The following is a 225960-nucleotide window of genomic DNA, read 5'->3' as shown; positions in this document are numbered from 1 at the left end:
CGTTAAAGATTTCCAGAAAGCCGAACGCAAGCCTAACGCCTGTAAAGACCAGGAAGGTCGTCTGCGCGTCGGCGCAGCGGTAGGCGCGGGCGCGGGCAACGAAGAGCGCGTGGACGCGCTGGTCGCGGCTGGCGTTGACGTGCTGCTGATTGACTCTTCTCACGGCCACTCTGAAGGCGTATTGCAGCGTATCCGTGAAACCCGTGCTAAATATCCTGACCTGCAGATCCTCGGCGGCAACGTCGCGACCGGCGCTGGCGCGCTGGCGCTGGTTGAGGCTGGCGTAAGTGCGGTGAAAGTGGGTATCGGCCCTGGCTCCATCTGTACCACCCGTATCGTCACCGGCGTGGGCGTGCCGCAGATCACTGCAGTTTCTGACGCGGTCGCCGCGCTGGAAGGTACCGGTATTCCTGTTATCGCCGACGGCGGCATTCGCTTCTCCGGCGACATCGCCAAGGCGATTGCGGCTGGCGCCAGCGCGGTGATGGTCGGCTCTATGCTGGCGGGCACCGAAGAATCGCCGGGCGAAATCGAACTGTATCAGGGCCGCTCGTTCAAATCCTATCGCGGCATGGGCTCGCTGGGCGCGATGTCCAAAGGCTCTTCCGACCGTTACTTCCAGACCGATAACGCGGCGGACAAGCTGGTGCCGGAAGGTATCGAAGGTCGCGTGGCCTATAAAGGCCGTCTGAAAGAGATCGTACATCAGCAGATGGGCGGCCTGCGCTCCTGTATGGGTCTGACCGGCTGCGGCACCATCGAAGCTCTGCGCACCAAAGCGGAATTCGTTCGCATCAGCGGCGCGGGCATCACCGAAAGCCACGTGCACGACGTCACCATTACCAAAGAGTCGCCAAACTACCGCATGGGTTCCTGATAACCCGGCCCGATGCCCGGCGCTGACCGGGCATTTTACTTAATCCCTGTATTTGTTTATCGCTCTGGAATAGCCCAATGACCACGGAAAATATCCATAAACACCGCATCCTGATCCTTGATTTCGGCTCGCAGTATACGCAGCTGGTGGCACGCCGCGTGCGCGAGCTGGGCGTCTACTGTGAACTTTGGGCGTGGGACGTCACTGAAGAGCAGATCCGCCAGTTTAATCCAAACGGCATCATTCTTTCCGGCGGCCCGGAAAGCACCACCGAACACAACAGCCCGCGCGCGCCGGAATACGTTTTCAACGCGGGCGTGCCGGTATTCGGCGTTTGCTACGGGATGCAGACCATGGCGCTGCAGCTTGGCGGCAAGGTGGAAGGCTCCAGCGAGCGCGAGTTTGGCTATGCGCAGGTAGAAGTTGGCGTGGACAGCGCGCTGACTCGCGGCATTGAAGATTCCCTGAGCGCGGACGGCAAACCGCTGCTGGACGTCTGGATGAGCCACGGCGACAAAGTTACCGCTATCCCGTCCGATTTTGTGACCGTTGCCAGCACCGAAAGCTGTCCGTTCGCCATTATGGCTAACGAAGAGAAGCGCCTGTACGGCGTGCAGTTCCACCCGGAAGTGACGCACACGCGTCAGGGCCAGCGGATGCTGGAGCGTTTTGTGCTGGATATCTGCCAGTGTGAAGCGCTGTGGACGCCGGCAAAAATCATCGAAGACGCGGTTGAGCGTCTGCGCGTGCAGGTGGGCAACGACAGGGTGATCCTGGGCCTGTCTGGCGGCGTGGACTCTTCCGTGACCGCGATGCTGCTGCACCGCGCCATCGGCGATCGTCTGACCTGCGTATTCGTCGACAACGGCCTGCTGCGCCTGAACGAAGCGGAGCAGGTGCTGGAGATGTTCGGCGATCACTTTGGCCTGAACATTGTCCACGTGGAAGGCGAAAAACGTTTCCTGGACGCGCTGGCGGGCGTCGACGAGCCGGAAGCCAAGCGAAAAATCATTGGCCGCGTCTTCGTGGAAGTGTTCGATGAAGAGGCGCTGAAGCTGGAAGACGTGAAGTGGCTGGCGCAGGGCACCATCTATCCGGACGTGATCGAATCCGCCGCTTCTGCTACCGGCAAAGCGCACGTTATCAAGTCGCACCACAACGTGGGCGGCCTGCCGAAAGAGATGAAGATGGGCCTGGTTGAACCGCTGCGTGAGCTGTTCAAAGACGAAGTGCGTAAAATCGGCCTGGAGCTTGGTCTGCCGTACAACATGCTTTACCGTCATCCGTTCCCTGGACCGGGTCTGGGCGTGCGCGTGCTGGGCGAAGTAAAGAAAGAGTATTGCGATCTGCTGCGTCGCGCCGATGCGATCTTTATCGAAGAGCTGCACAAGGCCGATCTGTATAACAAGGTCAGCCAGGCGTTCACCGTGTTCCTGCCTGTACGTTCAGTAGGCGTGATGGGCGACGGGCGTAAGTATGACTGGGTGGTTTCGCTGCGTGCGGTAGAAACCATCGACTTTATGACCGCGCACTGGGCGCACCTGCCTTATGAGTTCCTGGGCCGCGTCTCTAACCGCATCATCAATGAAATCAACGGTATTTCCCGCGTGGTTTACGATATCTCCGGCAAGCCGCCGGCGACGATCGAGTGGGAATAGTACTGTAGTTAACCGCCTGTTTTTATACCTGGAATAAAAACAGGCGGTGGTTTTTCTGCGTCATCAATCGTTTTGGTGCGCAGTGCAGGCCTCATCAGAAAAGCCCCTCGAAACCCTGTTCAGTTAGTTAATGCTGACAGGGTATCAGGCACGCTTGTCCGCTCAACGCAGCAAGCGAAAAGTCTCACGCACATGGTCGGTAAGCACTGCCGGGTTTTCCATCGCGGCAAAGTGGCCGCCGTGCTCAGCTTCCGCAAAGAACCTCAAATCCTCGAAACGCGCCTGCGCCCAGCGCCGTGAGAGACGAAGCAGCTCGCCCGGAAACATGCTCACGCCCGCAGGGGTGGGGATGGCAGAAGCGGGACCTTGCTGTTGCATTTCACGTATTCCTTCCCAGTAGAAGCGGACCGAGCTTGGGCCGGCGTTAGGCAGCCAGTACAGCATGATGTCATCGATCAGGGCGTTGATGTCGATTGCCCGCTCAGGCTCGCCGCCGCTGTCGGAGGCGTCCTGAAATAGCGCGTATATCCATGCGGCCAGGCCCACGGGGGAGTCTGCCAGGGCAAAACCTACCGACTGCGGCCGGGTGCTTTGCACCTTCATATAGCCCGAAAGCTCCTGGTCGTAGCGTTGCGCATCAGCCAGCATGCGCTGCTCTTCAGGGGTGGCCTGCGCGATTTCATCCTGGGTCGGCTGATACATCACCATGTTCAGGTGAATGCCGACCAGGCCTGGCGGGCGCATATGCCCCAGAGCGGTGGTCACGGCCGATCCCCAGTCTCCACCCTGGGCAGCCCAGCGCTGGCCATAGCCCAAACGCGCCATTAGCTGCACCCAGGCGCTGGCGGTTTTACCCACGCCCCATCCCGGGGAAGTTGGCTTATCACTGAAACCAAAACCCGGTAGCGCAGGGATAACCAAATGGAACGCATCGCTGGCTTGCCCCCCATAGGCCGTAGGGTCGGTAAGCGGGCCGATCATTGCCCTGAATTCAAGAACAGAGCCTGGCCACCCGTGGGTCATCAGCAAGGGAAGGGCGTCAGAATGGGGCGAGCGAATATGCAGAAAGTGAATGCCGAGGCCGTCGATCTCAGTGCGGCTGCTGTTCCACTGGTTGAGCTGGGTTTCAGTGGCGCGCCAGTCATAGTCTTTTTGCCAGTGCGCTACCAGAGCGCGAAGACGTTCAAGCTTCGGCCCCTGGCTGTTGTCGCTTACGGTTTCCGGATCTGGCCACCGGGTTTGCGCCAGGCGCTGGGCCAGATCGTCAAGCTGCGTCTGGGGAATGTGAATGGGGAAGGACTCTACAGGACTGGTCATCGTTTGATTCCTTGCATAGAGGTGTGGGCCAGTGTGTCGCGGATGGAAGCCCATTCCCGCAGGCTATGGCGTGAGCCGCTATCTTGCAAACCCTGCCGGGCGGGAAAGGGGGTTTACGCGCAGGCGTTAGCGCGCGCTACGCTGATAAGGGTGGACAGCGTCCCGATATTGCCGGGTGGTGTGATCCATAAAGCACCTGTTGGTTAGTGGATGCGGATGAGTAAAGCAACGGTTATACGTGTTGATTCCTGACGTTACCGTTTAATTAACGAACAAACAAGGCATGGATAAGTTGCAGGCCATATCGTTGACCCAATTTGGACTTTATTATCTTGTCCTGCCGGGCGGGAGTAGCGCCATACTGCTAACGCCATCGGCTACCCGCTGGCGTAGCGGAAAGTCGCCGTTATCGCTGCCATAACCAGAGCTTTGCAGGCGCGCGCAACAGCTTCTCATCAGCGGCATCCTGCTCTCTACAGCAGCGCGTCCGGCCCTCTGAAGGCCCGACGCCATTCGCTGGGGCTGACGGCAAACCGGTGTTTAAAATTCTGTCGGAACGATACCGGCGACTGAAATCCCGACATGGCTGCCACCACCTCAATACTGTGATCCGTCGACTCCAGCAGCACCTGGCTGCGCTGAAGCCGCTCGCTGATCAGCCAGTCGCTCAGCGTCAGGCCGGTAGCGGCAAAAAAGTGGCGGGTCAGGGTGCGGCGGCTCATATTGCAAAAGGCCGCCAGCGAATCGATAGTGTGCGGTCTTTCGAGGTTTCTGCGCAGATAGCCGATCAGTTCGTTAATCGCATTATCGCGAGTGGTTTCCGGGACGGGACGCTCGATATACTGCGCCTGTCCGCCTTCCCGATAGGGCGGCATCACCATGCGCCTGGCGACCTTGTTGGCTAACACGCTGCCATAATGATCGCGCACGATACTCAGGCAGCAGTCGATGCCGGCAGCCGTCCCGGCGGAAGTGGTCAGGCGTTCATCAGTGATATAAAGCGCGTTGGTATCAAGATGCACCTGCGGGAAGCGTTCCGTGAAGTCTTTTTCATATTCCCAGTGCGTAGCCGCGCGTCGGTTTTCCAGCAGTCCTGCATAGGCCAGCACGTAGGTGCCCAGACATAATCCCACCACCTCTGCGCCGCGCCGCCAGGCTGCTTTTAGCGCGCTGAGCAGCGCCGGAGAGGGTTTCTCTTCCGGACGATCCCAGAAAGGCACCACGATAATATCGGCCTTTTCCAGCAGCGCCAGCCCGTGTTTTACGTTAATAAACAGGCCAATATCGGACAGAACGTTGCCGGGCGTTTCCGCACAGATTTGCAGATCGAAGCGATCCGGCTCGGGCAGCGCCTTGCCGAAAACGATACAGGGGACGGAAAAGTGAAAGGTGCTGACTCCGGCAGTGGCAATCACGGCAACAACAGGAACGGTCACGTTTTTTCTCCTGACTGGGCTGGGAACCCGCCGAACTGAGCAGGTTCCCCAAAAGCATCAGAATACCAGCGTTTCGCCATCTTCAGGCGCGCACACGCTCTGTTGCATACCTTTTTGCTGAGCAAACTCACGGATTTCCGCGCGGGTCAGCACGCAGTGATTAACGGCTTCCAGATGCGAAGCCACGATCGTCGCCTCCGGCAGCATTTGGTGAGTACGCAGGATATCTTTGGTGCCCATAATAATGGCGCCATAACCGTCGACCTGAGCAAAACCGGCATTAAGCACCACGACGTCCGGCCGGTGGCTTTGCAGGCTTTCCTCATAGGGTTTCACCCAGATAGTATCGCCGGCGATATACAGCACTTTTTCATCGGCGTGGCGGAACACCAGGCCGCAGGCATCACCCAGCATGGCAGCCATTTCCGGGTTTGCATAGGCTTCATCGCTGCCGTGCTGCCCGCCCGTTTTAATGATAGTAATGCCTTCATAGCTGTTTTCCGTCGTCAACACGCGAACGTTGGTAAAGCCCTGGCTGCGGATCAGCGTGGCATCAGCATCGTGCTGGGTAAAAATAAGCTTGTCGTCAGGAATAAGCTGCTGCGCCGCATCGTCCCAGTGGTCGGGATGGGTATGGGTCACGATCACCGCATCGACGTTCAGCAGGGTATCCACGGCAACCGGCAGCGCCACCAGCGGGTTACGCAGATGCGGACGTGCCGTTCCGGGAAAGCCCGGCCAGGCTTCTTTGTCCGCCAGCATAGGATCGATAAGAAATTTTTTCCCCGCATATTCAAGAATAAGCGTGGCGTTACGGATTTGCGTCAGTTTCATCGTTTCTTCCTTCTGTAGTCTTTTTCCGCGTAGCGAAAGGCTTTTAAGCAGGTACGGAAGCAGTATAGGGAGGATAAACAGCGAGGCGTGAGTAGCCCGATGGTCAATAAGCGATGAGATTGGGCCAACCTGAAAGTGAGGGTGTGCCGGGGCGTTTCGATCAGGATCGCAGCTGAATCAGCCTGCCTTTCCAGCGCACTATGCCTTTACTATCAAGCAAATACCGCGACAACTATGGCCGTTCTGAAGCAACAGCGCACAAATTACCTGGCGATCCTTTTGCAAGCGACAGGAAAATCTGCCAGGATTATCTAGTGCACTAGATAATCAACCAACAGATATTACGAGATGACCATTAACAAACAACGCCGGGAAATAGGCACCGAGCTTTCCTTTGCCCTTTACGGGGCGGCAAACAGGATGAACCGGATGCATAAACCTTTCCTCGATCCGCTGGGGCTGACCTTCCCGCAGTATCTGGTGATGCTGGAATTGTTTAACGGAACGCCCCGATCGGTAGGGGATTTGGGCGGCAGGCTGGGGATGGATACGGGCACCATTACGCCGCTCCTGAAGCGGTTGGAAGCGGCGGGGAAAGTATCCCGCCGACGCGATCCAAAAGACGAACGTCGGGTGCTGGTCACGCTGACAGAGAGCGGAGAGGCGCTGCGTGACACCCTGTGGGCCGTGACCGATCAAATCAGGTCGGCCTGCAAACTGACGGAAGCAGGGCTGGTTCAGCTACGCGACACGCTCAATGACTTTGCCCATCCGGCAGCCGAATAACCCCTCAGCAATCAGGAGACATTTATGAATATCGGCATTATTGGCGCGGGAAATATCGGCGCCACACTGGCAGCCAAACTCTCTGCCTGCGGCCATAGCGTCAGGCTGGCAAATTCACGGGGGCCGGAAACCATCGCCGAGGTCGCCCGCAAGGCTGGCGCAACGGCGGTGACGCGGGAAGAGGCCGTCAAAGGCGCCGACGCCGTTATCCTGTCAACGCCCTTTACCGCTCACCAGGGTCTGGCTGAACTGTTGAAAATCGTGCCGGCCAGCGTACCGGTTATCGATACCTCTAACTACTATCCGTTTCGGGATGATGCTATTCCCGCTCTCGCGCAAGGTAAGCCGGAAAGCGTTTGGGCCAGCGAGCATGCAGGCAGACCGCTTATCAAAGCCTGGAATGCCGTGCTGGCGGCTACCCTGGCTGACAAGGGGATGCCTGTGGGCGTAACCGAACGGATTGCCATTCCGGTCGCTGGCGATGATGAAACAGCCAAACGCATCGCGATGGCGCTGGTCAGCGATACCGGGTTTGATGCCGTGGATGCCGGTAGCCTCGCGGAGTCCTGGCGTCAGCAGCCCGGTACGCCAGCCTACTGTACAGAACTTAGCGCAGCGGCGCTGAAGAAGGCGCTGCTGGCGGCAGATAAAGAACGTGCCCCCGTAAACCGCGAGGCGCTGCTGAAAGAGTTTATGTCTGCCAGCGAACCGCTGACCCACGAGCATATCGTTGCCCGCAACCGGGCAGTGACGGCATAACGCCGTTTGCACAATGACAATAATCACGGCGTTCGGGCTGTAGATATCGCCAAAGACACGCCGTATTGGAGAACGCTGCCCCGAGCGGCAGCCAATAAGACAGGAGAGAACCATGAACCCTTCATCCCCTTTGAAAATCGGTATTCTCGGTACAGGTCATATAGGCAAAACCCTGGTCCGTAAGCTGGCCGCCGCCGGGCACCAGGTGAAGGTCGCCAACTCGCGCGGGCCGGAAACCATCGAGGCAGAAACGCTTGCCACGGGCGCCCAGGCGGTAAGAACAGAAGAGGCCGTTAACGATATTGACGTCCTGATCCTTTCTATTCCGCTCGTCCGCATTCCGGACGTGGCGCCGCTTATTCGCGCGCTGCCTTCCGGCGTTGTGGTGGCGGATACCTCCAATTATTATCCGCACCGGGATCTGAAAATCGACGCTATCGAAAATGGCCAGCCAGAAAGCCTGTGGGTGTCAGAGCAGATCGGTCGACCCGTGATCAAAGCCTGGAACGCCATCGGCTCGGGATCTTTTGCCGAAAAGGGCATGCCGCAAGGCGCGGCGGATCGCATTGCGATACCGGTTGCCGGCGATGATGAGGCGAGTCGGCAGCTGATTATGCGTCTGGTGAATGATACCGGCTTCGATGCTTTTGACGCCGGCAGCCTGGCGGATTCCTGGCGTCAGCAGCCTGGCTCGCCGGTTTACTGCACGGATTTGCACTATGATGAGATCCCGGCGGCGTTGGCCGAGGCCGATATCTCTCGTATGCCGAAAAGAAGAGATCTTGCCGTTGCTGTTTTCCAGGAGCGGGCTGGCGACTCGGTTACCAATCCGAACGCGGATTTTGGCGTCCAGGTATCGCGGATAATCTTCAGGTAAGCGAACTACAAATCTTAAAGTCCTGGCAGCGTGGCGTCTGTTCAGAGGATGTCGGGCGAGGATAAAAGAGTGGCCGTGGGGCGCGGGTACAAAGTGAACAGGCTTTGCGCGCGCGCCCCGGACGATACCGTTATTTATGCAGTAAAAAAATCGTCGCCAGACCCAGGAAAATGAAAAAGCCGCCGGTATCGGTCAGCGCGGTGATCAGTACGCTGGAGCCGACTGCCGGATCGCGTTTTAGTTTGGTCATAATCAGCGGAATAAGGACGCCCATCAGCGCCGCCAGCAGCAGATTCAGCACCATCGCCAGCATCATGACGCCGCCCAGCGCCGGATTGCCGTACATCGCCCAGGTGACGCCGCCCATAATACCGCCCCAGCAAAGGCCGTTAATCAACGCCACGCCCAGTTCGCGCGCGATCAAAAACGAAAAGTTGCCCGGTTCGACCTGATGCAGCGCCAGCGCGCGCACGATCATGGTAATGGTCTGATTGCCGGTATTGCCGCCGATCCCGGCTACAATCGGCATCAGCGTCGCCAGCGCCACCAGCTGGGAAATCGTATCCTCAAACAGGCCGATCACGCGTGAGGCGACAAAGGCTGTACAGAGGTTAACCGCCAGCCATGTCCAGCGAGTGCGTACCGCTTTCCTGACCGGGGCAAAAACGTCCTCGTCAGGGTTTACGCCGCCCATCTTACGAATATTGCTGTCGTTCGCCTCGTTAACCAGGTCGATAACGTCTTCGATGGTGACGCGCCCCATCAGCTTGCCTTTGGCATCGATAACGGCGGCAGAGATCAGATCGTAACGCTCAAACGCGCCCGCCGCGTCTTCAGCCTTGTCATCCAGCCGAAAGGTCACCGGCCTGTCGTTCATCACCTCGAAAACCCGCTTGCCGGGCTTGTTCAGCAGAATATCCATCAGCGTCAGCTCGCCCAGCAGCATATTGTTTTCGTCGGTAATAAAAAGCTTATCGGTGCCTTCCGGCATCACTTTCTTCCGTCGCAGATAGCGCTGTACGGTTGCAAGCTTGATGTCGGCCGGTACGGTAACCAGCTTAAAATCCATGATGCGCCCGACGCGGTCGCGGTCGAAATCCATCACTTCCAGCACGCGTGAACGCTGCGCCGGATCGAGCGAGGTCAGCAGCCGGCCCGTTAAATCACGCGATAAATACTTGGCGAGATAAACCTGTTCATCAATATCCAGCGGTTCGATCGCCTGGAGCAGATCGCGATCGCTCATCTCCTCGATCAGGCTTTCCCAGACGTTTTCAGACGCTTCGACCAGCACTTCGCCGCGTCGGTTGGTACCGACCAGCTGCCAGAGCGCCTGGCGTTCCTCTTCCGGCAGCGCTTCCAGCAGGTCGGCGATATCCGCCGCGTGCAGCAGCGGCAGATAGTCTCTCAGCTCCTGCACCTGCTCCTGATGCGCTGCAGCTTCGGCTTCGCTTTGTTTCAGCGGTTTGCGGAGCAGCGTATCCACGAGGTCGTTGTCGTTGAGCAGAAGATTAAGTATACGGTTACGGATTTCAGCAAGCTGCTGAGCATGTGACTGAGCTACAGACATAAAAATTCCCTTGTGTCTGGCAAAAGCGGACAAAGAAGTAAGTATTGCTTAATTTGGGCGGATGAACGGAATAAGTTGCACTTTTTCAGGCTGCCAGGCTGCTATTTAGCGCCGGGGGCAGAGACCGTCGTTTCCTGCTGTTTTTGTTTGTGGTGTTCGATAGCCCCGGGCAGCACATAAAGCAGGCGTGCTGCCAGGATAATAAAGCTGACCAGCAAAACGATCCGGGTCATACGGCTTGTTTTACGCTGTTTTCTGAATGGCATGGCGCGGTTCACGCAAGTTTCCTGAAGTTAGCCCGTAGGCAATTGCACAATTTAGACACAGCGCGGCTGCCAGGTCAATGCCGATCGCCCGAAGGAGAGGGCTTTGTTCAGACGCGCGGCGCGGCGGGTTTACCTCTCAGCTTCCCTGACGGCAGCGAGATTCTGGCAGAGAAAAGCACTGAAAATGATGAAGATCAATTTTAGCCGGAGGAATATGCATAGTATTGCGGATACGCCAGCGCCGGTCTGCTCCGGCCTATCCTGTTCGGGCGTGATCGCCCTGTTATCCAGCGAGTATCATGATCATCACGGCCCGCCTTAACCGCTTCCGTCAAAGCCCCTGGGGGCTAGCCCTTATTCTGCCGGCTATTCTGATGCCGCTCACCACGCAGCTTTCGGTGCGCCTTTGGATGCTGGATGGCTACGTTTATCTGATCTATCTGCCGCTGGCTATGATCATAGCGATGCTGCTGGTGTATGACTGGAAGGCTTTTCCGGGGATAGCAACAGGGCTGAGCCTCTACTATTTTAACCGCTACGCGCCCGGGCCTGCGGCGGCGATCGCCGCTACCTGGCTGTTGGTGCTGTTAAGCGGCTGGAGCGGCTACCGGCTTCAGGTGAAACGGCGCTGGGGCGTCAGCTATGGCGAGCTGCGCCTGATGCCCAACAGGCTGTTCTGGCTGGCTTTTTTTATCCCCTCGCTGTTTGTTTTTATGATGCAGGGGCTGGCGACGGCAGGCCTTGTGCCGCTAAAAGGCTCGATTTTCCCCTGGGAACCGTTTTCGCTGCATACGTTGCTGAATTTTCAGTCCGTGCTGCTGGCTTGCGTCACTATGGTGCCGGTCTGCTATCTGGTTGTCCGCAGCCTGCGCAGCCCGGGCTATCTGCGGCTGACGATCTTTCGCCTTCGCCAGCAGTTTTCACCCGAGGTCAGCAAAACGGAAGGCGTGGTATGGACGCTGCTGTTGGCGTTTCTGTTGACCATGCTGCTACAGGTCGCGCCTGGCCGGCAGAATCTGTTGGCCACCGAATACGGTTTGCCCCTGATGCTGCCTTTAATGCTCTGGGCAGCGATGCGTTTCGGCTATCTTTTTACCGGCCTGCTCTGGGCGCTGCTGCTGATGGTGCTTTATCAGCTGCGCGATCGTTTTCTTCATCCGGATACCGGGCCTTATCAGCTGGCGGTTATTTCAGCCAACCTGCTGGTGTTCAGCCTTAGCCTGCTGCTGATGGCGGCTATCACCACGCGCCAGCGCCGCACGCTGGCCAGAACCAAAGCGGCGGCGTTAAACGATCCCGTCATGAATCTGCCTAATCTGCGCGCGCTAAGCCTGGCGCTGGCAAACAGCCCCGGCTCCACGCTCTGCTTTCTGACTATCCCCGATCTGGATCGCCTGAGCCGTATCTATGGACTGCGCCTGCGTATTCATTATAAAAGCAGCCTGGCCGCCCATTTGAAGCCTGAACTTCAGCCGGAGGAAGACGTTTATCAGCTCCCCGGCTTCGATTTAGTGATGCGGCTGGAAGGGAGCGGGCAGCTGGCGCGGATTGAAAAGATCACGGCCCGGCTGAAAGATTACTGCCTGAGCTGGGACGGCCTGCCGGTGCATCCCGGTATCGGCGTCAGCTATTGCAGCGTCCTGCCGCCGGTCAATCATCTTTATGAGCTGCTCGGCGAGCTGAGCGGCATGGCGGAGCTCTCGCTGACCAGCGGCATAACGGAGAACCTGCAGCAGAAAATGACGCAGCCGGTGCAGTACCGCATCAGCAAAAAAATCGCGCTGCTGAATACCATCCAGCAGGCGCTAAAATCCAACGGTTTCCAGCTGATTGCGCAGAGAATTTGCGGCGTGCGCGGCGACGACTATCACGCGGTCTGGCTTGCTTTGGAAAACGACCATCGCGAACCGGTACCGGCAACAGAGTTTTATGCGGTCATCAACGAGTTCGGCTTAACCTGGGAGCTGGACTGCTGGCGGTTGCGCCAGATCCTCTCTTTTATCAACCAGCATCGGACAAGGCTGCCCGGGATCCGCATTGCGACGGAGCTTTTCACCCTTAGCCTGTGCAGGCCGGGGCTGGCGAAAGAGATACAGGCGATGTTACAGGATTACTGCGTTGAGCCGTGGCAGCTGATCTTTTACGTGGAAGAGTCGCCGATGCTGACGCCGCACGGCGGTGGCTATCGGGCCATCGACCAGCTGCGCTATCTGGGTTGCCGCGTCGCTATCAGCAACTTTGGCCACGGCTACGGCAGCTACGCGCTGTTAAAGCAGATCGAAGCGGATATGCTGCGGCTTAACGGCGAGTTTGTCCGCAATATGTTTAATAACAGCCTGGATTATCAAATCATTGAATCAACCTGCATTATGGCCCGGCTGAAAAAGATGCAGATTGTGGCGGCGGATGTGGAAACGCAGGAGGCAGACACTCTGCTGCGCAAGCTGGGCGTGGATTACCTTCAGGGCGCGCTGTACGGCGAAGCAAAGCCGCTGTATTCGCTGGTGGAGAAGGACGAGGCGCCTCCGCAGAGGCTGCCCGACTAGCCGCTACTCTTTCACCCGTTCTTTTTGCGCCAGCAGCGTGGCGAAACGCAGCGAGATGCGGTTGCCGTGCTCGTCCGTGCGGTGCAGCTGGCCGACATGCTCGTTATATTTCACGATCCGCCATTTGCGATAGTACTCGCTCAGCTCGCCGGATTTAAACGTGAAGGGGAACAGCGAACACGGATAGTCCTCCGTGTCCATTGCCGAGACAATCAGGTTATAGCCGCCCCGTACCGTGCTGGCCTGCATATCGGCAATCAGCTGCGGGATGGCTTCCGGCTGTAAAAACATCATCACCACGGTAGAGAGCACCAGCTCGTAAGCGCCGTTAAACCTCACGTCATTAAGATCTTTAACCGCCGTGTGAATGCCGCTCAGCTGCTCTTCCGCAATAATTTGCTCAAGCCGCGCCGGATTGCGATCCCAGGCGGTTACCTCAAATCCCTTCAGATGGAGATAAAGCGAATTCCGCCCGCTGCCGCAGCCCAGATCGAGCGCCCGACCGCCGGGCGCTATCTGACTAACGGCCGCCACCACTTCAGAGTGCGGGGCGGTAAGCTGATACTTTTCGGTGTAGTAATGGTCGGGCTTCTGGTTCATTCATCGGACTCTTTGATCGTCAGCTGCCAGCCGGTCACCTCTTTCCAGTAGCTCTGTTCGCGTTCCAGATCGAGCTGAACCAGATTGTTCTGGCTAAAGTAATCGCGGGGGAAGGTCAGCGTCCAGTGGCCGTCGTCCGTCTCCAGCAGCAGCGAATCGGGCGTCGAAGTCGCCTGGCGCTGATTGTTCAGCAGCGTGCCCAGCCGCAGCAGAAACACCAGCGGCAGAAACTGCTTTTTCTTGTACAGCGTCAGGCGCGGCAGCTCGTCCACCTTCACCGCTTTGCGATGCCAGCGTACCAGCGTCGCCAGCAGCGTTTGCTGATCCTGATTAAAGCCCGGCATATTGGTGTTTTGCAGGATATAGGACGAATGGCGATGCAGGCCGCTATGGTTGATGGTCAGCCCCACCTCATGCAGCATCGCCGCCCATTTCAGCAGCGCGGCCAGCTGCGGATTCGCCTGCTTAGGATTTTGATCCCGCCACTGGACGTAGAGCTGTTCGGTGGTGTCCAGCACGCGCCGCGCCTGGTCGCTGTCGATAGCGTAATGGTTCGCCATGCTCTGCGCGGTACGGCTGCGAATATCCTGATGGCGGAAGCGGCCCTCCATCTCATAAAGCACGCCTTCGCGCAGCGCGCCGTCGGAAAGCCGAAGCTCGCGGATAGCCAGCGCGTCAAAGACGCCGCAGAGAATCGCCAGGCCCGGCACAAACACCACCTTACGCTCGTCGGAAAGGCCCGGCAGGCTCAGGCTGTCGAAAGACTTATGCTTAATCACCTCGTCATAAAGACTCTCCAGCCGCTCTGGCGTAATCAGCTTGTCTTTCTCGCCCATCGCCTGGAGCACTTCCACCGTGGCTTTGATGGTGCCGGACGCGCCCAGCGCGTACTGCCAGCCGTGCAGGCGATACTGCCAGGAGAGCGTTTCCAGCTTTTGCGTGGCGGCCAGCCGCGCGCGGCGGAAATTCTCTTTGCTGATGGCGCCGCCGGGGAAATAGAGATTGGCGAAGCTGACGCAGCCCATGCGGCGGCTTTCCACCAGTTTGGGTTCGAAATCTTCACCGATCACCAGTTCGGTCGAGCCGCCGCCGATATCGATCACCAGCTTGCGGCCTTTTTCAGGCTGGGTGTGCTCCACGCCCATAAAAATCAGGCGCGCCTCTTCCTGCCCGGAAATAACTTCAATCGGGTAGGGGATGACGTCCGCCGCGCGCCGTAAAAAGTCTTCCGCATTCACCGCCTGGCGCAGCGTGTGGGTGCCGACGATGGTAACGTTGGCCGCGCTGAAGCCCTGCAAACGCTCGGCGAACAGCGCCAGACAGCTCAGGCCGCGTTCAATCGCCTCTTCGGCCAGCACGTTGTTGTGATCCAGACCGTCGGCCAGATGCACCCGCTGTTTCAACCTGCCGAGCACCTGCATGGCGCCGTCCACCACGCGGGCAATCACCATATGAAAACTGTTTGAGCCCAAGTCGATGGCGGCGAATTCCTGGGGTTTGGGCGTACTTTTCTGGGATATTGGCATAGTGGTTAGTCAGGTTGTTCCAGAGATTTAATGTAATCGTAAATAGCCAGCTGCGCGCGCACCTTACGGCGGTTGCCGCGCGGAACGTAACGGTTGCTAAGCTCTTTGTCTACGAAGCGCGCCTTAAGCGTATCACTGAAGAGGATGCCAATAATATCCAGCACCCGCTGTTTCAGAATAGGGTCAAGGATGCAGCAGGCCACTTCAATACGGTAATCGATATTGCGTGTCATCCAGTCGGCGGAGGAGAGGAACACTTTTTTGTCGCCGCCGTTATCGAAAATATAGACGCGATCGTGCTCCAGATAGCGATCGACAATGCTGATCACGCGGATATTATCGCTGATGCCTTCCAGATTGGGGATCAGCGAGCACATGCCGCGCACCAGCAGGTTAACCTTCACGCCGACGCTGGAGGCGGTGTAAAGCCGATCCACCAGGCCTTTATCGACCAGATTGTTGATCTTCAGCGTGATGCCGGCCTGAATGCCTTTCTGCGCGTTGGCTATTTCGTTATCAATCAGCTGATAGAGCATCTGACGCGAGTTCTGCGGCGACACCATCAGGTGCTCGAAACTCACCGGGCGATAGGGGTTTTCGATAAAGTTAAAGACGCGTCTGACCTCGTTGGTGATGCGGGCATCTGCGGTCAGTAAGGAGTAGTCGGTGTAAATCCGCGCCGTTTTTTCGTTGAAATTGCCGGTGCCGATATGGGCGTAGCGGACGATCTCGCCGTTTTCACGACGGGAAATTAAAAACAGCTTGGCGTGAATTTTCAGGCCCGGCGCGGAGAAAATCACGTGCACGCCCGCTTCCGTCAGGCGTTTCGCCCAGTGAATATTCGCCTCTTCGTCGAAACGCGCCTGTAGCTCCACCACCACGGTGACTTTTTTACCGTTATAGGCCGCGTGGATCATCGCATCGATAATGCGTGAATTCTTCGCCACGCGGTAAATGTTGATCTTTATCGCCAGCACGGCAGGGTCGAAAGAAGCCTGGCGCAGCAGCTCCAGCACGTGCTCAAAGGTGTGATAAGGATAGTAAAGCAGCACGTCGCGATTGCGGATGGCGTCAAAGCCGTTGCGGAAGCGGTCAAACCAGATGTGGCGCAGCTGCGGCAGCGGTTTGTTGACCAGATTGGCCTTGCCGACGTTCGGGAAGCCGATAAAGTCTTTAAAGTTATGGTAGCGGCCGCCGGGCACGATGGAGTCATAGTTGCTGATGTTCAGCTTCTTGCTGAGCATCTCCACCATCGCGTCGGGCATATCGCGCTGATAGACAAAGCGCACCGGCTCGGCGGTCAGGCGCTGCTTCAGGCTGGAAGACATCAGCTCCAGCAGGCTGGACTCCATTTCGGTGACCAGGTCATATTCCGCATCGCGGGTCATCTTCATCGAATAGGCGTTCAGCGCATCGTAATCAAAAAAGCCGCGGAAGATATCGCCCAGACAGTAGCGCAGAATGTTATCCAGCAGGATCATCGGTTTGCGGCGGCGCGGTGTTTCCGGCGGCAGGTTGACAAAGCGCGGCACCTTATCAGACGGGATCTCCAGCAGCGCATAGTCAATCTTTTCGCCGCGAATAATCTCTACCGCCAGATAGGTGTAGTCGTCTTTCAGAAACTCAATCAGATCGGTGTCGGGATAAACCAGGATCGGCGTAATGTGCTGCCGCAGCTCGTGTTTAAAATAGTGCCGCAGCCAGCTTTGCTGATTGGGAGAGAGCTGACGTTCGTTGATCAGAAAAATTTGGTTGCGCGCCATTTCCAGCAGCAGATCGTTATACAACCCGTCAAATTCCTGATCGGCTTTCAGCACGCGCGCCTGGATTTTTTTCAGCAGATGGCGCGGCGTGTCGGGCGAACCCTGTTCTTCCCCAATCAAAATGCGGCGTTTCAGATCGGCGAAGCGGACTTTATAAAACTCTTCCAGATTATTGGAGTAGATGCCCAAAAACCGCATCCGTTCAATCAGGGGATTGGATTTGTCCGCCGCTTCCTGTAAAACGCGCTCATTAAAGGATAACCAGCTTAGTTCTTTCTCTATATAAAGCTTTTCCTGACCCATTTTTACTCCGTTCCACAGATCCTGTAAAAAACCAGGCATTGTCTCGGGGCATTATGACGAGAGTATGACAGCCCTGTCTATGGCGAATCCCGATTGTCTTATTAGCCACATACGGGCAACATAAGGCGCTTAAGCGCATTTTATAGCGAAGACTGGCATGAACCCAATTCCCATTCCTGCACATTATAACGATCGGCGGCGGCAGTTTATCGATCGGCTGACCCGACGCGTGGTGATGGCCTGCGGACTGGCGATTTTGCTGGTGATGCTGCTGCTGTTCGTCTGGCTGATCTGGGTGGTGGTGCCGCTTTTTTCGTCGCCGACGCTCAGCAGCGTTAGCCGCATTGCGCTGGATCAGGACCAGCCGGCCGTAGCAATGGGCATGGACGCGCAGCAGCAGTGGGGATGGCGTATTGACGCGCAGGGCAGGGCGGAATTCCTTTCGCTGATGAATCAGTCGAAAGTGCCTGCGCTATGGCTGGCGCAGGGCCGCGTCGCCGTTGCGACGGATAACGACAGCGTCCTGCTGAAAAGCGCCGCCGGCCTGACGCTGGTGCAGCCCGACTTCAGCGAAGCGGAGCCGCGCTGGAAGTTTCCGCTGGGCGACCAGCCGCTGGGCGGCAATCCCGACGCGAAGGTTATTGCGCTGGCGCAGACGGCGGAAAACCGCTGGCTGGTGGCCGAGGCCAGCGCCACGCAGATCACGCTTTACCGCTTTCAGCCGCTACAGGCGCCGGCAAGCTTCAGCGTCAGCGTGCCGGACGTCAGCCAGCTGATGATTTCGCCCGATGGACGGCTGCTGTACGGCCTTGCCAAAAACAGCCTGCGCGTCTGGCGCATCACCGACGGCGGTCTGACGCTGCGCGAATCCCACACCTTACTGCAACAGCCGGAACGGCTGGCCCAGCTCAGCGGGGGCAGCACGCTGCTGATGGCTGACCACGACAGCATCACACAGTGGTTTGATATCGCCAGCGCGACCGGCCCGCATCTGAACGCTATCCGTGCTTTCTATCACGCCAGCAACCAGCCTCTGCTGTTAAGCGAGGCGCATCGCCGCGTGTTCGCTACCTTAAACCCGGCGGGCGAATTTAAGCTGTTCGCCAGCAAGCAGGAAGGCGTGGTGCTGCGCAGCCAGCTCGATCCCGGTGTGCTGAACGCGGCCTTTGCTCCGCGCGGCGACGGGCTGCTGGTGGAGCGACAAGGCAGCTGGCAGCATTATCACCTTAGCAACCCCTGGCCGGATATCAGCTGGCGCAATCTGTGGCAAAAAGTCTGGTATGAGCACTATCCGCAGGCGGACTACGTCTGGCAGTCCACGTCGGCCAACGACGATTACCAGGGCAAGTTCAGCCTGGTGCCAATGGTGGTCGGCACGCTGAAGGCGGCGGGACTGGCGATGCTGTTCGCCACGCCGCTGGCGCTGGCCGCCGCTATGTATACGGCCTGGTTTATGGCGCCCGCGCTGCGTCGCTGGGTAAAACCGGCGATAGAAATGATGGGCGCGCTGCCCAGCGTGGTGATCGGGCTGATTGCCGGGCTGTGGCTGGCGCCGCAGCTGGCGGATCGCCTGGCGGGCGTGCTGCTGTGGCCGCTGGCGCTGGCCGCCGTGCTGCTGCTGTGCAGCCACGTTTCACAACGGCTGCCGGAAAAATGGCGCAGGCGGCTGTGCGACGAAGGGCGTGAAATCTGGATTTTACTGCCGGTGCTGCTGCTGGTGACGCTGGGCTGCCTCTGGCTGCTGCCGATGCTGGAACATCGCGTGCTGGGCGTCAGCCTGGCCGACAGCCTGTGCGGCGGCTATCAGCAGCGTAACCTGCTGATCGCCAGCGTGGCGATGGGCTTTGCGCTGGTGCCGCTGATCTTCACCCTGGCCGAGGACGCCATTTTCAGCGTGCCGCCGTCGCTGGGGCAGGGATCGCTGGCGCTGGGCGCGACGCAGTGGCAAACCTTAACGCGCGTCGTGCTGCCGGGCGCGTCCGCCGGTATTTTTGCGGCGCTGATGATCGGCTTTGGCCGGGCGATAGGAGAAACCATGATCGTGCTGATGGCAACGGGCAACACGCCGGTGACGGAAGGCGGATTGTTACAGGGCGTACGCACGCTCTCCGCTAACGTGGCGATAGAAATGCCGGAAGCCGCTGCAGGCAGCGGCCATTATCGGGTGCTGTTTCTGAGCGCGCTGGTGCTGCTGGTCTTTACGCTGGTGGTCAACACCCTGGCGGAGCTGGTGCGTCAGCGGTTGCGTCAGCGCTTCAGCCAGCAGGAAATGCAGGGATGAGCGCCGTTAGCCGCAATCATCGCTGGCGATGGCTGACCGGCGGCGCGGTGGCGCTGAGCCTGTTGGCGTTTCTGTTGCTGATCGCGCTGCTCGGCTGGTCGGCCATGCGCTACTTCTGGCCGCAGCCGGTGACGCTGTTTACGGTGGATCATGCGCCGCAGACGCTGGGTGAAATCGCCAGCTCTCAGGGCGTCCCGCGCGAGCGTCTCGAGGCCAGCGGCGCGCCGCTGCCGGATAGTCTGCCGGAACACGTGACGCGTTACCTGATTAAAACCGGCAACCGCGACTTCAGCGACAGTGATTTTCACAGCCTGCTCAGCAGCGATATTATCGCGACGGAGCGGCCAGGCAACGTTATCGCCCTGCAACGTCGCGTCGGCGGTATGGCCTACGGCTGGTTTGACGGCCTGCGCGAAAACGGAAGGCCGCTGGTGGCTGCCGATATGATGCGCGTGCTACAGCAGCGGATTAAAGAGACGCGGCAGCGCCAGCGGCAGGCAGAAAAAATTCGCCATGTGGCGCTGGCGCGGCTGAACAGCGAAATGGAGCAGCTGGATCGTAAACGGCAGCGCCTGGAGCAGGAGCAGCGCTATACGCCGCAGGCGCAGAGCATCTGGCAGGCGGACAGCGCCGAGCTTCAGCGGCAGTTTCGCCAGCAGGCGCAGGCGCTGACCGGACTGAGCCAGGAGAACGAAGGCACCGTGCTGGTGCTGCGCGACGTCACGGGATCGCAGCATCTTATTCCGCTGACGCAGATCCTGGCGGCCTGGTATCCCAACGCCATGAGCTACGGCGAAAAGTGGCGCCATTTTGGCTCGCAGCTGTGGCATTTTGTCAGCGGCGCTTCCGGCGGCAGCCTGGGCGAAGATGGCGTATTTCCCGGCTATTTTCGGCACGATTTTAATGGTGCTGCTGATGTCCGTGGTGGTGATGCCGCTTGGCGTGGTGGCGGCGATCTGGCTGCATGAGTATGCCGGCAACGGTTTTCTTACGCGTCTTGTACGCATCGCGGTAGTCAATCTGGCTGGCGTGCCCTCCATCGTTTACGGCGTGTTCGGCCTGGGCTTTTTTGTCTGGCTGGTCGGCGGCAGCCTGGATCGGCTTTTCTTCGCGCACGCGTTGCCCGATCCCACTTTCGGCACGCCGGGCCTGCTCTGGGCGTCGCTGACGCTGGCGCTGCTGACGCTGCCGGTGGTGATTGTCGCCACGGAAGAGGGGCTGTCGCGCATTCCGCAGACGCTGCGGCAGGGATCGCTGGCGCTGGGCGCAACCCAGGCGGAAACGCTGTGGCATGTGGTTTTGCCGCTGTCGATCCCGGCGATGCTGACCGGGCTGATCCTGGCGGTGGCGCGAGCGGCAGGCGAAACCGCGCCGCTGATGCTGGTTGGCGTGGTGAAAATGGTGCCGGAGCTGCCGGTGAATGCGGTTTTCCCCTATCTGCATCTTGACCGCAAATTTATGCATCTTGGCTTCCAAATCTACGATCTGGCGTTTCAGAATCCCCACGCGCAGGCGGACAGGCCGCTGGTTTTCGCCACGGCGCTGCTGCTGGTGCTGATTATTCTGGCGCTGAACCTGCTGGCGATGGCGCTGCGCCACCGGCTGCGCGAACGCTACCGCGCGCTGATTAATTAATGGAGAAGAGCGTAATGCCAAACGAGCAGGACACCGCGCTGAAGGTGGAGAACCTTTCGCTGTGGTATGGCGAGAAACAGGCGCTGAAGGCAATCGATCTACGCGTGCCCAAAAACCGCATTACCGCGCTGATTGGCCCGTCGGGCTGCGGTAAATCGACGCTGCTGCGCTGCTTTAACCGCATGAACGATCTGATTGACGGCTGTCGGGTTACGGGCGATATCCGCCTGCAGCAGCAGTCGATTCTGGGCGGTAATGAGGATCTCGCGGCGCTGCGCAGAAGAGTCGGCATGGTTTTTCAGCGGCCAAACCCGTTCCCCAAAACCATCTATGAAAACGTGGTGTACGGGCTGCGTCTTCAGGGCGTACGCGACAGGCGCGTGCTGGACGAGGCGGTGGAAAGCGCGCTGCGCGCGGCGGCGCTCTGGTCAGAGGTAAAAAACAACCTCTGGCAGAATGCCTTAACGCTCTCCAGCGGCCAGCAGCAGCGGCTGGTGATCGCCAGAGCCATCGCCATCGAACCGGAAATTTTGCTGCTGGACGAGCCGACCTCGGCGCTCGATCCGATCTCCACGCTGGTGATTGAAGAACTGATGAGCACGCTGAAACAGCATTTCACGCTGGTGCTGGTCACGCATAATATGCAGCAGGCCGCGCGCGTATCCGACTATACCGCGTTTATGCATCATGGCAGCGTGGTGGAGTTTGACGAAACGGACAGGATTTTTACCGCGCCGCGCCAGCGACGCACAGAGGATTATATTACGGGACGCTATGGCTGAATAAAAAAGGGAAACGCCGGTTTCCCTTTTAGCCCCAGGCGTAGCCTTCCGGCGGCAGTTGCTCGCCGTCCAGCCAGGCCGCGCCGTCCTGCATTTTCAGGCGGCCATCCGCAAACCAGCCGACCACCAGCGGATAAATAGCGTGCTCCTGATGCTGCACGCGCGCCGCGACCTCATCGATCGTATCTCCGGAAAAAACCGGTACTTTGGCCTGAAGGATCACCGGGCCACCGTCCAGCTCTTCGGTAACGAAATGCACCGAGGTGCCGTGCTCTTCGTCGCCGTTTTCAATCGCCTGGCGATGCGTGTGCAGGCCAGGATATTTCGGCAGCAGGGAAGGGTGGATATTCAGCATCCTGCCCGCGTAGCGCGCCACGAAATCCGCACTCAGAATGCGCATATAGCCTGCCAGGATCACCAGGTCGGGCGCGTAGGCGTCAATTTCCAGCATCAGCTGGCGATCGAAGGCGTCGCGATCGGCAAACTGCGCGGCCGCCAGCGCATGGGCGGGCACGCCCGCCTCGCGCGCGCGCGTCAGGCCGTAAGCGTCGGCTTTGTTGCTGAACACGGCAGCAACGCTGCCGTGGATCCGTCCCTGCCGGCAGGCGTCCAGAATGGCCTGGAGATTGCTCCCCTGGCCGGAAACCAGCACGACGAGCCGCTTCATGCGTTAATCACCACGCGCTCTTCGGCATCGGAGGCTTTAATCACGCCAATCTTCCAGGCTTTTTCGCCGGCGGCGGTCATCAGCTCTACCGCTTTATCCGCTTCGCTGGCATCCAGCGCAATCACCATGCCGACGCCGCAGTTAAAGGTGCGATACATTTCAAAGCGGCTGACGTTGCCCGCTTCCTGCATCCAGCCGAACACGGCAGGCCACTGCCAGCTTGACTCCGACAGCACCGCCTGGGTGTTGTCCGGCAGCACGCGCGGGATGTTTTCCCAGAAGCCGCCGCCGGTCAGGTGGGCGATAGCGTGGACGTCAACCTGCTCAATCAGGCTGAGAATATTTTTAACGTAAATGCGGGTTGGTTCCAGCAGATGATCCGCCAGCGGCTTGCCTTCAAGCAGGGTGGTTTCCGGGTCGGTATTGCTGAACGCCAGAATTTTGCGCACCAGCGAATAGCCGTTGGAGTGCGGGCCGCTTGAACCCAGCGCAATCAGCACGTCGCCGTCTTTGACTTTGCTGCCGTCGATAATTTCCGACTTTTCCACCACGCCAACGCAGAAGCCCGCCACGTCGTAATCTTCGCCGTGATACATGCCGGGCATTTCAGCCGTTTCGCCGCCGACCAGCGCGCAGCCGGACTGCAGGCAGCCTTCTGCGATACCGGTGATCACGCTGGCGGCCGTCTCCACATCCAGCTTGCCGGTGGCGTAGTAATCAAGGAAGAACAGCGGCTCGGCGCCCTGAACCACCAAATCGTTTACGCACATCGCAACCAGGTCGATACCGATGGCATCGTGGCGCTTCAGGTCCATGGCCAGACGCAGCTTGGTGCCGACGCCGTCAGTGCCGGAAACCAGAACCGGTTCACGGTATTTTTGCGGCAGCGCACAAAGCGCACCGAAACCGCCCAGTCCGCCCATCACTTCCGGGCGACGAGTCTTTTTCACTACGCCTTTGATACGGTCGACTAAAGCATTGCCAGCATCGATATCTACACCGGCGTCTTTATAGCTGAGAGAGGTTTTGTCGGTCACTGCGAAATCCCCACGCGGTTTGCGGTTGGTGGTTGGTAATAAAGCGCGGCAATTCTAACAGCGCAGGCAAACGTTTGCGAGCCTCATCTTCGCCACCATTGCGCCGCGCTCACTTTGCGCTAATCCTTAAGGGGATGGCAGGGATCCGGCAGAAGTCGGATTAAGTAATAGGTACTGGCTGCTAAATGGCGCTATAATCTCGCGATTTTTTTTTGCAGCCATACACTCCGGGAGTAAAACAATGAAGATCGTGGAAGTCAAACACCCGCTGGTCAAACATAAACTGGGTCTGATGCGTGAACAGGACGTCAGCACCAAACGTTTTCGTGAACTCGCCTCGGAGGTGGGAAGTCTGCTGACTTATGAAGCCACATCGGATTTAGAAACGGAAAAGGTCACTATCGAAGGCTGGAACGGCCCGGTGGAAATCGACCAGATCAAAGGCAAAAAAATTACCGTTGTGCCTATCCTGCGTGCCGGCCTGGGCATGATGGAAGGCGTGCTGGAGCACGTGCCCAGCGCGCGCATCAGCGTCGTGGGCGTGTATCGCGACGAAGAGACGCTGGAGCCGGTGCCTTATTTTCAAAAGCTGGTTTCCAATATCGAAGAGCGCATGGCGCTGGTGGTTGACCCTATGCTGGCGACCGGCGGCTCGATGATCGCCACTATCGACCTGCTGAAGAAAGCGGGCTGCAGCAGTATTAAAGTGCTGGTGCTGGTTGCCGCGCCGGAAGGCATCGCGGCGCTGGAAAAAGCGCATCCGGACGTGGAGCTGTATACCGCCTCCGTCGATCAGGGACTGAACGAAAAAGGATATATCATTCCGGGCCTTGGCGACGCGGGCGACAAGATCTTCGGTACGAAATGATAAAGCCGCAGGCCTTTTTATCCGCCCGTCCGGGGCCGGACAGCGTCCGGCATCGCCGCGCGTTGCCCAACGGCCGTGCCGGGCATCGGCCTGCAACCCGCGTTTTATCATGACTGCCAGCGATCAAGCCGACCAGAGAGTCGGTTTTTTATTGTGAAAAATAAGGGGTAACTCACCATGACGCGTCGCGCTATCGGCGTAAGCGAGCGGCCACCGCTGCTGCAAACCATCCCACTCAGCTTCCAACATCTGTTCGCCATGTTTGGCGCGACGGTGCTGGTGCCTATCCTGTTTCATATCAATCCGGCCACCGTGCTGCTGTTTAACGGCATCGGCACGCTGCTGTACCTTTTTATCTGTAAAGGGAAAATCCCGGCCTATCTGGGCTCCAGCTTTGCCTTTATTTCGCCGGTGCTGCTGCTGCTGCCGCTGGGCTACGAGGTGGCGCTGGGCGGCTTTATCCTTTGCGGCGTGCTGTTCTGCCTGGTGGCGCTGATTGTGAAAAAAGCCGGAACGGGCTGGCTGGATGTGATGTTTCCACCGGCTGCGATGGGCGCTATCGTGGCGGTCATCGGGCTGGAGCTGGCCGGCGTGGCGGCGAATATGGCCGGCCTGCTGCCGGCTAACGGGGCGGCGGTCGACGGCAAAACCATTCTGATTTCCATGGTGACGCTGGCGGTGACCGTTTTCGGCTCGGTGCTGTTCCGCGGCTTTCTGGCGATTATCCCTATCCTGATCGGCGTGCTGGTCGGCTATGCGCTTTCCTGGTTTATGGGCATCGTAAACTGGTCATCGGTTGAAGCGGCACCGTGGTTTGCGCTGCCGACCTTCTACACGCCGCGCTTCGAGTGGGCGGCAATGCTGACCATTCTGCCTGCGGCGCTGGTGGTGATCGCCGAGCATGTCGGGCATCTGGTGGTTACGGCGAACATCGTTAAAAAAGACCTGCTGAAAGATCCCGGCCTGCATCGCTCGATGTTTGCCAACGGCGTCTCGACGATTTTTTCCGGCCTGTTCGGCTCTACGCCTAACACCACCTATGGCGAAAATATTGGCGTGATGGCAATTACCCGCGTTTACAGCACCTGGGTGATTGGCGGCGCGGCTATTCTTGCCATTCTGCTTTCCTGCGTTGGCAAGCTGGCCGCCGCGATCCAGGCGGTGCCGGTGCCGGTGATGGGCGGCGTGTCGCTGCTGCTGTACGGCGTGATTGGCGCTTCCGGTATCCGCGTGCTGATTGAATCCAAAGTGGATTACAACAAGGCGCAGAACCTGATCCTGACCTCGGTGATCCTGATCATCGGCGTCAGCGGCGCCACGGTGCATATTGGCGCGGCAGAGCTGAAAGGCATGGCGCTGGCGACTATCGTCGGCATCGGGCTGAGCCTGATCTTCCGGCTGATTACGCTGATCCGCCCGGAAGAGGTCATTCTGGATCCGCAGGATCGCGAGTAAAGATCTGACGGGCAGCGGCGCTGCCCGTTTCATAATCCTTAAAGAACTGTGATAAACTGCCGCCGGATTTCGACCCATTACTGAGGTGCTTCTGAACACTCCGGCACAGCTCTCACTGCCGCTCTATTTGCCCGATGATGAAACCTTCGCCAGCTTCTGGCCGGGGGATAACCCGTCGCTGATCGCCGCGCTGCAAGGGGCGTTACAGCAGGAGCACGGCAGCTATCTCTATTTCTGGTCGCGTGAAGGCGGCGGGCGCAGCCATCTGCTCCACGCGGCCTGTGCGGAACTCTCCGCGCGTGGCGAAGCCGTGGGCTACGTGCCGCTCGACAAGCGTACCTGGTTCGTGCCTGAAGTACTGGACGGTATGGAACAGCTGGCGCTGATCTGCATCGACAACATCGAGTGCATCGCCGGCGACGAACCCTGGGAAATGGCGATTTTCGATCTCTATAACCGTATTCTGGAAACGGGCCGCACCCGTCTGCTGATCACCGGCGATCGCCCGCCGCGCCAGCTGAACCTGAAGCTGCCCGATCTCGCTTCCCGTCTGGACTGGGGACAAATCTATCGTTTGCAGCCGCTGTCGGATGACGACAAGCTTCAGGCGCTCCAGCTGCGGGCGCGGCTGCGCGGTTTTGAACTGCCAGAAGATGTCGGCCGCTTTCTGCTAAAAAGGCTGGATCGGGAAATGCGCACGCTGTTTATGACGCTGGACAAGCTGGATCGCGCCTCGATCAGCGCCCAGCGCAAGCTGACCATTCCCTTCGTGAAAGAGGCGCTGGATCTTTAAAGGATAGCCAGCACCTGCTCCGGCGGCCTGCCCAGCCGCGCCTTGCCGTTAGCCACCACGATCGGGCGCTCAATCAGCTCCGGATAAGCGACCATTGCCGCCAGCAAATCCGCTTCGCTAAGCGTGGGATCGTCCAGGTTCAGCGCCTGATAGCGCGCCTCTTTGCTGCGCATCAGCTTGCGCGCAGAGCTGAAGCCCGCCTGAAGGAGCAGTCTTTCCAGCGTGGCGACAGTCGGCGGATTTTTCAGATAGAGCACGACTTCCGGTTCAATCCCTTTACTTTGCAACAGCGCCAGCGTTTCGCGGCTTTTGGAGCAGCGTGGGTTATGGTAAATCTCAACGTTCGACATCATTCGCTTACCTTTTCTGATACTGACGGAAACGCTGCTGTAAATAGCGCAGCTGATCGATACGGGCATCGTAGCGGGCCTGCTTGAGGCTGCCCAGCGGCACGGCGGCGCTGGCGTCGCTCAGGCTGCGGATCGCCTGATCCAGCTGGCCGTTCAGCGCCAGGCTTTCCGCCCGCGCCGCCTCTTCTTCATCCGTCAGCCCCTGAGCGGACGACGCCTGCGCCAGCAGATCCCAGCCGTTGGGATCGTCTTTATGCGTCCAGGTATAGCGATAAAGGATTTTGCTGGCGCTGGCGGGCTGCTTCGCCTCGACGTAAGCGTTAGCCAGGTTGAGCTGTACCACCGGGCTGGATGCTTTGGCTTTTTCCAGCAGGGCGATAGCGCGCTGCGGCTGCTTCAGGCCGATATCAATATCGGTCATCAGATCCAGATACCAGACGTTATTCGGCTGAGCGGCCAGCAGCGGCGCGATAATGCGTCGGGCGTTGTCATAGCTTTTCGCCTGCAGGAACTGAACGGCCTTGCCGTACTGCGCGGCGGTCTGCTCGCGCGTGTTGCCTTTACTCAATGTTTCCAGCAGATCGTCACCAAGCTGGTTTTTTCCCGTCGCGTACATGCCCAGCACGCGCACTTTCGCCATATAGAAATCCTGTGACGACTGCACCACGACGGGCTTCATCTGGTTGGCGCGGTTGCGGGCATCGGCCAGGCGGCTGTCGGGCAGGGGATGGGTCAGCAAAATTTCCGGCGGCTTAGAGGCGAAGCGGGACTGGTCGGACAGCTTTTGCAGAAAGTTGGGCATCGCCTGGGGATCGAACCCCGCGCGCTGCAAGACCTGAATGCCGATACGGTCAGCCTCCTGCTCGTTCTGCTGGGTAAAGCTGATCACGCCCTGCTGCGCGCCCGCCAGCGTGCCGCTTAACGCCGCCATCCCGGCCTGCGGGTTTGCCATCGCCAGCAGAATGGAGCCAAGCGCGCCCACCCAGGTCAGCGGCGCGTTACGCTGCTGCTCTTCCATCGCGCGCGCCAGGTGACGCTGGGTAACGTGAGAAATTTCGTGTGCCAGCACCGAGGCCAGCTGGCTTTCGTTTTCGGTATAGCGGAACAGGGCGGAATGCAGCACCACGTTGCCGCCGAAAAAGGCAAAGGCGTTCAGCTCGTCATTGCTGACCAGGAAAAAGTGGAACGGCGTCTTGACCGACCAGGCGTGCGCCACCAGCCGCTGGCCCAGCTGGTTGATATAGTCATTGAGCAGGGGATCGTTGATCAGCGGCGCGCTGGCCCGCAGCTGGCGAACATAGAAATCCCCCATCGCCAGTTCCTGATTAACGGAAAGCGTATTGCCTGCGGTGGTGCCGATATCCGGCAAAGTATCGCTGATGTCGGCCCTGGCAGGCTGCGCGGCTATCGTGGGCAGCAGGATCAGCGACGCCAGCGCGCACCTTTTCAGTCGGTTAATCATGCAAAATCCTATTCTGATAACGTCCTCAATTGCCCGGCAGAAGGATTAACGGTTCTGCAGGACGGCGCTCTTCAGCGGCTATCTTAACCAGAGGTGATAAGGAAGGAAACGCCGCTAAGCATGAATAAATACCGGGCCGGACGAGCATACCTTAAAGTCAGCGAAAAAAACTGAACGTAGGCCCTGCTGGCACACAGGGGCAGGAAAGCGGATTATTAAGTAAATTCAGGTAAATTTATTCAGTAAAATTGAATATGGCACGAAAATTGTTTAGGTTTACTCCTAAAAATGGCTGTAAACCGATCCTTCTCGCCGTCTCTTGCACAGGCCTTCCTTGCGTTTATCTTTATAATCCCGCTCCAGGCTTTATCAGAATTTTTTGCTTAGCCAAAGAACCATGGCTGACTCAGCAGGAATAATAAAAAGCGTTGAGGAGGAAATGCTTTTATACGCTGGCACTTTTTTCTGATTAAAAATATATCTCGCTTTTAAATAAAACAGATAAATAAAACCGACGAGCAGTGCCGCACTTATAAAAGCAGAGTAGCGCTTATTTACAGCAAGAAATAATTTACTCAATCTTTGCGTCAGATTTACACGATAACTTCACTTCCCTCTGTTCCGTTTCCGATTCGTTACGCTTTCTGGAGAGCATACTATGCGTCCTGTTGTGTCTTACGTTTTAATCGCTGCCGTGGCCGGTTTTATTGGCGCCAGCTTCTCTTCCGCCCCGGCTATTGCAGAGAAAATCAGCCAGCACTTCGGCGTTCAGGATAACGATCCTGACGGCTTCTGGAGCACGCCGGCTATCGATGGCTACGGCAAAATTCATTATGAGGCGGATGCGGCTTATAAGCCGGCCGTGGGCGACAGCAATAAAGTCGTGTTCCAGATAACCAAAGCGGAAAATGGCCCTAAAGTCCCTAACCTTGGCCTGGAGCGCGTTGCCCGCGTGGTGAATTTATATATTGCTTCCGGGGTGCCGCAGGAGCAGCTTAAATTTGTGGTCTCGGTGACCGGCGACGGTACGCCAGCAATGTTAAATAACGCGGAATATAAAAAAGTCTTCGGCGTGGATAACCCTAATCTGAAGCTGATTAGCGAACTGCGCGCTAAAGGCGTGGACGTCTCCGTCTGCGATCAGTCAGTGGCTTTCCATCACTTTAAGCATGAGTGGATTGATACCTCCGTTACCCATGCACTTTCCAGCCCGACCACGGTCGCCACGCTGGAAAACCAGGGTTACGCTTTCCTCGCTATGTAGCCATCTTTGTCCCGCCCGTTATCGGTGCGGGACGCTACCCCCGCTGTCGCCTGAATTCGCCTTCTTATCAGTTACCTCTGCCCATCTGCAAAAAATTGAGTTAAAATCTCTAAGATTATTCCTAATGCTGACGATACTCCTTGTATGACTCCATGCTTCACCAGGGCATGACGCGTTACCAAACCAAATTAAAAAAAAGAAGCGACATCTATGAAATGTTTCCTCGGGGCTAATCTATGAGGCTTCCTCGTCTGAAGCTGGATTTGCGCACGCTGATTATGCTGCTGGCCTTCGCCAGCATTGCCATCACGTTGGCCAACTCTTTGTACGCCACCCGGCAAGTGCAGCGGGAAGTGCTGATCGAAAATACGCTGGAATCCAACCGGGTTTATGCGACCAAGCTCGCCTCTACCACGGAAATGTTTTTTCAGCTGGCGGAATCGCAGCTGGCTTTCAGTGCCAAAACGCTGGGACAGGGCGGCAATGATGACGCGCTGATGCAGCGTGAAGTCATGCGCCTGCGCGAGCAGACCAACAGTTTTAACTCGGCGGTGATTGTCGATGCCAACGGCTGGGTAAAAGCCATCTCTCCCGACTCGCTGATGCTCAAAGGCGTGCATCTGACCACGCCGGTTACCCGACAGGCGCTGAAAGAGCGTAAACCGCTGGTCAGCCAGCCTTCGCTGTCGGTCGCCAATAATTTAATGGTGTTCGTCTCCTATCCTATCTGGTCGCCCAACGGCGTCTATCTGGGTTTTGTTGGCGGCACCATCTACCTGAAGAAAAAGAGTATTCTCAACGAGCTACTGGGCGAGCAGTTCTACCGTGACGGCTCTTCTCTTTACGTGGTCGACAGCGGCAACCGCGTGCTGTATCACCAAAACGGCACGTTAATCGGGCAGAAAATCGCGCCGCTGATTAGCGACGAGATGAAACAGGATAACGGCTCTCAGCAGGTGTCGAAGCAAAACGGCGAGCCGATGCTGGCGGGCTACGCAATGGTTGCCACGCCCGGCTGGATGATTGTGGCGATGAAGCCGACGCCCACCACGCTGACGCCGCTTACCAGCATGATGCTGCAGGTGGTGCAGCGCGCCGTTCCGCTGGCGCTGTTGACGCTGGCGTTAGCCTGGCTGTTTGCCTGGCTGATCGCGCGGCCGCTGGGGCAGCTGGCGGACAACGCCAGCCAGATGGATGCGCCCGGCGCGTCTACGGAGATTGGCGCCATCCGCTCCTGGTATTACGAAGCGGCGCAGATCAAGCGGGCAATGCTCACCGGCCTCGGCCTGCTGCAGGATAAAATTGGTCGCCTGAAGTTTGAGGTGCAGACCGATCCCATGACCTCCTTGCTGAACCGTCGCGGCCTGCACGCCGTGCTGGAGTATTTTTACGCCACGCGCCAGCCTTTTGCCGTGCTGGCGCTGGATATCGATCACTTTAAACGCGTCAACGACGGCTGGGGCCACGACGTGGGCGACAGCGTGATTAAAAGCGTGGCGCAGGAGCTGAGCAAAAGCTCGCGCCAGACCGATGTGGTATGCCGCAACGGCGGCGAAGAGTTTTTGATGATCCTGCCGGGCGCGGACCGGGAAATGGCGGCGGTAATTGCCGAGCGCGTGCGTAAAAAAATTGAACAGCTGGCGCTGGCCCCGGTGGGATGCGTGACGCTGTCGATTGGCGTAGCGCTGTGGAACGCGGACGAGATGCCGCTGGAGCAGGTATTTAAACAGGCGGACGACGCCCTCTACAGCGCCAAACATGCCGGACGCAACCGCGTGGTGGTGAGCGGGCAATGGCAGGAAACGGCGCAGGAGATTTACCGTCAGTATGGCTGAGGCCGGCGCTGGAAGCCGCGCGGCCAGCCATTTTTTCAGGTAGACTCTGCGGCTTCCTTCAGTAAGCCAGGACTTTTCCATGCTGGATCTTCTACTACAGTGGTATCGCCGGCGCTTTAGCGATCCCCAGGCTATCGCGCTGCTGGCGATACTGCTTGCCGCTTTCGGCATCCTTTTCTTCTTTAACGGCCTGCTGGCGCCGCTGCTGGTGGCGCTGGTTGTTGCTTATCTGCTGGAGTGGCCGACGGTACGTCTGGAACGGCTTGGCTGCTCGCGCGCCTGGGCCACTACTATCGTACTGATTTTCTTCGCCACTATTGTGCTGGTGCTGATCCTGGTCGTGGCGCCCGTCGCCTGGCAACAGGGCATCAATTTAGCGCACGAGCTGCCTACGATGCTAACCAGCCTGTATCACTTTGCCACGCGTCTGCCGGAGCGTTTCCCGGCGCTGATAGATGTCGGGCTGGTCGATATCGTGGTGGAAAACCTGCGCGCCAGGCTGAGCGGTATCGGCGATCAGCTGCTGCGCTATTCTCTGGCTTCGCTGGTGGGCCTGATGACGCTGGCGATTTACCTGGTGCTGGTGCCTCTGATGGTGTTCTTCCTGCTTAAGGATAAAGAGCAGATGCTGGCGGCGATCGGCCGCATTTTACCGCGTAATCGCGGCCTGGCCGGACAGGTCTGGCTGGAGATGAATCAGCAGGTTTCCAACTATATTCGCGGCAAAGTGCTGGAAATGGTGGTGGTCGGCGTGGCGAGCTGGATCGGTTTTCTGGCTATCGGCATGAACTACGCGCTGCTGCTGGCGGTGCTGGTTGGCGTGTCGGTACTGATCCCTTACATAGGCGCGCTGGCCGTGACCGTGCCGGTTATTGGCGTAGGCCTGGCGCAGTGGGGGCTGGGCGGCGATTTCTGGACGATGATTATCGTTTATCTGATTATTCAGGGGCTGGACGGCAATATTCTGGTGCCGGTGCTGTTTTCCGAAGCGGTGAATCTGCATCCGCTGGTAATTATTCTGTCGGTGGTTATCTTTGGCGGCCTGTGGGGCTTCTGGGGCGTATTTTTCGCTATTCCGCTGGCCTCGCTGGTGAAAGCGGTGCTTCATGCCTGGCCTGATGAACTGAATTCTGAACGTTTAGGGCTTAAATAGGTAATAAAGAGAGGAGAGAATATCTCCTCTCTTTATCTATTAATTCTTGTTGCGCTATTCATGAAATTATTTTCTGTATAATCGAGTCGCTATTTCGCAAAGGGATAATGAATTAAAGTTTTTTTCCGTGGAAGGAAGCGTAATGTTTTAGGTTTTTTTAAAGCCCTTCCTTTAACTCTTCTTCAAAAGGATTTTTATGGAAAGATTAAGCGGAAAACATTGGGTAAAAGAGTTTTTTGGCAGAGAGCCTGGCCGCAGCAGCGGAAATGATGGCAGCATTTGGCATGGCAAACCTGAACGTTGCGCCATCGTTAAGAAGCTGGCATACGGAAGGGAAAGCTATTGATATGGCCATTTCCTGGTCTGGGGTGTTAATAATAGAAGACAATAATAAAAAAACACTAACTATCAGATCATTTCCGAAAGACGGCATGAATAAAGAACTTCATGAGGTGGGGAAAATATTTGGCGTCATTAAATACCGTGGTGGTATAAGCGATAAACCTCATTGGTCCTCGGATGGGCGGTAATATGAAAGCTCACTTAGCTGTTCTTGTTTTTAATTTTACTGTTTGCGGTTGTTCGTATGCCAATAAGCCTCCATCTGTACGCAAAGATTTGAAGGCATTTTTGGATAACGCCGAAGATTGCCAGCACTTTTCAGGCGAATGGGACAGTACGCTTTCAGCGGCACGCCAAAATGAGATAGAAAAGAAGGTAGAAACCGTCTGTGACCAGGCCAGAAGACAAAAGGAAAAATTAAAGAAAAGGTATTATGGAAATAAAATGATTGAAGCACAGCTGGATGACTACGATTTTTAACATCAGAAAACGTTATCGCAATGGGCGGTAATCACACCGCCCGTTTCACCATCAGGCCGATTGCAAATAGTCCATCACTATATCGTGGTGGTTGCTGGTTTTGAAATCATCAAACACTTTTTCGATTTTGCCGTCGGTACCAATCAGGAAGCTGATGCGGTGGATGCCGTCATAGGTTTTGCCCATAAAGGTTTTCTCGCCCCAGATGCCGAACTGCTCGCAAACCCGATGATTTTCATCCGACAGCAGCGTGAAGTTCAGCAGCTCCTTCTCGACAAAACGCGAGAGTTTTTCCGGTTTATCGGTGCTGATGCCCAGCACTTCCACGCCCGCTTTTTTCAGCTCGTCCATGCTGTCGCGCAGACCGCACGCCTGTACGGTGCAGCCCGGCGTCATGGCTTTTGGGTAAAAATAGACCAGAACGCGCTGTCCCTGGAAGTCGGTCAGGTTTACCTGCTCGCCATCCTGGTCGGGCAAGCTAAAGACGGGTGCGGGATCGCCGGCTTTCAGTGGATTCATCACTATTCTCCGTTTTTTCATCATGCTGTGGATACTGGACGACGCTAATAGTGCCTTGTGCACTTAACTCTGTACAGAGGCTGTTAAACGCCTGCTCAATAATGGCAGCATCCTGGCTGGCAGGACTGTGCGCGGTAATTTGAATATAGAGCAAAGGCGGCTGATTTTCTGCCGCAGGTTGCGTGCGTGAGACCAGTTCAGCAATATGCATCTGATGGGAATCAAAGAGATCGGTAAAGCGTTCGATAATATGCGCGGAGTCGGTGACTTCAATCTGCACCCAGACGGTAGCGGGCATAGGCGGCCTTTCGCGAAAGGTGGTGCGCTTCATCACGATCAGCAGCTCCAGCTCGGCGCCTTTCAGCGGCAGCGTCGATTCAATCAGCGCGATAGCGTTCCAGCTTCCTGAAAGCAGCATAATAAAAGTGAATTCATCACCCAATATGGCCAGGCGGCTGTCTTCGATATTGCAATCGCAGCTGCTGACGTGGCGGGTAATGGTATTAACAATCCCCGGTCGGTCGACGCCCACGGCGGTAATAACCAGGTGATGTTGCTCTGACTGCGGCAAAATAATGCTTCCTGTACGTCTCAGTGATTAGCAATTGTGATAACTCTTAGGTAAACATAAAAAATACCCTGTGCCAAGGGGCCTGGCAGGCTTGCCCGCTTGCTTTTCGTGGGCCGTCAAACGTACCATGAAGCACTTGTTTGTGGAGGGGATGGCTAATGTTTACGGGAAGTATTGTTGCGCTCGTTACGCCGATGGACGACAAAGGGTCCGTCTGTCGCGCAAGTCTGAAAAAACTGATTGATTATCATGTTGCCAGCGGAACAGCGGCAATTGTCTCCGTAGGAACAACGGGCGAATCGGCAACATTAAGCCACGACGAGCATGGTGACGTGGTCATGCTGACGCTGGAGCTGGCCGACGGGCGCATTCCCATCATTGCCGGTACCGGCGCCAACGCCACGGCAGAAGGCATCGCGCTGACGCATCGTTTTGAAAACAGCGGCGTGGTAGGCTGCCTTACCGTCACCCCATACTACAATCGTCCAACCCAGGAAGGGTTGTACCAGCACTTTAAAGCCATCGCCGAAAGCACCGATCTTCCGCAAATGCTCTACAATGTGCCGTCGCGTACCGGTTGCGATATGCTGCCGGAAACCGTAGGCCGTCTGGCGAAGATCAAAAATATTATCGGAATCAAAGAGGCGACCGGGAACTTATCGCGGGTTAGCCAGATCCAAGAGCTGGTCGATGACGATTTCGTGCTGGTCAGCGGCGACGACCTTTCTGCCCTCGACTTTATGCAGCTGGGCGGCAGGGGCGTTATCTCCGTAACGGCCAACATCGCCGCGCGCGAAATGGCGGAGCTCTGCGCGCTTGCGCAGCAGGGCAACTTCCGGGAAGCGCGCCGCCTTAACCAGCGTCTGATGCCTCTGCATCAGAAGCTATTTATTGAGCCTAATCCTGTCCCGGTAAAATGGGCGGCTAAAAAATTAGGATTAATTGCAACCGATACGCTGCGTCTACCAATGACGCCGATGACTGATGCCGGTCGTCCGGTTGTTGAGCAGGCACTGAAAGACGCAGGCCTGCTGTAAATTTAGGGAGAAGTAATGGCTTACTCAGTACAAAAGTCGGCAATCGCAAAAGTGGTTGGCCTGTCGCTGGTGATGTTGTTGGCGGCATGTTCGAGCGATCAGCGCTACAAGCGCCAGGTCAGCGGCGACGAATCTTACCTCAAAGCTGCGGATATCAACGAGCTGCACGCGCCAGCAGGAATGATCCTGCCGCTGCAAAACGGTGATTTTGATATCCCTTCCGCCAGCGCGAAAGGCGCCGTCGGCAAGCAGCTGGATATCCGTCCACCGGCCCAGCCGCTGGCGCTGATCAACGGCGCCCGCACTCAGTTTGCCGGCAACTCCGGCGTGCTGCTAATCGATAACGCCAGCGGCGCGCTGTGGCCGCAGGTTGTGACGGTAGTGCAGACGCGCAACTATCCGATTGCCAGCCGCACCGACGGCAGCCAGACGCTGACCACCGACTGGGTGCAGTGGAACCGCGCTGATGAAGATCATCAGTATCGCGGCCGCTACCAGATAGCCGTGCAGCAGCAGGGCTATCAGCAGGCGCTGAGCGTGAAGCTGCTGGAGCTGGAGCAGGAAGGTAAAGCCGTTACTTCACCCGTCCAGCTGCAGCGCTACACCGCGCAGATGCTGAACGAGCTGAGCGCTGGCCTGGATAAAATCGCCACGACTCGCGACGACGCGGCGGTTAAAGGCAGCACTGCGCAAATCAACGTGCAGAGCGGCGCGGACGATACCGGCCTGCCTACGCTGGTGGTGCGCGCGCCGTTTAACCTGGTCTGGGAGCGTCTGCCGACCGCGCTGGAGCGCGTGGGCATGAAGATCACCGACCGCAACCGTCCGCAGGGCAGCCTGAACGTGACCTACAGCGCCCCGTCCAGCGAGACCTGGGACAGCATTGGCGCGAAAGATCCTGAGCTGACCGACGGCAACTATAAGCTACAGGTCGGCGATCTGGATAACCGCAGCAGCCTGCAGTTCCTGGATCCAAAAGGCCATGCGCTGACCCAGTCGCAAAACGATGCGCTGGTCGCCGTGTTCCAGGCGGCATTTAACAAATAATCGAAAGGCCGACGCGCGTCGGCCTTTTTTATTTGCTGCCGCGTAATCGATTGCTTCGGTTTTTTCGCGTCCGATCATACAATGGACGCAACAGTTCATACCCGACCGGTTTCGGCCTGTTCGCAGGCGCAAAGCACCGGGCATTTCACGTTTGGAGTAAAGAGATGAAAAAGCAAGCTGAGTTGTATCGCGGCAAAGCGAAAACCGTTTACAGCACCGAAAATCCGGATCTGCTGATACTCGAATTCCGCAACGATACATCAGCCCTGGACGGTGAGCGCATCGAACAGTTTGACCGCAAAGGAATGATTAACAATAAATTTAATCACTTTATCATGAGCAAGCTGGCGGAAGCGGGCATCCCTACCCAGATGGAAGCGCTGCTGTCGGACAACGAAGCGCTGGTCAAAAAGCTGGAAATGGTGCCGGTGGAGTGTGTAGTGCGCAACCGCGCGGCAGGGTCGCTGGTGAAGCGCCTGGGCGTGGAAGAGGGCACCATCCTGAACCCGCCGCTGTTCGATCTGTTTTTAAAAGACGATGCGCGTCACGATCCCATGATCAACGAATCCTACTGTGAAACCTTTGGCTGGGTGAGCAAAGAGAACCTGGCGCGTATGCGCGAGCTGACCTACAAAGCCAACGACGTGCTGAGCCAGCTTTTCTCCGATGCCGGTCTGATCCTGGTGGACTTCAAGCTCGAGTTCGGCCTGTTCCACGGCGAAGTCACGCTGGGCGATGAGTTTTCCCCGGACGGCGCGCGCCTGTGGGACAAAGAGACGCTGAATAAAATGGATAAAGATCGCTATCGCCAGAGTCTGGGCGGTCTGATTGAAGCCTATGAAGAAGTGGCGAATCGTCTGGGCGTGAAGCTGGACTGATTTCCCCCGGCCGTGGGTGTCGCCACGGCCGCTTTTCTCTTACCTGCTCCGCTAATCTACCTCTATTCTGAAATACCTTTCCGTTCCGGCCCGGCAGCCGCCGCAAGGCTGGTGTTAGCGGCTATGCGCGACTAAAATCACTCCAACAGTTCATAATCCGAGGTAGTGTATGCGTTGGCAAGGGCGCCGTGAGAGCGATAACGTGGAAGATCGCCGTAATGAATCCGGTGGTAACTCAATGGGCGCGGGACGGATGCGTATTCCGCGCGGCAAAGGCGGCATTATTCTGCTGATCGTCGTGATGATTGCGGGCTACTACGGCTACGATTTAACGCCTTTATTGACCGGCGAGTCGACCTCGCTCTCTTCACAACAGCAGCAGCAGCGAAGCACGCCGCAGCAGGATGAGGCGGCGAAATTCACCTCGGTGATGCTGGCCACCACGGAAGACACCTGGCAAAAAATCTTCGAGAAAATGGGCAAAACCTATACGCCACCCAAGCTGGTGATGTATCGCGGTGCAACCCGTACCGGCTGCGGCACGGGACAGTCCGTGATGGGGCCGTTCTACTGCCCGACCGACAGCACCGTCTACATCGATCTGTCGTTCTATGATGAAATGAAAAACAAGCTTGGCGCCGATGGCGACTTTGCGCAGGGCTACGTGGTCGCGCACGAGGTCGGACACCACGTGCAGCATCTTCTTGGTATTGAACCTAAGGTGCGTCAGCTGCAGCAGCAGGGCGGCCAAAAGCAGGCGAACCAGCTTTCAGTGAAGCTGGAGCTACAGGCCGACTGCTTTGCCGGCGTTTGGGGCCACTACATGCAGCAGGAAAACGTGCTGGAGCCGGGCGATTTGCAGGAGGCGCTGAACGCCGCCGAAGCGATCGGGGACGATCGTCTGCAACAGAAAAGCCAGGGACGCGTAGTGCCGGACAGTTTCACCCACGGCACCTCGGAGCAGCGCTACAGCTGGTTTAAAAAAGGGTTCGACAGCGGCAATCCTGGCCAGTGTGACACTTTCAGTGGCTGATCTGCGCGACGTCATTACGCAAACGGAACAGCTACAGCGGCAGGGAATGCGCAGGCTGATGGTTATCAGCGGCGAGGGGGAGTGGTGCCAGCAGCAGGCGCAGCAGTGGCTATCGCTGCTGCCCGGCGACTGGCTGTGGCTTGGCGATGCGCCGCAAAGCCCGCTGCATTGCGCGCCCGAAGCGGTGCGGACGCTGCTGGGGCAGGAGTTTCTGCACGCCGTGTTTGACGCGCGTCACGGCTTCAACGCCGAGGCGCTGGCGGTGCTGGCGGGCACGCTGAAAGCGGGAAGCTGGCTGCTGATGCTGGTGCCGGAATGGGCCGGCTGGCCAACGCAACCCGATAAAGATTCGCTGCGCTGGGGAGATACCGCTACGCCGCTCGCCACGCCTAATTTTGTCTCCCGTCTGCAAAAGCTGCTGCTGGCCGATCCACAGGCCGCGCGGTTTTGCCAGCATCAGGCGCCCGTTTTGCCTGCGCCGCCGTTCGCGCCAGACTGGCAGCCCGATGACGACGGTCAGCAGCAGGCTCTGTTGGAGCAATTGCTGATGGCGAAACCGGGTATCTACGTGGTCACCGCGCCGCGAGGACGAGGCAAATCCGCGCTTGCCGGGTTGCTTGCCGCCCGCTGGCCCGGCCGTGCGCTTATCTCCGCCCCCGCGAAAGCCGCCACCGACGTGCTGGCAACCTACGCGGGCGACGCTTTTGATTTTATCGCGCCGGACAGGCTGCTGGCGCTCGACCCGGCGGCGCGTCCCCGGGATGTTGACTGGCTGCTGATTGACGAAGCGGCAGCGATCCCCGCGCCGATGCTTGAGCAGCTGGTCAGGCTTTTTCCGCGCACGCTGTTAACCACCACCTTGCAGGGTTATGAAGGGACGGGGCGCGGCTTTATGCTGAAGTTCTGCGACAGCCTGCCCAACGCTACGCTGTGCCGACTTGACCAGCCTTTGCGCTGGTCGGCGCACGATCCGCTTGAGCAGTTTATCGATCGCGCCCTGCTGTTCAGCGAAGCGGAGCCTGAAATTGTCAGCGCGCCGGTGCGCTTTTGTTTTCCGCAGCAGGCGGAATGGCAGGAAAACCCGGCGGTGCTGGAGGCGATTTATCAGCTGCTCGCCAGCGCGCACTACCGCACTTCGCCGATCGATCTTCGGCGCATGATGGACGCGCCGGGCATGCGCTTCAGCGCCGCGCTGCAGGCGGACAAAGTTCAGGGCGCGCTCTGGCTGGTGGAGGAAGGCGGATTAACGGCGGAGCTGGCGCAGGCCGTGTGGGCGGGACTGCGTCGTCCGCCAGGCAACCTGGTGGCGCAGTCGCTGGCGGCCCACGGCGGCTGGCCGGAAGCGGCGCAGATGCGCTCACGCCGTATCAGCCGCATCGCCATCATGCCCGCGCTGCGGCGGCAGGGTGTCGGCAGGGAGATGGTGCGGCACAGCGTCAGTCAGGCGGAAGGGCTGGACTTTTTCTCGGTGAGTTTTGGCTATACGCCTTCGCTATGGCGTTTCTGGCAGGCCTGCGGGTTCCGGCTGGCGCGGGTGGGCACGCGAACGGAAGCGAGCAGCGGCTGCCACACCGCGATGGCGATTCTGCCGCTGAGCGAACGGGGAAGGGCGCTGGCCGACAGGGCGGAGCGTCGGCTGGCGCGCGACTGGCGCTGGCTGCGTCCTTTTCTTCATGACGTCGATCTGACTTTCCCGAACGTTGAGGCCACTGGCCTGGATGAGGACGACTGGCGCGAGCTGGCGGGCTTTGCGTGGGCGCAGCGCTCGTTCGAGGCCGCTATCGGTGAGCTGGGCCGACTGCTGGAAAACGCCCCGCAGCCGCTGCCGTTATTACAGGGCGCGCTGACGGAAGGGCTGGCTCAGGCAGAGCTGGTCAAACTGTCGGGGCTGTCGGGGCGTAAGGCGTTGCTGAACGGCTGGCGGCAGGAGGCGGAACGGGCGCTGACAGCGCTGGATAATGAGCGGGCAGAAACATGGCGGCTAAAGATAATGAAGACAGGGCAGTCGGACATAAATTAAAACAGGGGCCGTCGCCCCTGTCGTTTACTTCTTCTTCGGCCAGTCGTCTTCATCGTCCCATTTATCGTTAAAATCGCGATGCGGCGGCAAATCCGGGCGGTTATCCATATATTTTTTATGGTCGATACGCTTCAGGTCTTTATACACATTCATCAGAATGCCCACCATCAGCACAATCCCCAGCAACCACCAGTACTCTTTCAGCCATTCCATATTTGATCCTTACGCTATCAATTGTTCCATAATGCGCTGATACATCCGACTCAGCAGCTGGAGGTCGGCAGCCTTAACGCACTCATTTATTTTGTGAATGGTGGCGTTGACCGGCCCTAACTCCACAACCTGCGCGCCCATACGGGCAATAAAGCGGCCGTCGGACGTGCCGCCGGTCGTCAGCAGCTGCGGCTTGATCTCATTATAGTGCTCAACGGCGTTTACCACCGCCTCGACCAGTTTGCCGGTAGAGGTTAAAAAAGGCTGGCCGGAAACCACCCAGTCAAGCGTATAGCGCAGCTGATGCCGATCCAGCAGCGCCTGTACGCGCTCTTTGATCAGCGCGTCGGTCAGCTCGGTGCTGAAACGGAAATTAAACTGCACGAAAAACTCGCCGGGGATCACGTTGTTGCTGCCGGTTCCGGCCTGGACATTGGCAATCTGCATGCTGGTCGGCGGGAAAAACTCGTTGCCCCGATCCCATTCTGTCGCCGTCAGCTCGTTCAGCGCAGGCAGCGCGCGATGTACCGGATTATCAGCGAGGTGCGGATAAGCGACGTGGCCCTGTACGCCATGAATGGTCAGGTTGGCGGTCATCGAACCGCGACGGCCGTTTTTCACCACGTCGCCCACGATTTCCGTGCTGGAAGGCTCGCCGACCAGGCAGTAGTCCAGGCGCTCGTTGCGCGCCATCAGCGTCTCGACAACTTTGACCGTGCCGTTTACGGCGCTGGCTTCTTCATCGGAGGTAATCAGAAAGGCCAGGCGGCCCTTGTGGTGCGGATGGGCGGCGACAAAACGCTCGGCGGCGACAACCATGGCGGCCAGCGAGCCTTTCATATCCGCCGCGCCGCGTCCAAACAGCATGCCGTCGCGGATGGCGGGTTCAAACGGCGGGTTGATCCAGCGGTTGGCATCACCTGCGGGCACCACGTCGGTATGCCCGGCAAAGGCCAGCGTTTCGCCTTCGCCGCGCCATGCCCAGAAATTTTGCGTATCGCCAATATTCATTAATTCAACGGTAAAGCCCAGCGCCTTAAGGCGCTCGATCATCACAGCCTGGCAACCGGCATCATCCGGGCTGAGGGAAGGGCGACGAATAAGCTGCTGCGTCAGCTCAATGACCGGACAATACATAATCAGGACTTCTCCACGATAAAAGATGCGTAAGCGGTTTCGTTAAAACCCAGCAGCATAGAGCCGTCGGCCCGGCAGAGCAATGGGCGTTTAATCATCGCCGGCTGTGCCAGCATAAGCTGCTGCGCGGCCGCCGCGTTGTCTACCGCGCTGCGCGTCGCTTCATCCAGTTTGCGCCAGGTGGTTCCACGCGTGTTCAGCAACGCCTCCCAGCCCAGCGTATCGCTGAAGCGCTGGAGCAAATCCGCCTCCAGCCCGTCGGCGCGATAGTCGTGAAACTGGTAAGCTACACCGTTAGCATCCAGGTACTTTCGTGCCTTTTTGATGGTGTCGCAGTTTTTAATGCCGTACATCGTCAGCATGGCGGGTTCCCTTCTATTTTCTGTGGGCTTCATCTATATTCGATACTGCTCAGGCGCTGAGTTTACAATGGATACGCCTGCGAGGCACGGAAGACGGCATAAACCCAGGAACAGAGGAGAGGGAGGGATAATATGAACTATATGGAAGCGTCTTCCGCCCATACGGTTGAAGAGACGAAATCGACAATTGTGATCGCCAGAAAAAAAGAGACCCGCTGCGATGAGTTTAATCACATCGTTGAAGCGGTACTGGCCGAGCATCCCGATGCCAAAACCCATATAGACAGCGAGAGCGGCGGCTACGACAAAATTATTGTGCTGAAGTAGTAAATGCGCGAGGGGGCTTCAGGCCCCCTCAAAAATTTCCCGTGCTTCATACCTCGTGCTTCGCCTGATGTCTCTTACCGCGTACCTCGTACTTTGTGCCTGATGTCTCTTACTACGTACTTCAAAACTTGTACTTCGTGCCTGATGTCTCATACCGCGCGCTTCATATCTGAAGCCCGGTTGTGTCTTGCCAAATGCCTTTTGCTGACATATCAGCCTAATCAAGCGGTTAGCCGATCGTCCGATCCCTGATGATAAGCAGGCTATTAATTCCCTTAAAAATCAACCGATAAGAAATGTGCGCGGCCGCACGTTTTAAGATAATTCTTAATTTTATACCCCTGTTCATGGCCGAAAGTTGTTCACTTCGCCTTAGGAATAATCCTATAATGACCGCAACACAACGAGAGAGGTGATGTATGATTGATTTAGAACTGGGGAACTGGAAAGACTTTATCGAAACGATGTTGACTCGTAAGTAACACATTCATAAAGAAAAATCCGGCAGCACGCCGGCAAGCTTTACCTTCAGTAACCGAATTTAAAAAAGGCAGCCTTCAGGCTGCCTTTGCTCTTTTATGCGATCGGCCTCTCTTTTAACGGAAAGCGTCGGCGCACCAGCACAAAGAAAATCGGCACAAAGAACAGCGCCAGCACGGTGGCGGCGATCATCCCGCCCATCACGCCCGTGCCTACCGCGTGCTGGCTGCTGGAGCCTGCGCCGTTGCCGACAGTCATCGGCAGCACGCCAAAAATAAAGGCCAGCGACGTCATCAGAATAGGGCGCAGGCGTTGACGCGAGGCTTCCAGCGTCGCCTCCAGCAAATCGCATCCGTTACTGTTCATCTCGTTAGCAAACTCCACGATAAGAATGGCGTTTTTCGCCGACAGCCCGATCACCGTCAGCAGCCCTACCTGGAAATAGACGTCGTTTTCCAGCCCGCGCAGCCAGGTCGCCGCCAGCGCGCCCACCACGCCCAGCGGGACGACCAGCATCACGGAGAAAGGCACCGACCAGCTTTCATAAAGCGCCGCCAGGCAGAGAAAAACCACCAGCAGAGAAATGGCATAGAGCGCGGGCGCCTGCGAGCCGCTCATCCGCTCCTGAAACGACGCGCCGGTCCACTGCACGCCAAAACCGGTCGGCAGCTTGCTGACCAGCTGCTCCATGCTGTCCATCGCGGTGCCGGTGCTGACGCCCTGAGCGGATTCGCCAACGATCTCTACCGATGAATAGCCGTTATAGCGCTCCAGACGCGGCGAGCCGGTTTCCCAGCGGGTGCTGGCGAAAGCGGAAAAGGGCACCATGCCGCCGCTGCTGTTGCGCACGTACCATTTATTGATATCGTCCGGCAGCATGCGGAAAGGCGCGGCCGCCTGCACGTAGACTTTTTTTACGCGTCCGCGATCGAGAAAGTCATTTACATAGGTCGAGCCCCAGCCGGTGGTGAGCGTGTCGTTGATATCGTCCACCGACACGCCCAGCGCCTGCGCCTTGTGCTGATCGATATCGATCCGCAGCTGCGGCGTATCGTCCAGGCCGTTATGACGCACGCGAGCCAGTGACGGATCGCTCTCCGCCATCGCCAGCAGCCGATCGCGCGCCTGCATCAGCGCGTCGTGGCCCAGACCGGCATGATCCTGCAATTCCATATCGAAGCCGGCCGAGTTGCCCATGCCGGTGATTGCGGGCGGGCTGCTGGCGATCACGCGGCCCTCGCGGATTGATTTAAAAGCCACGGTTGCGCGTTCAATAATGGCAAACGAGCTGTTGTCCTTGCCCGGCCGATCCCGCCAGTCTTTCAGCCGGACAAACATGCGCGCCACGTTCTGTCCGTTGCCGCCTGGCCCGGCGCCGATAGTTGAAAACACCGACAGCACGTTATCCTTTTCCCGGGTCAGGTAATATTGCTCAACTCTATTCACCACTTTATTCGTCTGTTGCAGCGTGGAGCCTGGCGGTAGCTGCACCTGAGTGGTAAAGACGCCGCGATCTTCCAGCGGCAGAAAAGAGGTCGGCAGATGCAGGAACAGCAGCGCCATGCCGGCGATAAGCAGCACATAAAGCAGCAGCCAGCGTCCCGCTTTCGCTACGATGCGCCCTACGCCGCGCTTATAGCGGTCTGCGTTACGGTTAAAGGTGCGGTTAAACCAGCCGAAGAATCCTCGCCGTTCATGATGCGCGCCCGGCGTCAGTGGTTTTAACAGCGTGGCGCAGAGGGCGGGCGTCAGCACCATCGCCACCAGCACGGAAAGCACCATAGCGGAAACGATAGTGATGGAAAACTGCCGGTAAATGGCGCCGGTGGTGCCGCCAAAAAAGGCCATCGGCACGAAAACGGCGGAGAGCACCAGCGCTATCCCCACCAGCGCGCCCTGAATTTGCCCCATTGACTTTCGCGTGGCCTCGCGCGGCGAGAGGCCTTCCTCACTCATTATTCGCTCGACGTTTTCCACCACCACAATCGCGTCGTCCACCAGCAGGCCGATCGCCAACACCATCGCAAACATCGTCAGCGTGTTAATACTGAATCCGCAGGCAGAGAGAATGGCAAAAGTGCCAAGCAGTACCACCGGCACGGCAATGGTGGGAATAAGCGTGGCGCGAAAATTCTGCAAAAACAGGTACATCACCACGAACACCAGTACGATGGCCTCCAGCAGCGTTTTCACCACGTCTTCAATAGAGGCGACCACGAAAGGCGTGGTTTCATAAGCGATTTCCGCCTTAAGGCCGGGCGGGAAATAGTGGGAAAGTTCTTCAATGCGCGCTCTGACCAGCTTGTCCGTTTGCAGCTCGTTCGCGCCCGAAGCCAGCTTTACGCCCAGACCCGAAGCGGCCTGGCCGTTGTACTGGCTCAGATAGTCATATTTTTCCGCGCCCAATGCCACCTGCGCCACGTCGCCCAGCCGCACCTCCGAACCATCCTGGTTAACGCGCAGCGTAATCTGACGAAACTGCTCGGGCGTGGTCAGTAACGACTGAGAGTTAATAGTAGCGTTGAGCGCCTGGCGTTCTACGGAAGGCAGGCCGCCCAGCTGGCCCACGGCAACCTGGCTGTTTTGCGATTCGATGGCGCTGACGATATCGGAGGTGGTCAGCGCATAGTTGATCAATTTGTCAGGATCGAGCCAGATGCGCATGGCGTATTGCGAGCCGTAGGCGTCTACCTGGCCCACGCCGTCGATGCGGCTCAGCGGATCCTGCACGTTGCTGGCGACGTAATCCGCAATGTCCTGTTTGTCCATGCTGCCGTCGGTAGAGACGAAGGCCACCATCAGAATATTGGTGTCACCGGTTTTGGTTACCGTCACCCCCTGAGACTGCACGGCCTGAGGCAGCTTGCGCAGCGCGGTTTGCAGCTGGTTTTGCACCTGCTGGCGCGCCTCGTCGGGATTGGTGCCCGCAACAAAAGTCAGCGTAATCGTCGCCTGGCCGGTATTGCTGCTTTGCGAAGACATGTACATCAGGTTATCGATGCCGGTCATATTCTGCTCGATCACCTGAGTAACCGTATTTTCCAGCGTCTGCGCGGAAGCGCCGGGATAGTTAGCGGTAATACGGACGTTAGGCGGCGCCAGCGCCGGATATTGCTCTACGGGCAGCGAAAAAATAGCCAGAGTACCGGTCAGACACAGCAAAATTGCTATCACCCACGCAAATATGGGGCGATCGATAAAAAAATTCGCCATCAGCGGCTCCAGGCTAGCGTCGGGAAAGGTTACGACCGGGCGACGCCGTGCAGAATGCATCGCTGCCCGTAACAAAGCGTTTAAGCAGAGCGTTTCACTTTACCCGGCGTCCCTGGCGGAATCGTGGAGAAAATGAGGATAAAATGTAAATTATCATGCAAAATTTCAGCGCCGTGCGCCTTAGCTTTTGTCCGGTATAAAACGGAGGAGCACCCGCGTGCCGCCTTGCGCTTGCGGGGTAATTTCCAGCTGCGCGTTCAGACTTTTTGCGCGCTCCTGCATTATAGCCAAACCGTAGTGGCCGGGTTTGGCATCGGCCAGACAAAATCCCTGGCCGTTATCGCTGACCTCAATATGCAGCAAATCGGCGGCCGACTGCGTAACGCGTACCGCAATGTCGCTGGCGCGCGCGTGGCGGAGAGCGTTGAGCAGCGCTTCCCGGACGATTTGTAAAACGTGTACCTGCTGTTGCGCATTCAAACGCTGCTGCCGCGCCTCGCTGATAAGCTTAATATCCGCTTCCGTTTGCCGGTTAAGCTGCGCGACGACCTGTTCCAGCGCGGTAGTGAGATCGGCTGGCTCCACCGACAGGCGAAAAGTGGTCAGCAGTTCGCGCAGCTGGCGATTGGCTTCGGCCAGCGCCACGTCGATTTCGCCGACGATAGCTGCCGGCGGCGTCTCTTTGTCGACCACGCGCTTCAGCCGTGCCAGCTGAATGCGCAGGTAAACCAGCGACTGCGCCAGGGAATCGTGTAGCTCTCTGGCGATAGTGGCGCGCTCTTCCATCAGCAGCAAATGGCGGCCTTTTTCTTCAGCGTCGTCCAGCTGTAACGAGCGGCCCAGCATCGTCGCCAGCCCCTGCATCAGCGAGGGTTCGCTGTCACTTGCCTGCCAGCGCAGCACCCCGCCTTGCGTCTGCTCCAGCGGCAGGCTGTGCCAGGCGAGACGTTTATCCTCTTCGCCAGCGGTCAGCTGCCAGCGAGGCGCCACGTCCAGAGCGATAATCGGCAGATTTTCATGCTCTTTCGCCAGCTCAAGCACCTGCGCATAGGCCTTATCGTGTCCGCGCAGCATCTCGGAGCAGCGATAAAGCAGTTTCAGGCGGCGATTCGCCTGGCGCAGATCGCCGGTTCGCTCTTTGACCGCCTGTTCAAGCCACAGATACTGTTTTTCTAAATCGCCCGACATGCGGGCAAAGGCTTTCGCCAGCAGGGCAATGGCAATAAAGCCCAGCAGGCAGGCGCCTGCCACCAGTTTCATTTTCAGCTCCGCCCAGCGCTGCAGGGCAAGCACAAATCGATCTATCTGCGCGACATAGTGCGAGACATGCTGCCGGAAGCGCTGACCATCGTCCCTGGTCAGCTCGGGCTGTAGCTTTTGCCAGGCCGTCAGCATTTCGTGATAGCGCGCTTTAACATTGTTTGGCACCCAGGCATGCTGTAGCGAAAGCAGCACCGGCGCCTGAAGCGACTGCTGATAGCTGAGGATATCGCTGTCCAGCGAGGGCGAGCGGGTTGCGGCATCCAGCGCCAGGCGGTAGCTCTGCATGCGCAGCGAACCGGCCATATTGAGCGCCTCGGCATCGCGCAGGCTGGCTGAAAGCGTCAGCAGCGCCAGAAAAGAACAGCACACGGCCAGCAGCACGATAGCGAACAGCGCGCGAGCCAGGCTGCGGGTAACGGAACGTTTTAACATGCAATGCTCCCGTAAAGGGCGTTAACGCCGCGGATAGCGTCATCGGCCAGCGTCAGCCAGATAAGGCCTGTCGCAGTATAAGCTTTTCCTCGCGCGGTGCAGCGCATGAACGCCAGCGCTTTGCGAAAGATCAAAAGTGTGCGGTTGCGCACTTGAAGCCAGACGCGGCGGCGGGTAGAGTTAAAAAGTCGTCATAAAATTACGCTGCGCATTAATATAAAGTTACATCATGCAGAAAAAGTAACTTTTATTGACGCTTCTTGGGATAAATGTTTGTCACGCCCACATTCCTTTAACGCTTTTACCGCGCGCTTACCCTGCTTTGCACCTCATCCGTCATAGTTAACGCCGTATCCCGAATCATGCTATCCGCTAATCCGGATAAGGAGCTAACTATGAATAAACTGCCTGCAACGATTGCCGCTGCCATTCTGGCCGCCACCTCATTTTCAACGCTGGCCGCCACCCAGGTCAGCACTGAACAGAGTCAAAACCTGCAACAAATGGGCACGGTTTCCGTGACCGGCGTGACCGGCTCGCTGGATGACGCCACCGCGCAGCTGGCGCAAAAAGCCGAAGAAATGGGTGCCAGCCACTATCGCGTGATCCGTGCCGACACCCCCGGCGACTCCAGCCTGTGGAGCGGCAACGCCGAGATTTACCGCTAGAACCTGTCCTGTCCCATGTAGCCTTTCCCTGTTGGAGAACCGACCGTCTTAAGCGGTCGGTTTTTTTTTGCCTCCTCTGATGGAAGTCACAAAACCTCACGATTTCGCCTACAGATTTTTTGCGTCGGCTTTACAGAACGGTTAGGATGCATCGCCGTGATTTTCCCGCTTCCGTCAACACAATAACTACAGGAAGAGGGGAAAACGCCCGAACGCCTGCGGGCAACGCAATCGTTTGGTTAGCGCAACAGAAATCAGGTCGCCCGGGAATGGTAGCCGTATCACTGTGGACAGGATAATTAGGAAAGAAAATGAAAGCTGATAAAAAAGCGGTAGCAGACAAGCGCGCCGCAAGAAGACGTTGGTTAAATTCTCATGATTCCGGCTATCACAAAGCGATGGACAATCGCCATGTGCAGATGATTGCTATCGGCGGGGCTATTGGTACCGGCCTGTTCCTGGGTGCGGGCGCGCGATTGCAAATTGCCGGTCCGGCGCTGGCTATCGTCTACCTGGTATGCGGCATCTTCTCTTTCTTTATACTCCGCGCGTTGGGCGAGCTGGTTTTACATCGTCCTTCCAGCGGCAGCTTCGTTTCTTACGCACGTGAATTCCTGGGCGAAAAAGCCTCGTACGTTGCAGGCTGGATGTACTTTGTTAACTGGGCGATGACCGGGATCGTGGATATCACCGCCGTAGCGCTTTATATGCACTACTGGGGCGCGTTTGGTGATGTGCCGCAGTGGGTATTCGCGCTGGGCGCGCTGGCTATCGTCGGTACCATGAACATGATCGGCGTAAAATGGTTTGCCGAAATGGAGTTCTGGTTTGCGCTGGTGAAGGTGCTGGCTATCGCGCTTTTCCTGATTGTGGGCGTGGTGTTTCTTGGCAGCGGCAAGCCGCTGGACGGCAACGCCACCGGCTTCCACTTGATTACCGATAACGGCGGCTTCTTCCCGCACGGTTTGCTGCCTGCGCTGGTGCTGGTGCAGGGCGTCGTTTTCGCCTTCGCCTCTATCGAGCTGGTTGGCACGGCGGCGGGAGAGTGTAAAGATCCGAAGACCATGCTGCCGAAAGCGATCAACAGCGTGATCTGGCGTATCGGCCTGTTCTATGTCGGCTCCGTGGTGTTGCTGGTGCTGCTGCTGCCGTGGAACGCCTATCAGGCGGGTCAAAGCCCGTTTGTTACCTTCTTCTCGAAGCTGGGCGTGCCCTATATCGGCAGCATCATGAATATCGTGGTGCTCAGCGCGGCGCTCTCCAGCCTGAACTCTGGCCTCTATTCTACCGGCCGTATTCTGCGCTCGATGTCTATGGGCGGATCGGCACCAAAGTTCCTCTCTAAAATGAGCGGTCAACAGGTGCCTTATATGGGCATCCTGGTCACCATAGCCGTCTATATCGTGGGCGTCTGGCTGAACTATATCGTGCCTTCGCGCGTGTTCGAAATCGTACTGAATATCGCTTCCTTAGGGATTATCTCTTCCTGGGCCTTTATCGTGGTTTGCCAGATGCGTCTGCGTAAGGCGATTAAAGAAGGCCGCGCGGAAGACGTCAGCTTTAAGCTGCCGTGGGCGCCGTTTACGTCCTGGCTGACGCTGCTGTTCCTGGCCAGCGTGCTGGTGCTGATGGCGTTTGACTACCCGAACGGCACCTACACTATCGCCGCCGTGCCGCTGATCGCCGTCGTGCTGGTGCTGGGCTGGTTCGGCGTGCGTAAACGCGCTAACCAAATCGCGCAGACCGAGCACGATCACGTGGCGGAAGAGACGTCGCGCTGAAGCTGAAGCAGCAGTAAAAGGCGGCCCCGGTGGCCGCCTTTTTTATGTCCGCTGATAGTTTTCCCCCAGGGCAGGCCTTATGATGGCTCACTTCCGCTAAAGGCAACGGAGCCTGTATGTCAGTCAAAGTCGAAGTGATCAAAGATAAAATCCTGTCGGAAAATTGGTTCCTGCTGCGCAACTTCACCTATGACCTTACGACGAAAAATGGGGAAACCCTGCGTCATAAGCGCGAAGTTTACGATCGCGGCGACGGCGCCACCATCCTGCTTTACAACCGTGAAAAAAACAGCGTGGTCCTGACCCGTCAGTTTCGTATCGCCACCTGGCTGAACGGCAACGACAGCGGCCTGCTGATCGAAACCTGCGCCGGCTTGCTGGACGATGATTCGCCGGAAGTCTGTATCCGTAAGGAAGCGGTTGAGGAAACCGGCTATGAAGTGGGAGAAGTGGTCAAGCTTTACGATCTGTATATGTCGCCAGGAGGCGTAACCGAACGGCTGCATTTTTTTGCCGCAGAGTATAACGACTCGCTGCGGGCCACGGCAGGCGGCGGCGTTGACGATGAAGATATTGACGTGATGGAGCTGAGCTTTCCCGATGCCTGGAGCAGGGTGAAAACAGGGCAGATTAAAGATGCTAAAACGGTGATGCTGCTCCAGTATGCGCTGATTGAAGGTTGGTTAACGCTGGGTTAAAAATGACGGACTGATGATTAACAGCTGGTCTTAATAAGATAAGAGCGTCCGGGTCAATAAATAAAATAATCCGCAAATATTAACCTTAGTTTTTGCGGGTTAACTTCAGTTAATTATTTATTTAATATCTTCGCAGACGATGGCATAAATATAAGCTAAACAGGGAGGAGAATAAACTTTTTGCATGTGCCTCTGAGCAGGCTATTCAGGCTGGCATCAGAACTATCTGCTTATATGATGAAATTTCAGGCTTAACAATCTTATTCGGACAGCTTGCAGCCGCCGCACAGGCTTTGCCGCGCCGGGTGCAAAAGGTGATGAAGCTCACACTATTACCGCAGTTTTAATCCTTTCTAAACAAAAAAACTTTATTTTCATCTGATAATAAGCGATTTTTTGACGGTCCTGCGGCGCTTTTTTCCTTGTCCGATTTATCTGATTGAGCCGCCTGCACATAAAGTTCAATATAATTAAAGCGGGTAATTATTCTTTTAATGCGCTGCGGCTGATTTAATTGTGCCGAGCGGTAACCGCTACGCTATGCTTACTGCTTAACTGTCATTCGGGGATACGGGTATCGATGCATTATTGGATAAAGTTACCTTTGGCGCTGCTGTTTTTTGCCGCCGGACTGCATGCCGAACCCCTGCAAAAAACCTTTTCTGACTGGCAGATAACCTGTAATAACCAGAACTACTGCGTGGCCCGGAGCGTGCCGGGCGTCAACGGGCTGGTGATGACCATCAGCCGTCATGCCGGCGTTAACGATCGGCCCTTTCTGCGTATTGATTACGGCAGTCGCTATACCGGCAAGCTGAGCGGCGCGCCTTTGCAGGACAATCTGCTGCTGGACGGCCAGCGGCTGAAGCCCGATTTAAAACATTGGGAGGTTCAGCCGCATCACCTTTCTACCGGCCATGCTATCTCCATCAATGAGTTTCTGTCGCTGGTGATGGACGCTGATAATCTACAACTGCTTTATCGGCCGCGCGCCACTATCTCGCTGCACGGCCTGAAAGCGGCGCTGCTGCTGATGGATGATATCCAGGGGCGGGTCAACGGCATGAGCGCCTGGATTAAAAAGGGTGAACGTCCGGCAATGGACGTGCCGCCACCGCCCGATTTCCCCGAAGCTCCCCGTCTGCAACCGGTGCCGCCCGCCCTGACGCGTGAAGAAACTACCGGCCTGCTGGATTACGGCACCTGGCGCGTCAATACCGATCGCTGCTCGTTGGATCCTCAGCGTCGCCAGGTCAGCGTCGCGCCGCTGAACGATAAAAAAGCCCTGTTGCTGGTCAGCTGTGAAATGGGTGCCTATAACGTTATCGATCTTGCTTTCGAGGTCACCCGCAGCCAGCCCTATATGGCCAGAGGATTGACCCTGACGCTGCCTTTTACGCCGCCGCGTCATGGAGAAAAAAAGCTGGAGCTGATCAATGCCGATTATGATGCCAGCCGCGGCGAGCTGCTGACGTTTGGCAAAGGAAGAGGCCTTGGCGACTGCGGTACGGCTACCCGCTGGCAGTATGACGGGCGCGAGTTTGTGCTGACAGAATATGCGGAAGAGGGAACCTGCGATGCCTGGCACGGCAGCGACGACTGGCCGACGCTCTGGACCAGCAAAAGGGATATGCCGCCTGCGCCAGAGCAGGCGTCTACGGAGTGAAAAGGCTTCATTGAGTATGCTTTCCTGAACGGCGTAGAAAAGCGCAAAGCTTTTACCTGATTCACGGCGCCCCAGCCCGGTGAGGCGCCCGTTTACGCGATCAGCTGCCGCGATAGGTTGAGTAGCCGTACTGGCTAAGCAGCAGCGGCACATGATAATGCTCGGCCGTGTTGCTGATATGAAACTCTACCGGGATCTCCGGGAAGAAGCTCTCCTGCTTTTGCTCGCTAAAATAGCGTCCGGTTTTAAATACGACGCGGTAATCGCCGGTGGCTGCAGGCTGCGCAGGCCAGAACTGTTTAATACGTCCATCCTTATCGGTGCTGGCCTTGTTAAGGAATTTCCAGCCCGCGTCCTGTTTCTGCTCCAGCGTAACTTCCACATTCGATGCCGGTTTGCCAGTTTGCTGGTTCAGCACGTGTACGCTTAAAAGATTCTGCTCTGCGGCCATCGCGGAGGCAGAAGCGGTAAGGGCCAGCGCCAGCGCTGCCGCGTTGAAATACTGTTTCATCATCACTTCTCCTGTTTGAATATGCCTCTTTATAACGTAGAACAAAGGGAAACAACCTGACGCGAGCATGACAAAAATGTCAGATTGGCTGAAGTTCGGGGACAAAATTTCCGCCTCGTGGCAGACTTGTGCTTATGAAACTATTGCTGATTGAAGATAACCAGAAAGCCAGCGACTGGCTTTGTCAGGGCCTGCGCGAAGCCGGATTTGTGGTGGACAGCGTCACCGACGGCCGCGACGGACTGCACCTGGCCCTGAGCCAGAACTATGCGCTTATCGTGCTGGATATCATGCTGCCCGGCATGGACGGATGGCAGGTATTACGCTCGCTACGTACCGCCCGCGCCACGCCGGTAATTTGCCTGACGGCAAGAGATTCGGTAAACGATCGCGTTAAAGGGCTGGAGCTGGGCGCCAATGATTACCTGGTCAAACCTTTCTCTTTTGCCGAGCTGCTGGCCCGCATCAGAGCGCAGCTGCGCCAGAATCACCCTACACAAGCGGTGCTGACGGTTGGCGATCTGGTCATGGATTCGGTGCGGCAGACGGCCAGCCGGCAGGGCGAATCGGTCGCACTGACCCGTAGAGAATTCGCGCTGCTGTGGCTGCTTGCCAGCCGACGCGGAGAAATAGTGCCGAGAACGCTGATCGCCAGCGAGGTCTGGGGCATTAATTTTGACAGCGAAACGAACACGGTTGACGTAGCCATCCGCCGTTTGCGTCGCAAGATAGACGACCCCTACGAGCCGAAACTGATCGACACCGTGCGCGGGATGGGATACCGGCTGGCTGAGCCGGGAGAACCGCATGCGTAAGATCTCGCTGACGGCCCGACTCACGATCATTTTTGTGCTGATTATGGCGGCGGCCTGCGGCGGCATCACGCTGACGCTTTACGGCGCGTTACGCCACGAGCTGATCTGGCGTGACGATCGCACGCTGATTAATCGGGCGCTTCAGCTGCGCCAGCTGTTGCAGGATGGCGCGAAGCCGGAAATGCTGCCGCTTTATTTCAGCCGCATGGTGGACACGCAGCAGGATATCCTGCTGATCCGTCAGGCTGCGGGGCCGGACGTGACGATTAACCAGACGGGCATTGGGCTGGCGGCGCTGACCGCAGAAAACCAGCCGGGCGTGCTTCGCCGACAGCGCACCAAAGAAGGTGAAGAGCTAACCATTCTCAGTCTGCAAGGCGAATCGAACGGCGGCGCGGTGACGCTGACGGTAGCGCGGCTGGCGCGCGAAAGAGCCAAAATGCTGGAGCAGTATCGCCAGGAAAGCCTGCTGGTGTGCCTGGCTGCGCTGATGCTTGGGGCTATCCTGAGTCCTCTGCTGATCCGGCGGGGACTAAGAGCCATAGGCGCGCTCAGCAAAATCACCGCGGCCACACACGCCGACAGGCTTTCTGACAGCGTTCCGCTGAATACTTTGCCCCGCGAGCTGCTGCCGCTGGGCGAGGCGCTTAACGTGATGCGCAGCCGCCTGGCGCACGATTTTACCCGGCTGACCCGATTTGCCGACGATCTGGCGCATGAGCTCCGCACGCCGGTCAACGTGATGCTCAGCCAGAATCAGGTCGCGCTGGGGCAGGAGCGCACGCCGGAAGCGTACCAGCAGCTGCTGGAAGGAAATATCGAAGAGCTGGAGAATCTCTCTCGCCTGACCGACAACATTCTGTTCCTGGCCAGAGCCGATCACCACAACGTGGCGCTCAGAAAAGAGGTTTTTTCGCTGCCCGACACGCTGGAAAATATCACCGATTTTCTGGAGCCGCTGGCGGAAGAAAAAGGGCTACGTTTTGCGCTGGAGGCGGAAGGCGATATTCAGGCCGATAAAATGCTGTTTCAGCGGGCGCTGGTTAATCTGATTACCAATGCCGTTCGCCACGCGCCGGAAAACACGCTGGTTCGCATAAAAACCGAGGCGACAGGAGAAGCTGTCGATATAGCCGTGGGTAATAAGGGTGAGCCTTTGGCGGAGACGGAAAAATTATTTGAGCGCTTCTGGCGCGGAGACGAGGCGCGCAACAGCGTGGGATCGGGACTGGGTCTGGCGCTGGTTAAAGCTATTGCGGAACTGCACGGCGGCTACGCCTGGTATCAGCATCGCGAAGGGGAAAATCTGTTTGGTATCAGGCTGGGCGGTGAGACTCCTGCCCGCCAGGGGCGGGCAGGAGAACAGGCTTAGTGAGGCTTCAGCAGTTTTTCTGCATGGCTGACGATGTTTTCCACCGTGAAGCCAAACTCGTTAAACAGCTTCTCTGCCGGTGCGGACTCACCAAAGGTGGTCATCCCGACAATCGCGCCGTTCAGGCCGACATACTTATACCAGTAGTCTGCGATGCCCGCTTCCACCGCCACGCGAGCGGTAACGCCGGAAGGCAGCACCGATTCGCGATAGGCCAGATCCTGCTTATCAAACAGGTCGGTTGAAGGCATAGACACCACGCGAACTTTATGGCCGTTGGCGGTCAGTTTTGCTGCCGCGCCCAGCGTGATTTCCACTTCAGAACCGGTTGCGATCAGGATCACTTCCGGCGTGCCTTCGCTATCTTTCAGCACGTAGGCACCGCGAGAGATGTTTTCCAGCTGCTCTTTGGTACGCTCCGGCTGCGCCAGGTTCTGACGGGAAAGGATCAGCGCGGTCGGGCCGTGGTGGCGCTCAATCGCGTGTTTCCAGGCCACGGCGGTTTCTACCTGATCGCAAGGACGCCAGACGCTCATGTTTGGCGTAACGCGCAGGCTGGCGATCTGCTCAACCGGCTGGTGCGTCGGGCCATCTTCGCCCAGACCGATGGAGTCGTGTGTGTAGACCAGGATCTGACGCGCCTTCATCAGCGCCGCCATACGCACGGCGTTACGCGCATACTCGACGAACATCAGGAAGGTAGCGGTGTAAGGCACAAAGCCGCCGTGATGCGCGATGCCGTTAGCGATAGCGGTCATACCGAATTCGCGCACGCCGTAGTGGATATAGTTACCCGCCAGGTCGTCTTTAATCGATTTGGAACCGGACCAGATAGTCAGGTTGCTTGGCGCCAGGTCAGCGGAACCGCCCAGGAATTCCGGCAGCAGCTTGCCATAGGCTTCCAGCGAGTTCTGGGAAGCTTTACGGCTGGCGATTTTCGCCGGATTAGCCTGCAGCTCTTCGATAAACTTCTGCGTTTCCTGCTGCCAGTTTTCCGGCATGCCGCCATCCATACGACGAGCGTACTCTTTCGCCAGTTCCGGATAAGCCGCTTTATAAGCTGCGAACTTGTCGTTCCATGCTTTCTCATACTGCTGGCCCGCTTCTTTGGCATCCCACTGTGCGTAAATTTCCTGCGGGATTTCGAACGGCGGATAGTTCCAGCCCAGCTGTTTGCGGGTCAGTGCGATCTCTTCATCGCCCAGCGCCGCGCCCGTGCGCTTCTTCTTTACCGGCTTTGTTTGGCGAACCGTAGCCGATAATGGTACGGCAGATGATCAGAGAAGGCTTATCGGTCACGCTCTGCGCTTCTTTGATCGCTTTCGCTACCGCTTCGGCGTCGTGACCGTCTACTTCGCTGATCACATGCCAGTTGTAGGCTTCAAAACGCTTGGCGGTATCATCGCTGAACCAGCCTTCCACTTCGCCGTCGATCGAAATGCCGTTGTGATCGTAGAAACCGATCAGCTTGCCAAGGCCCAGCGTGCCGGCCAGCGAGCAAACTTCATGCGAGATACCTTCCATCAGGCAGCCGTCGCCCATAAACACATAGGTATGGTGATCGACGATCTCATGATCGGGACGGTTAAACTGCGCGGCCAGCGTGCGTTCGGCAATCGCCAGACCCACGGCGTTGGCCAGACCCTGACCCAGCGGGCCGGTAGTGGTTTCCACGCCTGGCGTGTAGCCGATTTCCGGGTGGCCCGGCGTTTTGGAATGCAGCTGGCGGAAGTTTTTCAGTTCTTCAATCGGCAGGTCATAGCCGCTCAGGTGCAGCAGGCTGTACAGCAGCATGGAGCCGTGACCGTTGGAAAGGATAAAACGGTCGCGATCGGCCCAGGCAGGGTTAGTCGGGTTGTGATGCAAAAAGTCGCGCCACAGCACTTCTGCAATATCTGCCATGCCCATTGGGGCGCCTGGGTGACCCGATTTGGCTTTTTGCACCGCATCCATACTCAGCGCACGGATTGCATTAGCCAACTCTCTACGTGAAGACATATTTTTCTCCCTGATATTTTTGGGGGGACGAACTGGGCAAATAAACGTCGGGCGACTTTCCCCGACGCGCGTCGGGGAGGCCCGTGAACGAAATTACAGCTTAGCGGCCAGCACGTCTTCCAGGTGCTGTTGGTCAACGGCAAACTGGCGGATACCTTCGGCCAGTTTTTCTACCGCCATAGGATCCTGATTGTGCTCCCAGCGGAACTCCGATTCAGAAAGCGGAGCAGGCTGGTGGAAAGCTTCAGTTGACGGCGTCAGCTTGCGCTCAACCGGCGCGTCGCTGGCCTGCAGCTCTTCCAGCAGGTTTGGTGAAATAGTCAGGCGATCGCAGCCCGCCAGCGCGATGATTTGTTCCGTTTTACGGAAGCTGGCTCCCATGATGATAGTGTTATAGCGGTGCTGCTTGTAGTACTCGTAGATTTTACGAACGGAAACCACGCCTGGATCTTCATCCACCACATAAGGGTCAAGCGGCTTGCGGGTGTTGTACCAGTCGTAGATACGGCCGACAAACGGCGAAATCAGGAACACGCCCGCTTCCGCACAGGCGCGCGCCTGGGCAAAGGAGAACAGCAGCGTCAGGTTACAGTTGATGCCGTTTTTCTCTAGCTCTTCCGCCGCGCGGATGCCTTCCCAGGTGGAAGCGAGCTTGATCAGAATACGTGAACGGTCGATACCGTTGTCTTCGTACATTCTCACCAGCTTCTCGGCTTTGGTCACGCACATGCCGCGGTCAAACGACAGGCGAGCGTCCACCTCGGTAGAAACGCGGCCAGGCACGCTTTTCAGGATTTCCATACCGAGGTTGACGTTGACTTTGTCGCTGGCGTTGATGATTTGCGTCTCTTTGCTGCCGCCCTGTTTTTTGGCGTAGTCGATAGCGTCGGTGATCAGGTGCTTGTAAGAGTCGAGGCTGGAGGCTTTCAGGATCAGAGATGGGTTGGTGGTGGCATCTTCAGGGTGATAATTACGAATAGATTCGATATCGCCACTGTCCGCCACCACGGTGGTGTATTGTTTCAGTGCGTCTAGCTGGTTCATCTCATGGCTCCTTGATGGGCAATCTGCAAAACTAATGATGACCGTGCCGGAACATCGGCTGTCGCCGGGCTACAAAGCCCAATAGCGAACGAACCGGGCCGCAATCCTGTGCATTTACGCAGGGCCGGCTTCCGACGCGGTGGATTATTCTCAGGCCAAACATTGCATCAGACGTCCTGTAATGGGAATGCGTTTTCTCTGATTGTTGCAATGGGTTAGCCCAATGGCTGGTAAAACGCGGTACCTGAAAGTGTAGCACTTCTTCAGGATTACGGCAGGCGGCAGCACTGGCTGCTACATTTTTGGGGAAGGCGAGGGGAAAAATAGCGAGCGGCGGCTTCCGGCTCGCTATATCAATGTTAAATCCAGGCTTTAACCGGCAGGAAATCGGTGTACAGCGCGGCTTCCGGCGTGCCCGGCTGCGGCTGGTAGTCGTATTCCCAGCGTACCAGCGGCGGCATCGACATCAGAATGGATTCGGTACGGCCGCCGGTCTGCAGACCAAACAGCGTGCCGCGATCCCACACCAGGTTGAACTCCACATAGCGGCCACGGCGGTAAAGCTGGAACTGGCGCTCGCGCTCGCCCCACGGCAGCGTTTTGCGCCGCGCCACTATCGGCAAATAAGCGTTGAGGAAGCCTTCGCCGACCGCCTGCATAAAGCGAAAACAGTGGTCAAAATCCGGCGTGTTCAAATCGTCAAAAAACAGGCCGCCGATGCCGCGCTGCTCGTTACGGTGTTTAATAAAGAAATAGTCGTCACACCACTTTTTGTAGCGTGGATAGACCTCTTCGCCAAAGGGCTGACAGAGATCGGCCGCGGTTTGATGCCAGTGCACCGCGTCTTCCGTAAAGCCATAGTAAGGCGTCATATCGAAACCGCCGCCGAACCACCATACCGGGTCGGCGCCCGGCTTTTCGGCAATAAAAAAGCGCACGTTGGCGTGGCTGGTGGGCACGTAAGGATTGGACGGATGGATCACCAGCGATACGCCCATCGCTTCAAAACTGCGGCCGGCCAGCTCCGGCCGGTGCGCGGTGGCGGAGGCGGGCATCTGGTCGCCGTGCACATGAGAAAAGTTAACGCCAGCCTGTTCAAACACCGCGCCGTTGCGCAGCACGCGGCTTCTGCCGCCGCCGCCGCCTTCGCGCGTCCAGCTGTCTTCCGCAAACTGCGCCTTGCCGTCAGCCTGCGCCAGCTGCTGACAGATTGTGTCCTGTAACCTGAGCAGAAACTGCTTTACCAGGGCGATATCGGGTGTATTCATGGTTTTGCCTGACTGTAAAATGACGCGCGAAGTATACGTCAAAATGCCCTAGCCGGGGCGGCGGTTGTTGGCATCGAACTCATTAAAATAGCTGATAACGCCATCCACTATAGCGCCGGCGATTTTCCGACGGAAAGCGGTGGTGCCCAGCAAGCGCTCTTCGGCGGGGTTGGTAATAAAAGAGGTTTCCACCAGCACCGAAGGGATAGAAGGCGATTTCAGCACGGCAAAAGCGGCCTGCTCGGGATGCTGACTGTGCAAATGGTGAATCGGCCGGATCTGGCTCAGCACGTGCTTGCCCAGCGTCAGGCTATTTTTAATCGTATCGGTCTGCACCAAATCAAACAGCACCTGCTGTAGATAGTGATCCTTTTGCGCTACCTTGACGCCGCCCACGGCATCGGCAGCGTTTTCGCGCTCGGACAGATAGCGGGCCATTCGGCTGCTGGCACCACGGTTAGAAAGGGCGAAAACCGAAGCGCCGTTGGCATCGGGGCTGGTAAAACCGTCGGCGTGTATCGACATAAAAAGATCGGCGCCGTGCTGGTGTGCAATTTCCACGCGCTCGCCCAGCGGGATAAAGCGATCGTTATCCCGCGTCAGTCGCGCCTCGATATGAGGATGATCGCTCAGCATCTGACGGATATGTCCGGCTATCTCCAGCACCACGTGTTTTTCTTCCGAACCTTCTTCACCTACCGCGCCAGAATCGATGCCGCCGTGGCCGGGATCGATCATCACAATCCTTTTACCCTTTGCTTTAGGCGGCGTGGCCCCGTGCGCGGATGCTGTTTTAAGCGGTGCTTCTTTTGCCCTGGCGGCACTGCCGCCCAGCAGCGCCAGCGCCAGGCCGGAAAGCAGCAGCTGACGGCGGGAAGTAAGCGGGGTCATCGGGCCAAACTTTTTCATTACAACATCCTCAGGGCGCAAAGTGCTTACTGTTATATCGTAACAATAAGACGACAGCGAGGCTGGAACTATTTCAACGTTTTACTTTTTATTTCAGGCCGCTAACGGCAGCGTAAATTCACTGCTCGTGCAGCCAGCTGGAAAAGCGATCGCGCGCTATCTGGGGATTATGTAGCCGCTTTCTGCCACTTTCAGGCAATTATCTCTTCGGAGGGTTGCGCCCGCGAAAGAAACCGCGATAATCAGCGAATTGTGGTTAACATCTGGGACAACGCTATGGAAATTCGCGTATTTAGCCAGGACGATTTTGAAGAAGTGATCACCCTGTGGGAACGCTGCGATCTGCTGCGCCCGTGGAACGATCCGGAAATGGATATTGAGCGCAAACTTAATCACGATCCCGACCTGTTTCTGGTGGCGGTGGTCGGTGGCGCCGTGGTCGGTACGCTGATGGGCGGTTATGATGGCCATCGCGGTTCAGCCTACTATCTGGGCGTGCATCCCGACTATCAGGGCCGTGGCTTCGCCAATGCGCTGATCAACCGGCTTGAAAAAAAGCTGATTGCGCGCGGCTGTCCGAAAATCAACGTGATGGTGCGGGAAGAGAACGACGCGGTGTTGGGTTTCTATGAAAAGCTGGACTACGAGACGCAGGACAGCATGTTACTTGGTAAGCGCCTGATTGAAGACCGCGAATATTAAGCCAGCCGACCGTTCCGCCATGTGCCTCTACACGCCCGACGACTACGATGCCAAAGGCCAGCTGAAGCTGCCGCTGGCCTTCTGGGGCGTGCTGCTGCTGCAGGCGCGCACCTGGCTACTGTTTATTATGGCCGGTGCCTCTCGCGATCAGGGCACGGCGCTGTTGGCGCTGTTCTATCCGGATACGCGCGCGTTCTGGACGGGCATTGCGCTGGGCGTGCCTGCGGCGGTAGGGCTGCTGCTGACCGGCTATCGCCAGCGTCTGCCGCGGCTCTGGCAGGCGTGGCGCTGGGTACTCTGCCTGTCGCTGGCCGTGATGCTCTGCGTGCAGTTCGCCAGCCTCTGGCTGGGCGAGGACACGCTGTCGCCGTGGATGATCCTGTTTACCGGTTTCGATCTGCTGGCGCTGGGCTGGTTTGCCTTCAGCGCGCGGCTGCGCGACTGTTTTGCGCCAGAGCAGCACCTCGAATAAACTTTTCTGCCGATCCGTACTCCAACCTTTCTTTGGGGCTGCCGTAAAAGGCGTTGTGCTATGGCAGCCGCCTCTCTTTTTGTCAGGAGTTTTCATGAAAACCGTTCGTCCTTTAGCCCTGGCCGCGGCCGTTATGCTGGCTGGCTGCGCCAGTTCCGGCGACGCCGCACCGGCCACTCACGGGGCCACCTGGTGGAACCCGCTGACCTATTCCTGGTCCAGCCTCTCGCCCTGGCACTGGTTCGGTTCTGCTACTGAGGTCAGCGAGCAGGGCGTTGGCGGCCTGAACGGCGCGACCGCGATGAACGAGCAGGCGGTTGGCGAAGCGCTGAACGACGACTATCAGATACGTAAAGGGATGCGCGGCGAAAACGGCAAGGTTATCACCTTCTTCCAGGCGCTCGACGGCAAAGAGGTGAAGCTGGAAATCACGGGCGAAACCAGCGTCAGCGAGGTGCGGGTGATGGATGACAGCATCCAGACTACCTCTGGTGTGAAGATCGGCACGCCTTTTAGCGACCTCTATAGCCGCGCTTTCGGTGCCTGTCAGAAGGCGGCTGGCGGCAAGGGAGTAGAGTGCCGCGCGCCGGACAGCCAGCATATCAGCTACGTCTTTACCGGCGAATGGCACGGGCCGGAAGGGCTGTTGCCGTCTGATGATACGCTGAAGAAATGGCAGGTAAGCCAGATCGTCTGGCGCCGCTGATTGGCCTGCGGCTGTGTGTCACAGGACAGATAGCCGCCGCTACCGTTATCCGAAACAGATCGGGATAGTCATTGCGCTTGCTGTCCCTTTCCCGATCGTTCCACGCGCGCAGCCAGCACACGCCGCCCGGCGTATCCGCGACAGTTCCCTGGACATGGTGTTCCCCTTGCGCGATCGTTGCTTCAAACAGGCTTTCTATTTCTGCCCGCTGCATAACCTGTCCCGCCCGCTTATAGCTTTTTAAACTTCCAAATCACCAAACGGTATATAAAACAGTTACTCCTTTTCGTGTGGTTATAAATAAACTGAACCCTCTCAGGCCGTGAGACGGGCCATCATTCCGGGATGAACAGCATGACCACACTGAAAAAAATCTGTAGCGGCGCCGTTCTGCTGCTGCTGGCCGGGTCAGCCCAGGCGACAGAGCTGCTGAACAGCTCTTATGATGTCTCACGCGAACTGTTTGCGGCCCTGAACACGCCTTTTGAACAGCGTTGGGCGCAGCAAAACGGCGGCGACAAGCTGACGATCAGGCAGTCACACGCCGGGTCGTCCAAACAGGCGCTGGCCATTTTGCAGGGCCTGAAAGCCGATGTCGTAACCTATAACCAGTTGACCGACGTGCAGATCCTGCACGATCGCGGCAACCTCATTCCGGCGGACTGGCAGCAGCGTTTGCCCAACAACAGCTCGCCTTTCTATTCCACCATGGCTTTTCTGGTGCGCAAGGGCAATCCAAAGCAGATCCATGACTGGCGCGACCTGGTCAAAAGCGACGTAAAGCTGATATTTCCTAATCCAAAAACCTCCGGCAATGGTCGTTATACCTGGCTGGCGGCGTGGGGCGCGGCGGATAAAGCGGACGGACACGACAAAGCAAAAACCGAACGGTTTATGGCGCAGTTCCTTAAAAACGTCGAGGTTTTTGATACCGGCGGGCGCGGCGCGACCACCACTTTCGTCGAGCGCGGGCTTGGCGACGTGCTGATCAGTTTTGAGTCGGAAGTGAATACCATCCGTAATCAGTACCCGCAGCAGGATTTTGAGGTGATTGTCCCGCACAGCAACGTGCTGGCGGAATTCCCGGTCACATGGATCGATAAAAACGTGGCGGCCAACCATACGGAAAAAGCGGCCAAAGCGTACCTGAACTATCTCTACACGCCTGCGGCGCAGAAAATCATCACTCAATATTATTACCGCGTAAATAATCCTGAGCTGATGGCGCAGCAGCGGCAGCGCTTTCCGGCCGTCGATTTGTTCCGCGTGGAACAGGTATTCGGCAGCTGGGAGCAGGTCATGAAAACGCAGTTCGCCAGCGGTGGCGAACTGGATAAGTTGTTAGCAGCGGGACGTGAGTAATGTTTGCCACTAAAAGTAAGCGCGTGCTGCCCGGCTTTGGACTGAGCCTGGGCAGTAGTCTGTTTTTTACCTGTCTGATCCTGCTGTTGCCGATCAGCGCGCTGCTGATGCAGCTGTCTGAGATGACGCTGGCACAGTACTGGGATGTGGTAACCAATCCCCAGATGATTGCCGCCTATAAGGTGACGCTGCTGTCGGCGGGCGTCGCCTCGGTGTTTAACGCCTTTTTCGGCATGCTGATGGCCTGGATCCTGACGCGCTACCGTTTTCCGGGGCGCGCGCTGCTGGATGGCTTAATGGATCTGCCTTTTGCGCTGCCGACGGCGGTAGCAGGCCTGACGCTGGCCGGGCTTTTTTCCGTGAACGGCTGGTACGGGCAGTGGCTGGCGCAGTTCGATATTAAAGTTTCCTACACCTGGCTGGGGATCGCCGTGGCGATGGCCTTTACCAGCATTCCTTTCGTGGTGCGCACGGTGCAGCCGGTGCTGGAAGAGCTTGGCCCGGAATATGAAGAGGCGGCGGAAACCCTCGGCGCCACGCCGTTTCAGAGCTTCCGCCGCGTGGTGCTGCCGGAAGTTGGCCCGGCGCTGCTGGCCGGCACGGCGCTCTCTTTTACCCGCAGCCTGGGCGAGTTCGGCGCGGTGATCTTTATTGCCGGTAATATCGCCTGGAAAACCGAGGTGACCTCGCTGATGATTTTCGTGCGTCTGCAGGAGTTCGACTATCCGGCCGCCAGCGCCATCGCTTCGGTGATCCTGGCCGCCTCGCTGCTGCTGCTGTTTGCGATTAACACTCTACAAAGCCGCTTTGGCCGTCGTCTTGGAGGTCAATAATGGCTGACGTTACCGAACTGAATCACGTTGGACGCGAGCGTCCGCGCTGGGGCAAATGGCTGCTGATCGCCACGGGCATGATCGTCTCGCTCGGCCTGCTGGTGGTGCCGCTTATCGCTATTTTCGCCAGCGCCTTTTCCGACGGCGTGACGGCGATGTTCAGCAACCTGAAAGATGGCGACATGCTGCACGCCATCTGGCTGACCGTGCTGATGGCGCTGATCACCGTGCCGGTTAACCTGGTGTTCGGCACGCTGCTGGCCTGGCTGGTGACGCGCTTCACCTTTCCCGGCCGCCAGCTGCTGCTGACGCTGTTTGATATTCCTTTTGCCGTGTCGCCGGTGGTGGCGGGGCTGATGTATCTGCTGTTCTGGGGCGTAAACGGCCCGGCGGGCGGCTGGCTGGACGAGCACAGCATTCAGCTGATGTTCTCCTGGCCGGGTATGGCGATGGTCACTATCTTCGTGACCTGTCCGTTTGTGGTGCGCGAACTGGTGCCGGTGATGCTGAGCCAGGGCAGCAGCGAAGATGAAGCCGCGGTGCTGCTTGGCGCCTCCGGCTGGAAGATGTTCTGGCGCGTTACGCTGCCAAATATCCGCTGGGCGCTGCTGTACGGCCTGGTATTAACTAACGCGCGCGCGATTGGCGAGTTTGGCGCGGTTTCGGTGGTTTCGGGATCGATTCGCGGCGAAACCTACACGCTGCCGCTACAGGTAGAATTGCTGCATCAGGACTACAACAGCGTGGGCGCTTTTACCGCCGCCGCGCTGCTGACCCTGATGGCGATAGTCACGCTGTTTCTGAAAAGCGCGCTGCAATGGCGTTTAGAACGCCGCGCGCAACGGGAGGGGGAACAATGAGCATTGAAATCAGTAACATCAACAAATCCTTTGGCCGGACTAAAGTGCTGAACGATATTTCGCTGGATATCCCTTCTGGTCAGATGGTGGCGCTGCTGGGCCCGTCCGGCTCCGGGAAAACCACGCTGCTGCGTATTATCGCCGGTCTGGAGAGCCAGAACAGCGGCCGTCTGAGCTTTCACGGCAACGATGTGACGCGGCTGCACGCCCGCGACCGTCGCGTCGGCTTTGTATTCCAGCACTATGCGCTGTTTCGCCATATGACGGTATTCGACAATATCGCGTTTGGACTGACGGTGCTGCCGCGCCGCGAGCGTCCTTCTGCGGCGGCCATTAAAGAAAAAGTCACGCGCCTGCTGGAGATGGTGCAGCTGGGACATCTGGCCGGGCGTTTCCCGGCACAGCTTTCCGGCGGTCAGAAACAGCGGGTGGCGCTGGCGCGTGCGCTGGCGGTCGATCCGCAAATTCTGCTGCTTGATGAACCCTTTGGCGCGCTGGATGCGCAGGTGCGTAAAGAGCTGCGCCGCTGGCTGCGACAGCTGCACGAAGAGCTGAAGTTCACCAGCGTCTTTGTTACCCACGATCAGGAAGAGGCGATGGAAGTCGCCGATCGCGTGGTGGTGATGAGCCAGGGCAATATCGAGCAGGCTGGCGCGCCGGATGAAGTATGGCGCGATCCGGCCACCCGTTTCGTGCTGGAATTCCTGGGCGAAGTGAACCGCTTTGATGCTGAAGTGCACGGTTCGCAGTTCCATGTCGGCGCGCATCGCTGGCCACTGGGCTATGCGCCAGCGCACCAGGGTGCGGTCGAACTGTTCCTGCGCCCGTGGGAAATCGACGTCAGCCGCCAGAGCAGCCTGGAAACGCCGCTGCCGGTGCAGGTGCTGGAAGTCAGCCCGCGCGGCCACTACTGGCAGCTGGTGGCGCAGCCCACGGGCTGGGGTGAGCAGCATGAACCGATCACCGTAGTGATGGAAGGCGAGCAAACCGCGCCGATCCGCGGCGAGCGTCTTTTTGTTGGCCTGCAACAGGCGCGCCTTTATAAAGGCGATACGCCGCTGCGGCAGGTTGCCTTTGCGCAGAGCGCCTGATATTTTCTACCGCCATCCGGGTCAGGTTATGCCTGACCTTTTTTGCCGGTAAGGCCTTCTTCAGGAACCATCACTTGACCACGCTCGAACACACCATCGGCAACACGCCATTGATCAAGCTTCAGCGGCTGACGCCAGACAACGGCAGCGAAATCTGGCTGAAGCTTGAGGGCAATAACCCCGGCGGCTCGGTCAAAGATCGCGCCGCGCTGTCGATGATCCAGCAGGCGGAGCGGCGTGGCGAAATCCGGCCCGGCGATATGCTGATCGAAGCGACCAGCGGCAATACGGGCATCGCGCTGGCGATGATCGCCGCGATGAAAGGCTACCGTATCAAGCTGCTGATGCCCGATAACATGAGCATGGAGCGTCAGGCGGCGATGCGGGCCTACGGCGCGGAGCTGCTGCTGGTAAGCCGCGAGCTGGGCATGGAGGGCGCGCGCGATTTGGCCCGCGATATGGAAGCGCGCGGAGAGGGTAAAGTGCTCGATCAGTTTAACAATCCTGATAACCCGCTGGGCCACTACGTTACCACCGGCCCGGAAATCTGGCAGCAAAGCGCAGGAAGGCTGACGCACTTTGTTTCCAGTATGGGCACTACCGGCACCATCACCGGCGTGGGACGCTATCTGAAAGAGCAGAGCGGAACGATAGCTATCGTGGGATTACAGCCCGCCGAAGGCAACAGCATTCCCGGCATCCGCCGCTGGCCGCAGGCCTATCTTCCCGCCATCTATCGACCGGAGCTGATCGACCGTATCCTGGATATGACCCAGCAGGAGGCGGAGGAAACCATGCGCCTGCTGGCGCGCCGTGAAGGCATTTTCTGCGGCGTCAGTTCCGGCGGGGCGGTGGCCGGCGCGCTGCGTATTGCGCAAGAGCAGCCCGGCAGCGTTATTGTCGCTATCGTCTGCGATCGTGGCGACAGGTACCTCTCTACCGGCGTGCATTCGTCACCAGACTGATCCCTCTATCGGCGTGCATTCCCAGACCGATCTCTCTACCTACCGGCGTGCATACGCCAGCCCGCTCTCTCTCCTGACAGGCCCACGCTTTCGGGCCGCTCAATTTGTGCTCATGCCGTTACACTGTAAGGATTGGGTAAAACCTGCTGCTATTGTTTGAGCAACAGGTAAAAATAGCGCCTGGCCTGGAGAGAGATAACGCATGAAAATTTTACTGGTTGATGACGATCTGGAGCTGGGCACCATGCTCAGCCAGTATCTGATTGCCGAAGGATTTGACGCCACACTGGTACTGAGCGGCAAAGCGGGGATTGAAGGGGCGATGTCGGGCGGCTATAGCGCAATGATCCTGGACATCATGCTGCCGGATATGAGCGGCATTGATGTGCTGCGTCAGGTGCGGCAGAGTAGCCGCCTGCCGGTCATCATGCTGACGGCGAAGGGCGACAATATCGATCGCGTCATCGGCCTGGAAATGGGTGCCGATGACTATATGCCTAAACCTTGCTATCCGCGCGAGCTGGTCGCCAGGCTGCGCGCCGTGCTGCGCCGCGTTGAAGAACAGCCGGTGGTGGTGGAAAGCCGTGAAGTGGTCAGCTGGGGCGAGCTGACGCTAAACCCGGCCACACGCATCAGCGAATGGCAGAAGCAGCCGTTCGATCTCACCGCTTCGGAATTTAATCTGCTGGATCTGCTGCTGCGCTCGCCCGATCGCGTGGTTTCTAAAGATGAGCTGTCGGAAAAGGGGCTGGGTCGTCCTCGTGAAGCCTACGATCGCAGCGTGGACGTGCATATCAGCAATATCCGCCAGAAGCTTTCCGCTTTAACCTGTGACGCCATCACCATCGAAACCGTTCGCAGCATCGGCTATCGCATCCGATGACGGCGGGCTTTCGTGGGCTGCTCTTCTGGAAGATCCTGCTGGGTTTCTGGCTGACGTTTCTGATTATGAGCCAGCTGCTGTGGCTGAGCTTTTCCCTGTATGGCCGGCACCACGAACCGCCGGAAAACCTGGCGGCCCGGCGCATCGTTAATTTGCAGATGACCTCGGCCGTCTCGGTATTGCAGCGCGGCGGCATGGATGCGCTCAACGATATGATGGCGGACTGGTCCGCCAACGATCGCCGCTTCTTCTCGGTACAGGTGATGAAAAAGCCGCCGCAGGAGCTACCGCACGGCGACCTTAACCGCGATTTACGGCCCGGCGAGTTCCCGAAAGAAGTGATCGAATGGGTGACCGGTGCCGATGGTCAGCAGTATCAGCTGCGCTACGACGTGCAGGGGCTGCGCGAAGACAGCCATATGGCCGGTGGCCACCGCAGCTTTCTGAATATTCCTGAACCCATGCTGTTTATGGCGGGCGGCGGCGGGCTGCTGTTCAGCCTGTTTCTGGCGTGGAACCTGACCCGACCTATGCGTCAGCTGCGAGAAGGTTTCGATCGCGTCTCCAAAGGCGATCTCTCCGTGCGGCTGTTTCCCAAAATGCGTCGGCGGCATGACGAGCTGTCGGTGGTGGCGCAGGATTTTGACGCCATGGTTGAACGCCTTTCCGTGCTGGTTAAGGCGCGCGAGGAGCTGCTGCACGATGTTTCTCACGAGCTGCGCTCTCCGCTGGCGCGTCTTCAGCTGGCGACCGGGCTGGCGCGGCAAACGCCGGAGTCGGTAGGGCAATCGCTCGACAGGATCGACGAAGAGGCGCGGCGGCTGGATAAGATGATCGGCGAGCTGCTGACGCTGTCGCGCGCCGATCATCAAAGCCTGCCGGACGAGCAGTATTTCGATCTGCTTGGGCTGCTGGAGGCGGTCGCCAACGATGCGCGCTACGAGGCTCAGGGTTCCGGCGTGGAAATCATGCTGAATGCGGACCAGAACGGCGACTACACGGTTAAAGGCGACGCCAAGCTGATCCGTTCCGCAGTGGAAAACGTGGTGCGTAACGCGCTGCGTTTTTCCGGGCAGGGGCAGCAGGTCAGGATCTCGCTACAGCAGGACAGCGGCTGGCTCACCATCGGCGTCAGCGACCAGGGCCCCGGCGTGGATGCGGACAAGCTTTCCAGCATTTTCGATCCCTTTGTGCGCGTGAATTCGCCGCTATCCGGCAAAGGCTACGGCCTGGGGCTATCAATTGTGCGTAAGGTGATCCTGGCGCATCAGGGCGAGGTCAGCGCGGTGAACGGTAAAAACGGCGGGCTGGAACTGACGCTGAAGCTACCGCACTGGGTGGCTTAGCTTAACGAGGGTGCTATCATTGTCCGACACCTTTTATTCGCATTTATGAGGTAAAGGATGAATAAAGCGTCGTCCAGTAAGCAACAGGAAGTGCAGCGGATTGTGGATGCCATCTCCAACGCCATTGCGCAGCATCGGCTTAAGCCGGGCACACGGTTAATCGAAGCCCAGATTGTCGAGGTGCTGGTGGCCAACCGCAATCACGTGCAGAGCGCGCTACAGCGTCTGGCGATGCAGCATATCGTCACCATTGAACCGCATCGCGGCGCGATGGTCGCCAAACCGGAAGCGCGCGAAGCCCGGGAAGTCTTTACCGCCCGGCGAGCGGTAGAGAACGCCATTATAGCCGGTATCACCACGCAGCAGATGCAGCGCTATCAGACTGAGCTGATCGCGCAGCGACAGGCGGAGAAAGAGGCAATTGCCAGCAATAACCGCCTGGAAATTGTACGGCAGCTGTCGCAGTTCCATCTTTTGCTGGCGGAAATCAGCGATAACCGCGTGCTCAGCGAAATTCTTACCAATCTTACCGTACGCAGCTCGCTGATTGTCGCGCTCTACCAGCGCAATGAGGATCCGGCCAGCCACTGCGAACAGCACAGCTCGATAGTCGCTGCGCTGCAGGCGGGTGACAACCACCGCGCACAGCAGTTGATGCATCATCATATGCATGAACTTGAGCTACAGCTGTCGCTGGATGAGATAGAAGAAGTGCCCAGCCTGCGCGATGCGTTAGCCTGAAAAAAAAAGGCCGCCTGATTGCTCAGGCGACCTTTCAGACAGGCACGGCTTACTTTTTGATGCGGATCACCGGTGTTTCGCCCACGGTAACGCTACCCGTCAGCTTAACCAGCTCTTTGATCTCGTCCATATTAGAGATCACCACCGGCGTCAGCGTAGATTTCGCTTTTTCTTCCAGCAAAGGCAGATCGAATTCGATGATCACGTCACCTTTCTTCACTTTCTGGCCTTCTTCAGCGATACGCTTAAACCCTTCACCCTTCAGTTCAACGGTATCAATCCCGAAGTGAACGAACAGCTCAATGCCGCTGTCCGATTCAATGGAAAATGCATGATTGGTTTCGAAGATTTTACCGATGGTGCCGTCAACAGGCGCCACCATTTTGTTGCCGGCAGGTTTGATTGCGATACCGTCGCCAACAATTTTCTCCGCAAATACCACGTCCGGCACGTCTTCAATGTTTACGATTTCGCCGGACAGCGGTGCCACGATCTCAATGGCACCAGATGCGGTATCTGACTTATCGCCAAAAAGTTTTGAAAACAAACCCATGATCTTCTCCTAAGCAGTAATATTTGGCCAGCGCTTCTGGATCTCAGCAGAGTGTTTTTTCTTCAATGAACTTGTTGACCAGGTTCATCAACTCTTCCGCTGTCGGTTGAGCCAGAGCCTGTTCTGCTAACGCCTTAGCATCTTCAAAATTCGTATTACGAATAATTTTTTTGATGCGCGGGATAGAAATGGCACTCATGCTGAATTCGTCCAGCCCCATTCCCAGTAACAGTAGTGTAGCACGTTCATCGCCTGCCAGCTCACCACACATCCCTGTCCATTTCCCTTCAGCATGAGATGCGTCAATAACTTGCTTGATCAGCGTCAGCACGGAAGGGGTCATTGGGTTGTACAAATGCGAAATCAGATCGTTACCGCGATCGACCGCCAGCGTGTACTGCGTCAGGTCGTTGGTGCCGATACTGAAGAAATCGACTTCTTTAGCCAGATGATGCGCGATTGCGGCTGAAGCTGGCGTTTCCACCATAATGCCGACCTCAATCTGCTCGTCAAAGGCTTTGCCTTCTTCACGCAGCTGCGCCTTCAGCGTTTCCAGCTCGGCCTTCAGCGTGCGCACTTCCTCAACGGAAATGATCATCGGGAACATAATGCGCAGCTTGCCGAAAGCGGAAGCGCGCAGGATGGCGCGCAGCTGGGCGTGCAGGATTTCCGGGCGATCCATCGCAATACGGATGGCGCGCCAGCCGAGGAACGGGTTGTCTTCTTTTGGCAGGTTCATATAGGGCAGATCTTTATCGCCGCCGATGTCCATCGTGCGTACGATAACGGCCTGCGAACCCATCGCTTCCGCCACGGCTTTGTAGGCCTGGAACTGCTCTTCTTCGCTCGGCAGCGAGTCGCGATCCATAAACAGGAATTCGGTACGGTAGAGGCCCACGCCTTCCGCGCCGTTACGCTCCGCGCCAGCTACATCGCGCACGGTGCCGATGTTGGCGCAGACTTCAACCTGATGACCGTCAAGCGTTACCGCAGGCAGATCTTTCAGCTTGGCCAGATCGTTCTTTTCCGTCACGTACTGAGTGTGGATAGCTTTCAGTTCGTCGATCTGCTCCGGCGTTGGATTAACGTAAACCTGGTTGTTCACGCCGTCCAGAATCAGATAATCGCCATTCTTCACCTGGCTGGTTACGTCGCCCGTGCCGACGATGGCCGGCAGCTCCAGCGAGCGCGCCATGATGGAGGTGTGGGAAGTACGGCCGCCCAGGTCGGTAATAAACCCAAGCACTTTGTTCAGGTTCAGCTGCGCGGTTTCAGACGGCGTCAGATCTTTGGCAACCAGCAGCACTTCTTCGGCAATGGCGCTGAGATCGACGATATGCAGGCCGAGAATGTTTTGCAGCAGACGTTTACCGATGTCGCGCACGTCGGCGGCGCGCTCTTTCAGGTACTCGTCGTCCAGTTCTTCCAGCGCTTTCGCCTGGCCTTCAATCACGGAGTGGGCGGCCGAGTCGGCTGAGGCCAGCTCGTCTTTAATCAGGGCTATGATTTCCTGCTCAAGCTCTTCATCTTCCAGCAGCATGATGTGGCCTTCAAAGATGGCCTCTTTCTCTTCGCCGAAGGTCTCCCCGGCTTTGGTTTTGATCGCCTCAAGCTGCGCGGCAGCCTTGCTGCGACCATCGAGAAAACGCTGAACTTCCTGCTCAACCTGGTCGGTAGTAATTTTTTTCCGGTTGATGACTATTTCATCTTCTTTCAGCAGAAGCGCTTTGCCAAAAGCGATACCCGGTGATGCTAAAATGCCTGAAATCATAACCCTACCTTTTTAATTACTGATAATCGCGAGCGAGAAACTGCGGCGAACCCGGCACCGGCGAGAAACCCGGCGGCCACCCGCATCTGACAGGCGCTCCACTGTATTAAAACAACAACGCGGACATGCTGTCCGCGATCAATTATGTTGCAATAAAGTGCCTGTCGCGTAGAAAAAGCTGACGCTTATTCGAGTTCGGCCATCAGTTTGACCAGGTGCTCAACGGCTTTCTGCTCGTCTTCGCCTTCGGCGGAAAGCGTCACGACGGTGCCCTGAGTCAGGCCCAGCGTCTGCAGTTTAAACAGGCTTTTGGCGCTGGCGGATTTGCCGTTAGAGGTCACGGTGATTTCAGAAACGAAAGCCTTGGCTTCTTTAACAAACTGAGCGGCAGGGCGAGTGTGTAGACCGTTAGGCGCGGTAATGGTGACTTCTTGCTGGAACATGTTGTTTCCCCAACTTAATTTATTTGGCGTTATTCCAAAGCTTAGCCTGGCGGCGCCGCTTTGGCCTGAATGTCTCGCGCAATCCGTGTTTAACAACGTGCCAGAAATGCGCCGAAATATGACAGATAGCGCGCGGATAACATGGCACACCGGCTGCGCTTTCTTCCTCTTCATTATGCCGTGCTTTCTGCTTTCGCGCCAAACCGGTAAATCGATTCAGCTACAGGCAATTCACGCAGCGATTAATTTTGAGGTTCGAAATAATTGGTTGCTTAGATACCAGACACCCGCAGGTAAAAGCAATGTGGAAAGTGGCAAAAGTTTGACGTGCTCCACAAAAAAGCACCCTGGCGGGTGCTTTTTCAGACAGTTTCAGGCAACCGCAATCGCTACTGTAATTCTTTCTCGGTAAAGAGATCGGCAAACAGCGCCGTACTTAAGTAGCGCTCGCCGGAAGAGGGCAGGATCACCACGATAGTTTTATTGGCAAAAGCTTCATCTTCCTGCAGCTTGAGGGCAGCGGCAACCGCAGCGCCAGAGGAGATCCCGGCCAGAATGCCTTCTTCTTCCATCAGACGGCGCGCCGTAGAGATAGACTCTTCGTTGGTGATAGCCACCACACGATCGACCAGATCCAAATCCAGGTTGCCAGGGATAAAGCCGGCACCGATACCCTGAATTTTATGCGGGCCAGGCTTGATCTCTTCACCAGCCAGCGCCTGGGCGATGACCGGCGAATCCGACGGCTCTACCGCGACGGCGATCAGATCCTTTTTGCCTTTGGTATTTTTGATATAGCGGCTGACGCCGGTCAGCGTGCCGCCCGTGCCCACGCCGGCGATAAAGACGTCGACTTCGCCGTCAGTATCTTCCCAGATTTCCGGGCCGGTGGTTTTTTCATGAATTTCCGGGTTAGCCGGGTTGCTGAACTGCTGTAGCAGCACAAATTTGTCCGGATCGCTGGCGACGATTTCTTCCGCTTTGGCAATCGCGCCCTTCATGCCCTTAGCGCCTTCCGTCAGGATCAGATTCGCACCCAGCGCCTTCAGCAGCTTGCGGCGCTCCACGCTCATGGTTTCCGGCATGGTCAGCGTCAGCTTGTAGCCGCGCGCGGCGGCCACGTAGGCCAGCGCGATGCCGGTGTTGCCGCTGGTTGGCTCAACCAGTTCGACGCCAGGTTTCAGAATGCCTCTTTTCTCGGCGTCCCAGATCATGTTGGCGCCGATGCGGCATTTCACGCTGAAGCTCGGGTTACGGGATTCGACTTTAGCCAGAATGCGTCCGTTACCAATCCGGTTCAGGCGAACCAGAGGCGTATGGCCGATTGTTAACGAATTGTCTTCATAGATCTTACTCATAACCCGTCCTTAACTGTATGAAAAATGGGAACTGCATCAAGCATACCCGGTTCAATTTTTCAAGGAAGTAAAGAAATAGTATATATATATGTTCTGCGGCAATAAGGGTGAAGCAAAAAGCATAAGCCTTATTTTACCTGCCCCAGCGCGCCGCGATAGCGATCGACCCACATGGCGGTCGCGCCGCAAACGGCTACCGGCATAATCGCCAGATTCAGTATCGGCACCATGGTAAATAAACTCACCAGCGCGCCGAACTGCATCACATCCGTTTTATGCCGTTTTAGCGATGTACGCATCTGCCGAAAACTGACCTTATGGTTATCAAACGGATAATCGCAGTACTGAATCGAGAGCATCCAGGCGCTGAATAAAAACCAGAGAACAGGCGCGACCGTTTGCCCAAATCCGGGGATAAAATAGAGCAGTAGCAGAACGAGCGCGCGCGGCAGATACCATGCTAGCTTTTGCCATTCGCGCTTCATAATGCGCGGAATATCCTTCACCATGCCCGCCCAGCCGCTGTCCGGCATCGGTTTTCCGGTGAGTTTAGCCTCCAGCTGTTCGGCTAACAGCCCGCAAAAGGGCGCGGCTATCCAGTTGGCCACGGTCGAAAAGAAATAGCTGAATACCAGCAGCACAAAAATAACCGTCAGCGGCCACAGCAGATAGTTGAGCCAGTGCAGCCAGTCGGGCACATGAGACATTAAAGCGGGAAGCCACTGCTCCAGCCTGAAGAACAGCCAGATAAACGCGCCACCCATCAATAAAAAATTAAGCGCCAAAGGCACAATAACAAAGCGGCGAATGCCGGGCAGTCGGATCAGCTGCCAGCCTTGGGCAAAATAGTGGATCCCATTGCCGGAAGCGCCGGTACGGTGAAGAGCCATGTCTGCTTTCCTTAAGTTAACAAGCCGTGCGCGGCTATCATAACTCAGCCGTTTGCGCTGAGCAGAAGAGATTTGCGCGAAAAAACAGCAAATAACCGTGTCGTTTCACGCTTATTTGTCAGAAAATACTGCACGGACTTGCACTTGTGCAGCGGGGCAAATACAGTTAGGGGATAAAGTTTGCCGCGGTGGCAAGGTATTGGAACAACAGAGAATACAATGATGCAGGATTTGCGTCTGATATTAATCGTTGTTGGCGCGATCGCTATAATAGCGCTTCTGCTTCACGGCTTCTGGACCAGCCGTAAAGAGCGCTCATCCGTTTTTCGCGATCGTCCTCACAAACGTTTAAAACAGGATAGAGAAGAGGCTTTTGACGACGTCGATGATGACGCGGGCAGTGCTCGCGGCAAAAGCCCGCGTCCGCGTAAAGCAGAAGAAGATGAGCCGGTAGTCGGCAGCTTTGACGAGCAGGCGCCGCCGCGCCCGGTAAAACCGCGCGCTCAGCCAGAACCTGTTCGCCATCAGCATCCGGTTGATGAGTCTCCCGAGCTGGATCCGCTCTTCGGCGGCGATTTGCCGCAGGAAGCCGATGACGAACCTTCCGTTCCGGTAAGCCGCAGGCAGCCGGAAGCGCCGCAGCCGGTTCAGTCTGCTCCGGCACGGCCTCAGCCGGTTGAGTCTGCTCCGGTACAGCCGCAGCCGTCCCCGTCTGTTCAGCCTGCTCCGGCACGGCCGCAGCCGGTACAGTCTGAACCGACCTTCGTCGAGCCGGAACCGGAACCCGCGCCGCAGCCTGAGCGCCCGGTCGCACCGCAGGAAAAACCTAAAGAAACGGTACTGGTGCTGCACGTTAGCGCCCATGCCGGCGGCGTACTGAACGGCGAGGCGCTCCTGCAGGGCGTGCTGCAGGCCGGTTTCCAGTTTGGCGAAATGAACATTTTCCATCGTCATCTCAGCCCGGCGGGCAGCGGCCCGGTGCTGTTTAGCCTGGCGAATATGGTCAAGCCCGGCTCGTTTAATCCTGATGAAATGTCAGATTTTTCTACGCCCGGCGTCTCTATCTTTATGATGGTGCCTTCCTATGGCGATGCGAATCAGAACTTTAAGCTGATGTTGCAGTCCGCCCAGCGCATCGCTGACGACGTTGGCGGCGTGGTGCTGGATGACGAGCGCCGGATGATGACGCCGCAAAAGCTGGAAACCTATAAAAACCGCATTCGTGACGTTATTGAGGCGAACGCCTGAGTTACCGGCACGCCTTCCTCTCTGTACACAAGACCCCCGCCAGCCGGGGGTTTTTTATCGCTATGGTGCCGCTATGGAATCCGTACAAGACAAAATCATCGCTCTGCAAACCACGCTTCGCCATTACGAATACCAGTATCACGTCCTTGATGAACCGGTAGTGCCGGACGCCGAATACGATCGCTTGATGGGCGAACTGCGCAAGCTGGAAGCGGCGCATCCCGATCTGGTGACGCCCGATTCGCCGACCCAGCGCGTAGGCGCCGCGCCGCTGAGCGCGTTTGAGCAGGTGCGTCATGAAATCCCGATGCTGTCGCTGGACAATGCTTTTGATGATGAAAGTTACCTTGCCTTTAACAAACGCGTGCAGGACAGGCTAAAAAGCGTTGATGAAATCACTTTCTGCTGTGAGCTAAAGCTGGACGGCCTGGCCGTCAGCCTGCTGTATGAGAACGGGCTGCTGGTGCGGGCGGCAACGCGCGGCGACGGCACCACCGGCGAGAACATCACCTCTAACGTGCGCACCATCCGCGCTATACCGCTGCGGCTGCACGGTGACAATATCCCGGCACGCGTTGAAGTACGCGGTGAGGTTTTTATGCCGCAGGCAGGTTTCGAGGCGCTGAACGAAGAAGCGCGGCGTACCGGCAGCAAAGTTTTCGCCAACCCGCGTAATGCTGCGGCCGGGTCGCTGCGCCAGCTCGACCCGCGTATTACCGCTAAGCGTCCGCTAACGTTTTTCTGCTACGGGCTGGGGCTGTTGGAAGGCGGTGAAATGCCGCGCAGCCACCTGGGCCGCCTGCAACAGTTTAAGGCCTGGGGGCTGCCGGTCAGCGACCGTGTGCGCCTCTGCCACACGCCGGAAGAGGTGCTGGCTTTCTATCGCAAGGTGGAAGAGGATCGCGCCACGCTGGGCTTCGATATTGACGGCGTGGTGATAAAAGTGGACTCGCTGGATCTCCAGGAGCAGCTGGGCTTCGTGGCGCGCGCGCCGCGCTGGGCGATAGCGTTTAAATTCCCGGCCCAGGAGCAGATGACGCACGTGCGCGACGTTGAATTCCAGGTTGGCCGGACGGGCGCGATTACCCCGGTCGCCAGGCTGGAGCCCGTACAGGTCGCGGGCGTGATGGTCAGCAACGCCACGCTGCACAATGCTGATGAGATAGACCGTCTGGGCTTGCGTATCGGCGATCGGGTGGTGATCCGCCGCGCGGGTGACGTTATCCCGCAGGTAGTCGGCGTGATCGAGGCCGATCGTCCGGCAGATGCCAGAGCGGTAGAGTTTCCTACGCACTGCCCGGTTTGCGGCTCGGACGTGGAGCGTGTAGAAGGCGAAGTGGTGGCGCGCTGTACCGGCGGCCTGATTTGCGGCGCGCAGCGCAAAGGCGCGTTAAAACATTTCGTTTCTCGCCGTGCGATGGACGTGGACGGCATGGGCGATAAAATCATCGACCAGCTGGTGGAAAAAGAGTACGTCAAAACGCCTGCCGACCTGTATAAGCTGACCGCGGGCAAGCTCACCGGCCTGGATCGCATGGGGCCGAAGTCTGCACAGAACGTGGTGGACGCGCTGGAAAAATCGAAGCAAACCACGCTGGCCCGTTTCCTTTATGCGCTGGGCATTACGGAGGTGGGCGAGGCGACGGCAGCCAACCTCGCCGCGCATTTTGGCTCGCTGGAAAGCATCATCAGCGCCGATCTGGACGCGTTGATCGGCGTGCAGGATGTCGGTAAGGTAGTGGCTGCCCATGTGCGAAATTTCATGGACGAGGAGAGCAACCGCGAGGTTATCCGCCAGCTGGTGGAAGAGGCCGGTATTCACTGGCCAGCGGTTGCGGTAGTCAAAGCGGAGGAGATCGACAGTCCTTTCGCCGGCAAAACCGTGGTGCTGACCGGGTCGCTGACGCAGCTTTCGCGCGATGAGGCCAAAGATCGCCTGGCCGCACTGGGCGCTAAAGTCAGCGGCAGCGTCTCGAAAAAAACCGATCTGGTGATTGCCGGGGAAGCAGCAGGCTCCAAGCTGACCAGGGCGCAGGAGCTGGGAATTACGGTGATCGACGAAGCGGAGATGATTCGACTGCTGGGTGAATAAATGGAAAAAGAGCACCTGATTGAGATTGCCAACACCGAAATGCCCTTTGGAAAATATAAAGGGCGTTTCCTGATCGATTTGCCGGAGCCTTATCTGCTGTGGTTTGCGCGTAAGGACGAGTTTCCGGCAGGTCATCTGGGCGAGTTAATGCGTCTTACGCTGGCAATAAAGATTGAAGGCCTGGAAGGCCTGCTTAAACCACTTAAAAAAAGCTGAAATAACGGGGGAAGTCGCTTCCCCCGCTGCGGCTATTTCTGCGATTCCACCACCGTTTTAGCTTTCGATACCTGCTTTTCCACCTGTTTTTCTCCCGCCTTTTTATAGCGTTGCGCCAGCATAGAGCAGACCATCAGCTGCACCTGATGAAAAATCATCAGCGGCAGCACGATGATGCCGACCGCAGCAGAAGGAAACAGGATATTTGCCATCGGCACACCGTTCGCCAGGCTCTTTTTTGATCCGCAAAACAGAATGGTAATTTCATCCGCCCGGTTAAAGCCAAACAGACGCGCGGCCAGCAGATTAATGGCCAGCGCCACAAACAGAATGCCGAGGCTGCCGATCAGGATATAGAGCAGGGTCATCGCGCCGACGCGGTGCCAGATGCCGTTTACCACCGCTTCGCTAAAGGCGGAATAGACTACCAGCAGAATAGAAGCCTGATCCGTTTTACCAATCAGCCCGCGATGTTTTTCGACCCACTCTGCAATCCAGCGACGCGAGATATGCCCCAGAATAAAAGGCACCAGCAGCTGCAGCATAATGCTGCCTATCTGCGTCAGGCTACCGTTGGCGGCATCGTTATGCACGTTCATCACCAGCCCGACCAGCAGCGGAGAGATAAACACGCCCAGCAGGCTGGAAGCCGACGCGCTGCACACCGCAGCCGCCACGTTGCCGCCAGCCAGCGAAGTAAGCGCAATTGCCGACTGCACGGTCGCGGGCAAAATACAAAGGTAGAGGAAGCCGGTATAGATTTCTGCGCTGACCGGCAGCGGATGCCACCAGACAAACAGCAGGCCGAGCAAAGGAAACAGCACGAAGGTGCTGATCATTACCCATAAATGCAACCGCCAGTGGCCGCCGCCGGCAATGATTTTTTCGCGCGACAGCTTGGCGCCGTGCATAAAAAACAGCAGGGCGATAGCGGCCGTGGTCAGCCACTCAAAGAAAGTCACAAAGTGGCCGCGCGCGGGCAGGAACGTTGCCAGCAGTACGGTAATAATCAGTTTAACCATCATGGGATCGAGCCGGAGAAACCGCATTGTTAATGCCTCGTTAATAAATCAATGTCGCTATTGTGCGTCAGCAGGGTTTAGAAATAAAATTGATTTATTGAATTCATATATGAGTTAAATCGATGAATTATACGCTCAGGCAGCTGCGGGTGTTTGTCGCCGTCGCGCAGCAGAGGAGCTTCAGCCAGGCGGGCCAGATGATAGGGCTGAGCCAGTCGGCCGTCAGCCACAGCGTCAAAGAGCTGGAAAGCGAGATGGGTATCCGTCTGCTGGACCGTACAACGCGTGAAGTGATGCTGACCGAAGCTGGCGTCCAGCTGGCCAGCCGCCTGGAGCGCCTGTTGGAAGAGCTGAATACCACGCTGCTGGACGTGCGCAGCTACGGTCAGCAGCGCAGCGGCACGGTCAGGATCGCCGCCAGCCAGACCATCTCCGCGCATCTGATGCCGCAGTGCCTGGCCGCCAGCCAGCTGCATTTTCCTGAAATTAAAATCATGCTTCGCGACAGGCCACAGCAGTGGGTACTGCAAAGCATCCGCAACGCGGAAGTGGATTTCGGGATCGTGATAGGGCCGCTCCAGGTAGACGATCTGGAGGGCGAAGCGATTCTGGAAGAACCCTTTCTGCTGCTCTGTCGTCAGGACGATCCGCTCGCTGCAGAGAAAGAAATTAGCTGGCAAATGCTGAACCGACGGCTGTTGGTGCTACAGGACTATTCATCAGGTAGTCGGATATTAATCGACGAGGCGCTGCGCCAGCAACAGGTAAAAGTGGAAATCGTGCAGGAGATAGGGCATCCGGCGACGCTTTACCCGATGGTGGAAGCGGGAATAGGCATCAGCATTTTGCCGGCGCTTGCGCTGCCGCTGCCGCAGGGGAGGCCGCTGCTGGTAAGAAGAATAACGCCGGAAATCAATCGCTCGATTATGCTGGTCAGACGCAAGAACCGCTCGCTGTCGCCCGCGGCGGAAGCTATCTGGCAGGAAGTGCGCCAGCAGGCTGCCCTGCTGACGCAGCAACGCGCGCTTGCGCCAGCGTTTTAGATATAAACGTTGAGCGAATTAGCTGCGGTTGGCCGGTTTACGCCGTCGGCTACTTTGCTGTAGGCCGAGGCCGGATCCTGCTGTGCTTCCTTTTTATCCTGCGCTTTCTGCGCCTGCTGCTGCTCCAGCTGAGTAATTTGTGCCTGTAGCAGCTGGATCTGACTATTGATAACCTGTTCCTGCTCCGTTTTCTGCTCATTGGTGAGGGTGGTATCCGTCGCCAGCGATTTTAGCTGGTTTTGCAGGTTGACTACCTGCTTGTTCAACGCAGCAATTTTGGACGTCGAGCCGGCCGATGAACTGCCGGAACCGATCGAAGTGTTGGTACTGGTTGTAATTGTTGTCATCGCTATCTCCTTTGTATTTAACCACTACGGTTATCGGTAAGCACCACGGGAGACTTGACTACAAAAAGCGTAAAAGAAGTGATAAGAATTCGAAAGGGGGGCTAAGACCCGAATTACGCACGGCAAAAAGGCGCCTTTAGGGCGCCTTTCTACATTGGTGGGTCGTGCAGGATGACTCGGCTGAAGCCTCGCCCTTCGGGTCGTTGCCTTTGGCAACGCTGTCTCCCTCTGGTCGACTCGACCTGCGGCAGGTTCGAACCCCGCCCGAATTACAAACGGCAAAAAGGCGCCTTTAGGGCGCCTTTCTACATTGGTGGGTCGTGCAGGATTCGAACCTGCGACCAATTGATTAAAAGTCAACTGCTCTACCAACTGAGCTAACGACCCGAAGTGGTGGGTGATGACGGGCTCGAACCGCCGACCCCCTCCGTGTAAAGGAGATGCTCTACCAACTGAGCTAATCACCCACTTCGGTACTTCAAACCAGGCCTGCAAGAGATGGTGGGTGATGACGGGCTCGAACCGCCGACCCCCTCCGTGTAAAGGAGATGCTCTACCAACTGAGCTAATCACCCATTTCTTACACTCTGGGAACTGCTACACTGCGAAGCCACCGTTTAGAGTGGTGGGTGATGACGGGCTCGAACCGCCGACCCCCTCCGTGTAAAGGAGATGCTCTACCAACTGAGCTAATCACCCCCGCTGTGTGGAGTCGCATTATAGGGATCGCGCAAAATGAGTCAACGATTTTTAGAAGGAAAAATTGCGTTCGTCTTAAAATTAAACAAGATGTTGCGATTTCAGGCAAAAGCGTCACGGCGCCGTCGGCTTTTGCAGCAAAGGCGGCGCGAAAGCAGGGGATTGCCGTTGAGGATTCATCTTGTGATGATAGAATGTTGCCCACTTTATTCTGGATTTATCAGAGCTCCCCGCTTCTGATAGCGTAAAAAGGCAGCTGTTAATGAAAATCAAAACCCGTTTCGCACCCAGCCCGACGGGCTACCTGCACGTTGGCGGCGCTCGTACCGCGCTTTATTCCTGGCTGTTTGCCCGTAACCAGGGCGGCGAATTCGTGCTGCGTATAGAAGATACCGATCTGGAGCGCTCCACCCAGCAGGCTATCGACGCGATCATGGACGGCATGAACTGGCTGAACCTGGACTGGGATGAAGGCCCGTACTATCAGACCAAACGTTTCGATCGCTACAATGCAGTGATCGATCAGATGCTGGAAGCGGGCACGGCCTACAAATGCTACTGCTCCAAAGAGCGTCTGGAAGCGCTGCGCGAAACGCAGATGGCGAACAATGAAAAGCCACGCTATGACGGTCGCTGCCGCGACAGCCACGAACACCATGCCGATGATGAGCCTTGCGTAGTGCGTTTCCGCAATCCGCAGGAAGGTTCGGTCATTTTTGACGACCAGATCCGTGGCCCCATCGAATTCAGCAACCAGGAGCTGGACGATCTGATCATCCGCCGTACCGATGGTTCGCCGACCTACAACTTCTGTGTCGTGATCGACGACTGGGATATGGAAATTACCCACGTTATCCGCGGTGAAGATCATATCAATAACACGCCTCGCCAGATCAACATCCTGAAAGCGATCGGCGCACAGGTGCCGGTTTACGCGCACGTCTCCATGATCCTGGGCGACGACGGCAAAAAGCTTTCCAAACGTCACGGCGCCGTAGGCGTGATGCAGTATCGCGACGACGGTTATCTGCCGGAAGCGCTGCTGAACTATCTGGTGCGTCTGGGCTGGTCGCATGGCGACCAGGAGATCTTCAGCATTGAAGAGATGAAGCAGCTGTTCGATCTGGATGCGGTCAGCAAATCCGCCAGCGCCTTCAACACCGAAAAACTGCAGTGGCTGAACCATCACTACATCACCACGCTGGCGCCGGAGTACGTGGCGACGCATCTGCAATGGCATATCGAGCAGGAAAATATCGATACCCGCACCGGCCCTGAGCTGGCTCAGCTGGTTCGTCTGCTTGGCGAGCGCTGCAAGACGCTGAAAGAAATGGCCGCTTCCTGCCGTTACTTCTACGAAGACTTTGCAGAGTTTGATGCGGATGCGGCGAAAAAACATCTGCGTCCCGTAGCCCGTCAGCCGCTGGAAGTGGTTCGTGACAAGCTGGCCGCCATCAGCGTCTGGAACGCGGAAAACGTGCATCAGGCTATTCAGTCCGCTGCGGACGAGCTGGAAGTGGGCATGGGCAAAGTCGGCATGCCGCTGCGCGTTGCCGTTACCGGTGCAGGCCAGTCACCTGCGCTGGACGTGACGGTAGAAGCAATTGGTCAGTCGCGCAGCGTTGCGCGTATCGAAAAAGCGCTGAGCTGGATTGCGGCTCGCGAAGCGCAGGCTTAATCCTCTAAATAAAAGAACCGGCATCAGCCGGTTCTTTTTTCAACGTGCAACCTGCTCGGCAGGCGTGGAAACCTACTTCTCAACCTGAGAAATATCCAGCCGTTGCAGCATACCCTGAATGCCTTCACGTAACAGTAATGCATAAAGCTTCTCTTGTTCATCGCTGTTCATTTGCTGAATAGAGGTCATTAGCAGAGCGGGAAGAGAGTTTTGCGTGACGCGATAGGTGGCGGTCGGCTCGGCGACGTGGCGGGTGGATTTCAGGAAATTTCTTACATTCTCATCAATATGGATCATACGGGCCTTGCCGCCCTGTACGCCGGGCTTGGGTACGGTCGTCCATTGCTCTTTTTTAACCCATTTATTGATAGTCTGACGGCTGAAACCTGTTTCCTGTGCCAGTTCTTCCGGCGTTAACCATTCCTTTTTCATTATGCAATATCCTTTTTGCGTTGATATGTAACGGACATATATTACAGGAATTTATTGTTCGAACAACTAACAGGCAAGACTAATCTGAGCAGATAATTAGCAGCGGGGAGAAATGATATTTCCCCCTGCCGGGCGGCAGAGGGAAGAAAGCCTTACTGTGGGGTAGCAGCAGACTGATTTTGCGGACGATAGGCGATGTAGTAAGCCAGACCGACAAATACCGCGCCACCGACCGTATTGCCCAGGAAAACGGCAGCAAAATTAGGCAGGTAGTCGGCCCAGCTCAGCTGGCCGGCAAAAATAGCGGCCGGGATAATAAACATGTTCGCCACCACGTGCTGGAAGCCGATAGCCACGAACGCCATCACCGGGAACCACATGCCAAAAATCTTGCCGACCATGTCTTTACTGGCGAACGCCATCCAGGTCGCCAGACACACCAGCCAGTTACAGCCGATACCGGAAATGAAAGAGTGCATAAAGTCGGCGTGGACTTTGGCCGAGGCGATAGCCACGGTCTTTTTAAGGTAGTCGCCTTCGGTCATGCCAAGCACATGGCCAAAGAACCATGCTACGGCTATGCTGCCGATAAAGTTGGCAATGGTTACCCAGAACCAGTTACGCACTACGCTAAAGCCGCTGACCTGACGGGCGAACCAGGCGATCGGCATGGTCATCATATTGCCGGTCAGCAGCTCACCGCCAGCCAGCACGGTCAGAATAATCCCCACCGGAAACACCGCTGCGCCAAGCAGGCCGCCAAAGGAGCCCCAGTTAGCGGGCAGCTGATTAATAACGTGCAGATCCAGCAGGAAGCCGGTGGCGATAAAAGCCCCTGCAATAAAGCCGAGGATCAACAGGGTAGGGACAGACGAACGGCTTTTGGCGATACCAGCCTGAATAGCGACCGCCGCAATTTCTTTAGGTGAGTACAAGGACATAGTGGCTCTGATTCTGGTGTAGTGAAAGAAAGAATGGCCGAATCCGTCGCGTTATACGCGCGCATCCAGCGCTGAGAAGGGTTCGGCATTCGAAAACGCGGGAAGTTTTGCACGAGATTTTAACAAAAACAAGCGCAATTAAGCGCACAATTAACGCTCTGTTTACAGGATTAAACCCGACGCGCTGTGATTGCAGCGGGAACGTTGCCGGATTGCATTCACGACACCATTTGATCGCTGACATAACGGCGATTAAGGCGGATTATGCTGTGTGGCAAAAGGTGCGGATGCGGCCTTTTGCATCGCTTTGGCCGCTTTTTCAGCGATCGCACACAGATTGGCATTTTGCCGTTGACACGTTCGGCCCCGTTTCATATTATGCCCGCCGTCAAGACGACAAAGGTTTTTCGGCTCGGGGGTATAGCTCAGCTGGGAGAGCGCTTGCATGGCATGCAAGAGGTCAGCGGTTCGATCCCGCTTATCTCCACCAAATCTTCACCAGACGATTTGGCGCGAAAAACCGGTATTTTGTTGTGGGGGTATAGCTCAGCTGGGAGAGCGCTTGCATGGCATGCAAGAGGTCAGCGGTTCGATCCCGCTTATCTCCACCAATCACTTCTTTCGTCCTTCTCTGTTTCTGGCAGCGCTTGCGCAGCCGCATCCCTGTTGTTTTCTTCTGTTTATCCGTTCTGCTTATCAGCTCCCGCTCCTGTTTTGCCTGTTACCTGATAAATCGGGCCTTAATCCTGTAAATGCGTTAAACCCTCCAGCTGAATAGCTGAATAGCTGAATAGCTGAATAGCTGAATAGCTGAATAGCTGAATAAGGGGCCGCAGCTAAAATCTGGGTTAGATCTTCCGTAAGGCCAGGGCCGCGTATTTCTCCTGAGAACGCCGCAACAATGGCATTAATGTGAACAATTACGCTAATCCCGTTTACAAAACGCGCGCCAGTGATTGAGAAAAAGCGGAGACGTTAGTCTCCGCTGAGGCAGGTTAAAGCGCGGCGGCGAAGGTCAGCATCCTTTCAGCCAGCTTCTGCGGCGTTTGTAGCGGCATCAGGTGGCCCGCGCCCGCAATCACTTCCAGCCGCCCGGCGGGAAGGTGCGAGAGCGTCATTTTTTGCTGATCTTCAGCAGAAGGCACCTGATCGTCGGCCGAGCCGGCGATCAACAGGGCCGGACAGTCGACGGTACCGATACGCGCCGACCAGTCTTCCCGACTGCCAGCTTCAGGCCAGGCACGCCAGGCGTTGAGATTAGCGCGGCGGGCGTCGCGGATAGCTATCTCGCGCACCACATCGGGCAAACGCTCGCTGGCTGCCGTATCCACAAACTGTTCCGCTTCTTCCCGGCTGCCGCCATAGTTAATCTGGCTGCGGCGATCTTCCTCGCTCATCGGCTGCGGGCCGGGCGGCGAAGGCGCGACCAGAATCAGTCCTTTCAGGTAGTCTGGCCGACGCGCCGCCAGCGCCAGGGCGACTTTTCCGGTCATCGAATGACCGACCAGGATACAGTTGTTGAGCTGCAGTGCACGAATGCTTTCGTCGAACTGCGCTACCATCGACGCTACGTCATAGCCGGGAATATTGGTCGCTGCGCCAAAGCCTGGCGTATCCAGCGTTACGCAGCGGTGGTGCTCGTCCAGCCAGCTGATGGTCGGATACCAGGTATGTCCAGAGCCGCCTAAATAGTGCAGCAGGACGAAAACCGGCGCATCGTTCGCCTTGCCGTGCAGAGAACAGGGCAGCATAAAACACTCCTAACGTAATTGATCTTTGACGTCACCGAGCATGGCGATAGCCTGCTCATCATAACCGCGCGCCCGCAAAGGCTGGTTCACTTCGGCTTCCAGATCCGGCACATAGCCCACCAGGAACTCGCCGGGTGTGCTGAAAGTGACTTTGCCCAGCGCGGCGGGCAGCAGCAGCGTTTCCGCGCGTTCCAACGTCCAGCTTTCGCCCGCCGCCTCAATTTGCAGCGGCTCGCCCAGGTTGGAAATAATGCGCGCGCGCGTGAAGCCGTAGTCACAGGCGGCGGAAACCCGCCAGCGTTCCAGCGCGAAATAAGGCCCGGCACAGCAAAACAGCCGCGTGACCCGATCGTTTTCTTCCACGGTCAGGCCCTGATGCGGCCGCGTGGTCAGCTCCGGACGCAGCTCCGCCAGCAGCGCGTCGATGTTCTTCTCCCGCTCCTGCGGCGATATTTTGCTGCCGTCCTCCATCTGCCACGGCATGGCGTGCTGCTGGATATTGGACGTTTGCTCAATTTCATAAATCAGCGTATCCGGGCCGAAAGAGTGCAGCATGCCGCCCGGCACATAAAAAGTGTCGCCGGTTTTAACCGGATAGCGTTCCATTACCTCGTCGTATTCTTCAGCCAGCAGAGCAGCGCGCAGGCGTGGCTGGCTGACGCCGGGCTTGATGCCTGCCAGGCAGCTGGCACCGGGCGCGGCCCATAAAATATGCCAGGCCTCGCTTTTGCCGTTGGGCTGCTGCTCAAGGCGCTGCGCTGCCTCATCGTTGGCGTGCAGATGCACCGGCAGCATCCCGGTGCCGTCAATAAATTTGCTCAGCAGCGGGAAATGCGGGCCGCGCCAGCCGGGCGCAACCAGCTCGTCGGGATAGCGTTCGGTCAGCTCGTGCAGGCTCATACCGGCATAGTCGCCGTTTTTAACGGTGGCGCGCATGCCTTCCACATCGCTAACTTCCCAGGTTTCCGCTATGCGTCCGTCAGGCAGGCCCGTTTTGGCGAGGCGGGTTTTAATCAGTTCGCCACCGAAGATATGGGTGGCAATCGGCAGCGTCAGCCGTAAGGGATAGGCTTTCATCTTCGCTCCTTAAAAGACGTCCGTTCTCTGTCCTTAGGGCGTGACAAGGCCGTCCGGGCAGGAAAGCGGGAAGAGAACGGGCGAGAAGGCTATGGAGCCGCAGCCCCATAGCCAGACGATCAGATGACGGCAACGCCGCCGGTGACGGCGATGGTCGCGCCGGAGATATAGCTGGCTTCGTCGCTGGCCAGCATCACATAGGCAGGTGCCAGCTCGGCAGGCTGCCCGGCGCGCTGCATTGGCACTTCGCTGCCGAAGTTTTTAACCTGTTCGGTCGGCATCGTGGCAGGGATCAGCGGCGTCCAGATCGGGCCAGGGGCCACGGCGTTGGAGCGAATACCTTTATCCGCCAGCAGAGCAGCCAGGCTGCCGGAAAAGTTGATAATCGCCGCTTTGGTGGCGGAATAGGCAATCAGTTTCGGCTTGGGCTGATCGGCATTAACCGAGGCGGTATTGATAATAGAGCCGCCCGCAGGCATATGCGGCACCGCCGCTTTACAGATGCGGAACATGGCATAGATATTGGTTTTCATCGTGCGGTCAAACTCGTCATCGCTGATCTCATCCAGCGACTCACGGGTCATCTGGAAGGCGGCGTTATTGACCACGATATTGATTTCGCCGAAGGCTTCCACGGCCTTGCTGACGATAGCCTTGCAGTGTTCCGCTTCGGTCACGTCGCCAGCCACCAGTACTGCTTTCTGTCCCGCTTCTTCAATCAGGCGCGCGGTTTCTTTCGCATCTTCGTGCTCGTCCAGATAGGAAATCAGCACGTCCGCGCCTTCACGAGCATAGGCGATAGCCACGGCGCGGCCGATACCGGAGTCGCCACCGGTAATAATGGCTTTTTTACCTTTCAGACGGCCGGAGCCTTGATAGCTGGCTTCGCCGTGATCGGGAACGGGCTGCATTTCGTTAGTCGCTCCCGGCCATGTTTGCTGTTGTTCTGGGAGTGGAGGTTGGGGGCGATTTGTCGTCGACATAGGCTCTCCTCTTGAACCAGCAAGAATGCCGGTGATAAATGAATTATGCTGCCGCAGGAACCTGAGTTCGCTCGGCAACAGAATGAATAACAATGATTTTTACAACGGATTCGGTGATTTCTGACCGTTAAGGACTAAGCATAGTCAAAAAAAACGAAAGTGCTAAACCGATTCGACCAACGGGGCAGAAAAGCGGCGGGCGGGAAACCAGGCCGCTTTAACACGGCCTGGCAAAGTCAGGCGGAGGGCGTAAGGACGTTAAAACCGTGCGTGCCGTCGCGATCCAGCTGCGAAATCAGGCCATATTCCCAGTCCAGGTAGGCCTGCATCGCAGAGGCGGCATTGTCGGTGCCTTCATAAGGGCGACGGTAGCGATCGTCCCGCGGTTGCAGAAGTCTTGTTTCACCCTGCTGTATGGGTAAACCGGCAGCTCGCCAGGCTGCGTTGCCGCCTTTAAGAACCGTTACCGGTTTTTGCGTCAGCGCGGACAGCTCTTCTACGGCGTAGCGAGCCAGCAGGCTGCTGCCGCAGGTCACCACGTAACGCTCTGCCGTCGGCAGCGCAGCGCTGCCCGTCCGCGTCAGCAGCGAGCGTTGCAGCCAGGACGCGCCGGGGATATGGCCCGCCACATAGTTCGCGCTGGTGGTGAAATCCAGCACCTGCGTGTCGCCCGCTTCCAGCCATGCGGCCAGCCCGGCTGGCTCCACTTCCGGCAGGGCGGGCAGGGGCGGCACCGTGGGTTTCCAGTCGCCGTGCTCAATAAAATCTTGTCGGCTGACATTATCCACAACCGCAACGTCCCAGCCCATCTGCGTCAGCCAGGAGGCACTCATATCGGCGCGCGCTTTTTTGTCGTCAACCAGCACGATTTTTGCACCGCGCACGCTGGCATAGTGATCCGTTTCCTGCACCAGCTGGCCGCCCGGCACGTGGCGAGCGCCGGGTAAATGACCCGCTGCGTATTCTTCGGCGTCGCGCACGTCAAACAGATAAACCGTGCGCTGGGTTTGCTGCCGCAAAGCGGTCAAATCAGCGAGCGTAATCTGCCTGACGCCAGCGCGATCGGCAACCTTCCGGGCGCTGCGTGCGGCCTGAAGCTGCGCGGTCTCGCTCACCTCGCCGTAACGGCGGTTCTGCTGATGATCCAGCGCCAGCCCGGCCAGCGTCCAGCCAATGGTGCCATTGCGCAGCGCATAAATCGGATTACGCACGCCCGCATTGACCAGCGACTGCGTACCGATAATGCTGCGAGTGCGTCCGGCGCAGTTGACGATAATTTTTGTTTCCGGCGACGGGGCCAGATCCCTGACCCGCAGCACCAGCTCGGCGCCCGGCACGCTGATGCCGCCCGGAATGCTCATGGTCTGATATTCGTCAAAGCGGCGGCTGTCCAGCACCACTACCGGCTCACCGCTTTGCAGCAGGGCATGGACCTCCTGCGCGGGCAGCGAAGGCGTGTGGGCACGGCTTTCGACCAGTTCGCCAAACGCCTTGCTCGGCGAATTGACGTCGATAAAGATTTCGCCGCCCGCTTCGATCCAGCCCTGCAGGCCGCCCGCCAGCAGCGCCACGTTGCTGTAGCCCAGCGCGATTAACCTTTCGGCGGCGGCCTGCGCCAGGCCTTCGCCGTTGTCATACAGCGTGACGGGCGTCGCCAGGCGTGGGACGCGGTTAATTATCTCCAGTTCCAGCTTCGACAAGGGAATATTAGCGGCAAACAGCGGGTGGCCTTCGGCGTAATAAGCCTCTTCCCGCACGTCCAGCAGCGCAGTTTCCTGGCGCTGGAGCAGGGCGTAGCGAATATCGCTGTAGTGACGTAAAGGCAGTGATTGCTTAGCCATGTGAGAGATCCCAAATATTTGGTAAAAAAGCGTTGTTATAGCCGGAGATGAACGGTTTTTCGCTGCCGTCCTCGTTATAAACGGCCCGTTTCACCGCGCCGATATTGCCGCCGTAAACGTGAATGCTGATGGAGGGGCGATCGGCAAAAGCGTTGCTGACGCGGTGGATATCACCCACCTCAGGCGAAACGGCCTCTACGTCGCCAGCATTCAGGCGAACGGGCTCGCCTTCGGGCCAGAGTGCGCCTTGCTCATCACGACGAAAGTGCTGCGCAACTTCCGCGCCGCGCAGCATGCCAATTAACCCCCAGACCCGGTGGTCGTGCACCGGCGTTGACTGGCCCGCTCCCCAGACGAAACTGACAACAGAAAAGCGCTGCTGCGCGTCGGCATACAGCAGATATTGTTGATAGCGCTGCGGATCGGTCTGCGTAAAAGGCTCAGCCAGCCAGTCATCGTGGCGGATAAGCTGTTTTAGCAGCTCGCTGCCTTCTTGCAGCACGCGCTGTTCTGGAGGCTTTGTGTCCAGCAGCGTAGCCAGATCGCCGACAAAGGCGCGCAAACGATGGTGCTGAAGGTTACTCATGGCTGTTCTCCCCGGCAGGCTGTGTTAATCCGGCGGCCGCCTGATTAGCCTGGCCCGCCAGCTGATAATCGAAAGCCTGGCGGACATTCACCGCTTTCGGCAGCACGCGGTAACGTAAGAAAAAGTCGGCGGAATGCTGGAGCGAATCCGCCAGCGTGGGCGTGAAATTGACCGGACGGATCTGCGCGCTGGCGATCCAGCGCTGCGTAATGGCGGGCGGCATCCCCAGCGATTTGCTCAGCGCGTCGGCAAAGGCTGCCGGATGCTGTATCGCCCAGATCTGCGCTTTGGCCAGTCGGCCCTGAAGATCGGCGATCGCCTGACGTTTAGCCGGATCCTTTAACGCTTCCTCGCGGGCGAGCGCATACGAATAGCCGGAAAGAATGCCTTTGCCGCCGCCCTGCGGCACCAGTACCGCGTTATCCACCACGATGGCCGAAGAGACATAGGGTTCCCAGGTCGCCCAGGCATCTACGGCATGGCTGGCCAGCGCGGCGCGGCCATCAACCGGGCCAAGAAAACGCAGCTTAACGTCGGCGGGCTTCAGTCCGGCGCGCTCAAGCAGCCCCAGCACCAGATAGTGTCCCCAGCCGCCGCGATTGACGGCGATCTGTTTGCCTTTCAGATCGCTCAGCTTGTGAATACCGCTGTCTGGCCGCGTCAGCAGGGCGATGCTGTCGGGATTGTTTTGCCATGCGCCTACCGCCTTCACCGGCGCGCCGGCGGCATAGACAAACAGGAAAGGCAGATCGCCGGTAAAACCTACGTCCAGCGCGCCGGCGTTCAGCGCTTCCTGCACCGGCGCGCCGGAGTCAAATGAGGTCAGTTTCAGCTCATAAGGTAAATTATTCAGCTCGCCGGACTCTCGTAGCGAAATAAAGCGATCGCCCTTAACGTCACCCAGGCGCAGCGTCACTTTTTCTGCCGCCGTAGCGGCGCCAGCCATAACCGAAAGCAGGATGGCGACGACCAGACGCATCAGGCGCTCCTTGCGACACGGCGCGCCGCAACTTTTTCGCGCGTCAGCGGGATCAGCTCTTTGCCATACTCCAGCGCGTCGTTGAGCGGATCGAAACCCCGGATCAGCACGCTTTCGATGCCCAGGTTGTAGTAATCCAGTAGCGCGTCGGAAACCTGATCCGGCGTGCCGACCAGCGAAGTGGAGTTATAGCCGCCGCCGACCAGTTTGGCGATGCCGGTCCACAGATTTTTATCCAGGCGATCGCCTTCGTTAGCAGCGGCGAACAGCCGTTCCGCACCGACGCTCTGCGGTTTTGGCAGGCCGAAGTCGTGGCCGGTAGCGAGCAGCTTCTGCCGGGCCGTTTCGCGGATATACTCCGCTTTTTCCCAGGCTTCTTTTTCGGTCGCGGCGATAATCGGACGGAAAGAGATATTAAAACCGATCTGTCGACCATGGCGAGCGGCGGCGGCACGTACCGTACGCACGGTTTCGGCCGCGCCCGCCAGCGGTTCGCCCCACAGCGCGAAAACGTCGGCATGTTTCGCCGCCACGCTAATCGCTTCCGGCGAGGAACCGCCAAAATAGACCGGCAGCTGCGGCTGTAGCGGCTTGACGGCGGAAAAAGCCTGTTCAGCCTGATAAAGCTCGCCCTGATGGTCGAAAGGCGCTTCGGCCGTGAGGCTGTTTTTCAGCACCTGCAAAAACTCATCGGTGCGCGCATAGCGTTCGGCTTTGTTAAGGTAATCACCGTCGCGACGCTGTTCGGCATCGTTGCCGCCGCTGATGATATGCACCGCCAGGCGGCCATCGGTCAGCTGATCCAGCGTCGCCAGCTTGCGGGCGGCAAGGGTAGGGGAGACAAAGCCGGGACGGTGCGCCAGCAGGAACTTCACTTTTGAGGTATGTGCCGCCGCGTGGGCGGTGACCAGAAAGCCGTCGGGCTGATCTGACCAATAACCGACCAGAACGCGATCGAAGCCGGCCTGTTCATGGGCACGGGCGAAGTCGGCGATATACTGTTTGTTAAAAATGGGGCCGCTGGGCGGAATGATTTCCGAGGCCAGGCGATGGCCGATCATGCCAAGAAACTGAATGCTCATCCTGAATTCTCCGAAGTGGGCGGGCAGAAAAGGGCGTAGAAGGAACCCTACTTTCAGAGACGTAAGCTGTGAAATTCTTATATGTGCTGAGGAAAGTTAAAAAACAGCTATGGCGAAGGCGGCTTTTGGCGCATAACGAACGAGCCGCTGGCTAAACGCTGCGGTGTGTTGACTAAACGGGCGAGACGCTGGCTAAACGCCGAGGTGCACTGATTTAACGCTGAGGTATGTTGGCTGAATGCTGCGGCGTGCTGATTAAAAGGTAAGGCGTGCTGACTAAGAAAATAACGCGAAGCAAGCAGCGCGCCGGAAGCCTGGGAGGCTTATCGAACCGACCCGCGAAAGGCGGGTCAGGAAAGGCAAAAGCTTTCAGTCACCCATCTTAAAAGGCTTGCTGACTATCTCGCCTGCCTGTTCCGCTTTTTTCTTCGCCTGCAGGAGCTGCCTAATCATTGCCTTTTTTTGCATGCGGATAGCGTCGAAATCAATATGTTGGGTTGGGGTTTCAATTGTCCGTTTGTAGCACATAGTTCGCTCCTTCTTTAAATACCCTGAGGTTGCGCGGGCCAGCCTGCTGCCTGACCAGCCGATCGTAAACTTTAATCAGTTGAGGAGTATACGCCTGGAAGGTCAGGAGTTGTATGTTTTCTCGCCTGGCAACCTGCAGAATGATGTCGATCAGAGACGCGTAAAAAAACAGCGTTTCATGTAGCGTAAGCGCGGCGGCGGCTGGCGGCCTGTCGAACATATCGCAGTCGGGATTATCCTGTGCTTCAAGGTTGTAAAAGCTGACGACGGCCTGGTTGGCGTCAGCTACTTCATCACCGAACAGCTTTATGAGTAGCGGTATTTCGGCTGCCGCTTTCGCAAAAAAGGCCAATCGGAAAGTCATCTGCCGATTTACCTGGGCAGCAAACATAAATCTGATATCCATCGTCCTGTAGACATCAAATCCCTGCAGCTCGCTATGTAAGATTTCATAGTGGCAGCCCGCCATAACAAATCCTCATCCTGAGTCTCATGGGCTGCTTTATAGCATTACTTTTATTATGGGTTAAAGGCGATCTTCCCGGATGCGCGACATAAAATGTTTTACTGCGAGACGATACGCAAAAAAAAGGCGAACCCGGAGATTCGCCTTTCTTGTCGAGCCAGACCGCTATCAGCCCAGCACCAGGCCTGCAATGGAAGCGGAGAGCACGCTAACCAGCGTCGAACCGTACAGCAGCTTCATGCCGAAGCGCGACACTACGTTGCCCTGTTCTTCGTTCAGGCCTTTGATAGCGCCCGCCACGATGCCGATAGAGGAGAAGTTGGCAAAAGAAACCAGGAACACGGAAAGGATGCCTTCGCCGCGCGGCGACAGAGTACCGGCAATTTTTTGCAGGTCGATCATCGCCACGAATTCGTTGGAAACCAGCTTGGTCGCCATGATACTGCCGACCTGCAACGCTTCGCTGGCGGGCACGCCCATTACCCAGGCAAAAGGATAGAACACATAGCCCAGCACGCCCTGGAAGCTGATACCAAAAATCGTATCAAACAGCGTATTGACGGCGGAGATCAGCGCGATAAAGCCAATCAGCATCGCGGCGACGATGACCGCCACTTTGAAACCGGCAAGGATATATTCGCCCAGCATTTCAAAGAAGCTCTGTCCCTGATGCAGATCGTTCAGCTTCAGGTCTTCTTCGTTTTCGATGCGGTACGGGTTGATCAACGACAGCACGATAAAGGTGCTGAACATATTCAGGATCAGCGCGGCCACCACATATTTCGGCTGGAGCATGGTCATATAGGCGCCGACGATGGACATCGATACGGTCGACATCGCCGTAGCGGCCATGGTGTACATGCGGCGCTGCGACATTTTGCCCAGAATATCTTTATAGGCGATAAAGTTTTCTGACTGTCCCAAAATCAGCGAGCTTACCGCGTTAAAAGATTCCAGCTTACCCATGCCGTTGACTTTTGACAGCACGGTGCCGATTGCCCGGATAACCACGGGCAGAATACGGAAGTGTTGCAGAATACCAATAAGGGCGGAGATAAAGACGATAGGGCAGAGTACGTTAAGCCAGAAGAACGCCAGGCCTTTATCGTTCATGCCACCAAAGACAAAGCTGGTGCCCTGAGCGGCAAAGCCCAGCAGCTTGTCGAAGAAGCCGGCAAAGCCTTTGACAAACCCTAAGCCGATTTCGGAGTTCAGGAAGAACCAGGCCAGCAGCACCTCGATCACCAGAAGCTGAATAATAAAACGGACGCGGATATTTTTCCGATCGCTGCTGACCAGTAAGGCCAGTAACGTCACCACCACCAGCGCCAAAGCAAAATGCAGAATGCGGGACATGAGTGCTCCAAATTTGAAGGCTGTTATATTTCGCTGCACATTCTATGTAACAAGTTGCAGAAAAACGAGACTAAAGCCTCAATATAATAAATTCCTATCGGCTTAAATCGACATTCTGCTTTCCTGTCACATCCTGATACTGTTTAAAAAACCACCCGTCAACTTGTGGGGGAATACTTTTTAACCTAAAGTAAGTTTATCGCTTACAAATCGGCCACACGAAACGCTACCTTTGGGTATAGCAAAGGCTATACTTTTTAGCGTAGGCTATTACAGCGATAAGTTTAACCAGTGCAAATGATGTTGATAATCATTATCATTTGAATGACAATACCTTCCTCGGGTGTATTAAGGGGTAAGACGATGTTTGAAGGCCGCACCGCGGAGCAGACGGTCCGTAGTTCCCGTAAAATCAAATTCGCGCTGATGGGGCCCGCTTTTATTGCGGCGATTGGCTATATCGATCCCGGCAACTTCGCGACCAATATCCAGGCTGGCGCTTCCTATGGCTATAAGCTGCTGTGGGTGGTGGTCTGGGCCAATATCATGGCGATGGTGATCCAGTTAATGTCCGCTAAGCTGGGCATCGCCACCGGCAAAAACCTGGCGGAGCATATCCGCGATCGCTTTCCGCGTCCTGCCGTATGGTTCTACTGGATCCAGGCGGAAATTATCGCCATGGCCACCGACCTGGCCGAGTTTATCGGCGCGGCTATCGGCTTTAAGCTGCTCTTTGGCGTCAGTTTACTGCAGGGTGCGGTGCTGACGGGCGTGGTGACGTTCCTGATTTTGATGCTGCAAAGCCGGGGCCAGAAGCCGCTGGAACTGGTCATCGGCGGCCTGCTGCTGTTTGTGGCGGCGGCCTATGTGATCGAGCTGTTTTTCTCTCAGCCAAAAGTGATGGATCTGATGCAGGGCCTTGCCGTGCCGACGCTGCCGACCGCCGATGCGGTGCTGCTGGCGGCGGGCGTGCTGGGCGCAACGATTATGCCGCACGTGATTTATCTGCACTCTTCCTTAACGCAAAGCCCTGACGGCGGCAGCCGCGCAGAGCGCTACTCCTCGACAAAACTGGATGTGGCGGTCGCCATGACCATCGCGGGATTTGTGAATCTGGCGATGATGGCGACGGCGGCGGCGGCTTTTCACTTCAGCGGCCATACCGGCATCGCGGATCTGGATCAGGCCTATCTGACGCTCGATCCGCTGCTGGGCCGTGCGGCGGCCATAGTCTTCGGTCTGAGCCTGCTGGCGGCCGGACTCTCTTCCACCGTAGTGGGAACGATGGCGGGGCAGGTGGTAATGCAGGGCTTTATCCATATACGTATTCCGCTCCTGGTGCGGCGTGTTGTGACGATGCTGCCCTCGTTTATCGTGATCCTGGCTGGCTGGGAGCCGACGCGCATTCTGGTGATGAGCCAGGTGCTGCTCAGCTTCGGTATCGCGCTGGCGCTTATCCCGCTGCTCTCTTTTACCGGCAATCGCGAACTGATGGGCGAACTGGTGAACTCGCGCCTGATGCAGGCGGCAGGCAAGGTTATCGTGGTGGTGGTGGTGGCGCTGAACTTCTATCTGCTGATATCTATAGCGATGGAGCTTTAGGCGAGACGCTAAGCAACAAGTGAAAAAGGGTGCTCCTGTGAGCACCCTTTTTTTTACCAGCGTCCGTCGTGGTGACGATCCCGCTCGTGACGCCATTCGCGCTGCCTTTCGTGGTCGCGCCAGCGCTGGTCGCGTCGCCATTCATGCCGTTGACGCATCTCCTGTTGACGGCGCCACTGTTCATGGCGCCACCAGCGGCCTTCGCCATAGCGATAGTTGTTGCGCCACCAGTGGCCTTCGCGCCACCGGCCGCCGTCCCAGTAACGCCCGTGACGATCGCGATCGCCCAGATGAAGCGAAACGCCCGGCGCTAACATAATCCGGGCGCTATCAGCCTGTGCTGTGTGTAAGGCTGAACCTGCCAGCAAAGCGGCAATAAGCAATAGATGTTTCATTTTCTCTCCTTATCAGCGGCACAACTGCTCCGCCCTGATGCCAGTATTATAAGGAGAGCGCAGGGGTTTCGCCTGGCTAATTCCTAAAAGTGTCGAAAAAGTGTTAAAGGAAATGTCAGTAAGACAGGCCGCCGCAGGACGCGGCGGCAAAGGGATCAGGCGAGGATCGCGTCGATGCGATCCAGCTCGCTTTGACTGAATTCGCGCTGGTTCAGCATCGTTATGGCATCGTCTATCTGACTGGTTTTGCTGGCGCCGATCAGCACTGACGTGACGCGACCGCCGCGCAGTACCCAGGCCAGCGCCATTTGCGACAGTTTCTGGCCGCGCTGCTGCGCCAGCTCGTTCAGCTGCCGCACTTTCTCCATTTTCTCCGGCGTCAGCTGCTCGCTGCTGAGGAAACGGCTGCCGCTGGCGGCGCGTGAATCTTCCGGAATGCCCTGCAAATAACGATCGGTCAGCACGCCGCCCGCCAGCGGTGAGAAAGCAATACAGCCGACGCCCTGCTGTTGCAGCACGTCCAGCAGGCCGTTTTCCGGCGCGCGTTCAAACATGGAGTATTTCGGCTGGTGGATCAAACAGGGCGTACCCAGCTGCTTAAGGATGGCAATGGCCTCCGCCGCCAGCTGCGCCGGATAGTTAGAAAGCGCGATGTAAAGCGCTTTCCCCTGGCGCACCAGGTGATCCAGCGCGGTCATGGTTTCTTCCAGCGGCGTTTCCGGATCGGGACGGTGGTGATAAAAAATATCGACATAGTCCAGGCCCATACGCTTCAGGCTCTGATCGAGGCTGGCGATCAGATATTTACGTGAGCCCCAGTCGCCGTAAGGCCCGTCCCACATTGTATAGCCCGCTTTGGAAGAGATAATCAGCTCGTCGCGCAGCGAAGCGAAATCCTGACGCAGAATGCGACCGAAGTTTTCTTCTGCCGAGCCGGGCGGCGGGCCGTAATTATTGGCAAGGTCAAAATGGGTAATGCCCTGGTCGAAAGCGTGGCGCAGCAGCGCGCGGCTGTTCTCTACCAGCGTGCTGTCGCCAAAGTTATGCCACAGGCCGAGCGAGACGGCGGGCAGCTTCAGGCCGGTGCGGCCGCAGCGGTGATAACTCATTGTCTGATAACGATTTTCGTCAGGCTGATAAACCATGAAAAGTTCCTGTGCTCAGAAGGAAAGGCAAAATGAGCATAGCAGTGTATACGGTTACACCGAACCGGTTCGCGCGGCGGATCGCAACTTGCGGAAAAGTCTCAGGCGTCATCTTTGCTTGCCATCGCGGGCGACGACGGATTTCACATGGCGCGCAAAGGATGCGCAATACTCATTACAACCTATCAGAGGAGAAAGCCATGCAAAGCGTTGGAGACTATCTGTTGCTGCGTCTGCAGGAAATCGGCATCGGGCATCTGTTCGGCGTGCCGGGCGATTACAATTTGCAGTTTCTGGATCACGTTATCGCCAGCAAAAAGATTGCCTGGGCGGGCAGCAGCAACGAGCTGAACGCGGCCTATGCCGCCGACGGCTATGCGCGCTGTCGCGGCGCGGCGGCGCTGCTCACCACTTTCGGCGTGGGTGAACTGAGTGCCTTAAACGGCGTGGCGGGCAGCTATGCCGAATATCTGCCGGTTATCCATATTGTCGGCGCGCCAGCCAGCGCGGCGCAGGAAGAGAAGCTGTTGCTGCACCATACGCTGGGCGACGGCGACTACGCGCATTTTCTACGCATTGCCCGTGAGGTCACCATAGCGCAGGCCGTATTGACCAGAGAAAACGCGGCGGCGGAAATCGACCGGCTGCTGATTACCGCGCTGCGCGAACATCGTCCCGTTTACCTCTTTATGCCTACGGACGTGGCGGAAGCGCCCATCCAGCCGCCCATCGGCACGCTGACTTACCGGGCCGAATCGCTGCAAAGCAGTCTGGATTCCTTCAGCGCGGCGGCGGAAGCCCTGCTGGCGGAAGCTGAAAGCGTCTCGCTGCTGGCCGATTTTCTTGCCGATCGCGCCGCAATGCGTGAGCCGCTGCATAAACTGGTAACGGCAACGGCTTTGCCTTTTTCAACCTTGCTGATGGGCAAAAGCGTGCTGCCGGAACAGCAGCCGGGCTTTGTCGGCACCTACTCAGGCGCCGCCAGCGCGGGCGATACGCAGCGGCATATCGAACAGCGCGACGTGGTGATCACCGTCGGCACGCTCTGGACGGATACCATCACTGCCGGGTTCACCCAGCATATCGATCCGCTACGTAATATTGATATTGGCCTGTATCGCTGCCGGGTTGGTACACAGACGTTCAGTCAGATCGCCATGAAGGATGCCGTTGCCGTGTTGCATCAGCTGGCAACACGCTATGGCGAAGGCTGGCGCGATGTGCAGGCGCTGCCGCCGGCGCTGCCCGAGCTGACCGCTGGCGCACTGAGTCAGAATGCGTTCTGGCGCATCATGCAGGACTTTTTGCGTCCCGGCGATATCGTGCTGGCCGATCAGGGCACGGCCGCGTTTGGCGCGGCGGCGCTGCGGCTGCCTGAAGACGTTACCTTTATCTGTCAGCCGCTGTGGGGATCGATCGGCTTTACGCTGCCCGCCGCCTGGGGCGCACAGCTCGCCTGTCCGGCGCGGCGCGTGATTTTGCTCTGCGGCGACGGAGCGGCCCAGCTGACCATCCAGGAGCTGGGATCGATGCTGCGCGACGGCCTGAAACCGATCGTCTTTATTCTTAATAATGACGGCTATACTGTTGAGCGGGCTATTCACGGCGAGCATCAGCGCTACAATGACATTGCTCAGTGGAACTGGACACAGCTGCCGCAGGCGCTGAGCACGCGCGGCGAGGCGCAAAGCTGGCGGGTAGAAGAGAGCGCTCAATTGCAGGAAGTGGTAAAAGTGATTGAACAGACCTCGCGTCTCTCGCTGGTGGAGGTTATGCTGCCGCAGCTGGATGTGCCGCCCCTTTTGCAGGCGGTAACGGCGGCGCTGGACAAGCGCAACGCGTCCTGAAAAATCTGATAACGGATTCAGACGCCAGATTCAGATTGATGCCCGTGGGAAATTGCGGCCAGTGCAGGTAAGGTAGTCGGTCGCAGCGCGATTTTACGTTCGCCCGTGAGGGTTGGGCGTTGTTGTTTGAGTGGGGGAAATTTATAGTGTGTACAAATGACGTAAGCGGAGCAAAACAATAATGACTAAGTATGCTTTGGTAGGTGATGTAGGCGGCACCAATGCGCGCCTGGCACTGTGCGAAGTCGAGAACGGTGCCATCTCACAAGCCAAAACGTTCTCCACAGCAGACTACGATAGCCTTGAGGCAGTCATCCGTTTTTATCTTGCCGAGCAGCAGCAGGATGTCACGGATGGCTGCATCGCCATCGCCTGCCCGATCACCGATGACTGGGTGGATATGACCAACCACGACTGGGCTTTCTCCACCAGCAAGATGAAGGCGAATCTGGGCTTTGATCATCTTGAGATCATCAACGACTTCACTGCCGTGTCGATGGCGATCCCGATGCTGACCGAGCAGGACGTGATGCAGTTTGGCGGCACGACGCCGGTTAAAGACAAACCGGTCGCCGTCTACGGCGCCGGAACCGGTCTGGGCGTGGCGCATCTGGTTCATGTGGATAAACGCTGGGTGAGCCTGCCGGGCGAGGGCGGCCACGTGGATTTCGCCGCCAACAGCGAAGAGGAAGATCTGATCCTGGAAGTGCTGCGCGAAGAGCTGGGCCACGTGTCCGCCGAGCGCGTGCTGTCCGGCGCGGGCCTGGTCAACCTTTACCGCGCGATTGTCAAAGCCGACAACCGCGTGCCGGAGAACCTGAAGCCGAAGGACGTTTCTCAGCGCGCGCTGGACGACAGCTGCACCGACTGCCGTCGCGCTCTGGCGATGTTCTGCGTGATCATGGGCCGTTTCGGCGGTAACCTGGCGCTGACCATGGGCACCTTCGGCGGCGTCTATATCGCTGGCGGCATCGTGCCTCGCTTCCTGGAATTCTTTAAAGCCTCCGGTTTCCGTGCCGCTTTTGAAGACAAGGGCCGTTTTAAAGATTACGTGCAGAATATTCCTGTCTACCTGATTACGCATGAAAAGCCTGGCCTGCTGGGCGCGGGTGCGCATCTGCGTCAGACGTTAGGCACCATTCTGTAAGCAAAAAAGGCCGGTTTTCCGGCCTTTTTTACAGCCGCATCAGCTGGCGAAACTCCCGCACTTTACTGCGGCTGACCGGCACCTGAAACTCCAGGTCGCGCAGCTTCAGAATATAGGTATTGTTAAACCAGGGTTCAATTTCGCGGATTTTGCTCAGATTCACGCAGTAAGAACGATGGCAGCGGAAAAAAGCCTCTTCGGGCAACCGACTGCAAAATTCGGTGATATTCATCGACATCACGTACTCCTCCCGCCGCGTATAAACAAATGTCATTTTTTCATGGGCTTCGGCGTAATAAATATCGTTGATATCCGTCACGATAATGCGCTCGTCCCGCGTCAGGTTAATGGTATGCACCTGGCTACGCGGGCTGTCTGTGCCGCCGGAAGCGGCCTGCTGTAGCGTATTTTCCAGCTTGCGCAACATGGTGATAATACGCATTTCATGGTAGGGCTTAAGGATATAGTCAAACGCCTCCAGCTCGAAGGCCTCTACCGCGTGCTCTTTATAGGCGGTGATAAAAACGATATGCGGACGATGGGCGAATTTACTGATATTTTGCGCCAGCAGCACGCCATCCAGCGACGGAATATTAATATCCAGAAAGATGACGTCCGGCTGGTGGTTTTGCAGATATTTCAACACGTCCAGCCCGTCGTCGAACGTGGCCTCGATTTGCAGCTGGCTGTGCTGGCGGATCAGCCAGCTCAGCTCCTGCTGCGCCAGAAATTCGTCTTCGACAATAATGGCTTTCACATCGCTTTCCCGGTGAATGCGGCCCTAAGCCGTCAGTGAAACACGTTCGGGCAGAGTCGCCCCTTTTTTGGTGATATAAAAAGCAATTTCGGTGCCCGGATGGCGACGGTGAATATGCAGCCCCTCGCCGTAAAGCAGCCTGACGCGGTGATGCACGTTGAGCAGGCCTATCTTGTTGCCGGGCATCTCGTTGCGCTCCACGCGCTGGATCACCTCTTCGCTGATGCCGTTGCCCGTATCGCGCACCGCAATACGTATCCGCTCGCCCGCATCCTGCACGCTGATGGTGACCACACCTTTGCCGCGACAGGGATGTACGCCGTGCACGATGGCGTTTTCCACCAGCGGCTGGATCAGCAGGCTGGGCAGCGAGCAGCTGATGTCTTCGTCAATTTCATAAATGACCGTCAGCTTATCGCCAAAACGCGCCTGTTCGATGGCGATATAATCTTTGATTTGATAAAGCTCTTTTTTAATATCAATGATTTCGTCGTCGTTCAGCTCCAGGTTGTAACGTAGATAGCGCGAAAGGTTGCTGATCAGCTGCCTGGCGGTATCGGGATTCAGGCGGATCGACGACGAGATGGCGTTCAGCGCGTTAAACAGAAAGTGCGGGTTTATTTTGCTTTGCAGCGCGCGTAGCTCGGCCTTATTCGCCATTTCACGCAGCTGTTCGGCGCGGGAAACTTCCAGCTGCGTGGAGATAATTTGCGACAGACCGATGGCCATTTCCCGCAGCGACCAGGTAATGCGGTGCGCGTGGCGATAGTAAATTTTCAGCGTGCCGGTGACTTCGCCCAGCTCCCGCAGCGGGATCACAATCATTGAATGGATTTCCGGCGTGCGGTGCGCCTCATCGTTGTTGCGGATAATGATTTCGCCATTGGCGATAGCTCTGGCCGTGGTCGGGCTGATGCCGTCGTCGCCTTCGCGGTAATTCTGCTCGCCAACGCCAACATAGGCCAGGATCTGATTTTTGTTGGTGATGGCAACCGCATCCGCGCTGATATCGTCGCGAATAATTTCGCAGACTTTACGCAGCGAACGGCTGTTGACCTGGCGAAACAGCGGCAGCGTTTTATTGGCGATATCCAGCGCCAGCTTGGCCTGACGGGCGGCTATCGCCTCTTTTTCGCCCTCGACGCTCTGGATCAGCAGCACGATCAGGCCGATGCTGACCGCGCCCAGGATCATCGGCACGGCGATCTCTTCGACGATCGCCAGGCCCAGCGCGTAAGGTCTGGCCCAGACCAGGATCAGGATCATCGTTAACGACTCACACAGCATGCCGCCGATAATGCCGACGCTCCAGCGCCGCGCTTTGGCGACCTTCAGGTTAATCCAGCCTGCGGCAACGCCCGCGATAATGCTGGTGATCAGGCAGGGCACCGAGGTGACGCCGTGGACATCGATTAAAAAACGGTGCAGCCCGGCCACCACGCCGGTCACAATACCGACCCACGGGCCAAACAGGATACCGCCAGCCATAATCGCGATGGTGCGCACGTTCACCAGCGAGCCGTCAACGTTGATGCCGCTCCAGGTGCCAAACAGCGCGAACAGCGAGAAGATAGCCGTTACCGCCACCAGCTCCTGACGTGAGTGCTCATCTTTCTGTAACAGTTGACGAAAATGACGGGTGCGTGTCATAAAAAACAGGCAGATAAGCATAAGAGCGGCGCGATCTAATACCGCAAGCAACATCTCAAACATCGAATGCACGGGCGCCTCGGCTGGCGGAGAAACAGTAGCGACATAATAAGGAAAGCGAGCGGGATGCGCCAGGCAAGCGCGCGCCGATTTCAGTCAATCCCTGTCTGGATCAATTTTGTTACGATTAGCCGTGCGTAAGGTATCAAGGTAGCCTCGCTGCAAAGCCTGGGTGAAAAGGGGAAACCCTGGTAACAAAAAGGGGATGTATCATGCAATTAACGACCGAAAGATTGCTGTTGGAAAAGCTCCAGCCGGAAGACTGGTCGCTGTTCCACGAGGTGCACAGCGATCCCGTCAGTATGCAGTTTATCAGCGCCGTCCCGCAGCTGGCGGATATCCGGCAGCGCTTTCAGACCCGACTACAGCCCTGGCAGGTAACCAGCCTGCATATGCTTTGTTTAACTGTGCGGCTGCGGGCAAGCGGCGAAGCGATAGGGCTGATAGGCGCGAATGCGGAATGGACGCCCTGGCGGCAGGCCGAAGTCGGCTACTCGCTGCTGAACCGCTATACCGGCAAGGGCTACGGCAGCGAGGCGCTTGGCGCGATGGCCGCTTACCTGCTCAGCCAGTGTCGCTTCCACAAGCTGACCGCGCAGGTGGTGGAGGGCAACTGGCCTTCGCGACGCGTTCTGGAAAAAAACGGCTTCCGGCTTGAGGGCACGCTGCGGGAAAATTATCTGCTGCGCGGCGAGTGGGTTGACGACTGGCTGTTCGGCAAACTGGAATCAGATTAATTCGGCTCGACAGCCTGGCGAACTCTGCGCTATGTTGGCTCTTCGACCATTTTCTGGTCAGCGTCGCTCGGACGGTTCCGGGCGCTAACGTACTCAGAGGTCTTTATGGCTGACAACAGCTCCGCACGCCGATTTTCCCGTATTGAACGCCTTCCGCCCTATGTTTTTAATATCACTGCCGAACTGAAGATGGCGGCGCGCCGTCGCGGCGAAGATATTATCGATTTCAGCATGGGCAACCCGGACGGCCCTACGCCGCCCCATATCGTTGAAAAACTCTGCTCGGTGGCGCAACGAGAGGACACGCACGGCTATTCGACCTCGCGCGGCATCCCGCGTTTGCGCCGGGCAATTTCACGCTGGTATGCCGATCGCTATCAGGTGGATATCGACCCGGAGTCAGAAGCGATTGTGACCATCGGCTCGAAAGAGGGGCTGGCGCACCTGATGCTGGCTACGCTCGATCATGGCGATACCGTGCTGGTGCCGAATCCCAGCTACCCCATCCACATTTACGGCGCGGTTATCGCGGGCGCTCAGGTGCGCTCCGTGCCGCTGGTGGAAGGCGTGGACTTCTTTAACGAGCTGGAGCGTGCCATTCGCGAAAGCTATCCCAAACCCAAAATGATGATCCTTGGCTTTCCGTCCAATCCTACTGCGCAGTGCGTCGAGCTGGACTTTTTCGAGCGCGTGATCGCGCTGGCCAAACAATATAACGTGCTGGTGATCCACGATCTGGCCTATGCCGATATCGTCTATGATGGCTGGAAAGCGCCTTCGATTATGGAAGTGCCGGGCGCTCGCGACGTGGCAGTAGAGTTTTTCACGCTCTCCAAAAGCTACAATATGGCGGGCTGGCGTATCGGCTTTATGGTCGGCAACAAAGAGCTGGTCGCCGCGCTGGCGCGGATCAAAAGCTATCACGACTACGGCACCTTTACGCCGCTGCAGGTTGCCGCCATCGCCGCGCTGGAGGGCGATCAGCAGTGCGTGCGGGATATCGCGCAGCAGTACAAGCGCCGCCGCGACGTGCTGGTGAAAGGGCTGCACGAGGCGGGCTGGATGGTGGAAACGCCCAAGGCCTCGATGTATGTCTGGGCGAAAATCCCGGACCACTATGCGCATATGGGTTCGCTGGAGTTTGCTAAGCATATGTTGCAGGAGGCGAAGGTCTGCGTCTCGCCGGGTATCGGTTTTGGCGACTACGGCGATACGCACGTGCGCTTTGCGCTGATTGAAAACAGCGACCGTATTCGCCAGGCGGTAAGAGGGATTAAAGCGATGTTCCGCGCCGATGGTATTCTGCCGGGAACGGTAAAAAGTGAGGCGGACCAGGGTAGTTAAGAACAACTGTTAAGGGCAGGCCAGGCGCCTGCCTTTTTCGTTAGCCGGCGGGCTACAGCATCAGATAGAAGGTGCCTGCCCAGGCCAGCAACAGAAACGAAATGCCCATTAATGCATATTTCACGAAAAAACTCCTTTGAGCGATGATAGCCGGAACCTGCGTCGCCGCGTTTTCCGGCTCGGGCCGTCAGCTTCCGTCACAGGATCGCCCGCTAATTTACCCGCACCGCGCGGCAAAATAAAGCCGGCATTTCCAGGAATTATCTTTTTTTTCAGGACCCTGCTTTACGCGCGGGCGTTGAATAAACCGCCCGCGTCCGGTCAGTGGGCCAGCTCCGGCACCACCGACATACCTACCTTCAGGCGCGCCAGATCGGGCTGGCCCGGTTCAAGCAGGATTTTGACCGGCAAACGCTGCGCCACTTTGGTGAAGTTGCCCGTGGCGTTATCGGCGGCGATAGCGGCAAACGTCGAGCCGGTGGCAGGCGCTATGCTATCCACATGGCCACGCAGCGTGACGCCAGGCAGCGCGTCCACGCTCAGCGTAACGCCAGCACCGGCCTCTACGCCAGCCAGCTGCGTTTCCAGGAAGTTTGCCACCACGTAAGTTTGCTGTAGCGGCACCACGGCCATCAGACGCGTCCCGGCGGCAACCCAGGCGCCCTGGCGTGCCGCTCGCTGACCGACGGCGCCGTCGATTGGTGCGGTGATAACGGTATAAGAAAGATTCAGCCGAGCCTGATCGACGCTGGCGGTTGACGCGGCGATATCCGCTTTAGCCTGGCGCAGGCTGGCTTCCAGCACGCCCACTTCTTTCCGGGCGGCCAGCGCGGCGGCCTGGCTTTGACGCAGCTGCGCCGCCGCTTCCTGCATGGATGCGCTGGTTTTCTGCTGCTCGTCTGCCGTGGCGGTGCCGCTTTTCAGCAGGCGGCGATAGCGTTCGGCATTTTGCCCGGCATAGTTCAGGGTCGCCTGGCTGGCCGCGACGGCGGCGTCGTTTTGCGCAATGGTCGCCTGCTGCTGCTCAAGCTGGGCCTGAACGCTGGCCAGCTTCGCCTGGCTGACCGCCAGGTTCGCTTCGGCAGTTTCCAGCGCGACGCGGTAGTCACGATCGTCAATCGTCGCCAGCACGTCGCCCGCTTTTACCTGCTGGTTATCGCCGACGTTAACGGTGCGAATATAGCCGGAAACTTTCGGCGCGATGGCCGTGTAGTCGGCGGTCACTACGGCATCATCGGTACGGGCCTGATGGCGGCTCATGGCCGACCAGACGAAAAAGGCGATCCCCAGCAGTACCAGCAGCAGCGCGGCCAGCGTTAAGGTTCTTTTTGCAGGTGTGAACATTGTTATTATCTCACGGCTTTAGTTTGAGTTTGAATAAGGGTTTGCGGCGGCCAGACACGTTTAGGCAGCCAGGCGGTCAGCAGCACCAGCAGCAGCGCGAAGCCGATCAGCAGCAGGTAGGCGTCGCTGATGCTGAGGATCACCGCCTGGTGCTTAAGCAGCGTGGCGAAATGACCTAAATTTTCGGCCGAGCTGGCTGAACCGTCCGGCAGCAGCGGCTTCATCGCCGAGGCATCGGCGCTGTTCGCCGCCGTCATCAGCCACGGACGATTGCCCAGCTGATCGACCAGGGTGTGTGAATGAAACTTTTCCCGGTGGGTCAGAAAATTCTCTACCAGGCTGCCGGCCGCCACGCTGGAAAAGCCGCGCACGGTATTAAACATCGCCGAGGCGTACGGCCCTTCAGGCGGCAGGATCACGCTGGTGGCGCTCATCAACACCGGCAGAATCAACATTGGCTGCCCAAAAGCCTGTAGCAACTGGATCAGCCAGAAATTTTGCCTGGCCCAGTCGTCGGTCAGCTGCGCGCCCATCAGGCACGATACGCTGAGCAGCGCCGCGCCGCAGGTCAGCATCCAGCGGCAGTCGATCCAGCGCAGGTTCAGCAGGAAAGCCATAAAAGGCGCAATCAGCAGCTGCGGCAGGCCGATAGCCAGCGCCAGCGGCGCAAACTGCACGGGGCGGAACCCTTCCACCTGAGCGAAATAAGCCGAAGGCAGGGCGGAGCCGGAAAGCGCCACCAGCAGCACGCCAGCCAGCACCAGCAGCCCGTGCGTTAAATTTTTACGCTGTAGCAGCTGCAATTTAAACAGCGGCAGCGGATGCGACCACTCGTTGATTAAAAACGCTACCAGCAGCGCGACGGACGCGCACAGCATGCCGGTAATCAACGGCGATTGCAGCCAGTCGAGCCGCTCGCCCTGCGACAGCGTCAGCACCATCAGCGCAACGCCGCTACAGCCGGTCAGCATGCCGAACAAATCTATCTGCTTAAAACGCTCCAGGCGCAGCGGATCCTGCGGCAATCCCCAGCCAATCAGCACGCCGGCAAGCAGCAGCGGCGGCACAATCTGCCAGAACACAAACTGCCAGCCGACGGCATCGGTCCAGAAAGCTGCCAGCGAGGCGGCCACGTTGGGGCCGAAAGTGGCGGTTAAGGCATAGGCGGACAGCCCGTAAAGCTTGATGCCCGGCGGCAAAAAACGCAGCGCTACCGTCATCAGCAGCGGCGGCAGCGCGCCGCCGAACAGGCCCTGGATAACACGCAGGCCGATAAACAGCCCTGGCGTCGCGGTAAAGGGCTGCAGTATGCCGGCCAGCGCAAAACCAAACGCGACGGCCAGCGCAAAGCGGCGCAGCGAAAAGGTCACCGCAAACCAGGGCGCGACCATCATCGCCGCCACTTCAGCAGCCTGATAGGCCGAGGTAATCCAGGTCGCCCGATCGTAGCTAAAACCGATAGCTGCGCGAACGTCGGCCAGCGCTAAGTCGGTTACGCGATCGTTAAGTCCTGAGGTCAGCGCAGCAATCAGCACGCCCACCAGCCCCAGCGCCAGACGCAGGGTAAAAGGGTGGGTGGCCGGGGCTGCGGGTTGAGCGTTCATAGCCGGTGCTCCGCAAGAAAAGATGAAGTGATGCACTGTATTGCATTGTGATACATTGGCGGCAGATATTACATGGTGATTGACTGTATTGCAATGCGATACAGCCTGCCGGAGAGGGGAAAAGAGTGCTACAGTATCGCCATCAACAAGGAAGGAGATCTCATGTCTGAACCTGCAGCTTTACGCGACGAGGAGCGTACCGGCGGTATCCAGGTTATCTCACGCGCGGCAAAAATTCTGGACGCGTTGGGCGACAGCCCCAACGGCATGAGCCTGGGCGAAATCGCTCAGGCCGTCGATTTGCCCCGCTCAACCGTGCAGCGAATCGTTGGCGCGCTGGATTCGGTGCAGCTGGTGCGCAGTCACGGCGCGGGCGGCGTACGTCTTGGCCCGGCGCTGCTGCGGCTGATCGCCAGCGTGCACACCGATGTAGTGGCGATTGTGCAGCCGTGGCTACAGGCGTTGAGCGACGCCACGGGCGAAACAGTGTCGCTGGCCCGAGCCAGCGGATTACAGCTGGCTATCGTGCATTACGTGGTCGCCGATCGCGAGCTGCGCGTGGTGCCGCGCATCGGGCTGAACCTGCCGCTTTACAGCACCTCCGGCGGCCGCGCGCTGCTGGCGCTGGACAGCGACGAAGAGGCCAGGGCGTGGGTAGGTGATGCCTACGAAGCGATTACCGAACTGACCGTCAAAGCGTATCCCGATTTGATGGAAAGACTGCAGGAAATCCGCCGCACCGGTCTCTCTTACGATCGTGGCGAGACGCTGGAAGGGATCTCCACCATGGCGGTAGCGATAGATACCATACTGGGACGCTTTTCCATCAGCCTGCTGGTGCCTTCTGCCCGTTTTCAAAAGCACGAAGCGCTCTTCCGCGAAGAGATCCTGAAGTGCAAAGAGGCTCTGGTGGATGAAATTGGCAAAGCGACTTTACGTGACTGACAGGAGCGGCAAATGAAAAAGCTTTTAGTGGCGGTGGATAATTCGGCGCTGGCGCGCAAGGTGGTTTCCCTGGCGGACGGAGCAGGCACGCGCGCTTGATGCGGACGTGGTGGTGTTGTGCTGTGTCGACGCCAGCTATGCCAGCACGACGGCGGATTACGTTATTGAGGCGGGGGAAGATCCCGGCGACTTCGGCAGCGCGCTGGACGAGCAAAACACGGCGGAAGCCGCCGTTCGCCAGGCGCTGGCGGAGCTACAGGGCAGCGGCGTTCGCGCCACGGGGCGGGTGCTGGCGGGCGAGTCCGCCGAAACCATCGTGGCCCACGCCAATCAGATTGGCGCCGCGATGATTATTATGGGCCGCCGCCATCTCTCTTCCTTTAATCGCCTGCTGAAAGGATCGGTCAGCGCTGCCGTTATTGAGCGAGCCAGCTGCCCGGTGCTGGTCGACGTGCGCGCCGACTGAGCGCACGCCTTTTAATAACGGCACTTCAGGTTAATTTCTCAGCGGACGCACCCAATATAATAGCGTCCGCATCCCGAATTCAGCGCAAAAAAAAAGCCCGCTCGCCGCGGGCATAAATCTTTGTAATTATAAATAAAATTCCTGGTGTTGCGCAGACATGTCGCTGTGTCTGGATGTATATTGGCATTCATTTTCGCCTCACGCTACACGGCAGCCTGAATCGATTCAATCGGTAAAATATTGCATCAAGGTTAAAGAAGTGCAAAAGCGGTTTTTTCCGATGGTATCGCCGTGCCGCTTAAGTAAGATGCGTCGGCAAAGAAAGGAGTTAAGATGAAAAAAATAATTGGCGCGCTGGCGCTTGCTGTTTTGCTGTCCGCTGGCTGTACTTCCCACAAGCCCGGCGCTTTTGAAAAGGTAGCAGAAGACCCTGCGGTAAATAGCGTGCTTTATCGTTTCGATCCCGATACGGTAAACAAAACGGCCATGGAGCAGGACGTTGAGCATTATTGCGCGGAGCGCGGCTTTGATAAAGTCGAGCCGATAAAGCCGCAGGAAAGTCGACTGCCAGGGTTAATGAAAGCCTGGTATCAGTGTAATTACAGCATTAAAAGCTAATAAAAGAAGGCGGGTAATTACCCGCCTTGAAGACTGCATTTTATTTTTATATTGCCGTGTGCAGGCTTTGCCCGCTTTCAGGATGAAAGAACTTCACCCATTTATAATTCTTTACCAGCCCCTGTGCTGGCCATGGTGTCCGCCGTGATGATAGCCCGGCCCGCCGTGGTGGTGGCCGCGATAGCCGTCATGAATAATACAGCCGCTCAGCATACTTATTACGCCCAGAAGCGCAATCGATCTAATTAGTTTCATTATTCTTACTCTCTCGCTTTCCAATAGCTAACACTCTACAAAACAAAAGTGGAGGAATAATGCCGCTTTTGTAGAGTTATTAGAGTAAATATTTCCAAATAATTCAGTATGGAAATTTTGCGATCTATTCCACCAGAAAGAAATAAGAGAAGGCTTAAAAGACCCACTTTTAACACAGAATGTTCTTAAATAGACTTCTTTATCCGGTCGAATGAAAAATTTGCGTTAATAACGGCAGAAAAGGATTTATGCGATAGACTTAAGGCAATTTTTCAAGACAAGGACATGCTATGCGTTATCAGGTTAAAAATGTGCTGGCGGCCCAGGCAGAGCTGGGCGAGTGCCCGGTCTGGTCAGTGCGCGAACAGGCGCTTTACTTTGTCGATATTCTGGCGCCTGCGCTGCATCGCTTCGATCCGCAAAGCGGCGAGCATAAAATCATGCCGGTGCCGGAACATATCGGCTGTTTTGGCCTGAACGAGCAGGGCGGCTTCGTGGCGGCGCTGCGCAGCGGCGTTTGCCTGCTGGATGAAGAAGGCATCATCACCCGGCGCGTGGCGGCCAATCCTGGTGAAGCGGCCTTCAGCCGTTTTAACGACGGCCGCGTTGACCGACACGGGCGCTTCTGGTGCGGCAGCCTGTGGGAGCCGCAGGATCGCAACGGCGGCAAGCTCTGTCGCCTGGACGAGCATCTGCGCCTGACCGTCGAGGCGGAAGACATCAAAATTTCCAACGGGCTGGCCTTTTCGCCTGATGATAAATGGATGTACCACACCGACACGCCCAACGGTGTGCTTTATCGCTATCCGGTCGATGACAAGGGCGATATCGGCCCGCGTGAAGTCATCCGGCATTTTGTGCAGGAACAAGGCGGCCTGCCCGATGGCGCAGCGGTAGACAGCGAAGGATTCTACTGGTCGGCAATGTTTGACGGCTCGCGGGTCATTCGTCTTAATCCGGTCACCGGCGAAATCGTGGACGAGATCCCGCTGCCGGTGCGCTGGCCGACGATGGTCGCTTTTGGCGGGCCGGATCTGAAAACGCTTTATATTACGAGTTCACGCGAAGATCGAAGCGCAGAGGAGCTGGCGGCTTATCCGCAGTCTGGCGATGTGTTTGCCGTGGAGGTCGCCGTTGCGGGCCTGCCGGAACCGCTTTTCCGGCAGGCATAAGGTAAGTAAGAAGAGTCAACTACAGCGGCTGCGCCTGGCGCAGCCCTTCTGCGGCTTTAGCCGGACAGTGCGGCAGACGGATAGTCAGCGACATAATCAGCGACAGCACCAGCAGCGCCATAATCAGGCTAAAGGTCACAATAAAGCCGCCAAACAGCGAAGCAATTAGCGAACCCAGCACGCTGCCAATGCCGAAGCCCAGATAGATCAGGCCGTAGTTTTTGGTCAGGTTGTTCAGACCGAAAAAGTCGCTGACCAGCGAAGGATAAACGGTGATGGTGCCGCCGAAGCTGAAGGCCACGCAGGCTACGGAAATAAAGAAGGTGGTTTCGGTCATATGGCTGAACAGTAAAATGCCCATGCCCGCCAGCGAAACGATTTGCGCCAGCGTAATCACGCGAATGCGCGCCATCCTGTCGGAAAGGATCCCCAGCACCAGACGACCGCTCAGGTTGGCAATAGCAATAACCGTAACGGCACTGGCTGCGGTTTGCATGGAAAGATTAACCATGCCTTCGCCAATATCCTTCGCCACGCCAATGACGTACAGCCCGCTCATACAGGCGGTCAGAAACATTACCGCTAACATCCAGTACTGCGGCAGACGCGCCGCCTGGGTCAGCGAAAAGTCGCGAACGCTGGCGGCGTCGCCTGCTACCGCCTGCTGTTTCGGCGCGTCTTTCATCAGCAGCGCGCCGGCGATAATCATCGCCATCGCTATACCGCCCCAGATCAGGAAAGTGTGCTCCAGGCTGTTTACGCTCAGCAAATAGCTGCAAATAAATTTAAAGCCCAGGCTGCCCAGCCCGTAAGCGCCAATCGCACAGGCCGAAATCACGCCTTTGCGTTCGGGAAACCACTTCACGCAGTTGGAAAGCGTCATCAGGTAGCCCGCGCCGTCGGCCAGACCAACCAGTACGCCCGCGCTCAGATAGAGCATAAACAGGCTGTCGGCCTGCGAAGTCAGCCAGAAGCCGAAAGCCATCAGCACGCCCGCGCCGATCGTTACGTTGCGCACGCCAAAGCGTTCCTGAAGCTTTCCGGCCAGCGAAGAGGAGATGGCCAGCCCCAGGCTCAGCAGGCCGAAAGAGAAGGCGACCTGGCTAACCGACGCCTCCAGCTTGTGGGAGAGCTGGCCGTTGAACAGGCTCCAGGTATAAACCGAGCCCAGCGCAAACTGCGTAATAATGGTGCCGGCCAGGGTTAGCCAGCGAACGCGAGAACTGACGGTTGGTGTGCTCATGGGGATGCTCCCGGAAAGAGTAATAAATTAAGCACAGAATACGGCGGGTTTTAGCAACGCGGGGCGAAGAGGGCATGAACTGCCGTCATTCAGGAATGAAATGCCGCTGAGGCGGAATGAATGGCGGCGTAAAATGCAGCGAAAGCAGGGAAACGACGGGCGCAAGCAGACAGGAGCAGCAGGGAAACGACGGGCGCAAGCAGACAGGAGCAGCGGCGAAACGACGGAGGCAGGCAGACAAGAGCAGCGGCGAAACGACGGGTGCAGGCGAACAAAAACAGGCTAAGCGACGGGCGCAAGGCTGCGCCCGTCCGAGGCGTTACTCCGCCGACTGGATGCGCAGGTTACGCAGATCGTTGCCGGTCGGCGTCTGGTGCACGCGCAAACCGAACTCCGGCAGAACGGCAAAAATATGGTCAAAGATATCGGACTGGATCCTTTCATATTCCAGCCAGACGGTGGTGTTGGTAAAAACGTAGATCTCCAGCGGCAGGCCGTCCGCGCCCGGCGCCAGCTGACGTACCATCAGCGTCATGCCTTTATGCGTGTGCGGATGCGCCCTGAGCCAGGCTTCCAGCCAGGCGCGAAACGTGCCGATATTGGTCATGCGGCGACCGTTCAGCGGCGTGCTGGTATCCAGACCGGCGTTATAGGCCGAAACCTCCTGCATTTTGCTTTCCAGGTAGGGCGTTAGCAGCTGAGCGCGCTTCAGTCTGGCTACCTCATCTTCGCTCAGAAAGTGAATGCTGGTGGTATCAATATTAATGCTGCGTTTGATGCGGCGGCCGCCCGACTCCGACATTGCTCGCCAGTTTTTAAAGGAGTCGGAAATCAACGCGTAGGTAGGAATAGTGGTAATAGTGTTATCCCAGTTGCGCACTTTTACCGTGGTCAGCGCGATATCCACCACCGAGCCGTCCGCGCCATATTTCGGCATATCCAGCCAGTCGCCCAGCTTCAGCATATTGTTGGCGGAGAGCTGGATCCCGGCCACCAGCCCCAGAATGGGATCCTTAAAGACCAGCATCAGCACGGCGGTCATCGCGCCCAGACCGGTCAGCAGCACCAGCGGCGATTTACCGATAAGCACCGAGATAATCATCAGCGCCACCAGCAGCGCGGCAATCAGCTTCAGGCTCTGGAAAATCCCGCGCAGCGGCATCTGGCTGGCCATTGCGCTTTTCTCCGACAGCTCCAGAAAGATATCCAGCAGCGAGAAGAACATCAGCAGGCCGAATACCATGATCCAGACCTCGCTAAGGATCATCAGCGCGCTGTAAGCCGGTTCCAGGCCGGAGAGAAACAGCTCCAGCTGGATTTGCAGAAAAACGCCCTGCATCAGCAGCGCAAAGCGGCTGAAAAGCTTGTTATCTATCAGTGATTTTGGCCACTGACGGCTCGATTTTTCCGCCATACGCCGCAGCAGAGGCAGCAGCACGCGGTGTAACAGGCCGTGCGCTATCAGGGAAATCAGCAGAATGACGGCCAGAACGGCCACGAGCGCAATCAGCGGCGCCCAGGGCACAGCGAACGCGTTGAGCTGCGCAAGAATAAAATGGTGCATATGGTTAGTTCCCTCTAATCAGGTCAGTCCAGAACGCGCGAAAACAGCGCGTTATGACGCAGAAGCAGACGTTCTGCGCGGCGTCAGGGTAGCCTGGCCGCTGTGGCAAAATCAAATCGGATTTTCCTCAGGGTTTTATGCTGCGCTACGGGCGTTATCACCCGGCAGGCGCGTTCAGGTTTTAGCCAGCTTTGCCGATAATCCGCGTAAGCGCTGACGAAATATCGCGCAATTCAACTATTCAGGCGCCGTTTTGCCACTGTTCTGTTTTGAGGAATACATTATGCCGGGGATACCAGTTCGTCTGTCAGGGAAATTGATCTTTGGCGGCATTTCGATGCTGCTGTTAACCATGCTGCTGGTTTGGTTCGCTATTACCCTGCGCGGACAGCCGCGCGTGGTCGAGGCCAGCAACAGCCTGATCCAGCAAACCGGTGAAAACATCGTGGGCCAGCTGAATCAGCAACTGCTGCGCATTGAAGGTGAAGTGGTGAGCATGGCGCGCCTGGCGGAAGTGCTGCCGCACCAGGAGACATTGGTGAAAAGCGTGCTGCCGCAGATTATCGACAGCAAGGGCGATAAAAGCATTGCGGGGGGCGGTATCTGGCCGGAACCCAACGCCTTTACCGAAGGCGTTGCTCGCCGTAGCTTCTTCTGGTCTCGTGGCGCAGGCGGCGCGCTGGTCTGGTCAGACGGCTACAACGAGCCGGGCAGCGCGGGCTACCATAACGAGAGCTGGTATACCTCTGCCCGGGAAGCGTCGCGCAGCAAATGCAGCTGGTCGGAAGTTTATCAGGATCCGATTTCCCAGGTGAATATGGTCACCTGTAGCGTGCCTTACGTGCAGGGCGAAAAGTTTGCCGGCGTGGCGACTTTTGACGTGCTGCTGGATAACCTTTCCGGTTTTATGCAGAGCCACGGCAATCTGACCGGCGGCTACGCCTTTGCGCTGGATGGCGCGGGCAACGTGCTCTATTTCCCCGGCGGCAAAGATAAGGCGCTGAAGAAGTTCAGCGCGCTGGCGGCGGAAAAACCCTGGCTGGCGCCGGTGCTGAAGGGCATCGCGGAAAATAAAACCATGACTACCCTGAATCACATTCAGGATGGCGTACTGAATAAGCAGGCGCAGGTTACGCTGTTCAGGATGCCCGACACAGGCTGGATTATCGGCCTGGTAACGCCGCAGGCGAAAGTCACCGCGCTGGCGGATAATATCCTGCAGGATATCTTTATCGTGCTGATCCCGGCGCTGGTGGTTCTGCTTGTGCTGGTCTGGCTGTTTGCCCGTCGTCTGGCGGCAAGGCTGGAGTCAACCCGCGCGGCGCTGGATGAAATCGCCAACGGCGACGGCGACCTGACCCGTCGTCTGGCCACGGTCGGTAAAGATGAGATCGCCGAAATCGCGGTGTCGTTTAACCAGTTCGTCGATAAAATCGCAGGCGTGATCACCAGCGTACAGGCCAGCGGCGTCAACGTGGCCGCCAGCGCCAGTTCGCTGGCGGAAGGCAACCAGGCGTTCTCGGCAAAAATCAGCGATCAGGCGGCGGCGCTGGAGCAGAGCGCGGCGGCAATGGAGCAGCTCAACGCCACGGTACAGCTGAATGCGGAAAATACCCGTCTGGCGGACTCCTTTACGGAGCAGACGGCGCAGATCGCCCGCAGCAGCAGCGAGGTAATGAATCAGGTGATTGCTACTATGGCTTCGATCAAAACGTCCTCCAGCCGCGTGGGCGAAATCCTCAGCGTGATTGATGGGATCGCCTTCCAGACCAATATACTGGCGCTGAACGCGGCGGTGGAAGCGGCCAGGGCGGGCGAACAGGGGCGTGGCTTTGCCGTGGTCGCGGCGGAAGTGCGTGCTCTGGCGCAGCGCAGCGCCGCTGCGGCGCAGGAGATCAAAGCATTGATTAGCGAGTCCGACACCACGGTGCTGGCCGGCAGTCGGCTGGTGGAAGGCGCGGGCGAAAAGCTGGCGGGCCTGGTGAACGACGTGCTGAAAGTCAAAGAGGTAGTGGGTGAAATCCGCGTAGCGGGCGACGAACAGAGCAAAGGCATCAGCGAGGTCACCCTGGCGGTGTCGCAGATGGAGCGCGGCATTCAGCAGAACCTGCTGCTGGTGACGCAGACGGCGGAAAACACCGAAGCGCTGCGCACGGAAGCCGCCCAGCTGGCGCAGGATATCTCCGCGTTCAGAGTGGCCTGACGCTAACTAATAAAAACCCGGCATCGTGCCGGGTTTTTATTTTCGTTCCTGCATCGCTTTATGGAGAAGGGCGATGGCTTCAGGATAAAGGGTTACGCGATCTTTATCAGGCGTAATCCGGCCTGTAGATCAGCGTTTGCAGCCAGTTGTCAATCTCCTGCGGCTCTTCCACACCGGCCAAACCGTGCTTAAACAGGTAGCGTATCAGGCCGCTGGCTATGGCGATTTCCGTTTTAACGATATCGGCCTGGGAAGGATAGAGCTTGCCTTTTTCCCGCTCCGCCTTGCTGACCTGACGTGCGCACAGGCGGGCCGCTTCGATAAACAGCTTGTCGTCCACGCGCGCCGGTCTGGCGGCGTAAATCGCCAGGCTGACCGCCGGGAAAATATAAAAATTATTCGCCTGGCCGGGATAGCGCGTTTCACCGTTAATTTTTTCTTCTCCGAACTGCACGCCCGCCGCAAACAGCGCCTTGCCGTCGCTCCATTCATAGGCCTGTTTTGCGGTACATTCCGCATTTTCGGTGGGATTGGAGAGTGCAAAAATGATTGGCCGGTCGTTCAGCTTACTCATCGCTTTTACCACGCCTTCGCTGAACAGCCCGCCCTGAGTGCTGACGCCAATCAGCATGGTGGGCTTAACGCGCTCAACCACTTTTTGCAGATCGCTTTCTGCGGGCATGTCGTGTGCATAGGCTTTTTGCGATGTATTCAGGTCGTCGCGCTCAGCGGTAATCAGTCCTTGTTTATCAAACAGCGTAATTGCCTGTTGCGCTTGTTTCCGATCGGCACCTTCCTGCACCATAGCGTCAACCAGCATATTGGCGATACCGGTGCCTGCCGAACCTGCACCGGCAAACAGCACGCGCTGTTCCGCCAGCCTGCCGCCGGTTGTCTCCAGCGCGGTCAGCAGGCCCGCAAGCACCACGCTGGCAGTGCCCTGAATATCATCGTTATACACCAGCGCCTGCTGCTGGTAGCGCTGGAGATAGCGGATGGCGTCGTCGCCCTGCCAGTCCTCAAAATGGATGCAGCAGCCGGGAAATACGTCGTTGACGGCGGCGACAAATTCATCCAGCAGCTCGTCCAGCGCCTGCTGGTCAAGCTTTGCTTCCCGCAGGCCGGTATAAAGCGGATCGTCCCGAAGCTGTTCGTTGCCGGTGCCGATATCCAGATGCACCGGCAGCAGCCCCTGAGGCGGCACGGCGGCGCAGGCGGTATAAAGCTGCAGCTTGCCCACCGGAATGGGCGCGCCGTTGGCGCCAATATCGCCCAGCCCTAAGATGCGGCCACCAGAGGTCACGCAGATAAAGCGCACCTCTTTTTGCGGCCAGTTACGCAAAACTTCTTTCAGTCGGCCTTTCATTTGCCGGGTCAGATACATGCCTTTGGGACGTCGATAGATATGGCCATATTTTCGGCAGGCGTCGGCGATAGTCGGATCGTAAACCAGCGGGATAAAAGTAACCGGATCGGACATCAGCGTGGCGTAAAACAGCGTTTCGTTGCGGTCAGCCAGCTCCTGCAAATAGATATACTTCTCAATATCGTCGGGTTTGTTGTCCAGATGTTCCAGCACACGCTGCATTTGCGTTGCCAGCGAATCCACCGCAGGCGGCAGCAGCCCTTCAAGATGCGCGTCCGCTCTTTCCTGCTGGCTGAAAGCGGTATCTTTATTCTGCGTGGCGGAAGCCAACAGGCGGTAGTCTGGTCTGGTCATCACATTCCCTTACTGGTCGCAATACATCAATTCGGTAAGCCTGGCTGAAAGCGCTTAAGGTTGCTGGAGGGAAAATGTAACAAAATCAAAGAGGATAAGCGGTAAGGGCAAAAAAAAACCTCGCCTTGGCGAGGTCAGGAACCTACTTAATATAGCTGCGGATAGCCTCAGCAATGGCTTTGTTCGGCCCGCGGTGATCCTCGCGCTGTTCCGTATCATCGGCCACTTTTTGCAGGTATTTATTCAGCTTGCCGCCGGTCGGCACGTTGCCATAGGCAATCAGCATCTGCACGATCTGCCTGAGCGCAAGTAGCTCGACGGTAAGACGTTCAACAACAGGATCTTTATCTGGCATCAGGGGGGACTCCGGTACGGTTTTCCAGTGACTTTATGGTGATTTTACGGCGGGCGCGTAAAAACCAATCAGTGGAATACCGCAGAATAACGGCGTCAAATCCTGGCGGTGCAGACGTCAGGAAAGATAAAGCACCGCGCCCGGTACCTGTAGCAGGGTGTAAAGCTCCGCAGAGGAAGGGTCAGCAAGCTCCTGCTGTAGCTGCGGTGAACGGTAGCGCATCACATGGATTTTCTTCAGCTGATGCCAGACCAGGATAGCGGAAACCGTCAGCGAGCAGGTATGGTCGCTTTGCAGACAGAGCAGCGTGTAATGCCACTCCTCATCCAGCTCGTTGGAAAAAAACTGTACGCTTTCCGGCGGCAGCAGCGCGCGCAGATCCGGCAGCAGAAACTGGCTGACGTCCCGGGTAAGACGCAGGGTAAAAGTGGCGGTTCGCATAGAGCATTCCTTGTCGTTAGTCGGCCGTTGCAGGCGCTGAGGCGAGTATCAATCCCAATCCTTTGGCGTTAATCGTTAACTCAGTGAGCGGTGATTGACGTACCGCACCTTAAACTATAGCGCTTACTATTGTTATCTGACTGATAATGAGACGCAATGGGATCCATCTGAACAGAGGTGATAATGAGAAAGAATTTATTGTTTATCTGTGCCTTATTGGCAACCGGCTGTGCGCAGAATGCCAGTAAACCAACCTCGTTGAACATGAAAAACCCGGCGGCGGCCTGGTGCGTTGAGCAGGGCGGTACATCAGAGATCGTGAAAACGGCGCAGGGCCAGAGAGGCTACTGCACGCTGCCTGGCGGCGAGCGCATCGACGAGTGGCAGCTTTATCGGCGGGATCATAAATAAAGGCGTGCTCAACAAAGAAATGCCGGTAGTAAAGGGAATAACTTTATGTGCCGGCATTGCTGTACAACGCGGTTTATCTGTCTTGTAAACTTATAAAGGTACGTTTTTTGCTATGCCGTAGCTGATTGAGTATTTTAAGGCAAAGCTGCAATGTATTTTTGAAGTCTGGTTGCGTATGAGTGAGTATTCGCATCAACGCCTGCAGGCTCGTCATCCTTCGCCACCGACAATCTTACGCTGGCCGTGGGTCTACACAGTTGGATTTGTACCGGCTGGCTGACGTTATTGTTTTGATAAAAATAAATAAGCCTCGTTCAAGTGAATAATAAAAAGGTATGAAATTCTGTATATTTCATCAGTTTTGTACATGCTCAGTCACGTCCTGGCTCTCATTTTTGATAAAAATACAAAATCAAAAATTCACGTGATTGAAGGAGGTTTTATACGGTTTTATCCCTAAGTTAAATTGATCTTTTGTTGCACACCCTTATTCCATAAGGTCTGAAAGGGCTATGCAATAAATTTCATACAAATCATAAAGATGATCTAATTTTGTTAAACCTTTTCGATGTAATGTTTAGTTACATTATTTTGTTTTTAGTCATGCGCAAACATTCTTACACTCCGGCTATAAGGTCTTGTCCGAAAATCTTCGATTTCAGATAAAAGCCCAAAAAATATAGTGTCGATATGCTGGTGAATGGAATGCGCTCGCTTTTAATTCCTGGGTGTTGATTCTTGTCGGATGATGAGAACCGGGATGTTGTTCTGGCAGGGTTTGCCTTTTTTGTTAATTTCTCACTGGTATTGACCGTTTCTATAATTTCATAGAACAGGGACAGCCATGTCTGACTCTTCCTTTCAGTGCGAAATACCCAAGGCACGTATTAATTTAAAAATTGATTTGCATACGGGTGGAGCGAGCAAGAAAACCGAGCTTCCCCTGAAATTACTGGTTGCGGGCGATTTCAGCAACGGCCGGGCGTCTGCACCACTATCTGAGCGCAAAAAAGTTAATCTGAACAAAAATAACTTTGACTCAGTTCTTTCTGAATATTCCCCAAAAATAAATCTGACCGTTAAAAATACGCTTGCCGGTGACGGTTGCGAAGACAACGTCAGTCTGACATTCCGGAGCATAAATGAATTCTCCCCGGAGCAGGTTTCCCGCCAAATCCCGCAGCGGTACGCGACTGGATGCGTGACACCGGCGATGTGCCGGAAAGCTGTTTTGCGGTGCAGGGCTATAGCGCAAGCCGTCCGATCGCAACCAATGACGCCCCGAAGGGCCGTGCACTCAACCGCCGTGTCGAAATCAGTCTGGTACCGCAGGCCAACGCCTGTCAGATATCGGGCAAAACCCTGGCGTCATCGCAGGATGATGACGCATCACAACACAATGGAGAGTAATTTCATGGCAATTCCTGTTTATCTTTGGCTGAAAGACGACGGTGGTGCGGCCATTAAAGGGTCTGTGGACGTTCAGGATCGTGACGGTAGCATCGAAGTGGTGGCGCAGGAGCATAACCTGTACATCCCGACCAACAATAACACCGGCAAGCTGACCGGTACCCGTATCCACACTCCGTTCCTGTTCACCAGGGAAATCGACTCGTCCAGCCCGTATCTGTACAAGGCGGTGACCACCGGTCAGACCCTGAAATCTGCGGAATTCAAGTGGTACAAAATCAACAACTCGGGCCAGGAAGTGGAGTACTTCAACACCAAACTGGAAAACGTGAAAGTGGTGAAAGTAAACCCGGTGATGCACGACATCAAGGATCCTGCTTACGAGAAGCATAACCACCTTGAGCAGATCGAGCTGCGTTACGAAAAAATCACCTGGACCTACAAAGACGGCAACATCGTTCATTCCGACTCCTGGAACGAACGCGCCACCGCCTGATTACGCGTCATATTTCGCGCCGCAGGTGCGTTGGCTCGCTCCGGTCATACAGTTATCTATGTTCCCGGAGACTTACGAACTTGCCGCCTTCCTGCGACACGAACTCTTTAGCGTAATCCTCGTTTTTAAGCGGAGGGGATAACCTTTCTGCTGTTTTGCTGAACGTCTGCAGTACGCGGGCTTTCAGCAAAGAAACCGACAAACTGTCTGCCAGCCTGACCTTGTGCGCTTTGGTCCCCTGAACAAAGGGAAACAGCGAAGGGCGGTAGCGTGACCAGGAACCGATAAAGAGAGAATCTCATGGAGAATCCGGCAAGCCTTCTTCGACGTCTTAATCCCTACTGCGCCCGTGCGATGGAAGGGGCTGCCTCCCTGTGTCAGACCCGCACCCATGCAGAAATCCTGCCTGAGCACTGGCTGCTGACGCTGCCCGAACAGGGGGAAGACCATCAGAGGGTGGACATTCTTTCCCTTTGTCGTAAGAACAACCCGATCCTGGTTGGCGAGCCTGGCGTGGGTAAAACCGCGCTGACCGCCGCCTGCCTGCTGCCGGATACCGGCGCACGCAACGTCAACAGTCTGCTCAATCAACAAATTCTGCCGGTGCTGAGTCAGCAGTTGCTGACCCACATGGCTGCAAAACAGAAACCCGGTCGTACGCCTTAGCCCGAGTGAGAAAGAGGGTATCGGACTGGAGTTTGGCCGTACACAAGGAGTGAACGTATGAGCATCAACTTGCCGATAAGATTCAGCCATAACCACCATCAGCTGGCGGTAAAAGAGTGCAGTTCGGAGCTTGATGTGCTGGCGTTTGAAGGTGATGAAGCCCTGAGCACGCCGTTCAGCTACCGTATTGAATTTACCAGCGGTAACCATGCCATCAGCAAAGAAATGATGCTGATGAAAGCCTCCTCTCTGACGCTGCAGGCCCCGGTTGACCGGGGTTACGGTATTAAAGTGCAGCAGCCAGTGCGGGTAATTCAGGGCGTGGTTACGGGCTTTGAACGTCTCAGTACCTCAAAAGATGAGACGCATTATGCCCTGACGCTCCGGCCACGCCTGGCCCTGCTTGACCGTTCACACCAGAACGCCATTTACCAGGACATGTCGGTGCCACAAATCGTGGAAAAAGTCCTGCGCGAGCGTCACAACATGCGCGGTCAGGATTTTCTGTTCTCGCTAAGTCGTGAATACCCGCAGCGTGAACAGGTGATGCAGTACGGTGAAGACGACCTGCACTTCATCACCCGCCTGTTGGGTGAGGTGGGTATCTGGTTCCGCTTTACCACTGATACGCGTCTGAACATCGACGTCGTGGAGTTTTACGACGGTCAGCAGGGGTATGAAAAAGGCCTGACGCTGCCATCGGTTCCGCCATCAGGACAGCATTCGGAGGGCGTGGACCCGGTCTGGGGCATGGAGAGCCACCATAACGTGGTACAGAAGCAGGTCAGCACCCGTGATTACAACTACCGTCAGGCCACGGATGACATGGACACCCGGGTCGATGCCACCCGCGGGGATGCCACCACCTACGGTGAGGCCTATCACTATGCGGATAACTATCTGACGGCGGGTGATACCCATGACCACCATCCGGCACCGGAGTCCGGGGTGTTTTATGCCCGCATTCGTCATGAGCGCTACCTGAATGGCCAGACGCAGACCCATGCCATCACCAGCTGCCCGACGCTCTCTCCGGGTCAGGTTCTGAAAGTCACCGGCGGGTACGAAGTGGCCGACGTGTTTGCTCATGGCGTGGTCATCACGGCGATGCACAGCCATGCGCGGCGTGATGAGGACTTCGGCGTCAGGTTTGACGGTATCCCGGACAGCACCGACTTTTGTTATCGTCCTGAGCCGGGTTCACGCCCGGTGATGGCCGGCACATTACCGGCCCGCGTCACCAGCACCATCGAAAATGACACCTACGGCCATATCGATAAAGACGGCCGCTACCGCGTCAACATGCTGTTTGACCGTGATAACCGGGAGACCGGGTTCGAGAGCCTGTGGGTCCGGCAGTCACGTCCCTATGCCGGCGATACTTACGGCCTGCACCTGCCACTGCTGGCGGGCACCGAAGTGGCGATTGGCTTTGAGGACGGTAACCCGGACCGGCCGTACATCTCCGGCGTGCTGCACGACTCGGCCCACGGCGACCATGTCACTATCCGAAACTACAAACGTAACGTCCTGCGCACGCCGGCGAACAACAAAATCCGCCTCGATGACAGTCGTGATCAGGAGCATATCAAGGTCTCCACCGAGTACGGCGGCAAGAGTCAGCTGAATCTGGGACATTTAGTGGATGCTGAGAAGCAGAAGCGCGGTGAGGGTTTTGAGCTCAGAACCGACAGCTGGGGAGCCATCCGGGCACAGAAAGGGATGTTCATCAGCGCTGATGGCCAGACGAAAGCGCAGGGCCAGGTGCTGGAGATGCAGCCGGCGGTCAGCAATCTGGGTAACGCCCGGGAGCAGATGACATCCATCTCCGATGACGCGCAGAAGGCGACCGCGAACCCGGCCGATCTCCAGGCGCAGGTCATGCTGCTGGAACAGCAGCTGACGGGCCTCAAAAAATCGGTGCTGCTGCTCAGCGCGCCGGAGGGTATGGCGATGACCAGTGGACAACATCTGCAGGTGTCTGCTGGCCAGAACCTGATAGCCACTGCCGGTAAAAATGCAGACGTCAGCGTGGTGAAAAATCTGTTCATCGGCGTGGGTAATGCCCTGAGCGTGTTTGTTCGGAAGCTGGGGATCAAGCTCATCGCGAACCAGGGGCCGGTAAAAATACAGGCGCAGAATGATTTGATGGAACTGGTGGCGCGTGGGGAACTCAGTATTACCAGCACTGAGGATGAGATCCACATTACGGCAAATAAGCGTGTGGTGATCAATGGCGGCGGAAGTTATATCAACCTGGATGCCAACGGCATCGAATCTGCCACGTTGGGCGAATACCGGACAAAAGCGGGGCACTACGGGCGCAAAGAAAAGGCTAATAACTCCGAACAATTCCCGAGCATTGCCCTGGAAACCACCGGGCCTTCCCGCAAATTCAGCTTTTCCTGACATGGAGTCATAACATGATTATCAGCCCACCATTCCTGAAAGCGAAAAATGCCCATGAAACCGATGCAGCATGGATTGAAAGAGTGATGACCGTAGTTGACCGCCGCGATTACCCGGTCAATGGCCATGGCTCATGGCATGGCGGGATCCACATAGCCCATACTGATGGCGGCAGGCCTTTTGAGAGTGTAAGAGCTGTTGCGGATGGGATCGTGGTTTCCGTGCGTAAAAGTTCAGGCATCGATAAACGAGATAAGGCACCGCTGAACCTCAATGTGGATCAACCCAATGTCAAAGGCAGTGACGATGGCTACGTGCTGCTAAAGCACGAAACGGAGATCGGCAGTGGTGAGGGGGCTAAAGTGGTCTTTTATTCGCTTTACATGCACCTGAAGTCGCTTGAATCAACAGTGAAAATCGGGGAGAAGGTGTCCCGGAAAGATCCGCTTGGTACCTCCGGGATGGTCGATGCGGTCAATGCCTTCCATTTCCAGATTTTCTGTGATGACGACAACATCAGCAAACTGACGGGCAGGAAGAGCCGCGAACTGGACGTGTCGAAAGATGGCCGAACCGATGCCGTTTATGGTGATATTCACTTTTATCTGCCACCGCAGACAAAGTTTTATGACAGGGCACCCGCAAATAACAGTACCTCCATAACCGGGCTTTCTGAGCTGTATACCAGCAGTGCGCCTCTGTATGTCAGCATGACCCTGGCACAGGGCAACTGTACGATGGTGACCCGACAGAAGAATACGCAGACTGACGGGAAGCATGATCTGCTGGGCGAGCCGCTGGTTAACGCCGATGGTGAAGATTATGAATACAATCTTTATAAAACTGCTATGCGGAATTATAAGGAAAGCCCCAGTGCCGGATTTGAGTTGCTTCGTTTTGGGCGGGTAATCAATACCGAGCATGAAACGCTGGTGCCGGCAGATGCGCCATTATGGATGACGGTCAGTTATCCGGGTGGAGCTGGCGTGGTAAATCTTGCCGCTCCCGGTATTAAAAAGTTTAGCGATGCCGATTTCCCTCACTGGACGGGATGGCTGCTGGTTGATGATGACAATGATACCCATAGCCAGTGTAATTCGTCGATCATCAGAAAGTTACAGGAAGAGGGCAGTTACGAAACTCAAAGCAACAGGCTTATCTGCTGTTTACCGTTCGAGTGGGAAAAAAGCACAATAGATGCCAGGTATAAATGGTTGATGACCGGTTTACCTTGGGAGCAGTGCACTTCAGAAAAAACGGCCATATGGCAGGTTCCCGGGACGCAGGAATCAAATGAACGAACGCTGATGAGTGAGGAAGACTATGGCAAATTTAAGCAACACGCAGAAGCGCTGTGTTTTGATTCAGGAGCTCTCGGTAGCGGAAGATTATGGCATTTCAATCCTGTGTATTTTATTGAACACATGAGACGTTGTGGCTGGTTAGGGAAGGAGGATGTGATTAGGCTAGTCAGACGAAATGAAGAGCGTGCGCATCGACCAAATCTGTCCCGTTCGACGTTAGAGCAATGGATTGAAAGTGAAGGCACCCATCATTCCGAAATTATACGTCCGGCAAACATTAAAGATATAATGCCAAAAGTTTTGAACAAATACGGCATAGTTTCACCATTGCGAATTGCGCATTTCTTTGGGCAAATGGCAAGGGAAACAGGGCGATTTGAGTTTTTTGTAGAAAAGGGTGATGACTCATATTTTGATAAATATGAGCCACGTATGCCCCAAGGTAGAAAACTTGGCAATACCCATATAGGGGATGGTGTTTGATCCTACCCACGTAATGTGGACACGGCCCTAAGCGAGGTTTTGGTTTTCAAACTGTTCCGGGCTAAGACCGCCACAGGCACTGTGACGACGCCAGCGATTGTAATCGCACTCGATATAATTAAACACTGCCGTTCGCATTATTTCCCGGCTGGCAAAGTTCTCTCCGTGGATACATTCCACCTTCAGTGAGTGAAAGAAGCTTTCCGCACAGGCATTGTCGTAACAACAGCCTTTAGCGCTCATACTGCCCTGCAGATTATGCCGTTTCAGTAAGCTCTGGTAATTCGTTGAACAGTACTGACCACCCCGGTCTGTGTGCACGATGACATTTTCCGGGCGTTTACGCCGCCATAACGCCATCTGCAGTGCATCGCAGGCAAGCTGTGCCGTCATCCGTGAGGACATCGACCAGCCAATGACTGACCGCGACCACAGGTCAATCACCACCGCCAGATACAGCCAGCCTTCACCGGTGCGCAGATACGTGATGTCACCCACCCACTTCTGATTCGGGCCGCTGGCGTAAAAGTCCTGATTCAACAGATTCTCGGATACTGGCAGACCATGCTCACGGTAACTGACCGGGCTGAACCGGCGCGAGGCTTTCGCCCGCAGCCCCTGACGACGCAGACTGGCGGCGATAGTCTTGATGTTGTACTCCGGCAGTTCATCAGCAAGACGAGGTGCTCCATAACGCTGTTTTGCCCTGGCAAAGGTCTGTCGAACCGCATCATCGCAGACAAGTCGGAACTGTTGACGTCGGTTTATCTGGTGACGACGCTGACGCCAGGCATACCAGCCACTGCGGGCGACCTGCAGTACCCGGCACATGGCTTTAATACTGAACTCAGCCTGATGCTTTTCGATAAAGACATACTTCATTTCAGGCGTCTGGCGAAGTATGTCGCGGCCTTTTGGAGAATGGCCAGCTCCTCGTCCCGTTCAGCCAGTTGGCGTTTGAGGCGGGCATTCTCAGCGGCGAGTTCGCTCTCACGTTCAGAGGACGTTGCCTGTTGCTGCCGCTTGCTACGCCAGGTGTAAATTTGCGACTCATAAAGGCTGAGTTCGCGGGCGGCTGCGGCCACACCAATGCGCTCGGCCAGTTTCATGGCTTCGTTGCGGAATTCAGGTGTATGTTGCTTGCGTGGCTTTTTGGTGGTTGATACTGATTTTGTCATGTGAGTCACCTCTTGCTTGAGAGTTTACTCACTTAGTCGCGTGTCCACTATTGCTGGGTAAGATCAGTTAAATTTAAAGGTAGAGGGGCAATTCATCTTACTGGGCGACACAATTATGCTAACTATAGTGCATTCCGATTAGGCCCGCAGCATAGGGGAATGGAGTACTATACAATACCACCAAATAATACCAGACCAGTTACTGATGCTTATACAGCCTTTGATGCTGCTGGTTATTATTGGTCTAGCAAACAAAAATATTCAACCACGTTAAGCCCTTTAGGTAAGCTTGGGATCAATTATTGGGCCGACAAAGGCGCTCAAGAATCTGATGCATCTGAAGTTACACGGAGAATAAATCCAGGCCGGGATGGATTTTTAACAGTTAGATGGCCAGCTTTCATTCATGCGTGGTATGCAATTAATGATGAAAAGAATCCACCTGAAGATTACAGGCCAATAAAATAAGAGAGGATATACACAATGAGAATCTCAACTTACAAAATCATTGCCATTGTTTTATCTGCATTTTCTGTCAATGTGTGTTCGGCAACTGAACAAGCAGATAAAGAGCCGATTTCACTATGTGCAAAGATAGACACAGGTGCTATTACTGATGTTTTTGATGGGAGTAATGTGAAATACTCAAAAGATTACTCGTATCTATTATTTACTAGTGATGCGAATGGAACTAATTATACTGACGGTGATGATAGATTAACAATTGATGGTCATGTGTACATATCAAATGATTCTGTGCTGCAACTGAAAACACTCATAATTGCAAGCATGAAAGATGGCAAGCTGAATGATGAAGTTATTTATTTAAGCAAGGGGAATAAGACTACTGGGGGGCTTTTTTACAATAACACCCCAAGTGGAAATAATGGTAAAGAAAATATAGTTTATATTGGAGTTGCAGGTGATGTATATCACCTCACAATACCAACCGCTAAAGATAAAGAGTGCCTGAATCATTTCCCTAAGAAAATATTAGATGGCTTGTCTACTGAGTAATTGTTTTTGGAAAACCTTCTGGGAGCGTTGAGGTTTATATGTAGTTCATAGCTGTCTTTTGAGTAGTAATAGGAAATTGAATGTCGTATTCACTGAAACATCTTCCTGAATGTTATCCACGACCGGTCACACCAAAAAAGACACGTTGGATTGCTGTCCTGGTAGCGATGTTGGCATCAGCGTGATCTTCATGCGTATATCCTGGGCGAATACCGGACAAAAGCGGGGGGTACTACGGGCGAAAAGAAAAGGTCAATAAGCCAGAAGACTTCCCGAGCATTGCCCTGGAAACCACCGGGCCTTCCCGCAAATTCAGCTTTTCCTGACATGGAGTCATACATGATTATCAGCCCGCCATTCCTGAAAGCGAAAAATGCCCATGAAACCGATGCAGCATGGATTGAAAGAGTGATGACCGTAGTTGACCGCCGCGATTACCCGGTCAATGGCCATGGCTCATGGCATGGCGGGATCCACATAGCCCATACTGATGGCGGCAGGCCTTTTGAGAGTGTAAGAGCTGTTGCGGATGGGATCGTGGTTTCCGTGCGTAAAAGTTCAGGCATCGATAAACGAGATAAGGCACCGCTGAACCTCAATGTGGATCAACCCAATGTCAAAGGCAGTGACGATGGCTACGTGCTGCTAAAGCACGAAACGGAGATCGGCAGTGGTGAGGGGGCTAAAGTGGTCTTTTATTCGCTTTACATGCACCTGAAGTCGCTTGAATCAACAGTGAAAATCGGGGAGAAGGTGTACCGGAAAGATCCGCTTGGTACCTCCGGGATGGTCGATGCGGTCAATGCCTTCCATTTCCAGATTTTCTGTGATGACGACAACATCAGCAAACTGACGGGCAGGAAGAGCCGCGAACTGGACGTGTCGAAAGATGGCCGAACCGATGCCGTTTATGGTGATATTCACTTTTATCTGCCACCGCAGACAAAGTTTTATGACAGGGCACCCGCAAATAACAGTACCTCCATAACCGGGCTTTCTGAGCTGTATACCAGCAGTGCACCTCTGTATGTCAGCATGACCCTGGCCCAGGGCAGCTGCACTATGGTAACGCGGCAGAAAAATACGCAGGTTGACGGGAAATATGATCTGCTGGGCGAGCCACTGGTGAATGCTGATGGCAAAGACTACGAATACAATCTTTATAAAACCGCGATGCGGAATTATAAGGAGAGCCCCAGTGCCGGATTTGAGTTGCTTCGTTTTGGGCGGGTAATCAATACCGAGCATGAAACGCTGGTGCCTGCGGATGCACCACTGTGGATGACCGTAAGGTACCCGGGTGGAAAAGGGGTGGTCAACCTTGCTGTCCCCAGTATTAAAAAGTTTAGTGACGCTGATTTCCCTCACTGGACGGGCTGGCAGTTGGTTGATGACGACAGTGACAGCGACAGCCAGTGTAACTCGGTCACGATTGCCAGCCTGACCGAAGGCGGCGACTACGTTAATCAGTGTGGAAAACTGATCTGTCATTTTCCGTTTGAGTGGGAAAAAAGCACGATCGATAGCCGTTTTTCATGGCTGAAAACCGGCAGTGAAGAGCATGATCCGATGACGGAAGAAGATTATGCAAAATTCAAGGCTCATGCCGAAGCGTTGTGTTTTGATTCAGGAGCATTCAGTAGTGGAAGGTTATGGCATTTTGAACCAAAGGCATTTATTGAACATTTGAGGAATTGTAGTTGGATGAGTCTTGATGAGTTAGCTTCTACATTTCCGAAGTATTTATTTTACTCATCAAGCGGCAACCCAAGAACTGCTCAAAAGCAGCCTGCAAGCGTGTATTCAATAAATCATGCCCATGCTAAAAGTAGAATTGAGTCACATTATGACTCTTTGAATTTAAGTATTAGAAAATATATTGGAGGCGATAAGAAAAGAATGTCATTCTTCTTACCCCAGACATTACTAGAAACTGCGCAGTGGAGAGATTTAGGTGGCAGTAGAAGGTTATTACATGAGTGGGGGTTTGGTCGTTATAACTCAGTGAATCCAGCCACGGAGTATTATACTGTTTTTTATGGTAGAGGGATCATGCAACTTACATGGGCTGGACTGTATAAAACCTACGGTGAATACCGAAGTTTTCCAAACCACTCAGGCTCATATACTGATAGATTACACCCTGATGCCCCTCGGCTTACTGCAGTCTCAACTCATTATACAGCCCATCCCGATGATGGTGGTACTTTGTTCCGATGGTCTCCAAGATTTGATCCCGATATTGTGGCTGAAGATTCATACAACGCTTGTGATTCAGGTGGCTTTTATTGGGCTTCAAAAGTCTATAAACACAAAATGTCAATAAATAGAGTCGCAGATGAAGATTTTACTGCGGACAATGTTGGATTAATTAATCGTTTGGTTAATGGAGGGTCAAATGGATACTATGAAAGGCAAGCGTACTCAAAATTTATAGGACTTTATTTGATGGATGAAGTAAATACTAACACCACGGTCAGCGTAAGTCCTACTGGAAAGTCTCGCATTGTTGTGGACTTAACAAAATCATAAAGGTATTACTATGAAATATGCTTTTTTCTTTTTTTTCATTTTTACCAAAATTGCATTTGGTTGTGATAATAATATTTTAGATATTAATAGTGAAAAAAATATTTCTGCAAAGGTTTTTCTGAAAGATAATGATTCGTTGGAAGTATCAGTTTTAGAAGCCGGCAAGCAGGTTAATCTAGAAAATGTTGATGTGTCATCGGAGAAAAAAATCACATTACATTTGAAGATTACAATCGTGATGGCTATAAAGATTTTAGTGTTTGGCATCTGGATGAGGGAATGGGTACTTATAAAATCTATAAATTATTTGTCTTTTCCCCTGCTGACAAAAAGTTCAAAGAGATAAAGCCTACATGCGGCGATGACTTTGTTAACGTAAGGATTGAAGGTCATGATTTAATTAATATGATTTATGACGATAACACTCCAAGGTCATGCACCACCCCCCTTAAAAGTCTTAAATAACTGCTTTCGATATGTAAGCGTGAGAGATAGAGTTAAAAAAATATTTAATTGAAAAAGCATATCAATCGTTGAAGCCTGGGTGAAAATAAAATTCATAGTCATTAGGACATCCCTGAAAGGATGTACGCACAGGGCGTAATGTTATGGAAAAGGTTTACATGTCATTCATTATCGGTTTCAATTCTTTCTCTATAGCTTCTGTTCTTGCTGCTAATGCAGGAGTTGTATCTGCAACCAGAGCCCTGTCATCTGATTCAAGTGCCAACATTTCTTCATCATCCAGTTTTGATGCATACAATATGCATTTTAGTGACTTTAAATACCCTGCATTGTCTGATGATGAGTATTTCAAAAAAAATCACCAATATCGGAGTGGACTTGTCTGTATTCTGGTGAATTATTTTAAGCAGGATATGATGTACAGCAAGTGAACAATAAGGAGGGCAGTGTTAGTGGCGCTGATAATAAATTTGTTTATGACTAAAAAAATAAGGAATGGAGATCCATTTCGGATGCTACATATGTGAATAATGGGAAGGGAAATCATCTATCTCTATTGCAGTTTAAAAGCAAGGATGCATCTGTTTTATGGCTGTTAATACCATGACGAAACCTAAAGATGGAACGCCAGACCAGAGTGTTTATTTTTGTTTGACACATAAAAATAATGCCCTATGTGGTTCTGGTGTTAATTCTTCGGATGACAAAGGTGAAGATCTATCTAAAGAAAAATTGAAATTGCTTAAGAGCATTTCATTTGATGGTGACTAACCTTAGTTGAATTTTAGAAATTTTGAAGTATGAGAGTATAAATGCCGTATTCCCTTAAACATCTTCCTGAATGTTATCTTCGACCAGTTCCACCAAAAGCATCTCGTTGGTTTGCTGTCCTGGTTGCGATGTTGGTCATCAGCGTGATCCTTATGCGGATATTCGTACGATACATCGATAATAGCCACTTCTGGATGTTTGCCATTGGCACACCATTCGTTGTGTGGATTGTAACTTTCGGTTTTCGTATGTGGATCTGGTCATTACAGGACAGTAAAGCGAATGGTTTTGACCAGCGTCGGGAACAATGGATCCTGAGTGAGACCCGTAGGGCTCGTCGTGCGCTTCAAGTGTTGAATACGACATTTATTACAGCCCATCAGGAAGACGAACAGCGTTATGTCGCTGTTGATATGCTTAATAATAACAGCATTATCATTTCGCAGCCGGACTGGAAAGGCGAAAAAAGCATGAGGCTGAGCCGTATTACGGCAGAACCAGAAGATACCCCTGGATTGGTCATCTCACGTCTGTTCTCTGAACTCATTGCTGATCTTCCAGTTCACCAGTTTCCGGAGAACGCTTCGCTTGTTGTCATCCTCGATATCTCGTCATCTCTGTCATTCCCTGCTGTCAGAGATATCTGGCAGGAAGTTTGGCAGGAGAGTGGCCTAACCTGCGCTGTTGAATATGTAGATAGCAATGGGCTGGAGGTAGTCAACCACTGGCTGGAACACCGCATTAAAGATAAAGCAATGTTATTGATTGTTGGCCTCCAGATTGACCCGGTTGTTTCAAACAATACTGCTGAAGCAGCCGTTGCTCTGCTTCTTGGCAACCGCCTGACCCAGGAGGCGCTCGAGCCTCTCGCGTTGCTGCACCGGCCTGATCCTGCTCCATCAGGTGAACTGCGCGAGGGGATGAACATGGCCGCCTGGAACGTCCCGCTCAAAGAAAATATCGTGAAAAATTTATGGCTTGCCGGTCTTACGGGTAAGCAGCGCGCAGAGGTTATCGAGTGCCAGAATGCTCACCCTGCGCAGTCTGTAGAGGACGAAGCCGTCATTTCGCTCGATATATCCATGGGACATGCCGGAGCCGCAGCCCCCTGGCTGGCTATCGCTGCCGCCACTGAAATCGCCCGACAAACTCAGTCACCACAGATGATTATCTGCGGAGATACCACACAGAATGTGCTGTGGAGCACGCTCATTACCCCGATTGCTTCCCGACAGGAGATGGATCCGTGAAGCTACCTTTAGCACCGAAGACTACGGAAGGCCGCTATCTTGCTGTCGCATTGATTTTCTTTTTGCTGTTAGCCGTTATGACGTTCATGGTCTGGAAGCATCCGGATACTGCCGGGATTGAAGACGGTAGTCAGCAGCAAATTTACTGGCTTATCGCTGGCGGATGTATTTCAGGCTGTGCCCTAATTGTATCAGTGGTGCTTCTGGCGGCAGTACGTAGTGTCGGTAAGCAGGAGTTTAATGCGCTTGTCGACAATACCAACGGTGATGATGAGAAAAAGAAACGGGAAAATGATAAAGCGCCTGTTCATCCTGCGGTGGCCATGTGTGACAGGATTCGGGGGCATCTCCGCTCCCGTATTGGCCTTTACTGGCGTCGTAAAACCCGCCTGTTGCTGATTACCGGTGACGAAGCTGCGATTGAACAGCTGGTACCCGGCCTGCAACAGCAGCAGTGGCTTGAAGGCAACCGTACCGTGCTGATTTACGGCGGTAGTCTGACTGCTGAACCGGACAAGGGAAAATATACCGCGCTACGCAAACTGCGTCGCGGACGCCCACTGGACGGTATTGTCCGCGTCTTACCTCAGTCACTTAACCTCACACCTCAGATTAGCGATAACGATTTACGCGGGCTGGAAAAAATCAGCGAATTACTGCGCTATTCCGCCCCGGTCTGGCTGTGGCAACTGTGCGACAGCAAGTGGTCGCAGGCAAAACGCACTGAACAGACGGTAGGTGCCAGTTTCCCGCTGCGTGCTAAGCCTGACGAAATTACCCACCAGCTTGAGCTGATGCTTCCAGCCCTGCGAACGCAGGGGATGAGTCAGGTCGCTGAGAACAACGGCCACGACTTCCTGCTGCGCCTGGGCCAGCACCTCAAAGACGGCGGTATCGCCCGCTGGACTCAGCAACTGGTGCCATGGCTGGCAGCCTCCCAACAGCGCGTTCCGCTGCGTGGCCTGATGTTTAGCCTGCCGGAGAATAAACCCGCCGCTATCGCAGGAGAAACAGCCGGTGCTGCACCTGCCGACGCTGAGAAATATATCCCGGAATCACAACGCCATGCGCTGACCCTGCCGGTGACCTGGCAGGGGATCGTTGATGACTGTACCCGCGTGCGTGGCCGCCGTGTCGGTATGGCGCGGGAACAGACGCTGGCCTGGACACTGATGGCCATTATCGGTGTCTGGGGGGCGGGGACGTTGCTGTCGTTTGCGGTCAACCGTCTGCAGATTGTCTCTGTGGCGCAGCAGGCGCATGCTCTGGTGGAGCATTCTTCCGTATCGGATTACCAGCTGACGGCTCTGCATATGCTGCGTAATGACGCCGGCCGCCTGCAGCAGCATATTGAGGATGGTGCCCCTTGGTACCAGCGCTTCGGTCTTGACCATAACCAGCAACTGCTCGATGCGTTGCTGCCCTGGTACGGTGTGGCAAACAACCGCCTGATACGTGACCCGGCGAACGAGGCGCTTACGCAAAAGCTCAGCGCGCTGGCAGGCTCTGTACCCGGCAGCGACCAGCGGGCACAGCTGGCGAAGCCGGGCTATGACCAACTGAAAGCCTGGTTAATGATGGCCCGTCCGGATAAAGTCGACGGCGCGTATTACGCCCAGACCATGAAAGCCGTGCAGCCGACGCGGATGGGCATTTCAACCGGCCTTTGGCAAAGCCTGTCGCCGGACTTGTGGGCCTTCTACATCACCGAACTGCCTGAGCAACCACAGTGGAAAATCAGGCCGGATGCGCAGCTGGTGAGTCAGAGCCGCCAGGTGCTGTTGCAGCAAATTGGACGGCGTAACGCCGAAAGCACCCTGTATGAGAACATGCTCAAATCGGTGCGTCGTAACTTTGCCGATGTGTCTCTGGAAGACATGACCAGCGGTACCGATGCGCGGCGACTGTTCACCACCGAGGAAGTGGTGCCAGGCATGTTTACCCGTCAGGCGTGGGAAGGGGGCATCCAGCAGGCTATCGCAAAGGCTGCAAATTCCCGCCGGGATGAAATTGACTGGGTGTTGAGCGATTCCCATAAGGCCATATCAGCTGACCTGTCACCGGAAGCCCTGAAGGCGCGTCTGACGCAACGCTACTTCACTGACTTTGCCGGCAGCTGGCTGAGCTTCCTCAACAGCCTGCGACTTAACCAGGCAAACAACATTGCTGACGTTACCGACCAGCTTACGCTGATGAGTGATGTCCGGCAGTCGCCACTGATTGCCCTGATGAATACCCTCGCCTGGCAGGGGCAGACCGGCCAGCAAAGCGAAAGTCTTTCGGATTCCATCATCAAATCGGCTAAAGATCTCGTAGGTGGAAAAGATAAACCCGCGATTGAGCAGTCTGCGTCAGGGCCGCAGGGGCCGCTGGATGAAACCTTTGGTCCACTGCTTCAGCTTCTGGGTAAAAATAAAGGCAGTAACGTCATGTCGGCTGACACCTCCCTGAGCCTGCAGACGTATCTGACCCGTATCACCCGCGTGCGTCTGCGACTGCAACAGGTGGCCAGCGCCTCAGATCCGCAGGCGATGATGCAGATCCTGGCGCAGACCGTATTCCAGGGCAAAAGCGTGGATCTGACAGACACTCAGCAATACGGCAGTCTGATTTCGGCAAGCCTTGGCGAAGAGTGGAGTGGTTTTGGCAACACGATGTTTGTGCAGCCACTGACCCAGGCCTGGGAGACTGTGCTTCAGCCGTCGGCAGCCAGTCTGAATGATAAATGGAGCCGCTCGGTTGTCGCGAACTGGCAAACTGCTTTTGACGGGCGTTTCCCGTTTGCGGCCAGCAAAAGTGATGCTTCTTTACCCATGATGGCTGAATTTGTGCGTAAGGACAGCGGACGTATAGAGCGCTTCCTGACCACGGAACTCAGCGGTGTGTTGCACAAAGAGGGCAGCCAGTGGGTACCGGATAAGGTCAACAGCCAGGGGCTTACCTTTAACCCGGCCTTCCTGCGGGCCATTAACCAGCTGAGCCAGCTGTCAGACATTCTGTTCACCGATGGCAGTCAGGGCATCCGCTTTGAGCTGCAGGCGCGTCCTGTACCACAGGTGGTGGAAACTCAGCTGACTATTGATGGACAAAAGCTGCACTACTTCAACCAGATGGCCGACTGGCAAAGCTTCCGCTGGCCGGGAGACACTTACAAGCCGGGGACTATGCTGACCTGGATCACGGTCAATGCCGGAACGCGTCTGTTCGGGGATTACAGCGGGGCCTGGGGCTTTATTCGCTGGCTGGATCAGGGCAAGCGCCAGCAGCTTAACCGCAGCCAGTGGATGATGAGTTTCACCGCGCCAGATGGTCGCACGCTGCAGTGGGTACTGCGTTCACAACTTGGAAAAGGTCCGCTGGCGCTACTGGATCTGCACGGTTTCACGTTACCGGATCAGATATTCAGTGTCGACAGCGCGGCTACCGCTCAGGCGCTGATGGCCAATACCGGAAACAGTGACATGGATGAAGTCGAATAATAAGCACTCTGCAAAATCTGGTCGCTGCCTGTCAGACTAACGACAGCAACAGGCACACGCACGGAAAGCTGGCAGCCCTGGCTTGCTGCGGTAAGTGGCACCAGTCCGACCGGAGAAGACCCATGCTCAAATGCCTCTATCTGCAGCAGAGCTGGCTGGAGATTCTGGAGCAGGCGGACAGCACTTTCTCGCGTGGCGCCAATCACCTCTGGCTGGATTTGCAGTGGTATATCCATCAGACGATATTCTGGCCCTTGAGCCGGAAGCGCTGGAGAAAGCAGACAGCGAAGGCCTGGATGCCACGCTCCACTGGCTGCAGACCCGGCCAGGAACCGACTCTATAAGAGACAAATGGCTGCTGCGTCTGCTGATAGCCCGTGTGGCCGAGCAAAAGGGCAAAAATGAACTGGCCCTGCATCTGTTGGATGAACTCGACAGCGCCGCACAGTCAATCACCCTCACGCAGTGGACACAGGCACTGCTATTTGAAGTGAAATTGCGTCGCCTCAGACTGCTGTGCATGAAAGCCACACGCAGTGAAACCGATAAATCACAGCTTCAGCCGGAGATGGACCAGCTTCTGTCCGGTCTGATTGCGCTCGATCCGGCAAGCAGTGCGGTGCTTTGCGGATAACCCGGACAGAATTCAGCTAAAGGGAAAAATATGGCAGCAGAAGGCTTTTATCTGGTGCAGGGCGACAAAACGACCTGCGGAGGGAAAATCACCACGGGCGCAGAGGATCACACTCTGTTTGATAAACCTGTAGCCCGGGAACAGGACAGTGTGACCTGCGGTAAACATGCCGGGCTTTTCAGGATAGCCGGTGGCATTGACAACGATACCATTCATGACCGGCGAATGGCCAGAACCCTCGACAGCTACAGTACTTGTCCTTGTAAAGCGAAGTTTATTCCGTCTATGTGGAATGATACGTATGAGAAAAATGGGGGGGCGGGATCACCTTCCACGAATTCACTAGCGAAAAATGCGGCGCAGCTGCTTAACAATGCTATAGATAGCACCCATGCTGCTCAAAGTGACTTTGCGGGAATGTGTTTTGCGGAACCAAATGAATTGCGTAATGGTGTTTTTCTTTGGACAGAAACACAGGGAGCAGGGCATGTCTTCGTTTCAATTCACGACAATAGCACCGTTTATGTGTTTACATATGGTAGGTATGATCAGGAAGGGTTTAGCCCTTTTGGCGAGGGCGTATTAATTAAATACTCCGGTGAAAAAGCTGATACGTTTTACTCAAAAGAACTCTATCGAATGGGATCGTCAGTTTATAAAATACTAGACGTTGATGAAACAGACACGTTATCAATATTTAGTTCTTTATGGGCGTCCAGTGATGTTCGTCCTGATGGTGAGAACACTAACCCTGATATAAAAGAAAATGGTCGTATCATTGATATCTATAATCTTGCTGTCAACAATTGTACGACAACAACAGTGACAGGCCTTAAAAAGGCAGGTACAGAAATGTTCGATGTGAAATTACTTAATTTATTTGGCCACAGTGAGGATTTTGCAATCCCCTCATCTTTGAATGACTATCTGATGGATTTATCCAAAAATCCTGCTGATATGCGAGTGATAAGAATGACTGATGAATTTATAGCTAAGTATCATAACTCTTCTGATTATAAGAAAATTGAAGGCGCTGGCAGTGGTAACGAGACAGCCGGTACGATAGGTAAGGGAAGTGGGCTCGCAGGGAAGGGATCAAGCGGCTATGCTCCGACCACATTCACCCAATCCCAGGGAGTAGAGAATGATTAAGAAGCTACTGTTTGTTTTTCTGCCTGTAGCGCTGTTTTTAGTTGTCAGTACAGGTGTACTTTCTCTTTCATTTATGGATATAAAATATACTTATGAACCAGCGTTAATTGGCTCTCATCTGGATTATCTTGTTGGCGAAACCTATTCCATAGCCTGGTTGTTCTACGGTGTGTTAAATGTTGCGTTTATAATAATATATGTTATTTCTTTTTTTATTTTTAACAGGCTGAGCAAAAAACATCGATCTTTATCCTCTCAATGAACTGCTGTGACAACGATACCATTCACGACAGGCGAATGGTCGGAACCCTAGACAGCTACAGTACCTGCCCCTGTAAGGCGAAGTTTATTCTGTCGATGATGGATGATACGTACGATAAGAGCAGTGGAGCTTCCGCTGGAGAATCGGCAGCAGGCTTTACAGCGACTCCGACGCAGACTTCTCCTGAGCTGCCTGGTTATCTGACCGGTGAGCAAAAACCATCTGGTTTTGTGCCAGATTACCCGGTATTACTTAACACACGTAACTTCCCGGATAGTAAGTTAAGGGCCATGCTGCAGGCCAATAGCCAGGAAGTAATGCTACTTACCCTCGGCGAAGTATATGAAATACTGTCATCATGGAGATTTTACAAAAATGGTGGGTGGAACTGACACAAAGTCAGCCGGGACAGATTGCAGTAAATTATGGCCTGGGTATTAAAGATGCCATTACAACAACCATGCTTATTGCCGATTTAAAACTGTATGATATTAAATCTACGGTGTACGTAAATAAAAATGGAAATGAACTCATAAAACTGACTGGATATGCAGGGATGCGAAAAATATTAAACGCACCTGTATATGTTCTAAAAAATCCCAAAGTCGTCAGCTTGGGGATTGGGAAGTTCGGTGTTAAAAGTACCATTGTAGAAGGCACTGTTATAACGTTTTATTTCGCTCTCGCTTATCGTACCATTGATTTCATAATGAATGATGATACCAGTCTGGCTGAATTTATAGGCTCACTGGCAACAGATGTCGTAAAAATCGGCATTGCTTCCGCTGTCAGTTGGGGGGCTGGTGCTTTGTTGACAATGACTCCATTTGTTATTGGCCCACTTGTAGCTGTCGTACTTGTTGGTCTCGGGGCAAGCATCGCATTGAACGTGCTGGACGATCACTTTAAAGTGACTGATAAGCTTGTTGAATTGATTGAGAATGCACAGCAGGAGTTTATCGATAAAGCTCGCGAGATCGAGGATGGGTTCTGGGATCTTGGCGCTATGTATCTGGATGGGATGCTACGGACCGGGAGAGAGTTTGTTATTGCAGAAACCAAAAAATATCTGCGTGAAACGTTACAAGAAATTATCCCAATGGATTATTGACAATGTATCCTTTTAAACAACGAGTCATGGCACTTTTTGGAGTTGCATTCTTTCTGATGGTTTCCATCGGGATTTCATATCTCGGTATTTTTAAGTTGCGTGAATACCTTTCTTACCCCGAAGTCGTTAACTTCTCTTTTTGGGTTACTTTTGCTGCCGCATTTTTCTTTTTTTTCTCACCGTTATTGGTGATGATTTTTCCTGTTATTTTTACCGGGAAGCAGATAACCGTTACATCAGGTAAAAAATTACTGAAAACCACGTTTATCATCTTAGGGTTAACTATCCTGGGAATGTTCATTTTTTCAGAAAGATACACAACATCTTTAATGCATAAAGGTTACACAGAATGTCAGGGGATCCCTTCTGGTTGGATGCCTGGCATGGCAAAAAAATATGCCATAGAACCGTCCCTTTGTACTCAGCATTGATGGTTCTCTTTTCTATATGATTACCCGTGCCAGACTCCCGGAGTCTGCTTCAGTGTTTAACACGCAGCAATTTACTAAGCAGAATAAATATGGATGATTTAACCCTGCGTTATTATGACGCTGAAATGCGCTACCTGCTGGAAGCCGGTGAAAAGTTTGCTCGTGCTCACCCCGAGCAGGCGGCAATGCTCAATCTTGATAAAGCGGGTGCGCGTGACCCGTACGTGGAGCGCCTGTTTGAAGGCTTTGCCTTTCTGATGGGACGACTGCGTGAGAAGCTCGATGACGACCTGCCGGAACTGACCGAAGGGCTGGTCAGCCTGCTGTGGCCGCATTATCTGCGCACCATTCCGTCAATGTCGGTGGTGGAGTTCACCCCTGACTGGCGTGAGATGAAAGAGCAGATGCGGATTGACTAAGGTTTCGAGGTGAACTCGCGGCCGATCGGGGAGAAAGACACACGCTGCCGGTACACCACCACCAAAAAGATAACGCTTCAGCCGCTGTCGCTGGAGCGGGCCAGCCTGGTGATCGATACCGATGGCCGTTCGGTTGTCACGCTGCATTTTAACTGCAGTCAGCTTGCAGACTGGAACCGTATCGATTTAAGCCATATTTCGTTCTGTTTCAATGCCGACGCGCTGCTGGCGTGTGTGATGCACGAAGCTTTCACCCTGAACGTGGCCCGGATGTGGCTGCGAATGCCGGGTGACATGGACAGAATTCAGCTAAAGGGAAAATATGGCAGCAGAAGGCTTTTATCTGGTGCAGGGCGACAAAACGACCTGCGGAGGGAAAATCACCACGGGCGCAGAGGATCACACTCTGTTTGATAAACCTGTGGCCCGAGAGCAGGACAGCGTGACCTGCGGTAAACATGCCGGGCTTTTCAGGATAGCTGGTGGCATCGACAACGATACCATTCATGACCGGCGAATGGCCGGAACCCTCGACAGCTACAGTACTTGTCCTTGTAAAGCGAAGTTTATTCCGTCGATGATGGATGATACGTACGAGAAGAGCAGTGGAGCTTCCGCTGGCGAATCGGCAGCAGGTTTTGTGGCACCGGGGCAAACTTCCCCGGAATTGCCCTCTTATCTCACTGGTGAGCAAAAGCCAACGGGATTTGTACCTGATTATCCAGTTTTACGGAATACGCATGATTTACCTGACGGTAATTTGAGGGCAATGCTAAGGCAAACTAATCAGGATGTGATGCTGCTCACTCTTCCAGAAGCTTTCGAAATATTGTCCTCGTGGGGGGCATGGAAACACGGATGGGTAGCAATAACAGAAAGTGACCCCGGACAAATAGTTGTAAATTATGGAACAAATATTAAGGATGTTGTGACTGCATCCATGTTGATCAACCAATTGGGAAGCTTCAGCATAAAAGCAACAACATATGTAAACCGCAACGGTACAGAACTGATAAAAATAAGTGGTTATCCTGGTGTAAGGAAGATATTGAATGCACCTGTGTTTGCGGCTAAAAATCCAAAGATTGTTGATTTGGGAATTGGTAAATATGGGTTTGCAAAATCTGTTGTTGAAGGAGCACGGCTGACATTTTATGTTGCAGCCGCTTACAGGACTCTTGATTTTATTTTGAACGATGAGAGATCTTTAGCTGAATTCATAGGATCTCTGGCTACTGATGTAATGAAAATCGGCATTGTATCAGTAGTCACATTTGTCGTTGGAAGTGTCGTAGTAACCCCGTTGATTGCATTTAACCTTGTAATAGTCATTGGCGTTGGATTTTTTGCTGCCTGGGGTTTAAATAAGCTGGACCAGAAGTTTGGTGTGACAGACAAAGTAGTTGAGTACATTGATGCGGCTCAACAAGAATTTGCTGAAAAAGCCAGAGAAATGGAAGATGGTTTTTGGGACTTAGGTGCTATGTTTGCAGAGAAGATGTTAATTAAAGGCAAGAAAATTATAGAGTCAGAAATTAGAGGGTTTTTGAGAAACTCAATTGACGATATTACAAAGAGGATATACTAACATATGACGAAAAAAATCAATGCTTTTTTTTCAATTCTTATATTGTTGGTTGTTTCTATCCTGTCGTTTTATTTTTGGTTGAGCGAGGTCTTTGATTTCCTCAAGTTTCATGATGAAATTATTTTTTCGTGGATGTCATTAAGTCTTATATCAATACCAATTATGTTTGTGTTTCCTTTATACTGGTTTTACCTTTCGCTCCGATATGAGCAAGAATACGCACTTAAAAAAGTGAATAAAATTATGCCGCATTTCAAGTGTATGTGTGTGTTTGCTTTTGCTTTGTCATGTACTATTTCGTTTGGCTATTTGTCAGCACTTAAAAGCAAAGGTTACATTCTTTGCTCAGGAGTGCCATCTGGATGGACACCCGGAACGGCCAGAAAGTATGTGGTCGATAAAAAATTATGCTTCAGTTCGGGTAGGCAGCATGAAAGATAGAATTCGTGAATTTTTCGCTATAGTGATCATTCTTGGGTCGTGAGCTCTGAGCTTTTATCTTGGAAAAGGTATATTTAAAGAATATTCCAGCTTTGGTGATGAAATTGTTTTTTCATGGTTAACCGTTGCTTTGGTTGCGTTGCCTTTCGTGATGCTATTCCCACTGGCCTATTTTATTCTGGCTCTCTTCAGGGGGAAAAGAGTTTGCTTTCAAGAAGATGGATTACTATATCGTTTATTTAAAATGGGGTTGCATTGCTATCGTAATACTGGGTCTGTTGTACTCCATTCTCTATCCCAAAGAGCTGATTAGCAGAGGATATGTACGCTGCAATGGAATTCCATCGGGCTGGATGCCAGGCACAACCACTTGTTATGTAAAAGAAGTATTCTCCTGTAAACCATATTGATGAGCGACCTTTTTTATTTGAAGTCGCCTGTCGGTTTTTGGAATTCCCTTAATCGCTCATCACGCAGTAATTAACTAAACAGAAACTATTATGGATGATTTAACCCTGCGTTATTACGACGCCGAAATGCGCTACCTGCTGGAAGCCGGTGAAGAGTTTGCTCGTGCTCACCCCGAGCAGGCGGCAATGCTCAATCTTGATAAAGCGGGTGCGCGTGACCCGTACGTGGAGCGCCTGTTTGAAGGCTTTGCCTTTCTGATGGGACGACTGCGTGAGAAGCTCGATGATGACCTGCCGGAACTGACCGAAGGGCTGGTCAGCCTGCTGTGGCCGCATTATCTGCGCACCATTCCGTCAATGTCGGTGGTGGAGTTCACTCCTGACTGGCGCGAAATGAAAGAGCAGATGCGCATTGACAAAGGTTTCGAGGTGAACTCGCGGCCGATCGGGGAGAAAGGCACACGCTGCCGGTACACCACCACCAAAAAGATAACGCTTCAGCCGCTGTCGCTGGAGCGGGCCAGCCTGGTGATCGATACCGATGGCCGTTCGGTTGTCACGCTGCGTTTTAACTGCAGTCAGCTTGCAGACTGGAACCGTATCGATTTAAGCCATATTTCGTTCTGTTTCAATGCCGACGCGCTGCTGGCGTGTGCGATGCACGAAGCTTTCACCCTGAACGTGGCCCGGATGTGGCTGCGAATGCCGGGTGACATGGACAGAATTCAGCTAAAGGAAAAAATATGGCAGCAGAAGGCTTTTATCTGGTGCAGGGCGACAAAACGACCTGCGGAGGGAAAATCACCACGGGCGCAGAGGATCACACGCTGTTTGATAAACCTGTAGCTCGGGAACAGGATAGCGTGACCTGCGGTAAACATGCCGGGCTTTTCAGGATAGCTGGTGGCATCGACAACGATACCATTCACGACAGGCGGATGGCCGGGACTCTCGACAGCTACAGTACTTGTCCTTGTAAAGCGAAGTTTATTCCGTCGATGATGGATGATACGTATGAAAAGAGTGGGGGTAGTGCAAATTCTGCTGAGGGAACAACGGCAGCTACAGCCACTTTATCAGCAACTACTCCACCAGTAACGACTACCGGGCAGTCGTCAGATCTTAAGAGTAAACTGCATTGTCGTCATACTGACGGCGCTATAAAGGTTGCTGACTATATACTCAATGAAATTAAAACCAATGTCAGAGGTCGGATTGCAAATGTTATAAGAGGTTATATCGATGATGAAACCATGAAAAACACATTAAAAGAATGGAATAATCTACCTTTTTACGCGAAATTAGCTCCTCGTCCTGAGCCTCATCTTTCTGAAGCTATAATTGTTTGGTATCAAACAGTGAAAACAGGTTCCGTGTGGGATCATAAGCCAAAAATTCGTGATATGTTTGGTTCAGTAGCTGTTGCGCGACCCCTCCCTGGTAATACTCCATCTAAGTCTTATTATCATAAATATAAACATTATGATTATTTTTATGATATTTGGTCAAATATCCACTATGGGTATGTCGGTCTTAGTGTTGGGTTTAAGGAAAATTTATTGTTATCGGGCTCGATATGGGAGCAAAACATGACCCCAGGAGCTGTCGGAAATGATACATTGGATGATGTGACTAGCATGAAAATTGGTTTTTCGTTGTATCATCGGCATGGGAAAATGGCAGATACACTAACCACTCAGGATATTCTGAATGCTTTGGATAGCACAGCTGAAGAATCACTTCCAGTTTCTAAGCAGAAGCACTGGTGCTGGAATAATAAAAACCCTAAAAAAATCGAGCCGTAGATGCCATGAAAAAAAAAGCGATATTAACATTCATCTTTCTTCTTATTGCAATTCTTGTGCTTTTTTTTATTCCTGTAAGGCCGGTAGTTATCGTTCAGAACACAACGAAAGAACGTGTGTATTTGTACACCAATGAGAGTGTTTACGGTATCGAACCAACTCCTGAGGAAGTTGATGAAATAATAAGGGATCGTCCTGATATAATCGAGTCGGGAGAAGAGGTCAGGATAAAAAGCTCTTTTTCATCCATAATAATGGATAATTATGAATTAAGTATTGGTTGGTCAACCGGTGGGCGGTTTGAGTATAATTCAAATGGTGGCGGTGGGGTAGGTTTTCGTTTGTCATCGAAATCAAATATATGTTCTGCAAAGCTAATAATACAGCCAGGGTATAATCACTTTAAAATGGTTGATCAAGATCAGGGTATATGTCTTAAAAAGCTTTCTTTTATTAAAGGTAACCATTAAGAAATGCAAAATTGATTGAGCTTGATTAGAGTGAAAGCGACGACCAGATTCCGTCACAAAGGCGGAATGATGCGTCATGAAGCGCCGGAATATTACTACCACACCCGCGTGCCAAATACGAGCCACGCCTGAAAAAAATAACTGTTGTCCTGCTGGCGTAGAACGTCCCCGGCGAGCTGCGCTATGCCATTGATGTCGAGCTCAAGAGTATTGGCCTTGTGCGCTATGCAACAGAGTTTGCACCAGAAGGACGGGTTCTTCTGCGACATCTTAAGCAACAGCAGTATCTCGACACGACAACTCGTATGTAAGGCAAGATAACACTATGTCAGTAAAATCACAGTTTCTCAAAAAATTGCAGGCCAGACAGCCCGCTGCGGCTTCATTTGTCAGTAAGAGTCAGGCTTGGTTGATTTTAGCGCTCCTTGCATAGCGGAACCGGAATGAGTAATCGTTATTTTTTTGCCTGTTAGTCATTGCGTATTTACCTGGCGAAACAGTCAACAGCTGACGAAAAAAACCCGAAATAACGAAATAAATCACGGATCCGGAAATGCGAAAACCTGACAGCCAATATGCGCTCCTCTTTTATATGGCGATCAAGCCCGGATAAGGGGTTATCGGCGTCAATCGATAGTTCTGAGATATTAATACTGTTTATAAAAGGAATGATTTTGAATAATTTTGCAAGAAAAATGGATAATGTTCTTTTGTTAGTACTGACCGTAATGGCTTTATCGGGTTGTGCAACAAAAAACCTGAAAAATGACATAAAACACCATGAAAATGGCTGGGCGTTGTATAACAATGATGTGCTCACTGCAGCAACCATCACCGAATCGGGAAAGGAAAATTATAGCTGGGTTTTTATTGGCAATAATTTTGATTATGCACTTACCTCAGGCGCGAGTGATTTTTTGCGTACACTGGTGTCTGGTAAAATTGATAAGGCCAGAGTCAGGGTATCTGAAGATGGTACATTCACGCTGAATAAAGAAAAAAATCAGTTCAGCGGGGAGGTTACCCTGAAATATAGCTATCGGGATCAGTCTGAGAAAATGCTAATCTTAAATATCCTCAAACTATCAGAGTGGTATTGCACCGGTAATAATAAAGGTGCTGGTGAGTGCGAAATCAAACTCTCTGGTCTGCAGGGAACCATACATCAAAAAGCGCATGTTCCTGCTGATGTATTCCGTTTTGATCATCCGATTAAGGTGAAATTCTATACCCGCAATACTCTCTCCGCGAAACGACTTCTCTATCCGGCTGCAGTGGCAACGGACGTTGTGCTGTCTCCACTGTACCTTCTTGGCGGTGTCGCTGTTTTATCTGTCTACGGCATTATTCTACTGCATTAATAGTTATCCATTATTTTTGTGGGAGAGTTCAGCGGTTTGAGTAATGAAAGAACTGTCAAGGAGGATTAATGAGGGAATGTGCAGGTATACCTGCGCGCCATTAAATTGATGGTGATGACATCTGACGCCATAGCTACCATATTTAAAGTATGCGGTGTTTTCACTATATTTTATCATTGGCAGTAAACATTAAAATGCCAGATGGTGAATTTTTTCTGATAAATGGACTATCAAATTACAATATGACTCTTTACGATATTAAACCAAAATTTCAGGATTTATTACGGCCTTTAGTCCGCGTGCTATTTGTCCGGGGCGTAACGGCCAATCAGGTGACCGTCAGTGCGGCAGTCTTCTCGGTAATACCTGGCGCAGGGCTGATGCTATTTCCCGACCCCCGCCTTTACATTTTACTACCTATCTTTCTGTTTATTCGTATGGCACTGAATGCGATAGATGGCATGCTGGCGCGAGAGTTTAATCAGAAGAGTCAGCTCGGAGCCATTCTTAATGAGGTCGGGGATATCATAGCTGATGCAGCGCTTTATCTGACATTTGCATTTTTAACCGGGGTATCACCGTGGCTGGTTGTGCTGGTGGTGTTGCTGTCGTGGTTGACGGAGTTCTGCGGCATCATCGCCCAGACGCTGACGGGTAGCCGAAATTATCGTGGTCCGATGGGTAAAAGCGACCGTGCCTTTGTTTTGGGGGCTTTAGGTTTGTTTATCGCGCTTTGGCCGCAGTACAGCATCGTGACCAATATCGTCTTTAGTGCCTCGGCAGTGCTTCTGGCCTGGACCTCGATCAATCGTTGCCATAGCGTGCTGGTGGTCAAAAATGCCTGATTCTCTGTACACATTGTATTACTGCCTCGGCGGGTTCTTCAGCATTTTATTGCTGGCGACTGTTATCCTCTGCGTCTTAAAAAAATGCTGCCCGCAGCGCGACTGGCTTGAGCTTCAGCAACGTATCAATAGCTGGTGGGTTATTGTTGGCTTATTTTCGCTGGCGATGCTTTCACCCAAAGGGCTGGCGCTCGCCTTCTTCGGTTTTCTCAGCTTCCTGTCACTGAAGGAATATTTAACGCTGGCACCTACCCGCCGCTCCGACAGCGTGCCGTTGCTGTGGATGTATGCCGCGATCCCGCTGCAATATATCTGGGTGGGCATGTCATGGTATGGCATGTTTATTATCTTTATTCCGATTTACGTCTTTTTATTCCTGCCCGCCCGCATGGTGCTGGTAGGCGATACGAAAGGATTCGTGCACTCTGCATCCGTCATGCACTGGGGCATGATGACTACGGTCTTTGCTTTAAGCCATGTAGCTTTCCTGATGATGTTGCCAGGCGTGGATACTAAAGCTGGCGCATTACTGGTGATATTTTTGGTGGCGACCACCGAGCTTAACGACATAGCGCAATACCTGTGGGGGAAATCGCTGGGTAAAATCAAGGTCACGCCGAAGGTCAGCCCGAATAAAACGCTGGCCGGATTGCTGGGGGGCGTGCTGACCACTACGCTGCTGGCTGCCATTTTGGGTCCGCAGCTCACACCAATGAACTGGCTCCATTCGTCAGGGGCTGGAGTGATTATCGGTCTGGGCGGGTTCTGTGGCGATGTGGTGATGTCGGCCATCAAGCGTGATTTTGGCGTGAAAGACTCCGGGAAACTCCTGCCGGGGCACGGGGGTATTCTTGACCGCCTGGATTCGCTGATTTACACCGCGCCGCTGTTCTTCCACTTCTATTACTACTTCTACGTATAAGGGGCGCAGATGAACCGTTTACTGCGCTGGATCTTTACCCTGTGCATCGCGTACCCCGTAGTCTGGATTTGGCTGGGCGTTCGCGTGTCTGGTCGAAAAAAGCTGCCTGTGGAAGGCCCGGCAATTATCGTGGCGAACCACAACAGCCATCTGGATGTGTTGACGCTTTTCACGCTGTTTCCACTTTCAACGCTGGTGAACGTGCAGCCCGTGGCGGCGGCAGATTATTTCCTGCGAAACAAAGTGGTTGGCTGGTTTGCCCTGAAGGTCATAGGCATCATTCCTGTTTATCGCGGAGCCCATCAGGCAAATCCGCTACAGGCCTGTATTGATGCGCTGGCAGCAAAGAAAATTGTGATTATTTTCCCTGAAGGCACGCGCGGCGAGCCGGGGAAATTCTCAGAGATCAAATCCGGCATCTGGCATTTAAGCCAGCAGTGTCCGGAGGTGCCGATTATCCCCGTTTACATGCACGGCCTGGACCGTTCGATGGGCAAAGGGCAGAAAATCCCCGTCCCGTTTTTTATCGACATCTTCATTGACGAACCGCTTTTTTACGACGCGTCTAAAGTCACGTTTAAACAATCGTTATTCACTCGTTTCGTCACATTACAACAGCAGGCGACAAGGAAAGTCCCATGAGTCAGGAAGCACGTTTATTTCAGGAAAATACATTCGTAACCAGCGATGGAGAGTCGCTCTATTTTCGCCATTGGCCAGCAATGAAAGGTAACGGTAAAAAAGTGATTGTGCTGTTTCACCGTGGACATGAACACTCCGGACGGCTGCAGCACATTGTCGATGAGCTGGTCATGCCCGATACGCATTTTTACGCCTGGGATGCTCGCGGTCACGGTCAGTCTCCGGGCGATCGTGGTTACAGTCCAGGCCTGGCCCGCTCCGTTCTGGACGTGGATGAGTTTGTAAGTTTTGTGGCGAAGGACGCGCAGGTCAGCCTTGAGGATATCGTAGTGATTGCGCAGAGCGTGGGAGCAGTTCTGGTATCCACCTGGGTTCACGACTATGCGCCGAAAATTCGGGGAATGGTGCTGGCTTCTCCGGCTTTTAAGGTCAAACTGTATGTGCCGTTCGCTCGTACGGGCCTTGGGTTGATGCAGCGGCTCCGAGGTCTGTTCTACGTTAACTCCTACGTGAAAGGGAAATTCCTCAGCCACGATCCGGAGCGTGTCGCCAGTTTTGAGCAGGATAAACTCATCACGCGGGCAATCGCGGTGAATATTCTTCTCGATCTCTACAAAACGGCTGAGCGCATTGTTTCCGACTCTGCCGCCATTACACTGCCGACTCAGTTGCTTATCTCTGGCGATGATTTTGTTGTGCATGCGAAGCCGCAAAAACAGTTCTACGCCGGTTTGCGCAGCGTTATCAAAGAGCAGCATATTTTGCCTGGCTTCTATCACGATACGCTGGGCGAAAAAGATCGCGCCCTGGCCTTCGATAAAATGAAAACCTTTATCGACAAACTCTACGCGGTTCAGCCTTACACCTTCGATTACAGCCATGAAGACCAGTGGAGCCCGAGCGCCGACGCGTACCGTGAGCTGCAGGCACCGCCCAAAGCACACTCGCTGGAGGGCATGTTCTATTCCTCATTGAACTATGGCATGAAAACGATCGGCAGACTTTCAAAAGGTATGCGGCTAGGCTATGAAACGGGCTTTGATTCCGGCAGTACGCTGGATTATGTGTACCGTAACTATGCGGAAGGCAAAGGTATTCTGGGGCGCATGATTGACCGGCACTACCTCAACAGTATCGGCTGGCAGGGGATCCGGGTACGAAAAGTCAATATCCAGCAGGTCATAGAGCAGGCGGTCACAAGGCTGAAAGAGAGTGATATGCCGGTACGTGTGGTGGATATCGCGGCTGGGCACGGGCGCTATGTGCTCGACGCACTGGAAAAACATCAGGATATCGAAAGCATTCTACTGCGCGATTATAGCGACCTGAACGTTGAAAAAGGGCAGGCCTTGATTGAAGGGCGCAGGTTGAGCCACCTCGCTCAGTTCAAAAAGGGTAATGCCTTTGACTATGACTCTCTTGCCACGCTTGATCCCGCGCCGACACTGGGGATCGTTTCCGGGCTGTACGAACTCTTCCCGGATAACGCCTTGATTAAAGCCTCACTCGCCGGGCTGGCTGCAGCAATACCACCTGGCGGCGTACTGGTCTACACCGGGCAGCCCTGGCACCCGCAGTTAAAAACCATCGCTTATACCTTAACCAGCCATCAGAACGGCATTCCGTGGATGATGCGTGTGCGTAGTCAAAAAGAAATGGATACGCTGGTGGAACAGGCGGGCTTCGAGAAATGTCATCAGGCGATTGATGAATTTGGTATTTTCACCGTCTCACTGGCCGTGAGAAAGCAGCATGGTTGAGTCGCCGCTAATGCAGAACAAATGCAGCCTCTGGAAACAGGGGCTGTGCTGGCTGGTGCTGTTGGGACCGCTTTTTTTCTTTAGCTATGGGCAGGTGAATCAGTTCACGGCCACGCGTCATGATGTGGGGAGTGTGGTCTTGGGTTGGGAACATGCCATCCCGTTTATGCCGTGGACCATTGTGCCTTACTGGAGCATAGACCTGCTGTATGGTATTTCGCTGTTTATCTGTACATCAAAGCAGGAACTGACTCGCCATGGCTGGCGGCTGCTTGCCGCATCGCTAATTGCCTGCTTAGGCTTTCTTCTGTTCCCGCTGAGATACACCTTTATTCGCCCGGAAACGCAGGGGATGTTTGGCTGGCTGTTTCAACAGCTCGAACAATTTGATTTGCCTTATAACCAGGCTCCATCGCTGCATATCATCCTGACATGGCTGCTATGGCTGCGTTTTCGTCAGCATCTGGGAAAAGGCGCAGGGCTGCTTTCTGGTGCGTGGTTTTTACTGATAGCTGCGTCTGTAATCACCACCTGGCAGCACCATGTCATTGATGTAATTAGCGGGTTTGTTGTCGGGGTGATGATTAGCTATGTCATTCCGGTTGAAGGCCGTTGGCGATGGCGGCGCCCGTCTGCTCACGCCTTGCTGCTCGTCATGAAATACTGTGCTGGTGGGATGGTGTTTTTACTGGCGGCATTATGGCGCTCACAGGGCTTCATTTTGCTGTGGCCTGCTGTGGCATTATTGGTGGTGGCAGCGGGCTATGCCGGACTCGGCGTGTCGGTGTTCCAGAAAGACAAAAACGGCGAGTTAAGCCTCTCTGCCCGCTGGCTGTTGTTTCCCTATTTAGCCGGGGCATGGCTTTCAAAAAAATGGTTTTCCCGACGAATAGCCCTGAGCAACGTTATTTATGACGGCATGGCATTGGGCCGGTTCCCGGACAATACCGTGGCGCAGGCCGCTGTCCTCGACCTGACGGCTGAATTTCATAAAATCAGTTGCAGGACAAAGTGCTGGGAAGCTTATCCGATGATGGATTTAGTTGCACCGGAAATTCAGAGTATCCGGCAGGCCGTCGCCAGGCTCCGCCGGTTGCGGCAAGGACATAAAAGTGTCCTTGTGTGCTGCGCCTTAGGCTTATCCCGCAGCGCAACCGTTGTTGCGGCCTGGTTGCTGAGTGAAGGGCATGCCAGGTCTGTAACGCAGGCTGTGGCGCTAATCAAATCCCGGCGCCCTCAGGTGGTACTGACGCCCGCTCATATCCAGGTTCTGGAAAGATTCAGCAGGGAGCTGCAATGTCATCAGGTATCACCATGACCAGAAAAATCATGCAAATTCATCTGTCGAGCTGGCGCTATTTCGCTGCTCTGACGCTGCCGCCGTTAGCACTGATTTTTAACCTTTTGTTTTCAGCCGATTGCGTGTTGCTGATGGGACTCTTTTTGCTGACTCATTACTACTGCTGGCGTCTATGGCTGGATGAACGATTTTTTCAGCTCATTGAGAGTGAAAACGACCTCATTGAGTTTGATAACGGGATTGCGCATTTGTGGGCAAAAAGAAAGGGGAGCACTCGCTCTCTGGTTGAGCGTTGGTACGGGGCTAAGATTTTATTTTATAAAGCTATTTTTTCATTGTTGATGCTGTGGCTTTTTTCATCGTGCATGATCATTTACAAGATTTCAGGTTGAGTAGTCAGGACTCAAATGACTTTGAATCCCCGTATGCTTTTAACGTTAATTTTTAAGGTATTACATCATGAAAATCCCCTGTAAGCCGTTGTTTTTAAAAGGGGGTAGGATAAAGAGCCTTTCAGCAACAGGCTGATTTAATACATCGCTGCCCCAGCGGGGATACAGGCTATTGATTCAAAGGTGCTGGTAACTTTAAGGGCATTTTGGAACCATTGAACAGGACAAGCTCTCACTTAGGCCCCAGGCGCTTATTGATTCACATTGAAGTGGGTAGACATCAGTTGACGTCGCATAGCCAAAATAGAGGGTTTCTCACTGATTACAAGGGGTTTTATTAAATTCGGTACATAACACGAGATGTGTACATGGTGTCCCCTGCAGGAATCGAACCTGCAACTAGCCCTTAGGAGGGGCTCGTTATATCCATTTAACTAAGGAGACAGCGGCAGGATAAACGGGGGCGTTCATCCAGTTGCGTATGTTACCGTAAGTGTGGCTGCGCCTCAAGGCCTTCATTTCTCAACACGTTTTCCCCTGTACCGGTCTTTGCATCATATGGTGGCAAATTGAACGCATTGGCGTTTAAACAGGCGAATGGCAAATAATGCACCGGAAATACGTTCCATTTCGCCTGGGTTTTAAGCAAAAGTCACGAGTCCGCCACGGTGGCAGGCTCAAGCGGTTCAGATGAACAGTTACCAGAGCCAGCAGGATCAACAGCGAGACGATCGGCGGCGGCCAGCGTAGCTAAAGACGCCTGGAGAACTTTATCCGTATCGAAAGGAAGAGTGGTTCTGTTAACGATTATTTGCCGTACGTTTTCTCCAATGGGCTTGAAGATAGTATTGCTCTGTAACGCATCGTTATAATTTATATTGGTAGAATAAAATATACTGACGAGTTTTTTATTTAGCGCGCAGGCGACATGGACAATAGCTGTTTCCACCGAGATAACGAGATCGGCCTTATTGACCAACGAGATGGTATGCCACAAGGAATCGAAGGCGCAGATAAAAACATTGGCTGAGGTATGATCAAGCGTCGCCAGCTGGTGCTTCTCACCCGTAATAAAAATGTTGCAATCCACACTATGCTGCAGCTTTGCAATAAGATCGAAGATTTGCTGTCGCGTCATGGTTCTTTCGCTCACGCTGGCGAAAGGGCTCAGCACAATCAGGGTTTTTTTAGCATATTTCTGCAGGCAGTCTTTGATAAACGCATCGCTAAAAGACGAGGGGTTTAGCCAATAGCGCAGTGTATTACACGGATGTCCCAGCGCTGCCAGCAGCTGTTTTTGCGGATCGGTAATATGAAAGTTATCGGGTAAATCCAGCGTGATATGATAAGGACGCTTCAACCAGCCACCGATGCTGATGGCATAGCTATAATTAATCCGCGACAGCAGTTTTATCTCCAGAAGCTCCTTGCGCTGCATCCAGGAGTACATGCTGATAACGATATCGCTATCGATTTTCTCCAGCCGGTCAATATGATTGATATCGACAATAAACACGTCATCGACACAGTCCAGCCCTTTAAAAAATACCTCACTTCTGGTCTCGGCAATGATTTGTACTCTGTAGCCCAAATCCTTTAATTTTCGCCATAATCCGGTATGGCATACCGCATCGCCAATCCCAAGGTTAACAAAAGGAAAAACCACGCGCTGCGGCGCCTGAGGGATTTTTTCATGCTTGTTGGCACTACGCAGAAGCATGGCTGACAGCACCAGCCGAATTCTCCTTTTTTGCTCGTGAAGGTAACGATTCCTTTGCCGATTAAGTCTTTTTAACGCGCCAGGCAGTTCTGACAGAGACAGGCTCATTCGTAGGGGCACTCCTTATACGCCTCGGGTTTTTCATCCGTGAGAAAATAATGCGATAAAATAAAACCAACCATTAACCATGAAGAAATAAAACAAATTAAAAACATGTATTTTACTTTATTGTGATGATGGCTTTGCGGAAGGTTATAGTAACAGATAATAGCAGTGCCGCAAGGAAGAGGGAATTCTGCTGCCGGTATTTGCAATGCTTTTTATTAATTATTAAGGTGGTTTGTTTTTATTTTTATTTTTGATTTATTTTAAATGTGAATTTTGGCTTTATTATTTATAATAAAATATATAAAAGTTTCAGTTTTGATAATATTTTTGTAGCTGAGTAGCTGAGTAGCTGAGTAGCTGAGTAGCTGAGTAGCTGAGTAGCTGAGTAGCTGAGTAGCTGAGTAGCTGAGTAGCTGAGTAGCTGATTAAGCTGGCCGCTGAGTGATTAACGTTGATCTGAACAAGGTTGAGCAAAGAAGCCGTTAGCCGATTAGTGGAAGATAGTTGCGCTGGATCAAGAACTGCGATCTGACAGAGGACTAATGTAAAGCGAATTCAAGCAAGGTTACTCGTTTGTTTAGCTCATAAAAGAGGTCGCTATGTCCCTGAAACTGTCGCTCGGTCTTATCATGCTGGTCTGGCTGGCCTATGTCGCTTTCGCCAGCAATTTCTATATGCACACTTTTGCGCTGTTCAGCTAAAGCCGCCCCATAGCTGGATGCTTTTTCTGAACTGCCCGCCGATAACGGCAGCGCCCCCTATGAGACGACTGCCGCTTAGCGATAACTTTAGCGGCTTGCCGCCAGCCGGTTAACCCTCTTCAGCCTTCTCTTTCTTATCACGCTTTTTCTTCGCTTCGGCTTTCGCTTTCGCCTCCGCTTTAGCGCGGGTGCTCATATCGTTGCGGATCTGCGCGTGGCTAATCAGTGCAAAAATAAAGGTGCCGCCGATAATATTGCCGGCCAGCGTAGGAAGAGCAAAAGGCCATAAAAATTCCTGCCAGCTGATAAGACCGTTAAAGACCAGATAAAGGACTTCTACCGAACCCACCACGATATGCGCCAGGTCGCCCAGCGCCACCAGCCAGGTCATCAGCACAATTATCCAAATTTTCGCGTTGCCGGCGGAAGGAAACATCCAGACCATCGTGGCGATAATCCAGCCGGAGATCACCGCATTGGCGAACATCTCGCCCGGCGTGTTTTCCATCACTTTCTGGCTGATAGCCACAAAAGCCTGCCGCGTGGCATCGTCAAAGATCGGCATATGGGTAAAGGCCAGCGAAGCCAGCGCCGTTCCGATCAAATTGCCGAACAGCACTACGGCCCACAGCCTCAGCAGCAGGACCAGATTGCCGCCGGTTGGTTTGTGCATAACCGGCAGTACGGCGGTCACGGTGTTCTCTGTAAACAGCTGCTGGCGCGCCATAATGACAATGATAAAACCAAAGGTGTAGCCAAGATTTTCCAACAGAAAAGCGCCGGGCACGCCGTCAAGATGCGCCTGAAAAATCCCTTTCGCCATCAGCGAGGCGCCCATAGAAAGCCCCGCAGCGATAGCCGAAAACAGCAGCGCCAGTCCGTCGCGCTCCAGCTCTTTCTCGCCGTCCTGGCGTATCTCCTCATGGATAGCCGCCGCACGCGAGGGCAGCGCTTCCTCATCCACCTCTATCTCTTCTCCTTCACGTTCTTCACTCTCGACTTCCACATTATCTTCTTTCATTCTTCCTGCTCCCGTAATCGACACTCTGCCTAAGCGTAGCGGGTTTTAGCGTTGCTGAAATGTAACTGCGTTTCAGAATAAACGTAACAAGGATTTAACGAGGCGGCATTTTTCGGCATTAAGCGGCCTGCACAGGGCATAATAGCGGCAACTTAAGCATCCAGTGATACCGCGCAGGCTGCGATACCATTATCAGCTGTGGTACTATTTCACGCACTATTAACAAGCGCGATGCCACCTGATGCTCCAGGCCCACAATCTGACCTGCGTTCGTGATGAACGTATGCTGTTCAGCGAACTCAGTTTTACCGTTTCCGCAGGCGATATCGTTCAAATAGAAGGCGCCAACGGCGCGGGAAAAACCTCGCTGCTGCGCATTCTGGCGGGCTTAAGCCGGGCTGAGCAGGGCGAGGTGCTTTGGCAGCAGCAGCCTGTGCGCAAACAGCGAGAAGTCTGGCACCGCGCGTTACTCTATCTGGGGCATCAGCCCGGCGTGAAAGCGGTGCTGACCGCACGGGAAAATCTGCAATTTTTTCATGCGCTGGAGCCGGAAGAAAAACTGTGGCAGGCGCTGGAAGAGGTCGACCTGGCGGGATATGAAGAGGTGCCTGTCGCGCAGCTTTCCGCGGGACAGCAGCGTCGCGTTGCGCTGGCCAGGCTCTGGCTGAGCCGTTCCCCGCTGTGGATCCTTGATGAGCCGCTGACCGCTATAGATAAATCAGGCGTGACAAAGCTGATGGCGCTGTTTGCCCGTCATGCCGATAATGGCGGTTCAGTGATCCTGACCACCCATCAGGAGCTGCCGGGATCGGCGCAGCGCGTGCGCAAAATTCGGCTTTCCGTCACGGAGGCGGGATGATGATCGGACGCATTATTATGCGGGAGCTGCGCGTGGCTTTTCGTAGCGGCGCGGAAGTGGTTAATCCGCTGTGGTTTTTCCTGATCGTTATTACGCTGTTTCCGCTGGGGATTGGTCCCGAACCGCAGCTATTAGCGCGTATCGCGCCGGGCATTGTCTGGGTCGCGGCGCTGCTCTCTTCGCTGCTGGCGCTGGAAAGGCTGTTTCGCGATGATTTTATCGATGGTTCGCTGGAACAGCTGCTGCTGTTGCCGACGCCGCTGCCGATAACGGTATTGGGGAAAGTGATCGCGCACTGGCTGGTGACCGGCCTGCCGCTGCTGCTGCTTTCGCCGCTGGTGGCGCTGCTGCTGTCGCTGGATTTCGCCACCTGGCGTGCGATGGCGCTTTCTCTGCTGTTGGGCACCCCGACGTTAAGTTTCCTGGGCGCGATAGGCGTAGGATTAACGGTCGGGCTGCGACGCGGCGGCGTTTTACTGAGCCTGCTGGTGCTGCCGCTGGCGGTGCCGGTACTGATTTTCGCCTCGGCGGCCATTGACGCTGCGGGAATGGGCCTGGCGATAAACGGCCAGCTGGCCATCCTCGGCGCGATGCTGGTCGCCAGCGCAACACTGGCGCCTTTCGCTACGGCTGCGGCACTGCGGGTTAGCGTACACTAACAATAACAGACAGAAACGCGTTTCTTTTTAGATGAGCAATTAACAATGTGGAAATGGTTACATCAGTCAGGGAAGCCCGACAGGCTTTACCAGTTATGTGGTCGCCTGCTGCCCTGGTTTGCAGTTGCCGCGACGGTTACGTTAGCCACCGGCTGGATATGGGGATTTGGTTTTGCGCCGTCCGACTATCAGCAGGGCGACAGCTATCGCATCATTTATATTCATGTTCCCGCCGCGATGTGGTCAATGGGTATCTACGCCGCCATGGCGATCGCCGCGTTCACCGGCCTGGTCTGGCAGTGGAAAACGGCCGATCTTGCCGCTGCGGCGATGGCGCCCGTCGGCGCGGTGTTCACCTTTATCGCGCTGGTCACCGGCTCCGCCTGGGGGAAGCCGATGTGGGGAACCTGGTGGATCTGGGATGCGCGCCTGACCTCGGAACTGGTGCTGCTGTTCCTCTATATGGGCGTAATCGCGCTTTATAACGCCTTTGACGATCGCCGTATGGCGGGCCGGGCGGCTGGCATCCTTGTCCTGGTGGGCGTGGTAAACCTGCCGATAATCCACTATTCGGTGCAGTGGTGGAATACGCTGCATCAGGGCTCTTCCGGCGTCTTCCAGCAGGCGATAGCGCCTTCCATGCGCACGCCTTTACGTTGGGCTATTGCGGGCTTCTGGCTGCTGTTTATCTCGCTGACGCTGATGCGTCTGCGTAATTTGCTGCTGTTGAGCGAGCGCCATCGTCCCTGGGTAAGGGAAGTGGCGGAAAAAGGAGCGCGCCAATGACGGCTTTCTCATCCTGGCAGGCTTTCTGGGCGATGGGCGGCTACGCCTTTTACGTCTGGCTTGCCGTCGCCTGCACGCTGATGGCGCTGGGCGCGCTGGTGCTGCACACCATCATTAGCCGTCGGCGGCTGTTGGCCGACATTCGCCAGCGCGAGTCGCGGGAGCGCCGCATCAAAGCGGCAAAAATGAAAAAGCAGGGAGCATCATTGTGAATACCCGTCGTAAAAATCGCCTGCTCGTAGCGATTGCCATCCTGGCCGGACTCGGGCTGGCGACCGCGCTGGTTATGTATGCGTTACGTTCGAATATCGATCTGTTCTACACCCCCAGCGAAATCCTGAACGGCAAAGGCGAAAGCCAGCAAAAACCGACGCCGGGCCAGCGTCTGCGCGTCGGCGGCATGGTGATGCCCGGCAGCGTCAAGCGCGATCCCAACACGTTACAGGTTTCCTTTAAACTCTACGACGCTAACGGCGTGGTCAGCGTGAGCTATCTTGGCATCCTGCCGGATCTGTTCCGGGAAGGGCAGGGCGTGGTCGCGCAGGGCGTGCTGGAGCAGGGCAACCTGATCGAAGCGAAAGAAGTGCTGGCGAAGCATGATGAAAAATACACGCCGCCGGAAATTGAGGATGCAATGAAAAAGAACCATAAGATTGCGGTGAACCAGCCATGATACCGGAAATCGGCAGTTTTCTGCTTGCACTGGGCGTGGCGCTGGCGCTGCTGCTGAGCATCTATCCCCTGTGGGGCGCTTCCCGTCAGGACAGACGGCTGATGGGCCTGGCCAGGCCGCTGAGCTACGCGCTGTTCGCCTGCGTGCTCGCCGCTTTTATCGTGCTGGTGCACGCCTTTGTGGTGAATGATTTCAGCGTCGCTTACGTCGCCACCAACTCCAACACGCTACTGCCGGTCTACTACCGCATTGCGGCGACCTGGGGCGCGCACGAAGGTTCGCTGCTGCTGTGGCTGCTGCTGCTCAGCACCTGGACGCTGGCGGTTGCGTTGTTCAGCCGCGCGATGCCGCTGGATTCCGTGGCCCGCGTGCTGGCCGTCATGGGCATGATCAATCTTGGCTTTTTGCTGTTTATCACGCTGACCTCAAACCCGTTTACCCGCACGCTGCCTGACTTCCCGATCGACGGCAGCGATCTTAACCCGATGCTGCAGGATATCGGTCTGATCTTCCATCCGCCGCTGCTTTATATGGGCTACGTCGGGTTCTCCGTGGCTTTCGCTTTTGCCATCGCCTCGCTGATGACGGGCAGGCTGGATACCGCCTGGGCGCGCTGGTCGCGTCCCTGGACCACGGCGGCCTGGGTTTTTCTGACCGTCGGTATCGTGCTCGGCTCGGCATGGGCCTATTACGAGCTTGGCTGGGGCGGCTGGTGGTTCTGGGATCCGGTAGAAAACGCCTCCTTTATGCCGTGGCTGGCGGGTACGGCGCTGATCCACTCGCTGGCGGTAACGGAAAAGCGCGGCACCTTTAAGGCCTGGACGGTGCTGCTGGCTATCACCGCGTTTTCGCTCAGCCTGCTGGGGACGTTCCTGGTGCGTTCGGGCGTGCTGATTTCGGTGCACTCTTTCGCCTCCGATCCGGCGCGCGGCATGTTTATCCTGGCTTTTCTGGTGATCGTTATCGGCAGTTCGCTGCTGCTGTACGCCATCAAAGGCAGCAAGGTGCGCGGCCGCGTACAGAACGAGCTTTGGTCGCGCGAATCCTTCCTGCTGGGCAACAATATTCTGCTGATTGCCGCCATGCTGGTGGTGCTGCTCGGCACGCTGCTGCCTTTGGTGCACAAGCAGCTGGGCCTGGGCAGCATCTCTATCGGCGAACCTTTCTTTAATACGCTGTTCACCTGGCTGATGGCGCCGCTGGCGCTGCTGTTGGGCATCGGGCCGCTGGTGCGCTGGCGTCGCGACGAGCCGCAAAAGCTGTGGAAGCGGCTGGCGCTGGCGCTGGTTGCCACGCTGGCGTTGTCCATTTTGCTGCCGTGGCTGATGCAGGACAGCATTGAAGCGATGACGGTAGTGGGACTGCTGATGTCGCTGTGGGTTATCTTCCTGACGCTGATGGAGCTGCACGAGCGCGCTACCCATCGCCATCGCTTTTTCACCGGGCTGCGTCACCTTTCACGCAGCCACTGGGGCATGGTGCTGGGGCATCTTGGCGTCGCCGTGACCGTTATCGGCATCGCTTTCAGCCAGAACTACAGCGTGGAGCGCGATGTCCGTATGCGTGCGGGCGATACGGTTGATATCCATAACTATCACTTTATCTTTCGCGATGTGCGTAACCTACAGGGCGCAAACTACACCGGCGGCGTGGGCATCATCGACGTAACGCGCAACGGCAAGCATGAAGCAACGCTGCATGCCGAAAAGCGCTACTACAGCGTGGCGCACACTATGATGACCGAAGCGGCAATCGACGGCGGCTTTACGCGCGATCTCTACGCGGCGCTGGGCGAAGAGCTGGAGGATAATTCCTGGGCGGTGCGTATCTATTACAAACCATTCGTGCGCTGGATCTGGTTCGGTGGCCTGTTTATGGCGGCCGGCGGCATATTATGCCTGCTCGATCCGCGCTATCGCTCGCGTAAAAAGGTGCCGGCATGAAAAAGACCCTTTATATTCCGCTGGCGCTGTTTCTGCTGCTGGCCGCCGCGCTGATGTGGCAACTCACCCGCAACGCCAACGGCGACGATCCGACAAAGCTGGAATCGGCGCTGGTAGGCAAGCCCGTGCCGGTTTTCCGGCTGGAATCGCTGGACAGGCCCGGCAAAATCTACGACCAGTCGGTACTGCATGACGGTAAACCGATCCTGCTCAACGTCTGGGCGACCTGGTGTCCTACCTGTCGCGCCGAACACCAGTATCTCAATACGCTGGCGGTACAGGGCATCCGCGTCGTGGGGCTGAACTACAAGGACGATCGCAGCAAGGCCGTTAACTGGCTCAACTCGCTGGGTAATCCTTATGCGTTGAGTCTCTACGATGGCGACGGTATGCTGGGGCTTGATTTGGGCGTCTACGGCGCGCCTGAAACCTTTTTAATCGATGGCAAAGGGATTATTCGCTATCGCCACGCCGGGGATATGAACGACCGGGTATGGAACAGCGAAGTAAAGCCATTGTGGGATAAATACAGCAAGGAAGCAGGCCAATGAAACGCGTTTTACTTCTCGCCGCACTGATCTTCTCTTTCGGCGTACTGGCGGACAACATAGACACCTACCGATTCTCATCGGTAACCCAGGAGCAGCAGTACCGGCATCTGACGGAATCGCTGCGCTGCCCCAAATGCCAGAACAACAGCATTGCGGATTCAAACGCGATGATTGCCGCCGATATGCGGCTGAAGGTTTATCAGCTGCTGCAAAGCGGCCAGACGCCGGAGCAGGTCAAAGCCTGGATGGTGGCGCGCTATGGTAATTTCGTCACTTACGAGCCGCCGGTGATGGCCTCCACGCTGATCCTGTGGGCTGGCCCCGTGCTGTTTGTAGTCGCGGGCGCGGTGGTGATGGTACTACGCAGCAGAAAACGCACCGGTTCCGGGCTGGATGCGGAGCAGCAGGCGCGGCTTGACGCGCTGTTAAATAACAGGAAGCAAACATGAGTGAATTCTGGCTCACCGTTCTGGCTTTACTGGTGGCCGCCAGTACGCTGCTGCTGATCGCCGGAGGCCGCAAGCGCGCGGCGCTGGCGACAGACCGTGACACGCTGAACAAAACTTTTTACCATCAGCGCCTTCAGGAGCTGGAGCAGGACGAAGCGCAGGGCGTCGTGGCAGAGCGCGCGGAGATGATCCGCGAGCTACAGCAGACGCTGCTGCTGGACATTCCTCAGGAAGCGCCAACCCACGAGCGCGCGCTCAGCCGCTGGGTCTTGTTGCCCGGCGTGGTGATTCTGGTGGTCGTCAGCCTGGGCGTCTATTTCAAAACCGGCGGCTTTGCGCAGGTGCTTGCCTGGCAGCAGGTCAATAACGAACTGCCCACGCTGCGGGCGCAGCTGATGGATCCGCAGGCAAAGCCGCTGACAATGGAACAGCTGGCCCGGCTTGGGCTGGGGATCCGCACCTCGCTGCAACAGGATCCGCGCAACGTAAGCGACTGGCTGATGCTGGGCCGTATCGGCATGGTGCTGAACAACGCCGCTACGGCAACCCAGGCTTTTCGCCGCGCCATGCAGCTTGCTCCCACGGATCCGGAAGTAAAGCTAAGCTACGCCGATGCCCTGACGCGCTCGCAGGATCCGCAGGATAATCGCCAGGCAACGGCTATGCTCAACGAGATGGTGAAAAGCGACGGCGACAATATTCGCCTGCTCAGCCTGTTGGCATTTAATGCTTTTAGCCAGCAGCGTTACGCGCAGGCCACAGCGGTCTGGCAAAAGATGTTACAATTGTTACCGGCCGACGATAAGCGGGTGGCGGCGATCCGCCGCAGCATCGAGCAGGCTAAAACCGAGTCCGGCGGACAAACCAGCCGCCTGGCGCTGACCGTGACGCTGGCCGCCGGCGCGGAAAAGCAGCTGCCCGAAGGCGGCGTGCTCTATATTTCTGTTTCCGACGGCGTGGCGAAAGTGCCGGTGGCGGTGAAAAGAGTGCCGTTGAGCCATTTCCCGCTCTCGCTGACGCTGGATGACAGCAACGCCATGATGCCGGAGCGTCTGCTCTCGGCGCAGCATCAGGTTCAGGTGCGCGTGCGCATCTCGCGAGACGGCAGCGCCAATCCGCAGGCCGGCGACTGGTTCGGTGCCAGCGCGGTCACGCCTTTCGATGGTCATCAACAGCTGGCCGTTGAGATTAACCAACAGCAGCCGTAGTCGGCTTGATTTAACAGGGAGAGAGAGATGAACTACCGCGTGATGGGCGTGGCGTTGGCCAGCGTACTGCTGATTGGCTGCGCCAGTTCGCAGACGGCGGATGAACCCCAGGGGCGCTCCGATCCCCTGGAAGGGTTCAACCGCACGATGTTCGACTTTAATTACAACGTGCTGGATCCCTATGTTGTTCGTCCCGTCGCCGTCGCCTGGCGCGATTACGTGCCGGTACCCGCGCGCAGCGGCCTGAGCAACTTTCTCGGCAACCTGAGCGAGCCGTCTACCATGGTGAACTACTTTATTGAGGGCAAGCCCTATAAAGCGATGATCCACTTTAACCGCTTCTTCCTGAATACCATTCTGGGTCTGGGCGGCTTTATCGACGTGGCCGGCATGGCCAACCCGACGCTGGCGAAGGAAGAGCCGCGCCGTTTCGGCAGCACGCTGGGCAACTATGGCGTGGGTTATGGCACCTATGTTGAATTGCCGGGCTACGGCAGCTTTACGCCGCGTGAAGACGTGGGCGGCATGGTCGACGATCTTTATGCGCCGCTGAGCTGGCTGACCTGGTGGATGACCGCCGGTAAGTGGGCGCTGGAAGGCGTGGAAACCCGCGCGCAGCTGCTGGATTCCGACGCTATTCTGCACAACAGCAAAGATCCCTATGCCTTTGTCCGCGCGGCCTATTTCCAGCGCCACGATTTCCTTGCCAGCGACGGCAAGCTGATCCCGCAGGAAAACCCGAACGCCGCCGCCATTCAGGGCGATTTGGACGATATCGACGCCAACTGATTTGCCGCATGCTGTTTGCAAAAAAGGCCCGAATCGGGCCTTTTTTATTGGCTTAAGCCTCAGAACTTGTAGTTAAAGTTAGCGCCGTAAAGCCAGGCTTTGCCGGTGGAACGGAAAGTATAGGGGCCTTCCTCTACCGTGACGTGCTGGCCGTGCATATAAGAAAGCCCCACGTCCACGGACGCATCCTGATTAAAGGCGTAGGACGCGCCGGTGCTTAGCCACAGGCGATCCTGATCGGGAATAGAGATGGAGCGCTGATCGGCAGGTACCGGGCTGTCATCAAACGCGATACCGGCGCGAAACGTCCAGTTATCATCGTAGAAGTAGGACGTGCCCAGCGCGAGGCGGTAAGCATCCTTATAGCTCTCTTCCTTATAGAACAGCGTCTGACCGCCGCTGCCGGTGGCCTTCAACTCCTGGAACTGGCTCCAGCTGGTATAGGTCAGGCTGTAGTGCACGGCCCACTGCGGGGCAACTTTATGGTAGCCCGAGACTTCCCACATTTCCGGCAGGTTTAGCGTCAGCGCGCCGGGAATGGTCGATCCGCTGGTGCCATAGGGCAGGCCCAGGTTAAGCGCCTGATTAAGCGGGTTGATAGCGCCCGGAATGCTGCTTTTATAGTCGCCGTCGAAATCGACTTTAACCTCGGAACGGTAAGTAAAGCCGAAGCGGTTATCCTCATCCACTTCGTACAGGATGCCCGCGTTCCAGCCGTAGCCCCACTCATCGCCCTTCAGGTGCGCAATTTGCGTATCGGTTGGAAAGCCCAGCGCGCGGCCCGCTTCGCCTGCGTAACGTTCAATCTTCGCGCGCGCATAGACGGCATCAAAGCCGACGCCAAAGCTGAAATGCTGGTTCAGTCGATAAGCGGTGCTTAAGTTAAAGTTAACGGTTTGCAGATCCGTTTTACCGGCATACGGCCCGGCGGCGTAATCATTATTAAATTCCGTCGCCAGTCCATAATTAGCGGTCGCGGACGCGCCCAGCCACCACTGGTCGTTTAGCGGCTGCACGTAATGGAGATTGGGCACCCACTGCGTGGGCGCGATATTGTCCGCGTTCAGACTCTGGCCGGACAGGCTGCTGGTGCCGTCAATACTGACGCCCGGATCGATAAAAACCGCGCCTGCCGAAAACATTGGACGATCCATCAACGCCATGGTCGCCGGGTTACGGCTGGCGGAAGCGGCGGTATCGCCCATTGCGCCTTCGCCAGAATAGGCACGACCTAATCCGGCAGAGGAAAATTCATGAAGTTGAAAGCCGGCTGCAAAAGCATGGGAAGAAACAATGGCCACTGCGGCTGCAAGAGCAGACTTCGCAAACAGGTTTTTATGGTTCATGACCACAACCTCTTTATCTGATTTTATTAATACCGTTACGCAGGCAACGGCAGGACGCTACAGAGGGGCTGAAAGACGGCTAACTAATCAGACCAGTGGCCCCAGTATAGGTCTGGCCCCTGTAGTTGTTGCAATATTGTTTTATAAATATTTCTAAATTGATCAATAAAAAGCGATCTGCTTAACAAAAACCTGCGAGTCACAACAGGCGGCGTTGAGTCTAGCCTGTTTCAGATCAAATTTATCTTTGATTTTCATTACCGGATGACGCTTATTCACTGAATCACCGGACAGAAAAAAAGGGCAGGCGTAGAATAAAAGCATTATGACCTTAAGTCCGCCCCGAGCGGCCGCTAACCGGAGGATCTTATGACCCACGCCATCAATAAATGTAGCGCCAACGAAACCGCCGCCTGTTGCTGTGTGGATGTCGGTACTATCATGGATAACACCGACTGCACAGCCAGCTGGCGTCACCTGTACGAAAATCGCCAGCAGGCTGAAGCCGCCCTGCAGGAGCTTATCGGCAAGGCGCGCCAGGTGGAATCCGAACCTTGCGATATCGTCGGCCGTTTCGAAGAGAAGCCGGACGGCGTGCAGCTGGATGCAGATTTTACTTTTAGTTGCCAGGCAGAAACGATGATCTTTCAGCTGGCGCTGCGCTAATTGTTCAACGCGGAACCGCCGGGCCTGGCCCGGCATTCTTAAAAAAATGAGTGGGCTACGCCCGCTCATGGTTCCCAAAACCGTGGTTTCCCTCGCACTTTTCTTTTCCACATTATGCAAAATGTAAAAATCTGGTTAACAATAAACAGGTCTGACCTCTTTTGGCAGTGATGCCGCTGATTTTTACAGGTGAATAATGAAAGCGCTCCCTTTGCTGACGCGTCAGGGTCAACGCATAGCGATAACGCACGGTTTACGCACCCCTTTTGCTCGCCAGGCCACGGCACTTCAGGCTATACCGGCTATTGAGCTGGGGCGAATGGTGGTCAGCGAACTGCTGGTACGCAGCGATATCCCGCCCGACGTTATTGAACAGCTGGTGTTTGGCCAGGTGATCCAGATGCCCGAAGCGCCGAATATCGCGCGCGAAATCGTCCTCGGCACTTCCTTAAGCGTACATACCGACGCCTATAGCGTAAGCCGCGCCTGCGCCACCAGTTTCCAGGCCGTCGCTAACGTGGCCGAAAGCCTGCTGGCCGGCACCATTCAGGCCGGTATTGCAGGCGGCGCGGACTCCGCTTCCGTCTTGCCTATCGGCGTCAGCAAACAGCTGGGCCGCGTGCTGGTGGACCTCAGTAAAACCCGCTCTCTGGTGCAAAAATTACGGCTGCTCAGCCAGCTTCGCCCGCGCGACTTGCTGCCCGTGCCGCCTGCCGTAGCGGAATATTCCACCGGCCTGCGCATGGGCGATACCGCAGAACAGATGGCGAAAAGCTACGGCATCACGCGCGAGCAGCAGGACGCGCTGGCGCATCGTTCGCACCTGCGTGCGGCAAAGGCCTGGGAAGAGAACAGGCTGGCGCAGGAGGTAATGACGGCCTGGGTGCCGCCGTGGCGCAGCCCTTTACAGCAGGATAACAACGTGCGTCTGCATTCCAGCCTGAAAGATTATGCCCGGCTACGTCCCGCTTTCGACCGTAAACACGGTACGGTAACGGCGGCTAACAGCACGCCGCTGACCGACGGCGCGGCAGCGGTAGTACTGATGACGGAAGCGCGCGCCAGAGAGCTGGGCATTACGCCGCTGGGCTATCTGCGCAGCTACGCCTTCACCGCCATCGGCGTGCAGGAGGATATGCTGCTTGGCCCGGCCTGGGCATCGCCGCTGGCGCTCGACAGAGCAGGCATTACCCTGAAGGATTTAACGCTTATTGATATGCACGAGGCATTTGCGGCCCAGACGCTGGCCAACCTCAACATGTTCGCCGATGAGCGGTTCGCTCGTGAAGTCCTGAACCGGCCTCATGCGCTGGGCGAGGTGGACGAAGAAAAATTTAACGTGCTGGGCGGCTCTATCGCCTATGGACATCCTTTTGCCGCGACCGGCGCACGCATGATCACCCAGACGCTGCACGAGCTACGGCGTCGCGGCGGCGGCCTGGGGCTGGTCACGGCCTGCGCCGCTGGCGGTCTTGGTGCGGCTATGGTTCTGGAGGCGGAATAATGACGGCATCCGCATTTACATTCAGCCTGCGTGCCGACAACGTGGGCGTCATTACTTTCGATGTGCCGGGTGAAAAGCTCAATACGCTAAAGGCAGAATTCGTCGGGCAGATCCGGGAAGTGATTGCGCAGGCGCGTCGTCAGCCGGAGCTGGCTGGCCTGGTTTTTATCTCCGGCAAGCCGGACAGTTTTATCGCGGGCGCGGATATCACCATGATTGCTGCCTGCCGCTCGGCAGAAGAGGCGGCTGCGCTGGCGCGACAGGGGCAAAAGGTCATGGCAGAGATCGCCGCCTTGCCTTTTCCGGCGGTGGCCGCCATTCACGGCGCCTGTCTGGGCGGCGGGCTGGAGTTGGCGCTGGCCTGCCACCAGCGCGTCTGCACGCTGGACGAGAAAACGCGGCTGGGCCTGCCGGAAGTGCAGCTGGGCCTTTTGCCCGGCTCCGGCGGCACGCAGCGGCTGCCCAGGCTGATTGGCGCCTCTCACGCGCTGGATCTGATGCTGACCGGCAAAACGCTGCGTGCAAAGCAGGCGTTAAAGCTGGGCCTGGTGGAAGAGGCTGTGCCGCAGACAATTCTGCTGGAAACGGCGGTGGACATGGTGCTCAGAGGCCGACAGCCGCGCCGCGTGCTGCCATTGAGCGAGCGGATGCTTAACGCGCCCATGGGACGCGCGTTGCTCTTTAAGATGGCGACCAGACGGGCGGAAGCGAAAACGCGCGGTAACTATCCGGCCACGCGCAAAATTCTTTCGGTGGTGCGTACCGGCCTGCAGCAGGGCCGTAGCGCCGGTTACGCCGCCGAGGCTAAAGCGTTCGGCGAGCTGGCGATGTCGCCGGAATCCATCGCGCTGCGCGGCCTGTTCTTTGCGACCACGGAAATAAAGAAAGAGAGCGGGGCACAGGCGGCGCCGCAAGAGGTGAAATCCGTTGCGGTGCTGGGCGGTGGACTGATGGGCGGCGGCATTGCTTACGTCACCGCCTGTCGGGGAAATCTGCCGGTGCGCATCAAAGATGTGCGGCCGGAAGGGATTACGCATGCGCTGAAATATAGCTGGGATCTGCTGGAGAAAAAGATCGCGCGCCGCCAGCTGACGCCGGGTCAGCGCCAGCGGCAAATGGCCCTGATTAGCGGCGGCCTGGACTATCAGGGATTTCGGCGTCGTGACCTGGTGATCGAAGCGGTATTTGAAGACCTTTTTTTGAAGCAGAAAATGGTGGCGGAAGTGGAGGCTAACGCGTCGCCCGACACGATTTTCGCCTCCAATACTTCCTCGCTGCCGATTAGCGATATCGCCGCGCACGCCCGCCGCCCGGAGAATGTTATCGGGCTGCACTATTTCAGCCCGGTCGACAAAATGCCGCTGGTGGAGGTTATCCCCCACGCGCAGACCAGCGAGCAAACCCTCGCTACCACGGTAAAGCTGGCGAAATTGCAGGGTAAAACGCCGATAGTGGTGGCGGACAGCGCCGGGTTTTACGTTAACCGTATTCTGACGCCCTGCATCAACGAGGCGCTGCGCTGCCTGCTGGAAGGCGAGCCGATAGAAAACATTGATGAGGCGCTGGCGGACTTCGGCTTTCCCGTCGGGCCGATCCAGCTATTGGATGAGGTCGGCATCGATACAGGTGCCCATATCCTGCCGGTGCTGGCCGCAGCCTGGGGCGAACGCTTTCAGGCGCCGCCCGCGCTGGACGCCGTCCTGAACGATAACCGCAAGGGACGCAAAAACGGGCGGGGATTTTATCGCTACGGCAAGAAAGGGGGCGGCAAAAAACGGCCCGATGCGACAATTTATAAATTACTGAACGTTCATCCAAAAGCGCACCTGAGCAAAGAGCTTATCGCGCGACGCTGCGTAATGATGTTGCTGAATGAAGCGGCGAGAGCCTTTGATGAAAACGTGATTCGCTGCGCGCGCGACGGCGATATTGGCGCGGTGTTCGGGATAGGTTTTCCGCCGTTTACCGGCGGCCCGTTCCGCTATATGGACGCGCTGGGCGCGGGGCAGATAGTGGCGCAGCTGGAACAGCTTTCCCGCACCTGCGGCGCGCGTTTTACCCCCTGCGAACGCCTGCAAAAAATGGCGCAAACGGGAGAAACCTTTTACAAAACTACAGGTAAGGCGAATACCCAGCCTGTTTCAACGGGTTAGATCGGACGCTTCTGAAAGGTGCTGATAACCGTTTGTCAACAGGCGGTTATTTAGTAAACAATCGGTTGACTTGCCTTCTGGCATTAGGGTACAACACAGCGTTCATTCACAGAGTGAAGAGTCGGAAAACCTGATTTTCCGGCGTTTATGTTTAATAACAGCGGTGCAATATGCAAGTTTTCATTATGCGTCACGGCGATGCGGCACTGGATGCAGCCAGTGATGCGGTAAGGCCTTTGACCCACTGCGGCTGCGACGAGTCGCGGCAGATGGCAGGCTGGCTCAACGGTCAGAAAGTGGATATCGATCGGGTGTTGGTCAGTCCCTATTTGCGAGCTGAGCAGACGCTCTCTACGGTACGTGAAGCGCTGATCCTGCCCGTGGAGCAGGAAGTGCTGCCGGAGCTGACGCCGGGCGGCGATCCGGCGCTGGTGGCCTGCTATCTTCAGGCGTTGGCGAAGGAAGGCGTCAAAGCGGTGCTGGTGATTTCCCATCTGCCTCTGGTGGGCTATCTGGTGTCCGAGCTTTGCCCGCAGGAAACGCCGCCGATGTTCGCCACTTCCGCCATCGCCAGCGTCACGCTGAACGACGAAAGCGGCTGCGGCAAGCTGGAATGGCAGGTCAGCCCTGGACGGCTGGCAAAAGCGATGTGATCGTGCCGGGCCGGTTGATCCGGCCTGAGGTTGTTGACAAACTCATTCTCCGCCATCAAGTGGCTTTCAGGCTGGTGAAAAGCAGCAGAGGCAGATCGGAACACGGACACGCCGTGAATCCGTCCATGGAGGCTCGTTTCGCGCGTCCATGCGCGACCGCCTATCCGCTCAGCCTCTGCCGCCGAGAAACAGCTGAGTTGCTGTAAAAAACGCCAGGATGCCTCGGCTATTTAGGTTTGTCAGCAGTCTGGGGCCGGTTGAACCGGCCTGCTTCGTGGCTGGCGTCGCGTCGTAAGATAAAGCGGCCAGCCCCAACGCTGTTCGCCGGGAGGCGGCCTGACTAAGGCAGCTCCGGCGGCTGCCACTCTTCTACTTCAATCAGCACCAGCAAAGCGGCATCGCCGCCAAACATTTTCGGCGCCTGATGAAAGGCCATCACCATAGGATGCTGCGCCAGCCACAGCGGCGTCTGCTGCTTGAGCACGTGCTTGCCGTGACCGTGCATCACGCTGGCGCAAAAGATATGCTCGCGGCGGCAGGCGGCTATCAGCGCGCCCAACTCCTCTTTTGCCTGTTTCTGCGTCAGCCCGTGCAAATCCAGAAAAATCTCCGGCGTATAGTCGCCTCGCCTGAGCTTCTTCAGCTCGTAATGGCTGACGTCGCTTCTGACGTAGCGCACTGGCCCTTCAGCGGACAGCAGAGGCTGAAACTCATCGGAAAAATAGTGGCTGTTGTCTATCTGCTCGGACAGCAGGCGCTTTTGCGGCACCTGCGAGAATGTTTTCCGCAATGGCTTATGCACTATCGTGTCCTGAGCCAGCTTACGCGTGCCGGTCATTAATCCACGGAACAGCGCTTCATCTTCGGCGCTCAGGGGCTGTTTTTTACTCATCTGATCCTCAGGCGGCACGCGGCGGCGGGATTTTTAACAATAATCCCATCAGTTTACCCTGTCTAATCCCTGCAAATAAACAAATGTCAGTTTTTTCACGCCTGCGCGCTGGATTCTCGTCAGCTTCATGGCAAACTAGCTGCCGAGTTGAGTTTGGCCTGTGGAGGGCACTTTGGACAAAATTTTCGTTGATGAGGCAGTCAGTGAGCTGCATACCATCCAGGATATGCTGCGCTGGACGGTGAGTCGGTTTGCCGCCGCGGAGATCTGGTACGGCCACGGCACCGATAACCCCTGGGACGAAGCCGTTCAGCTGGTGCTGCCCACGCTGTATCTGCCGCTGGATATCCCGGAAGATATGCGTACCGCGCGCCTGACTTCCAGCGAGCGTCACCGCATTGTCGAGCGCGTTATTCGCCGCATCAACGAGCGTCTTCCCGTCGCCTATCTGACCAACAAAGCCTGGTTCTGCGGCCACGAGTTTTACGTGGATGAACGCGTGCTGGTGCCGCGCTCGCCGGTCGGCGAACTGATCAATGACCGCTTCGCCGGCATTATCGCGCATGAACCCAGCCATATTCTGGATATGTGCACCGGCAGCGGCTGCATTGCCATCGCCTGCGCCTATGCCTTCCCGGAAGCGGAAGTGGACGCCGTAGATATTTCTGCGGACGCGCTGGCCGTGGCCGAGCAGAATATCACCGCGCACGGTATGGATCATAACGTGACGCCGATCCGCTCCGATCTGTTCCGCGATCTGCCAAAGACCCCTTACGATCTGATCGTCACCAATCCGCCCTACGTGGATGAAGAGGATATGGGCGATCTGCCGGAGGAATATCAGCACGAGCCGGAGCTGGGGCTGGCCGCCGGGCGCGACGGCCTGAAGCTGGCGCGCCGCATTCTGGCCTGTGCGCCGGACTACCTGAGCGAAGAAGGCGTGCTGGTCTGCGAAGTGGGCAACAGCATGGTGCATATGATCGAACAGTATCCCGACGTGCCGTTCACCTGGCTGGAATTCGCCAACGGCGGCGACGGCGTATTTATGCTGACCCGCGAGCAAATTGTCGCTGCGCAACATCATTTCGGCATTTATAAAGACTAAAAAACATCACAGGCATCCCCGGCGCAGGCGGTTTTGCTCCGATCAGCGCGGAAACCGTAGCCTGTGCACGGATTTCGCGCTGGCCGGAACGGAAGCGGCAAACGGGATGGCCTCCTGAAAAGTTCAGAGGACTTCATGGCTGGTAATACGATTGGACAGGTTTTCCGCGTCACCACCTTTGGTGAATCGCACGGGCTGGCGCTGGGCTGTATTGTCGACGGCGTGCCGCCCGGCATCCCCCTGACGGAAGCCGATTTGCAGCACGATCTGGATCGCCGCCGTCCCGGCACCTCACGCTACACCACCCAGCGCCGCGAGCCGGACCAGGTCAAAATCCTCTCCGGCGTGTTTGAAGGCGTCACCACCGGCACCAGCATCGGCCTGCTGATTGAAAATACCGACCAGCGCTCGCAGGATTACGGCGCCATCAAAGACGTCTTCCGTCCCGGCCACGCCGACTATACCTATGAACAAAAGTACGGCCTGCGCGACTATCGCGGCGGCGGGCGCTCTTCCGCGCGTGAAACCGCTATGCGTGTGGCGGCGGGCGCTATCGCCAAAAAATACCTCGCCCTGAAGCACGGCGTGAAGGTGCGCGGCTATCTGGCGCAGATTGGCGACGTGGCCTGCGAGCTGAAGGACTGGGATCAGGTGGAACAGAACCCGTTCTTCTGCCCGGATCCGTCAAAAATCGAGGCGCTGGACGAGCTGATGCGCGCGCTGAAGAAAGAGGGCGATTCTATCGGCGCTAAAGTCTCCGTAATGGCGGAGAACGTGCCGGTTGGCCTGGGCGAGCCGGTTTTCGATCGTCTGGACGCGGATCTGGCGCATGCGCTGATGAGCATTAACGCGGTGAAAGGCGTGGAAATCGGCGACGGCTTTGCCGTGGTCAACCAGCGCGGCAGCGAACATCGTGATGAAATTCGCGCGGGCGGCTTTCAGAGCAACCACGCGGGCGGCATTCTGGGCGGCATCAGCAGCGGCCAGCCGATCCTGGCGACGCTGGCGATGAAGCCAACGTCCAGCATTACCGTGCCGGGCAAAACCATTACCCGCACGGGCGAAGAAACGGAAATGATCACCAAAGGCCGTCACGATCCCTGCGTAGGGATCCGCGCCGTGCCGATCGCGGAAGCCATGATGGCGATCGTGCTGATGGATCATTTACTGCGTCATCGCGGACAGAATGCGGACGTGCAGACGAACATTCCACGCTGGTAATCACCATGAAAAAGACGCTGTTCGCGCTTTGCGGCCTGCTGCTCAGCGCTTCCACGCTGGCGGCTACGCCCTGGCAATCGATCCGGCAGCCAATAAGCGGCGCGCCGCACGCTATCGGCTCTTTCGCCAACGGCTGTATCGTCGGCGCGCAGGCGCTGCCGCTTAACGATCCGACCTATCAGGTGATGCGTCAGGACCAGCGTCGCTTTTATGGTCATCCCGATCTGATCCTGTTTATTCAGCGGCTGGGCGCTCAGGTGCATAATTTGCAGCTGGGCGAAGTGCTGATTGGGGATATGGGCATGGCGGCGGGCGGTCGCTTCAGCAGCGGCCATGCCAGCCACCAGACCGGGCTGGATGTTGATATCTGGCTGCAGTTACCGCAGACGCGCTGGAGCTCACAAATGCTGCTGAAGCCGCAGCCGCTGGATCTGGTGGCGGCAGACGGGAAAAACGTGGTGGCGCGCCACTGGCAGCCGCAGATCGACAGCCTGATCAAGCTGGCGGCAAAAGATGACGACGTCACGCGTATCTTTGTGAATCCGGCGATTAAAAAACAGCTCTGCGCCGATGCGGGCAGCGATCGCGACTGGCTGCGCAAGGTACGCCCATGGTTCGGCCATCGGGCGCATATGCACGTGCGCCTGCGTTGTCCTACGGACAGCCTGGAGTGCCAGGATCAGCCCGCGCCGCCGCCAGGGGATGGCTGTGGCGCAGAGCTGGCAAGCTGGTTCGCGCCGCCAAAACCTTCCGGCGCGCCGATAAAACGCGAGCCGCCGCCGTTGCCGCCTTCCTGTCAGGCGCTTCTGGATAACCATCAGCTTTAGGAAGAAAAAATGGAATGGTTTGCCGTCAGCCCGCTGCTGCTTGGGCTACTGTTTTGCATCGCCGTGCTGGCCGCTTTTATCGATTCTATCGCCGGCGGCGGCGGGCTGCTGACCGTACCGGCGCTGCTGGCGGCCGGGCTTTCTCCGGCGCAGGCGCTGGCGACCAACAAGCTTCAGTCCGTCGGCGGCTCTTTTTCCGCCAGCCTCTATTTTATTCGGCGCAAGGCGGTGGATCTTAAAGCGCAGCGGCTGAATATCCTGATGGCGTTTATCGGCTCGATTCTCGGCGCAATGCTGATCCAACACATTCAGCCGGGGCTGCTGCGTCAGGTGCTGCCGCTGCTGATTATCTCGATCGGCCTCTATTTTCTGCTGATGCCTAAGATCGGCGAAGAAGATCGCCATCGTCGCCTGCACGGCCTGCCATTTGCGCTGGTGGCGGGCGGCTGCGTCGGCTTTTATGACGGCTTTTTCGGGCCGGGCGCTGGCTCCTTCTATGCGTTGGCCTTCGTCACGCTTTGCGGTTTCAACCTGGCGAAATCTACCGCGCACGCCAAGGTGCTGAATTTGACCTCTAACCTGGGCGGCCTGCTGTTTTTTATTTTCGGCGGCAAAGTGGTGTGGGGCACCGGCCTGATTATGCTGCTCGGCGCCATTTGCGGCGCACGGCTCGGCGCACGGCTGGTGCTGAGCCGGGGACAGCAGCTGATCCGCCCGATGGTGGTCACCGTTTCCATTGTCATGAGCGGGAAGCTGCTCTATGACAGCCACGGCGCAGAGATCGCCGCCTGGTTTCACCATCTGTTTAGCTGAATCTTAATGTTGACGCGTCACAAGACGTGAAATTTTTGCAGAAGAGAACAATGCGTACTCACGACTATTCGCAGCTGATCGAGATTTTCGACCGCTGTTTTTTTGACGATTTTCAGACCCGCCTGGTGAAGGGCGATGACGAACCCATCTACCTGCCCGCCGATGAGGAAGTCAGCTATCACCGCGTGGTGTTCGCCCACGGCTATTACGCCAGCGCGCTGCATGAAATCTCCCACTGGTGTATCGCCGGAGCCGAGCGGCGCAAGCTGGTGGATTTCGGCTACTGGTATTGTCCCGACGGCCGCGACGCCATGACGCAAGGCCAGTTTGAAGCGGTGGAGGTCAGGCCGCAGGCGCTGGAATGGCTGTTTTGTGTAGCGGCGGGCTTTCCCTTCAACGTAAGTTGTGACAATCTCAATGGCGATTTCGAGCCGGACCGCATTGCGTTCCAGCGCAAGGTACACGCGCAGGTAATGGCTCATCTGGAAAAGGGAATTCCGTCACGGCCAGCCCGTTTTATCACCGAACTGGGTCGCTACTACTCAACGCCGCCGCTGACCGCAGCGCAGTTTCCCTGGCCGGAAGATCTCTGACCAGCATGGTAAATAAGGAATTGTATGATTGATGAATTTGAAGCGCGTATCCTGGCCCTGATCGATAACATGGTGGAGAGCGCCAGCGATGACGAGCTGTTCGCCAGCGGCTATCTGCGCGGGCATCTGACGCTGGCCGTGGCCGAAATTGAGCAGTCGGGCGAGCACACGCCGGAAGCGCTGCAAATCCAGGTGCTGAACAGCCTGGAGACGGCGATCCACGCCGGAGAGCTTTCGCCGCGCGACCAGGCGCTGGTGCTGGGCATGTGGGATAATTTGTTCCTGCAGGCGCGCCATCCCTCCTGATCCCTGACGGCGCCGTCGGCAACAAGCAAGGCCGCCGTGATTTTAGCGGCCTGATGCGTCCGGCGTCTCCGGTTTCCAGTCTGCCCTGGGCGGCATCCCCAATTTCCTGTCTGCTCTACGCGACGTCTCCGGTTTCCTGTCTGCCCTCCGGGGCGGCAGCGGCTTTTAGCCTGCCGCCTTCACCGCTTTACCTTTCAGCAGCTTGCGCACCCAGTAGCGATTAGGATGGGTGGCCGCCAGCGTCTGCCTGTCCAGCGGGATCGGTTCGCCGCACAGCTCCGCCGCCAGCGCTTCTGCCGCCAGCGGCGCGCTGCATAATCCCCTGGAGCCTAACGCGCCCAACACAAACAGGCCGCGCCAGAGGGGCGCCGGCTGCGCCGTGGCTTTGTTTTGCGCCAGATCTGCGTATTGCGCCAGCGTTTGCTGATAGTCCGGCAGCGGGCCAATCATCGGCAGATGATCGCGGGTGGCGCAGCGCACGCCGTTGCGGGCGCTGCCTGCGCTAACGTCCACTTCGCGAGGCCATTCCGCCTCCGGCAGACAGCGGAGCAGCCGCTCGCGGTTTTCCTGCTGATCTTCTTCGCGATAGGCGGTAGCGCTGTCGGCGCGATGATAGCTTGCGCCGATACAGTGCTGCTGATTATGCGGATTAACCGGCGTCAGATAGCCGTCGTAGCATAAAACCTGTTTAAGCTGGCCCAGCGCGGGCGTAGTCGGGATATGGCTGACCTGGCCGCTGACGGCATAGGCGGGCAGCTTTTCACTCTGCGGCAGCGCGGTCAGCGCGTGGCCGGTCGCCAGCACCACGTTGCGGTGAGTCTGCGCGGGCCGATCGGCAAAATCGAGCTGCCAGCCCGTCGGTGTTGCGGTCAGTGCGGTCAGCCTGTGATGCCAGCGCGTAATCAGCCCCTGCTGCTGCGCCAGCGCAAACAGCGCAGGCGTCAGCTGGGCGGGTGAGAGCCAGCCGCCAGCCGGATAGGTAATGCCGCCAAAGCCGGTTTCCACCCCGCACAGCGCTTCGGCTTCCTGCCTGTCCACACCGCGAGCGATGGTTTCCGGCAGCTGCATGGTCAGCATTTTAGTGATTTTGTCCGCGCTTTTTTCATCCCAGCCCAGCTGGGTAACGCCACACCACTCGTGATCGAACGCGACCGGCAGGCTATCGTAAACACGACGGGCAAAGGTAAATGCGGCCGGAAAAAAGCGCGCCAGCGCCGGATCGTGATGGTTCAGCAGCGGATAAAGCGCGCCCTGGCGGTTGCCGGAAGCGCCCCGGGCCGGTTCGCCGTCGGCGCTGTAGAGCGTGACTTTTTTACCGCGACGCAGCAGCGCCAGCGCCAGCAGCGCGCTGGCCACGCCGCCGCCGATTACCGCAATGTCGTCGCCTTCCGCCGCCGGACGGTGATACCACGGCGCTTCGGCTGGCGCGTCGATAGCGTTCTCCAGCACGCCCGCCAGCATTTCCCGTTTGGGGCCAAAGCCTTTACGCTTGCCGACGGTAAAACCCGCCTCCTGCAATCCGCGCCGCACAAAGCCTGCCGAGGTAAAGGTGGCCAGCGTGCCGCCGGGACGCGCCATTTTCGCCATGCAGGCGAACAGTGCCGGCGTCCACATGTCAGGATTTTTCGACGGCGCAAAGCCATCCAGAAACCAGGCGTCGACCTGATGATTGAGGCTGTCATCGAAGGTCGGGATCAGCTGGTTAATATCGCCGAACCAGAGATCGAGCGTGACGCGACCCTCGGCCAGCAGCAGCCGGTGACAGCCGGGCAGGGCGGCTGGCCACTGTTCGCGCAGCGCGCGCGCGTATGCTGCCAGTTCAGGCCAGCTTTGATGCGCGCTGGCGAGATCGTTGACGCTGAGCGGATACTTTTCACAGCTGATAAAGTGCAGGCGCTGCAAACGAGCCTGCGGCTGCTCGGCGCAAAAGCGCTCGAAAGCCTGCCAGAGCGTTAAAAAATTCAGGCCGGTGCCAAAACCGGTTTCCGCCGTGATAAACAGGTCGCGAGAATGGTGCGCAAAACGGTCGGGCAAGCCGTTGCCGCCAAGAAACACGTGACGCGTTTCCTCCAGGCCGTTTGCGTCGGAAAAATAGACGTCGCCAAAGGTTCGGGATACAGGTGTACCCTGTTCATTCCAGCTTAGTTCTGCATACTCTATTGGGGCGCTGTTCACGGCAAAAGCTCAGTTATCTCGCGGTGCGGCGATTGTAACTCTGGGGGTACGCCTACGCAAATTTACAAAAATCAGGCGCTGGTTGGACTTGTTCGGCTTACAACTGTACGCTAAAGTGCGTGTCGAATCCTAATATAAGTAGTTAACGAGGTATTGAATGAAACGTGCAGTGATTACTGGCCTGGGTATCGTTTCCAGCATTGGTAATAACCAACAGGAAGTCCTTGCATCCCTGCGTGAAGGCCGCTCCGGCATTACCTTCTCTCAGGAGCTGAAAGATTCCGGTATGCGTAGTCACGTCTGGGGCAACGTCAAACTCGATAAAGACGAAATCTCCAGCCTCATCGATCGCAAAACCCTGCGTTTTATGAGTGATGCGTCCATTTATGCCTATATTTCTATGCTGGAAGCGGTAAAAGATTCCGGTTTGACCGTTGAACAATACCAGAACAACCCGCGCGTGGGTCTGGTGGCCGGTTCCGGCGGCGGCTCGCCGATCAACCAGGTAGCCAGCGTTGACGGAATGCGCGCCAAAGGCCTGCGCGGCGTCGGCCCTTATATGGTGACCAAAGCGATGGCGTCCGGCGTTTCCGCTTGCCTGGCGACCCCGTTCAAAATCCACGGCGTAAACTACTCCATCAGCTCCGCCTGCGCGACCTCGGCACACTGCATCGGCAACGCCGTTGAGCAGATCCAGCTGGGCAAACAGGATGTGGTATTTGCAGGCGGCGGCGAAGAGCTGTGCTGGGAAATGTCCTGCGAGTTCGATGCGATGGGTGCGCTGTCCACCAAATATAACGAAACGCCGGAAAAAGCGTCCCGTACCTATGACAACAGCCGCGACGGCTTTGTTATCGCAGGCGGCGGCGGCATGGTTGTTGTGGAAGAGCTGGAGCACGCGCTGGCTCGCGGCGCGCACATCTACGCAGAAGTGGTTGGCTACGGCGCCACCTCCGACGGCGCAGACATGGTAGCGCCATCAGGCGAGGGCGCAGCACGCTGTATGCGTCTGGCTATGCACGGCCTGGATACGCCGATTGACTATCTGAACACGCACGGCACCTCTACGCCGGTAGGCGATGTGAAAGAGCTGGGCGCCATCCGCGAAGTCTTCGGCGACAACACGCCGGCGATGTCGGCCACCAAAGCCATGACCGGCCACTCTCTGGGTGCGGCGGGCGTGCAGGAAGCTATTTACTCGCTGCTGATGCTGGAGCACGGCTTTATCGCGCCAAGCATCAACATTGAAGAGCTGGATGCGGCGGCGGAAGGTCTGAACATCGTGACCAAACCAACCGAGCAGCAGCTGACTACCGTGATGTCCAACAGCTTCGGCTTCGGCGGCACCAACGCCACGCTGGTGATGCGCAAGCTGTAATCAGTAAGCAATTTCATAAAAGGATGCTCCGCAAGGGCATCCTTTTTTTATGGCCGCAGTATGCCGATGTATAAGATAAGCCTCGCCAGAGACAAAGGTTAGCAGCCATGCCGTAAGGCCAGGCGTTAGCGTCAAATACGTTAACCTTCCCACTCCGCCGTAATCACAGAAGCGTTGTAGCCGGATGATCATCAGGCATATCGCCCGGCTGAGGGCGCAGGGACATCCACCGTTTCGCGCGGGCTGAATGGCGAAGGCCGCGTCAGTCAGAAAACGCGTGAGAAAGCGGAAGCCGTTAGCCTGCAAAAACACGGGCCAGCTTTTCCACCGCGCTGACAATCTCTGCTGGCGCCAGGGCGGAAAAACCCAGCAGCCAGCCTTCCTGCTGCGCATCTCCCTGATACAGGGGCGACAGGCGCGGCAGCACCAGGCCTGCCTGCAAAGCCTGACGCGTTAATTTTTTTTCGCCGCCGTCCGGCAGCGTGGCCGTCAGCTGTAGCCCATGCTGGTGGCTCAGCGGATGCAGCCTGTCTCCCAGCTTTGTCGCCAGCTCTGTCAGCAGCAGTTCGCGGCGGCTGCCGTAAAGTTTGCGCATCAGCCGCAGATGCGCCTGAAAATGGCCGCGATCGAGAAAATCCGCCGTCACCGCCTGCATCAGCTGCGCGCTGTGTCCGTCCATCACGCTGCGCATCCGGCAGCAGGCGTCAACCAGCGCGGGCGGCACCGCCAGATAAGCCAGCCGCAGGGAAGGGAACAGCGTTTTGGAAAAGGTGCCGAGGTAGAGCACGCGCCCGGCCTTATCCAGCCCCTGAAGCGCGGGCGCAGGCTGTGCGCCGTAATAAAATTCGCTGTCGTAGTCATCCTCAATCAGCCAGCTACCGTGGGCGCGCGCGTACGCCAGCCAGGCCAGACGACGCGTCAGGCTCATGGTCGCGCCGGTGGGATACTGATGGGATGGGGTCAGGTAGATCAGCTTCGCCGCCGGCCGGTCGGGTATTTTTGCGCCCTCGTCGTCCAGCTCCAGCGTGCCGATGGTCGCGCCCGCGCTGTTGAAAGCATGATAAGCGCCGCGATAGCCCGGCTCTTCCAGCCAGACGGCATCGCCCGGATCGCACAGCAGCATCGCCAGCATCTGCAACGCCTGCTGAGAGCTGGTCAGGATGATAATTTGCCCGGCATCGCAGCGCACGCCGCGCGCCTGGGCAAGATAACGCGCCACCGCTTCACGCAGTTCAGCCAGCCCCTGTGGCGCGCCATAGTCCATCATTTTTTCCGGCGTATGGCGCAGCCGCTGCGCCACCAGCCGCCGCCAGATAGCGTGAGGAAAAGCCCGCAGATCCGGCGAACCGGCGGCAAAAGCCAGGGGAAAAAGCGGATCGTCGCAGCCGCCAGAGGCGACAATGTTGCTGCCGCGTGACGAGAGCGCGGGAGCCGCTGTCGATGACGCTGGCGTGGGGCGTCGCGGCACCGGCAGATCGGCGGCGACGAAAGTGCCTTTGCCGCTGTGCCGCAGCAGGCAGCCTTCGCTTTCCAGCTGCGCATAGGCCGCTTCCACCGTCACTCGGGACAGCGACAGATCGACGGCAAGCAGCCGGGAAGAGGGTAGCCGCTCGCCTTGCCGCAGCGTGCCATCGGTGATGAGCTGACGCAAGGCGGCGCATAGCCTGTCCCGTCGGGTGCGGGCCTGCTGCGAGGCGAACAGCTGGATTAAGGGCACGTTGGTCAGCGGCATAATGGTCTTATCACCTGATTAAAATGGGTATCCTTTTTAAGGCCGTTTTACCCTATCATCAGGCAGACCTTAAGCAAAGGAGTACACATGATGACCCTGTCCGCCGTTTTACAATTTCCACCGCCTGACGCCGCACGCAGCGAAGCATGGCTACGCGAAAAGCTGGCTTACTACAGCGATGCCTGGGATCTGGCGCAGGATCTCGCCAACGGCATTACCGATATCGTGGTGATCGATACCCGTGCGGCAGAGCAGTATCAGACCGCGCATATTCCCGGCGCGATAAGCTTTCCTCACCGCACCATGAGCGCAGAAACGCTGGCGGCGCTGGACGGCAGCAAAGTTTACGTGACCTACTGTGACGGCATTGGCTGCAACGGCTCGACCAAAGGCGCATGGAAACTGGCCTCGGCGGGACTGCGGGTTAAAGAGCTGATTGGCGGGCTGGATTTCTGGCTGCGCGACCGTCATCCGGTCGCGCAAGGAGAAGAAGCGGGCAGCTGGCCGCAACAGGATTTACAGGCGTGCGGCTGTTAAGCCTAAAGGAACAGCCACAGCAGAAAAATAAACAGCACCAGCGCGGCAAAAGCTGTTACGGCCGGACGCGTCGCCAGCGGCCTTAGCACCGGCGGCACGTAGCCGGAAATAATCGGCTGCGGATGGATCTCGCTGTCGGCCAGCGGCATCTCCTTCAGCCGTTCGGCCCGCCGCGCAAACAGCAGATTCATCAAATCCTGCGCCTGGGCTGCGGTAAGGATCGCCTGCGGCGGCAGCTGGAAGCGCTGCTGGCTGGCCTCCTCCAGCATGCGCTGCTCTGCATGATCGGAAGGCACCTTCAGCGAGGCGAGAAGCGTATGCAGCGTCGGGGCAGGCTGCTGGCTCAGCGTCTGGCTAACCTGAAGATACTGGGTCAGCAGCGGGAACAGGCGTGAAGGAATGGGATCGCCGCTGTGCAGGTTGACCACCTTCAGCACGGAAGTCCACAGCTTCACCGGCTGTTCGCCGGTAACGGCAGCCAGGCGAGCGACCTGCTGATTGAGCGCGTGGTGCTCCGCCGGCAGCAGCGAGCGATCGGTGACGCGGTTCTGCTGCGGCTGCGGGATCGCCATCTGGCCGTTTTGCAGCATGGTCAGCACCTGGCGCAGCTGATCGGGATTCAGCGAGCTGAGCACCGTATGACCAAACTGCTGCCGGATAAAATCGCTTACCGCCTGGCGATTATTGCCCGCAGGCAGCAAATCGCTCAGCTGCTGAAACAGCTGTCGGGTGGCGTGCGTGTTCTGCACCTGCGCAAGCCGCGTATTAAGAAACTGCTCCGCCGCCGGAAAATGACGCGCCAGCAGACCGGCATCGTTCTTCACGCCCACTTCATGACGCAGTCCGGCCCATAGCTCCGGGGCCTTTAGCGAACTGAGCGACATGATTTTGACAATCAGCCTTTCCAGCGTGGTGCGCTGAGCAGGGGTCAGCGGCTGATCGCCCGGTCCGGTTCGGCCGGTATCAGCGACCGTCGCTCGTTCGCCGGGTAATGGCGCGCCTGGGCCATTAAGAGGTTGCATGGCAAAATCCTTAACTCAACACTGTCCGGAAAGCGCCGGAAAAAAGGGGGATTGGCTATGATAACAATCCCGTTACGCGATAGGTAGTAGCGGCGCGCCGCGCGGCGGATTATTTTTCAGGGATCCGCCGTCGCGCGCGCTGTTTTGCCGATCCGCAGCGGCGTACGCAGCCGCTGCGCCAGGATCACGCCGCATAACGTGACGCCGCCGCCGATAAAGTGATAGCTGTGCAGCTTTTCATGCAGAAAAAGCACGGCGATAACTGCTGTAAAGACAGGCGTCAGATTCATAAAAATCGAGGCGGTGCTGGCACCCATGCGCATCACGCCCTGGATCCATAAAAACGGCGCAAGAATAGAAGCCGGAAGCGCGGCAAACAGCACCAGCGGCAGGTTATGCGCGTTCAGCGCCACGTCTTTTGCCAGTAAAAAGCCCGGCAGCAGCAGTATGACGCCAAACACAATTTGCACGTACAGGCTTTGCCAGTTTGGCAGCGGGATCGCCCAGCGACGGGTCAGCACGCCATACAGCGCGTAAGAGGTGGAAGCGGCAAACAGCATCAGCTCGCCCGTGCCCATGCCCTGCGTCAGCAGCCGTTCGGGACTGCCCTGGCTAATCAGCCACACCAGCCCACCAAAAGAGAGCACGCTGCCGATAAGAATGCCCAGCGTGGGCGCCACTTTCAGCAGCACAATGCTGATCAGCACGGTCAGCAGAGGGATCAGCGAAACCAGAATACCCATCGAAAGCGCGCTGACGCTGTGCGCGGCATAGTAGGCAAGGCTTTGATAAAGCACCATGCCGAGCAGACCCAGCGTCAGCAGCCGCCACCACTGCTGCCTGACCTGCGTCCGGTTGCGCCATACCGCAGGCAGCACGAAGGGCGTCAGCGCCACCAGCGCTATCAGCCAGCGATAAAAGGAAATAGCGGCAGGATCGATAACGTTCGCCGAGACTTTGCTGACGATGGCGTTAAACGACCAGATCAACACCGCCATCAAAGGATAAAGAAAATTCATTGTCGAGCCTGAATCAGTAATAAGAGCCGAGAGTGTACCCGTCTGCGGCTACAAATAAATAACCTTTATTACCGCTGCCTGATTTTTCTCCTGCCTCTTCTCTGCATAGTAAAGCGTCACTGCGTAAAACCCTCCAGGCGGAAATAAGAAAAGGCTATGGCAAAACGGCCTGAAGCCTTTTACTCCTTTTTCGGCAACGTTCAGAATTAATTCAGGAAATGACAGTTTTATGACGGCGAAACTGAAAAAAGGAATTTGCACGAGCTAAGCGCTAACGTCCACTACGCTAAGGCAGGAATTACGATGAGTTATTCAGCAAAACCGCCATCCACGCTGGGCGATGGGTTATCCAGTCGCCAGGTCACCATGATTTCCATCGCCGGGATTATCGGCGCCGGTCTGTTTATCGGCTCTGCCAGCGCCATTGCCACCGCAGGGCCGGCTATCTTAATTTCTTATATATTAACGGGTTTTTTGGTGCTGCTGGTGATGAGAATGCTGGGAGAAATGGCGGTTATGCAGCCTGACTCCGGCTCCTTTTCCACCTACGCTTCACGGGCGCTTGGCCCCTGGGCAGGCTTTACCATTGGCTGGCTCTACTGGTGGTTCTGGGTGCTGGTGATCCCGGTGGAGGCGATAGCCGGCGCGAACATCCTTCATACCGCTTTACCCGCCGTGCCCGCCTGGGTTTACACACTCTCTATTATGACTCTGCTGACCTGCACCAATCTTTTCAACGTGAAAAACTTCGGCGAGTTTGAATTCTGGTTTTCCCTGATTAAAGTGGTGGCTATCCTGGCTTTTATCGCGGTGGGCATCGCGGCGGTCGCGGGCTACTGGCCTCTGGCACACGTCAGCGGCGTGTCGCGCCTGTGGGATAGCGGCGGCTTTATGCCACACGGCGGCGGCGCGGTGCTTTCCGGCGTGCTGATCACCATCTTCTCCTTCTTTGGCGCGGAAATCGTGACCATTGCCGCCGCCGAGACAAAGGATCCGGGGCAGCAGATCCGGCGCTCGACTAACCTGGTGGTTTACCGTATTGCCTTGTTCTATCTGCTGTCGATTTTCCTGGTGGTGTCGCTGGTCGCCTGGAACGATCCACAACTGAAAGAACAGGGAACCTTTCAATACGCGCTGAACGTGCTGCATCTGCCGGGCGCGGGTATCCTGGTCAGCTCGGTAGTGTTTATCGCCGTATGCAGCTGCATGAACTCCGGGCTGTATACCGCCTCCCGCATGTTTTACTCGCTGGCGCAGCGTGGTGATGCGCCGCAGGCCGGCGCGCGAATTTCCGCCGGCGGCGTGCCCCGCGTTGCCGTACTCAGCTCAACGCTGGCCGGTTTTGCAGGCTGTTTCGCTAACTACGCTTTTCCCGGCAGGGTTTTCGACTTTCTGCTTTCCACCACCGGCGCCATCGCGCTGCTGGTCTATCTGGTTATCGCCGTTTCCCAGCTGATTATGCGCCGCAGGCTGGAACGCAGCGGCCGGACGCCGGAATTTAAGATGTGGCTGTTTCCGTGGCTGACGCTGTTTACCATCGGCATTATTCTGGTGGTATTGGGCTATATGTTTATTTCGCCCGATTATCGTTATGAAACGCTGATGACCGCCGCCGTGGCCGCTATCGTGCTGATGCTGAGTTTTATTGTCACGCGCAGGCGCACGGCGCAGACGCAAAAAATCGGCAGCGGCAAAATGCAGCCTCGCGAGGTGCAAACGATGCGTTAACGGAGGTTGCTGACAAAATCATCCTCTGTCATCAAGTCGCGTTCAGGCCGGTGAAAAGCAGCGGAGGCCGGAACAACTCGTCCACGGGGGCTCGTTTCGCGCATCCATGCGCGAACGGCTGGCCGTTCAGCCTCTGCTGCTGTGAAGCTGCCGTTTCGCGGCAAAAAATCCAGGCCGTACGAACCCTCTGGCTTTGTCAGCAGTCTGAGCCATTCCTGCGAATGGCTTTGTTAGTGGCCGTCGCCACACCGCGCAAACAGGCGAAAAACAGGGCGAATAACCGGCCGCCGGGCGCTATGCTTGAAGAAAGGTTTTCGCTGTTTAGGCGCCCTCTATCATAAGGCCAGACTATGACCCGGTTTAGTTCGCCCGATGCGATCCGCGACGCCTTTTCCAAAGCGATGTCGCTGATGTACCAGCAGGAAGTGCCGCAGTACCGCACGCTGTTGCAGTTAGTGAAAGAGGTGAACGCCCGCTATTTGCAGGCCCATCCCGAGACCTTTGCGGACGCCGACAGCGCGCCGGAGCTGAACCGGCTGGCCGTTGAACGGCACGGCGCTATCCGCCTTGGCAAAGCGCAGGAGCTGGCGACCATGCGCCGACTGTTTGCGGTAATGGGCATGTATCCGGTCAGCTATTACGATCTTTCTGCGGCAGGCGTGCCGGTGCACGCTACCGCTTTCCGCCCCGTCGACGCGCGTTCGCTGCAATATAATCCTTTCCGCGTGTTTACCTCGCTGCTGCGCCTGGAGCTGATCGATGATGACGGACTGAAGCAGAAGGTGAGCCAGATCCTCGACCAGCGGAATATCTTTACGCCGCGTCTGCTGGAACTGCTTGAGATCGGCCATGCTCAGCAAGGCTTAACCGCCGCACAGGCGGATGAGTTTGTCGCCGAAGCGCTGAAAACCTTTCAGTGGCACAGCGAAGCGCAGGTGGACGGGGCAACTTATCAGTCGCTGCTGGATCAGCACCGCCTGATTGCGGACGTGGTTTCTTTTAAAGGGCCGCACATTAACCACCTTACGCCGCGCACGCTGGATATTGACGCCGTGCAGCGGCAGATGCCCGCTTATCAGATCGTGCCGAAAGAGAGCATTGAAGGGCCGCCGCCGCGTCGCGTGCCCATTCTGCTGCGTCAGACCAGCTTTAAGGCGCTGAGCGAAAAAATCACCTTTACCGACAACAGCGAGGGCAGGCACACCGCGCGCTTTGGTGAAATCGAGCAGCGCGGGCTGGCGCTGACGCCCGCAGGCCGTGCGCTTTACGATCGGCTTTTGCAACAGCCGACGGCGGGGGATAAAGCCGCCGGGCTGGCCGCGAACTTTGCCGCTTTCCCGGATGATATGCACGAGCTGCGTCGGCAGAAGCTGGGCTATTTTAGCTATCGGCTGTCGGCGGGCGCGACGCTGCCGGAGCAGGCCAGCCGTGAGCAGCTGCAAAGCCTGATCGACGACGGCACCATAGAGGCCAGGCCAGTGGTTTATGAAGATTTTCTGCCGGTCAGCGCCGCGGGCATTTTCCAGTCGAACCTGGGCAGCGAAAGGGGAGCAGCGGGCAAGGGCCATCCCAATCAGTTGGCCTTTGAGCAGGCGCTGGGCTGCGCGGTTATCGACGAGTTTTCGCTGTATCAACAGCTGGAAGAGGCGTCGCTGGCGGCCATTTTCGATCGCCCTTGACCGCGCTCTGTCTTTGACGTGGCTGCCGACTTAAGCCTAAAGTTAGCGCGGCGCACAGGCCGCTTTTCAAGGAGAATTTTATGTATACCCGGCTGGCTATTCTGCTGCTATCCCTGTTTCTCGGCATGGGGAACGTTTATGCAGCCACCACGCAGGAAGTGGATCAGCGTCTGGATGTTCTGTTTGGCTCCCATCAGAAATACCAGGATTTTCTTGGCGAACTGCAACAGGCGGTGGCGGCAAAAGACAAAGCCAAAGTGGCGACGATGATTGCTTATCCGCTTGAGGTCGGTTTAAAAGGGAAAGCGAAAACCTATCGCACTGCGGCAATGTTAAAGAAGCACTACGGCAGCGTATTCACGCCTGATTTAAGCCGCGTCATTATCGCGCAGAAATATGAAGATCTGTTCGCCAGGGATCAGGGCGTAATGGTGGGCGACAGCGGCCAGCTGTGGTTTAGCGAAGTGTGTCAGGACAAAGCCTGTCACAACACCCGCGTGCTGATTACACGCATCAATCAGTAGCCGATAATGCTTCAAGGACTCAATCATTTAACGCTGGCCGTTACGGACTTACGTGTTAGCCTGGCATTTTACCAGCGGCTGGCGGCCTGTCGCAAAAACCCTTATGCAAAAATGATCTTTAAATAGGGCGGCTTATTGGCTCGCCGCACCACGGGCTTATCCCTTTCCCGGCTTTATGGCAGAATAACGTCCCTCACTGTTACCGAGCAGGAACCCCGATTGTGAAAATTCTCGTTGATGAAAACATGCCCTATGCGCGCGAACTGTTTAGCCGCACGGGCGATGTAGTGGCCGTTCCCGGCCGTCCCGTCCCGCAGGCCGAGCTGGATGACGCTGACGGCCTGATGGTGCGCTCCGTGACCAAAGTCAATGCGGAGCTGTTAAACGGCAAGCCGGTAAAATTTGTCGGCACGGCCACGGCAGGCACCGATCATATTGATGAGGCTTTTCTGCAACAACAGGGGATCGCTTTTTCGGCGGCACCGGGCTGTAACGCCATCGCCGTGGTGGAATACGTTTTCTCTGCGCTGCTGTTGCTGGCGGAACGCGACGGCTTCGCGCTGAAAGATCGCACCGTCGGCATTGTCGGCGTCGGCAACGTCGGCGGGCGCCTGCAGGCTCGTCTTGCCGCGCTGGGGATCCGCACTTTGCTTTGCGATCCTCCGCGTGCCGATCGAGGCGACGAAGGGGACTTCCTGCCGCTTTCACAGCTGGTGGCGGAAGCCGATATCCTGACCTTCCACACGCCGCTGTTTAAGCAGGGCGCCTACAAAACGCTGCATCTGGCCGACGAGGCGCTGCTGCGGGCGCTGAAACCCAACGCTATTCTGATCAACGCCTGCCGTGGGCCGGTAGTGGACAATCAGGCGCTGCTGAAGGTGCTGGAAACGCGCCGCGATCTCAGCGTGGTGCTGGACGTGTGGGAGCCGGAGCCGGAGCTTTCCCTGCCGCTGCTGGAAAAAGTGGATATCGCCACCGCCCATATCGCGGGCTACACCCTGGAAGGGAAAGCGCGCGGCACCACCCAGGTATTTGAAGCCTGGACGCAGTTTTTAGGCAACCCGCAGCAGGTGGCGCTGGAAACCCTGCTGCCCGCGCCGGAGTTTGGTCAGATCACGCTGCGCGGCGAACTGGATCAGCCGACGCTGAAAAGACTGGTGCATCTGGTGTATGATGTGCGCCGCGACGACGCGCCGCTGCGAAAAGTGGCGGCCGTACCGGGTGAATTCGATCGCCTGCGTAAAAATTATCTGGAACGTCGCGAATGGTCTTCGCTGCGCGTGCAGTGCAATAGCGAAAGCACCGCGACGCTGCTGTCGGCGCTGGGTTTCAGCGCGTACTGGCAGGCCGATTGCTAAAAATTTCAGGCGGCGCGCCCCCACGTAAGGGCGCGACGCCCGCTACGAACAATTCTGAATCGTCGGGCGGTGTCGTCACCGCCCTCTGTTTTTTATGTACATTATCTGGAGTAAACCAACATGTCTGACGGCTGGAATATTGCGCTACTGGGCGCGACAGGCGCAGTAGGGGGAGCAGTACTGGAATTACTGGCCGAGCGTCAGTTCCCGGTTGGTGAGCTGTATCTGCTGGCGAGCGAACGCAGCGCGGGCGAAAACCTGCGTTTTGAAGGCAGAACGCTGCTGGTTAACAACGCCAGCGAGTTCGACTGGTCGCAGGTGCAGCTGGCCTTTTTCGCCGCCGGTCGCGAAGCCTCGGCGCGCTATGCCGAAGAAGCCGCGAGCGCGGGCTGCCTGGTGATCGACAGCAGCGATCTTTTCGCGCTGGAGCCGGACGTGCCGCTGGTGGTGCCGGACGTGAACCCGCAGGTGCTGGCCGACTACCGCAACCGCAATATCATCAGCGTGGCCGACAGCGTCACCAGCCAGCTGCTCTGCGCGATCAAACCGCTGGTGGATCAGGCGGGCCTGAGCCGTTTGCAGGTGACCAGCCTGATTGCCGCTTCGGCACACGGCAAGGCCGCTGTGGACTCGCTGGCGGGCGAAAGCGCGCGGCTGCTGAACGGGATGCCGGCGGAAGAGAACTTCTTCGGTCGCCAGCTGGCTTTCAACATGCTGCCGCTGCTGCCGGACGCCGAAGGCAGCGTGCTGCAGGAGCGCCGCCTGATCGATCAGGTGCGTAAAGTGCTGCAGGATGAAGGGCTGCCGATTTCGGTCACCACCGTTCAGGCGCCGGTTTTTTACGGCAACGCGCAAATTGTGCACGTGGAAAACCTGCGCCCGATGTCGGCGGAAGAGGCGCGCGAAGCGCTGATGCAGGCGGAAGATATCGCGCTTTCCGATGAAAACGACTATCCGACGCAGGTCGGCGACGCATCGGGCAGCGCACTGCTCAGCCTGGGCTGCGTGCGCAACGATTACGGCATCCCGGAGCTGCTGCAATTCTGGTCGGTAGCGGACAACGTACGCTTTGGCGGCGCGCTGATGGCGGTGAAAACCGCTGAGAAACTGGTACAGGAGTACTTCTGGTAATGTCGGCGCCGCAAACGTACAAACTGGCGCTGGGCATTGAGTATGACGGCAGCCGCTATTACGGCTGGCAGCGGCAGCAGGAAGTCAGAAGCGTGCAGGAGAAGCTGGAAAAAGCGCTCTCTAAGGTGGCCGATCATCCGGTGGTGGTGTTCTGCGCAGGCCGAACCGATGCGGGCGTGCACGGTACTGGCCAGGTGGTGCATTTTGAAACTACCTCGCTGCGTAAAGATGCCGCCTGGACGCTGGGCGTCAACGCCAACCTGCCGGACGATATCGCCGTGCGCTGGGTGAAGCCGGTTGCGGACGATTTTCACGCCCGCTTCAGCGCCACGGCGCGGCGCTATCGTTACGTCATCTATAACCGTCGTCTGCGTCCGGCGATTTTGCACGGCGGCGTAACGCATTTTTACCATCCGCTGGATGTGGAAAAAATGCAGCGGGCAGGGCAGGCGCTGCTGGGCGAAAACGACTTTACCTCTTTTCGCGCGGTGCAGTGCCAGTCACGCACGCCCTGGCGCAACGTCATACACCTTAATGTCAGCCGTCACGGGGCTTACGTGGTGGTGGATATCAAAGCCAACGCTTTTGTGCACCATATGGTGCGCAACATTGTCGGTAGCCTGATGGAAATAGGCTGTGGAAATCAGCAGGAAAGCTGGATGGCCGAGCTGCTGGCGGCGAAAGATCGCACGCTGGCGGCGGCAACGGCGCGGGCCGAAGGGCTTTATCTGGTCGCGGTCGATTACCCGGAACGTTATGATTTACCCCGTCCGCCGATGGGGCCGCTATTCCTCGAGGATTAACGCATTAAGGAACCTGTATGGAAGTGATTCACACCGTCATCGACTTTATTTTGCACATTGATGTGCATCTGCAGGCGATGGTTGCACAGTATGGCGTCTGGATTTATGCCATTTTGTTTTTGATTCTGTTTTGCGAGACGGGGCTGGTGGTGACGCCTTTCCTGCCCGGCGATTCGCTGCTGTTTGTGGCGGGTGCGCTGGCGGCTATCCCGGACAGCGCGCTGAACGTGCACGTGATGGCGCTGCTGCTTTGCGTGGCGGCGATTGTCGGCGATGCGGTGAATTACACCATCGGACGCCTGTTCGGCAATAAGCTGTTCAGCAATCCGAACTCAAAAGTTTTCCGCCGCAGCTACCTGGATAAAACGCATCAGTTCTATGAGCGTCACGGCGGCAAAACGATTATCCTGGCGCGCTTTGTGCCGATAGTCCGCACCTTTGCGCCGTTCGTCGCCGGTATGGGCAAAATGTCCTATCGCCATTTTGCGCTGTTCAACGTGGCGGGCGGTATTCTTTGGGTGGTGCTGTTCTCTTATGCCGGCTACTTCTTCGGCAACCTGCCTGCTATCCAGCAAAATCTGCACTATCTGATCGTCGCTATTATTCTGGTTTCGGTTCTGCCAGGCGTGGTGGAAGTGTTACGTCATCGCCGCGCGGCGCGTCAGCAGAAGCCGCAATAGCCTCTCTGTTATCGTCCGTCCGCCGGTAGCGGCGGCGGACGAGTTCCTTCCTGATGCTTTTGCTCATAAAATACGTTTTCATGGTCGTTGCTGACCGCTTCGCGGCATGATAAATAAACAGCCCGGCCCGCCCGTGCGCGGTGGCGCAAAAGGGAAACGCGGGCCGTTGACGAATTGGTAGCGCGCAAAACGGTTTTATGATGTAATACCGCCTAATTCTCAGGCGATAATCTGTGTTAAGTATCTGATTTAGCACAATAAACAACATAACAGGTCATCAATGAGCTGGATTGAAAGAATTCTCAACAAGAGCACAATCACCCCATCGCGCAAAGCCAGCATTCCGGAAGGCGTCTGGACCAAATGCGACAGCTGCGGCCAGGTTCTCTACCGTGCCGAGCTGGAACGCAATCTGGAAGTTTGCCCGAAATGCGATCACCATATGCGTATGCACGGACGTGACCGTCTGCACAGCCTGCTGGACGAAGGTTCGATGACCGAACTGGGCAGCGAGCTGGAACCGAAAGATGTGCTCAAGTTCCGGGATTCCAAAAAATACAAGGATCGTCTGGCCGCGGCGCAGAAAGACACCGGCGAGAAAGACGCGCTGATTGTGATGAAAGGCACGCTGCACGGCATGCCGGTTGTGACGGCCGCGTTTGAGTTCTCCTTTATGGGCGGCTCGATGGGCTCCGTGGTTGGCGCTCGCTTTGTGCGTGCCGTTGAGCAGGCGCTGGAAGACAACTGCCCGCTGATCTGCTTCTCCGCCTCCGGCGGCGCCCGTATGCAGGAAGCGCTGATGTCGCTGATGCAGATGGCGAAAACCAGCGCCGCGCTGGCGAAAATGCAGGCGCGCGGTCTGCCTTATATCTCCGTGCTGACCGATCCGACCATGGGCGGCGTTTCCGCCAGCTTCGCCATGCTGGGCGATCTGAACATCGCCGAGCCTAAAGCGCTGATTGGCTTTGCCGGCCCACGCGTGATCGAACAGACCGTGCGTGAAAAACTGCCGCCGGGCTTCCAGCGCAGCGAATTTTTAATCGAGAAGGGCGCTATCGACATGATCGTGCGCCGTCCGGTGATGCGCTTTAAGCTCGCCTCCGTGCTGGCGAAGATGATGAATCTGCCGGCGCCGCAGGAAGAGCGCGTGCCAGAGGTGGAAGAGGCGCCGCAAAGCCCTGAAGCCTGACCGATGTCCGAAAGGGCGCGCGTCGCCCTTTCACCAATGAACCGTAACTTGTGAACGGGATACATGGATACTCTTCCTCAAGCCACGTCGCCTCTGGCCACGTGGCTTCATTATCTTGAGAATCTGCATTCTCAGGCTATCGAACTCGGGCTGGCGCGCGTTCAGCGCGTCGCCGCACGGCTTGACCTTCTTAAACCTGCTCCGTTTGTTTTTACCGTCGCCGGCACCAACGGCAAAGGCACCACCTGCCGGACGCTGGAAACGCTGCTGATGGCCGCCGGCTATCGCGTCGGCGTCTACAGCTCGCCGCACCTGGTGCGCTATACCGAACGCGTGCGCATTCAGGGGCTTGAGCTGGCCGAAGCGGAGCATACCGCCTCATTTGCCGATATTGAAAAAGGGCGCGGCGACACTTCGCTGACCTATTTCGAGTACGGTACGCTTTCCGCGCTCTGGCTGTTTAAGCGTGCGCAGCTTGATGTGGTGATCCTGGAAGTGGGGCTGGGTGGCCGCCTGGACGCGACCAATATCGTGGATGCCGACGTATCGGTAATCACCAGCATCGCGCTCGATCATACCGACTGGCTTGGCCCGGATCGTGAAAGCATTGGCCGCGAAAAAGCGGGCGTCTTTCGTGGCGGCAAGCCTGCTATCGTTGGCGAACCTGATATGCCGCATACCATTGGCGAAGTGGCCGATGAGCTGGGCGCGCAGTTATTGAAGCGTGGTCGCGACTGGTCTTACCGCGTTGGCGGGCACGACTGGAGCTTTACCGACGCGCGGGGCACGCTGAACGGCCTGCCGATGCCGCAGGTGCCGCTGCCGAATGCCGCCACCGCGCTGGCCGCGCTGCGCGCATCATCGTTAAAAGTTGATGACGCCACGCTTTACGAGCTGGACAAAGCGATTTTGCCCGGTCGTTTTCAGACCGTTGCACAATCGCCGCGCATTATTCTGGATGTCGCGCATAATCCTCATGCGGCTGGCTACCTGGCCGAACGCCTGGGCGAGCTGCCGAAAGCCGGAAAGGTCCATGCGGTGGTCGGCATGCTGCACGACAAAGATATCGCCGGGACGCTGGCCTGCCTGGCGCCGCAGGTCGACTACTGGTACTGCGCGCCGCTGGCAGGGCCACGAGGCGCAAGCGCGGAGCAGCTGCTGGCGCATTTGCCGGGCGCGCAGGCCTGTGCCAGCGTGGCGGCGGCGTTTGACCAGGCGCGGCGACAGGCCGGGCCGCAGGATATCGTGCTGGTGTGCGGTTCTTTCCACACCGTAGCGCAGGTAATGGAAACGATGGAAACGGAGAGTGGCAGTGGCAAGTAAGTTTCAAAATCGTTTGGTCGGAACGGTGATCATCGTGGCGCTGGGCGTTATCGTGCTGCCGGGCCTGCTGGACGGTAAGAAAAAGCACTATAAAGAAGAGTTCGCCGCGATCCCGCTGGTGCCTAAGCCTGGCGATCAGCAGGAAACGGAGATGGTGCCGCCGGTCACGCAGTCGCTGCCAGCCCAGCCGCCGGAAGGCGCGGGCACAGCGATAGCGGGCCAGACCAATGAAAATACCTCGCAGGCTGAAAGCGGCTCTACCGCGCCGCAGGCGGGCAACCAGCCGACCGTGGTGTCGCCGCCGCCGGTAAGTCATGTTGTGACGGAAAAACCGGTCGAAAAACCCAAAGCGCAGCCAAAACCCGTAGAGAAGCCGAAGGCGGAACCTAAGCCGGTAGCGAAGCCGGAAACCAAACCGGAACCGAAACCGGAGCCGAAGCCCGTACAGCAGGAGAGCGCGCCGGCAGGTCAGGCGTGGGTCGTGCAGCTGGGGGCGCTGAAGAACGCCGCTAAGGTTAACGAAATCGTCGCCTCGCTGCGCCTTTCCGGCTATCGCGCCTTTACGGTGCCGTCAACGCCGGTGCAGGGCCAGATTACCCGCGTTTATGTCGGGCCGGACGCTTCAAAAGCGAAGATGCAGGCCGCCGTGGGCGAGCTGAAAGGCATCTCCGGACTGAGCGGCGTGGTAAAGCCTTATAGCGCACGTTAGATTGTTGCTATCGCAGCAAGAGACGGCGCCTTTCAGGCGCTGAAATCGGGCTGTCGTTGTGCCGTTTCAGGCGAGGCGGCAGCCCGTAAAACAAAGTAAATCAAACAGTTGCCGGGACGAGTCGGCCAGCCTGTTTTCCCGTTATCTCTGCAGGTTTTGCGCTGGTTTTTTTCACGCCCGGTTTTCATCAGGACGGTTAAGGAAAAGCTACGCAAACGTTTTCTTTTTCTGTTAGAATTCGCCCCGAACTCAGGTTGTGTCCCTGTGCTGCCCGTGCCGACGCGGCAGACAGCAGAGGGATGCAGCCTGATCAGAGGCACAGTCGCTGGAAGAGTTCATGGTCTGGATAGATTACGTCATTATTGCGGTTATTGGTTTTTCGGCTCTTGTCAGCCTGATCCGCGGGTTCGTTCGGGAAGCACTTTCGCTCGTCACCTGGGGTTGCGCATTTTTTGTCGCCAGTCATTATTACTCCTTCCTTGCTGTCTGGTTCACAGGTTTTGAAGACGAACTGGTTCGAAATGGAATCGCCATCGCGGCATTGTTTATCGCCACGCTGATTGTCGGCGCGATAGTCAACTATGTGATTGGCTCGCTGGTTGAAAAAACCGGCCTGTCGGGAACCGACAGGGTGCTGGGAGTCTGTTTCGGGGCATTACGCGGCGTACTGATTGTGTCGGCCATGCTGTTTTTCCTTGATACCTTCACCGGCTTTTCCAAAAGCCCGGACTGGCAGCAGTCCCAGCTGATTCCCCAGTTTAGCTATATAATCAGGTGGTTTTTTGACTACCTGAAAAGCACGTCGAGTTTTTTACCCCGGTAATTGAGCCGGGGTTGCGGCTTATGAGGAAATGACCACATGTGCGGTATTGTCGGGATCGCCGGTTTTATGCCGGTCAACCAGTCGATTTATGATGCGTTAACGGTGCTGCAGCACCGTGGCCAGGATGCCGCAGGCATCGTTACCATTGATGCCCTGAACTGCTTCCGCCTGCGTAAAGCAAACGGCCTGGTGAGCGATGTTTTTGAAGCCCGCCATATGCAGCGTTTGCAGGGCAATATGGGGATCGGCCACGTCCGCTACCCGACCGCCGGAAGCTCCAGCGCTTCTGAAGCGCAGCCCTTCTACGTTAACTCGCCTTACGGCATTACGCTTGCGCACAACGGTAACCTGACCAACGCCCACGAGCTGCGCAAGCAGCTGTTTGAAAGCGGCCGCCGTCACGTGAACACCACTTCCGATTCGGAAATCCTGCTGAATATTTTCGCCACCGAGCTGGATCGTTTTCAGCACTATCCGCTGGAAGCGGAGAACATCTTCGCGGCGGTGGCGGCGGTGCACCAGCACGTGCGCGGCGCTTATGCCTGCGTAGCGATGATTATCGGCCACGGCCTGGTCGCCTTCCGCGATCCCAACGGCATCCGTCCGCTGGTTATCGGCAAGCGCGCAATGAAGGACGGCCGCAGCGAGTATATGGTGGCTTCCGAAAGCGTGGCGCTGGATACGCTGGGCTTTGAGTTCCTGCGCGACGTGGCGCCGGGCGAAGCGGTTTACGTCACTGAGAAAGGGCAGCTGTTCACCCGTCAATGCGCGGAAAACCCCAAATGCAACCCGTGCCTGTTCGAGTACGTCTATTTTGCCCGCCCGGATTCCTTCCTGGACAAAATTTCCGTATACAGCGCCCGCGTGCGCATGGGCACCAAGCTGGGCGAAAAGATCGCCCGCGAATGGGAAGACCTGGATATTGACGTGGTGATCCCGATCCCGGAAACCTCCTGCGATATCGCGCTGGAAATGGCGCGCATTCTGGACAAGCCTTACCGTCAGGGTTTTGTGAAAAACCGCTACGTGGGCCGCACCTTTATTATGCCGGGCCAGCACCAGCGCCGCAGCGCGGTGCGCCGCAAGCTGAACGCCAACCGCGCGGAATTTCGCGGTAAGAACGTGCTGCTGGTGGACGATTCCATCGTGCGCGGCACCACGTCGGAACAGATTATTGAAATGGCGCGCGAAGCCGGGGCGAAAAAAGTCTATCTGGCTTCCGCCGCGCCGGAAATCCGCTTCCCGAACGTCTACGGCATCGATATGCCAAGCGCGACCGAGCTGATTGCGCACGGGCGGGAAGTGGACGAGATCTGCAAGCTGATCAAAGCCGACGCGCTGATTTTCCAGGACCTGGACGATCTGATTGAGGCGGTGCGCGAAGAAAATCCGGATATTGCCCAGTTTGAATGTTCGGTGTTTAACGGCGTCTACGTGACGAAAGATGTCGATCAGCGCTATCTGGAGCATATCCAGTCGCTGCGCAACGACGACGCAAAAGCGCTGGCGCGCCAGAACGAGGTCGAAAACCTGGAAATGCACAACGAGGGCTGATGCGCTCGCCGCTTTCCTGGTATCATGGGTCGGAAGCTATTCCGGCCCATTTTTTTTGGGCCGGCCCCAGGAAGGTTAAGGATTATTATGAAACGACTTATCATCGGCATTTCGGGCGCCAGCGGCGTAATTTACGGCATTCGCACGCTCCAGATACTGCAACAGGTCGATGGAGTGGAAACGCATCTGGTGATGAGCCAGGCCGCGCGGCAGACGCTGGCGCTGGAAAGCGACTATTCCGTGCGCGACGTGCAGGCGATGGCGGATGTGGTGCATGACGCGCGGGATATCGCCGCCAGCATCTCTTCCGGCTCGTTCAAAACCGACGGAATGGCTATCCTGCCCTGTTCAATGAAAACGCTGTCCGGCATCGTCCACAGCTACAGCGACGGTCTGCTGACGCGTGCGGCGGACGTGATCCTGAAAGAGCGTCGTCGGCTGGTGCTCTGCGTGCGGGAAACGCCGCTGCATCTTGGGCATCTGCGGATGATGACCACGGCGGCGGAGCTGGGCGCGATTATCATGCCGCCCGTACCGGCCTTCTATCATCGTCCTGAGAACGTCATGGACATCGTTGACCAGACGGTCAACCGCGTGCTGGATCAGTTTGATATCGAGCTGGATAACGATCTTTTCACGCGCTGGCAGGGTGCATAGAAGCCTGTCTCCTGCGCTTTTTTGGTGCGCCCGCTCCCATAAACACGCTTTGCGTGCAGAAAATGCACCAAAGCGAGGCATTCTTCTTCCATAATCCTGCTGTCGGGTCGCGTTTTTTTAACTTCTTTATGCGCCGGTGCGCTTTCGTGACCCTCTGGTAAAGGTGGCATGAAAGCTGCACGTCTTTACGCTGGCCCCTCCATAATAAAAGTGACTCTGAGGATAATCTATGAAGAAGCAGGTGATGGCTCTTTCTCTGCTGCTGGCGTTCTCTGCCGGTAGCGCGCTGGCCGCCGTGCCCAAAACGCTGCGTATCGGCACCGACCCAACCTATGCGCCGTTTGAATCCAAAAACGCGCAGGGCGAACTGGTGGGCTTTGATATCGACCTTGCCAACGAGATCTGTAAGCGTATGGCAACGAAATGTACCTTCGTCGAAAGCGATTTCGACGCGCTGATCCCGTCGCTGAAGGCGAAAAAAATCGATGCGATTATCTCTTCGCTTTCTATTACCGAAAAGCGTCAGCAGGAGATCGCCTTCTCTGAAAAACTTTATGCCGCCAACGCCCGCCTGATCGCCCCTAAAGGTGCCAAAATCGAACCGACCGTGGCGTCGCTGAAGGGCAAAACTATTGGTTTGCTGCAGGGCACAACGCAGGAAACCTATGCCAACCAGTACTGGCGCACGCAGGGCGTAACCGTAACGCCTTATGCCAATCAGGATTTGGTTTATCAGGATCTGACGGCGGGACGTATCGACGCCGCGTTTCAGGATGAAGTGGCCGCCAGCGAAGGCTTCCTCAAGCAGCCTGTCGGTAAAGACTACGCTTTTGCCGGCCCGGCAGTGAAGGACGAAAAAATCTTTGGCGTTGGCACAGGTATGGGGCTGCCGAAAGAAAGCACCGAGCTGAAAGCCGCTATCGATAAAGCCGTGGCGGCGATGCGCCAGGACGGCACCTATGACAAGCTGGCGAAAAAATATTTTAACTTTGACGTCTACGGCGGCTAAGAAAACCTGTCAGGGGGCGGCGCTGGCGGCCCCCGATTTGCCCCCGGCGTTGGGGCAAACGCCTTAAATCAGACAGGAAACTCCTTATGCTGTATGGCTACTCTGCAATCATTTTCAAAGGCGCGATGGTGACGCTGGAGCTGGCGCTATGTTCGGTGCTGCTTTCGGTGGTGCTGGGCCTTATTGGCGCGGGCGCAAAGCTTTCCGGCCGTCGTCCGCTGGCAATGCTGTTTGAAAGCTACACCACGCTGATCCGCGGCGTGCCCGATCTGGTGCTGATGCTGCTGATCTTCTATGGGCTGCAAATCGCGCTTAACCAGGTTACCGAGCTGATGGGCCTCAGCCAGTTTGATATCGATCCGATGACGGCGGGCATTATTACGCTGGGTTTTATCTACGGCGCCTATTTCACGGAAACGTTTCGCGGCGCCTTTATGGCGGTATCGAAAGGGCAAATCGAAGCGGCCACCGCGTTCGGCTTTACCGCGTCGCAAACGTTCCGCCGCATCCTGTTCCCGGCGATGATGCGCTATGCGCTGCCCGGCATCGGCAACAACTGGCAGGTGATCCTCAAGGCGACCGCGCTGGTGTCGCTGCTGGGGTTGGAGGATGTGGTAAAAGCCACGCAGCTGGCGGGCAAAAGCACCTGGCAGCCGTTTTATTTCGCCATCGTCGCCGGTGTGGTTTACCTGATTTTCACCACGCTTTCTAACGGCGTGCTGTGGTGGCTTACGCGTCGCTACTCCGTGGGCGTGAAAAGGGCGGACTTATGATCGACATTTTGCAGGAATACTGGAAGGCCCTGCTGTGGACGGACGGCTACCGCTTTTCCGGCGTGGCGATTACGCTCTGGCTGCTGATTATCTCCGTGGCGCTGGGCGGCTGTCTGGCGATACTGCTGGCGATCGCCCGCGTGTCGTCCATTAAAGCCGTACGCTTTCCGGTCTGGCTGTTTACCTATCTGTTTCGCGGCACGCCGCTGTATGTCCAGCTGCTGGTGTTCTACTCAGGCATGTATACGCTGGACGTGGTTAAAGGCAACGATCTGCTGAATACCTTTTTCCGCAGCGGCCTGAACTGTACGCTGCTGGCGCTGACGCTGAATACCTGCGCCTACACCACGGAAATTTTCGCTGGCGCCATCCGCGCCGTGCCGCATGGTGAAATCGAGGCGGCGCGCGCCTATGGCTTCTCTACCTTTAAGCTCTATCGCTGCATTATGCTGCCTTCGGCGCTGCGCATCGCGCTGCCCGCCTACAGCAATGAGGTAATTTTGATGCTGCACTCTACGGCGCTGGCCTTTACCGCGACCGTGCCCGATTTGCTGAAAGTCGCGCGCGATATCAACTCCGCCACCTATCGGCCTTTCGTTGCTTTCGGCATCGCGGCGGCGCTGTATCTGATTATCTCTTATGTATTGATTAGCCTGTTCCGCAGGGCGGAAAAACGCTGGCTGGCGCATATGAAACCTTCATCGACCCATTGAGTAGACCTATGTCCAATAAACTAAACGTCACCGAGCTGCATAAACGCTATGGCGATCATGAAGTGCTGAAGGGCGTCTCGCTCCAGGCGAAGGCGGGCGATGTTATCACCATTATTGGCTCTTCCGGCTCGGGGAAAAGTACCTTTCTGCGCTGCATTAACTTTCTGGAGAAGCCGAGCGAAGGCTCTATTGCCGTTAATAATCAGCTGATTAATCTGGTGCGCGACACCGACGGCCAGCTAAAAGTCGCCAATAAAGAGCAGCTGCGGGCGCTGCGCACCAGCCTGACGATGGTGTTCCAGCACTTTAACCTGTGGAGCCATCTGACGGTGCTGCAAAACGTGATGGAGGCGCCCATCCAGGTGCTGGGCCTGAGCAAGGCCGAGGCGCAGTCGCGGGCCATTCGCTATCTGGATAAGGTCGGCATCGACGAGCGCGCGCGGGCAAAATATCCGGTGCATCTCTCCGGCGGCCAGCAGCAGCGCGTTTCCATTGCCCGCGCGCTGGCAATGGAGCCGGAAGTGCTGCTGTTTGATGAACCAACCTCGGCGCTAGATCCGGAGCTGGTGGGCGAAGTTTTGCGGATTATGCAAAAGCTGGCGGAAGAGGGCAAAACCATGGTGGTAGTGACGCACGAAATGGAATTTGCCCGCCACGTCTCCAGCCACGTGATTTTTTTACATCAGGGCCGGATAGAAGAGCAGGGGCCGCCGGAGGTGCTGTTTAACCATCCGCAAAGTCCGCGGCTGCAGCAGTTTTTAGCGGGCGCATTGAAATAGGGCCGTTACACCACGTCCGCCAGCGCTTCGTCCAGCTGATACCAGCGAAAGCTGAAGCCTGACGCTTCCAGCCGCTTCGGCAACACGTGCTGACCGCCCAGCACCAGTACCGCAGATTCGCCCATCATCAGCTTAATCGCGCTGGCGGGCGTGCGCATAAAGGCTGGTCGGTGCAGCGCGTGACCCAGCATGGCGGCGAACTGCTCGTTGCGTACCGCGTAGGGCGAAACCATATTGAACGGCCCGCGCAGATCCGGGTTATCCAGCAGCCACAGGATCGCGTTCAGCATATCGTCCAGGTGGATCCACGGCATATATTGCTGTCCGCTGCCAAGGGGGCCGCCGATGCCCAGTTTGAAGGGCAGCTTCATTTTGCTCAGCGCGCCGCCGGTTTTAGCCAGCACGACGCCGGTACGCAGCAGGCAAACCCGTGTTCTGTCGCTGTCGGCCGCCATCGCCAGCGCTTCCCAGTGCGCGCACAGCTTATGGGTAAATTCCGCATGGCCGGGATCGTCTTCAGTGATCACCACATCGCCGGTATCGCCGTAAAACCCCGTTGCCGAACCGGAGATAAAAACTTTCGGCGGGGTCGTACTGGCATTGATCAGCGTGGCCAGCTTTTCGGTCATCTGCCAGCGGCTTTCACAAAGATGCTGCTTTTGCTGTTCGGTCCAGCGCTTGTCGGCGATAGGCTCGCCGGCCAGGTTGATAACGGCATCCACGCCGTCAAGGTTACGCTGCTGATCCAGCCCGGACCACAGGCTAACCTTTTCCCCCAGTTTCTGCCGTGCGCTGACGACGTCGCGCGTGACCACGCTCACGCTGTCGCCCCGGGATAGAAGACGAGGGATCAGATGGCTGCCGATCAGACCGGTGCCGCCCGTGAGTAAAATGTGCATTTTTTTCTCCTCAAAGGGTGTCGTCAATGCCATAAGCTTAGGCGAAGTTGACGGGAAAGCGCGACGCGCGTCGGCAAAGTAACCGACGCCGGTCAGGAGAGATTGCCTTCTGTTAAAAAAATGGGTAAACAGGTTGCAGACGCCGCCTGATAAGGAACCGAGGATGAATTATCCCAACGTTGTTTTGTGGTCAGATGCCTGTTTTTTTAGTCCCTATGTGATGTCTGTTTTTGTGGCGCTCAGCGAAAAGGGAGTGCCTTTTTCAGTAAAGCGTGTCGATTTGGCCAGCGACCAGCACCTTGAGGCGGGCTATGGCGCGCTGTCGCTGACGCGCCGCGTGCCCACTTTGCAGCTTGATGATTTTATGCTTTCTGAATCCTCCGCCATCGCCGAATATCTGGAGGAGCGCTTTCCTGCGCCGGAGTTTGAACGGCTTTATCCGCAGGGCCGGGAAAAGCGCGCCAGGGCCAGAGAGATCCAGGCCTGGTTGCGCAGTGATTTTCTGCCGCTTCGCCAGGAGCGCCCCACGGAAGTTCTGTTTGCTGGCGAAACCTTTGCGCCGCTGTCGACGGCGGCGCAGCGCTCCGCTAATAAACTGATAAGCGCCGTTGAAAAGCTGCTGCCGTCGGGCCAGCAGAATCTTTTTGGCGAGTGGTCGATAGCGGATACGGATTTAGCGATAATGATTAACAGGCTGGCGCTGCATGGCGACAGCGTACCGGCGCGCGTGGCGGATTACGCTCATTTTCAGTGGCAGCGGGCGTCGGTGCAGCTTTGGCTGTCTGAATCTTCTAAAGATACCGCAGAATGACACAGCGGGATCAGTATCTTAAGGCGACCCGTGGCAGACTGCGCGGGCAGGCATCAACGAGCGCGAAGGCGCCAGAAAAGTAAGGGTTGGGGATGGTGGAGCAAGACAGCGGCACGGAGTGGGTGGATATCGTTAACGAAGATAACGAGGTAATCGCGAAGTCCAGCCGGGCGCAGATGCGGGCGCAATGTTTACGTCATCGCGCCACCTATATCGTGGTGCATAACGGCGCAGGCAAGATCCTGGTGCAGCGCCGGACGCAGAACAAAGACTTTATGCCGGGAATGCTGGATGCAACCGCTGGCGGCGTAGTGCAAAGCGGCGAAGATATGCTGGAGTCGGCGCGTCGGGAAGCAGAAGAAGAGCTGGGCATTGCCGCTGTGCCTTTTGCGGAGCATGGTCTGTTCTATTATGAAGACCAGCACTGTCGCGTGTGGGGAGGCCTGTTTAGCTGCGTGTCTCACGGCCCGTTCGCGATGCAGGAAGAAGAGGTCGAAGAGATATTCTGGATGACGCCGGAAGAGATCACTGGCCGCTGCGACGAGTTTACGGATGATTCGCTGAAAGCGCTGTCGCTGTGGCTGAGCCGCAACGGCGAGCAGAATCGCTAAAAAAAAAGGCCGCATAAGCGGCCTTTTTAGCACTGGTGATTAGCGAGTTTCGCGTACGGCCAGGCGGGGCTGTGTTTTACGACCCAGCATACCCATCCAACCTGCGATCGCGGCTTCCACCAGCAGCGTGATCAGGGCGATCCAGCTGGCTTTTGCCGTAGCGGCGGCGGCTTGCTCACCGGCTTCACGGGCTTTCTGCTCCGCTTGTTTTTTCAGTTCCTGATATTTCTGGTAAGCCTGCTCGTAGCTCTGTTGCGTCTGAGCAACGATCTGATCGACTTCCTGATCGCTCTTACCAGTACGGGCTTTAACGATGTTTTTCAGCGCGTCAACGTCGGCAGCCTGAAGGGTAGCCTGGTTACGCTGCACGACGCCTGAGAACCAGCTGGCTAAATCGGTATCGGCATTCTGCTGATCTTTGGCAGTGTCCTCAGCCTGATTTTGCGCGGTATCGGCTTCTTTATTAGCGTCCTGCTGCAGTTTTTCCGGCTGCAATTCTGGCTTGCCGGTCTGACGCAGCGTGGTTTCCAGCTCGTTTTGCAGATTGTTCAGGTCAATATTGTTTTCCTGCAGTTTCTGCTTAATGTTCTGGCCTACAGAAGGCGCTACGCTGGAAATACCGTTGCCCAGCATGTTGAAGCCGGAGCCGATCACGCTGGCAGTACCGCTAACGGCGCTGCTAAGCACAATAGCGAACAGCCACACGCAAACCAGCGTGTTCACGGCCCACATCAGTAATCCGTGCAGCGCGCCTTCACGCTGTGCCAGGCGGCCGGTGATATAGGCGCCCGCACCGACAGAGATCAGCATGCTCAGCCCTGTCCAGATAGTGGCGCCCGTGCCCAGGCCTTCAAGCGGATTTTGTTCTTTTAACGGATCGATCGTGGTCGCGCCAATTGCCGTACCCAGAATGGTTAGCAGCAAATAAATAACCACGGAAAGGATCACGCCTGCGAAAATAGCGCTCCATGAAATACGCTTTAGCGGAATGCCGCTATTTACTTCATTGTAAACCGGATGAACTTGGTGATCGCTCATGAGAGAACTCCCTTGCCTGATATAGGTGTTGTTCCTGAAGACATTATTATCAAAAAGACTCTGTCTCTTGCCATGATAAGCCTGGCACCGGAACCTGGATTCTACCAGGAATAATTTTATTCAGAATTTTTATTTTTTATATCAGAGAGTTGTGTGTTTTTTCTTTGCGTAAAAATGAATGTTCCAGGACGGGCGCAAATACCGGGGGTAATGTTATTCCGCCAGGATGACTTTTTTATTTCCGCAAAAAAAAAGCGGACCTTTCGATCCGCTTCAATTTAAAGTGCGTATTAACCTTCGGCCTGTTTCGCCTGAATGGCGGTCAGGGCGATAGTATAAACAATATCGTCTACTAACGCGCCGCGCGACAGATCGTTAACCGGCTTGCGCATACCCTGCAGCATCGGCCCGATGGAAATAAGATCGGCAGAGCGCTGTACGGCTTTATAGGTGGTGTTACCGGTATTCAGATCCGGGAAGATAAACACGGTGGCGCGACCGGCGACCGGTGAATCCGGCGCTTTGGATTTGGCGACGTCGGCCATAATCGCAGCGTCGTACTGCAACGGGCCGTCGATCACCAGATCCGGGCGTTTCTCTTTGGCGATGCGCGTAGCCTCGCGCACTTTTTCCACGTCGCTGCCCGCGCCGGAGTTGCCGGTCGAGTAGGAGATCATCGCCACGCGCGGCTCAATGCCGAAAGCGGTAGCGGAATCGGCAGACTGGATGGCGATTTCAGCCAGCTGCTCCGGATTCGGATCCGGATTGATGGCGCAGTCGCCATACACCAGCACCTGCTCCGGCAGCAGCATAAAGAACACCGAAGAGACCAGCGAACTGCCCGGCGCGGTTTTAATCAGCTGTAACGGCGGACGAATGGTGTTGGCCGTGGTGTGCACCGCGCCGGAAACCAGACCGTCCACTTCGCTGCTTTCCAGCATCATGGTGCCCAGCATCACGTTGTCTTCCAGCTGCTCCTGCGCCACAACCTCGGTCATACCTTTGTTTTTACGCAGCTCCACCAGGCGAGGCACATAGTTTTCCCGCACCTGCTGTGGATCGACGATTTCGATGCCTTTGCCCAGCTCGACGCCCTGGGCGGCGGCTACGCGCTGGATCTCATCCGGATTGCCCAGCAGCACGCAGGTAGCGATGCCGCGTTCGGCACAGATAGCGGCCGCTTTAACGGTACGCGGCTCGTCGCCTTCCGGCAGAACGATGCGCTTGCGGGCATGGCGGGCCAGCTCGGTCAGCTGATAGCGGAAGGCCGGCGGCGACAGGCGGCGGCTGCGCTCGGAGGCGGCGGTCAGCGAGTCAATCCAGTCGGCGCTGATATGGCTGGCCACGTATTCCTGCACCCGCTCAACGCGCTGGGTATCGTCGCTGGGCACTTCCAGGTTAAAGCTTTGCAGGCTCAGCGAGGTCTGCCAGGTATTGGTTTTCACCATAAACACCGGCAGGCCGGTCGCGAAGGCGCGTTCGCACAGGCGCTGGATAGGCGCATCGATCTGATAGCCGCCGGTCAGCAGGATAGCGCCGATCTCCACGCCGTTCATTGCCGCCAGGCAGGCAGCCACCAGCACGTCAGGACGGTCGGCGGAGGTCACCAGCAGCGAGCCGGGACGAAAATGCTCCAGCATATGCGGCAGGCTGCGGGCGCAGAACGTCACCGACTTCACGCGGCGCGTGGCAATATCGCCTTCGTTAATAATCTGCGCATTAAGATGGTGGCACATATCGATAGCGCGGGTAGCTATCAGATCGAAGCTCCACGGCACGCAGCCCAGCACCGGCAGCGGACTGTTGACGGCCAGCTGCTGCGGATCGATATTGGCAATGCTGGCCTTGGTGGAGTCATCAAAAATTTCGGAAAGGTCGGGACGGGTACGGCCCTGTTCATCAACAGGCGCGTTCAGCTTATTAACGATCACGCCCGTGATGTTTTTATTTTTGCTGCCGCCGAAACTGCTGCGCGTCAGCTTGATACGCTCCTGTAGCGCTTCCGGCGAATCGTTGCCGGGCGACATCACAAAAACGATCTCCGCGTTCAGCGTTTTGGCGATCTCATAGTTCAGCGCCGTAGCGAACTGATGCTTGCGCGTCGGCACCAGGCCTTCCACCAGCACCACTTCTGCATCTTTGGTGTTCTCGTGGTAGCGCGCGATGATCTCTTCCATCAGCACGTCCTGCTGATTAGCGCCGAGCAGCGATTCCACGCGGCTCATCTGCAGCGGTTCGGCTGCCGGAATCGCGGAGTTTTTACGGATAATCAGCGTGGTCTGGTCAAGCGAATCGCCGCCGGTACGCGGCTGGGCGATAGGTTTAAACACGCTGAGACGGACGCCTTTACGCTCCATCGCGCGGATAACGCCAAGGCTGACGCTGGTAAGACCGACGCTGGTGCCGGTAGGGATGAGCATTATGGTACGAGACAAGGTAAACCTCTCATAATTAGACCCGTTATGCCGATGCTTTAGCGATAACTGCCGGAAAAACAGCGGCGGTGGGTTTCCTGATGTCTGAAACAGCACCGTCAGCCTGAGCTGACGGTGTGCACTTAAGCGGTTAAGCGGCTGGCGTCCTGCGCAATCACCAGCTCTTCGTTAGTCGGGATGACAATAGCAGGTCGGGTGCCTTCTTTATTGATAAAACCCGCTTTGCCGAAGCGAGCGGCCAGATTACGCTCATGATCGGGTTCAAAACCGAGCAGCGCCAGTTTCTTCAGCGTCAGCTCGCGCACCATTGCGGCGTTTTCGCCAATGCCGCCGGTAAAGATAACCGCGTCCAGCCGGCCTTCCATCAGCGCCGTATAGGAACCGATGTATTTGGCAAGACGATGGCAATAAACGTCCATCGCGCGCTTAGCATCTTCTTTGGTGGTGTAGTTCTCTTCCACGTAGCGGCAGTCGCTGGTCACGCCGGTCAGGCCAAGCAGCCCGGACTCTTTGGTCAGCATTTTGTTGATGGCGTCAACGCTCATCCCCAGCGTATCGTGCAGGAAAAACACAATCGCCGGATCGATATCGCCGGAGCGGGTGCCCATGACCAGGCCTTCCAGCGGCGTCAGGCCCATAGAGGTGTCCACGCACTCGCCGTTACGAATTGCGCTGACGGAACCGCCGTTGCCCAGATGACAGGTAATGATGTTCAGTTCATGCAGCGGCTTGTTAAGCGCTTTGGCCGCTTCGTGCGTGACGTAGTAGTGGCTGGTACCGTGAGCGCCGTAGCGGCGCACGCCGTGTTCCTTATATAAATGATAAGGAAGGGCATACAGGTAAGACTCTTCCGGCATGCTCTGATGAAACGCGGTATCGAACACCGCCACGTTTTTATCGGAAAGATGCGGAAAGTTTTTCATCGCTTCATCGATACCGATCAGGTGCGCCGGATTATGCAACGGCGCAAAAGAAGAGGCGTCTTTAATACCCTGAACAACGTCCTGGTCAATCACCACGGACTGGGTCAGCTTTTCGCCGCCGTGCACGATACGGTGACCTATTGCAGTAATTTGTGCAGACAGCGCTGGTTTTTGTGCCAGAATAGTTTTAACGATAAAGTTAAGAGCTTCACTGTGAGCTGCGCCAGCGCCCAGGGCCGCTTCCTGTTTTTCGCCTTCCAGTTTCCACTTGATGCGCGCTTCGGGCAGGTGGAAACATTCGGCTAAACCGGAAAGATATTCGTCGCCGTTTGCGGGATCAAGAATGGCGAATTTTAACGAAGAGCTACCGCAGTTCAAAACCAGAACTAACTTACTCGACATGGTAGGTCCTATTGGTTGAGGGTGGCGAAAAAAAACTCAATCAGACTATCAGCGTAGCGCATGAAAGCTGGTACATTATGATGAACATCATGCTGTCGGCATAATTTGTCCGAAAGCAAAAAAATTTCATAAAAACCCAAAGATTTTTTGAATTTGTGCGGGCCGACCCGTGTGAGCTCAGCAGAATCGCAGCAAGCATGTAACAGCCATTCAACAATCGCGCACAGGATAACCAGAGTGCCTTGTAAAGACAAAATTTTTTGAAGGCTGTAAGGTAAAGTTGTTACGTGGTATTTTTTGTTTAATTTTTATCCGTGAAGTTGAGGTCAACCATGGCAAATGAATCCGGCACTGTCGGTTGGGTCAAGCTGTTTCAGAACGGGCAGCATTATATGAAGACGTGGCCAGCCGACAAGCGTCTTGCGCCTCTGTTTCCGGAAAACAGAGTTACCACGGCGACGCGATTCGGCATCCGTTTTATGCCGCCGCTGGCCGTCTTCGCCATGACCTGGCAGATCGCGTTGGGGGGCCAGCTTGGACCTGCCGTCGCCACCGCGCTGTTCGCCTGTAGCCTGCCGATGCAGGGCCTGTGGTGGCTGGGCAAACGTTCCGCCACGCCGCTGCCGCCCACGCTGCTTAGCTGGTTTCACGAAGTGCGCGAAAAACTTCAGGCCGCTGGCCAGGCGCTGGCGCCTGTTGAAGGCAAACCTACTTACCAGGCTCTCGCCGACGTGCTGAAGCGCGCTTTCGGTCAGCTGGACAAAACTTTCCTCGACGATCTCTGAGTTCTACGGTTTTCGCCGCTGCGGCGGCGAAAAACTGCCCTGCATCAAAGAAGTAGCGGTTTGCTGTGCCTCGCCACAGCGCGTTATGCGATCCTTGCGCCATCCTTTCATTTTGTCCACCGTGACACCAGGAGTTGATGATGGAAATGAGCCATGCGCAGCGTTTAATCCTTTCTAACCAGTACAAGCTGATGAGCCTGTTGGATCCCGATAATCTTGAGCGCTATCGTCGTCTGCAAACGATCGTCGAACGCGGCTATGGCCTGCAAATGCGCGAGCTGGATCGCGAATTCGGCGAGCTGCCGGAATCCGTCTGCCGTACGCTGATTGATATTATGGAGATGCACCACGCGCTGCATGTGTCCTGGACAAATCTGAAAGATCCCAGCGAAATCGAAGCGCGTCGCCTGCAGTTTTTAGGCTTCGACGCCGCTACCGAGGCGCGATTCCTTGGCTACGTGCGGTTTATGGTACAGATTGAAGGCCGCTATACTCAGTTTGATGCGGGCAGCCACGGCTTTAACGCCCAGACGCCGATGTGGGAAAAGTATCAACGGATGCTGGCCGTATGGCACACTTGCCCAAGGCAGTATCATCTGAGCGCGAACGAGATCGCGCAAATCATCAACGCCTGAGAAGGAACATGTAGTGAAGTGTAAAGGTTTTCTGTTTGATTTGGACGGCACGCTGGTGGACTCTCTCCCGGTAGTCGAACGCGCCTGGGTAAACTGGGCCTCGCGGCACAACATCGCAGCGGATGAGGTGCTGAATTTTATCCACGGCAAGCAGGCTATCACCTCACTGCGTCATTTTATGGCCGGCGCGTCTGAAGAGGCCATCCAGCAGGAGTTTCTGGCGCTGGAAAAAACCGAAGCGGAAGATACCGACGGCATCGTAGCTTTACCGGGCGCGCAGGAACTGCTCGCCACGCTTAACGAGCTGCATATTCCGTGGGCTATCGTTACGTCCGGCTCCGTTCCCGTTGCTTCTGCCCGGCGTAAGGCGGCTGGCCTGCCGGAACCGGAGGTATTCGTCACCGCTGAACGCGTGCAAAACGGTAAGCCGGCACCGGATGCCTATTTACTGGGCGCCCAGCTGCTGGAGCTGGAGCCGGAAGAGTGCGTGGTGGTGGAAGACGCCGCTGCGGGTATCCTTTCCGGCCTCGCGGCGGGCAGCCATGTGATTGCCGTCAACGCCCCTGCCGGTTCACCTCGTCTGGAAGAGGTCGCCATGCAGCTCAGCTCGCTGGAGGAGCTGATCATCAATAAAAACGGTGACGGCACCATCGACGTGCATCGAAAGCACTAACTTATGATTTAGCCCCGCATCCGCGGGGCTTTTTTATGGCATCCTCCCGACAGTTTTGCTCATAAGCGGGAAGCGGATGTGAATAACGAGCTTATCTGGGTGCTGAGCCTGCTGGCAATGGCGATCGCGCTGTTTGTCAGCGGCAAGGTGCGTATGGATGTTGTGGCGCTGCTGGTGATTATCGCCTTTGTGCTTAGCGGCACGCTGACCTTGCAGGAAGCCACGATGGGCTTCAGCGACGCTAACGTGCTGCTGATCGCGGCGCTGTTTGTGATCGGTGAAGGGCTGGTTCGTACCGGCGTGGCGCTGAGAATGGGCGACTGGCTGATGAAAATGGCGGGCAGCAGCGAAGCGAAAATGCTGGCTTTGCTGATGCTGACCGTAGCCGGTCTGGGCGCGTTTATGAGCTCTACCGGCGTGGTGGCGATTTTTATCCCGGTAGTGATGAGCGTCTCGGCGAAGATGAACCGTTCGCCGGGCAGGCTGATGATGCCACTGAGCTTCGCGGGGCTGATCAGCGGCATGCTGACGCTGGTCGCGACGGCGCCCAATCTGGTGATCAACAGCGAGCTGGTGCGGGAAGGGCTGGCGGGTTTCGGCTTCTTCGACGTCACGCCGATCGGGCTGGTCGCGCTGCTGCTGGGTATCGGCTATATGCTTGTCGCGCGTTTCTGGCTGGGCGCGGCGGAAAACAAACAGGCCAGAAAAGGACAGGAACGCACTTTCCGCGATCTGATCAGGGATTACAGGCTGAGCGGCAGAGCGCGCCGCCTGGCCGTGCACCCCGGTTCGCCGCTGATTGGCGAGCCGCTGGACGATTTACGGTTGCGCGAGCGCTACGGCATTAACGTGGTTGGGCTGGAGCGCTGGCGCAAATTCCGGCGGGTGATGGTGCCGGTGACCGGCATGACGCAGTTTCGCGCCCGCGACGTGCTGCTGATCGATATGTCCGCCGCCGATATCGATATCCGCGAATTTTGCAGCGAATACCGGCTGGAACCGATGATCCTGCGCGGCGAATACTTTTCCGATCGGGCGCAGGATGTCGGCATGGCGGAAGTGCTGATTTTTCCCGATTCCGAACTGCAGGGCAAAACGCTGCGGGAAAGCTCGTTCCGTACGCGTTACGGCGTGAGCGTGATCGGCATCCGCCGTCGCGGCGAGGTACTGGAAGGCTTACTGAGCGATCTGCCGCTGGAGCTGGGGGACTGTTTGCTGGTGATCGGCGACTGGAAAAAAATCACTCAGCTGCAGCTACAAAAGCGGGACGTGCTGCTGCTCAGCCTGCCTGCTGAGGTTAAAGACGTCGCGCCCGCCAGCAGCCAGGCGCCGCACGCCATTTTTTGCCTGGCGCTGATGGTTGCCATGATGCTTACCAATGAAATCCCCAATCCCATAGCGGCGCTCATTGCCTGTTTGCTGATGGGTAAATTTCGCTGCATCGATATGGAAAGCGCCTACCGGGCGATCCACTGGCCGAGCATTATTTTAATTGTGGGCATGATGCCGTTTGCGCTGGCGCTGCAAAAAACCGGGGGAATAACGCTGATTGTCGACGGATTGATGGATCTGGCCGGCGGCTATACGCCGCACGTCATGCTGACCTGCCTGTTCGTTCTGTGCGCGACTATCGGTCTGTTTATCTCTAATACCGCCACGGCGGTGCTGATGGCGCCGGTTGGCGTCGCCGCAGCGCATCAAATGGGCGTTTCGCCTTATCCTTTCGCCATGATTGTCGCGGTAGCGGCTTCCAGCGCCTTTATGACGCCGGTTTCCAGTCCGGTCAACACGCTGGTGCTGGGGCCGGGCGGCTATCGCTTCAGCGATTTTGTCAAAACGGGCGTGCCTTTTACGCTGCTGATTATGGTGGTCAGCGTGCTGCTGGTGCCGCTGCTCTTCCCGTTTTGAGCGCGGCTATAGCGATTGCTGGCTGATTTCATCCAGCGACAGGCTGAAGCTCGGCACGAAGACCTCTACAAAATAGTCCATTTCCGGGCTGCGCCGTTGAGTCAGGGTCTTTTCCAGCCGGGCTTTCGCCAGCTGAAACTCATGGTTACCGGCGGCCAGCTCTTCCAGACATTTCAGGTAGGCGCAGAGCGCATCAGCCTGCTTGACGATAGCCGTCTCGTCTTCGCTGCGCTGCTGCTCGTCCAGCAGCGGTCGCCAGGCATCCTGCAGCTCGTCGGGCAGCATCTCGACCAGCTTCTGCTGCGCTATCTTTTCAATCTTCTTATATTCGTTGGCGATCTGCGCGTTGTAATACTTTACCGGCGTTGGCAAATCGCCCGTCAGGACTTCGCTGGCGTCGTGGTACATCGCCATCAGCGCGATCCGTTCCGCGTTAAGGTTGCCGTTGAATTTTTTATTTTTAATCACCGCCAGCGCATGGGCCACCATCGCCACCTGCAGGCTATGTTCGGAAACGTTTTCCGTGCGCACGTTGCGCATTAGCGGCCAGCGGTTGATGAGTTTAAGACGGGAGAGATGGGCGAAAAAATGACTTTGATTCATCGGACGGTTTCCTGTGCCTGAAGACCAGAGCGGTAAGTATTCCGCTCTGGCATCACGGTAGTTTACAGAATGCAGCGATATTGGCCGATCCGGTTCGGTATCAGACTACTGGCGATAGCCTTCCAGGAAACGGCCGAACTTGCTGATAGCCATTTCAAGATCGTTTACGTGGGGAAGGGTGACGATGCGCACATGATCCGGCCATGGCCAGTTAAAGGCGCTGCCCTGCACCAGCAGCACTTTTTCCTGCAGCAGGAAATCCAGCACCATTTTCTGATCGTCATGGAGATTGAATTTTTTGGCATCGATTTTCGGGAACATATAAAGCGCGCCGTCCGGCTTGACGCAGCTGACGCCCGGAATATCGTTGATCAGTTCCCAGGCGCGCTGGCGCTGTTCATACAGCCTGCCGCCCGGCACGATAAACTCGCTGATGCTCTGGTAGCCGCCCAGCGCGGTCTGAATGGCGTGCTGCGCAGGCACGTTAGCGCACAGGCGCATTGAGGCCAGCATTTCCAGCCCTTCAATGTAGCCTTTGGCATGTTTTTTCGGCCCGTTCAGCACCATCCAGCCCTGGCGGAACCCCGCCACGCGGTAGGTTTTTGACAGACCGTTAAAGGTAATGGTTAACAGATCCGGCGCCAGCGCGGCGATAGAGTGGTGCTGAGCGGCGTCATAAAGGATTTTGTCGTAGATTTCATCGGCGAAAATGATCAAATTATGCTGTCTGGCCAGCTCCACGACTTCCAGCAGCAGCTCCTTGCTGTAAACTGCGCCGGTTGGGTTATTTGGGTTAATAATCACGATACCGCGCGTGCGCGGAGTGATTTTACTGCGAATGTCGTCCAGGTCCGGGAACCAGCCAGCCGACTCGTCACAAAGGTAGTGCACCGCTTTACCGCTGGAAAGCGAAACGGCGGCCGTCCATAGCGGATAATCGGGCGCCGGCACCAGCATCTCATCGCCGCTGTTCAGCAATGCCTGCATCGATTGCACGATCAGTTCGGAAACGCCGTTGCCGATATAAACGTCCTCGACGGTGATTTCGCGCAGGCCGCGAGCCTGATAGTGCTGCACGATAGCTTTACGCGCCGAATAGAGACCTTTAGAGTCGCAGTAACCCTGCGCGCTCGGCAGGTTGCGAATAACATCGACCAGGATTTCGTCAGGGGCTTCAAAACCAAAAGGCGCAGGATTGCCAATATTGAGCTTGAGGACTTTATTGCCTTCTTCTTCAAGGCGTCTGGCTTCTTTTAATACCGGGCCTCGGATGTCATAACAAACGTTATCGAGCTTGCTGGATTTATCAATTGGGGTCATTTCATTCGCCTTTGGCTGAGCCGCATTCCTGCCGTGGAAAAGTAAACCCGCACAATGTACTCCTCTCGCCAGCGCTTTTGAAGCCCGATAGCGGGTTTGCCCGGCGCGCCTGCGCGTTGTCTGAACGGCACAGCAGCAAAGCCCGTTCAGGTTCGACGCTTTTTCCTGGAGAAGGTTTAATAAAACTTACGCCTGCATTGGGTGCAGGAGCGTGTAAAAAAGCCCGTTTTTTTGCAAGCAAGAAGGCCATTTTTGTAACGATTAGGTAAAATAAGATGCATTGACACCGCATGAAACTATTCAGCTTTGCTTAACTGGCTGGTCAGTGGTTGCCCATCACCGCAGCAACAGGCGACGGTGGCAAAAAGCGACAGAACCTTAACGGGAGAGCAGTCGTTGCTGATATATTGTTACTAATTGATAAATTTTTATGGTGCAAAGCGAGCAGAAGGTGCGATCCACAATAAAAAATTATTTTACTGATAAGAATAATCGGATTTGGGCTTAAAAAGTAATCGACAGTATGTCAGGATATCCTTCAGGAAAAAGGACGTATGACGAGCCTGTTTCCGGAACAATATTTAGCGCGTTTTATCGCCAATAATGTTAAGCTTTGTTTATTATTATTCCACTGTGACTACAGTGTTCTGGCTGTTTGATTTTTTATGGTTGTCTTACACTAACAGCGCCGGGCTAATCCAGCGGGCGGCTGGACGGTAACAGGGTATGGCGGCAGGTAACCTGACGCACGCTGAAGTACCAAACGTATAAATCTGTCAGCGGCCTTGCAACGGCATCAGTCGGGCATATTGGGCCGCTGGGATAACGCGTTTGTGATTAAGGCAATGACGAGCCAACGGGTCGCATTGCCTACGGTTGTCTCTCTATCTTATTGATAAAGCAGATAATAACACCAGGATAGTAGTATCTTAAAAATCTTATAAAAGTGAAGAAAACATGACCAGTGCAAATCGTCCAATTCTTAATCTCGATCTCGATCTGCTCAGAACGTTTGTGGCCGTCGCCGATCTGAATACTTTTGCCGCTGCCGCGGCGGCAGTATGCCGTACGCAGTCTGCTGTCAGCCAGCAGATGCAGCGTCTGGAGCAGCTGGTAGGGAAAGAGCTGTTCGCCCGGCATGGCCGTAATAAGCTGCTGACCGAGCACGGTATTCAGCTGCTGGGCTACGCCAGAAAAATCCTGCGCTTTAACGATGAAGCCTGCACCTCGCTGATGTACAGCAATATCCAGGGCGTGCTGACTATCGGCGCTTCTGACGATACGTCAGACACCATTCTGCCTTTCCTGCTCAACCGCGTGACCTCGGTTTATCCGAAGCTGGCTATCGATGTTCGCGTCAAGCGTAATCCATTTATGATGGAAATGCTGAACCAGGGAGAAGTAGACCTGGTGGTAACCACTTCCAGCCCGATGAACTTTACCTGGCAGGTCCTGCGTACTTCGCCTACGCTCTGGTACTGTGCGGCCGATTACGTGTTCCAGCGCGGAGAAGCAATTCCTCTGGTGCTGCTGGACGAGCCAAGCCCTTATCGTGATATGGCTATTGATCACCTTAACGAAGCGGGTATCCCGTGGCGCATCTCTTATGTGGCCTCTACGCTGGCTGCCGTCCGCGCCGCCGTTAAAGCGGGTCTGGGCGTGACCGCTCGTCCGGTAGAGATGATGAGCCCGGAACTCCGCGTGATGGGTGCAGCCGAAGGGTTGCCGATGCTGCCGGATACGGAATACCTGCTGTGCCGCAATCCGGAAAGCGACAACGAACTGGCGCTGGCTATTTTCAACGCCATGGAGTCAAGCAACGATCCCTACAATCTGACCGCTACGGGTCAGGATCGCTCCGCTTTTGCAGATGAAGACGAGTGATAATGCGGTTTCTCTAACATCCTGATTAATATTCACAAAAGTTAGCAGAGCTGTCTAAAAAAGCCTTTCGAAACGGTTAGTGTTTCGGAGGGCTTTTTTTATGCCTTAATTTCCTTTCTCCCGCGTTTTTCTCCTGGTCTTTTTTATGCTGGTGTTTTAAAAAGCGCCAACGCCGTTTGTTGACCTTATCCGGCATCGTGAAAAAATTAAAAATCAAATTGAATTGATTTTGCTCACTTCTGCCTGGCTATTTTTTTCTCATAAAGACTAAAACCGTGTGCTGGATCAAAAAAATAACCCTTGTAAGGGGAAGGAAATGCAGGCAATTCCTGCCAGAATAGCCTGTGTTAAAACCGCGATCCGTGCAGGGAAATACCCGCTACACTTTAGTGCAGGGTCGGTCACTGACACGATTTAGCGCAATCTTTGCGCATCAAATGTTAAATAAATGCTACTTGTGTAAAATAACCTACGGATACTTTTATGAAAGTTGACAGAAGGTTATATAAAGGAGTAAAAAACCCCATAAAATTGCTGCTTAATCAACAAAGACAGCATAGTTTATCTGGTTTTTTATTTTTTCCCGTGAATCGAGGCTTCAGCCAACTGCCGTGCATGAGAGCAGCCCCCTGACGCCCTTTATTGAGTTAAGCAGAGTGTATGTCAACAACCACTGAAGTCGTCGCTCATCATTGGGCGTTTGCCGTATTTCTGATCGTCTCCATCGGTCTGTGCTGTGCAATGTTAGCCGGAGCGTGGTTTCTGGGCGGAAAAGCACGCGGAAGATACACAAATACCCCTTTTGAGTCCGGCGCCGCGCCGGTCGGCACCGCCAAGATGCGCATGTCCGCCAAGTTCTACCTGGTCGCCATGTTCTTCGTCATTTTCGACGTGGAAGCGCTCTATCTGTATGCATGGTCGACCGCCATCCGCGAAAGCGGCTGGATCGGCTTTATCGAAGCCACCATCTTTATTTTGGTACTGCTTGCCGGACTGGTTTATCTGGTGCGGATCCGCGCGCTGGACTGGGCACCCCCACCTCGCCGTGTGGTAGCCAAAACCACTACCGTTTCGCATTCCCATCGTCACACGCAGTAAAAGCGAGGCATAACAATGGATTATACGCTAACCCGCGCAGACCCGAACGGCGATAACGATCGCTACCCGCTGCAGAAGCAGGAGATCGTCACCGACCCGCTGGAAAAGCACGTTCATCAAAGCGTTTATATGGGCAAGCTCGAACATGCTCTGCACGATATGGTGAACTGGGGACGTAAAAACTCTCTGTGGCCGTTTAACTTCGGCCTTTCCTGTTGTTACGTAGAGATGACAACTTCCTTTACCTCCGTGCACGACGTGGCGCGATTTGGTTCCGAAGTTATCCGCGCCTCGCCTCGTCAGGCCGACTTCATGGTAGTAGCCGGTACGCCTTTCACCAAAATGGCACCGGTTATTCAGCGTCTTTACGACCAGATGCTGGAGCCCAAGTGGGTGATTTCGATGGGTGCCTGCGCTAACTCGGGCGGCATGTACGATATCTATTCCGTGGTGCAGGGCGTGGATAAATTCCTGCCGGTTGACGTTTATATTCCCGGCTGTCCGCCGCGCCCCGAAGCCTATATGCAGGCTCTGCTGCTGCTCCAGGAATCGATCGGCAAAGAGCGTCGTCCGCTTTCCTGGGTGGTCGGCGATCAGGGCGTTTATCGAGCCAACATGCAGTCCGAACGTGAAAGGAAGCAGGGCGAACGCATTGCGGTCACCAACTTGCGCACCCCGGACGAAATTTAAGAGTTAATGAACAAGGCCCAAACAGCACGCAGAAAAAAATAATACGCGGGCGGCCTGTTCTGACGCCAATACTGAGTGCCTGTCGACAGGCCCACATGGTGAACGACCTATGACAGATTTAACCACGCAAGATCTCGCTCAGCCAGAATGGCAAACCCGGGATCACCTGGATGATCCGGTGATCGGCGAATTGCGTAACCGTTTTGGGCCAGATGCCTTTACCGTTCAGCCAACCCGCACCGGCATTCCGGTGGTCTGGGTAAGACGCGAACAATTATTGGAAATTGTAGAGTTTCTGCGCAAGCTGCCGAAGCCTTATGTCATGCTGTACGATCTGCACGGTATGGACGAACGCCTGCGCACGCATCGCGACGGACTGCCAGCGGCGGATTTTTCCGTTTTCTATCACCTGCTGTCCATTGAGCGCAATCGCGACATTATGCTCAAGGTGGCGCTGTCCGAAAACGATTTGCATGTACCTACCATCACCAAAATTTTCGCCAACGCCAACTGGTACGAGCGCGAAACCTGGGAGATGTTCGGTATTACGTTTGACGGCCATCCGCACCTGACGCGCATCATGATGCCGCAAACCTGGGAAGGTCATCCGCTGCGTAAAGATTACCCGGCGCGCGCTACCGAATTCGATCCCTTCGAGCTGACCAAGCAGAAAGAAGATCTGGAAATGGAGGCGATGACCTTCAAACCGGAAGAGTGGGGCATGAAGCGCGGCACCGCCAACGAGGACTTTATGTTCCTCAACCTGGGCCCTAACCATCCTTCGGCGCACGGTGCTTTCCGCATTATTTTGCAGCTGGACGGCGAAGAGATTGTCGACTGCGTGCCGGATATCGGCTACCACCATCGTGGCGCGGAGAAGATGGGCGAGCGCCAGTCCTGGCACAGCTATATCCCCTATACCGACCGCATTGAATATCTTGGCGGCTGCGTAAACGAGATGCCTTACGTGCTGGCGGTAGAAAAGCTGGCGGGCATTAAAGTGCCTGAGCGCGTTGACGTGATCCGCGTGATGCTTTCCGAACTGTTCCGTATCAACAGCCACCTTCTCTATATTTCTACTTTTATTCAGGACGTCGGGGCGATGTCACCGGTGTTCTTTGCCTTTACCGACCGCCAGAAAATTTATGACGTGGTGGAAGCTATTACCGGCTTCCGTATGCATCCGGCGTGGTTCCGCATCGGCGGCGTGGCGCACGATCTGCCGAAGGGCTGGGATCGTCTGCTGCGCGAATTCCTTGACTGGATGCCGAAGCGCCTGAAGGCCTACGAACAGACGGCGCTGAAAAACTCCGTGCTGATTGGCCGCGCCAAAGGCGTATCCGCCTACAACATGGAAGAGGCGCTGGCATGGGGCACCACGGGCGCGGGCCTGCGCGCAACCGGTCTGGACTTCGACGTGCGCAAATGGCGTCCTTACTCCGGCTACGAAAACTTTGATTTTGAAGTGCCGATTGGTGACGGCATCAGCTGCGCCTACACCCGCGTTATGCTGAAAATGGAAGAGATGCGGCAGAGTATGCGCATCCTGGAACAGTGCCTGAAAAACATGCCGGAAGGGCCGTTTAAAGCCGATCATCCGCTGACCACGCCGCCGCCGAAAGAGCGCACGCTGCAGCATATTGAAACGCTGATCACCCACTTCCTGCAGGTTTCGTGGGGTCCGGTGATGCCGGCCAACGAGTCTTTCCAGATGATTGAAGCTACCAAAGGGATCAACAGCTACTATCTGACCAGCGACGGCAGCACCATGAGCTACCGCACCCGCGTGCGCACGCCTAGCTTCCCGCATCTGCAGCAGATCCCTTCCGTCATCAACGGCAGCCTGGTATCCGATCTGATCGTTTACCTCGGCAGTATTGATTTTGTTATGTCAGACGTGGACCGCTAATTATGCACGATCAAAGAATTGCGATCGAAACGATCGAGCCTTCAGATGCTTTCGTCCTGAGTGCGACAGAGCATGATGCGATAGAACAGGAAAAGCACCATTACGAAGATGCGCGGGCGGCGTCGATTGAAGCGCTGAAAATCGTGCAGAAACAGCGTGGCTGGGTGCCGGATGGCGCTATCAAAGCCATTGCCGACGTGCTGGGCATTCCGGCCAGCGACGTAGAGGGCGTAGCCACGTTTTACAGCCAGATCTTCCGCCAGCCGGTTGGCCGCCATGTGATCCGCTACTGCGACAGCGTGGTGTGCCATATCACCGGCTATCAGGGTATTCAGGCAGCGCTGGAAGCCAGCCTGAACATCAAGCCGGGCCAGACCACGCCGGACGGCCGCTTTACGCTGCTGCCGACCTGCTGCCTGGGCAACTGCGACAAAGGCCCGACGATGATGGTGGATGAGGACACGCATGTGCATCTCACGCCGGAAAACGTCGTCACGTTACTGGAGCAGTATCAATGACCATTAAAGAGATTGTTCGTACTGCAGAGACGCACCCGCTGACCTGGCGTATGCGCGAAGACAAGCAGGCGGTGTTCCTCGATGAATATCGCAGCAAAAACGGCTATGCCGGAGCGGAAAAGGCGCTGAAGGGCATGGCGCCTGACGAAATCGTGGCGCTGGTAAAAGATTCCGGCCTGAAAGGGCGCGGCGGCGCAGGTTTCTCCACGGGACTGAAGTGGAGCCTGATGCCGAAAGACGAATCCATGAACATTCGTTACCTGCTGTGTAACGCCGATGAGATGGAGCCGGGCACCTATAAAGACCGTCTGCTGATGGAGCAAATGCCGCACCAGCTGGTGGAAGGGATGCTGATTAGCGCCTTCGCGCTGAAAGCGTATCGCGGCTATATCTTCCTGCGCGGCGAATATATTGAAGCGGCCGTCAACCTGCGTCGCGCCATCGCGGAAGCGACCGAAGCGGGCTATCTCGGCAAAAACATTCTGGGCACCGGCTTTGATTTCGAGCTGATCGTGCATACCGGCGCGGGCCGCTATATCTGCGGTGAAGAAACCGCGCTGATCAACTCGCTGGAAGGCCGCCGCGCTAACCCGCGCTCCAAGCCGCCTTTCCCTGCTTCGGCAGGCGTCTGGGGCAAGCCGACCTGCGTCAATAACGTGGAAACGCTGTCCAACGTGCCGGCCATCCTCGCCAATGGCGTCGACTGGTACAAGAACATCTCTAAGAGCGACGATACCGGCACCAAGATGATGGGCTTTTCCGGCCGGGTGAAAAACCCTGGCGTCTGGGAGCTGCCTTTCGGCACCACGGCGCGCGAAATTCTGGAAGAGTACGCGGGCGGCATGCGCGATGGCCTGAAGTTTAAAGCCTGGCAGCCGGGTGGCGCGGGCACCGACTTCCTGACCGAATCGCATCTGGATCTGCCGATGGAGTTCGCCAGCATTGGCAAAGCGGGCAGCCGTCTGGGCACCGCGCTGGCGATGGCGGTCGACCACGAAATCAATATGGTATCGCTGGTGCGCAACCTGGAAGAGTTTTTTGCTCGCGAGTCGTGCGGCTGGTGTACGCCGTGCCGCGACGGCCTGCCGTGGAGCGTAAAAATCCTGCGCGCGCTGGAGCGGAAAGAAGGGCAGCCGGGCGATATCGAAACCCTGCTGCAGCTTTGCCGCCAGCTTGGGCCGGGCAAAACTTTCTGTGCGCACGCGCCGGGCGCGGTAGAGCCGCTGCAGAGCGCCATCAAGTATTTCCGTGAAGAATTTGAAGCCGGCATGGCGCCGCAGGTTTACAGCAACGCGCACGCGATCGCCGGTATCCAGGCGAACCTGTTGAAGGCGCGCTGGTAAAAATACCGTGCAAACAAAGAAATGCGCGAAATAACCAAATTAATTGGCGTTGTAGCCAGGCAGCAAGAGAACGCATCCCCGGCAGCTTACTTCAGTAAGTGACCGGGGTAAGAGAACGCCGCTAACACCGCTACAACGTCAGGTAAGACGGTTATTTAAAGAATTGTGTTTAACGCTCGGTTTCGAGCCTTACTTGAGCAATTTCACTATGGCTACAATTCATGTAGACGGTAAAGAATACGACGTCGACGGCGCGGACAACCTGCTACAGGCTTGCCTCTCGCTCGGCCTTGATATTCCTTATTTTTGCTGGCATCCGGCGCTCGGTAGCGTCGGTGCCTGCCGCCAGTGCGCGGTAAAGCAATTCCAGAATGCCGAAGATACCCGTGGTCGCCTGGTGATGTCCTGTATGACGCCAGCCTCCGACGGCACCTTTATTTCTATTGATGACGGCGAAGCGAAAGAGTTTCGGGAAAGCGTGGTGGAGTGGCTGATGACCAACCACCCGCACGACTGTCCGGTCTGTGAAGAGGGCGGTAACTGCCATCTCCAGGATATGACGGTGATGACCGGCCACAGCTTCCGCCGCTACCGCTTTACCAAACGCACCCACCGCAATCAGGATCTCGGCCCGTTCATCTCGCACGAAATGAACCGTTGTATCGCCTGCTATCGCTGCGTGCGCTACTACAAAGATTACGCGGACGGCAAAGACCTGGGCGTGTATGGCGCGCATGACAACGTCTACTTCGGTCGCCCGGAAGACGGTGTGCTGGAGAGCGAGTTCTCCGGCAACCTGGTGGAAATCTGCCCTACCGGCGTATTTACCGATAAAACGCACTCCGAGCGTTATAACCGTAAATGGGATATGCAGTACGCGCCAAGCATCTGCCAGCAGTGCAGCGTCGGCTGCAACACCAGCCCCGGCGAGCGTTACGGCGAACTGCGTCGTATTGAGAACCGCTATAACGGCACCGTAAACCAGTACTTCCTGTGCGACCGTGGCCGCTTCGGCTATGGCTACGTCAACCTGAAGGATCGTCCGCGCCAGCCGATGCAGCGTCGCGGCGACGACTGGATCGCGCTCAACGCCGAGCAGGCGATGCAGGGCGCGGCGGACGTGCTGCGCCAGGCGAAAAAAGTGATTGGTATCGGTTCGCCACGCGCCAGCGTTGAAAGCAACTTCGCGCTGCGTGAGCTGGTCGGTGCCGAGAACTTCTCCACCGGTATTCCGGCTGGCGAGCAGGCGCGTCTGGAACTGATGCTGAAAGTACTGCGCGAAGGCGGTATCCATACGCCAGCGCTACGCGAAATCGAAAGCTACGATGCCGTGCTGGTGCTGGGCGAAGATCTGACCCAGGTCGGCGCACGCATCGCGCTCTCCGTGCGCCAGGCCGTTAAGGGCAAAGCGCGCGAAATGGCGGCGGCGCAGAAAGTGGCCGACTGGCAGATTGCGGCGATTATGAACATCGGCCAACACGCCAAACATCCGCTGTTTGTCACCAACGTAGACGAAACCCGTCTGGACGACATCGCCGCCTGGAGCTATCGCGCACCGGTGGAAGATCAGGCGCGTCTGGGCTTCGCTATTGCTAACGCGCTGGATGAAACGGCGCCGGCGGTAGACGGTCTCGATCGTGAACTGAGCGGTAAGATCGACGTAGTGGTACAGGCGCTGGCCGGCGCGAAGAAACCGCTGATTATTTCCGGCGTGCACGCGGGCAGCGAGGCGATGATCCAGGCGGCGGCTAACGTTGCCAGAGCGCTGAAAGGACGCGGCGCGGACGTGGGTATCACTTTGCTATCCGGCGCAGCCAATAGCGTGGGCCTGGGCATGATCGGCGGCAAGCCGCTGGATGCAGCGCTCGACGAGCTTTCAAGTGGCTCTGCCGATGCTGTTATCATTATGGAAAACGATCTCTATCGCCATGCGCCAAAAGCCCGTGTCGATGCGGCGTTGACCAACACGCCGAACGTGATCGTTATCGATCATCAACGCACGGCGACCACCGAGAAAGCGGGTCTGATCCTTTCCACCGCCAGCTTTGCAGAAAGCGACGGCACCGTGGTCAATCAG

The 225960-nt window shown here is 56.1% G+C and carries 204 protein-coding genes, 7 tRNA genes, 1 other RNA gene and 12 pseudogenes (2 of these 224 only partly in view); 148 read left to right on the top strand and 76 right to left on the bottom strand.

What is annotated here, in order from left to right:
• Positions 1-877, top strand: partial view of an IMP dehydrogenase gene (gene guaB / locus ACVWZ0_RS16550; RefSeq protein WP_253459355.1) — the 3' portion only. It extends 590 nt beyond the left edge of the window; the window shows 877 of its 1467 coding nt (coding positions 591-1467); its start codon lies off the left edge, out of view; the stop codon is at positions 875-877.
• Positions 878-954: 77 nt separating this feature from the next.
• Entirely contained in the window at positions 955-2535 is a 1581-nt protein-coding gene (gene guaA / locus ACVWZ0_RS16545; protein WP_253459358.1) for a glutamine-hydrolyzing GMP synthase, read from the top strand.
• A 162-nt stretch (positions 2536-2697) separates the two neighbouring features.
• On the opposite strand, the gene ACVWZ0_RS16540 is transcribed toward guaA, so the two are convergent.
• The 3 genes from ACVWZ0_RS16540 to ACVWZ0_RS16530 all read right to left on the bottom strand — a co-directional run bounded on the left by ACVWZ0_RS16540 (position 2698) and on the right by ACVWZ0_RS16530 (position 6122).
• Positions 2698-3852 (bottom strand): epoxide hydrolase family protein, encoded by a 1155-nt coding sequence (locus ACVWZ0_RS16540; RefSeq protein ID WP_253459360.1) that lies wholly within the window; start codon positions 3850-3852, stop codon positions 2698-2700.
• Positions 3853-4325: 473 nt separating this feature from the next.
• Positions 4326-5288, bottom strand: coding sequence for a GlxA family transcriptional regulator (locus ACVWZ0_RS16535; RefSeq protein ID WP_253459362.1), 963 nt, complete (start codon positions 5286-5288; stop codon positions 4326-4328).
• Positions 5289-5345: 57 nt separating this feature from the next.
• Positions 5346-6122 carry an MBL fold metallo-hydrolase gene (locus ACVWZ0_RS16530; protein WP_253459364.1) on the bottom strand — a complete coding sequence of 259 codons (777 nt, stop codon included), beginning with the start codon at positions 6120-6122 and terminating at the stop codon, positions 5346-5348.
• Between the two features lie 429 nt (positions 6123-6551).
• Between ACVWZ0_RS16530 and ACVWZ0_RS16525 the strand changes: the two genes are divergently transcribed.
• The 3 genes from ACVWZ0_RS16525 (at position 6552) to ACVWZ0_RS16515 (ending at position 8544) form a co-directional block, all read left to right on the top strand.
• Positions 6552-6908, top strand: coding sequence for a MarR family winged helix-turn-helix transcriptional regulator (locus ACVWZ0_RS16525; protein WP_253459366.1), 357 nt, complete (start codon positions 6552-6554; stop codon positions 6906-6908).
• A gap of 24 nt (positions 6909-6932) precedes the next feature.
• Entirely contained in the window at positions 6933-7667 is a 735-nt protein-coding gene (locus ACVWZ0_RS16520; protein ID WP_253459368.1) for an NAD(P)-binding domain-containing protein, read from the top strand.
• Between the two features lie 112 nt (positions 7668-7779).
• Positions 7780-8544 (top strand): NADPH-dependent F420 reductase, encoded by a 765-nt coding sequence (locus ACVWZ0_RS16515; protein ID WP_253459370.1) that lies wholly within the window; start codon positions 7780-7782, stop codon positions 8542-8544.
• A gap of 130 nt (positions 8545-8674) precedes the next feature.
• On the opposite strand, the gene mgtE is transcribed toward ACVWZ0_RS16515, so the two are convergent.
• Positions 8675-10114 carry a magnesium transporter gene (gene mgtE, locus ACVWZ0_RS16510; protein WP_125289544.1) on the bottom strand — a complete coding sequence of 480 codons (1440 nt, stop codon included), beginning with the start codon at positions 10112-10114 and terminating at the stop codon, positions 8675-8677.
• Between the two features lie 101 nt (positions 10115-10215).
• A complete protein-coding gene (locus tag ACVWZ0_RS16505; RefSeq protein ID WP_125289545.1) occupies positions 10216-10392 on the bottom strand; it encodes a YfgG family protein in 177 nt (58 codons plus the stop codon).
• A gap of 287 nt (positions 10393-10679) precedes the next feature.
• Here ACVWZ0_RS16505 and ACVWZ0_RS16500 point away from each other — a divergent pair, with 287 nt between their 5' ends.
• Complete coding sequence (locus ACVWZ0_RS16500; RefSeq protein ID WP_253459372.1) at positions 10680-12926, top strand: sensor domain-containing phosphodiesterase; 2247 nt, start codon at positions 10680-10682, stop codon at positions 12924-12926.
• A gap of 3 nt (positions 12927-12929) precedes the next feature.
• Here ACVWZ0_RS16500 and tehB read toward each other — a convergent pair whose 3' ends face one another.
• The 3 genes from tehB to ppk1 are packed head-to-tail and all read right to left on the bottom strand — an operon-like array spanning position 12930 to position 17118.
• Positions 12930-13526, bottom strand: coding sequence for a tellurite resistance methyltransferase TehB (gene tehB / locus ACVWZ0_RS16495; protein WP_253459374.1), 597 nt, complete (start codon positions 13524-13526; stop codon positions 12930-12932).
• Positions 13523-15052: an exopolyphosphatase gene (ppx, locus tag ACVWZ0_RS16490; protein ID WP_253459376.1), complete on the bottom strand. Its 1530-nt coding sequence runs from the start codon at positions 15050-15052 to the stop codon at positions 13523-13525. Before ppx ends, tehB begins: the two co-directional genes overlap by 4 nt.
• A 5-nt stretch (positions 15053-15057) precedes the next feature.
• A complete protein-coding gene (gene ppk1 / locus ACVWZ0_RS16485; RefSeq protein WP_253459378.1) occupies positions 15058-17118 on the bottom strand; it encodes a polyphosphate kinase 1 in 2061 nt (686 codons plus the stop codon).
• A 157-nt stretch (positions 17119-17275) separates the two neighbouring features.
• On the opposite strand from ppk1, the gene ACVWZ0_RS16480 reads away from it, so the two are divergent.
• The 3 genes and pseudogenes from ACVWZ0_RS16480 (at position 17276) to pstB (ending at position 21816) form a co-directional block, all read left to right on the top strand.
• On the top strand, positions 17276-19399 hold the full coding sequence (locus ACVWZ0_RS16480) for an ABC transporter permease subunit (protein ID WP_253459380.1): 2124 nt from the start codon (positions 17276-17278) through the stop codon (positions 19397-19399).
• Positions 19396-21034: pseudogene (pstA, locus tag ACVWZ0_RS16475) on the top strand (phosphate ABC transporter permease PstA). Before ACVWZ0_RS16480 ends, pstA begins: the two are co-directional and overlap by 4 nt.
• Before the next feature lie 14 nt (positions 21035-21048).
• Complete coding sequence (gene pstB / locus ACVWZ0_RS16470; RefSeq protein WP_253459385.1) at positions 21049-21816, top strand: phosphate ABC transporter ATP-binding protein PstB; 768 nt, start codon at positions 21049-21051, stop codon at positions 21814-21816.
• A 28-nt stretch (positions 21817-21844) separates the two neighbouring features.
• Here pstB and purN read toward each other — a convergent pair whose 3' ends face one another.
• Positions 21845-22483 (bottom strand): phosphoribosylglycinamide formyltransferase, encoded by a 639-nt coding sequence (gene purN, locus ACVWZ0_RS16465; RefSeq protein WP_253459388.1) that lies wholly within the window; start codon positions 22481-22483, stop codon positions 21845-21847.
• On the bottom strand, positions 22480-23520 hold the full coding sequence (purM, locus tag ACVWZ0_RS16460) for a phosphoribosylformylglycinamidine cyclo-ligase (RefSeq protein WP_253459391.1): 1041 nt from the start codon (positions 23518-23520) through the stop codon (positions 22480-22482). The genes purN and purM overlap by 4 nt, the downstream gene beginning before the upstream one ends.
• A gap of 241 nt (positions 23521-23761) precedes the next feature.
• Here purM and upp point away from each other — a divergent pair, with 241 nt between their 5' ends.
• The 3 genes from upp (at position 23762) to hda (ending at position 26636) form a co-directional block, all read left to right on the top strand.
• Entirely contained in the window at positions 23762-24388 is a 627-nt protein-coding gene (upp, locus tag ACVWZ0_RS16455) for a uracil phosphoribosyltransferase (RefSeq protein WP_125289554.1), read from the top strand.
• A gap of 177 nt (positions 24389-24565) precedes the next feature.
• A complete protein-coding gene (gene uraA / locus ACVWZ0_RS16450) occupies positions 24566-25843 on the top strand; it encodes a uracil permease (protein ID WP_253459394.1) in 1278 nt (425 codons plus the stop codon).
• Between the two features lie 85 nt (positions 25844-25928).
• A complete protein-coding gene (gene hda, locus ACVWZ0_RS16445; protein ID WP_125289556.1) occupies positions 25929-26636 on the top strand; it encodes a DnaA inactivator Hda in 708 nt (235 codons plus the stop codon).
• Here hda and arsC read toward each other — a convergent pair.
• Complete coding sequence (gene arsC / locus ACVWZ0_RS16440; RefSeq protein WP_253461249.1) at positions 26633-26986, bottom strand: arsenate reductase (glutaredoxin); 354 nt, start codon at positions 26984-26986, stop codon at positions 26633-26635. The genes hda and arsC overlap by 4 nt on opposite strands.
• Before the next feature lie 7 nt (positions 26987-26993).
• On the bottom strand, positions 26994-28448 hold the full coding sequence (bepA, locus tag ACVWZ0_RS16435) for a beta-barrel assembly-enhancing protease (protein ID WP_253459397.1): 1455 nt from the start codon (positions 28446-28448) through the stop codon (positions 26994-26996).
• 658 nt (positions 28449-29106) lie between these two features.
• Between bepA and ACVWZ0_RS16430 the strand changes: the two genes are divergently transcribed.
• The 5 genes from ACVWZ0_RS16430 to ACVWZ0_RS16410 all read left to right on the top strand — a co-directional run bounded on the left by ACVWZ0_RS16430 (position 29107) and on the right by ACVWZ0_RS16410 (position 33522).
• Positions 29107-29712 carry a DsrE family protein gene (locus tag ACVWZ0_RS16430; protein WP_253459402.1) on the top strand — a complete coding sequence of 202 codons (606 nt, stop codon included), beginning with the start codon at positions 29107-29109 and terminating at the stop codon, positions 29710-29712.
• 236 nt (positions 29713-29948) lie between these two features.
• Entirely contained in the window at positions 29949-31547 is a 1599-nt protein-coding gene (locus ACVWZ0_RS16425; protein WP_253459405.1) for a sensor domain-containing diguanylate cyclase, read from the top strand.
• A 79-nt stretch (positions 31548-31626) separates the two neighbouring features.
• On the top strand, positions 31627-32700 hold the full coding sequence (locus tag ACVWZ0_RS16420; protein WP_253459408.1) for an AI-2E family transporter: 1074 nt from the start codon (positions 31627-31629) through the stop codon (positions 32698-32700).
• A gap of 236 nt (positions 32701-32936) precedes the next feature.
• On the top strand, positions 32937-33230 hold the full coding sequence (locus ACVWZ0_RS16415) for a hypothetical protein (protein ID WP_253459410.1): 294 nt from the start codon (positions 32937-32939) through the stop codon (positions 33228-33230).
• A 1-nt stretch (position 33231) separates the two neighbouring features.
• Positions 33232-33522, top strand: a complete 291-nt coding sequence (locus ACVWZ0_RS16410) for a hypothetical protein (RefSeq protein ID WP_253459412.1) — start codon at positions 33232-33234, stop codon at positions 33520-33522.
• A 51-nt stretch (positions 33523-33573) separates the two neighbouring features.
• Here ACVWZ0_RS16410 and bcp read toward each other — a convergent pair whose 3' ends face one another.
• Positions 33574-34041, bottom strand: coding sequence for a thioredoxin-dependent thiol peroxidase (gene bcp / locus ACVWZ0_RS16405; protein ID WP_253459414.1), 468 nt, complete (start codon positions 34039-34041; stop codon positions 33574-33576).
• The gene (locus tag ACVWZ0_RS16400) at positions 34001-34612 is read right to left on the bottom strand and encodes a glycine cleavage system transcriptional repressor (protein WP_125289565.1); all 612 of its coding nucleotides are present in this window, start codon (positions 34610-34612) and stop codon (positions 34001-34003) included. Before ACVWZ0_RS16400 ends, bcp begins: the two co-directional genes overlap by 41 nt.
• A gap of 158 nt (positions 34613-34770) precedes the next feature.
• Here ACVWZ0_RS16400 and dapA point away from each other — a divergent pair, with 158 nt between their 5' ends.
• The 5 genes from dapA (at position 34771) to ACVWZ0_RS16375 (ending at position 40627) form a co-directional block, all read left to right on the top strand.
• Positions 34771-35649: a 4-hydroxy-tetrahydrodipicolinate synthase gene (dapA, locus tag ACVWZ0_RS16395; protein WP_125289566.1), complete on the top strand. Its 879-nt coding sequence runs from the start codon at positions 34771-34773 to the stop codon at positions 35647-35649.
• Between the two features lie 15 nt (positions 35650-35664).
• Positions 35665-36696, top strand: coding sequence for an outer membrane protein assembly factor BamC (gene bamC, locus ACVWZ0_RS16390; RefSeq protein WP_253459416.1), 1032 nt, complete (start codon positions 35665-35667; stop codon positions 36694-36696).
• A gap of 164 nt (positions 36697-36860) precedes the next feature.
• Positions 36861-37574, top strand: coding sequence for a phosphoribosylaminoimidazolesuccinocarboxamide synthase (purC, locus tag ACVWZ0_RS16385; protein ID WP_253459418.1), 714 nt, complete (start codon positions 36861-36863; stop codon positions 37572-37574).
• A 169-nt stretch (positions 37575-37743) separates the two neighbouring features.
• On the top strand, positions 37744-38607 hold the full coding sequence (ypfJ, locus tag ACVWZ0_RS16380; protein ID WP_253459420.1) for a KPN_02809 family neutral zinc metallopeptidase: 864 nt from the start codon (positions 37744-37746) through the stop codon (positions 38605-38607).
• A gap of 1 nt (position 38608) precedes the next feature.
• Positions 38609-40627, top strand: coding sequence for a tRNA(Met) cytidine acetyltransferase TmcA (locus tag ACVWZ0_RS16375; RefSeq protein WP_437177823.1), 2019 nt, complete (start codon positions 38609-38611; stop codon positions 40625-40627).
• 24 nt (positions 40628-40651) lie between these two features.
• Here the strand turns inward: ACVWZ0_RS16375 and ACVWZ0_RS16370 are convergent, their stop codons facing one another.
• Genes ACVWZ0_RS16370 through ACVWZ0_RS16360 form a run of 3 tightly spaced genes read right to left on the bottom strand, consistent with a single transcriptional unit; the run spans position 40652 to position 42339 of the window.
• Complete coding sequence (locus ACVWZ0_RS16370; RefSeq protein ID WP_253459424.1) at positions 40652-40840, bottom strand: YpfN family protein; 189 nt, start codon at positions 40838-40840, stop codon at positions 40652-40654.
• A gap of 9 nt (positions 40841-40849) precedes the next feature.
• A complete protein-coding gene (gene dapE / locus ACVWZ0_RS16365) occupies positions 40850-41977 on the bottom strand; it encodes a succinyl-diaminopimelate desuccinylase (protein WP_253459426.1) in 1128 nt (375 codons plus the stop codon).
• A 2-nt stretch (positions 41978-41979) separates the two neighbouring features.
• Positions 41980-42339, bottom strand: coding sequence for an ArsC family reductase (locus ACVWZ0_RS16360; protein ID WP_253459427.1), 360 nt, complete (start codon positions 42337-42339; stop codon positions 41980-41982).
• A gap of 132 nt (positions 42340-42471) precedes the next feature.
• Here ACVWZ0_RS16360 and ACVWZ0_RS16355 point away from each other — a divergent pair, with 132 nt between their 5' ends.
• Both ACVWZ0_RS16355 and ypfM read left to right on the top strand, forming a co-directional pair.
• The gene (locus ACVWZ0_RS16355) at positions 42472-42666 is read left to right on the top strand and encodes a hypothetical protein (RefSeq protein ID WP_125289573.1); all 195 of its coding nucleotides are present in this window, start codon (positions 42472-42474) and stop codon (positions 42664-42666) included.
• Positions 42667-43085: 419 nt separating this feature from the next.
• Positions 43086-43148 (top strand): protein YpfM, encoded by a 63-nt coding sequence (gene ypfM / locus ACVWZ0_RS16350; protein ID WP_148101251.1) that lies wholly within the window; start codon positions 43086-43088, stop codon positions 43146-43148.
• A gap of 94 nt (positions 43149-43242) precedes the next feature.
• On the opposite strand, the gene acrD is transcribed toward ypfM, so the two are convergent.
• Together acrD and ACVWZ0_RS16340 are read right to left on the bottom strand one after the other, a co-directional pair.
• A complete protein-coding gene (gene acrD / locus ACVWZ0_RS16345) occupies positions 43243-46359 on the bottom strand; it encodes a multidrug efflux RND transporter permease AcrD (RefSeq protein ID WP_253459429.1) in 3117 nt (1038 codons plus the stop codon).
• A 180-nt stretch (positions 46360-46539) separates the two neighbouring features.
• Positions 46540-48054, bottom strand: a complete 1515-nt coding sequence (locus ACVWZ0_RS16340) for a type IV pili methyl-accepting chemotaxis transducer N-terminal domain-containing protein (protein WP_253459431.1) — start codon at positions 48052-48054, stop codon at positions 46540-46542.
• A gap of 395 nt (positions 48055-48449) precedes the next feature.
• Between ACVWZ0_RS16340 and ACVWZ0_RS16335 the strand changes: the two genes are divergently transcribed.
• The 4 genes from ACVWZ0_RS16335 (at position 48450) to ACVWZ0_RS16320 (ending at position 52867) form a co-directional block, all read left to right on the top strand.
• The gene (locus tag ACVWZ0_RS16335) at positions 48450-48722 is read left to right on the top strand and encodes a YdgH/BhsA/McbA-like domain containing protein (RefSeq protein ID WP_125289577.1); all 273 of its coding nucleotides are present in this window, start codon (positions 48450-48452) and stop codon (positions 48720-48722) included.
• 311 nt (positions 48723-49033) lie between these two features.
• Positions 49034-50503: an L-asparagine permease gene (ansP, locus tag ACVWZ0_RS16330; protein ID WP_253459433.1), complete on the top strand. Its 1470-nt coding sequence runs from the start codon at positions 49034-49036 to the stop codon at positions 50501-50503.
• A 116-nt stretch (positions 50504-50619) separates the two neighbouring features.
• Positions 50620-51201, top strand: coding sequence for a GDP-mannose pyrophosphatase NudK (nudK, locus tag ACVWZ0_RS16325; protein ID WP_253459435.1), 582 nt, complete (start codon positions 50620-50622; stop codon positions 51199-51201).
• Between the two features lie 580 nt (positions 51202-51781).
• The gene (locus ACVWZ0_RS16320) at positions 51782-52867 is read left to right on the top strand and encodes a DUF1176 domain-containing protein (RefSeq protein WP_253459437.1); all 1086 of its coding nucleotides are present in this window, start codon (positions 51782-51784) and stop codon (positions 52865-52867) included.
• A gap of 100 nt (positions 52868-52967) precedes the next feature.
• On the opposite strand, the gene hiuH is transcribed toward ACVWZ0_RS16320, so the two are convergent.
• Positions 52968-53378, bottom strand: a complete 411-nt coding sequence (hiuH, locus tag ACVWZ0_RS16315) for a hydroxyisourate hydrolase (RefSeq protein WP_253461251.1) — start codon at positions 53376-53378, stop codon at positions 52968-52970.
• Between the two features lie 134 nt (positions 53379-53512).
• Here hiuH and hprR point away from each other — a divergent pair, with 134 nt between their 5' ends.
• Both hprR and ACVWZ0_RS16305 read left to right on the top strand, forming a co-directional pair.
• A complete protein-coding gene (gene hprR, locus ACVWZ0_RS16310) occupies positions 53513-54193 on the top strand; it encodes a response regulator transcription factor HprR (protein WP_253459439.1) in 681 nt (226 codons plus the stop codon).
• Positions 54186-55565, top strand: coding sequence for a heavy metal sensor histidine kinase (locus ACVWZ0_RS16305; RefSeq protein ID WP_253459441.1), 1380 nt, complete (start codon positions 54186-54188; stop codon positions 55563-55565). The genes hprR and ACVWZ0_RS16305 overlap by 8 nt, the downstream gene beginning before the upstream one ends.
• Here ACVWZ0_RS16305 and tkt read toward each other — a convergent pair.
• The 4 genes and pseudogenes from tkt to amiA form a co-directional block, all read right to left on the bottom strand.
• Positions 55562-57563, bottom strand: a pseudogene (gene tkt / locus ACVWZ0_RS16300) (transketolase). The gene ACVWZ0_RS16305 and the pseudogene tkt sit on opposite strands and share 4 nt — an antisense overlap.
• Positions 57564-57656: 93 nt before the next feature.
• Entirely contained in the window at positions 57657-58607 is a 951-nt protein-coding gene (tal, locus tag ACVWZ0_RS16295) for a transaldolase (protein WP_253459445.1), read from the bottom strand.
• Between the two features lie 359 nt (positions 58608-58966).
• On the bottom strand, positions 58967-59875 hold the full coding sequence (hemF, locus tag ACVWZ0_RS16290; protein WP_253459447.1) for an oxygen-dependent coproporphyrinogen oxidase: 909 nt from the start codon (positions 59873-59875) through the stop codon (positions 58967-58969).
• 48 nt (positions 59876-59923) lie between these two features.
• Positions 59924-60784, bottom strand: coding sequence for an N-acetylmuramoyl-L-alanine amidase AmiA (gene amiA / locus ACVWZ0_RS16285; protein WP_253459449.1), 861 nt, complete (start codon positions 60782-60784; stop codon positions 59924-59926).
• A gap of 276 nt (positions 60785-61060) precedes the next feature.
• Here amiA and ACVWZ0_RS16280 point away from each other — a divergent pair, with 276 nt between their 5' ends.
• The 11 genes from ACVWZ0_RS16280 (at position 61061) to ACVWZ0_RS16230 (ending at position 70745) form a co-directional block, all read left to right on the top strand.
• Positions 61061-61486 carry a GNAT family acetyltransferase gene (locus ACVWZ0_RS16280; protein ID WP_125289591.1) on the top strand — a complete coding sequence of 142 codons (426 nt, stop codon included), beginning with the start codon at positions 61061-61063 and terminating at the stop codon, positions 61484-61486.
• A gap of 19 nt (positions 61487-61505) precedes the next feature.
• Positions 61506-61958 (top strand): DUF2919 domain-containing protein, encoded by a 453-nt coding sequence (locus ACVWZ0_RS16275; RefSeq protein WP_253461253.1) that lies wholly within the window; start codon positions 61506-61508, stop codon positions 61956-61958.
• Between the two features lie 94 nt (positions 61959-62052).
• Positions 62053-62664, top strand: a complete 612-nt coding sequence (locus tag ACVWZ0_RS16270) for an RpoE-regulated lipoprotein (protein ID WP_253459451.1) — start codon at positions 62053-62055, stop codon at positions 62662-62664.
• Positions 62665-63009: 345 nt separating this feature from the next.
• Positions 63010-64026, top strand: a complete 1017-nt coding sequence (locus tag ACVWZ0_RS16265; RefSeq protein WP_253459453.1) for a sulfate ABC transporter substrate-binding protein — start codon at positions 63010-63012, stop codon at positions 64024-64026.
• Positions 64026-64859 carry a sulfate/thiosulfate ABC transporter permease CysT gene (cysT, locus tag ACVWZ0_RS16260; RefSeq protein ID WP_253459455.1) on the top strand — a complete coding sequence of 278 codons (834 nt, stop codon included), beginning with the start codon at positions 64026-64028 and terminating at the stop codon, positions 64857-64859. Before ACVWZ0_RS16265 ends, cysT begins: the two co-directional genes overlap by 1 nt.
• Positions 64859-65719, top strand: a complete 861-nt coding sequence (gene cysW / locus ACVWZ0_RS16255) for a sulfate/thiosulfate ABC transporter permease CysW (protein WP_253459457.1) — start codon at positions 64859-64861, stop codon at positions 65717-65719. The genes cysT and cysW overlap by 1 nt, the downstream gene beginning before the upstream one ends.
• Positions 65716-66810: a sulfate/thiosulfate ABC transporter ATP-binding protein CysA gene (cysA, locus tag ACVWZ0_RS16250; RefSeq protein ID WP_253459460.1), complete on the top strand. Its 1095-nt coding sequence runs from the start codon at positions 65716-65718 to the stop codon at positions 66808-66810. The genes cysW and cysA overlap by 4 nt, the downstream gene beginning before the upstream one ends.
• A gap of 74 nt (positions 66811-66884) precedes the next feature.
• Positions 66885-67775 carry a cysteine synthase CysM gene (gene cysM / locus ACVWZ0_RS16245; RefSeq protein WP_253459463.1) on the top strand — a complete coding sequence of 297 codons (891 nt, stop codon included), beginning with the start codon at positions 66885-66887 and terminating at the stop codon, positions 67773-67775.
• Between the two features lie 202 nt (positions 67776-67977).
• Entirely contained in the window at positions 67978-68658 is a 681-nt protein-coding gene (locus ACVWZ0_RS16240) for a response regulator transcription factor (RefSeq protein ID WP_253459466.1), read from the top strand.
• Positions 68655-70004 carry an ATP-binding protein gene (locus ACVWZ0_RS16235; protein ID WP_253459469.1) on the top strand — a complete coding sequence of 450 codons (1350 nt, stop codon included), beginning with the start codon at positions 68655-68657 and terminating at the stop codon, positions 70002-70004. The genes ACVWZ0_RS16240 and ACVWZ0_RS16235 overlap by 4 nt, the downstream gene beginning before the upstream one ends.
• Positions 70005-70061: 57 nt before the next feature.
• On the top strand, positions 70062-70745 hold the full coding sequence (locus tag ACVWZ0_RS16230; protein ID WP_253459474.1) for a GntR family transcriptional regulator: 684 nt from the start codon (positions 70062-70064) through the stop codon (positions 70743-70745).
• A 49-nt stretch (positions 70746-70794) separates the two neighbouring features.
• On the opposite strand, the gene crr is transcribed toward ACVWZ0_RS16230, so the two are convergent.
• The 5 genes from crr to cysZ form a co-directional block, all read right to left on the bottom strand.
• On the bottom strand, positions 70795-71298 hold the full coding sequence (gene crr, locus ACVWZ0_RS16225; RefSeq protein WP_125289601.1) for a PTS glucose transporter subunit IIA: 504 nt from the start codon (positions 71296-71298) through the stop codon (positions 70795-70797).
• A gap of 43 nt (positions 71299-71341) precedes the next feature.
• Positions 71342-73069 carry a phosphoenolpyruvate-protein phosphotransferase PtsI gene (ptsI, locus tag ACVWZ0_RS16220; protein WP_253459478.1) on the bottom strand — a complete coding sequence of 576 codons (1728 nt, stop codon included), beginning with the start codon at positions 73067-73069 and terminating at the stop codon, positions 71342-71344.
• A 185-nt stretch (positions 73070-73254) separates the two neighbouring features.
• Positions 73255-73512 carry a phosphocarrier protein Hpr gene (gene ptsH, locus ACVWZ0_RS16215; protein ID WP_125289603.1) on the bottom strand — a complete coding sequence of 86 codons (258 nt, stop codon included), beginning with the start codon at positions 73510-73512 and terminating at the stop codon, positions 73255-73257.
• A 389-nt stretch (positions 73513-73901) separates the two neighbouring features.
• The gene (gene cysK, locus ACVWZ0_RS16210; protein ID WP_253459481.1) at positions 73902-74870 is read right to left on the bottom strand and encodes a cysteine synthase A; all 969 of its coding nucleotides are present in this window, start codon (positions 74868-74870) and stop codon (positions 73902-73904) included.
• Between the two features lie 128 nt (positions 74871-74998).
• Positions 74999-75760: a sulfate transporter CysZ gene (cysZ, locus tag ACVWZ0_RS16205; protein WP_253459484.1), complete on the bottom strand. Its 762-nt coding sequence runs from the start codon at positions 75758-75760 to the stop codon at positions 74999-75001.
• 219 nt (positions 75761-75979) lie between these two features.
• Here cysZ and zipA point away from each other — a divergent pair, with 219 nt between their 5' ends.
• The 3 genes from zipA (at position 75980) to ACVWZ0_RS16190 (ending at position 79316) form a co-directional block, all read left to right on the top strand.
• Positions 75980-77008, top strand: coding sequence for a cell division protein ZipA (gene zipA / locus ACVWZ0_RS16200; RefSeq protein ID WP_253459487.1), 1029 nt, complete (start codon positions 75980-75982; stop codon positions 77006-77008).
• A 73-nt stretch (positions 77009-77081) separates the two neighbouring features.
• Complete coding sequence (gene ligA / locus ACVWZ0_RS16195) at positions 77082-79100, top strand: NAD-dependent DNA ligase LigA (RefSeq protein ID WP_253459491.1); 2019 nt, start codon at positions 77082-77084, stop codon at positions 79098-79100.
• Entirely contained in the window at positions 79101-79316 is a 216-nt protein-coding gene (locus tag ACVWZ0_RS16190) for a DUF3820 family protein (protein ID WP_125289609.1), read from the top strand.
• 32 nt (positions 79317-79348) lie between these two features.
• On the opposite strand, the gene ACVWZ0_RS16185 is transcribed toward ACVWZ0_RS16190, so the two are convergent.
• Positions 79349-80365 carry a bile acid:sodium symporter family protein gene (locus ACVWZ0_RS16185; RefSeq protein ID WP_253459494.1) on the bottom strand — a complete coding sequence of 339 codons (1017 nt, stop codon included), beginning with the start codon at positions 80363-80365 and terminating at the stop codon, positions 79349-79351.
• Between the two features lie 95 nt (positions 80366-80460).
• Here ACVWZ0_RS16185 and ACVWZ0_RS16180 point away from each other — a divergent pair, with 95 nt between their 5' ends.
• Positions 80461-81381 (top strand): LysR family transcriptional regulator, encoded by a 921-nt coding sequence (locus tag ACVWZ0_RS16180; RefSeq protein ID WP_253459497.1) that lies wholly within the window; start codon positions 80461-80463, stop codon positions 81379-81381.
• Here ACVWZ0_RS16180 and ACVWZ0_RS16175 read toward each other — a convergent pair.
• The 6 genes from ACVWZ0_RS16175 to ACVWZ0_RS16150 form a co-directional block, all read right to left on the bottom strand.
• Positions 81378-81728, bottom strand: a complete 351-nt coding sequence (locus ACVWZ0_RS16175; protein WP_253459500.1) for a FlxA-like family protein — start codon at positions 81726-81728, stop codon at positions 81378-81380. The two genes, ACVWZ0_RS16180 and ACVWZ0_RS16175, sit on opposite strands and share 4 nt — an antisense overlap.
• A gap of 155 nt (positions 81729-81883) precedes the next feature.
• A non-coding RNA gene (locus ACVWZ0_RS16170) (RtT sRNA) lies at positions 81884-82008 on the bottom strand.
• 31 nt (positions 82009-82039) lie between these two features.
• Positions 82040-82115, bottom strand: a tRNA-Lys gene (locus tag ACVWZ0_RS16165).
• Positions 82116-82119: 4 nt separating this feature from the next.
• Positions 82120-82195 (bottom strand) — tRNA-Val (locus tag ACVWZ0_RS16160).
• 32 nt (positions 82196-82227) lie between these two features.
• Positions 82228-82303: transfer RNA gene (locus ACVWZ0_RS16155), tRNA-Val, on the bottom strand.
• A 48-nt stretch (positions 82304-82351) separates the two neighbouring features.
• Positions 82352-82427 (bottom strand) — tRNA-Val (locus tag ACVWZ0_RS16150).
• A gap of 262 nt (positions 82428-82689) precedes the next feature.
• On the opposite strand from ACVWZ0_RS16150, the gene gltX reads away from it, so the two are divergent.
• Entirely contained in the window at positions 82690-84105 is a 1416-nt protein-coding gene (gene gltX, locus ACVWZ0_RS16145) for a glutamate--tRNA ligase (protein ID WP_253459503.1), read from the top strand.
• A 72-nt stretch (positions 84106-84177) separates the two neighbouring features.
• On the opposite strand, the gene ACVWZ0_RS16140 is transcribed toward gltX, so the two are convergent.
• Together ACVWZ0_RS16140 and ACVWZ0_RS16135 are read right to left on the bottom strand one after the other, a co-directional pair.
• A complete protein-coding gene (locus ACVWZ0_RS16140; protein ID WP_253459506.1) occupies positions 84178-84537 on the bottom strand; it encodes a YfeC-like transcriptional regulator in 360 nt (119 codons plus the stop codon).
• A gap of 152 nt (positions 84538-84689) precedes the next feature.
• Positions 84690-85478, bottom strand: coding sequence for a formate/nitrite transporter family protein (locus ACVWZ0_RS16135; RefSeq protein ID WP_125290868.1), 789 nt, complete (start codon positions 85476-85478; stop codon positions 84690-84692).
• A gap of 414 nt (positions 85479-85892) precedes the next feature.
• Here ACVWZ0_RS16135 and ACVWZ0_RS16130 point away from each other — a divergent pair.
• Positions 85893-85968 (top strand) — tRNA-Ala (locus ACVWZ0_RS16130).
• Positions 85969-86013: 45 nt separating this feature from the next.
• Positions 86014-86089 (top strand) — tRNA-Ala (locus ACVWZ0_RS16125).
• Between the two features lie 384 nt (positions 86090-86473).
• On the opposite strand, the gene ACVWZ0_RS16120 is transcribed toward ACVWZ0_RS16125, so the two are convergent.
• From ACVWZ0_RS16120 to ACVWZ0_RS16080, 9 genes are all read right to left on the bottom strand, one after another.
• Complete coding sequence (locus ACVWZ0_RS16120) at positions 86474-87229, bottom strand: alpha/beta fold hydrolase (RefSeq protein WP_253459508.1); 756 nt, start codon at positions 87227-87229, stop codon at positions 86474-86476.
• Between the two features lie 9 nt (positions 87230-87238).
• Positions 87239-88306 carry a class I mannose-6-phosphate isomerase gene (locus ACVWZ0_RS16115; protein WP_253459510.1) on the bottom strand — a complete coding sequence of 356 codons (1068 nt, stop codon included), beginning with the start codon at positions 88304-88306 and terminating at the stop codon, positions 87239-87241.
• Between the two features lie 119 nt (positions 88307-88425).
• The gene (locus tag ACVWZ0_RS16110; protein ID WP_125290865.1) at positions 88426-89289 is read right to left on the bottom strand and encodes a glucose 1-dehydrogenase; all 864 of its coding nucleotides are present in this window, start codon (positions 89287-89289) and stop codon (positions 88426-88428) included.
• A gap of 236 nt (positions 89290-89525) precedes the next feature.
• On the bottom strand, positions 89526-91130 hold the full coding sequence (locus ACVWZ0_RS16105) for a rhodanese homology domain-containing protein (protein ID WP_253459512.1): 1605 nt from the start codon (positions 91128-91130) through the stop codon (positions 89526-89528).
• On the bottom strand, positions 91123-91716 hold the full coding sequence (locus ACVWZ0_RS16100; protein WP_253459514.1) for a cysteine dioxygenase family protein: 594 nt from the start codon (positions 91714-91716) through the stop codon (positions 91123-91125). Before ACVWZ0_RS16100 ends, ACVWZ0_RS16105 begins: the two co-directional genes overlap by 8 nt.
• On the bottom strand, positions 91709-92695 hold the full coding sequence (locus ACVWZ0_RS16095) for an ABC transporter substrate-binding protein (protein WP_253459516.1): 987 nt from the start codon (positions 92693-92695) through the stop codon (positions 91709-91711). Before ACVWZ0_RS16095 ends, ACVWZ0_RS16100 begins: the two co-directional genes overlap by 8 nt.
• Positions 92695-93777, bottom strand: coding sequence for an LLM class flavin-dependent oxidoreductase (locus tag ACVWZ0_RS16090; RefSeq protein ID WP_253459518.1), 1083 nt, complete (start codon positions 93775-93777; stop codon positions 92695-92697). The genes ACVWZ0_RS16095 and ACVWZ0_RS16090 overlap by 1 nt, the downstream gene beginning before the upstream one ends.
• A gap of 505 nt (positions 93778-94282) precedes the next feature.
• Complete coding sequence (locus ACVWZ0_RS16085) at positions 94283-94669, bottom strand: hypothetical protein (RefSeq protein ID WP_456784360.1); 387 nt, start codon at positions 94667-94669, stop codon at positions 94283-94285.
• A 270-nt stretch (positions 94670-94939) separates the two neighbouring features.
• Entirely contained in the window at positions 94940-96127 is a 1188-nt protein-coding gene (locus ACVWZ0_RS16080; protein ID WP_253459524.1) for a NupC/NupG family nucleoside CNT transporter, read from the bottom strand.
• Between the two features lie 363 nt (positions 96128-96490).
• On the opposite strand from ACVWZ0_RS16080, the gene ACVWZ0_RS16075 reads away from it, so the two are divergent.
• The gene (locus ACVWZ0_RS16075; RefSeq protein ID WP_253459527.1) at positions 96491-97729 is read left to right on the top strand and encodes an Nramp family divalent metal transporter; all 1239 of its coding nucleotides are present in this window, start codon (positions 96491-96493) and stop codon (positions 97727-97729) included.
• 53 nt (positions 97730-97782) lie between these two features.
• On the opposite strand, the gene ACVWZ0_RS16070 is transcribed toward ACVWZ0_RS16075, so the two are convergent.
• Both ACVWZ0_RS16070 and mgrA read right to left on the bottom strand, forming a co-directional pair.
• Entirely contained in the window at positions 97783-98124 is a 342-nt protein-coding gene (locus ACVWZ0_RS16070; protein WP_253459530.1) for a DUF2502 domain-containing protein, read from the bottom strand.
• Between the two features lie 155 nt (positions 98125-98279).
• Complete coding sequence (mgrA, locus tag ACVWZ0_RS16065) at positions 98280-99269, bottom strand: L-glyceraldehyde 3-phosphate reductase (protein WP_253459533.1); 990 nt, start codon at positions 99267-99269, stop codon at positions 98280-98282.
• A gap of 200 nt (positions 99270-99469) precedes the next feature.
• Here mgrA and ACVWZ0_RS16060 point away from each other — a divergent pair, with 200 nt between their 5' ends.
• Positions 99470-101116, top strand: a complete 1647-nt coding sequence (locus ACVWZ0_RS16060; protein ID WP_253459537.1) for an alpha-keto acid decarboxylase family protein — start codon at positions 99470-99472, stop codon at positions 101114-101116.
• A 181-nt stretch (positions 101117-101297) separates the two neighbouring features.
• Positions 101298-102263 (top strand): glucokinase, encoded by a 966-nt coding sequence (gene glk / locus ACVWZ0_RS16055; RefSeq protein ID WP_125290855.1) that lies wholly within the window; start codon positions 101298-101300, stop codon positions 102261-102263.
• Between the two features lie 28 nt (positions 102264-102291).
• Here the strand turns inward: glk and ACVWZ0_RS16050 are convergent, their stop codons facing one another.
• Both ACVWZ0_RS16050 and ACVWZ0_RS16045 read right to left on the bottom strand, forming a co-directional pair.
• Positions 102292-103020, bottom strand: coding sequence for a LytR/AlgR family response regulator transcription factor (locus tag ACVWZ0_RS16050; RefSeq protein WP_253459540.1), 729 nt, complete (start codon positions 103018-103020; stop codon positions 102292-102294).
• Positions 103021-103044: 24 nt separating this feature from the next.
• Positions 103045-104724 (bottom strand): sensor histidine kinase, encoded by a 1680-nt coding sequence (locus ACVWZ0_RS16045; RefSeq protein WP_301289833.1) that lies wholly within the window; start codon positions 104722-104724, stop codon positions 103045-103047.
• 218 nt (positions 104725-104942) lie between these two features.
• Here ACVWZ0_RS16045 and ACVWZ0_RS16040 point away from each other — a divergent pair, with 218 nt between their 5' ends.
• A complete protein-coding gene (locus tag ACVWZ0_RS16040) occupies positions 104943-105467 on the top strand; it encodes a GNAT family N-acetyltransferase (protein WP_253459546.1) in 525 nt (174 codons plus the stop codon).
• 105 nt (positions 105468-105572) lie between these two features.
• The gene (gene alaC / locus ACVWZ0_RS16035; protein ID WP_253459549.1) at positions 105573-106811 is read left to right on the top strand and encodes an alanine transaminase; all 1239 of its coding nucleotides are present in this window, start codon (positions 105573-105575) and stop codon (positions 106809-106811) included.
• A gap of 52 nt (positions 106812-106863) precedes the next feature.
• Here the strand turns inward: alaC and ypdK are convergent, their stop codons facing one another.
• From ypdK to ACVWZ0_RS16020, 3 genes are all read right to left on the bottom strand, one after another.
• Entirely contained in the window at positions 106864-106935 is a 72-nt protein-coding gene (gene ypdK / locus ACVWZ0_RS16030; protein ID WP_125290871.1) for a membrane protein YpdK, read from the bottom strand.
• A 197-nt stretch (positions 106936-107132) separates the two neighbouring features.
• Positions 107133-108155, bottom strand: coding sequence for an HlyD family secretion protein (locus ACVWZ0_RS16025; protein WP_253459552.1), 1023 nt, complete (start codon positions 108153-108155; stop codon positions 107133-107135).
• A 5-nt stretch (positions 108156-108160) separates the two neighbouring features.
• Positions 108161-109759, bottom strand: coding sequence for an MFS transporter (locus tag ACVWZ0_RS16020; protein ID WP_253459555.1), 1599 nt, complete (start codon positions 109757-109759; stop codon positions 108161-108163).
• A gap of 162 nt (positions 109760-109921) precedes the next feature.
• On the opposite strand from ACVWZ0_RS16020, the gene ACVWZ0_RS16015 reads away from it, so the two are divergent.
• From ACVWZ0_RS16015 to ACVWZ0_RS16005, 3 genes and pseudogenes are all read left to right on the top strand, one after another.
• On the top strand, positions 109922-110704 hold the full coding sequence (locus ACVWZ0_RS16015) for an IclR family transcriptional regulator (protein ID WP_253459558.1): 783 nt from the start codon (positions 109922-109924) through the stop codon (positions 110702-110704).
• A gap of 12 nt (positions 110705-110716) precedes the next feature.
• Positions 110717-111170 (top strand): annotated as a pseudogene (locus ACVWZ0_RS16010) (universal stress protein).
• Positions 111171-111503: 333 nt separating this feature from the next.
• Entirely contained in the window at positions 111504-111788 is a 285-nt protein-coding gene (locus tag ACVWZ0_RS16005; RefSeq protein ID WP_253459560.1) for a hypothetical protein, read from the top strand.
• 111 nt (positions 111789-111899) lie between these two features.
• On the opposite strand, the gene ACVWZ0_RS16000 is transcribed toward ACVWZ0_RS16005, so the two are convergent.
• Positions 111900-112043 carry a hypothetical protein gene (locus tag ACVWZ0_RS16000; RefSeq protein WP_253461313.1) on the bottom strand — a complete coding sequence of 48 codons (144 nt, stop codon included), beginning with the start codon at positions 112041-112043 and terminating at the stop codon, positions 111900-111902.
• 290 nt (positions 112044-112333) lie between these two features.
• Here ACVWZ0_RS16000 and ACVWZ0_RS15995 point away from each other — a divergent pair, with 290 nt between their 5' ends.
• Complete coding sequence (locus ACVWZ0_RS15995) at positions 112334-113215, top strand: SMP-30/gluconolactonase/LRE family protein (RefSeq protein WP_253459563.1); 882 nt, start codon at positions 112334-112336, stop codon at positions 113213-113215.
• A gap of 19 nt (positions 113216-113234) precedes the next feature.
• Here ACVWZ0_RS15995 and ACVWZ0_RS15990 read toward each other — a convergent pair whose 3' ends face one another.
• A complete protein-coding gene (locus ACVWZ0_RS15990; protein WP_253459565.1) occupies positions 113235-114458 on the bottom strand; it encodes an L-lactate MFS transporter in 1224 nt (407 codons plus the stop codon).
• Between the two features lie 319 nt (positions 114459-114777).
• On the bottom strand, positions 114778-116022 hold the full coding sequence (locus tag ACVWZ0_RS15985; protein WP_253459568.1) for a mechanosensitive ion channel family protein: 1245 nt from the start codon (positions 116020-116022) through the stop codon (positions 114778-114780).
• A gap of 283 nt (positions 116023-116305) precedes the next feature.
• On the opposite strand from ACVWZ0_RS15985, the gene ACVWZ0_RS15980 reads away from it, so the two are divergent.
• Entirely contained in the window at positions 116306-118225 is a 1920-nt protein-coding gene (locus ACVWZ0_RS15980) for a methyl-accepting chemotaxis protein (protein WP_253459572.1), read from the top strand.
• Positions 118226-118331: 106 nt separating this feature from the next.
• Here the strand turns inward: ACVWZ0_RS15980 and ACVWZ0_RS15975 are convergent, their stop codons facing one another.
• The 3 genes from ACVWZ0_RS15975 to ACVWZ0_RS15965 all read right to left on the bottom strand — a co-directional run bounded on the left by ACVWZ0_RS15975 (position 118332) and on the right by ACVWZ0_RS15965 (position 120741).
• Positions 118332-119945, bottom strand: a complete 1614-nt coding sequence (locus ACVWZ0_RS15975; protein WP_253459575.1) for an NAD-dependent malic enzyme — start codon at positions 119943-119945, stop codon at positions 118332-118334.
• Between the two features lie 142 nt (positions 119946-120087).
• A complete protein-coding gene (locus ACVWZ0_RS15970) occupies positions 120088-120300 on the bottom strand; it encodes a hypothetical protein (RefSeq protein WP_125290841.1) in 213 nt (70 codons plus the stop codon).
• 117 nt (positions 120301-120417) lie between these two features.
• Positions 120418-120741 carry a hypothetical protein gene (locus ACVWZ0_RS15965; RefSeq protein WP_253459578.1) on the bottom strand — a complete coding sequence of 108 codons (324 nt, stop codon included), beginning with the start codon at positions 120739-120741 and terminating at the stop codon, positions 120418-120420.
• A 183-nt stretch (positions 120742-120924) separates the two neighbouring features.
• On the opposite strand from ACVWZ0_RS15965, the gene ACVWZ0_RS15960 reads away from it, so the two are divergent.
• The 7 genes and pseudogenes from ACVWZ0_RS15960 (at position 120925) to ACVWZ0_RS15930 (ending at position 127920) form a co-directional block, all read left to right on the top strand.
• Positions 120925-121152 carry a putative hemolysin gene (locus ACVWZ0_RS15960; RefSeq protein WP_253459581.1) on the top strand — a complete coding sequence of 76 codons (228 nt, stop codon included), beginning with the start codon at positions 120925-120927 and terminating at the stop codon, positions 121150-121152.
• Positions 121153-121996: 844 nt separating this feature from the next.
• A pseudogene (locus tag ACVWZ0_RS15955) lies at positions 121997-122275 on the top strand (type VI secretion system contractile sheath small subunit); the annotation flags it as partial.
• 59 nt (positions 122276-122334) lie between these two features.
• A pseudogene (locus tag ACVWZ0_RS15950) lies at positions 122335-122562 on the top strand (OmpA family protein); the annotation flags it as partial.
• A 4-nt stretch (positions 122563-122566) separates the two neighbouring features.
• Positions 122567-123058: a type VI secretion system tube protein TssD gene (tssD, locus tag ACVWZ0_RS15945; protein WP_253459584.1), complete on the top strand. Its 492-nt coding sequence runs from the start codon at positions 122567-122569 to the stop codon at positions 123056-123058.
• Between the two features lie 525 nt (positions 123059-123583).
• Positions 123584-123785 (top strand): annotated as a pseudogene (locus ACVWZ0_RS15940) (hypothetical protein); the annotation flags it as partial.
• Positions 123782-126133, top strand: coding sequence for a type VI secretion system Vgr family protein (locus ACVWZ0_RS15935; RefSeq protein WP_253459587.1), 2352 nt, complete (start codon positions 123782-123784; stop codon positions 126131-126133). The pseudogene ACVWZ0_RS15940 and the gene ACVWZ0_RS15935, both read left to right, overlap by 4 nt.
• Before the next feature lie 14 nt (positions 126134-126147).
• Positions 126148-127920, top strand: coding sequence for a M23 family peptidase (locus ACVWZ0_RS15930; RefSeq protein WP_437177817.1), 1773 nt, complete (start codon positions 126148-126150; stop codon positions 127918-127920).
• 27 nt (positions 127921-127947) lie between these two features.
• Here the strand turns inward: ACVWZ0_RS15930 and ACVWZ0_RS15925 are convergent.
• Positions 127948-129098 (bottom strand): IS3 family transposase gene (locus ACVWZ0_RS15925; RefSeq protein WP_253459590.1). Its coding sequence is split into 2 segments (ribosomal slippage): positions 127948-128840 and positions 128840-129098, totalling 1152 coding nucleotides; the frame shifts between segments, so codons are not numbered across the junction.
• Between the two features lie 159 nt (positions 129099-129257).
• Here ACVWZ0_RS15925 and ACVWZ0_RS15920 point away from each other — a divergent pair.
• The 29 genes and pseudogenes from ACVWZ0_RS15920 to ACVWZ0_RS15780 all read left to right on the top strand — a co-directional run bounded on the left by ACVWZ0_RS15920 (position 129258) and on the right by ACVWZ0_RS15780 (position 154557).
• Positions 129258-129566 carry a hypothetical protein gene (locus tag ACVWZ0_RS15920; RefSeq protein ID WP_253459593.1) on the top strand — a complete coding sequence of 103 codons (309 nt, stop codon included), beginning with the start codon at positions 129258-129260 and terminating at the stop codon, positions 129564-129566.
• A gap of 15 nt (positions 129567-129581) precedes the next feature.
• Complete coding sequence (locus ACVWZ0_RS15915) at positions 129582-130115, top strand: hypothetical protein (RefSeq protein WP_253459596.1); 534 nt, start codon at positions 129582-129584, stop codon at positions 130113-130115.
• Positions 130116-130454: 339 nt separating this feature from the next.
• Complete coding sequence (locus ACVWZ0_RS15910) at positions 130455-132647, top strand: M23 family metallopeptidase (protein WP_253459599.1); 2193 nt, start codon at positions 130455-130457, stop codon at positions 132645-132647.
• 10 nt (positions 132648-132657) lie between these two features.
• Positions 132658-132993 (top strand): hypothetical protein, encoded by a 336-nt coding sequence (locus ACVWZ0_RS15905; protein ID WP_253459602.1) that lies wholly within the window; start codon positions 132658-132660, stop codon positions 132991-132993.
• A complete protein-coding gene (locus ACVWZ0_RS15900; RefSeq protein ID WP_437177824.1) occupies positions 132915-133112 on the top strand; it encodes a hypothetical protein in 198 nt (65 codons plus the stop codon). The genes ACVWZ0_RS15905 and ACVWZ0_RS15900 overlap by 79 nt, the downstream gene beginning before the upstream one ends.
• Before the next feature lie 143 nt (positions 133113-133255).
• Positions 133256-133543 carry a hypothetical protein gene (locus ACVWZ0_RS15895; RefSeq protein WP_253459605.1) on the top strand — a complete coding sequence of 96 codons (288 nt, stop codon included), beginning with the start codon at positions 133256-133258 and terminating at the stop codon, positions 133541-133543.
• A gap of 157 nt (positions 133544-133700) precedes the next feature.
• Positions 133701-133883 carry a hypothetical protein gene (locus tag ACVWZ0_RS15890; protein ID WP_253459608.1) on the top strand — a complete coding sequence of 61 codons (183 nt, stop codon included), beginning with the start codon at positions 133701-133703 and terminating at the stop codon, positions 133881-133883.
• A gap of 41 nt (positions 133884-133924) precedes the next feature.
• A complete protein-coding gene (locus tag ACVWZ0_RS15885) occupies positions 133925-135133 on the top strand; it encodes a hypothetical protein (protein WP_253459612.1) in 1209 nt (402 codons plus the stop codon).
• Positions 135130-138612 carry an ImcF-related family protein gene (locus ACVWZ0_RS15880; RefSeq protein WP_253459615.1) on the top strand — a complete coding sequence of 1161 codons (3483 nt, stop codon included), beginning with the start codon at positions 135130-135132 and terminating at the stop codon, positions 138610-138612. The genes ACVWZ0_RS15885 and ACVWZ0_RS15880 overlap by 4 nt, the downstream gene beginning before the upstream one ends.
• Before the next feature lie 113 nt (positions 138613-138725).
• Positions 138726-139246, top strand: a pseudogene (locus ACVWZ0_RS15875) (type VI secretion system domain-containing protein); the annotation flags it as partial.
• Positions 139247-139276: 30 nt separating this feature from the next.
• Entirely contained in the window at positions 139277-140398 is a 1122-nt protein-coding gene (locus ACVWZ0_RS15870; protein ID WP_253459618.1) for a PAAR domain-containing protein, read from the top strand.
• Positions 140391-140660, top strand: a complete 270-nt coding sequence (locus ACVWZ0_RS15865; RefSeq protein ID WP_253459621.1) for a hypothetical protein — start codon at positions 140391-140393, stop codon at positions 140658-140660. The genes ACVWZ0_RS15870 and ACVWZ0_RS15865 overlap by 8 nt, the downstream gene beginning before the upstream one ends.
• Before the next feature lie 95 nt (positions 140661-140755).
• Positions 140756-141052, top strand: a complete 297-nt coding sequence (locus ACVWZ0_RS15860) for a hypothetical protein (protein ID WP_253459623.1) — start codon at positions 140756-140758, stop codon at positions 141050-141052.
• On the top strand, positions 141019-141771 hold the full coding sequence (locus ACVWZ0_RS15855) for a PAAR domain-containing protein (RefSeq protein ID WP_253459626.1): 753 nt from the start codon (positions 141019-141021) through the stop codon (positions 141769-141771). The genes ACVWZ0_RS15860 and ACVWZ0_RS15855 overlap by 34 nt, the downstream gene beginning before the upstream one ends.
• A 2-nt stretch (positions 141772-141773) precedes the next feature.
• Positions 141774-142202 (top strand): hypothetical protein, encoded by a 429-nt coding sequence (locus tag ACVWZ0_RS15850; protein ID WP_253459629.1) that lies wholly within the window; start codon positions 141774-141776, stop codon positions 142200-142202.
• A gap of 89 nt (positions 142203-142291) precedes the next feature.
• Positions 142292-143020, top strand: a pseudogene (locus tag ACVWZ0_RS15845) (type VI secretion system baseplate subunit TssF); the annotation flags it as partial.
• Positions 142944-144209, top strand: a complete 1266-nt coding sequence (locus ACVWZ0_RS15840; RefSeq protein ID WP_253459631.1) for a PAAR domain-containing protein — start codon at positions 142944-142946, stop codon at positions 144207-144209. The pseudogene ACVWZ0_RS15845 and the gene ACVWZ0_RS15840, both read left to right, overlap by 77 nt.
• Positions 144210-144212: 3 nt before the next feature.
• Complete coding sequence (locus ACVWZ0_RS15835) at positions 144213-144650, top strand: DUF1240 domain-containing protein (protein WP_301289674.1); 438 nt, start codon at positions 144213-144215, stop codon at positions 144648-144650.
• A gap of 500 nt (positions 144651-145150) precedes the next feature.
• Positions 145151-145783 (top strand): annotated as a pseudogene (locus ACVWZ0_RS15830) (type VI secretion system baseplate subunit TssF); the annotation flags it as partial.
• 20 nt (positions 145784-145803) lie between these two features.
• Complete coding sequence (locus tag ACVWZ0_RS15825; protein ID WP_253459634.1) at positions 145804-146865, top strand: polymorphic toxin type 44 domain-containing protein; 1062 nt, start codon at positions 145804-145806, stop codon at positions 146863-146865.
• Between the two features lie 5 nt (positions 146866-146870).
• Positions 146871-147335, top strand: a complete 465-nt coding sequence (locus ACVWZ0_RS15820) for a hypothetical protein (protein ID WP_253459637.1) — start codon at positions 146871-146873, stop codon at positions 147333-147335.
• A 113-nt stretch (positions 147336-147448) separates the two neighbouring features.
• Positions 147449-147646, top strand: a pseudogene (locus ACVWZ0_RS15815) (type VI secretion system baseplate subunit TssE); the annotation flags it as partial.
• Between the two features lie 363 nt (positions 147647-148009).
• Positions 148010-148696, top strand: a complete 687-nt coding sequence (locus ACVWZ0_RS15810) for a YidX family protein (RefSeq protein WP_253459639.1) — start codon at positions 148010-148012, stop codon at positions 148694-148696.
• A gap of 242 nt (positions 148697-148938) precedes the next feature.
• The gene (locus ACVWZ0_RS15805; protein WP_253461259.1) at positions 148939-149541 is read left to right on the top strand and encodes a CDP-alcohol phosphatidyltransferase family protein; all 603 of its coding nucleotides are present in this window, start codon (positions 148939-148941) and stop codon (positions 149539-149541) included.
• Positions 149534-150463: a phosphatidate cytidylyltransferase gene (locus ACVWZ0_RS15800; protein ID WP_253459642.1), complete on the top strand. Its 930-nt coding sequence runs from the start codon at positions 149534-149536 to the stop codon at positions 150461-150463. The genes ACVWZ0_RS15805 and ACVWZ0_RS15800 overlap by 8 nt, the downstream gene beginning before the upstream one ends.
• Positions 150464-150472: 9 nt before the next feature.
• Complete coding sequence (locus ACVWZ0_RS15795; protein ID WP_253459645.1) at positions 150473-151105, top strand: lysophospholipid acyltransferase family protein; 633 nt, start codon at positions 150473-150475, stop codon at positions 151103-151105.
• The gene (locus tag ACVWZ0_RS15790; RefSeq protein ID WP_253459647.1) at positions 151102-152865 is read left to right on the top strand and encodes a bifunctional alpha/beta hydrolase/class I SAM-dependent methyltransferase; all 1764 of its coding nucleotides are present in this window, start codon (positions 151102-151104) and stop codon (positions 152863-152865) included. The genes ACVWZ0_RS15795 and ACVWZ0_RS15790 overlap by 4 nt, the downstream gene beginning before the upstream one ends.
• Positions 152858-154183 (top strand): phosphatase PAP2/dual specificity phosphatase family protein, encoded by a 1326-nt coding sequence (locus tag ACVWZ0_RS15785; RefSeq protein ID WP_253459650.1) that lies wholly within the window; start codon positions 152858-152860, stop codon positions 154181-154183. The genes ACVWZ0_RS15790 and ACVWZ0_RS15785 overlap by 8 nt, the downstream gene beginning before the upstream one ends.
• On the top strand, positions 154162-154557 hold the full coding sequence (locus ACVWZ0_RS15780) for a hypothetical protein (protein ID WP_253459652.1): 396 nt from the start codon (positions 154162-154164) through the stop codon (positions 154555-154557). The genes ACVWZ0_RS15785 and ACVWZ0_RS15780 overlap by 22 nt, the downstream gene beginning before the upstream one ends.
• 369 nt (positions 154558-154926) lie before the next feature.
• On the opposite strand, the gene ACVWZ0_RS15775 is transcribed toward ACVWZ0_RS15780, so the two are convergent.
• The 3 genes from ACVWZ0_RS15775 to ACVWZ0_RS15765 all read right to left on the bottom strand — a co-directional run bounded on the left by ACVWZ0_RS15775 (position 154927) and on the right by ACVWZ0_RS15765 (position 158107).
• Positions 154927-155001: transfer RNA gene (locus tag ACVWZ0_RS15775), tRNA-Arg, on the bottom strand.
• Between the two features lie 208 nt (positions 155002-155209).
• Positions 155210-156385: a glycosyltransferase family 9 protein gene (locus tag ACVWZ0_RS15770; protein WP_253459654.1), complete on the bottom strand. Its 1176-nt coding sequence runs from the start codon at positions 156383-156385 to the stop codon at positions 155210-155212.
• A gap of 810 nt (positions 156386-157195) precedes the next feature.
• The gene (locus ACVWZ0_RS15765; protein WP_253459656.1) at positions 157196-158107 is read right to left on the bottom strand and encodes a formate/nitrite transporter family protein; all 912 of its coding nucleotides are present in this window, start codon (positions 158105-158107) and stop codon (positions 157196-157198) included.
• Between the two features lie 241 nt (positions 158108-158348).
• On the opposite strand from ACVWZ0_RS15765, the gene ccmA reads away from it, so the two are divergent.
• From ccmA to mlaA, 10 genes are read left to right on the top strand one after another with little or no spacing between them, the layout of a single operon-like run.
• Positions 158349-158966: a cytochrome c biogenesis heme-transporting ATPase CcmA gene (gene ccmA / locus ACVWZ0_RS15760; RefSeq protein ID WP_253459658.1), complete on the top strand. Its 618-nt coding sequence runs from the start codon at positions 158349-158351 to the stop codon at positions 158964-158966.
• A complete protein-coding gene (ccmB, locus tag ACVWZ0_RS15755) occupies positions 158966-159625 on the top strand; it encodes a heme exporter protein CcmB (RefSeq protein ID WP_253461261.1) in 660 nt (219 codons plus the stop codon). Before ccmA ends, ccmB begins: the two co-directional genes overlap by 1 nt.
• Before the next feature lie 45 nt (positions 159626-159670).
• Entirely contained in the window at positions 159671-160411 is a 741-nt protein-coding gene (locus tag ACVWZ0_RS15750; RefSeq protein WP_253459661.1) for a heme ABC transporter permease, read from the top strand.
• Positions 160408-160623, top strand: a complete 216-nt coding sequence (gene ccmD, locus ACVWZ0_RS15745) for a heme exporter protein CcmD (RefSeq protein ID WP_253459664.1) — start codon at positions 160408-160410, stop codon at positions 160621-160623. The genes ACVWZ0_RS15750 and ccmD overlap by 4 nt, the downstream gene beginning before the upstream one ends.
• A complete protein-coding gene (gene ccmE, locus ACVWZ0_RS15740; protein WP_253459666.1) occupies positions 160620-161084 on the top strand; it encodes a cytochrome c maturation protein CcmE in 465 nt (154 codons plus the stop codon). Before ccmD ends, ccmE begins: the two co-directional genes overlap by 4 nt.
• Positions 161081-163027, top strand: coding sequence for a heme lyase CcmF/NrfE family subunit (locus tag ACVWZ0_RS15735; RefSeq protein ID WP_253459668.1), 1947 nt, complete (start codon positions 161081-161083; stop codon positions 163025-163027). Before ccmE ends, ACVWZ0_RS15735 begins: the two co-directional genes overlap by 4 nt.
• Positions 163024-163578: a DsbE family thiol:disulfide interchange protein gene (locus ACVWZ0_RS15730; protein WP_253459670.1), complete on the top strand. Its 555-nt coding sequence runs from the start codon at positions 163024-163026 to the stop codon at positions 163576-163578. The genes ACVWZ0_RS15735 and ACVWZ0_RS15730 overlap by 4 nt, the downstream gene beginning before the upstream one ends.
• Positions 163575-164027 (top strand): cytochrome c-type biogenesis protein, encoded by a 453-nt coding sequence (locus tag ACVWZ0_RS15725; protein WP_253459672.1) that lies wholly within the window; start codon positions 163575-163577, stop codon positions 164025-164027. Before ACVWZ0_RS15730 ends, ACVWZ0_RS15725 begins: the two co-directional genes overlap by 4 nt.
• Positions 164024-165235, top strand: coding sequence for a c-type cytochrome biogenesis protein CcmI (gene ccmI, locus ACVWZ0_RS15720; protein ID WP_253459674.1), 1212 nt, complete (start codon positions 164024-164026; stop codon positions 165233-165235). Before ACVWZ0_RS15725 ends, ccmI begins: the two co-directional genes overlap by 4 nt.
• A gap of 27 nt (positions 165236-165262) precedes the next feature.
• Positions 165263-166024: a phospholipid-binding lipoprotein MlaA gene (mlaA, locus tag ACVWZ0_RS15715; RefSeq protein WP_253459676.1), complete on the top strand. Its 762-nt coding sequence runs from the start codon at positions 165263-165265 to the stop codon at positions 166022-166024.
• Between the two features lie 59 nt (positions 166025-166083).
• Here mlaA and fadL read toward each other — a convergent pair whose 3' ends face one another.
• The gene (fadL, locus tag ACVWZ0_RS15710; protein WP_253459678.1) at positions 166084-167370 is read right to left on the bottom strand and encodes a long-chain fatty acid transporter FadL; all 1287 of its coding nucleotides are present in this window, start codon (positions 167368-167370) and stop codon (positions 166084-166086) included.
• A gap of 369 nt (positions 167371-167739) precedes the next feature.
• Here fadL and ACVWZ0_RS15705 point away from each other — a divergent pair, with 369 nt between their 5' ends.
• The 4 genes from ACVWZ0_RS15705 to sixA all read left to right on the top strand — a co-directional run bounded on the left by ACVWZ0_RS15705 (position 167740) and on the right by sixA (position 172346).
• Entirely contained in the window at positions 167740-168036 is a 297-nt protein-coding gene (locus tag ACVWZ0_RS15705) for a YfcZ/YiiS family protein (RefSeq protein ID WP_253459680.1), read from the top strand.
• A gap of 193 nt (positions 168037-168229) precedes the next feature.
• Entirely contained in the window at positions 168230-169540 is a 1311-nt protein-coding gene (fadI, locus tag ACVWZ0_RS15700) for an acetyl-CoA C-acyltransferase FadI (RefSeq protein WP_253461262.1), read from the top strand.
• A complete protein-coding gene (gene fadJ / locus ACVWZ0_RS15695) occupies positions 169540-171693 on the top strand; it encodes a fatty acid oxidation complex subunit alpha FadJ (RefSeq protein WP_253459683.1) in 2154 nt (717 codons plus the stop codon). Before fadI ends, fadJ begins: the two co-directional genes overlap by 1 nt.
• Positions 171694-171863: 170 nt before the next feature.
• Positions 171864-172346 (top strand): phosphohistidine phosphatase SixA, encoded by a 483-nt coding sequence (sixA, locus tag ACVWZ0_RS15690; protein WP_125288302.1) that lies wholly within the window; start codon positions 171864-171866, stop codon positions 172344-172346.
• Between the two features lie 340 nt (positions 172347-172686).
• On the opposite strand, the gene smrB is transcribed toward sixA, so the two are convergent.
• Positions 172687-173238, bottom strand: coding sequence for an endonuclease SmrB (gene smrB, locus ACVWZ0_RS15685; RefSeq protein ID WP_125288301.1), 552 nt, complete (start codon positions 173236-173238; stop codon positions 172687-172689).
• Positions 173239-173410: 172 nt separating this feature from the next.
• On the opposite strand from smrB, the gene prmB reads away from it, so the two are divergent.
• From prmB to ACVWZ0_RS15655, 6 genes are all read left to right on the top strand, one after another.
• On the top strand, positions 173411-174343 hold the full coding sequence (prmB, locus tag ACVWZ0_RS15680; protein ID WP_253459685.1) for a 50S ribosomal protein L3 N(5)-glutamine methyltransferase: 933 nt from the start codon (positions 173411-173413) through the stop codon (positions 174341-174343).
• Between the two features lie 135 nt (positions 174344-174478).
• On the top strand, positions 174479-175564 hold the full coding sequence (aroC, locus tag ACVWZ0_RS15675; RefSeq protein WP_253459687.1) for a chorismate synthase: 1086 nt from the start codon (positions 174479-174481) through the stop codon (positions 175562-175564).
• A gap of 5 nt (positions 175565-175569) precedes the next feature.
• Positions 175570-176391 (top strand): penicillin-insensitive murein endopeptidase, encoded by an 822-nt coding sequence (gene mepA, locus ACVWZ0_RS15670; protein ID WP_253459689.1) that lies wholly within the window; start codon positions 175570-175572, stop codon positions 176389-176391.
• Positions 176392-176400: 9 nt separating this feature from the next.
• On the top strand, positions 176401-177204 hold the full coding sequence (locus ACVWZ0_RS15665) for a sulfite exporter TauE/SafE family protein (protein WP_253459691.1): 804 nt from the start codon (positions 176401-176403) through the stop codon (positions 177202-177204).
• 50 nt (positions 177205-177254) lie between these two features.
• Positions 177255-177797, top strand: a complete 543-nt coding sequence (locus ACVWZ0_RS15660; RefSeq protein WP_253459693.1) for an elongation factor P hydroxylase — start codon at positions 177255-177257, stop codon at positions 177795-177797.
• 24 nt (positions 177798-177821) lie between these two features.
• Positions 177822-178103: a YfcL family protein gene (locus ACVWZ0_RS15655; RefSeq protein WP_125288295.1), complete on the top strand. Its 282-nt coding sequence runs from the start codon at positions 177822-177824 to the stop codon at positions 178101-178103.
• 165 nt (positions 178104-178268) lie between these two features.
• On the opposite strand, the gene mnmC is transcribed toward ACVWZ0_RS15655, so the two are convergent.
• A complete protein-coding gene (mnmC, locus tag ACVWZ0_RS15650) occupies positions 178269-180278 on the bottom strand; it encodes a bifunctional tRNA (5-methylaminomethyl-2-thiouridine)(34)-methyltransferase MnmD/FAD-dependent 5-carboxymethylaminomethyl-2-thiouridine(34) oxidoreductase MnmC (RefSeq protein ID WP_253459696.1) in 2010 nt (669 codons plus the stop codon).
• A gap of 157 nt (positions 180279-180435) precedes the next feature.
• On the opposite strand from mnmC, the gene fabB reads away from it, so the two are divergent.
• Both fabB and ACVWZ0_RS15640 read left to right on the top strand, forming a co-directional pair.
• A complete protein-coding gene (fabB, locus tag ACVWZ0_RS15645) occupies positions 180436-181656 on the top strand; it encodes a beta-ketoacyl-ACP synthase I (RefSeq protein WP_253459699.1) in 1221 nt (406 codons plus the stop codon).
• A 231-nt stretch (positions 181657-181887) separates the two neighbouring features.
• Positions 181888-181992, top strand: a pseudogene (locus ACVWZ0_RS15640) (hypothetical protein); the annotation flags it as partial.
• On the opposite strand, the gene pdxR reads toward ACVWZ0_RS15640, so the two are convergent.
• The gene (gene pdxR, locus ACVWZ0_RS15635; RefSeq protein ID WP_253459702.1) at positions 181952-183388 is read right to left on the bottom strand and encodes a MocR-like pyridoxine biosynthesis transcription factor PdxR; all 1437 of its coding nucleotides are present in this window, start codon (positions 183386-183388) and stop codon (positions 181952-181954) included. The pseudogene ACVWZ0_RS15640 and the gene pdxR sit on opposite strands and share 41 nt — an antisense overlap.
• Positions 183389-183475: 87 nt before the next feature.
• Here pdxR and ACVWZ0_RS15630 point away from each other — a divergent pair, with 87 nt between their 5' ends.
• Positions 183476-183925, top strand: a complete 450-nt coding sequence (locus ACVWZ0_RS15630) for a rhodanese-like domain-containing protein (RefSeq protein ID WP_253459705.1) — start codon at positions 183476-183478, stop codon at positions 183923-183925.
• Between the two features lie 2 nt (positions 183926-183927).
• Here ACVWZ0_RS15630 and flk read toward each other — a convergent pair whose 3' ends face one another.
• Positions 183928-184947 (bottom strand): flagella biosynthesis regulator Flk, encoded by a 1020-nt coding sequence (gene flk, locus ACVWZ0_RS15625; RefSeq protein WP_253459707.1) that lies wholly within the window; start codon positions 184945-184947, stop codon positions 183928-183930.
• A gap of 116 nt (positions 184948-185063) precedes the next feature.
• Positions 185064-185966 (bottom strand): DMT family transporter, encoded by a 903-nt coding sequence (locus tag ACVWZ0_RS15620; protein WP_253459710.1) that lies wholly within the window; start codon positions 185964-185966, stop codon positions 185064-185066.
• 303 nt (positions 185967-186269) lie between these two features.
• Between ACVWZ0_RS15620 and ACVWZ0_RS15615 the strand changes: the two genes are divergently transcribed.
• The 18 genes and pseudogenes from ACVWZ0_RS15615 (at position 186270) to hisP (ending at position 203398) form a co-directional block, all read left to right on the top strand.
• Entirely contained in the window at positions 186270-187694 is a 1425-nt protein-coding gene (locus ACVWZ0_RS15615) for an amino acid permease (RefSeq protein ID WP_253459713.1), read from the top strand.
• Positions 187695-188044: 350 nt separating this feature from the next.
• Positions 188045-189373, top strand: coding sequence for a 2-oxoadipate dioxygenase/decarboxylase HglS (hglS, locus tag ACVWZ0_RS15610; protein ID WP_253459717.1), 1329 nt, complete (start codon positions 188045-188047; stop codon positions 189371-189373).
• 80 nt (positions 189374-189453) lie between these two features.
• Positions 189454-189897, top strand: coding sequence for a hypothetical protein (locus ACVWZ0_RS15605; RefSeq protein WP_253459719.1), 444 nt, complete (start codon positions 189454-189456; stop codon positions 189895-189897).
• A gap of 6 nt (positions 189898-189903) precedes the next feature.
• Positions 189904-189990: pseudogene (locus ACVWZ0_RS15600) on the top strand (glutathione transferase); the annotation flags it as partial.
• Between the two features lie 128 nt (positions 189991-190118).
• On the top strand, positions 190119-191255 hold the full coding sequence (gene pdxB, locus ACVWZ0_RS15595; RefSeq protein ID WP_253459722.1) for a 4-phosphoerythronate dehydrogenase PdxB: 1137 nt from the start codon (positions 190119-190121) through the stop codon (positions 191253-191255).
• 120 nt (positions 191256-191375) lie between these two features.
• A complete protein-coding gene (locus tag ACVWZ0_RS15590; RefSeq protein ID WP_253459725.1) occupies positions 191376-192386 on the top strand; it encodes an aspartate-semialdehyde dehydrogenase in 1011 nt (336 codons plus the stop codon).
• Positions 192386-193189, top strand: coding sequence for a tRNA pseudouridine(38-40) synthase TruA (gene truA, locus ACVWZ0_RS15585; RefSeq protein ID WP_253459728.1), 804 nt, complete (start codon positions 192386-192388; stop codon positions 193187-193189). Before ACVWZ0_RS15590 ends, truA begins: the two co-directional genes overlap by 1 nt.
• A 17-nt stretch (positions 193190-193206) precedes the next feature.
• On the top strand, positions 193207-193869 hold the full coding sequence (locus ACVWZ0_RS15580; protein ID WP_125288277.1) for a DedA family protein: 663 nt from the start codon (positions 193207-193209) through the stop codon (positions 193867-193869).
• Between the two features lie 280 nt (positions 193870-194149).
• Positions 194150-195058: an acetyl-CoA carboxylase, carboxyltransferase subunit beta gene (accD, locus tag ACVWZ0_RS15575; protein WP_125288276.1), complete on the top strand. Its 909-nt coding sequence runs from the start codon at positions 194150-194152 to the stop codon at positions 195056-195058.
• A 63-nt stretch (positions 195059-195121) separates the two neighbouring features.
• Positions 195122-196381: a bifunctional tetrahydrofolate synthase/dihydrofolate synthase gene (folC, locus tag ACVWZ0_RS15570; protein WP_253459731.1), complete on the top strand. Its 1260-nt coding sequence runs from the start codon at positions 195122-195124 to the stop codon at positions 196379-196381.
• Positions 196371-197090, top strand: a complete 720-nt coding sequence (gene dedD, locus ACVWZ0_RS15565; protein WP_253459733.1) for a cell division protein DedD — start codon at positions 196371-196373, stop codon at positions 197088-197090. Before folC ends, dedD begins: the two co-directional genes overlap by 11 nt.
• Positions 197091-197427: 337 nt before the next feature.
• Entirely contained in the window at positions 197428-197913 is a 486-nt protein-coding gene (cvpA, locus tag ACVWZ0_RS15560; RefSeq protein WP_125288273.1) for a colicin V production protein, read from the top strand.
• Between the two features lie 36 nt (positions 197914-197949).
• Positions 197950-199467, top strand: coding sequence for an amidophosphoribosyltransferase (gene purF, locus ACVWZ0_RS15555; RefSeq protein WP_125288272.1), 1518 nt, complete (start codon positions 197950-197952; stop codon positions 199465-199467).
• 87 nt (positions 199468-199554) lie between these two features.
• Positions 199555-200124 (top strand): UbiX family flavin prenyltransferase, encoded by a 570-nt coding sequence (locus ACVWZ0_RS15550; RefSeq protein ID WP_253459736.1) that lies wholly within the window; start codon positions 199555-199557, stop codon positions 200122-200124.
• Positions 200125-200353: 229 nt separating this feature from the next.
• Positions 200354-201133 carry a lysine/arginine/ornithine ABC transporter substrate-binding protein ArgT gene (argT, locus tag ACVWZ0_RS15545; RefSeq protein ID WP_253459738.1) on the top strand — a complete coding sequence of 260 codons (780 nt, stop codon included), beginning with the start codon at positions 200354-200356 and terminating at the stop codon, positions 201131-201133.
• 86 nt (positions 201134-201219) lie between these two features.
• Positions 201220-201906, top strand: a complete 687-nt coding sequence (locus ACVWZ0_RS15540) for a histidine ABC transporter permease HisQ (protein ID WP_253459741.1) — start codon at positions 201220-201222, stop codon at positions 201904-201906.
• Positions 201903-202619 carry an ABC transporter permease gene (locus ACVWZ0_RS15535; RefSeq protein WP_253459744.1) on the top strand — a complete coding sequence of 239 codons (717 nt, stop codon included), beginning with the start codon at positions 201903-201905 and terminating at the stop codon, positions 202617-202619. Before ACVWZ0_RS15540 ends, ACVWZ0_RS15535 begins: the two co-directional genes overlap by 4 nt.
• Before the next feature lie 8 nt (positions 202620-202627).
• On the top strand, positions 202628-203398 hold the full coding sequence (hisP, locus tag ACVWZ0_RS15530) for a histidine ABC transporter ATP-binding protein HisP (protein ID WP_253459747.1): 771 nt from the start codon (positions 202628-202630) through the stop codon (positions 203396-203398).
• Between the two features lie 5 nt (positions 203399-203403).
• Here the strand turns inward: hisP and ACVWZ0_RS15525 are convergent, their stop codons facing one another.
• Complete coding sequence (locus ACVWZ0_RS15525; RefSeq protein ID WP_253459749.1) at positions 203404-204297, bottom strand: TIGR01777 family oxidoreductase; 894 nt, start codon at positions 204295-204297, stop codon at positions 203404-203406.
• 163 nt (positions 204298-204460) lie between these two features.
• Between ACVWZ0_RS15525 and yfcF the strand changes: the two genes are divergently transcribed.
• Positions 204461-205108 (top strand): glutathione transferase, encoded by a 648-nt coding sequence (gene yfcF / locus ACVWZ0_RS15520; protein ID WP_253459752.1) that lies wholly within the window; start codon positions 204461-204463, stop codon positions 205106-205108.
• 92 nt (positions 205109-205200) lie between these two features.
• A complete protein-coding gene (yfcD, locus tag ACVWZ0_RS15515) occupies positions 205201-205719 on the top strand; it encodes an NUDIX hydrolase YfcD (protein WP_253459754.1) in 519 nt (172 codons plus the stop codon).
• Between the two features lie 39 nt (positions 205720-205758).
• Here yfcD and ACVWZ0_RS15510 read toward each other — a convergent pair whose 3' ends face one another.
• The 3 genes from ACVWZ0_RS15510 to ackA all read right to left on the bottom strand — a co-directional run bounded on the left by ACVWZ0_RS15510 (position 205759) and on the right by ackA (position 210517).
• A complete protein-coding gene (locus tag ACVWZ0_RS15510) occupies positions 205759-206757 on the bottom strand; it encodes an APC family permease (protein ID WP_253459757.1) in 999 nt (332 codons plus the stop codon).
• A gap of 290 nt (positions 206758-207047) precedes the next feature.
• Entirely contained in the window at positions 207048-209192 is a 2145-nt protein-coding gene (gene pta, locus ACVWZ0_RS15505) for a phosphate acetyltransferase (protein ID WP_253459759.1), read from the bottom strand.
• A gap of 122 nt (positions 209193-209314) precedes the next feature.
• On the bottom strand, positions 209315-210517 hold the full coding sequence (ackA, locus tag ACVWZ0_RS15500) for an acetate kinase (protein ID WP_253459762.1): 1203 nt from the start codon (positions 210515-210517) through the stop codon (positions 209315-209317).
• Between the two features lie 332 nt (positions 210518-210849).
• Between ackA and yfbV the strand changes: the two genes are divergently transcribed.
• The 4 genes from yfbV to ACVWZ0_RS15480 all read left to right on the top strand — a co-directional run bounded on the left by yfbV (position 210850) and on the right by ACVWZ0_RS15480 (position 214518).
• Positions 210850-211302 carry a terminus macrodomain insulation protein YfbV gene (gene yfbV / locus ACVWZ0_RS15495; RefSeq protein WP_253459766.1) on the top strand — a complete coding sequence of 151 codons (453 nt, stop codon included), beginning with the start codon at positions 210850-210852 and terminating at the stop codon, positions 211300-211302.
• Positions 211303-211442: 140 nt separating this feature from the next.
• A complete protein-coding gene (locus ACVWZ0_RS15490) occupies positions 211443-211937 on the top strand; it encodes a YfbU family protein (RefSeq protein WP_253459768.1) in 495 nt (164 codons plus the stop codon).
• A 13-nt stretch (positions 211938-211950) separates the two neighbouring features.
• Positions 211951-212610 carry a sugar phosphatase gene (locus tag ACVWZ0_RS15485; RefSeq protein ID WP_253459770.1) on the top strand — a complete coding sequence of 220 codons (660 nt, stop codon included), beginning with the start codon at positions 211951-211953 and terminating at the stop codon, positions 212608-212610.
• Positions 212611-212688: 78 nt separating this feature from the next.
• Positions 212689-214518, top strand: coding sequence for an SLC13 family permease (locus tag ACVWZ0_RS15480; RefSeq protein WP_253459772.1), 1830 nt, complete (start codon positions 212689-212691; stop codon positions 214516-214518).
• A gap of 6 nt (positions 214519-214524) precedes the next feature.
• Here the strand turns inward: ACVWZ0_RS15480 and yfbR are convergent, their stop codons facing one another.
• Together yfbR and ACVWZ0_RS15470 are read right to left on the bottom strand one after the other, a co-directional pair.
• Positions 214525-215121 carry a 5'-deoxynucleotidase gene (gene yfbR, locus ACVWZ0_RS15475; protein ID WP_253459774.1) on the bottom strand — a complete coding sequence of 199 codons (597 nt, stop codon included), beginning with the start codon at positions 215119-215121 and terminating at the stop codon, positions 214525-214527.
• A 105-nt stretch (positions 215122-215226) separates the two neighbouring features.
• Complete coding sequence (locus tag ACVWZ0_RS15470) at positions 215227-216441, bottom strand: pyridoxal phosphate-dependent aminotransferase (protein WP_253459776.1); 1215 nt, start codon at positions 216439-216441, stop codon at positions 215227-215229.
• A gap of 957 nt (positions 216442-217398) precedes the next feature.
• On the opposite strand from ACVWZ0_RS15470, the gene lrhA reads away from it, so the two are divergent.
• The 7 genes from lrhA to nuoG all read left to right on the top strand — a co-directional run.
• Entirely contained in the window at positions 217399-218325 is a 927-nt protein-coding gene (lrhA, locus tag ACVWZ0_RS15465; protein WP_125288256.1) for a transcriptional regulator LrhA, read from the top strand.
• Between the two features lie 660 nt (positions 218326-218985).
• Positions 218986-219423 carry an NADH-quinone oxidoreductase subunit A gene (locus ACVWZ0_RS15460; RefSeq protein WP_253459778.1) on the top strand — a complete coding sequence of 146 codons (438 nt, stop codon included), beginning with the start codon at positions 218986-218988 and terminating at the stop codon, positions 219421-219423.
• Between the two features lie 15 nt (positions 219424-219438).
• Positions 219439-220113, top strand: coding sequence for a NuoB/complex I 20 kDa subunit family protein (locus tag ACVWZ0_RS15455; RefSeq protein WP_125288254.1), 675 nt, complete (start codon positions 219439-219441; stop codon positions 220111-220113).
• Positions 220114-220222: 109 nt separating this feature from the next.
• Complete coding sequence (gene nuoC, locus ACVWZ0_RS15450; protein ID WP_253459780.1) at positions 220223-222022, top strand: NADH-quinone oxidoreductase subunit C/D; 1800 nt, start codon at positions 220223-220225, stop codon at positions 222020-222022.
• A 2-nt stretch (positions 222023-222024) separates the two neighbouring features.
• The gene (nuoE, locus tag ACVWZ0_RS15445) at positions 222025-222540 is read left to right on the top strand and encodes an NADH-quinone oxidoreductase subunit NuoE (RefSeq protein ID WP_253459782.1); all 516 of its coding nucleotides are present in this window, start codon (positions 222025-222027) and stop codon (positions 222538-222540) included.
• 2 nt (positions 222541-222542) lie between these two features.
• Complete coding sequence (nuoF, locus tag ACVWZ0_RS15440) at positions 222543-223883, top strand: NADH-quinone oxidoreductase subunit NuoF (protein ID WP_253461264.1); 1341 nt, start codon at positions 222543-222545, stop codon at positions 223881-223883.
• Positions 223884-224091: 208 nt separating this feature from the next.
• Positions 224092-225960, top strand: the 5' portion of a protein-coding gene (nuoG, locus tag ACVWZ0_RS15435; RefSeq protein ID WP_253459784.1) for an NADH-quinone oxidoreductase subunit NuoG. 858 nt of this gene lie beyond the right edge of the window; only the first 1869 of its 2727 coding nucleotides appear in the window; the start codon lies at positions 224092-224094; its stop codon lies off the right edge, out of view.

This window comes from Erwinia sp. TECH1 (assembly GCF_054057575.1).
The sequence above is the reverse complement of the archived record's forward strand: the minus strand, read 5'-3'. Positions and strand labels throughout refer to the sequence as shown.

What these genes read in the sequence shown, in the direction of transcription:
- guaA (WP_253459358.1), top strand. Translation starts at nt 955, where the DNA reads ATGACCACGGAAAATATCCATAAACACCGCATCCTGATCCTTGATTTC.
- ACVWZ0_RS16540 (WP_253459360.1), bottom strand. Translation starts at nt 3,852, where the DNA reads ATGACCAGTCCTGTAGAGTCCTTCCCCATTCACATTCCCCAGACGCAG.
- ACVWZ0_RS16530 (WP_253459364.1), bottom strand. Translation starts at nt 6,122, where the DNA reads ATGAAACTGACGCAAATCCGTAACGCCACGCTTATTCTTGAATATGCG.
- ACVWZ0_RS16525 (WP_253459366.1), top strand. Translation starts at nt 6,552, where the DNA reads ATGCATAAACCTTTCCTCGATCCGCTGGGGCTGACCTTCCCGCAGTAT.
- ACVWZ0_RS16520 (WP_253459368.1), top strand. Translation starts at nt 6,933, where the DNA reads ATGAATATCGGCATTATTGGCGCGGGAAATATCGGCGCCACACTGGCA.
- ACVWZ0_RS16515 (WP_253459370.1), top strand. Translation starts at nt 7,780, where the DNA reads ATGAACCCTTCATCCCCTTTGAAAATCGGTATTCTCGGTACAGGTCAT.
- mgtE (WP_125289544.1), bottom strand. Translation starts at nt 10,114, where the DNA reads ATGTCTGTAGCTCAGTCACATGCTCAGCAGCTTGCTGAAATCCGTAAC.
- ACVWZ0_RS16500 (WP_253459372.1), top strand. Translation starts at nt 10,680, where the DNA reads ATGATCATCACGGCCCGCCTTAACCGCTTCCGTCAAAGCCCCTGGGGG.
- tehB (WP_253459374.1), bottom strand. Translation starts at nt 13,526, where the DNA reads ATGAACCAGAAGCCCGACCATTACTACACCGAAAAGTATCAGCTTACC.
- ppx (WP_253459376.1), bottom strand. Translation starts at nt 15,052, where the DNA reads ATGCCAATATCCCAGAAAAGTACGCCCAAACCCCAGGAATTCGCCGCC.
- ppk1 (WP_253459378.1), bottom strand. Translation starts at nt 17,118, where the DNA reads ATGGGTCAGGAAAAGCTTTATATAGAGAAAGAACTAAGCTGGTTATCC.
- ACVWZ0_RS16480 (WP_253459380.1), top strand. Translation starts at nt 17,276, where the DNA reads ATGAACCCAATTCCCATTCCTGCACATTATAACGATCGGCGGCGGCAG.
- pstB (WP_253459385.1), top strand. Translation starts at nt 21,049, where the DNA reads ATGCCAAACGAGCAGGACACCGCGCTGAAGGTGGAGAACCTTTCGCTG.
- purN (WP_253459388.1), bottom strand. Translation starts at nt 22,483, where the DNA reads ATGAAGCGGCTCGTCGTGCTGGTTTCCGGCCAGGGGAGCAATCTCCAG.
- upp (WP_125289554.1), top strand. Translation starts at nt 23,762, where the DNA reads ATGAAGATCGTGGAAGTCAAACACCCGCTGGTCAAACATAAACTGGGT.
- uraA (WP_253459394.1), top strand. Translation starts at nt 24,566, where the DNA reads ATGACGCGTCGCGCTATCGGCGTAAGCGAGCGGCCACCGCTGCTGCAA.
- arsC (WP_253461249.1), bottom strand. Translation starts at nt 26,986, where the DNA reads ATGTCGAACGTTGAGATTTACCATAACCCACGCTGCTCCAAAAGCCGC.
- bepA (WP_253459397.1), bottom strand. Translation starts at nt 28,448, where the DNA reads ATGATTAACCGACTGAAAAGGTGCGCGCTGGCGTCGCTGATCCTGCTG.
- ACVWZ0_RS16430 (WP_253459402.1), top strand. Translation starts at nt 29,107, where the DNA reads ATGCGTCCTGTTGTGTCTTACGTTTTAATCGCTGCCGTGGCCGGTTTT.
- ACVWZ0_RS16425 (WP_253459405.1), top strand. Translation starts at nt 29,949, where the DNA reads ATGAGGCTTCCTCGTCTGAAGCTGGATTTGCGCACGCTGATTATGCTG.
- ACVWZ0_RS16420 (WP_253459408.1), top strand. Translation starts at nt 31,627, where the DNA reads ATGCTGGATCTTCTACTACAGTGGTATCGCCGGCGCTTTAGCGATCCC.
- ACVWZ0_RS16410 (WP_253459412.1), top strand. Translation starts at nt 33,232, where the DNA reads ATGAAAGCTCACTTAGCTGTTCTTGTTTTTAATTTTACTGTTTGCGGT.
- bcp (WP_253459414.1), bottom strand. Translation starts at nt 34,041, where the DNA reads ATGAATCCACTGAAAGCCGGCGATCCCGCACCCGTCTTTAGCTTGCCC.
- dapA (WP_125289566.1), top strand. Translation starts at nt 34,771, where the DNA reads ATGTTTACGGGAAGTATTGTTGCGCTCGTTACGCCGATGGACGACAAA.
- bamC (WP_253459416.1), top strand. Translation starts at nt 35,665, where the DNA reads ATGGCTTACTCAGTACAAAAGTCGGCAATCGCAAAAGTGGTTGGCCTG.
- purC (WP_253459418.1), top strand. Translation starts at nt 36,861, where the DNA reads ATGAAAAAGCAAGCTGAGTTGTATCGCGGCAAAGCGAAAACCGTTTAC.
- ypfJ (WP_253459420.1), top strand. Translation starts at nt 37,744, where the DNA reads ATGCGTTGGCAAGGGCGCCGTGAGAGCGATAACGTGGAAGATCGCCGT.
- ACVWZ0_RS16370 (WP_253459424.1), bottom strand. Translation starts at nt 40,840, where the DNA reads ATGGAATGGCTGAAAGAGTACTGGTGGTTGCTGGGGATTGTGCTGATG.
- dapE (WP_253459426.1), bottom strand. Translation starts at nt 41,977, where the DNA reads ATGTATTGTCCGGTCATTGAGCTGACGCAGCAGCTTATTCGTCGCCCT.
- ACVWZ0_RS16360 (WP_253459427.1), bottom strand. Translation starts at nt 42,339, where the DNA reads ATGCTGACGATGTACGGCATTAAAAACTGCGACACCATCAAAAAGGCA.
- ACVWZ0_RS16355 (WP_125289573.1), top strand. Translation starts at nt 42,472, where the DNA reads ATGAACTATATGGAAGCGTCTTCCGCCCATACGGTTGAAGAGACGAAA.
- acrD (WP_253459429.1), bottom strand. Translation starts at nt 46,359, where the DNA reads ATGGCGAATTTTTTTATCGATCGCCCCATATTTGCGTGGGTGATAGCA.
- ACVWZ0_RS16340 (WP_253459431.1), bottom strand. Translation starts at nt 48,054, where the DNA reads ATGTTAAAACGTTCCGTTACCCGCAGCCTGGCTCGCGCGCTGTTCGCT.
- ACVWZ0_RS16335 (WP_125289577.1), top strand. Translation starts at nt 48,450, where the DNA reads ATGAATAAACTGCCTGCAACGATTGCCGCTGCCATTCTGGCCGCCACC.
- ansP (WP_253459433.1), top strand. Translation starts at nt 49,034, where the DNA reads ATGAAAGCTGATAAAAAAGCGGTAGCAGACAAGCGCGCCGCAAGAAGA.
- nudK (WP_253459435.1), top strand. Translation starts at nt 50,620, where the DNA reads ATGTCAGTCAAAGTCGAAGTGATCAAAGATAAAATCCTGTCGGAAAAT.
- ACVWZ0_RS16320 (WP_253459437.1), top strand. Translation starts at nt 51,782, where the DNA reads ATGCATTATTGGATAAAGTTACCTTTGGCGCTGCTGTTTTTTGCCGCC.
- hiuH (WP_253461251.1), bottom strand. Translation starts at nt 53,378, where the DNA reads ATGAAACAGTATTTCAACGCGGCAGCGCTGGCGCTGGCCCTTACCGCT.
- hprR (WP_253459439.1), top strand. Translation starts at nt 53,513, where the DNA reads ATGAAACTATTGCTGATTGAAGATAACCAGAAAGCCAGCGACTGGCTT.
- ACVWZ0_RS16305 (WP_253459441.1), top strand. Translation starts at nt 54,186, where the DNA reads ATGCGTAAGATCTCGCTGACGGCCCGACTCACGATCATTTTTGTGCTG.
- tal (WP_253459445.1), bottom strand. Translation starts at nt 58,607, where the DNA reads ATGAACCAGCTAGACGCACTGAAACAATACACCACCGTGGTGGCGGAC.
- hemF (WP_253459447.1), bottom strand. Translation starts at nt 59,875, where the DNA reads ATGAATACACCCGATATCGCCCTGGTAAAGCAGTTTCTGCTCAGGTTA.
- amiA (WP_253459449.1), bottom strand. Translation starts at nt 60,784, where the DNA reads ATGAAAAAGTTTGGCCCGATGACCCCGCTTACTTCCCGCCGTCAGCTG.
- ACVWZ0_RS16280 (WP_125289591.1), top strand. Translation starts at nt 61,061, where the DNA reads ATGGAAATTCGCGTATTTAGCCAGGACGATTTTGAAGAAGTGATCACC.
- ACVWZ0_RS16275 (WP_253461253.1), top strand. Translation starts at nt 61,506, where the DNA reads ATGTGCCTCTACACGCCCGACGACTACGATGCCAAAGGCCAGCTGAAG.
- ACVWZ0_RS16270 (WP_253459451.1), top strand. Translation starts at nt 62,053, where the DNA reads ATGAAAACCGTTCGTCCTTTAGCCCTGGCCGCGGCCGTTATGCTGGCT.
- ACVWZ0_RS16265 (WP_253459453.1), top strand. Translation starts at nt 63,010, where the DNA reads ATGAACAGCATGACCACACTGAAAAAAATCTGTAGCGGCGCCGTTCTG.
- cysT (WP_253459455.1), top strand. Translation starts at nt 64,026, where the DNA reads ATGTTTGCCACTAAAAGTAAGCGCGTGCTGCCCGGCTTTGGACTGAGC.
- cysW (WP_253459457.1), top strand. Translation starts at nt 64,859, where the DNA reads ATGGCTGACGTTACCGAACTGAATCACGTTGGACGCGAGCGTCCGCGC.
- cysA (WP_253459460.1), top strand. Translation starts at nt 65,716, where the DNA reads ATGAGCATTGAAATCAGTAACATCAACAAATCCTTTGGCCGGACTAAA.
- ACVWZ0_RS16240 (WP_253459466.1), top strand. Translation starts at nt 67,978, where the DNA reads ATGAAAATTTTACTGGTTGATGACGATCTGGAGCTGGGCACCATGCTC.
- ACVWZ0_RS16235 (WP_253459469.1), top strand. Translation starts at nt 68,655, where the DNA reads ATGACGGCGGGCTTTCGTGGGCTGCTCTTCTGGAAGATCCTGCTGGGT.
- ACVWZ0_RS16230 (WP_253459474.1), top strand. Translation starts at nt 70,062, where the DNA reads ATGAATAAAGCGTCGTCCAGTAAGCAACAGGAAGTGCAGCGGATTGTG.
- crr (WP_125289601.1), bottom strand. Translation starts at nt 71,298, where the DNA reads ATGGGTTTGTTTTCAAAACTTTTTGGCGATAAGTCAGATACCGCATCT.
- ptsI (WP_253459478.1), bottom strand. Translation starts at nt 73,069, where the DNA reads ATGATTTCAGGCATTTTAGCATCACCGGGTATCGCTTTTGGCAAAGCG.
- ptsH (WP_125289603.1), bottom strand. Translation starts at nt 73,512, where the DNA reads ATGTTCCAGCAAGAAGTCACCATTACCGCGCCTAACGGTCTACACACT.
- cysK (WP_253459481.1), bottom strand. Translation starts at nt 74,870, where the DNA reads ATGAGTAAGATCTATGAAGACAATTCGTTAACAATCGGCCATACGCCT.
- cysZ (WP_253459484.1), bottom strand. Translation starts at nt 75,760, where the DNA reads ATGGCTCTTCACCGTACCGGCGCTTCCGGCAATGGGATCCACTATTTT.
- zipA (WP_253459487.1), top strand. Translation starts at nt 75,980, where the DNA reads ATGATGCAGGATTTGCGTCTGATATTAATCGTTGTTGGCGCGATCGCT.
- ligA (WP_253459491.1), top strand. Translation starts at nt 77,082, where the DNA reads ATGGAATCCGTACAAGACAAAATCATCGCTCTGCAAACCACGCTTCGC.
- ACVWZ0_RS16190 (WP_125289609.1), top strand. Translation starts at nt 79,101, where the DNA reads ATGGAAAAAGAGCACCTGATTGAGATTGCCAACACCGAAATGCCCTTT.
- ACVWZ0_RS16185 (WP_253459494.1), bottom strand. Translation starts at nt 80,365, where the DNA reads ATGCGGTTTCTCCGGCTCGATCCCATGATGGTTAAACTGATTATTACC.
- ACVWZ0_RS16180 (WP_253459497.1), top strand. Translation starts at nt 80,461, where the DNA reads ATGAATTATACGCTCAGGCAGCTGCGGGTGTTTGTCGCCGTCGCGCAG.
- ACVWZ0_RS16175 (WP_253459500.1), bottom strand. Translation starts at nt 81,728, where the DNA reads ATGACAACAATTACAACCAGTACCAACACTTCGATCGGTTCCGGCAGT.
- gltX (WP_253459503.1), top strand. Translation starts at nt 82,690, where the DNA reads ATGAAAATCAAAACCCGTTTCGCACCCAGCCCGACGGGCTACCTGCAC.
- ACVWZ0_RS16140 (WP_253459506.1), bottom strand. Translation starts at nt 84,537, where the DNA reads ATGAAAAAGGAATGGTTAACGCCGGAAGAACTGGCACAGGAAACAGGT.
- ACVWZ0_RS16135 (WP_125290868.1), bottom strand. Translation starts at nt 85,478, where the DNA reads ATGTCCTTGTACTCACCTAAAGAAATTGCGGCGGTCGCTATTCAGGCT.
- ACVWZ0_RS16120 (WP_253459508.1), bottom strand. Translation starts at nt 87,229, where the DNA reads ATGCTGCCCTGTTCTCTGCACGGCAAGGCGAACGATGCGCCGGTTTTC.
- ACVWZ0_RS16115 (WP_253459510.1), bottom strand. Translation starts at nt 88,306, where the DNA reads ATGAAAGCCTATCCCTTACGGCTGACGCTGCCGATTGCCACCCATATC.
- ACVWZ0_RS16110 (WP_125290865.1), bottom strand. Translation starts at nt 89,289, where the DNA reads ATGTCGACGACAAATCGCCCCCAACCTCCACTCCCAGAACAACAGCAA.
- ACVWZ0_RS16105 (WP_253459512.1), bottom strand. Translation starts at nt 91,130, where the DNA reads ATGGCTAAGCAATCACTGCCTTTACGTCACTACAGCGATATTCGCTAC.
- ACVWZ0_RS16100 (WP_253459514.1), bottom strand. Translation starts at nt 91,716, where the DNA reads ATGAGTAACCTTCAGCACCATCGTTTGCGCGCCTTTGTCGGCGATCTG.
- ACVWZ0_RS16095 (WP_253459516.1), bottom strand. Translation starts at nt 92,695, where the DNA reads ATGCGTCTGGTCGTCGCCATCCTGCTTTCGGTTATGGCTGGCGCCGCT.
- ACVWZ0_RS16090 (WP_253459518.1), bottom strand. Translation starts at nt 93,777, where the DNA reads ATGAGCATTCAGTTTCTTGGCATGATCGGCCATCGCCTGGCCTCGGAA.
- ACVWZ0_RS16085 (WP_456784360.1), bottom strand. Translation starts at nt 94,669, where the DNA reads ATGACTTTCCGATTGGCCTTTTTTGCGAAAGCGGCAGCCGAAATACCG.
- ACVWZ0_RS16080 (WP_253459524.1), bottom strand. Translation starts at nt 96,127, where the DNA reads ATGTCCCGCATTCTGCATTTTGCTTTGGCGCTGGTGGTGGTGACGTTA.
- ACVWZ0_RS16075 (WP_253459527.1), top strand. Translation starts at nt 96,491, where the DNA reads ATGTTTGAAGGCCGCACCGCGGAGCAGACGGTCCGTAGTTCCCGTAAA.
- ACVWZ0_RS16070 (WP_253459530.1), bottom strand. Translation starts at nt 98,124, where the DNA reads ATGAAACATCTATTGCTTATTGCCGCTTTGCTGGCAGGTTCAGCCTTA.
- mgrA (WP_253459533.1), bottom strand. Translation starts at nt 99,269, where the DNA reads ATGGTTTATCAGCCTGACGAAAATCGTTATCAGACAATGAGTTATCAC.
- ACVWZ0_RS16060 (WP_253459537.1), top strand. Translation starts at nt 99,470, where the DNA reads ATGCAAAGCGTTGGAGACTATCTGTTGCTGCGTCTGCAGGAAATCGGC.
- glk (WP_125290855.1), top strand. Translation starts at nt 101,298, where the DNA reads ATGACTAAGTATGCTTTGGTAGGTGATGTAGGCGGCACCAATGCGCGC.
- ACVWZ0_RS16045 (WP_301289833.1), bottom strand. Translation starts at nt 104,724, where the DNA reads ATGTTGCTTGCGGTATTAGATCGCGCCGCTCTTATGCTTATCTGCCTG.
- ACVWZ0_RS16040 (WP_253459546.1), top strand. Translation starts at nt 104,943, where the DNA reads ATGCAATTAACGACCGAAAGATTGCTGTTGGAAAAGCTCCAGCCGGAA.
- alaC (WP_253459549.1), top strand. Translation starts at nt 105,573, where the DNA reads ATGGCTGACAACAGCTCCGCACGCCGATTTTCCCGTATTGAACGCCTT.
- ACVWZ0_RS16025 (WP_253459552.1), bottom strand. Translation starts at nt 108,155, where the DNA reads ATGTTCACACCTGCAAAAAGAACCTTAACGCTGGCCGCGCTGCTGCTG.
- ACVWZ0_RS16020 (WP_253459555.1), bottom strand. Translation starts at nt 109,759, where the DNA reads ATGAACGCTCAACCCGCAGCCCCGGCCACCCACCCTTTTACCCTGCGT.
- ACVWZ0_RS16015 (WP_253459558.1), top strand. Translation starts at nt 109,922, where the DNA reads ATGTCTGAACCTGCAGCTTTACGCGACGAGGAGCGTACCGGCGGTATC.
- ACVWZ0_RS16005 (WP_253459560.1), top strand. Translation starts at nt 111,504, where the DNA reads ATGAAAAAAATAATTGGCGCGCTGGCGCTTGCTGTTTTGCTGTCCGCT.
- ACVWZ0_RS16000 (WP_253461313.1), bottom strand. Translation starts at nt 112,043, where the DNA reads ATGAAACTAATTAGATCGATTGCGCTTCTGGGCGTAATAAGTATGCTG.
- ACVWZ0_RS15995 (WP_253459563.1), top strand. Translation starts at nt 112,334, where the DNA reads ATGCGTTATCAGGTTAAAAATGTGCTGGCGGCCCAGGCAGAGCTGGGC.
- ACVWZ0_RS15990 (WP_253459565.1), bottom strand. Translation starts at nt 114,458, where the DNA reads ATGAGCACACCAACCGTCAGTTCTCGCGTTCGCTGGCTAACCCTGGCC.
- ACVWZ0_RS15985 (WP_253459568.1), bottom strand. Translation starts at nt 116,022, where the DNA reads ATGCACCATTTTATTCTTGCGCAGCTCAACGCGTTCGCTGTGCCCTGG.
- ACVWZ0_RS15980 (WP_253459572.1), top strand. Translation starts at nt 116,306, where the DNA reads ATGCCGGGGATACCAGTTCGTCTGTCAGGGAAATTGATCTTTGGCGGC.
- ACVWZ0_RS15975 (WP_253459575.1), bottom strand. Translation starts at nt 119,945, where the DNA reads ATGACCAGACCAGACTACCGCCTGTTGGCTTCCGCCACGCAGAATAAA.
- ACVWZ0_RS15970 (WP_125290841.1), bottom strand. Translation starts at nt 120,300, where the DNA reads ATGCCAGATAAAGATCCTGTTGTTGAACGTCTTACCGTCGAGCTACTT.
- ACVWZ0_RS15965 (WP_253459578.1), bottom strand. Translation starts at nt 120,741, where the DNA reads ATGCGAACCGCCACTTTTACCCTGCGTCTTACCCGGGACGTCAGCCAG.
- ACVWZ0_RS15960 (WP_253459581.1), top strand. Translation starts at nt 120,925, where the DNA reads ATGAGAAAGAATTTATTGTTTATCTGTGCCTTATTGGCAACCGGCTGT.
- tssD (WP_253459584.1), top strand. Translation starts at nt 122,567, where the DNA reads ATGGCAATTCCTGTTTATCTTTGGCTGAAAGACGACGGTGGTGCGGCC.
- ACVWZ0_RS15935 (WP_253459587.1), top strand. Translation starts at nt 123,782, where the DNA reads ATGAGCATCAACTTGCCGATAAGATTCAGCCATAACCACCATCAGCTG.
- ACVWZ0_RS15930 (WP_437177817.1), top strand. Translation starts at nt 126,148, where the DNA reads ATGATTATCAGCCCACCATTCCTGAAAGCGAAAAATGCCCATGAAACC.
- ACVWZ0_RS15920 (WP_253459593.1), top strand. Translation starts at nt 129,258, where the DNA reads ATGGAGTACTATACAATACCACCAAATAATACCAGACCAGTTACTGAT.
- ACVWZ0_RS15915 (WP_253459596.1), top strand. Translation starts at nt 129,582, where the DNA reads ATGAGAATCTCAACTTACAAAATCATTGCCATTGTTTTATCTGCATTT.
- ACVWZ0_RS15910 (WP_253459599.1), top strand. Translation starts at nt 130,455, where the DNA reads ATGATTATCAGCCCGCCATTCCTGAAAGCGAAAAATGCCCATGAAACC.
- ACVWZ0_RS15905 (WP_253459602.1), top strand. Translation starts at nt 132,658, where the DNA reads ATGAAATATGCTTTTTTCTTTTTTTTCATTTTTACCAAAATTGCATTT.
- ACVWZ0_RS15895 (WP_253459605.1), top strand. Translation starts at nt 133,256, where the DNA reads ATGGAAAAGGTTTACATGTCATTCATTATCGGTTTCAATTCTTTCTCT.
- ACVWZ0_RS15890 (WP_253459608.1), top strand. Translation starts at nt 133,701, where the DNA reads ATGGCTGTTAATACCATGACGAAACCTAAAGATGGAACGCCAGACCAG.
- ACVWZ0_RS15885 (WP_253459612.1), top strand. Translation starts at nt 133,925, where the DNA reads ATGCCGTATTCCCTTAAACATCTTCCTGAATGTTATCTTCGACCAGTT.
- ACVWZ0_RS15870 (WP_253459618.1), top strand. Translation starts at nt 139,277, where the DNA reads ATGGCAGCAGAAGGCTTTTATCTGGTGCAGGGCGACAAAACGACCTGC.
- ACVWZ0_RS15865 (WP_253459621.1), top strand. Translation starts at nt 140,391, where the DNA reads ATGATTAAGAAGCTACTGTTTGTTTTTCTGCCTGTAGCGCTGTTTTTA.
- ACVWZ0_RS15860 (WP_253459623.1), top strand. Translation starts at nt 140,756, where the DNA reads ATGATGGATGATACGTACGATAAGAGCAGTGGAGCTTCCGCTGGAGAA.
- ACVWZ0_RS15855 (WP_253459626.1), top strand. Translation starts at nt 141,019, where the DNA reads ATGGAGATTTTACAAAAATGGTGGGTGGAACTGACACAAAGTCAGCCG.
- ACVWZ0_RS15850 (WP_253459629.1), top strand. Translation starts at nt 141,774, where the DNA reads ATGTATCCTTTTAAACAACGAGTCATGGCACTTTTTGGAGTTGCATTC.
- ACVWZ0_RS15840 (WP_253459631.1), top strand. Translation starts at nt 142,944, where the DNA reads ATGGCAGCAGAAGGCTTTTATCTGGTGCAGGGCGACAAAACGACCTGC.
- ACVWZ0_RS15835 (WP_301289674.1), top strand. Translation starts at nt 144,213, where the DNA reads ATGACGAAAAAAATCAATGCTTTTTTTTCAATTCTTATATTGTTGGTT.
- ACVWZ0_RS15825 (WP_253459634.1), top strand. Translation starts at nt 145,804, where the DNA reads ATGGCAGCAGAAGGCTTTTATCTGGTGCAGGGCGACAAAACGACCTGC.
- ACVWZ0_RS15820 (WP_253459637.1), top strand. Translation starts at nt 146,871, where the DNA reads ATGAAAAAAAAAGCGATATTAACATTCATCTTTCTTCTTATTGCAATT.
- ACVWZ0_RS15805 (WP_253461259.1), top strand. Translation starts at nt 148,939, where the DNA reads ATGACTCTTTACGATATTAAACCAAAATTTCAGGATTTATTACGGCCT.
- ACVWZ0_RS15800 (WP_253459642.1), top strand. Translation starts at nt 149,534, where the DNA reads ATGCCTGATTCTCTGTACACATTGTATTACTGCCTCGGCGGGTTCTTC.
- ACVWZ0_RS15795 (WP_253459645.1), top strand. Translation starts at nt 150,473, where the DNA reads ATGAACCGTTTACTGCGCTGGATCTTTACCCTGTGCATCGCGTACCCC.
- ACVWZ0_RS15790 (WP_253459647.1), top strand. Translation starts at nt 151,102, where the DNA reads ATGAGTCAGGAAGCACGTTTATTTCAGGAAAATACATTCGTAACCAGC.
- ACVWZ0_RS15785 (WP_253459650.1), top strand. Translation starts at nt 152,858, where the DNA reads ATGGTTGAGTCGCCGCTAATGCAGAACAAATGCAGCCTCTGGAAACAG.
- ACVWZ0_RS15780 (WP_253459652.1), top strand. Translation starts at nt 154,162, where the DNA reads ATGTCATCAGGTATCACCATGACCAGAAAAATCATGCAAATTCATCTG.
- ACVWZ0_RS15770 (WP_253459654.1), bottom strand. Translation starts at nt 156,385, where the DNA reads ATGAGCCTGTCTCTGTCAGAACTGCCTGGCGCGTTAAAAAGACTTAAT.
- ACVWZ0_RS15765 (WP_253459656.1), bottom strand. Translation starts at nt 158,107, where the DNA reads ATGAAAGAAGATAATGTGGAAGTCGAGAGTGAAGAACGTGAAGGAGAA.
- ccmA (WP_253459658.1), top strand. Translation starts at nt 158,349, where the DNA reads ATGCTCCAGGCCCACAATCTGACCTGCGTTCGTGATGAACGTATGCTG.
- ccmB (WP_253461261.1), top strand. Translation starts at nt 158,966, where the DNA reads ATGATCGGACGCATTATTATGCGGGAGCTGCGCGTGGCTTTTCGTAGC.
- ACVWZ0_RS15750 (WP_253459661.1), top strand. Translation starts at nt 159,671, where the DNA reads ATGTGGAAATGGTTACATCAGTCAGGGAAGCCCGACAGGCTTTACCAG.
- ccmD (WP_253459664.1), top strand. Translation starts at nt 160,408, where the DNA reads ATGACGGCTTTCTCATCCTGGCAGGCTTTCTGGGCGATGGGCGGCTAC.
- ACVWZ0_RS15735 (WP_253459668.1), top strand. Translation starts at nt 161,081, where the DNA reads ATGATACCGGAAATCGGCAGTTTTCTGCTTGCACTGGGCGTGGCGCTG.
- ACVWZ0_RS15730 (WP_253459670.1), top strand. Translation starts at nt 163,024, where the DNA reads ATGAAAAAGACCCTTTATATTCCGCTGGCGCTGTTTCTGCTGCTGGCC.
- ACVWZ0_RS15725 (WP_253459672.1), top strand. Translation starts at nt 163,575, where the DNA reads ATGAAACGCGTTTTACTTCTCGCCGCACTGATCTTCTCTTTCGGCGTA.
- ccmI (WP_253459674.1), top strand. Translation starts at nt 164,024, where the DNA reads ATGAGTGAATTCTGGCTCACCGTTCTGGCTTTACTGGTGGCCGCCAGT.
- mlaA (WP_253459676.1), top strand. Translation starts at nt 165,263, where the DNA reads ATGAACTACCGCGTGATGGGCGTGGCGTTGGCCAGCGTACTGCTGATT.
- fadL (WP_253459678.1), bottom strand. Translation starts at nt 167,370, where the DNA reads ATGAACCATAAAAACCTGTTTGCGAAGTCTGCTCTTGCAGCCGCAGTG.
- ACVWZ0_RS15705 (WP_253459680.1), top strand. Translation starts at nt 167,740, where the DNA reads ATGACCCACGCCATCAATAAATGTAGCGCCAACGAAACCGCCGCCTGT.
- fadJ (WP_253459683.1), top strand. Translation starts at nt 169,540, where the DNA reads ATGACGGCATCCGCATTTACATTCAGCCTGCGTGCCGACAACGTGGGC.
- sixA (WP_125288302.1), top strand. Translation starts at nt 171,864, where the DNA reads ATGCAAGTTTTCATTATGCGTCACGGCGATGCGGCACTGGATGCAGCC.
- smrB (WP_125288301.1), bottom strand. Translation starts at nt 173,238, where the DNA reads ATGAGTAAAAAACAGCCCCTGAGCGCCGAAGATGAAGCGCTGTTCCGT.
- aroC (WP_253459687.1), top strand. Translation starts at nt 174,479, where the DNA reads ATGGCTGGTAATACGATTGGACAGGTTTTCCGCGTCACCACCTTTGGT.
- mepA (WP_253459689.1), top strand. Translation starts at nt 175,570, where the DNA reads ATGAAAAAGACGCTGTTCGCGCTTTGCGGCCTGCTGCTCAGCGCTTCC.
- ACVWZ0_RS15665 (WP_253459691.1), top strand. Translation starts at nt 176,401, where the DNA reads ATGGAATGGTTTGCCGTCAGCCCGCTGCTGCTTGGGCTACTGTTTTGC.
- ACVWZ0_RS15660 (WP_253459693.1), top strand. Translation starts at nt 177,255, where the DNA reads ATGCGTACTCACGACTATTCGCAGCTGATCGAGATTTTCGACCGCTGT.
- ACVWZ0_RS15655 (WP_125288295.1), top strand. Translation starts at nt 177,822, where the DNA reads ATGATTGATGAATTTGAAGCGCGTATCCTGGCCCTGATCGATAACATG.
- fabB (WP_253459699.1), top strand. Translation starts at nt 180,436, where the DNA reads ATGAAACGTGCAGTGATTACTGGCCTGGGTATCGTTTCCAGCATTGGT.
- pdxR (WP_253459702.1), bottom strand. Translation starts at nt 183,388, where the DNA reads ATGCCGCTGACCAACGTGCCCTTAATCCAGCTGTTCGCCTCGCAGCAG.
- ACVWZ0_RS15630 (WP_253459705.1), top strand. Translation starts at nt 183,476, where the DNA reads ATGATGACCCTGTCCGCCGTTTTACAATTTCCACCGCCTGACGCCGCA.
- flk (WP_253459707.1), bottom strand. Translation starts at nt 184,947, where the DNA reads ATGCAACCTCTTAATGGCCCAGGCGCGCCATTACCCGGCGAACGAGCG.
- ACVWZ0_RS15620 (WP_253459710.1), bottom strand. Translation starts at nt 185,966, where the DNA reads ATGAATTTTCTTTATCCTTTGATGGCGGTGTTGATCTGGTCGTTTAAC.
- ACVWZ0_RS15615 (WP_253459713.1), top strand. Translation starts at nt 186,270, where the DNA reads ATGAGTTATTCAGCAAAACCGCCATCCACGCTGGGCGATGGGTTATCC.
- hglS (WP_253459717.1), top strand. Translation starts at nt 188,045, where the DNA reads ATGACCCGGTTTAGTTCGCCCGATGCGATCCGCGACGCCTTTTCCAAA.
- ACVWZ0_RS15605 (WP_253459719.1), top strand. Translation starts at nt 189,454, where the DNA reads ATGTATACCCGGCTGGCTATTCTGCTGCTATCCCTGTTTCTCGGCATG.
- ACVWZ0_RS15590 (WP_253459725.1), top strand. Translation starts at nt 191,376, where the DNA reads ATGTCTGACGGCTGGAATATTGCGCTACTGGGCGCGACAGGCGCAGTA.
- truA (WP_253459728.1), top strand. Translation starts at nt 192,386, where the DNA reads ATGTCGGCGCCGCAAACGTACAAACTGGCGCTGGGCATTGAGTATGAC.
- ACVWZ0_RS15580 (WP_125288277.1), top strand. Translation starts at nt 193,207, where the DNA reads ATGGAAGTGATTCACACCGTCATCGACTTTATTTTGCACATTGATGTG.
- accD (WP_125288276.1), top strand. Translation starts at nt 194,150, where the DNA reads ATGAGCTGGATTGAAAGAATTCTCAACAAGAGCACAATCACCCCATCG.
- folC (WP_253459731.1), top strand. Translation starts at nt 195,122, where the DNA reads ATGGATACTCTTCCTCAAGCCACGTCGCCTCTGGCCACGTGGCTTCAT.
- cvpA (WP_125288273.1), top strand. Translation starts at nt 197,428, where the DNA reads ATGGTCTGGATAGATTACGTCATTATTGCGGTTATTGGTTTTTCGGCT.
- purF (WP_125288272.1), top strand. Translation starts at nt 197,950, where the DNA reads ATGTGCGGTATTGTCGGGATCGCCGGTTTTATGCCGGTCAACCAGTCG.
- ACVWZ0_RS15550 (WP_253459736.1), top strand. Translation starts at nt 199,555, where the DNA reads ATGAAACGACTTATCATCGGCATTTCGGGCGCCAGCGGCGTAATTTAC.
- argT (WP_253459738.1), top strand. Translation starts at nt 200,354, where the DNA reads ATGAAGAAGCAGGTGATGGCTCTTTCTCTGCTGCTGGCGTTCTCTGCC.
- ACVWZ0_RS15540 (WP_253459741.1), top strand. Translation starts at nt 201,220, where the DNA reads ATGCTGTATGGCTACTCTGCAATCATTTTCAAAGGCGCGATGGTGACG.
- ACVWZ0_RS15535 (WP_253459744.1), top strand. Translation starts at nt 201,903, where the DNA reads ATGATCGACATTTTGCAGGAATACTGGAAGGCCCTGCTGTGGACGGAC.
- hisP (WP_253459747.1), top strand. Translation starts at nt 202,628, where the DNA reads ATGTCCAATAAACTAAACGTCACCGAGCTGCATAAACGCTATGGCGAT.
- ACVWZ0_RS15525 (WP_253459749.1), bottom strand. Translation starts at nt 204,297, where the DNA reads ATGCACATTTTACTCACGGGCGGCACCGGTCTGATCGGCAGCCATCTG.
- yfcF (WP_253459752.1), top strand. Translation starts at nt 204,461, where the DNA reads ATGAATTATCCCAACGTTGTTTTGTGGTCAGATGCCTGTTTTTTTAGT.
- yfcD (WP_253459754.1), top strand. Translation starts at nt 205,201, where the DNA reads ATGGTGGAGCAAGACAGCGGCACGGAGTGGGTGGATATCGTTAACGAA.
- ACVWZ0_RS15510 (WP_253459757.1), bottom strand. Translation starts at nt 206,757, where the DNA reads ATGAGCGATCACCAAGTTCATCCGGTTTACAATGAAGTAAATAGCGGC.
- ackA (WP_253459762.1), bottom strand. Translation starts at nt 210,517, where the DNA reads ATGTCGAGTAAGTTAGTTCTGGTTTTGAACTGCGGTAGCTCTTCGTTA.
- yfbV (WP_253459766.1), top strand. Translation starts at nt 210,850, where the DNA reads ATGGCAAATGAATCCGGCACTGTCGGTTGGGTCAAGCTGTTTCAGAAC.
- ACVWZ0_RS15490 (WP_253459768.1), top strand. Translation starts at nt 211,443, where the DNA reads ATGGAAATGAGCCATGCGCAGCGTTTAATCCTTTCTAACCAGTACAAG.
- yfbR (WP_253459774.1), bottom strand. Translation starts at nt 215,121, where the DNA reads ATGAATCAAAGTCATTTTTTCGCCCATCTCTCCCGTCTTAAACTCATC.
- ACVWZ0_RS15470 (WP_253459776.1), bottom strand. Translation starts at nt 216,441, where the DNA reads ATGACCCCAATTGATAAATCCAGCAAGCTCGATAACGTTTGTTATGAC.
- lrhA (WP_125288256.1), top strand. Translation starts at nt 217,399, where the DNA reads ATGACCAGTGCAAATCGTCCAATTCTTAATCTCGATCTCGATCTGCTC.
- ACVWZ0_RS15460 (WP_253459778.1), top strand. Translation starts at nt 218,986, where the DNA reads ATGTCAACAACCACTGAAGTCGTCGCTCATCATTGGGCGTTTGCCGTA.
- ACVWZ0_RS15455 (WP_125288254.1), top strand. Translation starts at nt 219,439, where the DNA reads ATGGATTATACGCTAACCCGCGCAGACCCGAACGGCGATAACGATCGC.
- nuoC (WP_253459780.1), top strand. Translation starts at nt 220,223, where the DNA reads ATGACAGATTTAACCACGCAAGATCTCGCTCAGCCAGAATGGCAAACC.
- nuoE (WP_253459782.1), top strand. Translation starts at nt 222,025, where the DNA reads ATGCACGATCAAAGAATTGCGATCGAAACGATCGAGCCTTCAGATGCT.